Origin of the sequence: Bradyrhizobium glycinis, assembly GCF_016031655.1 — a bacterium.
Taxonomy (GTDB): Bacteria; Pseudomonadota; Alphaproteobacteria; order Rhizobiales; family Xanthobacteraceae; genus Bradyrhizobium; species Bradyrhizobium glycinis.
On the sequence record NZ_JACCHQ010000017.1, the window covers coordinates 1 to 172,720 of the forward strand.

The 172,720-nt window shown below is 58.1% G+C and carries 132 protein-coding genes and 14 pseudogenes; 80 read left to right on the plus strand and 66 right to left on the minus strand.

Annotated elements, in window-relative coordinates; genetic code table 11:
- Positions 1-210: transposase (locus HZZ16_RS22900; protein WP_197949887.1), on the minus strand; the 210-nt coding region annotated here is incomplete at its 3' end.
- Positions 211-239: 29 nt separating this feature from the next.
- Between HZZ16_RS22900 and HZZ16_RS22905 the strand changes: the two genes are divergently transcribed.
- Positions 240-431 carry a hypothetical protein gene (locus tag HZZ16_RS22905; protein WP_197951967.1) on the plus strand — a complete coding sequence of 64 codons (192 nt, stop codon included), beginning with the start codon at positions 240-242 and terminating at the stop codon, positions 429-431.
- 205 nt (positions 432-636) lie between these two features.
- A complete protein-coding gene (locus HZZ16_RS22910; RefSeq protein ID WP_197951969.1) occupies positions 637-858 on the plus strand; it encodes a hypothetical protein in 222 nt (73 codons plus the stop codon).
- Between the two features lie 540 nt (positions 859-1,398).
- On the opposite strand, the gene HZZ16_RS22915 is transcribed toward HZZ16_RS22910, so the two are convergent.
- Positions 1,399-2,157, minus strand: a complete 759-nt coding sequence (locus tag HZZ16_RS22915) for a hypothetical protein (RefSeq protein WP_376707584.1) — start codon at positions 2,155-2,157, stop codon at positions 1,399-1,401.
- A gap of 686 nt (positions 2,158-2,843) precedes the next feature.
- Here HZZ16_RS22915 and HZZ16_RS22920 point away from each other — a divergent pair.
- On the plus strand, positions 2,844-3,842 hold the full coding sequence (locus HZZ16_RS22920; RefSeq protein WP_197951974.1) for a beta family protein: 999 nt from the start codon (positions 2,844-2,846) through the stop codon (positions 3,840-3,842).
- On the opposite strand, the gene HZZ16_RS38305 is transcribed toward HZZ16_RS22920, so the two are convergent.
- Positions 3,738-4,400 (minus strand): sce7726 family protein, encoded by a 663-nt coding sequence (locus HZZ16_RS38305; RefSeq protein WP_197951976.1) that lies wholly within the window; start codon positions 4,398-4,400, stop codon positions 3,738-3,740. The genes HZZ16_RS22920 and HZZ16_RS38305 overlap by 105 nt on opposite strands.
- Before the next feature lie 1,491 nt (positions 4,401-5,891).
- On the opposite strand from HZZ16_RS38305, the gene HZZ16_RS22930 reads away from it, so the two are divergent.
- The 3 genes from HZZ16_RS22930 (at position 5,892) to HZZ16_RS22940 (ending at position 7,254) form a co-directional block, all read left to right on the plus strand.
- On the plus strand, positions 5,892-6,200 hold the full coding sequence (locus HZZ16_RS22930; RefSeq protein WP_197951978.1) for a hypothetical protein: 309 nt from the start codon (positions 5,892-5,894) through the stop codon (positions 6,198-6,200).
- Positions 6,201-6,292: 92 nt separating this feature from the next.
- Positions 6,293-6,439, plus strand: a complete 147-nt coding sequence (locus HZZ16_RS22935) for a hypothetical protein (protein WP_197951980.1) — start codon at positions 6,293-6,295, stop codon at positions 6,437-6,439.
- Between the two features lie 29 nt (positions 6,440-6,468).
- The gene (locus HZZ16_RS22940; protein ID WP_197951982.1) at positions 6,469-7,254 is read left to right on the plus strand and encodes a hypothetical protein; all 786 of its coding nucleotides are present in this window, start codon (positions 6,469-6,471) and stop codon (positions 7,252-7,254) included.
- 254 nt (positions 7,255-7,508) lie between these two features.
- On the opposite strand, the gene HZZ16_RS22945 is transcribed toward HZZ16_RS22940, so the two are convergent.
- The 5 genes from HZZ16_RS22945 to HZZ16_RS22965 form a co-directional block, all read right to left on the minus strand.
- The gene (locus tag HZZ16_RS22945; protein ID WP_197951985.1) at positions 7,509-7,799 is read right to left on the minus strand and encodes a hypothetical protein; all 291 of its coding nucleotides are present in this window, start codon (positions 7,797-7,799) and stop codon (positions 7,509-7,511) included.
- 470 nt (positions 7,800-8,269) lie between these two features.
- Positions 8,270-8,617 carry a hypothetical protein gene (locus HZZ16_RS37300; RefSeq protein WP_246510317.1) on the minus strand — a complete coding sequence of 116 codons (348 nt, stop codon included), beginning with the start codon at positions 8,615-8,617 and terminating at the stop codon, positions 8,270-8,272.
- A gap of 496 nt (positions 8,618-9,113) precedes the next feature.
- Complete coding sequence (locus HZZ16_RS22955; RefSeq protein ID WP_197951987.1) at positions 9,114-10,358, minus strand: MFS transporter; 1,245 nt, start codon at positions 10,356-10,358, stop codon at positions 9,114-9,116.
- A gap of 124 nt (positions 10,359-10,482) precedes the next feature.
- A complete protein-coding gene (locus HZZ16_RS22960) occupies positions 10,483-11,328 on the minus strand; it encodes a class I SAM-dependent methyltransferase (RefSeq protein WP_197951989.1) in 846 nt (281 codons plus the stop codon).
- Entirely contained in the window at positions 11,282-12,820 is a 1,539-nt protein-coding gene (locus HZZ16_RS22965; RefSeq protein ID WP_197951991.1) for a PLP-dependent transferase, read from the minus strand. Before HZZ16_RS22965 ends, HZZ16_RS22960 begins: the two co-directional genes overlap by 47 nt.
- Positions 12,821-13,089: 269 nt before the next feature.
- On the opposite strand from HZZ16_RS22965, the gene HZZ16_RS22970 reads away from it, so the two are divergent.
- Complete coding sequence (locus HZZ16_RS22970; RefSeq protein WP_197951994.1) at positions 13,090-13,470, plus strand: hypothetical protein; 381 nt, start codon at positions 13,090-13,092, stop codon at positions 13,468-13,470.
- 265 nt (positions 13,471-13,735) lie between these two features.
- Here HZZ16_RS22970 and HZZ16_RS37305 read toward each other — a convergent pair whose 3' ends face one another.
- From HZZ16_RS37305 to HZZ16_RS22990, 5 genes and pseudogenes are all read right to left on the minus strand, one after another.
- Positions 13,736-14,341: a CDP-alcohol phosphatidyltransferase family protein gene (locus tag HZZ16_RS37305; protein ID WP_246510318.1), complete on the minus strand. Its 606-nt coding sequence runs from the start codon at positions 14,339-14,341 to the stop codon at positions 13,736-13,738.
- Between the two features lie 522 nt (positions 14,342-14,863).
- A pseudogene (locus HZZ16_RS38310) lies at positions 14,864-15,361 on the minus strand (phosphoenolpyruvate phosphomutase); the annotation flags it as partial.
- A 992-nt stretch (positions 15,362-16,353) separates the two neighbouring features.
- Positions 16,354-17,529, minus strand: a complete 1,176-nt coding sequence (locus tag HZZ16_RS22980; protein WP_197951998.1) for a S8 family peptidase — start codon at positions 17,527-17,529, stop codon at positions 16,354-16,356.
- A 37-nt stretch (positions 17,530-17,566) separates the two neighbouring features.
- Entirely contained in the window at positions 17,567-21,049 is a 3,483-nt protein-coding gene (locus tag HZZ16_RS22985; protein ID WP_197952000.1) for a CHAT domain-containing protein, read from the minus strand.
- A gap of 131 nt (positions 21,050-21,180) precedes the next feature.
- Positions 21,181-22,239 carry a hypothetical protein gene (locus HZZ16_RS22990; protein WP_197952002.1) on the minus strand — a complete coding sequence of 353 codons (1,059 nt, stop codon included), beginning with the start codon at positions 22,237-22,239 and terminating at the stop codon, positions 21,181-21,183.
- Between the two features lie 630 nt (positions 22,240-22,869).
- Between HZZ16_RS22990 and HZZ16_RS22995 the strand changes: the two genes are divergently transcribed.
- The 7 genes and pseudogenes from HZZ16_RS22995 to rplC form a co-directional block, all read left to right on the plus strand.
- On the plus strand, positions 22,870-25,692 hold the full coding sequence (locus HZZ16_RS22995; RefSeq protein WP_197952004.1) for a S8 family serine peptidase: 2,823 nt from the start codon (positions 22,870-22,872) through the stop codon (positions 25,690-25,692).
- 1 nt (position 25,693) lies between these two features.
- The gene (locus HZZ16_RS23000) at positions 25,694-27,730 is read left to right on the plus strand and encodes a trypsin-like serine peptidase (protein ID WP_197952006.1); all 2,037 of its coding nucleotides are present in this window, start codon (positions 25,694-25,696) and stop codon (positions 27,728-27,730) included.
- Entirely contained in the window at positions 27,727-30,945 is a 3,219-nt protein-coding gene (locus HZZ16_RS23005) for an ATP-binding protein (protein ID WP_197952009.1), read from the plus strand. The genes HZZ16_RS23000 and HZZ16_RS23005 overlap by 4 nt, the downstream gene beginning before the upstream one ends.
- Complete coding sequence (locus tag HZZ16_RS23010; protein WP_197952011.1) at positions 30,942-31,886, plus strand: DNA/RNA non-specific endonuclease; 945 nt, start codon at positions 30,942-30,944, stop codon at positions 31,884-31,886. The genes HZZ16_RS23005 and HZZ16_RS23010 overlap by 4 nt, the downstream gene beginning before the upstream one ends.
- Before the next feature lie 381 nt (positions 31,887-32,267).
- The gene (locus tag HZZ16_RS23015; RefSeq protein ID WP_197952013.1) at positions 32,268-33,182 is read left to right on the plus strand and encodes a hypothetical protein; all 915 of its coding nucleotides are present in this window, start codon (positions 32,268-32,270) and stop codon (positions 33,180-33,182) included.
- The gene (locus HZZ16_RS23020; RefSeq protein ID WP_197952015.1) at positions 33,179-34,354 is read left to right on the plus strand and encodes a hypothetical protein; all 1,176 of its coding nucleotides are present in this window, start codon (positions 33,179-33,181) and stop codon (positions 34,352-34,354) included. Before HZZ16_RS23015 ends, HZZ16_RS23020 begins: the two co-directional genes overlap by 4 nt.
- A pseudogene (rplC, locus tag HZZ16_RS37310) lies at positions 34,351-35,016 on the plus strand (50S ribosomal protein L3); the annotation flags it as partial. The gene HZZ16_RS23020 and the pseudogene rplC, both read left to right, overlap by 4 nt.
- A gap of 1,225 nt (positions 35,017-36,241) precedes the next feature.
- Here the strand turns inward: rplC and HZZ16_RS23030 are convergent.
- Both HZZ16_RS23030 and HZZ16_RS23035 read right to left on the minus strand, forming a co-directional pair.
- Complete coding sequence (locus tag HZZ16_RS23030) at positions 36,242-37,489, minus strand: argonaute/piwi family protein (protein ID WP_197952019.1); 1,248 nt, start codon at positions 37,487-37,489, stop codon at positions 36,242-36,244.
- Positions 37,486-37,890: a hypothetical protein gene (locus HZZ16_RS23035; RefSeq protein WP_197952021.1), complete on the minus strand. Its 405-nt coding sequence runs from the start codon at positions 37,888-37,890 to the stop codon at positions 37,486-37,488. The genes HZZ16_RS23030 and HZZ16_RS23035 overlap by 4 nt, the downstream gene beginning before the upstream one ends.
- Positions 37,891-38,040: 150 nt before the next feature.
- On the opposite strand from HZZ16_RS23035, the gene HZZ16_RS23040 reads away from it, so the two are divergent.
- A complete protein-coding gene (locus HZZ16_RS23040) occupies positions 38,041-38,202 on the plus strand; it encodes a hypothetical protein (RefSeq protein ID WP_197952023.1) in 162 nt (53 codons plus the stop codon).
- Positions 38,203-38,370: 168 nt separating this feature from the next.
- Here HZZ16_RS23040 and HZZ16_RS23045 read toward each other — a convergent pair whose 3' ends face one another.
- Positions 38,371-39,237, minus strand: coding sequence for a nucleotidyl transferase AbiEii/AbiGii toxin family protein (locus HZZ16_RS23045; RefSeq protein WP_311974225.1), 867 nt, complete (start codon positions 39,235-39,237; stop codon positions 38,371-38,373).
- Positions 39,238-39,324: 87 nt separating this feature from the next.
- A complete protein-coding gene (locus HZZ16_RS37315; protein WP_246510320.1) occupies positions 39,325-39,819 on the minus strand; it encodes a type IV toxin-antitoxin system AbiEi family antitoxin in 495 nt (164 codons plus the stop codon).
- 489 nt (positions 39,820-40,308) lie between these two features.
- Between HZZ16_RS37315 and HZZ16_RS23055 the strand changes: the two genes are divergently transcribed.
- From HZZ16_RS23055 to HZZ16_RS23065, 3 genes are all read left to right on the plus strand, one after another.
- On the plus strand, positions 40,309-41,163 hold the full coding sequence (locus tag HZZ16_RS23055) for a hypothetical protein (protein ID WP_197952027.1): 855 nt from the start codon (positions 40,309-40,311) through the stop codon (positions 41,161-41,163).
- Positions 41,156-44,437 carry a DEAD/DEAH box helicase gene (locus HZZ16_RS23060; protein ID WP_197952029.1) on the plus strand — a complete coding sequence of 1,094 codons (3,282 nt, stop codon included), beginning with the start codon at positions 41,156-41,158 and terminating at the stop codon, positions 44,435-44,437. The genes HZZ16_RS23055 and HZZ16_RS23060 overlap by 8 nt, the downstream gene beginning before the upstream one ends.
- 180 nt (positions 44,438-44,617) lie before the next feature.
- Positions 44,618-45,580, plus strand: coding sequence for a hypothetical protein (locus HZZ16_RS23065; RefSeq protein ID WP_197952031.1), 963 nt, complete (start codon positions 44,618-44,620; stop codon positions 45,578-45,580).
- Between the two features lie 185 nt (positions 45,581-45,765).
- Here HZZ16_RS23065 and HZZ16_RS23070 read toward each other — a convergent pair whose 3' ends face one another.
- The 5 genes from HZZ16_RS23070 to HZZ16_RS23090 form a co-directional block, all read right to left on the minus strand.
- A complete protein-coding gene (locus tag HZZ16_RS23070; protein WP_197952033.1) occupies positions 45,766-45,996 on the minus strand; it encodes a hypothetical protein in 231 nt (76 codons plus the stop codon).
- 329 nt (positions 45,997-46,325) lie between these two features.
- A complete protein-coding gene (locus HZZ16_RS23075) occupies positions 46,326-47,846 on the minus strand; it encodes an acyl-CoA synthetase (protein WP_197952189.1) in 1,521 nt (506 codons plus the stop codon).
- Positions 47,847-48,300: 454 nt separating this feature from the next.
- Positions 48,301-49,908, minus strand: a complete 1,608-nt coding sequence (locus HZZ16_RS23080) for an acyl-CoA carboxylase subunit beta (protein ID WP_197952035.1) — start codon at positions 49,906-49,908, stop codon at positions 48,301-48,303.
- A 1-nt stretch (position 49,909) separates the two neighbouring features.
- Entirely contained in the window at positions 49,910-50,413 is a 504-nt protein-coding gene (locus HZZ16_RS38180; RefSeq protein ID WP_197952037.1) for an acyl-CoA carboxylase biotin carboxyl carrier protein subunit, read from the minus strand.
- Position 50,414: 1 nt separating this feature from the next.
- Positions 50,415-51,890: an acetyl-CoA carboxylase biotin carboxylase subunit gene (locus HZZ16_RS23090; protein ID WP_197952039.1), complete on the minus strand. Its 1,476-nt coding sequence runs from the start codon at positions 51,888-51,890 to the stop codon at positions 50,415-50,417.
- 1,462 nt (positions 51,891-53,352) lie between these two features.
- Here HZZ16_RS23090 and HZZ16_RS23095 point away from each other — a divergent pair.
- Positions 53,353-54,182: pseudogene (locus HZZ16_RS23095) on the plus strand (class I SAM-dependent methyltransferase).
- Between the two features lie 216 nt (positions 54,183-54,398).
- Positions 54,399-54,596 carry a YopT-type cysteine protease domain-containing protein gene (locus tag HZZ16_RS23100; protein ID WP_246510322.1) on the plus strand — a complete coding sequence of 66 codons (198 nt, stop codon included), beginning with the start codon at positions 54,399-54,401 and terminating at the stop codon, positions 54,594-54,596.
- Positions 54,597-55,310: 714 nt separating this feature from the next.
- Here the strand turns inward: HZZ16_RS23100 and HZZ16_RS23105 are convergent.
- The 3 genes from HZZ16_RS23105 to HZZ16_RS38315 all read right to left on the minus strand — a co-directional run bounded on the left by HZZ16_RS23105 (position 55,311) and on the right by HZZ16_RS38315 (position 56,984).
- Positions 55,311-55,469 (minus strand): hypothetical protein, encoded by a 159-nt coding sequence (locus tag HZZ16_RS23105; protein WP_197952042.1) that lies wholly within the window; start codon positions 55,467-55,469, stop codon positions 55,311-55,313.
- 17 nt (positions 55,470-55,486) lie between these two features.
- A complete protein-coding gene (locus HZZ16_RS23110) occupies positions 55,487-56,224 on the minus strand; it encodes an outer membrane protein (protein ID WP_197952045.1) in 738 nt (245 codons plus the stop codon).
- Between the two features lie 556 nt (positions 56,225-56,780).
- On the minus strand, positions 56,781-56,984 hold the full coding sequence (locus HZZ16_RS38315; RefSeq protein WP_376707582.1) for a HipA N-terminal domain-containing protein: 204 nt from the start codon (positions 56,982-56,984) through the stop codon (positions 56,781-56,783).
- Positions 56,985-57,761: 777 nt separating this feature from the next.
- Here HZZ16_RS38315 and HZZ16_RS37325 point away from each other — a divergent pair.
- Complete coding sequence (locus HZZ16_RS37325; RefSeq protein ID WP_246510324.1) at positions 57,762-57,953, plus strand: glycosyl hydrolase family 28 protein; 192 nt, start codon at positions 57,762-57,764, stop codon at positions 57,951-57,953.
- Positions 57,954-58,229: 276 nt separating this feature from the next.
- Positions 58,230-58,514, plus strand: coding sequence for a pectinesterase family protein (locus HZZ16_RS23125; protein WP_246510326.1), 285 nt, complete (start codon positions 58,230-58,232; stop codon positions 58,512-58,514).
- 11 nt (positions 58,515-58,525) lie between these two features.
- Here HZZ16_RS23125 and HZZ16_RS23130 read toward each other — a convergent pair whose 3' ends face one another.
- From HZZ16_RS23130 to HZZ16_RS23145, 3 genes are all read right to left on the minus strand, one after another.
- Complete coding sequence (locus HZZ16_RS23130) at positions 58,526-59,551, minus strand: LLM class flavin-dependent oxidoreductase (RefSeq protein ID WP_197952049.1); 1,026 nt, start codon at positions 59,549-59,551, stop codon at positions 58,526-58,528.
- A 265-nt stretch (positions 59,552-59,816) separates the two neighbouring features.
- Positions 59,817-60,911 (minus strand): histidinol-phosphate transaminase, encoded by a 1,095-nt coding sequence (gene hisC, locus HZZ16_RS23135; protein WP_197952051.1) that lies wholly within the window; start codon positions 60,909-60,911, stop codon positions 59,817-59,819.
- A 1,355-nt stretch (positions 60,912-62,266) separates the two neighbouring features.
- The gene (locus HZZ16_RS23145) at positions 62,267-62,548 is read right to left on the minus strand and encodes a helix-turn-helix domain-containing protein (RefSeq protein ID WP_197952053.1); all 282 of its coding nucleotides are present in this window, start codon (positions 62,546-62,548) and stop codon (positions 62,267-62,269) included.
- A 619-nt stretch (positions 62,549-63,167) separates the two neighbouring features.
- Here HZZ16_RS23145 and HZZ16_RS23150 point away from each other — a divergent pair.
- From HZZ16_RS23150 to HZZ16_RS23155, 3 genes are all read left to right on the plus strand, one after another.
- Positions 63,168-63,440, plus strand: coding sequence for a DNA -binding domain-containing protein (locus HZZ16_RS23150; protein WP_197952055.1), 273 nt, complete (start codon positions 63,168-63,170; stop codon positions 63,438-63,440).
- A 164-nt stretch (positions 63,441-63,604) separates the two neighbouring features.
- Positions 63,605-63,799: a transcriptional regulator domain-containing protein gene (locus tag HZZ16_RS38320; RefSeq protein WP_376707583.1), complete on the plus strand. Its 195-nt coding sequence runs from the start codon at positions 63,605-63,607 to the stop codon at positions 63,797-63,799.
- 46 nt (positions 63,800-63,845) lie between these two features.
- Positions 63,846-64,385, plus strand: a complete 540-nt coding sequence (locus HZZ16_RS23155) for a DUF2285 domain-containing protein (protein ID WP_197952057.1) — start codon at positions 63,846-63,848, stop codon at positions 64,383-64,385.
- A gap of 259 nt (positions 64,386-64,644) precedes the next feature.
- On the opposite strand, the gene HZZ16_RS23160 is transcribed toward HZZ16_RS23155, so the two are convergent.
- The 7 genes and pseudogenes from HZZ16_RS23160 to HZZ16_RS23190 form a co-directional block, all read right to left on the minus strand.
- Complete coding sequence (locus tag HZZ16_RS23160) at positions 64,645-65,553, minus strand: LysR family transcriptional regulator (protein ID WP_197952059.1); 909 nt, start codon at positions 65,551-65,553, stop codon at positions 64,645-64,647.
- Positions 65,554-65,717: 164 nt separating this feature from the next.
- Positions 65,718-65,999, minus strand: a complete 282-nt coding sequence (locus HZZ16_RS23165) for a helix-turn-helix domain-containing protein (RefSeq protein ID WP_197952061.1) — start codon at positions 65,997-65,999, stop codon at positions 65,718-65,720.
- Between the two features lie 619 nt (positions 66,000-66,618).
- Positions 66,619-67,401 (minus strand): phosphocholine cytidylyltransferase family protein, encoded by a 783-nt coding sequence (locus HZZ16_RS23170; RefSeq protein ID WP_246510328.1) that lies wholly within the window; start codon positions 67,399-67,401, stop codon positions 66,619-66,621.
- Positions 67,402-67,486: 85 nt separating this feature from the next.
- Positions 67,487-68,425, minus strand: coding sequence for a phosphoenolpyruvate mutase (gene aepX / locus HZZ16_RS23175; protein ID WP_197952063.1), 939 nt, complete (start codon positions 68,423-68,425; stop codon positions 67,487-67,489).
- A 556-nt stretch (positions 68,426-68,981) separates the two neighbouring features.
- Positions 68,982-69,440 (minus strand): annotated as a pseudogene (locus HZZ16_RS23180) (transposase); the annotation flags it as partial.
- Between the two features lie 54 nt (positions 69,441-69,494).
- Positions 69,495-70,884: pseudogene (locus HZZ16_RS23185) on the minus strand (transposase).
- A gap of 71 nt (positions 70,885-70,955) precedes the next feature.
- Positions 70,956-71,701, minus strand: a pseudogene (locus HZZ16_RS23190) (IS256 family transposase); the annotation flags it as partial.
- A gap of 576 nt (positions 71,702-72,277) precedes the next feature.
- Between HZZ16_RS23190 and HZZ16_RS23195 the strand changes: the two are divergent.
- The gene (locus HZZ16_RS23195) at positions 72,278-74,140 is read left to right on the plus strand and encodes an alpha,alpha-trehalose-phosphate synthase (UDP-forming) (protein WP_246510330.1); all 1,863 of its coding nucleotides are present in this window, start codon (positions 72,278-72,280) and stop codon (positions 74,138-74,140) included.
- A 1,155-nt stretch (positions 74,141-75,295) separates the two neighbouring features.
- On the plus strand, positions 75,296-77,416 hold the full coding sequence (locus tag HZZ16_RS23200) for a prolyl oligopeptidase family serine peptidase (RefSeq protein ID WP_197952065.1): 2,121 nt from the start codon (positions 75,296-75,298) through the stop codon (positions 77,414-77,416).
- A gap of 65 nt (positions 77,417-77,481) precedes the next feature.
- On the opposite strand, the gene HZZ16_RS23205 is transcribed toward HZZ16_RS23200, so the two are convergent.
- Both HZZ16_RS23205 and HZZ16_RS38325 read right to left on the minus strand, forming a co-directional pair.
- Positions 77,482-77,727 carry a winged helix-turn-helix transcriptional regulator gene (locus HZZ16_RS23205; protein ID WP_197952067.1) on the minus strand — a complete coding sequence of 82 codons (246 nt, stop codon included), beginning with the start codon at positions 77,725-77,727 and terminating at the stop codon, positions 77,482-77,484.
- Between the two features lies 1 nt (position 77,728).
- Positions 77,729-77,950, minus strand: coding sequence for a transposase (locus HZZ16_RS38325; RefSeq protein ID WP_197952069.1), 222 nt, complete (start codon positions 77,948-77,950; stop codon positions 77,729-77,731).
- Between the two features lie 794 nt (positions 77,951-78,744).
- Here HZZ16_RS38325 and HZZ16_RS23215 point away from each other — a divergent pair.
- Positions 78,745-81,123 (plus strand): NEL-type E3 ubiquitin ligase domain-containing protein, encoded by a 2,379-nt coding sequence (locus HZZ16_RS23215; RefSeq protein ID WP_210342587.1) that lies wholly within the window; start codon positions 78,745-78,747, stop codon positions 81,121-81,123.
- 51 nt (positions 81,124-81,174) lie between these two features.
- Here the strand turns inward: HZZ16_RS23215 and HZZ16_RS38330 are convergent.
- The 3 genes and pseudogenes from HZZ16_RS38330 to HZZ16_RS38185 form a co-directional block, all read right to left on the minus strand.
- Positions 81,175-81,512 (minus strand): annotated as a pseudogene (locus HZZ16_RS38330) (transposase); the annotation flags it as partial.
- A gap of 203 nt (positions 81,513-81,715) precedes the next feature.
- The gene (locus HZZ16_RS23225; protein WP_197952071.1) at positions 81,716-81,946 is read right to left on the minus strand and encodes a hypothetical protein; all 231 of its coding nucleotides are present in this window, start codon (positions 81,944-81,946) and stop codon (positions 81,716-81,718) included.
- Positions 81,947-82,639: 693 nt separating this feature from the next.
- Positions 82,640-83,347 (minus strand): Crp/Fnr family transcriptional regulator, encoded by a 708-nt coding sequence (locus HZZ16_RS38185; protein WP_311974226.1) that lies wholly within the window; start codon positions 83,345-83,347, stop codon positions 82,640-82,642.
- Between the two features lie 306 nt (positions 83,348-83,653).
- Here HZZ16_RS38185 and HZZ16_RS23235 point away from each other — a divergent pair.
- Positions 83,654-84,054: pseudogene (locus tag HZZ16_RS23235) on the plus strand (ATP-binding protein); the annotation flags it as partial.
- A gap of 389 nt (positions 84,055-84,443) precedes the next feature.
- Positions 84,444-84,749, plus strand: a complete 306-nt coding sequence (locus HZZ16_RS23240) for a zincin-like metallopeptidase domain-containing protein (protein ID WP_210342593.1) — start codon at positions 84,444-84,446, stop codon at positions 84,747-84,749.
- 2 nt (positions 84,750-84,751) lie between these two features.
- On the opposite strand, the gene HZZ16_RS23245 is transcribed toward HZZ16_RS23240, so the two are convergent.
- Positions 84,752-85,681, minus strand: a complete 930-nt coding sequence (locus tag HZZ16_RS23245) for a DUF6602 domain-containing protein (RefSeq protein ID WP_197952073.1) — start codon at positions 85,679-85,681, stop codon at positions 84,752-84,754.
- A 109-nt stretch (positions 85,682-85,790) separates the two neighbouring features.
- On the opposite strand from HZZ16_RS23245, the gene HZZ16_RS23250 reads away from it, so the two are divergent.
- The 4 genes from HZZ16_RS23250 (at position 85,791) to HZZ16_RS23265 (ending at position 88,272) form a co-directional block, all read left to right on the plus strand.
- The gene (locus HZZ16_RS23250; protein ID WP_197952075.1) at positions 85,791-86,183 is read left to right on the plus strand and encodes a hypothetical protein; all 393 of its coding nucleotides are present in this window, start codon (positions 85,791-85,793) and stop codon (positions 86,181-86,183) included.
- 502 nt (positions 86,184-86,685) lie between these two features.
- Positions 86,686-87,810, plus strand: coding sequence for a DUF3800 domain-containing protein (locus HZZ16_RS23255; protein ID WP_197952077.1), 1,125 nt, complete (start codon positions 86,686-86,688; stop codon positions 87,808-87,810).
- The gene (locus HZZ16_RS38335; protein WP_197952079.1) at positions 87,800-88,060 is read left to right on the plus strand and encodes a competence protein CoiA family protein; all 261 of its coding nucleotides are present in this window, start codon (positions 87,800-87,802) and stop codon (positions 88,058-88,060) included. Before HZZ16_RS23255 ends, HZZ16_RS38335 begins: the two co-directional genes overlap by 11 nt.
- Complete coding sequence (locus tag HZZ16_RS23265; RefSeq protein WP_197952218.1) at positions 87,976-88,272, plus strand: competence protein CoiA family protein; 297 nt, start codon at positions 87,976-87,978, stop codon at positions 88,270-88,272. Before HZZ16_RS38335 ends, HZZ16_RS23265 begins: the two co-directional genes overlap by 85 nt.
- A 470-nt stretch (positions 88,273-88,742) precedes the next feature.
- Here HZZ16_RS23265 and HZZ16_RS23270 read toward each other — a convergent pair whose 3' ends face one another.
- Positions 88,743-89,237, minus strand: a complete 495-nt coding sequence (locus tag HZZ16_RS23270; protein ID WP_197952081.1) for a hypothetical protein — start codon at positions 89,235-89,237, stop codon at positions 88,743-88,745.
- Positions 89,238-89,438: 201 nt separating this feature from the next.
- Between HZZ16_RS23270 and istA the strand changes: the two genes are divergently transcribed.
- Together istA and istB are read left to right on the plus strand one after the other, a co-directional pair.
- Positions 89,439-90,980, plus strand: a complete 1,542-nt coding sequence (gene istA, locus HZZ16_RS23275) for an IS21 family transposase (RefSeq protein ID WP_197952083.1) — start codon at positions 89,439-89,441, stop codon at positions 90,978-90,980.
- 18 nt (positions 90,981-90,998) lie between these two features.
- A pseudogene (istB, locus tag HZZ16_RS23280) lies at positions 90,999-91,756 on the plus strand (IS21-like element ISFK1 family helper ATPase IstB).
- Between the two features lie 229 nt (positions 91,757-91,985).
- On the opposite strand, the gene HZZ16_RS23290 reads toward istB, so the two are convergent.
- A complete protein-coding gene (locus HZZ16_RS23290) occupies positions 91,986-92,591 on the minus strand; it encodes a hypothetical protein (RefSeq protein ID WP_197952085.1) in 606 nt (201 codons plus the stop codon).
- A gap of 853 nt (positions 92,592-93,444) precedes the next feature.
- Positions 93,445-94,182 carry a phosphopantetheine-binding protein gene (locus tag HZZ16_RS37340; RefSeq protein ID WP_197952087.1) on the minus strand — a complete coding sequence of 246 codons (738 nt, stop codon included), beginning with the start codon at positions 94,180-94,182 and terminating at the stop codon, positions 93,445-93,447.
- 366 nt (positions 94,183-94,548) lie between these two features.
- On the opposite strand from HZZ16_RS37340, the gene HZZ16_RS37345 reads away from it, so the two are divergent.
- The 6 genes from HZZ16_RS37345 (at position 94,549) to HZZ16_RS23315 (ending at position 101,879) form a co-directional block, all read left to right on the plus strand.
- The gene (locus HZZ16_RS37345; protein ID WP_246510332.1) at positions 94,549-95,124 is read left to right on the plus strand and encodes an ABC transporter ATP-binding protein; all 576 of its coding nucleotides are present in this window, start codon (positions 94,549-94,551) and stop codon (positions 95,122-95,124) included.
- 47 nt (positions 95,125-95,171) lie between these two features.
- On the plus strand, positions 95,172-95,675 hold the full coding sequence (locus HZZ16_RS37350; RefSeq protein ID WP_246510334.1) for a TOBE domain-containing protein: 504 nt from the start codon (positions 95,172-95,174) through the stop codon (positions 95,673-95,675).
- A gap of 567 nt (positions 95,676-96,242) precedes the next feature.
- Complete coding sequence (locus HZZ16_RS38340) at positions 96,243-96,560, plus strand: ABC transporter permease subunit (protein WP_197952089.1); 318 nt, start codon at positions 96,243-96,245, stop codon at positions 96,558-96,560.
- A complete protein-coding gene (locus tag HZZ16_RS37360; protein ID WP_246510338.1) occupies positions 96,557-97,657 on the plus strand; it encodes an ABC transporter permease in 1,101 nt (366 codons plus the stop codon). Before HZZ16_RS38340 ends, HZZ16_RS37360 begins: the two co-directional genes overlap by 4 nt.
- Positions 97,638-98,576, plus strand: coding sequence for an extracellular solute-binding protein (locus tag HZZ16_RS23310; RefSeq protein ID WP_311974230.1), 939 nt, complete (start codon positions 97,638-97,640; stop codon positions 98,574-98,576). The genes HZZ16_RS37360 and HZZ16_RS23310 overlap by 20 nt, the downstream gene beginning before the upstream one ends.
- A 990-nt stretch (positions 98,577-99,566) precedes the next feature.
- Complete coding sequence (locus HZZ16_RS23315; protein ID WP_197952093.1) at positions 99,567-101,879, plus strand: hypothetical protein; 2,313 nt, start codon at positions 99,567-99,569, stop codon at positions 101,877-101,879.
- A gap of 329 nt (positions 101,880-102,208) precedes the next feature.
- Here the strand turns inward: HZZ16_RS23315 and HZZ16_RS23320 are convergent.
- The 6 genes and pseudogenes from HZZ16_RS23320 to HZZ16_RS23345 form a co-directional block, all read right to left on the minus strand.
- Positions 102,209-103,246 (minus strand): annotated as a pseudogene (locus HZZ16_RS23320) (EscU/YscU/HrcU family type III secretion system export apparatus switch protein).
- Complete coding sequence (gene sctT / locus HZZ16_RS23325; RefSeq protein ID WP_197952095.1) at positions 103,243-104,064, minus strand: type III secretion system export apparatus subunit SctT; 822 nt, start codon at positions 104,062-104,064, stop codon at positions 103,243-103,245. The pseudogene HZZ16_RS23320 and the gene sctT overlap by 4 nt, the downstream one beginning before the upstream one ends.
- A 10-nt stretch (positions 104,065-104,074) precedes the next feature.
- Positions 104,075-104,351: pseudogene (locus tag HZZ16_RS23330) on the minus strand (EscS/YscS/HrcS family type III secretion system export apparatus protein).
- Positions 104,352-104,353: 2 nt separating this feature from the next.
- Positions 104,354-104,636, minus strand: a pseudogene (locus HZZ16_RS23335) (EscR/YscR/HrcR family type III secretion system export apparatus protein); the annotation flags it as partial.
- A gap of 265 nt (positions 104,637-104,901) precedes the next feature.
- The gene (locus tag HZZ16_RS23340; protein WP_197952097.1) at positions 104,902-105,165 is read right to left on the minus strand and encodes a hypothetical protein; all 264 of its coding nucleotides are present in this window, start codon (positions 105,163-105,165) and stop codon (positions 104,902-104,904) included.
- A gap of 1,412 nt (positions 105,166-106,577) precedes the next feature.
- Complete coding sequence (locus HZZ16_RS23345) at positions 106,578-107,054, minus strand: Lrp/AsnC family transcriptional regulator (protein ID WP_197952099.1); 477 nt, start codon at positions 107,052-107,054, stop codon at positions 106,578-106,580.
- 89 nt (positions 107,055-107,143) lie between these two features.
- Between HZZ16_RS23345 and HZZ16_RS23350 the strand changes: the two genes are divergently transcribed.
- The 4 genes from HZZ16_RS23350 (at position 107,144) to HZZ16_RS23365 (ending at position 111,570) form a co-directional block, all read left to right on the plus strand.
- Entirely contained in the window at positions 107,144-107,284 is a 141-nt protein-coding gene (locus tag HZZ16_RS23350) for a hypothetical protein (protein ID WP_197952101.1), read from the plus strand.
- Positions 107,285-108,593: 1,309 nt separating this feature from the next.
- Complete coding sequence (locus HZZ16_RS23355; protein WP_311974227.1) at positions 108,594-110,630, plus strand: prolyl oligopeptidase family serine peptidase; 2,037 nt, start codon at positions 108,594-108,596, stop codon at positions 110,628-110,630.
- A gap of 265 nt (positions 110,631-110,895) precedes the next feature.
- Positions 110,896-111,099 (plus strand): hypothetical protein, encoded by a 204-nt coding sequence (locus HZZ16_RS23360; RefSeq protein WP_197952105.1) that lies wholly within the window; start codon positions 110,896-110,898, stop codon positions 111,097-111,099.
- Between the two features lie 264 nt (positions 111,100-111,363).
- Entirely contained in the window at positions 111,364-111,570 is a 207-nt protein-coding gene (locus tag HZZ16_RS23365; RefSeq protein WP_204524498.1) for a cold-shock protein, read from the plus strand.
- 372 nt (positions 111,571-111,942) lie between these two features.
- Here HZZ16_RS23365 and HZZ16_RS23370 read toward each other — a convergent pair whose 3' ends face one another.
- On the minus strand, positions 111,943-113,142 hold the full coding sequence (locus tag HZZ16_RS23370) for an MFS transporter (protein WP_197952107.1): 1,200 nt from the start codon (positions 113,140-113,142) through the stop codon (positions 111,943-111,945).
- Positions 113,143-114,275: 1,133 nt separating this feature from the next.
- On the opposite strand from HZZ16_RS23370, the gene HZZ16_RS23375 reads away from it, so the two are divergent.
- The 10 genes and pseudogenes from HZZ16_RS23375 (at position 114,276) to HZZ16_RS23415 (ending at position 125,814) form a co-directional block, all read left to right on the plus strand.
- A complete protein-coding gene (locus HZZ16_RS23375) occupies positions 114,276-115,442 on the plus strand; it encodes a prolyl oligopeptidase family protein (RefSeq protein WP_197952109.1) in 1,167 nt (388 codons plus the stop codon).
- Positions 115,443-115,660: 218 nt separating this feature from the next.
- On the plus strand, positions 115,661-116,395 hold the full coding sequence (locus HZZ16_RS23380; protein ID WP_197952111.1) for an aspartate/glutamate racemase family protein: 735 nt from the start codon (positions 115,661-115,663) through the stop codon (positions 116,393-116,395).
- A 270-nt stretch (positions 116,396-116,665) separates the two neighbouring features.
- The gene (locus HZZ16_RS23385) at positions 116,666-117,034 is read left to right on the plus strand and encodes a hypothetical protein (RefSeq protein WP_197952113.1); all 369 of its coding nucleotides are present in this window, start codon (positions 116,666-116,668) and stop codon (positions 117,032-117,034) included.
- Positions 117,035-118,274: 1,240 nt separating this feature from the next.
- The gene (locus HZZ16_RS23390; protein ID WP_197952115.1) at positions 118,275-119,000 is read left to right on the plus strand and encodes an FkbM family methyltransferase; all 726 of its coding nucleotides are present in this window, start codon (positions 118,275-118,277) and stop codon (positions 118,998-119,000) included.
- Positions 119,001-119,089: 89 nt separating this feature from the next.
- Positions 119,090-119,197, plus strand: a pseudogene (locus tag HZZ16_RS38345) (IS481 family transposase); the annotation flags it as partial.
- Positions 119,198-119,830: 633 nt separating this feature from the next.
- Positions 119,831-120,283: a (2Fe-2S)-binding protein gene (locus HZZ16_RS23395; RefSeq protein WP_197952117.1), complete on the plus strand. Its 453-nt coding sequence runs from the start codon at positions 119,831-119,833 to the stop codon at positions 120,281-120,283.
- A 2-nt stretch (positions 120,284-120,285) separates the two neighbouring features.
- Positions 120,286-122,607: a xanthine dehydrogenase family protein molybdopterin-binding subunit gene (locus tag HZZ16_RS23400; RefSeq protein ID WP_197952119.1), complete on the plus strand. Its 2,322-nt coding sequence runs from the start codon at positions 120,286-120,288 to the stop codon at positions 122,605-122,607.
- Between the two features lie 86 nt (positions 122,608-122,693).
- Positions 122,694-124,481: a PQQ-dependent dehydrogenase, methanol/ethanol family gene (locus tag HZZ16_RS23405; RefSeq protein WP_197952121.1), complete on the plus strand. Its 1,788-nt coding sequence runs from the start codon at positions 122,694-122,696 to the stop codon at positions 124,479-124,481.
- 65 nt (positions 124,482-124,546) lie between these two features.
- Positions 124,547-125,164 (plus strand): c-type cytochrome, encoded by a 618-nt coding sequence (locus HZZ16_RS23410; protein WP_197952123.1) that lies wholly within the window; start codon positions 124,547-124,549, stop codon positions 125,162-125,164.
- Complete coding sequence (locus tag HZZ16_RS23415; RefSeq protein ID WP_197952125.1) at positions 125,161-125,814, plus strand: hypothetical protein; 654 nt, start codon at positions 125,161-125,163, stop codon at positions 125,812-125,814. Before HZZ16_RS23410 ends, HZZ16_RS23415 begins: the two co-directional genes overlap by 4 nt.
- A gap of 366 nt (positions 125,815-126,180) precedes the next feature.
- Here HZZ16_RS23415 and HZZ16_RS23420 read toward each other — a convergent pair whose 3' ends face one another.
- The 4 genes from HZZ16_RS23420 to HZZ16_RS23435 all read right to left on the minus strand — a co-directional run bounded on the left by HZZ16_RS23420 (position 126,181) and on the right by HZZ16_RS23435 (position 131,043).
- Positions 126,181-127,188 carry a LacI family DNA-binding transcriptional regulator gene (locus HZZ16_RS23420; protein WP_197952127.1) on the minus strand — a complete coding sequence of 336 codons (1,008 nt, stop codon included), beginning with the start codon at positions 127,186-127,188 and terminating at the stop codon, positions 126,181-126,183.
- A gap of 81 nt (positions 127,189-127,269) precedes the next feature.
- The gene (locus HZZ16_RS23425) at positions 127,270-128,718 is read right to left on the minus strand and encodes an aldehyde dehydrogenase family protein (RefSeq protein WP_197952129.1); all 1,449 of its coding nucleotides are present in this window, start codon (positions 128,716-128,718) and stop codon (positions 127,270-127,272) included.
- 91 nt (positions 128,719-128,809) lie between these two features.
- A complete protein-coding gene (locus HZZ16_RS23430; protein ID WP_197952131.1) occupies positions 128,810-129,739 on the minus strand; it encodes a dihydrodipicolinate synthase family protein in 930 nt (309 codons plus the stop codon).
- 251 nt (positions 129,740-129,990) lie between these two features.
- A complete protein-coding gene (locus HZZ16_RS23435; RefSeq protein WP_197952133.1) occupies positions 129,991-131,043 on the minus strand; it encodes a LacI family DNA-binding transcriptional regulator in 1,053 nt (350 codons plus the stop codon).
- Positions 131,044-131,341: 298 nt separating this feature from the next.
- On the opposite strand from HZZ16_RS23435, the gene HZZ16_RS23440 reads away from it, so the two are divergent.
- The 9 genes from HZZ16_RS23440 to HZZ16_RS23480 all read left to right on the plus strand — a co-directional run bounded on the left by HZZ16_RS23440 (position 131,342) and on the right by HZZ16_RS23480 (position 144,335).
- On the plus strand, positions 131,342-132,940 hold the full coding sequence (locus tag HZZ16_RS23440; RefSeq protein ID WP_197952135.1) for an acyl CoA:acetate/3-ketoacid CoA transferase: 1,599 nt from the start codon (positions 131,342-131,344) through the stop codon (positions 132,938-132,940).
- Between the two features lie 12 nt (positions 132,941-132,952).
- Positions 132,953-133,732, plus strand: coding sequence for an enoyl-CoA hydratase/isomerase family protein (locus HZZ16_RS23445; protein WP_197952137.1), 780 nt, complete (start codon positions 132,953-132,955; stop codon positions 133,730-133,732).
- 261 nt (positions 133,733-133,993) lie between these two features.
- Positions 133,994-134,179: a hypothetical protein gene (locus HZZ16_RS23450; RefSeq protein ID WP_311974231.1), complete on the plus strand. Its 186-nt coding sequence runs from the start codon at positions 133,994-133,996 to the stop codon at positions 134,177-134,179.
- Positions 134,180-134,280: 101 nt separating this feature from the next.
- A complete protein-coding gene (locus HZZ16_RS23455) occupies positions 134,281-135,615 on the plus strand; it encodes an MFS transporter (RefSeq protein ID WP_197952141.1) in 1,335 nt (444 codons plus the stop codon).
- 61 nt (positions 135,616-135,676) lie between these two features.
- A complete protein-coding gene (locus tag HZZ16_RS23460) occupies positions 135,677-136,828 on the plus strand; it encodes a glycoside hydrolase family 88 protein (RefSeq protein WP_197952143.1) in 1,152 nt (383 codons plus the stop codon).
- A gap of 1,265 nt (positions 136,829-138,093) precedes the next feature.
- Positions 138,094-139,668: an amidophosphoribosyltransferase gene (locus HZZ16_RS23465; protein ID WP_246510342.1), complete on the plus strand. Its 1,575-nt coding sequence runs from the start codon at positions 138,094-138,096 to the stop codon at positions 139,666-139,668.
- Positions 139,669-140,117: 449 nt separating this feature from the next.
- Positions 140,118-141,080 (plus strand): NAD(P)-dependent oxidoreductase, encoded by a 963-nt coding sequence (locus tag HZZ16_RS23470; protein WP_283815866.1) that lies wholly within the window; start codon positions 140,118-140,120, stop codon positions 141,078-141,080.
- Positions 141,081-142,075: 995 nt separating this feature from the next.
- Positions 142,076-143,080, plus strand: coding sequence for a glycoside hydrolase family 28 protein (locus tag HZZ16_RS23475; RefSeq protein ID WP_246510344.1), 1,005 nt, complete (start codon positions 142,076-142,078; stop codon positions 143,078-143,080).
- 244 nt (positions 143,081-143,324) lie between these two features.
- Positions 143,325-144,335, plus strand: coding sequence for a pectinesterase family protein (locus HZZ16_RS23480; protein WP_246510346.1), 1,011 nt, complete (start codon positions 143,325-143,327; stop codon positions 144,333-144,335).
- A 529-nt stretch (positions 144,336-144,864) separates the two neighbouring features.
- Here the strand turns inward: HZZ16_RS23480 and HZZ16_RS23485 are convergent.
- Positions 144,865-145,014 (minus strand): hypothetical protein, encoded by a 150-nt coding sequence (locus HZZ16_RS23485; RefSeq protein ID WP_197952149.1) that lies wholly within the window; start codon positions 145,012-145,014, stop codon positions 144,865-144,867.
- A gap of 860 nt (positions 145,015-145,874) precedes the next feature.
- On the opposite strand from HZZ16_RS23485, the gene HZZ16_RS23490 reads away from it, so the two are divergent.
- Positions 145,875-147,299, plus strand: a complete 1,425-nt coding sequence (locus tag HZZ16_RS23490; RefSeq protein ID WP_246510348.1) for a M16 family metallopeptidase — start codon at positions 145,875-145,877, stop codon at positions 147,297-147,299.
- A 79-nt stretch (positions 147,300-147,378) separates the two neighbouring features.
- Positions 147,379-148,665, plus strand: coding sequence for a M16 family metallopeptidase (locus HZZ16_RS23495; protein WP_197952208.1), 1,287 nt, complete (start codon positions 147,379-147,381; stop codon positions 148,663-148,665).
- Between the two features lie 1,589 nt (positions 148,666-150,254).
- Here HZZ16_RS23495 and HZZ16_RS23500 read toward each other — a convergent pair.
- The 5 genes from HZZ16_RS23500 to HZZ16_RS23520 all read right to left on the minus strand — a co-directional run bounded on the left by HZZ16_RS23500 (position 150,255) and on the right by HZZ16_RS23520 (position 153,229).
- On the minus strand, positions 150,255-150,809 hold the full coding sequence (locus HZZ16_RS23500; RefSeq protein WP_197952151.1) for a TlpA disulfide reductase family protein: 555 nt from the start codon (positions 150,807-150,809) through the stop codon (positions 150,255-150,257).
- Positions 150,810-151,580: 771 nt separating this feature from the next.
- Positions 151,581-151,793 (minus strand): hypothetical protein, encoded by a 213-nt coding sequence (locus tag HZZ16_RS23505; protein ID WP_197952153.1) that lies wholly within the window; start codon positions 151,791-151,793, stop codon positions 151,581-151,583.
- Positions 151,790-151,957 (minus strand): hypothetical protein, encoded by a 168-nt coding sequence (locus tag HZZ16_RS23510; protein WP_197952156.1) that lies wholly within the window; start codon positions 151,955-151,957, stop codon positions 151,790-151,792. The genes HZZ16_RS23505 and HZZ16_RS23510 overlap by 4 nt, the downstream gene beginning before the upstream one ends.
- A 463-nt stretch (positions 151,958-152,420) precedes the next feature.
- Positions 152,421-152,657, minus strand: a complete 237-nt coding sequence (locus tag HZZ16_RS37960) for a S1/P1 nuclease (RefSeq protein WP_197952210.1) — start codon at positions 152,655-152,657, stop codon at positions 152,421-152,423.
- Complete coding sequence (locus tag HZZ16_RS23520) at positions 152,654-153,229, minus strand: S1/P1 nuclease (protein ID WP_197952158.1); 576 nt, start codon at positions 153,227-153,229, stop codon at positions 152,654-152,656. The genes HZZ16_RS37960 and HZZ16_RS23520 overlap by 4 nt, the downstream gene beginning before the upstream one ends.
- A 185-nt stretch (positions 153,230-153,414) precedes the next feature.
- Between HZZ16_RS23520 and HZZ16_RS23525 the strand changes: the two genes are divergently transcribed.
- Positions 153,415-153,729 (plus strand): hypothetical protein, encoded by a 315-nt coding sequence (locus HZZ16_RS23525; protein ID WP_197952160.1) that lies wholly within the window; start codon positions 153,415-153,417, stop codon positions 153,727-153,729.
- 333 nt (positions 153,730-154,062) lie between these two features.
- Here HZZ16_RS23525 and HZZ16_RS23530 read toward each other — a convergent pair whose 3' ends face one another.
- A complete protein-coding gene (locus HZZ16_RS23530; protein ID WP_197952162.1) occupies positions 154,063-155,166 on the minus strand; it encodes a Fic family protein in 1,104 nt (367 codons plus the stop codon).
- A 410-nt stretch (positions 155,167-155,576) separates the two neighbouring features.
- On the opposite strand from HZZ16_RS23530, the gene HZZ16_RS23535 reads away from it, so the two are divergent.
- The 4 genes from HZZ16_RS23535 (at position 155,577) to HZZ16_RS23550 (ending at position 159,511) form a co-directional block, all read left to right on the plus strand.
- Positions 155,577-155,879 carry a hypothetical protein gene (locus HZZ16_RS23535; RefSeq protein ID WP_197952164.1) on the plus strand — a complete coding sequence of 101 codons (303 nt, stop codon included), beginning with the start codon at positions 155,577-155,579 and terminating at the stop codon, positions 155,877-155,879.
- Positions 155,876-156,307: a PIN domain-containing protein gene (locus HZZ16_RS23540; protein ID WP_197952166.1), complete on the plus strand. Its 432-nt coding sequence runs from the start codon at positions 155,876-155,878 to the stop codon at positions 156,305-156,307. The genes HZZ16_RS23535 and HZZ16_RS23540 overlap by 4 nt, the downstream gene beginning before the upstream one ends.
- Positions 156,308-156,511: 204 nt before the next feature.
- Positions 156,512-157,657 (plus strand): SIR2 family protein, encoded by a 1,146-nt coding sequence (locus tag HZZ16_RS23545; protein WP_246510350.1) that lies wholly within the window; start codon positions 156,512-156,514, stop codon positions 157,655-157,657.
- 42 nt (positions 157,658-157,699) lie between these two features.
- Positions 157,700-159,511 (plus strand): ATP-binding protein, encoded by a 1,812-nt coding sequence (locus tag HZZ16_RS23550; protein ID WP_246510353.1) that lies wholly within the window; start codon positions 157,700-157,702, stop codon positions 159,509-159,511.
- A 370-nt stretch (positions 159,512-159,881) separates the two neighbouring features.
- Here HZZ16_RS23550 and HZZ16_RS23555 read toward each other — a convergent pair whose 3' ends face one another.
- A complete protein-coding gene (locus HZZ16_RS23555) occupies positions 159,882-162,620 on the minus strand; it encodes a tetratricopeptide repeat protein (protein WP_197952168.1) in 2,739 nt (912 codons plus the stop codon).
- A gap of 292 nt (positions 162,621-162,912) precedes the next feature.
- On the opposite strand from HZZ16_RS23555, the gene HZZ16_RS23560 reads away from it, so the two are divergent.
- On the plus strand, positions 162,913-163,401 hold the full coding sequence (locus HZZ16_RS23560) for a DUF2937 family protein (protein WP_197952171.1): 489 nt from the start codon (positions 162,913-162,915) through the stop codon (positions 163,399-163,401).
- 74 nt (positions 163,402-163,475) lie between these two features.
- Here the strand turns inward: HZZ16_RS23560 and HZZ16_RS23565 are convergent, their stop codons facing one another.
- The 3 genes from HZZ16_RS23565 to HZZ16_RS23575 form a co-directional block, all read right to left on the minus strand.
- Entirely contained in the window at positions 163,476-164,516 is a 1,041-nt protein-coding gene (locus tag HZZ16_RS23565; RefSeq protein WP_197952174.1) for a hypothetical protein, read from the minus strand.
- Positions 164,517-164,613: 97 nt separating this feature from the next.
- A complete protein-coding gene (locus HZZ16_RS23570) occupies positions 164,614-165,513 on the minus strand; it encodes a S1 family peptidase (protein WP_197952176.1) in 900 nt (299 codons plus the stop codon).
- Positions 165,514-165,728: 215 nt separating this feature from the next.
- Positions 165,729-166,295 carry a hypothetical protein gene (locus HZZ16_RS23575; protein ID WP_311974228.1) on the minus strand — a complete coding sequence of 189 codons (567 nt, stop codon included), beginning with the start codon at positions 166,293-166,295 and terminating at the stop codon, positions 165,729-165,731.
- Positions 166,296-166,473: 178 nt separating this feature from the next.
- On the opposite strand from HZZ16_RS23575, the gene HZZ16_RS23580 reads away from it, so the two are divergent.
- From HZZ16_RS23580 to HZZ16_RS23610, 7 genes and pseudogenes are all read left to right on the plus strand, one after another.
- The gene (locus HZZ16_RS23580) at positions 166,474-167,670 is read left to right on the plus strand and encodes a Fic family protein (protein ID WP_246510355.1); all 1,197 of its coding nucleotides are present in this window, start codon (positions 166,474-166,476) and stop codon (positions 167,668-167,670) included.
- Positions 167,671-167,765: 95 nt separating this feature from the next.
- A complete protein-coding gene (locus HZZ16_RS23585; RefSeq protein WP_311974229.1) occupies positions 167,766-168,032 on the plus strand; it encodes a DUF736 domain-containing protein in 267 nt (88 codons plus the stop codon).
- Positions 168,033-168,907: 875 nt separating this feature from the next.
- Positions 168,908-170,383, plus strand: a complete 1,476-nt coding sequence (locus tag HZZ16_RS23590) for a coproporphyrinogen-III oxidase family protein (protein ID WP_197952180.1) — start codon at positions 168,908-168,910, stop codon at positions 170,381-170,383.
- Positions 170,384-170,471: 88 nt separating this feature from the next.
- Positions 170,472-171,593, plus strand: coding sequence for a hypothetical protein (locus HZZ16_RS23595; protein ID WP_246510357.1), 1,122 nt, complete (start codon positions 170,472-170,474; stop codon positions 171,591-171,593).
- An 82-nt stretch (positions 171,594-171,675) separates the two neighbouring features.
- Positions 171,676-172,179 (plus strand): GNAT family N-acetyltransferase, encoded by a 504-nt coding sequence (locus HZZ16_RS23600; protein WP_197952182.1) that lies wholly within the window; start codon positions 171,676-171,678, stop codon positions 172,177-172,179.
- Between the two features lie 76 nt (positions 172,180-172,255).
- Positions 172,256-172,429 (plus strand): annotated as a pseudogene (locus HZZ16_RS23605) (DUF736 family protein); the annotation flags it as partial.
- 57 nt (positions 172,430-172,486) lie between these two features.
- The coding region (locus tag HZZ16_RS23610) for a transposase (RefSeq protein ID WP_197949286.1) at positions 172,487-172,720 on the plus strand (234 nt) is incomplete at its 3' end.

Below are 172,720 nucleotides of genomic sequence, written 5' to 3' on the forward strand. Positions count from 1 at the left end.
CAGCTGGCGCGCCTGCCGCCGCCAGGTGAACACTTGTTGGGGTGTCAGCCCGTGTCGGCGGGCAACGTCGGAAACGACCGCGCCTGGGACCAGCGTCTCCTCGACAATCCGGACCTTGTCGTCCTTGGAGAACCAACGGCGTCGTCCGGTCTCTGTGATCACCTCCAACCGGCCCGTTGCCACATCCGACTTAAGCGTATGGTCAAGCATAGACACGAGCCGATCCCTTCAAAGAGATCGTGAACCTCGCTTATCCTTCACGCCACGAGAAGGTGGGATCAAAACGACGCTTACTTTCGCTGGACTACCGCTTCTTCATCGAGGGCGGCCAGCTGCTGATTGAAGCCCGCTGGTCGCCCGTCAGGTGGCTAAACGCCATTAACTCAGAGAAACGGATGATCGGCTGGGCTTGGACGATCTTCTACAAGTAGCTTACGAGGGCATGAGAGAGGGGTAGGAGATGGCATACATAGCCACCGTTATTCCGATCATGATTGCCTCGCCGGGCGACGTTCTGAACGAACGTAACGTTGCTCGGGAGATCATCAGTGCCTGGAACTATCGACAAAGACGATCTTAACATCCGTTTGCTGGGAGACTCATTCCTCGCCGGACCTAGGTGATCGTGCGCAAACATTGATCAACGATCGCGTGCTGAAAGACTGGGATCTTCTGGTTGGAATATTCTGGACAAGACTGAGCACTCCAACGGGGACTTCTGCTAGCGGGTCCGTTGAAGAGATCGAAAAACACATCGCCGCCGGCAAGCCCGCGACGGCTTATATTTCAAACACGCCCGTTGCGCTCAACAGCATCGATCTAGCGCAGTATGAGGCAAAGAAGTTCCGCAAGTGGTGAAGGCAAAGGGCTGATCGCCACATACGACAATCTGCCCGACTTCAAGCGGGCCTTTACGCGGGACCTGCAAATCAATCTGTACAAGAACCCTTCCTTAATCGGGGCTGCGCGGTCAATTGGGATCGGCGAATGGACCCGCGGGATTACCAGGAATACAGGATCACGCCGAAGGTCTGTCGAGTGAAGCTAAGGAACTACTACGCGAAGCGGCGGCCGATCGAAACGGTCACGGTAAAATGAAGGTAGGCGTCGCCCCTGGCCCGTCTGACCCTTCCCCGGATGGGTTCATTCCGGACACTGACCGGCTTGCTTTCGATCAAGCTGTTGCCGCAGTTAGGCTATTCGCCTCCGCCGATTTATTTCTCGCCCCATTCAAGCGGGTTCGTCGACGCGGCCTATCCAACCTTGCGGCGGAACGGGCGGAAGATCTTCAGGACGTTGCGGTCTTCTTCGACCAGCCTTTTGCAAAGATTTGAGCGCGCTGGTCAGAGGCTCGTTTTGCCCTTCTTATGATCGCGCGAGCCGCATGAATCCGCCCGGCTACGATCGGACCAAATCGTCTGAATCGGAAGCGTTTTTCAACCTGGATGTGGTTTCGGTCAGAGCGGAGAGTGCAGTTTGCATTTTGTCAGGCTGCGAACTGAGCGTACTCTCAAGATGTTCCCGGTCCCTCTCGATGGTGCGATCAAGTGACGAACCATATATCGCAGCAATCGCAATCTCCTTGGCCAAGCGCGTGTAGCTCTGCCACATCAGATAAAACATCAGTGGCGGGACCTGACGATTCGCGAGCATCTCATTGCAGCGTGATCCCGCATTTTCGATCGCCCACCATTGCTGCGCGAGGGCTACCAAGCGTCGGAAGTCTCGTCCCGTTCGGCTGAACTTGTTAGGATCGACGCCGGCGAGGAACGCGCAGCGATCGAGCCAATTCAGGCCCGCGATGATTGCGGTCGGATAATCGACAAGGGGAACGCCTTTGAACTCGACAACGGTATCTTCGTGCCGAGGTAGCCTGAGAAAGGCGTCCATCATTTCGGCCTGGCGCACGGCACTAACCAGAAGATCTACGTCGCGCCTCGGCACCATCATGACGTAGCGGCAGGCTTCAAGCCGAGTGTGCTTCCAAATTGCTCGAACGTTTCCACCGGCGTCATTCAGCGTGCGGTTGCACGCCGGATAGACAATCCGCCCCTCATCTGTCTCTTTCAGGTACCATGGAAGCAGCTTGTCAAGAGCCGACAGCAACGCCAAAGGTTCAAAGAGATTGTCCAGAGCCTCTTTGGCTGACGGCAACACTGGCTTCTTTGATCGTCCCCATCCGAACATCGTAGTCGCCCCCTGCTGCGCCGATTAGACCCTGGCATGCCCGAGCATGCAACCCGCCGCCGCCGATCTCGCCGCTGAATTTGTCCAGACCGCCCCTGAGTTCGTCAAAGCGTTGTTAATCGCTCATCTGCGGGGCTGGCGGGCGCCTGGCGCGCAGCTGTCCCGCCCGCGCGCGATCAGATGCTGCTTGCCTCGCGCGTCACGCAGCATGCGGTTTTCCTCGTGAGATCGGCCTACGAGTATGAGTTTCGACTAAATGAGCTGCTTCCGAGACGAAAAACGGCGCGCTTGCCATGCGATGCTTCACCTTCTTCGATTCCCCCACGGGATTGGCGGGCTGCGAAATCCGGTTGGGTTTGCCTCCGTTGCCGGGCCGCGCTTCTTGGAGCACTTGGCGCATGACTGAAGAGCCTTCACCAGAGGTGATCTTGCAGGACCTCAGGTCGAGACACGAGCTTGGCCGTCTGCTGGAGCCAAGCCGTGCACCTCAGCCATTGCGGACGACCGCACCCGCCCGCGCGAAGGAGTCTTCGCGACAGCCAGAACCGGCGCGCAAATAAGGCCGCGTCTTTCGAGAGCCGACACAGTGGCCGCTCTCGTGAAGCTCCAGCCTCCTGGCGCGCTTACGCGCATTGCAAATGATTTCGAGGTCAATAATGCCGTTCATTTATCGCCCTATGCTCAAGACGAAAACCGGCGAAGCGGTTGCGCTCCTTCAACTTCCAGCATCGCAGCGCGACAGGATCGAGCCTGTGTTCCACGTGGGGGAAAAGCCGCCCGCGACATTCGTAACGCGTATGACTGCAGCCTGGACTGGACGCCGGTGTTTTATCGACGGCGCATTCAACTTCAACGTGACGGGTGGGCCGCAGGACTTCAACAGCATGATCAGAGCTCTGGTAGCCGCTGGTGTGCCTGCCGTCCCCGTGATCGAGATGGGTGCAACGCCGGCCTACAACCAGGTAGCCCGCTCTTACATTGGACGCGGCGGGCCTGGTCTGATGCTGAAGTGCACGCCAAGCCAGCTTCCAGCCGCAACGGCGTTCGCACAGCGACAGCTGCAGCAACCAGAAACCGACATCGACCTGCTTGTTGACGCGGGTCACGTGGCCGAATTCGATCCCGGATCGTTTGCGGGCTACCTGAGCCAAATCCTCCAAGCTAATGTGCCCGGAAGCACTTGGCGGTCTGTTACGCTCGCGAGCTCATCGGCGCCCAAGGATTTTGGTCAGCTTGGTCCGGGGGTGACGGTGGTACCCCGAGTTGACTGGCTGACGTGGCGGAACCTTTCACAGCGTGGCAAGCCCGTCGACTACGCGGACTTCGGAATATCTCACCGAGACCTAACTGAGCCGCCCGGCATGGCGATGGCGGCAGCAACGGTCAGCGTTCGTTACGCGGTCGACGACAACTGGGTCATGGTCAAAGGGAAACGCACTACCGGCGCGTCCGGTCTGCCCATGGGCGATCAGTACCGAGCGCATGCTCGGACGCTTGTTCGGCGAGGTGATTTCGGCGGTTTGCCCGGCTGTTGGGGGGACCAGCGAATATCAATGATCGCAAGCAATCCTGGCGTCAGCGCCGGCGGCAGACCGCAATGGGTCGAGATCAACGCCAACCGACATTTTGCTCTGATCGTCGACCGACTTCCTTAACCAACTAGTACGCTCCTTTAGCGCTCCACGCACCTCAAACCTGAGGAGCTCGATCGGAAGTTCCGAAGCCAAGCGGCGGTACAGCTTGTCCGCGACTACACTGCGAAATCCCTTAACGAGCCCGTGGCGCTCCAAGATCGCCACGGCCTCTGGTCGCCAAAGCAAACGAGCAACCTGCAGGGCATCAACGCCCGGATTTCCATAGCTCGGCCGATCTTGCTGCAGACGCACTGCCAGACCATTTGCCATGCTGGCGATCATTACTCCCCACCAATCGGGGATAAGTGCCGACGCTTTTTTCGAATGATGATCGGCAACGACCAAAGTGACGCGATCGAAAACCTGGCTGTAGAGCTCCTGCTGAGCCGGCAGCCGCGCGAGCGTGTCGCGGGCGCTTTTTATCTCGTAGCCGGAAAGCTCTCCATTTATTACCGCAATGTCGACGCGGACGGAGCCAGCCCAAATGCCCATCTCCTCGACGATGCGCGTTCGTCCATCACCGCGGTGTTGTTCATCGAGATCTCGCCGCAGAGCCTGTCGGACGTCGAAATCTCTCATCTGGGGGTTCCCGTCGCGCCCTAAGCGGACTACACTAGCGCACGTAGGACCAGTCTACAACACAGCTGTTAACGCCTGGGTTCTGCATTCCGATAATCAGGGCGCTTTCGAGACAAAGCGCGGGCCAAGGCCCCCCCGCCCAGCCAACTGTCGTTCACGAGGTCCGCTGGCAGGTGGCTGCGCATACTAATTTTTTCGATCGCGTTCGCCAGTTGCTGAGGAAAACCTGCTCCATTCGGCCGTGTTTTCTGCAACACCGATTTGGTTGCCAGCCACAGGTTCCCTGCCACTCTTCGCAGCTCGCGACGTAGCGCGTCGGCGCCACGACGGCAGCTGTGGTTGTCGGTTCGGAACGGATCGGCGTGTCTGCAACTCCGAGAAATCCTGATGTCTCCTCGCGGAGATCTCATCGGCAGCCTCGATCCTCAAGCTTGTCGGGAACCGCCACCGCTGCGGAAGGTGCGCCGACAGCTCCCGGTGACGTTCGATAGCGACCAAGATCGCTCACGCTCGGCTGCCGCAGCGCCCGGGAAGGCAACTGAGAGAGCGGCAAGGTGAGCGAGCGCCGTTCGGCCGTCAGCGGCGCGGAAGAGTGGGGATGAGGCTCGCTTTCGGTAGGCTTGACAACGCCCCGTTGCGTGGTGTAGGCGCCCCAAGCTATGACGATCCCCGCAATCCCCGTCGGGTAGTAGGGCCAGCCTACCCCGCCTGTTCTGCGGCTAGACGGGCATCGTCGCAGCGCAATTCAAGTCGGCACAGCGGGCGTCGCCGCCAGGTTCTATGAGCCAGGTCCGACCGGTCGAAGGCGCGAAAGCGGAAGGTGCCGCAGACGCCCGTCGGCGTGGAGGTTAGCAGCGAAACTCACAAACGATCAGTCGCTTTCGAAAAACTTAAGGTCGGCGGGGGCAGTCGGTATTACGTCGCGAAGCTGCTGAAGACAATCATGGCTGCGTTCTCGTCACGGTGAGGAAAAGCCCTGCCCGTCCTCCAGAAGAACAGATAGAAGAGGGCAGTCGCTGGCGTTTTTCGGATGGAAACCGCGGCCTTACGCCGCCCGAAGGTGTAGTGTCTCAGGAGGGCTTCCTTGAAGTCCTCCGCAACAGTTTCTAGGGGGCTGAAAGCATGGTGGCTGCCATGCCTATGATTTCCCGCGTTCGTTGTCCCCAGATCCAATTCCAGCATGCTCTTGCCGCATGTTGGTGGCGCACTTTCTTGAGGTTCGGACGATTTCCTGCATCGCACAGTCATCGCGCAACGAAATACACCTCAGACGAGGGCGGCGGATCGAGGCGAAGAACTGCGCCATCCGCCCCATGGTGCGTGAGTTCTGATGGCCGCTCTGGCTCCGGCGCCGGAGCCGCGCCTGGCGCGGCAAGGCACTGAAACACCTCCTCTGAAGCAAGGCGGAAAAAATCGTCTCGTGTCCGATGAAGCGCTATTGCTTTCGTCCAACCTCTGCGGTTGATTTTCACGCCTGGAGGGAGGGGAGCCATGGGGATTTTTTCAGGCGAAAGGTGGGAACGGACATTTCGGCTGCGAAGCCATCAGGGCGTAGGCCGCGGGTTTCTTTCTGTCCTGTTTTGGCTTTGGGGCACTGCCGGACTGCTGTTCAACGCCGGATCCTTGATGGGCTTGACCGGCTCTATCGGGGTGGGAACGTCGGCGTATCTCGCAGCCACGAGCCTAATCTGGATCGGCGGCATGTTGTTATTCGGGATCGGCGCCCTGCTATCGCATCTCGACTTCGATGGCGAACGACCGCTACAGCCGGACGCCGCCGATATCCACATTTCGCGCTGATCGGATGACAAAGCGCTTTCCTTCTGCGGTGAGGTAGTCACCAACCGCACCCTAGATGACCACATTCAGACTACGCACCGCCTGATCCCAGGATGAAACTCACAGCCGGACGTTCCTTCGCCAACCCGGAAGCGGCACGCAAGCTGGTCGAACTCGCTGCCCACATCGAACCGGTTCAAGACGGCCGGATCCACATCGAGAAGGTCAACGCGCCCTTCCTTCTACACGCTCAAGGCTAGCGGCGCGGAGCTCGGCGCCGGGATCAAGCATGCAAATGCTGAAGCCTGACTTTGGGGCCGTCGGCCGTCGTATCGACTGGCACGACGAACGGGTCGCATGGGGCCGGCATCTCGCAGAAGATAAGCCCATGACTGCGCGCGAAATCGCGGCGGATATCGGCCTTGCCGCGACCCAGAGCCGCGCATTTCTGAATTGTGCAAGCGCTGCAATATCGACCTGTTCGGACAGGGCGGACGACCGCGGGAGGAAGGTGAAACGCGCGTTTATCGCATCGGCGTTCAGGGTCGCAATTCCGGCCTTCTCGCGCCTTGCGGCGCGCCATTCGCTTGACGAAGGCCGGATCGCTGAAAGGATTCTTAATGCCGCGCTCGAAACCGGCGAACCCCTCTGCGAAAACCTTCTGGATTTGGAGATCGAGCAAGGACGCCGGGCGAATGGGGTAAGCGCTTGTAACTTAGATACCGTCGCCGCTGACGACTTCGGAGAGTCTGAATTTACGCATGTCCCAGGGACCGATTGTCTTTTGTGGGCTTGCCGGACAATGACCTTCCAGAACGCTATGCGGAGCTTCGGCCCGATGTCGTCCATGCATCGCTTCTGGGATCGCCGCGCGCGCCGGGATATCACCACGACGACACGGTCATTTTTGCCAGCCGTGACGAGCATCAGCCGCCGCGGAAGTGGAACGGCGACGATCAGTTCTATGATCCGGACCCGGCGGACGTCGGCTGACGCCCCTTCGGAGGCAACACCTTGTCCACGATCCGGCCCATTTCGATCAGGAGTTTCCGGATGTCTTCGGCGTCATCGCTGATCGATGCGACGGCTATCAGCGTCCGCAGGTGAATCAAAGCTTCGCGCTCTGTCATCGGGACAGCCCCCTGTTCTGCGATAGAATTCCGATAGTATCGCCGATCTGGACACCCGCCAACCGATCGTGGCGCGAGGCGCGAACAGGGAACGACGCGCTCCGGCCGGACAAAAGTCGATGTCGTCGCCGGGATATCCCGGCCAAGGTTCTTTTCTCACGAGCCTAGAACATCCCGATTGCCGACCGGGTGATCGAAGTCAGGGGGCGACGTTTAACGTCAAAATTGCGATGACCGCCGCCACAACGGCGACAGTCATAGTAACGGTTTCAAAACCGATCCCCCAGTCGCTGCCCTCACCAAACGCCCACCACAAAAGAACCAATCCAAAAAGAATGCAGGCGCACCCGTTAACGCCAACGCGATAAGCTCTTAGATCGACAATTACACCGAAAACGAAGAAGGAAACGAGAATAGCCGCTCCCAAAAGAAGAAGCGCTCCTCCTGTCATGATAGTCAAAATGTTCGAACCCGTTTTGTGTCCAGGCATCCTGGGGTACTCCCATCTAAGTTGATCAGGTCGAAGATATGTCGCGATACAACTTCTGAGAGCAGTCGCACCGTGCTGAATGTCGAGAGCCCTTTTCTGTCAAAAGCGGGTGGAAGCCGCGAACGTTGAGGGCCATCGCGCACTTGCTCGCCGGACTATCGCGGCATGCTGCAGTTCCAGAATTAACCCGCAGCGGCAACATCAAGCTTAATGCGAAGGTTTGATTGCAGCGGCGCCCTAGAGAGCCAACTTCCGCACACCGGACATTGCCCGAACCCTAGGCGCAGCCGTCGCGCCCACATACTCGGTGCGGCGGCTTCGTTCGATCGGTGCCAGCAAGCTATGCGCAAGTCGTTGTCAGCCGTTTTCAATGCCTGATTTTGGTTAATCTTGCTGACACTGTCGTCGGCTTCGGCGCATCGGCCTTGGAAAACAACAGATGTTCGCCTCCACTGAGTGGCCGCCTCTGCCTATTCTGGGGCGAGCGTCGCAAGCGCGGCTTCGATCATCGTGATCTCTTGGTTGACAAAAGCGATAGCCTGTCCGGGATCGACGCCGGTAACGCTTACGAGCTGCCTTCGCAACTGCTGCCTATGCGCCAGAAGTCCTTCAAGCGCGTCACGATCTCTTAGTCTGATATAGCCGTCGACGATCAACTCAAGCGAACGCGACATGATCCTCTCAAACAAAAATGTTCCGTAATGGGAGATGGATTGTACCAGAGCACGGCGCCAGCCCGCAGCGGCGCCGACGTGGAAACCTTGATCGGTAAGGCTAACGAGCAAACCTTGTTGTCGCTGAAGAATGGCAGCGCTCATCCTGACAGCAGCCGTGGAGGTGACGGTGTCTCGCGTAGACGCTGCCTTCGCGGCTAGGGGTCGCCGGCTCAAGAAGCGGCGGCCCCGCCGGCGCGGGGCGTGTCCTTTGCCGGCGGTCGGGCGTTCTTTCTGGAGCCGCGCGCAGGCAGACAATTTCAGTTCGAGACCGGGTCTAGGCTCAGCTTTCCCCTTAGACACGCTCCCACAGTGGTTTTTGCCGACGACAGCCATGTCGCCGTGATGATGTCCCTCCCTTCTGGAGGAGCAGCGGGGGAGCCGCGACCGTGCCGCCGTCCGCGTCGGTCCCCGCCGGCGCCCGGTCGATGGTCGTCCCGTTTGGAGTGGCCGCTTCCGGAGGCGCAGCGGGGTGCCCCGACCCATGCCGCCGTCTGTACCGGTCCTCGCCGGCGCCCGCGCTCCAGGTTACTGTTTGCGCATGATCGTTCCGGAAAACCGATTCACATTTTTTTCGGATCATACCGTAGGCAGCACAATATCACTCGGAGTTCCGTTGATTGTTTGTATCGCGCGAAGCGGGTCCTGCTGGTCGGATAGTGACGAGCACGAATGCAAGGACGCTTAAAAATCCGCAGGCCACAAGCGCGGTCAAGGCTACGATCGTGCCATGGTGGGTTTGGGTGAAACTGAAGAAATATGGGGCAAACGACGCCATGGACAATCGAAAGCCATTGATCAACCCAATTCGACGTCCATAGCCGTTCTGCCCAAATATCGATAAAGGCAGCGCTCCGCGACAGATACTGTTTAGACCGGAGCTGAATCCAAGTAAAACGACGAAGACGGAAGCTCCCATAATGGAGTCCGAAGCCATTGCAACGACAGCCGTGGCCACGGAGAGCAGGACGGATGAGAGAATGGTGAGATGAATTGCGCCCATCCTCTCGCTGAGCGAACTTGCAAAGAGCCGTATTAGGACCTGTGAAGGGCCGAATAGCGCTGAAATCATCGCTCCCCCCTGACCTAGGCCAATCGCAGAGAGGATTGGGATCATCTGGCCGAGGAGTGCCGAAAAAACAAAAGTGGTGAGCGAAAATCCGGTCGTTACCAATACAAGATCAACAGCTCTTGGGGAGCGCTGCGAGCCGACTTGCAAGTTCTCGCTATTGTTCTCGTTGTCCGCGCTTGGAGAGCGAAGGTCATGGGCGAATCCGATTAACGGCAGGGCAACAAAGATATTGCATCCTGCATAGAGGGCGAGAACTTCTCTCCAGGAGAGCACATTCAGAAGGAGGGACGTGAGCGGCCAAAATAGCGTGGACGAGAAGCCAACGATCAATGTCAACAGAATGATGTGTCGTCTTGCACGGAGCGCGTTCCGCTGCACAAGCAATACAAAGGCAGCCTCATAGAACAGAAAAGCAGACGCGATTTGCATGCCAAACAGTGCTAGCATGAATACGATGATGTTCCAGGAAATAGCTGCTAATCCCAGACTAAGCGCCGCCGCCACCGAGGCGATCTTCATCGTTATGCCGGCGCCGTATCGGTCCATCAGAGAACCGGCGGGAAACGACATCAGCCCACTCGCAAATAGAGCAAAAGAAAACGATGCAAATATTGCTGCGTCTGAGATCGCGAAGTCGGCGGCGACGTGGCCCGCAACGACAGCTACGCAATAATACAGCGTGCCGTAGTTGATAATTTCGGCGCCGCCCAGTGCCGCGACAACAAGCTTGTCACTATTGCGGATGATCGCTGCCTCTCTTGGTTCTGTTCTCATGTGAGCGGCCGGATCGCGAGTCTTAGTCGTCGCTCAAAGCGGACGTCACAATGGCCGCCTGCCGGACAACCGGCATTCGAGCTTGACTATCCGTCTTGGAAGGCTGGCTCGCCCCGTGGCACCCTTAACCGCGTTGAGCATGCCATGCCGCGGAGCGAAATCGCAGGCTCGCGGGCCGCCTGCTGCGGAAAGTCTCTGCGATCATTTGCAGGATGGAGTTCCAAACTTCTGGGGAGACCTGACTTGGAATGTCATGTGAACTCTTCCAGTAATTGATATATTGCTCCTCCGTCATCGGCACCGCTTCGGTGCTCGTGAGAGCAATGCAGTTTCCCAAGCCTGGATATTGGTTGAGGAGCGTCTCGTAAGTCGACATCTCCCCAACAATTGGAGGACGCGCCCGCCGCAAGGCCGGAGCCAAATCACGTATCCGGCTTTCGATTTCAATCTGAAAGGGATCGGTTTCAAGATCAGTAAGGAAGCATGTAATCGTGAAGAACGCACGCGACCGCAAGATTCGCATGCATTCGCGAAGGGCATCGCTCGTGTTCGTCCAATGGAATGACGTGCTGTAGCAAACCCAATCTAGCGAACCATCGGCGAGGCCCGTACACTCACCAGGAGCGTTAATCCAAGAGACGGATGGACGGGCAGCACCGATCCTCTTGCCCGTCGCAACCATCTCGCTATCGGGCTCGATGGCGTAGCCGGAAAGTCCCATGTCAGCCAAGGCATAGGCGGTCGCACCTGTACCTGCGCCAATGTCCGCAAAGATCGGGCTGTCTGTCAGCGTTTTCACGTGCTCGACCAGGATCTTGAGGACTCGCCGTGAATAGGGAGGGCGCTTCGGATAAGCCTGCGCGACTTCGGAGAAGCTTCCAAAGGACGGCCGACCAGCAGCGCACATTTTGTTCTCCATTGTTTTATGATTGCCAGGATGCGCGCCGACCGCGCCATTGCGCTTGTCCAAATTGCCGCTTGAACGTCACACCGCGACTGTGTTTCTCTGTGGATGCACCCAGGTATACAATTCCCCTCAGTTCATCGTCCGTTACGGCCCCCTTAAACTCGTAATCCATTGCCATGGGATCGCCTGGCAATCGCGAGACCAGCTCTAAGCTCGATCCAACCATCACCCCCCGGCAGCTACCGGAACCTTTCGCGCCGGTGTGCGTCCCTGTAACCGTCTGCCGGTCTTGCGAAAGAGCAACGGTGTGCGTAGCGGTGCCGTGAAGGAACTCGATCGAGATTTCCCATACGCCTGCAACGTTCTCGAATGTCACCTCAGGCGGCTCGGGCTGCACTGCTGGGGTGTCTGTGAGAACGCGAACGATTGAACGGCCAACGATTCCGGCTTCAGCTGTGCTCAGATTGGTAGGATCAATCACGATCCGCTGCGGGCCCTGCCAACAGTCATGCAACACAATGCGTGGACGCGCGCGGCTCAATCTGTTGGCGATCACGTCGGAGCTGACCGGGATCCGCTTGACGTCCCAGGAGACCGCGATGCGGGGATTGCAGAATTCACAATCCGGGTCAATTTCGTGGACAGAAAGCCCGGGCACGCCCAGAAACTCCCGCTTTAGTGCTGAAATGCACGCGTGCCATCGAGTCATTGCGCGAGCAGCTTCGCCTTGCGCCACCCATTGCTCTAGCGCGATGTACGCGCCAACGATTTCGTCCTTGCCCACCTTCATTGATCGACCAAATGATTGGCCAGGCGGCCCGTTCAGATAGGCCGCTCTGCAGAGCCTTTCCGAGCCGAGCAAGAAGCCTGTCGACTGTGGCCCGCCAATATATTTACCGCCCGAATGAATAAGGAGATCGGCTCCGCTGCTGAGCCAAACATTCGGAAAGCTTGGGGCTAATCCCGCTCCGTCGACAATCAGCGGAATTCGATGTTGATTCGCTCGTGCCGCAATCTCGTCGAAGGGGAGCGCCGAAGTTGGAATGGCGTGCCCAAGCAAGCATATTGCAGTAATACTTTCGCGTGGAAGTCGGTCGAGGTCTGACGCCTGGGTAATCGAGGTGACCGTGCACCCGATTGCGCGAATTGCGTGCTCGTAGGCCATCCTTTGATCGGCGGCGACAAGCACCGTCTTGTCTCCCCGCAACGGCAGCCCCAGCATTTTTTCTGGGTCGTTACCAGCCACGCAGGCAGCGACGGCCTGGCTGACCGCTGCGACACTTCCAGCAGTCACAAGACCCCACTCCGCGCCGGTCAGCGCAGCCAACTTCTGGCCAATTGCCTCCGCCAGTTCATTTAGATCAACGAAGACTTGACTAGAGGCGCTCATTGCATCACGAACAGCTCGCGTCGGATTGCAACCTCCATATAGCGTGCGAACGCCGGTGCAATTGATGATCGGTTCAACACCAAGCCTATGAAAGAGGGAATGAGCATCCTCATCTTCCTGGAGCGCGCTCCAATCAATCTGCGAATGGCTGGCTTCCTCGCTCATGCCAATAGCCTTTGCATTGGTACCGACACAAGCCCTGAGACTGCTGCCGTGGAGCAGGTCTTCCTAACTGAGATCCGCAGTCGTTCAGCTGCAGGCTCGTACACCCTCGAAATCGCACAAACCGCAGCCGAACGCCCGCGAGAGGCTTCTCTTAACAAGGCAGATTTGGTGGAGCGCACGAGCTCGCGAAGATGGGCCGATAATGATGCCCCCTGAAGGTTTGAACCTGCAGCGTGGCGAGGGCGGTTGTGTCGCTTGCAATTTAGTTCTTGCTTGCCGCCGAATTGAAAGTGCGCCAGATCGAGTTCTTCGATCCAGGCGTCTTTTGCCTCAAAATGCAGGTCGTGAATCCGGCTGGCGGAGCTGACAGTCGGGGTGCGGCCGCTGATGATGATCGTCTCCTTCAGGCTTGGAGAAGCTGCGAGCGCATTGCGCGAGAGGAGCGACTTGCCGATATTTCCTTTTCTACAGACTGCGATCAGACACAGACAGAGCATATCGCTTCAATTCCTTCATTCCGCTTCGTGGGCACCCACGATATGAATGGTGATCAGCAGCGTCCCACAGCTCGCAAGGTAAGACTTCAAGCATCATGCCAACTTTGTCGAGCGGCTGAAAAAAGGAGCCTACGCTTGCTCTTCACTATTTGAGCGGTGAGGCCAAGTAGCGGATTGGCCAACAAGCCTGGGTCGAGAACACAACAAAATCGACACACATGTAGTGACGCGCGACAGTTCCTCGCGCCGACAACCGGTCTCCTATGCGTCCGCACACGCGACCTGATGCCGGACGGCATCTGTCCTCCAACTTGCGTGATTGGCACTTACGGGTGCCGTTCGTAGCGATGGCCACAGTTCACTCGCTGTGCTCACGCTCAGTTTGGCAGAACGTCTCTCGATCCGCTCGCGGGCGACTTCAAAGCGAACGACCGGCCAAAACGGCCGACGCCGCGACGGCGAAGATGCTGATTCCCGCATACATTGCGGTGTTCGGTGATGGCACCCGAAGAGATGCCACGTGAGCTCCTGCGAGCAGCAAAAAGCAAACGTTGACGATCGCCGTAAACGCTTCGGGAGGAATGAGAGGCTTGACGAGGAAAAACAAGGCAAGAAGCGGCATGTCGTATGATAGGGGGACACCTAAGAAGCGTCCATCTGGCAACTTCCCGAAGTTTGCAAAATAGCTAAGCCTAATTGCGGCTGCCATCAGCAATGCGCTCGCAGTTGCCAGAGCGGCAAGCGATGCCTGGCTGAGCTGAATCACGATTGTCGCCGGCAAGACTGCGCCATAGATCATGTCCCCGAAGCCATCGAGGCTCTTGCCCATTCTTGCAAAGTGCGAGTCTCGGTTTTTGGTGCGTCCGGCCACCACCCCATCGAGGTGATCTGAGAGGACAGCCCAAAGCGCCGTCGCGACGGCAAGGTCGAGGTGATCCGAAAGTACCAAGAATAGGCTCACGGACGAAAGAAGAAGGCCCAGAGCGGTTATCGCGTTCGCTGGATCCCAAAGGTATTTTAGCATTGCACTCTCATTCCTGTTGCGACTGATCTGCTCGGCTGGGACCATGGGCGTCCCTGCGAAGACGTGCTCAGCAATGCGTAGCTCGTCAGTGTTGTCGAGTTCGTACCACGTGGCGTCGTCACATCGCACGGCCGCCAGTTGAAGGCCCCGCCGTTCCACCCGAATGCAAGCAGTTCCTCCGTGTACGCTTGCGTGGCTCCGGATCTGATAACATGGTCCAGCGCCGGAACGAGCGTTGCCTTCAGGGTCGGTACTGAGAAGCGGAGAATTTTCATCGTCTTGAAAAGCCGTGGGCCATCCGCGGTCAAGTCCGCGGCGGTTTGCTTCATTCGAAAGCCTGAGATGAAGCCGTTGTCGGCCAATAGATCTGCGGACCACTCCATAAATTCGTCGAGTGGAGCAACTGCATTGGCGTTGGGCGATTGGCAGGCCATAGGACGGTGTAACGTATCCTGTTCGAAAAAAGACGGCGCTTGCGAACGAAAGGATCTCCTCCTGGGCGCTCTCGCTCGAGTGAATCAGGCTTGCGTCAGCGCCCGCCGCGGCTTGGGCGCTTGCGCGCATCGTGGCTTCCTCCATTCCTGGGCCGCTATCGGCGCCTGGATCCGCGCCACCATCCTTTACTGTGCCTAGTCTGCCAGATAATTCATCGATATTGGCTAACGGATGCCTGTCGCCGACAAACGAGTTCATCTTCGAAAAACAGGAGGCCTCCGGCGCAATCCCGGCAGCGCCACGCTCGCGAAGTTTGCGCGCTACAAGGTGCGCAAGTGCCGAAACTCCCATCGCTGTCAACGAGGACCGGTGATTCGGTCGCGTCGACCAATAGCTCGATGACATAGACGAGTTGGCTCCAGGAGCCTCGTTGGCGTCGCGGTACCCGACGGAACTCGCAAAGGAGAGGCCTGACACCCAGAAGCCCTTGAAGTTTGCGCGTTTGGCACTCCCACCGGAAAGCGCATCGTGAAAGTCCATGAGGAAGGAGAGGGTGCTCTTGCTGCAAATCTCAGCACGCAGCATTTGCGAAAGTAGTGGCCCGCACGTCTCTCAGGGCCGTTATACCGCCGGGTATGGTTGATGTTGCACGCTGTCTCCTTACGCGAGCGCACGAATTATCGGCCATCAGCACGCCTGTTCTGGCTGTCGAGGGTCCGGGCCACACCAGCGGCGCTATCAACAGGTGACATGCAACTGTTATCGGGATCAATTGGCGGCGTTGGTAGTTGACCAAGCCCTTATTAAACGCCGGCGGCGTAGACTTGGCGTTGTCAAGCGGGGTCCAGGTCAAATGCCTCGAAGTATTCTTAGCCGACGCAGCGCTCATTCACGCTCCTTGGGCTCGTCGGGATGCCTCAACAAGTGCATCCTCCGGAGGGATCGCTCGAAAATGCCAGTGTCCGGCTGGTCAAACCAACGGCGTCCCATTTCCGGCACAGGTCTCGATCGCTCCGATCGCGTGCAGTTCAGCGTAGCTTCTGCGAGCACCAGCGCTGATACAGGTGCTCTTCTCACGGAAAAAGTTCGACGTTGCGCAAGGCCTGTGTGCACGGAATCGGTGCCATCAAGCTAACTGCGGACTTGCTCAGACCTGTGCGCGCCCCGCGAATCAACAACATGCCGGACGGAAGGAAATCTTTGTCAGAGTCGTCTTAGGTATAGGTGCAGCAGCCCGATCAGTCTGAACGGGGTAGAGCGAAGCAACTAAGATCGATCGCAGCTATAGCCGTAGTACGACATGCCTTGTCCTCTGCGTTGTCAATTCAACGAGCTGATCAACAAAGAAAAAGATGTGGCGGCAGTTGATGTCCGGCGTCGACGCTTGCGTGTCAAATGTGTAGGTGGATAAGGAGCTACCTGTAACTCTTGGCGTTCGTATGAGAAGGCCCTTCAAGCCCTCGTGGATCTTTATCTGACAAGAGTGCCGGTCCCTTAATCGGCCTTGTCAACGGAACAACAAGAATTGGCCCCAGCTGGCGCGAGAGATCTCACCGGCTGGTCGTGACTGCTCGGGTTCACCCTGGGGCGACCGCGAAACCAACCTCCGAATCGTCGGGATCGAAGTGGGCAAGCGGAGCGGTGACAGCAGATGTGACCAGTCGCTGAGCGACCGTTTCGGCGTTCGGCCTAACCGCGGATGAAGCCACTTTCTGCCACCAGAGCGCGGCGAGACCGGCGATATGGGGACAGGCCATGCTGGTGCCGCTCATGGTGGCGAAACCTCCGTTCGGGGCCGCGGACAGAATTTCCTCGCCCGGCGCACAGATCTTCGCGCGCCCATTGGAAAAATCACTGATCTCGAGGGAGCCGCCCGCATTACGCACAGCAGCAACAGAGATCACGCCGGTCGCGGCCGACGGGAGGGACGCCGATATCCGAAACCGCGGATCCCGATTTCGTTGGCTCTCGTTTCCCGAAGCGGCTATGACCAAAGGGCCGCGTCCGAATGCACGGCCGGCTTCGATGACCCTCATCATGGAATCGAACATTCTAAGATTATCCTTGAAATGCTCGAGCCCGATCGAGGTGGCCAGTTCAGTCGGATAGCCGTCCTTCTCGAGTTCACTTACCATGCCGGGGAAATCGAACCCGAGTGACATCGAGACGATGTTGGCGCCCTTGTTCGCAGCCCACTCCAAGGCGCGAAATATGGACAAGGAATCGCCGCTCTCCCCATCCGGGAATACCTTGGCGATCAAAGCCTTGCGAATATTGCGAGCGATACCGATGCGGACCTGTCCCACGTCCTTCCCGAAGATCGTGCCGGCGCAGTGCGTTCCGTGGCCGTTCTTGTCGCCGTTGCCGGAGCCTCCGAAGTCCTCCTCTTCGATATCCAGGCCGGCGAAAGCCGCATGGGTCCTATCGATCCCCGTGTCGAGGACCGCTACGGCGACGCCGGATCCGTCCAGGTCCACCCGATCTGCACCGACGGCGACGATGCCCCAAGCCGCGGGCAAAGCGGCCGTCACATCGACCTGCTGCTTTCTCACCGGGCGGATCAAGCGCGTCGGCATGATGAGACCGAAGTCCTCGACGCTCGGGTCTTTCTCGATATCAAGAACGTCGCGCTTGGACAGGTCGGCCGCGCGGATGCGAATATTAGGGTATCCGGCTTTAGTGGTCCCGCTGGGCGAAGCCGCGCCCGAGCGCAACCGTTTCGGAGCTTCAATGATCGCGTATCTGCGCAACATTTACCGTATCCTTATCCATTGGAGTCTGGCCGTCCGTCTACTGAAGCACGAGTCGTCTCGTTGGATCACCGTAGAAGACGTAGGATGACCATGTTTGCGTCGCATCAGGACCCATTTCCCGCAAATGACGTCGCGCCAGCCGGAGCGCTTCGGCGAACGGCACGCCGTGCAGTCGGTCGCGTCGCACGAGCCGCCACCAAAGGTCATAGGCCGGCGGAAACAGCCGAGTATAAAACTCCGAAGCGAAGGAAGCGGCAAACTCATCGCCGATGGGCCATTGGGCTCCGATAAAATATGCTGCATTGTTCACGAAGGCGGACGCAAATCCGTACACCTCCGCGCTGCGCTCCCAGCTCGCCTCGCGCGAGGTGCCACACCCGTTGATGAAGGCGAGCATCAGACTGTGCGGCTTTGACTTGAGGGCGTTCGCAATTTCTTCGGCCATAATCCGATCCTCTCGGATCGGCAGATAGCTCTGCCCGGCCGTGTCGGGGACGAACTCGGCGTGTCCGGCATAGTGAAAGAGATGAGCATTGCAGAGAGCATCAATCACTTCGGCTTTGGTCGCGTCCGCCCGGACCAGAGTGACTTCGGCCCCCCACGATCGCGCCGCCGCCGCGACCGCCTGTGCTTCGGCTTTGATGTGCGGCAGTGAGATATCTGATGCGTCGACATGGGGAGCGAAGACTGCCACCTTCAGTCTTGGCGACCGCGGCGGATCGGCCTCGGCAAGGATATCCGCGGAGACGGTGCGACCAATCGCGTATCGCAATTGCACCAACTCGCCGCCTCCGTCGTCGGCAAGCTCGAGCGGCAACCAGAGCAACGATTTCGAAAGATCGAGGCTCATCGTCCCGTGGTCGAACTGGCTGGTGACAAAACGCAGGCTCTCCGGCAGAGCCACCTCACCCAGAACCCGGCTGGCGCGGCCGACAGCGGATTCGAAGTCATCTTGGGCGGGGCGGACGTGGCCTTCGGCTATGCGCAGCAGATGAGGAAGTACCTCCTTCGGCATCCCGTCGAGCTGAGCCGACGGCACGTCGACCTCGAGTTGCACAGGTGTCAACGCTGAAGGCGCTTCCAGCTCGTAGCGAACCATATCTGGGCCGACGCTCGTGACCTCGACGGCGAACCGTGGGTCCGACTTCTCCGTCGACCATCTGAGGCCTCCAATGCGCCGCAGTACGAAACCGGTCGGCCCGCGACGCGTAAGCAGCAGGCCGAGCAGCCCCACAACCGCCAGAACCGCAATAACGAGTTCGTATGGATTGCGGTAGAATGGCAACCTCACCGAGAAACCGGACGATTCCGGCGGTCCGACGTTCAGAAAGCCGTCGGTCACGGTCGCGGTCAGTCGGTAGGTTGTCCGGTCGTCGAGGTTGGAAAGGTCCAGCCGATTGTCGGGACCGTCGATGCGTCGGGCCGCATTCGCGATCGGCGGATCGTAAGCGAGGGTTGTCGTCTTCGCCGAAGGAACCCCGACGAGTCCCGGGATCGCTAGATGATATGTAACTGCATTGATGTTGATCGTCGCCGCGGAAGGCGATCGTCCAACTCGGACCTTCGGGGCCGCCGTCGGCAGGTCGATCAACGTCACCCTGGAATCCGACGCCACCCAGAAGGCCCGATCGGTCGACGGGACCACCCCGGCGATGGGAAGAGCAAGCCTGGGATCAATGTCTCTGAGACTTTTCCACCCGCCTTGCATCGGCGTACCTTCCCACCGGAAAAGGCCCGAATCGCCACCGGCGAGCAGACCGAGCGTGGGATGCGAGGCGAGCTGCCGAATGATATAGGGCTGCTCCTGCACGTCGGCCCCACCGTGCCCGACGTCGGAATACTCCTTTCCATTTCTTCTTAAGAATACCGTTCCGCCCCATCCGCCGGAGGCAACTACATCGGCACCATCAACGTTCGGTGTAAAGGCAATCGCACCGAAGAGATGGTTTTTGCCGAACGGCGTGGGGCTGAATGGTCCAAACTCCTTGGGCTCGTCGGCTGCGGTGGTGATACTCTGAACGCCTACGGCCAGCAATGAGCCTGCATTGTCGAAGGCCACCGCGCCGACAGCCGAGCCTCCAACCTGTCCAGTCACTTCTGCTGACTTTTTCCATGCTCCGTCCGATAGGCAGAGCACGGCGGTCGACCAAACGAGGCCCACGCATGCTTTACCCGTGGACGAGACCGCCAGTGAAGAGGGAGCGCCGACGCGGTCCGAACCGGGGACAGGATAGTCGGCGATCCGCTCGGCCTTTGCGCCGGAGACGGTGAAAAGTCCGGCGCCGCTCAACACCCAGAGTTTGCCGGCCGGATCGTTCGCAAGAAGCGCGCCGCGATAATAAGGCGAAGGCGGTAGTTCGGTCGCGGCGGGAAGCTCGAGTTGCGTCGCCTCGAGTGCCCGGCTTAGCTGCCATACCTCGCCGTTTTCCAAGCCGACGGCGAGACCACCGTTCGGATCGGGAGCCATCGACGATACCCGGCCGCCGAATTTTCGATCCCGCGAAACATCGAAATAACGCCAAAGCCCCAAAGAAGAGCCGATCCAGATATTTGAAAGGCTGTCTTCAACGACGGAGCCGGCGGTGAGCGGCCCACTGCGCTCCGGCGACCAGCGCATCCAACCGTTCCGGTCGTGCCGATAAAGCAGGTCCGTGGAGAGCCAGAACGTGCCGTCCCGCTGCATATAGACTGAGCTGCAGTTTCCGTCGGCAATGGCAACCGGCGCTGTTTTGTCGGTGAGTTCGACGCCGATGCAACCTTTATCGGTCCCTACAAGGATCAATCCGCGCGCATAAGAAACATTCCGGACGAACGCGCCAGAGGGCAGAGCGAGATCGATCCGACGCATGCTCTTTCCGGAGCTCCGGTCAATCAAGTGGATCGACCCGGAATTGGTCGTTGCAACCAGCTCCTCTCCTGCAAAACCAAGGAAGGAAGCCGAGGCTTGTACGGGAACGAGAGGCTCAGTGACGACTGCCTTCAAAGCCGCGAGCGCATCCGTCTGCCGGGGAGCGAAGGAGCTGGACGCAACATAGATCGAGCCGTCCTCGGACCTTGCCAACGCCCATTCCCCTCTCGGGCAGCCGCCCGAACCGCGGGGGCAGGCACCGTATAGGGCCACGATCTCGTCTCCGTTCCATCGCCATAGGCTGTCGTTGATGGTCCCGACAATGACCGCGCCGTCGGCGCCCTCGACCATGGAATTCACATAGATGGGCTGCTGGGCCTCGTCGCTTACGAACTGCGGTGCTCGCGCGATGATCCCGTCATATGAAGCTACGCCGCCCGGGGTCCCGACAAAGACCCGATCCTTCGCCCGCGATACCATGATGTGGGTTACATTCCGCTCCGGCAGCGGGATAGGAATGAACTGCCAATTCCCAGTCAGGTCGTTGCAAGGGATCGCCGACGACAAGGGGGCAGGAAGGGTCCGACTGTCGGCAAGCGCGTCCCATGGGCTGAAGGCCAAAGACAATCCGACGGCAATCGACAGGACCGGTAAGATGAAGCGCTCCGCCATGTTGCTGTTCCAAGGTCCTTAGTCAGGTTCTGGTCGATAGAGAATGGACGCGCCCATGCATGAGCAACTCACTCGGCCCCTCATGAAGCCGATTGAACCGCGCCCGGGATGTCGGTTCGACCGGAGATTTATCAACGTACAGCGACGAGGCTCACGCTATTGGTTTTGGGCAGGCTATCCTTTGACGTCGCCATGACAATCGCTTGTGATACCAGGTCCATAACCTGCAGCGACCGGGCCTCATCCATGCTGCCAAGCTGTGGACGGGGTATGTAAAAGCCATCGCCATTCAAAGAGACCTGAACCGCAGCGTTTGGCGAGGCGCCCTGTTGCACGACGAAGAAGTCAACGAGCCGGTGCTGACCCTGGCTCACAATGAAAAGCTTGGGTGTGTAGTGCTGTACCGAATAGTTTTGTGCAGCGATCAATTCACCCAGATAGTAGAGCATGCCTTCGGGTGTTCTGGGCAGCTCACGGTAGCTCTTATTGAGGAAACGAAGCATTCGCAGCGTGTATTGAAACTTGTTCATCGAACAGAATTCGCGCGCCGTGTTGAGGATCTCAGGCCCATCAAGCGTCAATCTGCGAGCCTTGCAATCCTCGTAGGCGTCGCCATCCTTTTCAAGCTGGGCGCAGAACTCAACTGTTCGAGTTTCGGTATTGGTGTTGCATTTGGCCCGAACGGCACCGATAAGCTGCGCGTGTTCAGCGGATGACATGTAGATTGAATGTATTAGCAGCAGATCCACCATCTCTTTCGGCCAGCCCAGACGATGGAAATATTGAGCTAGCTTGGGGTCGACGGGTTTTCGCATCTGTTTTGCGAATTCCTGATGGTTGAGATTGTTGATAGTAAACTGCGAAAAGCCGCCCGCGTAGGAAACACCGGGATTGAGCGCGTAGTTGGTCAGACCCGAAGGCGAGAAGTTGAATGCGCCGCCGGCGCTGCCGGAGAAGTTTGGACTTGCCAGCACATCGCCGTAGCCGACAAAGGACATCGGCGCCCGCTGGCTCGCGCGAACTGCATTGAGAAGGATCTGCCTGTTACTGGAATCCCAGATGGCCTGATCGTAAGCATCGGCCTTATCGACAAGTTCGGCGCGCGTGCAGGCGCTGCATAGCAGCGCCATCAAGCAAATGCCGGCCAGAACCGACGCGAGTGAAAATGCACGACCGTGAAACTGTCCCATAACTATCCCCATGCTCAAAAGCATTAACCCGCAAAAATTGCGGTCGGAAACTATTTCACCTTGTCGCGAGGCAGTCCAGCCGGGCGCTGTTGCTGCATGCCTCGGACGGACGGAGCGCCATGTCGTCCGGCCAGAACCGGTACGGATTTGGTTGAAGATGCAAGCTACCGTCGTTCTTGAGAGGCGGAGCGGCGAGCTAGGCGCAACGCTTCCAGAGCCAAACCGTGTCGGTACTTCGGCGAACGATCCTCCAGACGGGAAGTGCGCGGGAAACAGGCTTGCCGTCATCCAGCACGCCGACGTCGCTATCACTTGCCTCAGCGCCTGTGAAGCGGCCCTCCTTATTTCACCGGGCCAAGTGTGCCTACACCGTCGCCATGCTCGCGCTCCTAGCCATGCGGTGCAAACACCAATGTATCAATGAGGGGCCGCTTCGTCCGTTTCGTACCAAACAACGGCAACCCGAGGTGAAAATAATCGTCGGCTTGGCTCATAGACGATGGACATTCGATTGATTTTACGTTTCAATTGCGGGTTGCGGAGGCAGGCAATTACCTGTCCCCAATCGGGTTTTTTGCGACTGATTTTAAGCCGGTATCACGCCGGACCGAATGATTGTTGAGGTGTCAAATGGCAGCCGATGCGAGCGTCTCCATCGCGGGGACTGTTCTCCAAGAAATTGCAAGGCAGGCACATGGTACGATCGATGGCTTGCCGATGGACATCATCCGTTTTGTGCTGGAGTGCACCAGTGCTGCGGACCCAGCTAGGGTGCGAGAGCAACTGTTACCTCTGATCGGGTCGGACACGTTCGATCTGCGTCCTTTGGACCAGCAGCTGCCGAATTTCCTCGTGCTTCAGTTTCCCGGCGTACCGCGCACCATCGCGCCACCCAGGCTTTTTGCTGCGGCCGATCTTCTTTGCGACAAATTGGGCCTGGTTTCCTGTGTGCCTGACATCGGATCAACCCTATACGCTGAACCCGACGCACGTTTGCTTCGCGATGGGGCGCCCGAATCGGCAATTACCGACGCATTCTGCTGGTCAAATGCGGCGGCACCTGGGGATATGCACTGGGCTACCAGCGCGATCAAGGCGAACCTCGCCTGGTCCTTGGAGAACGGCAAGGGTGACGGCATTCTCGTAGCTCAACCCGATACGGGCATTGCTGCTCATCCCGAGTTGGAGCGGGGTATGTTCGACCTTGAGCGAGCCGCGAACGTGCTCGAGGGAGGCAACAGCCCGAACGATCCGCTGCGCGCTGGCACTGCCAATCCGGGCCACGGTACGGCGACCTCCAGCGTGGTGGCAAGCCGAGAAGCAGGGAAGATCGTCGGCGCAGCTCCGTTGGCTAAGGTCATTCCCATCAGGTGTATCGAGGACGTCAAGATCTTCGATGGTGCCCCGGTAGCCCGCGCGATCTTGCACGCCGTATCGGTCGACGCCGACGTTATCTCCATGAGCCTCGGTGGAATCTACAGCCCTTCAATCGCCGCAGCGCTAAAAAAGGCGGTCGCGGCCGGTTGCATCGTGGTGGTTGCGTCCGGAAATTGCGTGGGCTTCGTGGTCTATCCTGCCTCCGACCGCAATTCCATCGCACTTGCGGGCGTGAATGCAGGCGATGCTCCATGGAAGGGCACAAGCCGCGGGCCAGCCGTCGACGTTTCTGCTCCCGCAGAGAATGTGTTCGTCGCGCGTCGTACCCCCGAAGACAGCGGAACCGGTGTCGTTGCCGGTGGCCAAGGCACCTCCTTTGCCACGGCTCTGACCGCCGGTGTAGCCGCAATTTGGCTGTCCCACTTTGGCCGCGCTCAAGTCCGCGCGGAAGCCAAGCGCCGCAATATCAGCGTGCAGGAGCTGTTTCGCTCGGCGCTGCGTCGGACTGCTCGCAAGCCTGCCGGTTGGAATGCGAATCTGTACGGTGCGGGGATCGTGGATGCGCAAGAACTTCTTCAGCTGCCTCTCGCCGATATCCCGGCTCCCTCCGCGGCCCTTGAAGCAGCGGTATCACCGGGTCTGTCGGAAGAAGATCGTGACACGGCATTGGTGTTCGAACTTGCCGCGTCCAGAGCCAGCCTCGATGGATTTGATTGGGCAAGATATGGTGCGGAAGCGAGCTTCCTTGCTGCCGATGAGCGCCGACGGTCCGAACCGACAAAAGCGGGCCTCGTCGAGTCGCGCATACGGCCGAAACCGACGCCGGGACTGAGCGCCACCGCGCCGCCGGTCCTACAACGGGTCCTGAAGCGATTAAGTCACGCTCCCGAGCTGGTTGCCCCGCTCGATCGGCAGCCAGGAGCCAAAAGCACGTTTCGGATGCTCTTGCCCCAGCCTGCTGTCATCCGCGCCGCAGGCGCTCCGGAATCTCCATTACGGGGCAGGAGCGTTCAAGACATTCAGGATGGGCTCGACCGCGCTTTCAGAAAGATCGATGAGCGCCCCGAGGCGACTCCCGAAGGTAAGGCGCAACGACGCGACCTGTTCGACCGAAGTGAAAAACTGCTCAAGAAGGCTCACGAGCACGGCGGACGCAACCTCTCCGGCATCGAGCGGGCAGATGTGGAGGCACTCGTCCGATTGACGGGACGTCCCGCCCTGAAGATTACCGATGGAAAGCTGGACCCGGCCGCGTTGGCCGCAACCGAATGGGAAAGCACCTTCAAGGTGAACCCCTCCTGGCTCGAGGCGCTTTCGGAGAAGGTCGGTCGCATCGATCTGGACGGCGAGCATGTCGGTACAGGCTTTGTCGTCGCCGACGGCCTGATCATGACAAACCGTCACGTGGCGGAAGCGATCGCAGACGAGATCCGGGGGAAAGCGCCGTCCTGCTGGATTGTACAAGATAATGCGACCATCAATTTTGATGACAGGGGCCTCGGGTCGGCAAAAAGGTTTCGGATAAAATCATTGGTGTTCGCCGGGGGAGATACAATAGGTCGCGAGGTGAACTTCTCCCATCTCGACATGGCATTGTTCGAGGTTGAGACAAGCAACGGGACTTCGAATTTGCCTTCCAAGATTGGTCAAGTTGCCGATAGGCAGGTCGGCGAGACTAAGGCCGACTTGATCGTCGTCGGTTATCCAGCACGGCCAGATATTTCCGCGCTCGAAGATCCTAACACCCACGAGGTCCGCGACGATATCGCCAAACGGCTCGGAGAGATCTTCGGGCTGGACTACGGGCGAAAATACATGGCGCCGGGGCAGATTGAGGATATCACCGGGAGCTTAGACGACGATCGATCCCGACGCTGGGTGTTCTCGCATGACTCGACCACTCTGGCGGGCTGTTCGGGCTCGTGCGTTTCTCAAATCATCGACTTCTTCCCAATTCTTGGCCTGCACTTTGCTGGACGAAACCTGACGGCAAACTACGCCCATTCGCTTGCCGCCGTCCGTGCCTCAGGGCAGGTGCCGGCCGCAATCGCCGAACGATTGGGGTGGACCGACTAAAATGCCTATTGCCGGCGAAAACATTCTCAGTCCGTCGAAGCTGGCCCAGCAGGTCACGGCATCGCGTGATGTCTTCAGGAAGTGCTACGACGAGTTCGCGGCGAGCTATCCCAATGCCCGGCGCTTTTTGACGATCACGGCGTTGCGCCAGAAAAATGCGCCTCTCCCGGTCGGCCCCGACCTGCATCGGGCGGATTTCCAAGCCGCCTTGGAGGAAGCGCAACACAACGGGTTCCTAGCGTCGTTTGTCAAAGCCTATTCCGGCCGGCTGTTCACGTCATCGGCGACAGAAGTTGAAGCCTCGGATCTGTTGGATGATGAAGACGGTGAGGAAACTTACCGCGCCACTCTCCAAAAGATCCTCGACGATTTCACCCCGATGACCGACGCAGGGACAATCCGCGAGGGAATGCCGAGGCTGGCCAGGAACACTTGCAAGATCGTCGTCAAGCTTTCGAACGGGTCGTTTGAAACGGGCACGGGCCTTTTAATTGGGCCAAGACTGGTACTGACATGCTGGCACGTCATTAGTTCGCTCGTAACCTTCGAAGCTGGCCTGGATGGCCCCGAAGGCGCGCCCGATTGGCCTGGCGTTCCTGTTCGGGAATTTTCCTCGCGCCTTTCGATCGAGTTCGATTTTGTCGCCAGGGCTAACCAAATCGAGAAGAAATGGACGTGCGGGGTAACGGAAGATTGGCTTGTGGCGGGCAGCCGGCTCAGCGCAGATCCGTCGGAAAGCCTGGACAAGTGGCAGCCCAAGCAACTCGACACTTTCTTTGATTTTGCTGTGATTGAGTTGGACAAGCCGGCGGGATTTGACCGACTTTACTACAACCTCGTGAATGAGCCTCCTCGTGAAGCCAAGGGAAAGATGATCGTCTCGCATCACCCGGGCAACTATACGATGCGGTTTTCGCCCGGCGAATTTAGATCAAACAGTGCCGTCAGAAAGTTCAAGGACATCGCCGCCAACGGCGATCGAGTCTTGCATTCGGCGAACACGATCCACGGATCTTCGGGCGGAGCTTGTCTCACATACGACATGAAACCTGCGGCTCTGCACCAGTTCGTCTACGAAGTGCAGCAAAAAACTCAAGGCACGATCAGGCCTTATGCGACGAACGTGGCCATTCCCCTCACCAAAATCCTGCAGAAGGCGCAAGGGGCAATCAGGTCCCGCATGGGGAGCTTGAGCGCCCCGCGGTGCACTCTGACGAGCGGAAAAGCTCTCATCGGCCGTTATAGTTTGCAGGAAGCAATTGCATCAGCCCAGACGCCGGGCGGACCAAAGATTCTCGTTGTACAAATCCACTATGGCACAGATCGGCAACCTCTCAGGCAAATAGGAAAGTCGTTCTCGTACGAGATTCTTGATGACGCCCTCGCGCCTGCTTTGCATCGGCTCATTCCCATCAATGCCTCCGACATCCCGGACAATGCCTATTCGACCGCGCAACTGCTCTTGGACAAAGTCGCAGACAAGCTCTCCAGCAAATTGACTTCGCCCGGACAGATGGCGGGCGCTGGAGAATCGACCGAGATCAACGACACCATTGCGGTACTGGCTCGAGATGTCGCAAATCTGATGGAGTCTGGCGCAACGAGGCAGACGCTTTGGATTGCTGTCAATGAAATGGATAAGCATCCGTTGAGCGATACCTCGACGAGGGTGTTCTTTGAAAAGCTCTACCCCGAGATAGCCGCGCGACAGAAGCTCCGCTTGGTCCTGATTGGAATGTCGGATCCGGACATGCCAGCACTGAAGAACGTCAACTCGAAATCAATCGATCCCCTCAAGGATCACCTCAATATCGAAGACGTCATCGCTTGGGTTCGCAACCGGTTGTGTTCCGATCCGGATCGCATGCTGCTGAGCCTTGGCCGTATCGCCACGATACTCGCTGACCGCGAGATGCTCGACGATCGGGAGGTGCTCGCTGAGCGGGAGAGACAGGCTCACCGACAGATGGCCGTGAGCAGGAGCGCTGCCATCGCCAAGATCGTCAACGACCTCTTCATACCCTCGACCACGCTATGACCGCTAGAAACGATCAGCGACTGCGAGAGAAAATCGACGAGGTGTTGGCTCGTGCCGCACTTATTGGTGTTTTCGATCCGATCGATCTGCTGGCATCGGCCGAGACTGGCGACATGAACGAACGCATTCTCGACGAGATTGCAAACGATGTTCAAGAGGTCGTGCTCGAAGACAAGCTATATTGGAAGCTAACCGCAAGAGCGCGTCACGAGGCGCTGAGCCAAGCGATCAAGCGGGCTGATTTTGAGCGCCTTCTCCAGGAAGCAAAACCTCATCCGGAGGAACGTTTCGCCCGCTACCTCGTCGAACTCCTGAAGGACAATGAGGAATTGCTGGAAGACCAGGGTCTTTCGAGGCCCGAACTCCAGGACCTCGCCGTTGCTCAGGATTTCGTTCATCGGGCACGCAACAGGCCTTCGCCCAGCGGCAAGGCGGACCCAAGATGGAAGCTCGCCAGGATGGATGACGAGCAAAGACTGCTTCACGTTGCCCCCACCCTGGTAGGACGGACCCGTGAGCTTGGAATGCTTCAAGCCTACGTCGCCAACGGAGACGTCGACACCTCGATTAGACTAGAGAACATCATTGCTGATCCAAAGAAGCTGGATTGGTTGAGACCGCTTCTTCTTACTGGAATCGGCGGCAGCGGAAAATCTGCTCTGGTCGCCGAGCTGGTGAAAACGGTGCGCAAGGCGGATTGGAGCGGTCCAATAACCGTTCTCCTCGACTTTGACCGGCCAAACCTGGCGCTGGGAGCCGAGAAAGAATGGACGGCCGAGCTCACGCGTCAGATTGGACGGGCGCGTACCGAACTTGATGGAGACATGGACGAACTCAGACGCGAGGCGCTTCGCGTCGCCGCCGAAACGAGCAGCGACCTCAAGTCCGCGGATATATTGCTCGAGCGGCTCGGTGATGCCTTGGGCCGTCAGCCGGAACGCCACGATCTCTTGATCGTTGTCGACACGTTTGAAGAGGTGATCGTATCCTCCGAAATGGGGCAGGCTGATGCGGATCTCGAGCGTGAGCCGTTCGGCTTGATCTTGTCGTGGATAGACCGTTTGATCGACCTTCAGGCTGAGGACGGTTCGAAGGCGTTCAAGACCGTCAGAGCTGTGGTCGCAGGCCGTGTCCAGCCGTTTGTGAGCGAGCGCTCGCGTCTGCCGGCATGGTTCTGCGGGCATCTTGAACTCGGACCTTTCGCGCGGGATGAAGTCGGCGACTTTTTGCGACTGAAGGGTCCATCGGAGGTATTTACTTCTGATCGGATCGATCTGATCTCACAATCCGCCATCGAGTGGTATCCGCTTTTTCTGATCGTTCTTATCAAATTCGCCGCGCAGAAAAGCCCTCACGAGGTTGATGAGATTATTCGTGATGTGAGCGGCTCGTCCTTGTACGGCACCGTCGAGGCAATGAGGGTCCTGTACTCAAGGTTCTTGGATAGAATCAAGGACCACAGACTATCCAGGGATCCAAGCGACACCAGGATTATACCGAAGGAGGATATTCGCAAGCTTGCCCATCCGGGGCTCGCGCTTAGGACAGTGACCGCTGAACTTATACGTGATGTGCTTGCCGAGCCCTGCGGGCTTGGAGAGATCGATATGGAGCGTGCCATAGAGCTCCTTCGCGCTCTGTCGAAGGAAGCCTGGTTGGTCGATACATACGGTCCGAACGAGGTGCGACATGTCACAAACCTGCGTCGACTTATGCTGCCCATGCTTTGCGGCACGACGCGGACCCCAGACGGAGAGCAAACGGATCTGCAGGATCGGGTGCGGTCTGTGCAGGAGAGAGCAGCCGATTGGTACGAAGAGCCGCATAGGGCGAAGGATCCGGACCCAGCCGCGATGGCCGCCTATTATAGGGCCTTCTACGGAGACGTGTCAGCTATCGCCGCCGATGAAACGCTTGCACGTAAAGTGCTCCACATCGGACGGGAGGATATTCATGCTATGCCTCCAGCCGCACGCGCCATTCTATTGAAGGACGAGCGTTCCCTGACTTTGGAGGAAAGGGCCGCACTACCGGAAGTCCAGCAAAGAGATGTGGAGGTTCGCAACCTGAGAAAGCGGTCCAAATCGGGCGTCATACGAGCCTCCTCGTCACCAGGCCTCTCTGAGCTGGGTCAGACGGATGGCTCTGGCTCCGGCAGCGGGGATGCGGCCCTGGCGAGTCCCCGCTCGATACGCCCGTACACAACGCTCGAAGACATATTCGATGATTCCGATTTGGCTGCTCGTGTCGAACTTGCGTTCAAGTCAGCCGACTTCATGGAGGTGATCAGGCTTGCGGCTCCGTCGATGCAGCTCCTGTCAAAGCAGATGGTCGGCAGCCTGCCGTCTTCGATGTTTCAGCGGCTCACTGTTCATTGGACGTGGAAATGGGCTTGCGCTCAACTCGCGGTGGGAGGCGGAAGGGCACTCGCGGAGCGATGGCTGCTGCACGATTTGGAGGCGCGTTCAGGATGGGTCGATTACGTTCCCTTGGTAGCGATCGGTCGCCTAGCGGCAGGAGACGCTTCCTTCTCGCAGTCTACAAGGCATCGTCCATGGCTTAGGTCGGGAGACGCTCTCGATCTTGATGGAATGCGGATGATTGCGCTGGCTCTGGCTACGTCCGAGATTGATCCTGCCCTTCCGATGTCTCTTGGTCAGGTGTTTAGCGAACAGAGTTGGACGTCAGCGCAGGGACCCGGTCCGCTGGTGCTTCCCGAAGAAGCAAGAATCCAGATGCTGGTTCTGAAGAATGGCGACAAGCATCGTTATCTCTCGCTTAGCGAAATATACAATTCAAATTTGCCGGTCCGTCCACGGCACGCAGTACGTCGCCTGGACGAACTGCGAGCTTTTGTTCGTGGCCGCACACCGGAACTCTATGATCCAATACGCGCAGCGCTTATCGACGTCGTGAGATTCGATCCGGACCCGCTCGGGGAACAGATTGAGGTGCTGGCTCGCCAATGTCGGATCTGGCCGGTTGATCTACGTCCAGAGAGGCTGCTCACTGAACTGCAAAAGTCCCGTCAAGCGGACTTCCTTTTGCTTCGCCTCATCGAATATGTCGATGTTTGCGGTCTTCTCAACGACTTCGTCGGAAACTTAAGTAGTCTGAACCTGGAGAGGGTGCGGGCAACGGCGGAGTTGATTGCGAAATACGATTTACTTCTGCTCAATGGCAGTGCAACGCCGACTAAAGGGGAAAAGTCATGAAGGTGGATTTGACGGTACGTCCTTTGCTGTCCGACTTGGAGTTCGTGGCGCCTCACGCGGCAGATGCAGGTCTGGAAGCAGCTGAACTGGAAGCTGCGCGCAGGGTCCGACGGTCTCCTGCCGCGCGCTTCGAGGGGCGAACTGGGTACAACACTGATTTTCTCGGTTTCTCGATCCCGCTTCCGGATCCTACGAGGTTCAAAAAGGACGTGCTCGAGATCGAAGGTAGCGCAGAAAATCGATTGGATTACGAGCACTTCTCCGTGGTGATGTCAAAGTCTCGTCGCATGCCGATGTTTGTCGGCGTTAACATCGACGGTGAAGCAGCTGTGAAAGTGGTCCGCAGCCCGCCAGACAAATGGTTCTACGACGGCCGCATTCCAGACGAAGCGCAGATCGGCGAAGATCTGTACGCGGACAATATCCTCGATCGAGGTCACCTCGTCCGAAGAGAAGATCCCAATTGGGGAGAAACTGCTGAAACTGCAAACGATGACACGTTTCATTTTACGAATTGCACGCCTCAAGCAGCGCATTTCAACCAACGGACTTGGCTGAGCCTGGAGGACTACATACTCAAGAATGCGAAAGCCCAGGAAGCCAAGGTGAACGTGTTCAGCGGTCCCATCTTCCGCGACAACGACCGTCTCTATAGAGGAGTGAAGATACCAGTTGCGTACTGGAAGGTGATCTCGTTCGTGTCCAATACGGGCAGGCCTTCCTCGACCGCCTATACGATTGATCAGGTTCAGGAACTGAAGGAGCTGGAGGCCGTGTTCGGAGCCTTCAAGACCTATCAGCGCAGTGTACGATCGGTTGAGAAGATGACGGGCCTATCTTTCGGACAACTGCGTGATTTCGACGGTTTCTCCAACGAGGAGCAACGAACCAGGACCTCGATCGTCGCAGAAGTCCGCGATGCGTCGGATATGCGTGTCTAGCCAATGTGTTCGGCTGCGAATCAATTTTGCTGTGGATTGCACGGAAATCCGCCTCTATCCGTGCAGTCCATGCGAGACTCGGACCGACGAATCGCAACTTCGCCGGGAGATGGCCAAGTGCAGTTGAGCTTGCCGTTCGATGCAAGACTCCCCGAACCGGTGTCGTATGTCTGGCTTCTTGCATGCAACCCTCGCTTTGAGGAGACCGTCGCTGCGCGTTTGCGATCGCGAACCCACGCGATCGTGGACGGACGCGACGGACGGCCCGTCGTTCTCCCCAGGGACGTGATACTTCTTCACCGCTCGGATGGCTCCTTTTCGGCGTTGGGACCGGTCGGGGTCGAGGGCGACTCTGTATCCGAGTCCATTCGGCGCCTGATCTTGATCAACCGGAACGTTGTTGCTCGCGAGCCCACCCGTGATGTGATCGGTCTGTTCTTGGGCGACGGCGGGATAAGCAGTTGGACACCACCGACCGTAAGTACGCCGCTGGAACGCGCATTGGCAACGCTCCGTCACCGCTCGACTCGCGATCTTCCCGAAATCCGGGAGCAGAGATGTCGGACGATTCTGGACCTGTTGCCAGGTGATGCAGATCCTCTGCTGACGGCGCTGGTGGAGCTCGAACTCATCGACGCACGATCGATGGCGGCAGTCGAAACGCATAGGCAAGAATATTGGGAATGGACGGATCGCTTCGCTCGGCTGGGAACAACCCGGATGGCACGGCGACCGTATAAGGCGCTGCTCCAATGCGAGAGGAGCTTGGATCTCTTCGGCGATGTGACCAAGGAGCACCTTCCATGGTATCGCGCTGGCTATCGCGCGATACCCATGCTTGCCCAACGTCTGACGGTGCTTGAGCTGATGAATGGATCTGTTCGCAACGGCAACCATCGTGACGAAGTGCCGATACCGCGGATACCGGACGCGCAACTTTGCTCCTGGATCAGGGGAGTGCCATCCAACAAGCTGCAGCCCACCGTCAGCACCAAAGCGTTGAACACCTCGATGGTCGATTTCGAAGTACGGGCTGTCCTCGACTCGGAATTGGCGGTTCGTCTCGGTATCTCCGGCAAGGCTGGCATCAAGGATGGAATTTGCGAACTGCGGGCTTACAGTTCATCCTGCGAAGTCGTTCCCTCGCGCCTGGAGTGCGCAGTCGGCGAACCCGGATACTTTCATGTCGCAGCCCGTCGTCCCGGCAATGGAGCCGTCGACGTCGAGTTCCATTTCTCCACTGGCACCCCGCTGGTAGTCAGAACCTCTCTCTCAAGATCTCACATAGCGGCATGATGAAGATATCTCGTCTACACCACCGGCGCGGGCGGCCGGTCTGCATTCGTAACTCGATCATCGATGGCGATCTGATCACGACTCTCATCTTTGAGGGAAAAGACGATGTAGATTTCTACGCCAACGCTGCCCCCGATGAGATCAGAAGGCTTTCCAATGACATCCTCGATTTCGTCGGGAGCAGCACCTTTGAGCCCACGAAATTCGATACCCTGTCTGATGCTGACAAGGCAAAACATTTGGGGGAAGTCGCGAAGAAAGGATACGAACTCTTCGAAGCACTCATCGCGCCAGATGACAAGGACGAATTCATCAATCTCCTTCGGCAGGAAGCAAAGCGAGACGGCGCGGTCAGCGTGCGGTGCACGGCTGTACGCGTTCCATGGGAGTTCGCCTATATCGAGCCCGTCGCGAATCCGGTAAATCCACTTGGATTCTTGGGGCAAATATATTTGCTGCCAAGGATCACGCCACCACGGTTGCCGTCAACAGGCGATGGCAGCTATTTTCGCGCAGGCGCAACCGACGCGACGCCGACGAATGCCCGGAAGATCGACCTCGGCGTCATCTATGACGACTGGAGAGACGCGAAGTCAAACCGCGATATTTCGTCAGCTTGGTTCTCGTCCCAACCACACCTGACTATCCGTTCCCTTCCTCAGCTGACTGCGGCCACGTCCTATCGGGATCGGATGTTTGATCTGCTACGCGCTTTCCTGTTCCTCCCGGTCGACAGTTTTCTGTTCAGCTGTGGATTATGGCGAACTCCGCGGCCGAACCATTCGATAGACATCCGGATCTGGGAGCGTTTCGAGTCGCGTTTCAAGGACACTTCGAGTTTAAAGCTGCGGGGCCATGATCGCTTGCTGGTGTTTCTCGATGTCGATTACGCAGCTTACCATGCCGTGTCGCGGGCGAAGAGTTTGGCCGAACGGATGCACCATAACGGCGCTGCGGTCGTGATCGCGCCGATCGGAAGGGTTGATGCTTTACTTTCGGAACAGCTATCGGACCACTTCTACCGAAGCATCATGAAGGGGAAGGATATTGGTCCTTCGCTTCTTCATGCCCGCAGATACGTGCTGCAGCAGAAATCTAACCCCACGGCGCTGTTTTGGACGGCGTTTGGCGATGTCTGGACTGATGTATCGGCGCAGGGAGCGTCAGCGTGAGAACCGGTGTCCTGGCCCAGAAAGAGGGCATGTCCCACGTTTACGACGACGACGGCAAGAGGCTGCCGGTAACTATCCTTCGGGTCCCGAACTGTCAGGTTCTTGGCCACCGTACCCTCGAAAGGCACGGCTACTTGGCGTTGGAGGTAGGAGCGGGGAGCCGCAAGATTGCGCGGATGCCCAAAGCCGAGCGTGGCAAATTTGCCGTTGCGCAGGTGGAGCCGAAGAGGCGGTGCGCCGAATTCCGCGTTACCGAGAACGGCTTCATCCCGGTCGGGGCCGAAATTACCGTTGATCATTTTGCCGTAGGCCAATTTGTGGACGTCACTGGCACCACAAAAGGCAAGGGCTTCGCGGGAGGCATGAAGCGGCACAATTTCGCCGGGTTGCGTGCCACCCACGGGGTGTCGATTTCCCATAGGTCGATCGGCTCCACAGGCGGACGCCAAGACCCTGGAAAGACATGGAAAAACAAGAGGATGCCTGGTCACATGGGAGGTGATCGGGTCACTGCACAGAACCTTCGCATTGTGGAAATCGACACGCTTCACGGCGTTATAAAGGTGTGCGGCGCGGTTCCTGGCCCGAACGATGCTTGGATTCAGGTCCGCGACGCGGTCAAAAAGCCATTACCGAAGGAAATTCCCATTCCGGGACGGTTCATCGAACCAAATCTAAACCACAGCGTGCTGTCCTCTGATACACTGGGCGAAGCGGAGAACGATCTGTTGCGTGCGTTTGTCGATCTGGAGGAGGGAGACGTGTCCACCCGGCTCGCCGCAGTTCGGATGATGCTGGCGCGCGCGAGCGACGCCCGTTGGCAATCCTCCGAGAAGCGCAGGACCTGGAAGCGGGTTCGTGCCATCGAGAAGGCGTTGGTCGACGCTCTTTTTGACGACGCGCCGGATGTTCGATGGGCTGCGGCATACGCGATCGCCACGCTAAAGGACAAGGACCATAAGCTCAATCAGTCGCGCATTCCCGATTACGGCAACGGCAAGAATGATGAGCCTCGCGTGCGGCGCATACTGGAGGCGTATTTCAAGGAGGCTGAGGTCGACTTGCTTACCGGACTATCGATCGATGTGGCCCAGCGGAGCAAGAACGCAATAAAGCTGAAGCTCGAGGCGCAGATAACGCGTCAGTTGCCGGTCGTTCTCGATGGCAAGCACATTCTAACCGGATCGGACGATTCCCTGAAAGTTGGAAACATTGTCACCGTCACGATCAGCGACGCCATAGGCAGCCTGCACAAGACCATAAGAACCAGGGTCGAAAAAGCAGAGAGCGTCACCGCAATCGCTCTGATCGAAGTGCCGCCGGCCAAAGACAACGAAATCTACGTTGACTTTAGGATAGGCGGCCGCTCTCTCGACACCCTGAGCGCGACTCTTGAGAGCATAATGGAACGTCACGGAATTCCGTTGCATCCATCCCGATGAGATCAGCCGGACTTTGCTCTGGCAGAAAATTTGCCGGGACTGATGTTCGAGCCCCCGTAGCTTTCTTGCTATTTGCCGCGCGAGTTGCGCTCGGCTTTGTCCTCTGCGCGCGCGCCGGCTTCCGATAAGCACTGTTCTCTTCCGATGGGCCGCAACGAACTGGTGAAACGATCGTGAAAAAACGGGATGAAAGCGCCCGCCACGAGCGATTCTGCGAACGGAGCGTGAGACTGCTGCGGAGAAAAAATGAGCGCACGCGTACGGTTTGGCTACATGAACAAACGCACGGGACATGAGTGCTGTTGAAGTTTGGGCATGCGCTTGACGATCGTGGCCAGCGTCCCAGCAAAATTAAGTGTCACGGGTAGGCGGTCGTAAGGCCCGCCATTGTTCCAGTCCATTTTGGTCAGCGCGAGGGTCTCGCGGCAGAGATCATCAACGCTACTCAGACCGGCGTGACGAACCAGAAGCAGCGGCTCCGGCGTGCCCTTGCCTTCCTTGTAGTCGTCCTTGCCCTTGGCCACGGCAAGAAGGTTACCCTGCGTCCAAAGCAAAGCCTCCTGCGGACCAAGCTGTATGTGGTGCCACGCTGGCAGGGATAGCCGTGCGGGCGCTGTGGTCCGGCGATGAGTACGCCGCGCCAGCCGCAACTCTGCTGCACATGAACCAGTTCGATCGAATCTGCGTTCGGGAGGACATCGAAAACGCCCTCGATCTCTTCAGACCGAAACTCGGTGTTCTTGTGGACGACGATGCGCCGTGGCGGATCACCCGCATGCTTGCGTTGATAGATGCTCAGGCTGCGGGCCATCACCTTCAGCATCTGATCGCGGCGAAGATACGGGTTCTTGCCAAACATCTGGACGCCATCGGCCTCATAGGCCACGAACTCGAGACCGGATCCCTCAGCGTCAAAGACCTGACTACAACAGATCGCAAAGCGTTGCGTGGACTGGCCGCCGGCGCGCAGCGCATAGTCGATGCCGATGAACGCCGTGCCGGGCTCGACATCGGCAAGCAAAGGCGTGCCGCCGGCTTTGGTATAAAGCGCGATCCCCAGGCGCCAGGCAACGCTGCAGCGGCAATATAGTTCAGCGCGCTGTACTCGCGCAGGAATTGCACGCAAATGCCCTCGGATGCGGCATAAGCCTTCACATAATCGTGGAGATCGAAATCGTCGCCTGCCGCTCCCCGAAAGCCCGGCGACCATTTCTCCTTGAGCAAATGACAACGATATCGAAGCTGTCACGCGCGTTACGCAACGCAGAAGTGCTCGCGTCAGGGCCTCAGCCAACACCACGTGGGGTTTCGCAGCAGCTTCGAGCTCTCCGTCGAGGTCTTGCGACAAAAGGATCCGACTAGCCGCGGCCCGACGCGCCATTCGCACTCCGAACAGCTTCTCAAAGCCTGGAAAGGGCGGCAGATACTGCTTTCGCTCCCGCGGCTGATGCGCCTGTTCGAGTTCGCGCATTTGGCGAACCAGCGCTTCCTCGAGCTCGGCTTGCACGATCATTCCGACCCGGATCGGGTTCGGGACCGGCGACAGCTCGCCAAGGCTATAGGGCCCGAAACGGATGAGTCCTTCCATCGGATGGATATCGGTGGCCTGCGGATCGTTGGAGCCAAAGCGAAGCTTCGGTTCTGGCACCACGACATGGCCGGGCAGGCGGAAAGGCTGGGTGACGGTGCTCATCCCTTTCCAATCCCGCTGAACGCCGAGGTCCGCAGAATCTCGAATTCTGCATCGATGCCGTCCGCGATGCCAAACGCCTTGAGACGTACGCTCGGCTCTCGCCCCACAATCAGGCTGATCCAGCCGTCCAGCACAGCGTTAGCGAGGCAATTGTGTCGACGCGTGCGCCGCTCGCGTACAAACTCGCGTGTCAGCTCGAACGTTTCGGCAGATGCGTCCGCGGCAAGCTCAGTGATGACGATGGGCTCAACCAGAAGCCAGAGCTGTTCAAGACGGAAAGCGACGCGCAGGCCACAAGCTTCGCTACAGACGACGTCGGTATTGGGTACAGTGCCCGATACGATATCGACGGGCTTGGTAGTCGGGGTGTTGAAAATCGACGGCCTTACCTGCTCTGGCACGGTCGAAGGCGCACGCGGTTGCCCCGACGGTCCAGGGTTAAGCCGGGCCCGCCCGCAATTGCGCGGAATAGTGCATCGCGGGCAAGTGCGTGTTCACCTCCTTCCTTGACCAGCCTCTTCGAGGAGAGTGGATGGTGATCGAAGGCCTCGATGCCAAAAGGCTCGAGCGCTTTGCGAATGTCGTTATCCCGGCCGAAGGCCAAAAACATTACGGGTGCGGTGCTCGATGATGTCGACACCGATCTTCGCAATGGCTTCTTCGATCTCCTTGTCGCCGCCGATCGTGCAGTCGACGTTACGGCAAAGCGCTAGAAAGCTCCGTCGTGGCCACCGTCATGCGAGTCAAAAAAGCCTGAACGGTTTGGCCACAGACTTCGGATCGAAACGCACAACTGCTGAAATACCTTCCAGCCTAACGAATGAAGTTCGTACATGGCCGGAGCAGAAAAGGCGATCGATGCACTGGGACGAGTTATTGGGTCAGGTGCTGGCCAGCTTAGGCATTTCGAACTTCTTCGCCATGGCGGGCGTCTCCGCCCAGGCGTGACCGGGGATGCGTTTTACGAACTCGCTAAAGACCGTAACGAACGCGGCTCGCTCGGCTTCGGCATCAAAATGCTCGGCGTCGTCCGCGGCAAGTAGCGGGCGCACATCTGCCAGAAACGATGGATCTTCTAGCTTCGCCCACATGCGTTCCTCGGCCTCAGCGCGAGAAATGGCTTGGCTGGAAGCACCTAGATATCTGCCAAACAGCTCCACGATGCGTGCTGCGTCCAATCCATCGAACAATGCAACAGCTTTCGCAAGGTTGATGAGGTCACGACCCTTGTCGCGTTGGAGAAGCGCGCGGAGCTTCGTTGCGAGGATCTCCTCCCGGCTGAATGATGCAATGTCCGTCTTGCCATTGAACCAGGGATTCTTAACCTCGAACGAAAACGACTTTGCTCCGTCATAAGCAATGCGCTCTCGTGTGGCTATCTCGACCTTGACGCGGATTGGCTGCGAGGCGTTTTCATCTTCGGGCTTGATGGTGAAAGTGAGTCGAGGCCCTATCTCTCCGAGGTCGTGATGCGCTCGGCCCATCCATGGCTCCAGGACAGCCCGGAGATGGTCCAAAATTGGGCCCACGGGGCCTTCCGTCGTGCGCGTCAAATCTATGTCTTCCGAGTACCGATAGGCGCTTGGGAAGTGCAGCTTGTTTAGAGCGGTGTCTCCGCGGAACCGCAGTTCTTTCTTCAGATAATCATCCTTGAAGATTTCAACGAGCGCCCTGGATATGATGAGATCTTGCTCGACTTGTCGATCTTCGGGCCATGGAGCTTTCTGACTCCATGCAATGATGTTCATGGCTGGAATCATTGATCGAGCTCCGGACGGTGATGGACCAGTACGTTCCAGCGCGTGTCACGTTCCGGCGGGTTGCAGGTCTTACTGCTACGCTTGGACGGTTCGAGTTCGACCCAGGGCAGCAGTTTCTTGTTTTGCAGGTAGGCGTGCAGTGCCTCGGCTGCTTGGCTGTGTGTGACGTAGTCGAGCATGTATCCGAGGCGCTGGATAAACGGAGCGCTCAAAGGCGGGTGCCAATTTCTGGAGTTCGTGCGCCTTCATTTTAGCCCCGAGATCAGAAAGAACACTGGCAATACTGTCTATCGTTCCGGTCACATGCATATAGCGCAGCAGGTCGAGCCCCGTGAGCTCGGGCGACGACAGCTCGAAGCGGCCAGTATCGGTCTTCTGGTCGACGATCGCTCCCGAAAGAGCGCCTATGTCTTTTCGATAGAAGAAGGACAGGACTGAGCGGCCGGCGCGGATTTTTGGCATCCATTTATCGGTTACGGTTTGGAATTGCATGACCGCCTGGTGGGACGCGCCGTGTATCTCAGCCGCCTTGAGCAACCCGACATAATACGGGTGCCCCTCGTGTTTCATGAGACTCATCGATATACCACTGCGGCGGTGGAGCACCGCGTACCAGGTACTGTGGAGGGACGACGACGTAAAAACCGTGTCGTGGGTTGAGAAGCTGTCCTTTCTTCTGCAGGCGTTTGGCGGCGGCCAGGAAGCGCCAGGAAGTTACCCCAAGTTTGGCGATCGCTTCGTCACGCGTAAAGGAGATCCGTCCACCCGGCGAGCAGACCCGTTAGATACGAAGCGAGAGTTTGGCGACTTCGAAGCATCATGTATAAATACACCCAAAAGGTGAGTATTTTTCAACACAAAGCTATGATAGTTGGTTCATAGAAAGTGTGTTTTTCATACATGGGACTGTACTGATTCCGGTGCCTCACAGTCGCTCCTTCGCAGACGAAGCCGTGCCGGACACCGGGAGACCGCAATGAGCGCATTGTAACGGGTGACTTCGTTATAATGGGCTCAGATTGAACAGGAAAATATTCGTAGATTCGGAAACGATTTAGAATGCCGCTTTCGCTAAAGCCGTCCACTACTACCGAATGCAATTTTTCTGAATGGTCGATTAACAAGAAAAACCGTGCCAAGCTGATTGAAGTTATCGCCTACCTGTATTTGCGACAGGAGGAAAACGCTCAGCGCGTGATCAATGCCTTGGAGCCGCGCCGACGGGCTTCAAAGGGCAAGGTGGTCCAGAATGTCGTACGAAAGCTGACGGCTCCGCATGCGGAAGACCTGGAGCTGCGTCGGTCGGGCACCGACGCAGAGAAGGAAGCCGCGGAGAAGCGGATCAGAACATCCATTATTCATCGCGACGGCCTCCTGTTCCAACATATCTCGTGGGTCGCCGCGAGAATGGCTCTTCCGAATGGCTATATGACCGCTCCCCATGTGCGGCAGGCAGATAAGGGCTTTGACGGTTTTATCGTCGAGCTGGATGGGAATGGACGCGACATCAAGCGAATTGTGCTTTGTGAGGACAAGGCTTCGAAATCACCCCGTAGCCTCATCAGTTCCAGCGTATGGCCTGAGATCGGGACTATTCTTAGCGGTGATCGCGACGATGAGATCCTCGCCGACCTCGTAACCCTGCTCAAGAGTGTCCCAAACATCGATCCCGAGACGGCGGTCGACGACGTGTTCTGGGAGGGAGCGCGCGAGTTCAGGGTTGCCGTGGCGACAGGCGAAGATCAGCGCAAGGCAGGGAACTTTCTGCACATCATTGCCGGCTTTGAAGCCGTTGCCGGTGGGTCGCTCGAATCGCGGACGGCCGGCGTATTGCCCTTCGACGACGTGCGGGGTGGGTTAGCCCTACTCGCAGGCGAGGTGGCGGCGAAGGTCGGGGAGATCGCCGGTGTTTGATCCAAGTTCCCGCGTTCTTCTACGCCAAGCACCGGACCTGCCTGGTCTGGACCCGGAAATATTGGACGAACTACTTACGGCCGCGCACATAGAGCTGGCCACAGTCCGCCTCCTGGGGGCATCTTCGGTCGCAAGCGATGTGATCGACCGGGTGAGGCGCCTTGCTTCGACCTTCGAAGCCTATGTCGCACTCGATCTTCGACCAGAACAGACACGTGCCGCGGCTTTCGTCGCAGCGAGTGCTCATCAGATATTGAGCCGTGTTCGCGAACCCGCATTAGACCGGCCGACGCTTGTTTCGGGGGATGCTCTAGGAGCGTCGATTTCGGCGACGCTCCTGTTCCTGATTGCCGACCGGGCAGCTGATGCTGCGGAAGTTGCAGGTCAACTGAGGGCCAGGGGCGAACGGCGGGCGGTCCGACGATCTTTGATTCTCAGCCTTCGGGAGTTGGCAACCGGCAATCTCACGCCGTTGATAGCGCGTGACCTCGAGGAGGACTCCATTGCGCAAGGTGACAGCCGCGAAGTCGCCACCGACCTCCTTCTGAGGGAATGTGCGTATGTTGTTCAGGGGCTCGGCCAGGAGGCGCGCGGGAGCGCCACTCCTGACGCGGATGTCCGTTCAAGGCTGAGCCGGGTCATTCGTCTGTCGGAGGCATCGTCAGTCGAGTTCAAACTTGGGCTTGAGGGAACGGTACATCACCAATTTGCGGGTCCACATCATCTGGCAACGCTCTTGAGCCGCCTCGTCGATGGCATGCAGGCTGCAATGCTAGTTCGGCTTCCAACGCCATCCGGCGCGCAGGCGAAGGCCTGGGCCAATTGGCTCCTTTCGCAAGCGCAATCGCGCCCATTTCTATGGATTAATCACCTGAAGGCAGTCAGGACCGGATACCTGAACCGCGGCAGATCGATGGTGATGACGTCTCCGACCGGTTCGGGAAAGACAACTTTATCTGTCCTGAAAATTGCAGCGACCTTATGTTCGGGGGAGAGCGTCGTCTACCTGGCGCCCACGCATGCTCTGGTCGACCAGGTCGAGACGGATATGTCTGCGCAAATCGGGGGCTTGGAGGTGGTCAGCGTTGTTGAAGACGTTGCGATCGAGGAGCTTGGTGAGAGGCTGCCACCGTTCTCCGTAATGACGCCAGAGCGTTGCCTTGCGCTTTTGGGCTTCGCGCCTAAGCTGTTTGACAAGGTAGGGCTTCTTGTATTCGACGAATTTCATCTCATCAGTGCAGACGATCCGAAAGCCTCATCAAAGGTGAGCGCGCGAGCGATTGACGCAATGCTGGCGCTTCTAACGTTTCTCCGCCATCGCAAGCAAGCGGACCTTCTGCTGCTGTCTGCCATGGTCGCCAACGGCGCCGAAATTGCGCGTTGGCTGCGCAGTGTGACGGGAAGGAAGGTCGAGCCGTTCGACGATCCTTGGAAGCCAACACGACAACTTCGCTCTTGTGTCGTCTATGACCGCTCTGACGTTGCTCAGGCCGCGAAAAAAGCATTGAGAATGAAAAGTAAGGCGGCACAGAACCGTGTTCCCGCACAGCCCCTCGGGCTCTTCTCCTTGATCTCAGGCTGGCACCCCAAGAGGCCGGAAAAGCTCGTCGTGCAAGCACTGTCGGACCAACGGCCGCCGCTTGTGAGAAACGCCAGGGGCCGATTTACATCGAACAGGAACGAAGTCGCTGCGCAGATTGCAGCGAATTACGCGTCCGTCGGAAAGCGTGTGATCGTGTTCTGCAGCGATACAAAGGCATGTGGAAGCGTTGCAAATCAGATCAATGGACTCCTGCCGCAGGCCACGATTGCGTTGGATGAGGCGCAGGAGGACATGCGGAAGTCGGTTCTCAAAGATGTGGGATCGACCGAAGCCACATTCGATCCCGCTGGGTGCAGGGCGGCCGTACACCATGGCGATCTGCTGCCCTTGGAGCGCAGGCTGACGGAAAGCGTTTTCCGGGTTCGCAGGGAGACCGGAATCGACGATCTGGGCCTCGATGTGGTCGCCGCGACATCTACCATTGCGCAAGGGCTGAATCTGCCGTGCGACGTGGTCATCCTCGCAGGCACCGACAGGAGCGCGGTTGATGACCCAAGTGGCAATCCCCGCACGGATCTGCGTCCTCACGAGATACTCAATGCGCTAGGAAGGGCCGGGCGCGCGGCATACGCAGCAACCGGGCTGGCAATCGTCATACCTGCACAGCCGATTAGAGTAGAGAGAGCGAACCTCGCTCTACGAGCCGGAGGCATCTTGAAGACGGTCTTTTCCGAGCAGGATGCCTGTGAGGAGATTTATGATCCCATCGAGTTGCTGCTCGATCAGATTGAAGTATCCGCGGATTCCGATCCGAAAATGCAGTCGATTATCCGGCGCTTGTCGGCTGTCACAGCAGCGGGCGAGAGCGGCTTTGACGATATCGTCCGTCGCTCTCTGGGGTACTTCCGGCTGAAAGAAGCCGATGCTCAAGGAGCGGATAGGTGGCTCAAACGCTGCCGCACCGCGCTCAAGGCTGCCGAGGAGCAGCTGGAAGATCCTCCCGTTCTCGATTGGCAGCGGGAAATCGCTGTCCGGAACGGTATTCCTCCGAGACTCATCGAGCGGCTGGGGCAGGCGCTTGATCAAGCGCCGAATGATAAGACCGCAACCGAAGACTGGATCAGATGGTTGCTCGATGTCGTGGCTGAACACCCTTTGGATTTGACGATCTTTGTTCGGCAGGCGGCCCTCGAGTCGGTCTTCGGCCGAGCCTACACAAATACGACGGCGCCCAAAGCCACAGCCAAGCGGATACTGCATGCGCTTCAAACGTTGGTCTCGATGTGGTGTGGAGGACGCACGCTTGTTGACATTGAGGCTTGGCTCCTCACCTTCATACGGAAGCACGAGGGAGAGGTTAAACAACAGGCAAATCAATCGTCCACGGCTCAGCGTGCACGCCGGTTCGCCATACGCATTGCCCCTGATTTCGGCTTCCTCTGTGGCGTGCTTGGACAGATCGTCGCCCACAAGGCTGCGGAAGGGGAAGGGACCGTGCTTCCGATCATCGACATGCTGCCCCAAATGGTGAGAGCCGGCGACTACGATCGCCATCATGCCGCCTTGAGACAAATTACAACCGCCGCTTCGCGCGTTGAAACCTTTGAGGCATGTCTCGCGTTACGCGGGCACTTCAAGGCTGGACCATCCGCAGAAATGGACGTTGTAAGAAATGAAGTCACGGCCGCGATGCTGCTTCAGTCGTTTACGGGCTTGATCGACGAGGAATAACGAACTTGCCAAGGCGGTGAACTGAATATGACGTTGTCGCGCTCCTTACGTCTGCCCAGCTGGCACTTCGCAGCTCAAGTCCCCTTTCGCGAGGCTTATTCAGCGCAGCCTTCCTGGTCGAGCGTCCGCTCTCTGCTTGCTCTGTTTTCAAGCCAACTCCAATATCTCGACGTGTGGTAGGTGCCGAACCTGCCGCCAAACAAATTGCGCAATGGGACACTGATGGGGACGATATCTCAATTCTTTCAGCCTCCGCTCTACTGGCAGCAATTCGAAGAACTAGCGGTCGGAATGCTTCGTGAGGTCTATGATGTTCCAAGCGCCCAAAGCTACGGCCGACCGGGGCAGGCTCAGCATGGAGTCGACGTGTATGGAAAATCACGTCATGGCATGATTGGCATTCAATGTAAGCGTCTGTCTGATCTGGACGAGCGCGGCAACCCATACCCCGGTGGGCCCATTGACCGTAGTTTCCTACAGACTGCGGCTAGGGAGGCGCTTTCCTTCAAACCTGATTTGGATATCTGGATCCTCGCAACGACTGCACGCCGCGACACCCGCGTTCAGGGATTTGTTGATGATCTCAACGGGGAGTGGGAAGCGAACAGGTTAGCTCGTAGAGCCGTTGTGTGGTCTTGGGACGAGTGCATTTCGTATCTTAACAGTTTCCCGGAGTTGCAGCGCTGGTACTATCGGGATGTCATTCAAATTCGCGGAGCCGACGATCTTGATGAAGTGATCCTCCGCACCATCGCCATGGCGTTCGAGAGGCCGGCCTTCGAGGTCCCGCTCCATTGCGAGACGCCAGACGAATTCTTCCAAGCTCTAAAGGATACCCAACAGGCGCTTCGCACCGGCGAGCTTGTTGATCGGGAAAGTCGGCATGTGATCCGCAAGGCCGTCGGTGGATACAGGGAAGTGCAGAATAAGGAACTTCGCGACCGGTTGGGCGGCTTAAATGTGCAACTCAGACAGCTTCGCTCTCGTCTGGAGCAAGGTTTAAAGGACGGCACCATCCGGCGCGTCAACAACTTCCTCGATTTTGTGGATCCCTCGCTCGCTCGTTCCCTGGAGGATGTCAGGGACAAATGCAGGCGCGATCTGAACGAATTGCTTCAGGAAGCCAATATCGCGACGATCTAACGGAAAGGGCGATTACTTTCGATTTGGCTAGGTCTATCGGCGGTCTGTCAGTGCATTCTGTCATCGGACCCGCGGCAACTGATCCTGGGAAAAGCCGTCTTCGTTTGAAATTGGCTCTGACGCATTAAAGTGTCGAGAGGAAATTTCAGTTGTGTTTCTTAATGAGCCTTAAAGTCGCTGGAAAATTAGTCGGAGTTGTGATTCCGCGGCACGTTGACGATCGTGTCGGCCAGCAGCGTCAGCGTCCAGCGCTTGCGATCGGCAGGCCGCTTGACGCATACCGTTGCTATCAGCAGAGCCTCCTCCTTTCCGGTCAGCTTGCACTCTTCGCCCTGATGCGGCTCCGTTCTCAAGACCCACGCCAGATTGCTTTCCACGCGCTTCGTCCGGCTGATGGTGGAAAGGCTGACATTCACGCTCTGGGCAATCTCTTCGTCGCGGCAGCTCCTATCGGCCGGCAGCTAAATCTGCACCCGTTTGAGCTTGCGCGCAGCGTGATTGGCGCCGTCAGTTCGTCGCAGCTCGGCTTGGCTCAATTGGATCCGACAACGTACATTCATGCGTTGCCCCTTGTCGGAGGCCGGGAAGGAGTCAAAAATCAGGCGCGCTTAACCGGGAAGTAGGGTCGCCACCTGGCTCTTGTCCACACGCATTCATACATATTCGGACAGCCGCCGCCGGAGCCGACATTCAGCGCCATCTCCCCGTGTGGGTATAAAAACGACGAAATGACTGTGATGAACCATCAGGGGCGCAATCTCGCTTGAACTGCTCTCAGGATGTAATGCTCGACCTTACCCAAAGCCGTTCGGGGCAAATCGTCCGTGAAGATAATCTCATCCGGTACTTTGAAGCGCGCGAGTTGCGATTGCAGATGCGCCATCAGCGCTTGTTGTTCAACCTGGGTCCCCGAACGGCGAATCACATAGGCGATCGGCACCTCGCCCCACTTCGGGTGTGGCCGACCGACGACGGCGCATTCCGCGACATCTGGGTGCTGCAGGATTACTCGCTCCACTTCCGCCGGGTAAATGTTCTCTCCGCCGGAAATGATCAGATTTCGTTTTCGATCAAGAACCCAAAAATATCCGCCGGCATCGCAACGTCCGATGTCGCCCGTACGATACCACCCGTCGCGCAGCGCCTCACGCGTTGCTTGTTCATTGCCCCAGTATTCGTAGAACACATTGGGTCCTCGCACGGCGATCTCGCCCGCAGTCCCTGCCGGCAATCTGTCGCCAGCATCGTTGATGATGGCAGCCTCGCAGCATAGGCCGGGCATACCGGTCGATCCCTCACGGGCCAGATCGCCACCGAGCTTTGTATAGATCGCAATGGGGCAGGTTTCCGTGGATCCATAAACCTGCAATGCCGAGACCCCACGCGCTGTAACTCCTGTGATAACGGGCTGCGGCACCATGGTTGAACCGGTAGTGATTGCTTTTAGCGAGGACAGGTCGGTCGTCCGCCACCGAGGATGATCGATCAACGCTTGGATCATGGTCGGGACCAGCGCCGTCAGCGTAGGTCGATCCCGGTCAAATGCAGCAAGTGTCGTGTCCGGCGTAAACCGCTTGTGCAGCGTTATCGTCGCGCCGTGGTGCAATGCTGGCGATGTCTGAATGTTGAGGCCGCCGACATGGAATAGCGGCAACACAGCCAAGACGTGATCAGCTGAGGTGAGGCCGTGCATGTGCTGACTCATCACCCCGTTCCACAATAGTGCCTCCTGGCGCAGGACGGCACCTTTCGGCCGGCCCGTAGTGCCTGATGTGTAGACAATCAGAAGCGGGCAGGACAGGTCAGCGCGGGCATTGCGACCATCTCCCCGACCTGCTTCAAGCAGCTCATCCCAGCTGCTTCCGCAAGGTGGCGCGAAATCAAGGCCGACGACGGCGGTCGAGGGCAGTCTCTCCGCTAAAATCGATAGAATCGGCTCAAAAGCTTGCTCGAGCACCAGCACTTGAGCGCCAGCGTCACACAGAATGAAGAGTTGCTCGGTGACAGCCAACCGCCAGTTCAATGGCACGAGTATTGCTCCAAGCCGTGCGCAGGCATACAGCAGCACCAGATAGTCAGGCCGATTGAGGCTCAGGATCGCGACGCGATCACCTTTTTCGACGCCGAGCTGACTTTTGAGGGCCCGCGCCGCCAGCTCGATGCGCCTATTGAAGTCGTGGTAGCTCAAGCTCGCGCCCTCGAAACGGATCGCAGGCTTGTCCGGAGCAAACGCCACGTTGCGCTCAATCAGTGTAGGAAGATCCATCATCAGTCATTCGCGGGTTCACTTGCACCAGCTGTCGCCGGCGCTTTCGGATAAAGATCTACTCAGTAGTTGCGGCGGAGATGGCAATCGCAATCAAATAGAGTTGGACTCCGTAGTGCGTGGCCACAGGTGCACCGAAGATCCCTTTCAGTCCTTGAGTTGGAGCGACTTCGAATAGACCGCGGCTTCTGCACGGGCGGGAAGACGAAACGACGGGACTGCGGTGTAGCCATTGCGGCAAGCGGGTGCAGCATCGACAAATCATCTCTTTTCGAGCCTACAACCTGACGCCACGCGAGTTTCAAGTCCTCAATAACTCCGCAGCGATTCGGTGTCCCCTCCAAGATCCGCAAGGCCCGTGAGCTGGTTTCTGGCGATTGGTATAGTTGACGTGTTTGATAATGAGGAGATCTGGCGTGGGCATCTCGCCGGTGCGCGACCTTCGCTGCGAGCGTCACATTCGAAATACGCCATAATGCGGCGACGCAATCGGGCTGTTGAGCGATGCGCTCAGAGCGATCGCAAGCGCGTTTCGAGTATCGACGGGATCAAGGATGCCGTCATCCCACAATTCGGATGTCGCATAGTACGCGCTCGACCGCTCCCGATATTCTTCCAGAATCGGTTGGCGAATCGCTGCCAACTCCTCCGTGGCGAGGTGGCCATTGTGCCGGGCCAGCTGTCTGGCCTTGACGTGTGTGAGTACGCCCGCTGCCTGCTCCGCGCCCATCGCCGAAATCTGAGACTGCGGCCAAGTAAACACAAAACGAGGATCGAAGGCGCGCCCCGCCATAGCGTAGGTGCCAGCTCCATGGGAGGCGTTGCAGATGATCGTGAATTTTGGCACAGACGCCCCGGAGACAGCCATGATCAGCTTGGCGCCGTCCTTCGTTATGCCACGCCTTTCGTAGTCGCCGCCGACCATAAAGCCGGTCGTATTCTGAAAGAAGAGCAGAGGCGTTCGAGACCTGTCACATAGTTGGATGAAGTGAGCGCCTTTCAGTGCGCTTTCGCCCAACAGCACGCCGTTGTTTGCGAGAATACCAACCTGATAGCCATGCAGACGCGCGAAGCCGCACACAAGGGTCTCGCCATAACGTGGCTTATGTTCGTGGAACCGGCTGCCATCGACCAGGCGGGCAATGACCTCCCGCATGTCGAATTGCGTCCGGGGATCCCGCGGAACAATGCCGTAAAGTTCGGATGCACAATAAGCGGGCGGCTCCGGAGCGGCTCGATTGATCGACGCTTTTACAGGATCGTTGAAGCGAGCGACGACGTCTCGAGCAAGTGCGATTGCATGCAGCTCCGAGCTTGCAACATAGTCACCCGTTCCAGATACGCTGCTATGCAAATGTGCGCCGCCGAGCTCTTCGGCAGAAATCTCTGCGCCGGTGGCAGCCTTGACGACTGGAGGACCACCCAGAAAGATCGCGCCCGCGCCCTCAACAATGATATTGTAGTCGCAAAGCGCCGGGACGTATGCCCCGCCGGCGCTGCAATGGCCCATGACTATACCAACCTGCGGTATTCCCATCTTTGAGAGAATGGACTGATTGCGAAGGATCCGACCCGCGTGATAGCGATCAGCAAAGAACTCCGCCTGCAAGGGCAAGAACCCGCCGGCACAGTCACATAAATGGACCACCGGCAGGCAATTCTCGATCGCGATGTCCAAGGCCCGCACAATCTTCTTGACCGATAGCGGATACCACGCCCCGCCCTTGACGCTAGCGTCGTCTGCGTGAATAATGACCTCTCGACCCGCGACAATGCCGATCCCAACGACTTGAGCGGCGCTGGGCACCTCGCCGTCATAGGCTTTGTTCGCCGCCAGCGTCGAAAGCTCGAGGAACGGGGTGTCTGGATCGAGCAAAGCCTCGATCCGATCACGCACAAACAGCTTGTTTTGCCGCTTGAGGCGCTCAAGATCCCGCACCGGACGCGCGAAGCGGGCGACCTGCTGGCGTTCCTTCAATTCTTTTGCAAGTCGCCTGTTATGAAGTTCATTGAGTCGATAGTCTTCCGATCTGACGTCCACCAGAGACGAGAGCTGTTGCATTTCAAGACCGCTCCTCGATGAGCGTAACCAATACGGCATCCTGCTCAAAGCTCTCGCCTTCCTTGAAGTGGACACGCTCGACAATGCCATCTTGTGGAGAACGTATGACAGTCTCCAACTTCATGCTCTCGATTGACATCAGGGCCATTCCCGCACAAACGGACTGACCAGACGAAACGCGGGTGACGACGACGACGCCCGGCATCGGCGCGCGAGCGACGGCTTGGCTTATCTCCAGCTTCGACGTCGCAAGCGTTCGCAGCGGGTCACGGTAATGCAAACTGCGCGTTTCGCCGCTCATGTGCACGTGAACGGTTTCGCCATCGATCGCGAAGCGGACCGGCCGGCTTTCGCTCGCAATCGTAACAACGCCGCGGCCGTCGCCGCAATCGGAGAGCGCAATGGGGGCGATCACCCTGTCATGCAAGCAGAGACGGTAGTTCTCTCGGCATCTGGACAGCCATAGCTGGTATTCGACGCCATCGACCTCAAAAGAATGATTCACGTTAGTTTCTCCAATTGCCCAGCGCCGCATGAAGGTCGGACACGGCATCCGCCGATTCGCGGACCGGTCCGGTCAGGAGGGCGCCTATTGCCAGGAAATCCGATAGGTTGGCCAAGGGCTCGCCAGCAGCGATATGCGGATGTTCCTCAAGATACCCCGTATGAATTTGCCCATGGAGAAATTTGTCGTCCGCAAGGATCCGGGCAAGGAAGCTTGCGTTGGTTGCGCAACCGAGAAGCACAAATTCCCGCATCGCGCGATGCGCTTTTTGCGCAGCCTTGATACGCGTGGGGGAATGCACGATGATCTTGGCGAGCAAGGGGTCGAATGCTGTCGTAATCCTCTGACCCCGCGAAAGGCCACTGTCGACGCGTATACCGTCGCCATCGGGGTAATCGAGCACAAGGACCCTGCCTGTCGTTGGAGCGTATCCGCGCTCCGGCGCTTCGGCACACAGCCTGGCTTCGATTGCATGTCCTCTCGGCACGATGTCGGATTGTGCCAACCGCAGTGGATGGCCCGCAGCAATGTGGATCTGTTCGGCAACTAGATCGACGCCGGTGATCATTTCGGTCACGGGATGCTCAACTTGCAAACGCGTATTCATCTCCAGAAAATGAAACTCTTCTCCGCCAAGGATGAATTCGACGGTGCCTGCGCCTTGATAGTTGGCTGCACGGGCGATACCGACGGCAGTATCGCAGATCCGTTGACGCAACGCAGACGATAGCCGCGGAGCGGGCGCCTCCTCGATAACCTTCTGGAACCGACGCTGGATTGAGCACTCGCGCTCGAACAGATGAGTAACGTTTCCGAACGCGTCACCCAGCACCTGGACTTCAATATGGCGCGGGTGTTCGATGTAACGTTCGACGTAAAGCCGGCCATCTGCGAAGTAGCGCTGCGCCTCGCTGCGTGCCTGCGCAATCGCGTCCTCCAGGAGGCCGATGTCGCGCACGATCTGCATGCCCTTGCCACCCCCAGCCGCGGAAGGTTTGACGAGCAAAGGGGGACCCATGGCCCGGGCTCTGCAGACGAAAGTCGCCGGATCATCGTCCTCAATGGCGCAAGGAGCGACTGGAAACCCATGCCGCTGGACGAAATTGCGAGCTCGGATTTTGTCGCCCATCAATTCGATGCTTTGGGGAGAAGGTCCGATGAACGTGATCCCGGCACTCGTAACGGCCCTGGCAAACTCGGCGCTCTCCGACAGAAACCCATAACCTGGATGCAGTGCACCAGCATTCGCCTGTCGGGCGGCGGCGATAATCTGAGGGATGTCGAGATAGGCAGCGATCGGCGTGCGTCCGTCTATCGCGATGGCTGCATCGGCCATAGTGACAGCAAGCGTGCCCGCATCAATGTCGTGGTAGGCGATGGCGGCGCGAAGCCCCAACTTGCGAAGAGTCTTGATGATCCGAACAGCGATCTCCCCCCTATTGGCGATCAGAACGGTATCAAATGGCAGATCCTGCATTCTGGTATCTTCAGCTATTTAGAGTGACCGGGCAACATACGTTGAGAGAGGCGCGGCGGATCGTGCTGCCAGCCACATGTGACGCATCACAACCGTTGATCAGCTCTCGGTCTGAGGCGGCGCCACCCATAGCGACAGGGATATGATCCGGCGAAACCAGATGTCGAAGACCTCATTTTTGGCCCCCATCACTTGCGGGAGCATTCCGGACTGGGATGAACTTGCGACACTGTACGCTCAAGCGTTGGATATGAGATTTGAGACAGGCCGCGACAGCGTCCTGATCAGGTATGTGAGCGCCGCAGAGGCGAAACGCATCTGGTGTGCACGCCTGTCGCGCCTCGGCTGGTGCCGGCTGATCGCGCGCACCTGCACTTCCGCAGCACAGAGCCGTCGTAATCGCAACTCCAAAAAGAAAGATTGTATAATGATGCGTTCTGGAGGGCGACGGCTCGTTGGTTCGCTGCTTGTGCTTCACGTTTATCCTCTCTCGGTGATCCACGATATTCTTCATTCCGCACGTGATATGCCCGCATTCCAGAGACATCGGCGGCACAATTCGAGCGATCGTGTGCGGCAGCGCTCACCCCAGAGCGCTTGGTCGAGCAATGTCTGTCGGCAAATGGTCTTGAAACAGCGGCGTCAGTATCGGGGTCTGTCAGCAACGGCACCGGTGCGCAACAGACGCCGACGTCGTGCTTGACTCCGCGAGTAGTTGGCGTGGGTCGGATGTGGCGTCGTCGCATCGGACATTGCGATGGGTGAGCTTGCGACAAGTCCCGCCATGATGCCTGAATGGCGGCCTGCGCTCTCGGAAGAACGGAGTCAACCGAGCGGACGCCAGACAGGCTGTCCTAGCAGGATGACCGCTTAGCCCTCTGCGAAGTGCTCGGGCATCAGAACGGAGCATCGCCATACAGATTCGAAATTCTGAGAGGTTCACGAGTCTCATCACGCGTCAAGAAGTAACCCACGGTCGGACGTGATCCGCCGCTTACCCGTATGATGATACAAACTCCCGTTACGTGCGATTCAAGCCCCTTTAGAGCCGCTCGTCAGAATCGGTCGAGACCGTTACGCTGCGAGAAGCATCTGGCACGAACAAAGGCGCGCGCCCAATACTCGAGGCGGTCCGCATTTGGACTCCCTCACCACCCCGCGTCTTCACCCAGCCTCGATATCCAGCATCGGCATCCACGCGACAAGCTGCAGGCCTCGAGCAGGGAGAATGACTTGGGGTTAGAGAGGGTAAAGCGCTGTAAGGTTCATATATCGGCCAAGATCTGCAGTAAGAGCCTCCCGGCCAAGGCGAGAGCCTTGGGCTTGCGTGCAAATTGAACGTGGAGGCCTTGGGTTGCGAGCAGATTTTTCGCGTATCAATCGGGATAAAGCTGCCTTCGATGACATTTATGCCTTGGATGATCCAAGAGCGTATTTCTCCCTCCTTGGAGCCTTGGATTATATGATCCCGGATGTGGCTGAGCCGATCGTGCGTCAGATTCTGGCCGCGAAAGCGTCTGCAACCGGCGTTAAGCCGATCGTGCTTGATGTCGGCTGCTCATACGGCATCAACGCGGCGGTGCATCGTTTTCCATTGACCTTCAGCGGCCTGCGCCACCGCTATGCCCGGCGCGAGATGAGGGCGATCGGTTCCGAGGCACTGATGGGTCTCGACCGCAATTTTTACTCGGCTTGGCCTAATGTTGGCCTTGCACGATTTATCGGCCTCGATGTATCGGCTCCGGCAATCCGCTATGCAACAGCCGTTGGCCTGCTTGAGCAGGGTATTGTCGCCGACCTTGAAAAAGAACCGCTTTCGACAGAAGGCGCGCGTGTTCTCCGTCCACCGATGTTATCATGTCGACGGGCTGCATCGGTTACGTGACTGAAAAGACGTTCAGCAAAATTCTCGATGCGACACAGAAGATTCCATGGATCATCTCTTTCGTGTTGCGGATGTTCCCGTATGATTCCCTGGCTGCGAAGTTCGCGAAACGTGGCCTTGTGACAGAACGTCTGGCCGGTGCGACATTTATTCAACGGCGATTTCGCGATCCTGAGGAATTTGAGAGGACGTTGGCCACGTTGGCAGCTCTTGGCATCGATGCAACCGGTCTGGAATCGGAAGGTCTGTTCCACGCTGACCTGATCTTGTCACGCCCTGAATCGGATGCACGCGTTGCTCCGCTGGAGGACATCGTCACTGTGGCCAGCGGACGAGGTCGGCCAATCGGACCACGTTACGTTCACGTTGCAGGTCACGAGGGTTTAAAGGTCGCACTGGAGCCGTGAGAGGTTTTTTTGAAGATAACCACGCGTGCGTCTCGTAAGGGCGTACCGAAGTAGATCATGCTCTCAACCTTCGGTGTTGGAGCATGATGAGACGGGCTGCAGGGCGGGTCTGCGCGCTGACTAACAGGCGGGCGTCGGCGACAGCGTGCTTCTCAGGCTGATCGCATCCTAGAGCCAGCGACGCTGACCAAGCCAAACGCCCTGCGGCGCGCCTTCTTGCGCTTCCCCGAAGGCCAAGCACACCTGGTCGCAAAGTCCACCTCCAATGGAACGACCACTCTCTTCGATCCAAACCATGGAGAATTCGCTGTCACATCCGACCGCATGAGCCACTTGCTCGGAAGTATCGCCACAAGTTACGGCGACAACAACGGCCATCCTCTCGTGACGGTCGTCACGCAGAGAATGAGCTGAAGACAGAGCGATGACTGCCGCCGGAGAGTGCCTTATCGGAACGCATGGCAAGTTGCTCAAGCTGCGCCCTACGTAATGATCAAGCCGGCAACTGCCGAACTCGAATCCCGCAAACGACCTCGCGCGTCTGGAATAAGGTAAAAGCGCTCACAATCGCCTTGAGGGTTCACAAATTAAAGCCGCCTGGTGCGGTCAAGATACGACATGCCGTCAGCGACGTCTGACGTCAATGCTAACGAGTGCATGCGCATTCGTCGACACAGACGGGGCCGTTGCATGCGGCCTGTCGGCCAAGACCTGCGGTTTGGTGGCAATCGAGGTAAATGAAGTGCGCATTCAGGACAAGCCTGGATTGGAGCTGGCGACGCTTTTGAGGGGGCTGTCGGCGCTTCGGTCATGCGGTGATCGCACCACGGTCTGATCTCAGGGCGTGCTGGCAGCACATCCGATCGACGTCGCAAGTCGACGTCCAACAGCGGCGCCACCGTGATTGAAAGTATCGGCATCGACACCCAGCAGATCCAGCCGAACCGGCTCATTGATACGGGCTCGCCGCGTTTTCTGGCTACGTTGCCGTCGAGCACGGCGAACTGGAGGCGGTAGGATGCTGGCCGATAAAGTTCTGCAGCCATCAGTCGAATCCCTCGAGCGGCTGCCACCATCACCGACAATGATGAGACCATGCTAAAAGGCTCTTTACCGCCGGGCGGCACGTTACACCGAGTCGAGCAGGTCAAGATGGATGCCTTGGCCGGCCATGATCTGCAGTGGCCAGTAAACCGGCAGATACGAGGCAAAGCTCGAGATCGCCTCGTGCGTCACCAGGATCGTCAAAAAAGAAGCCCCGGCCTTGGGCCGGGGCTCTCGATCCATCGCTTTACGCGATAGAATCAATACTTCAGAACGACCGGGCCCCAGAATTTGTAGTTGAGCCGGGCAGTCAGTAGGTCGAAATCCTGCCGGATGCGATCGCTACCGGCCGCGCCAGCGGCGGTGGTGAAGTTCACGTTAGCGTCTTGCCGGAATATGTGGTCGTACTCCACGCCGACCGACCAATTCGGCGCGAAGCCGAGTTCGATGCCCGCGCCGACCACGCCGCCCCACCGGGTCTTGTCCGTGCTCGCCAGTTGTGCGCCGGTGAGGGAGGTGATCTCATAGGTGTTTCCGGTCACCGCGGCACCGCCCTTGGCATAGAGCAATACATTGTTGATCGCATACCCGACCTGGCCTGTAATCAGGCCGAACGAGTCGGTCTTGGTCTGGTTGATGTTCGCTGGGAAGGCGGCGCTGACATTGGAACCGCTGAAATCGGCCCAGTTGCCCTGGCCTTCAACACCGAACACCACTTGGCCCATCTGCCAGCGATAGCCGAACTGCCCACCGACGGTTCCGCCGCTCGCATCATGTGAGCCCTCGGGCGTGATACCTGTAAAGTCCCAAGAGCTATGGGTTGAACCCCAGCCGCCATTAGCACCGAGATAAAAACCGCTCCAGTCATAGATTGCCGCAGCTACCGGTACCGGTGGTGCCTTGGTGTAGACGGGTTGCTGAGCGAGATCGGCGGCGAATACGGGCCCTGCCCCGATAGACGCGACGATGCCGGCAGTCACAAGCAACAACTTCTTCATTTCGAATACGCTCCTTCACATGTCCCCTGCGCCGCACGCCTCTTAACAGTGCTGTCTCAAATTGCTGTAGCTGTCGCGCAACATACTCTCTTCCAGCGGTGCTTTAACCTGACGCCGCGTCAGGTCGCGGGCGCGCAAATCATGATCAAACCGACCCAACACACAATGGTCGATCGTGTAGCGACGCAGGTCCGAGCGCGATGGAAATGCATAAGCAGTTGAGCGCCAACGCGAGCGATCACGACACGCGCGCACTGGAGGGACGAGCGCAATTATGTCTTCCGTTTTCCCTCCGTTTGACCGAAAAAACACACACCGTCTCTCATTGCGGATCACGTCACGGACCTAAATGAGTCCATTGTTTTGATCGATCAAGACGGCATTCGCTTCGTTGCGACCACGATTTCATCACGCTTGTCGTGATCATCAAGCAGCTGACCACGTCCGCCCGGGCCTTCCTCGGCGGCGGACATTGTCGGAGCTATCTCGCGATCGAGGAGGAGACGATAGGCGCGCGCGCCTATATGCACGAAGTGCCCAACGGGTTCGACGTCAATCAACCGATATCGAGGCTCGACTGCTTCCTCAACCAAATGAACGGGATCGCCGATGTAGCGATCCTCCCCAGAGGCAGCGACACCGAAATGGGGATGGCATTTTCCCACGCGAGCTGCTTGTCATACTGGACATCGATTGCGCCGCAGCTCTCGCGCCGCAGCCGCCCGGCCAGCCGTGCGGTGAGATAGACGTTGAGCGGCACGCGGGCAGCACGACGCGCTATCAGAACAGATCCTCAATCGCTTCAGTCGTCAATTTGGTGCGCAGCCGGATGACCAACTCGAGATGGAGCGCGGCCAACGCATCCATCAAGATGCGCAGCTGCGTTCCAGGTACACCGGCTTCCAGCTTCGAGACCGTCGCCTAACACGCATGCATCTTCTCACCGAGGCCAGCCTGGGTGAGCTCTTCTGTCGCCGGTATCGCCCGATCCCGGTGTCAACCTGTTCGGGAGGCGGGCAATCAAATCCATAAGCGACCATCCGCGAATGCGTATGCACCGTCAGTATACGCGATCGCGAATATGTGTTAATTTTATGCGTACCCGCGTATATCTGCGCATAATACGCAATTGCGTATGACGTCCCGCGATCAGACCACCACCCTTATTGAAATTATAAAACACTAAAGCTGATGATGGCGAGAGAGCCTCCTCAAGATGTACAGGACGCCATTGAACATCGCCCCGCTGGCGCTGCAATTTATCTCGGAGGCGGTGCGACACTGATCGCCATCCCCAAACCTGCTGCTTACGAGAATGACCTCGGACGATACGGTCGCATTGCGGGAAAGGGGCAACGGTTGCCGGCATTCATCAGCTTTTCTAGAACGCGCGGCGGCGGCATCTACTGACAGGGCGTCATCGGTGGTCTGGGCGGCGCAATGATCCGTGGCGGCGCGGAAACCAGGTGGCAGCTACCCCGCCGCGTCCGAGGCCAGGGCGGCAACCAAAACGCCCCACGTTTGATCCAGATCGATCATGCGCAGCATCACGTACTCTGGGGTCTGGTTGCGCAACGCCGCAAATTTTCATGTCGCGATGAACCGGGTTGAAGGTGCCACGTTTTGGAGCCTGACGATCGATTCGCCGGCGGATGCCCGCAACACCGATGGCATCGATGTTCGCGCCAGTCAGGATGTGACCATCACCCACACTGATCCGTACGGGTGACGACAACATCACAATTAAGGACGGCGACAATGGCTCAAGCAGCCTATCTCGATCATTGATAATTGTTTCGGCCGGGGGCATGGCATGTCGATCCGCAGCGAGGTGAATTCCGGGGCCAGAGACATGTAGCGCTGTCCGTTACCGAAAGACAGGGACCTCATTACGCGCGTCCCGCCAGCTCGGCGCCCAGGACACGCTGTTTGCCGGCAAGGGACGAAACGGCAGAATGTCACAACAATACTTCTCGAACTGCTACATCGAAGGGCATGTCGATTCATGTTTGGCAACGCCAAGGCCTGGTTCCGGCAATGTGAGTTGCACGGCACCGCCAATCAAGCGGTCATCTATACCGCTCAGAACAAGGCGACGCCGGATGAGGACAGTGGCTATGTTTTTGATCATTGCAGGCTGAGTGCCGACCCTGCTGCTCGCTATATCGCACTTGGCCGCCCCTGCCGCCCTTACGCCACAGTGGTCTTCCTGTCGGCGAAGGTAGATGCCCCCGTCATGGGGCGGCATGAGCCGCCGGTAGGCCAGAACGACGTCCTCCTGCGAAAATGACGATGTAGCACTCAGGTCCGGCCGAGCAGTTCGGATTGGATGATCCTGGCTGCATATAGCGAGGCATCTAGGCGCAAATCACCGAAGGCGAGCTGACAAAGCAGGTAATTTGTGCCGGCTTCGTCCATCTGATTGAGCAGAACGCGCCGGACGAATGCTGGCGTTCCGACCACGCACAATTCGCTCTCGATGGCTGCATCGAATGTCAGCGGAAGGGGCTTTGGCGTCGGGACACAATTGAGCTCGTAGAGAAATTTGAAGCTCCGCAGCCATCGCTCGTAAGCGGATCGGGCTAGGGAATACGCATCCGTCTCGGATCGCCCAATCACGATCATGCGAAGCAATCCGACATATGGCTCACGACCAGAACAACTGGCACTGCGCTCTCGATGTGTGTGGTAGGCATCGGTAACTTTGCGCACAACGGCGGCCGGCCCCATGCAGGCGAGGTTTGCGCCATTGCCTGCGGCCCAGATGGCCGTGTCGGGGCGATTGGTTGCCACCCATATGGGGGGGCATGGACGCTGTTGAGGGGTTAAAGTCAGGGGAACCTGGTTCAGCTGGAAGTGCCGACCTTGGTAGGACAAGACCCCACCCTTCATGGCGCTCAGGAGAATCTCGTTGGCTTCCTCATACCGGCTTGGCGCCGATTCATCCGAAATTCCAAAGTAATTCAGCTCGATTGGGAGAGTACCCCGTCCGAAGCCCAGCTCCAGCCTGCCGCCGCTCAATTGATCAAGCATGCAGATTTCCTCAAATGCACGGAGCGGATGATAGGAATTGAGCAGCATGACCAATGGGCCGAGACGAAGGTGTCGCGTACGCTGCGCGACACTTGACAGGAAAAGACTAGGCGATGGAACCCTTCCATGAGGCGTGCAATGATGCTCAGCCACGTGATACGCATAGAAGCCGAGGCGATCGTATGCCTCCGCCAAGACGAGGCGATCTTCGTACTGACGACCGAGATCGCGGCCGTCGTCGTCCAGGTGATCGAAAATGCTGCAAGTGAGTTTTGAGGAAGACTGGTGTGTCATCTACGTATTCGTTTTCTGGAGGTTCAAGGGACGGATTTGTTGTCGCCGCATCTCGTGATCGTCGGGTCTGGTCCTCTCTCGGTACCCATGGCGCCAATCGCGCGACATTGTGGTGACGCTTCGGCTCCGCAGGGGAAGCCATTATTTGGCGGCCGCCTGGCCCTCAGCTGCATGGGTGTCTGCTTTGGCACGATGCGCTGTCGCGGCCTTCTTGTTCCCCTAGCGGTATAGTGAAGCGAGCGCACATCGGCGTGCGGTTGGCTATTCATCTCGTTTCATGCTCTGAGATCGCGGCAACCGCTGTCAAGAACGTGTCCATTTGCTCCTTTGTGCCGATGCTGATGCGAATGCAGTCCTCAAGGCCATCATCTGCAAAGATAGCAACGAGTATGCCGTCTCTCTCCAGCGCGGCATGCCACCACTTGCCGTCGTGTCCATTCGGCACCCGCGCCAGCAAGAAATTGGTATGAGAAGGCGCTACCCCGAATCCGAATTGACGTAATTGGGCCGCAACCCGCTCTCTTTCGCGCTTGATATGCCTATGATTCTCCTCGTAGGCCGCGCGATGTGAAAGGATGCTGACTCCGACCGCTTGCCCTATGATGTTCATGTTGAAGACGTTCTGGATGTTTCGCAGCCGTCCAATAATCTCTGGATGACCAAGGCCGAAGCCGACGCGAATGCCCGCGGCCGCATAGCTCTTCGACAAAGTCCTCAGGAGCAGAAGGTTGGGATAGCGGTGGACGAGCCTCAGACCGTTATCCGGTGCGAAGTCGACATAGGCCTCGTCCAGCACGATTAAGCGATCAGACTGTGCAACGAGGCGTTCGATATCGTCGATAGAGACGAACGTCCCGGTTGGGTTATTGGGATTGGCCAGCAGGATGAACTTGGCGTCCTTTGCCGGACCGAGGAGCAACTGTTCAATCGGAATGGAATGCGAGTCGCTCCACGACACTTCGAGGAGCTTGGCGCTCTGCAACAGAGCAAGCTTGCGATTGAACGAGAATCCAGGAGACATCATTGCGACGCTGTCGCCAGGTCCAAGCAAGGCCCTGTAGATCAGGGCGAGAAGCTCCGACGATCCGTTGCCGGCGATCACATGGTCCTTCGAGAGGCCGTAGGCATCAGCGGCAGCTTCTCTCAAGCCGATGTTGTCGTCTTCCGGATACAAATACTGACGTTCGAGCGCCGAGATCGCACTTCGCCATACCATTGTTGGTAGTGGAAATGGGTTCTCATTGGTGTTTAGTTTCACATAACGTGCATCTGGCGCCCGCCGTCCGGGCGATTGAGCGCCTAGCTCCTTAGCCGGCTGCGCAAGAGAAGAGAGCACACTTTGCAGTTTTACATCGATCATGTCCTTTTCCCTCTTGACGCGCAGACGGCTATTGCCATCGAGAGTGCGCAAGACGTTCCAACAACAGTCCATTTCGCGGACGTGGCGTGGCGCAGTCTGGAGCGTTGGCGGTGCGCGAGCCGAAAGTCGGCGGTTAAAGTACCGCCCATTGCTCATGGTGGTGCGCGACGTTGCGAGCGCGCTTGTCGATCTCAGCGCGACCGCGTGCAGCGGTGCGGAGTTGCCAAGCCAAGCTTTCTAGACCCAAGCCGCGAGCCTTGGCCTAGAAGTCGGTACTTAGACAGCGTCATGCGATGCTCCCCGGTGAGGCTAGCCCTGCGACGGCTTTTCAAAGGCCGCGGCGGCTTGTTTCTCGAACCTACAATTTGACGCTACGTGCGAATCAAGTCCCGTCGACGTGCCGCCGGGCGGCTCGCGCGAGCTTGAACTATCGAGCGGGTTGGCAGCGCCATTTTCCGCGCCGCCTCCTCGCCAAGGACCCGTCTCACGACCTCAGTGTTCGTGTCGGAGCAAATTTGGCGCCATTCTGCTCAAGTTGAGCGCGCAACTCGCGAAAGTTATCGATAAGTCCGTTATGGACGACCGCGACATTTCCGTTATATGCGGTAGGAGCGCCGGCGACCAAGACCGGCATGTTATCTGCCAGTCCCTCCATGCTCTTGTACGGGGCTGCTGCGCCATTCGGGGACGATTGCATTGCGGACATGGGAATAGCTGTGCGATTGCTACCGATCGGCGCACTGCCTATCACCGGTTTTTGTATGCGCTCTCAAGCTATTCTGGGTTTCGTTGTTCAAGGCCGCAAAGCTCATGCTGTCAATGATTGTTGTGTATTCTGCGGCTGTTGTCAGTTTTACCCGCCCTTTGGTCAAGCTGTTCAGCGATAGCGGGACGTCCGGAAATTGCCGCCTCGACTTGTATCGTTTTCCATCTGTTTTTGAGTTCTTTGGTATTGAGATTTTCGCGACGATGATGCTTCAGGCGTTCGGGAGAGCATGACTTAGTGTGGCGCGTTCAAGGTCCGGCCGATGGATTCCATGTAATTCCGGAGATTGCTCCGAGCGGGCTCAAGGAGTTCTCGAGTCCGTTGTTCCAGAATTGCGCCGACGCGGCAACTTAGTTCGGCAAGCCCCGCGCGCACTCTTAGAGATAGCCTCGGGCGCAAGCGGCCAGTCCAATCGATTTACGCGAGCGGCGTAAGTGCTCATTTCGAAGATGCTCTGGCTTACTTGGAAGCAGATCGGGCTGAGCGCTGTTTTGCAGTCGAAGATCGGAATGGCCGCCGTAGACTCGAAGGGGGCACGTGAGCCGCTCCGGCTCGCGTGCCCCCGTCGTTAGCGATAAACATCTCTCTTTTACCTCCTGTTCCGACACAGGTGGGCTGGCTTGCGTCCTCTGGACATCGGTTTGGGAGGCGCCGCACCCCTGGCCGGCTCAGCGAACAATTCGGACAAGTGAATACCCAATGTCATCGCGATACGGTCCAGGAGATCAATGCTCGGGTTCTCTTTCTGCTGCTCAATGCCACCCAAATACGAGCGGTCGATCCCGGCATCATAAGCCAATCGCTCTTGCGGAATGCCGCGATCTACACGGATCCGGCGCACATTCCAGGCCACAAGCGCACGAGCGTTCATGCGCAAAGCCAGCCATTCTGACGGCTATGAAACCACTGGTTATAGCCGAGCTATTCCGATAAGCTTGCCACAAGCAGTTGGCTGTCGGCGGACTATTGCTTTAACGCGGCAGGTCACCGTGAGACGCAGATGTCCTGGAGTTTGTCTTTGGCCCATCACAAGCGACCTCGCAGCGCGACAGCTCGCTACTGGGGGGACAGCAAAATGACCCCAGAGGTTCCGCCAGCTTTTTGCGGCGCCGCGACTCAATAGGACAACCGTTCAGCTGGAGCTCGAAAAGTGAACGAATTGTTTTCACTTGGCTGCCCTTTGGGCTGCGGCCTTTACCAGCCGCCTGGTAAACGACCGGCCTCCACTCCGTTGCCGATAGGGTGAAGAGGCAAGGACACCCTCAGCTGTGTGGCAAGTCTGCGATCAGCCCCCGTATGGACTGCAAGCAGATTCAGGGCCGATCAAAGAGCAGATGCACAGAATGGAGCTGTCCCATATGCGTTCGCGGCTATGGGTCCGGTCAAAAAGAGAAGGGGCCGCGACGATTCGAGCGGTACCAAAATGGCCGTAAGTTCGTTATCGTTGCTCGGATTTCGCTAGAATTTTCAGTTCGGTAGGAGTTCAGTCAGTGCCGGCCGACCCGAAGATCGCAGAATTGGCTCCCAGCGCGCCCGAGCTCACGTCATATGACAAGGAGCACGCCGTCACCTACATGCGGCTTCTCGATGCCGACGCTGACAAGGCAGATTGGACCGAAATCGCGCGCGTTGTGCTTGGGCTTAACCCGACCGTTGAACCGGATCGCGCGCGACGCACCTTCGAAAGTCATCTGACGCGGGCCAGGTGGCTAGCAGGCCACGGCTATCGTGATCTGCTGCGTGGCGGTTGGCCAAAGCAATGAACACCGCCGCTCTCAGGATCGGGGAATTTCTAGCAATCGCAAAAAACGATCATTCCATCGATTAAATGCGTGCAGGGCCGGTACGCGGTACGTACGCAGCCGGAAAGCGCCACAATCATGAGATGCACTTGCTCGCGTGTGTAATCTTGCGGGGAAGTTGCGACATGCGGGGTACTGACTGGAGATCTGAGGAAGCATACAGCGACCTCAAGAAGGCAGAAGCTGCCGACGTGGCATGGGAGTGGCTGCGCCGAGATCCCGATTACCAAGAGGATTATAGGCGCTTGTCTCGCCGCCAACGATCCAACGCAGCCACGGAGCAGTTGCGAGGAAAGTGGGGGCTCTCGTTTTCCAGCTGATCCGCAAAAGGCATTCGACCAGCAGGCTGTCTTCTGGGCACCTGAAGTGCTGTCGACCGTACTGCCTGTGCGGGCGGCCAAATGCGTGGTGCCCAAAAGCTACCAGATCGATTTTGGCAATCTGCCGGGCAGTGACGTTCGTCGCGCGCCGGATGGCTGGCATGCCATCGTGCCACTCGGAGGCGCGAAGCATCGCCTTTGGCTGAAGAGCCTTCCGGCGAGCGTGACTGTTGTCGTGGTCGATCTGCTGCTCGACGCGGATTTCGAGCTTCGCTTGCAGGCCGCACGTCGGTTTTGGCTCGCCCTTGAGCATCGGCCGCTCGGAACGCCTCCTCTTGATTTGCCAGCTTTGAAGCGGCGTCGCCTTATCCTCGCGCTACGCGCATTGGATGGATGGCAGGAAGGAAATAACTATCGCCAAATCGCGCAAGGTCTGTTTGGAAGCCACCGTGTTGCCGAGCGGGGCTGGAAAACAGACGACCTGCGCAGCCGAACCATTCGACTGGTTAAGCTGGGGCGGCGCCTCTTGCGCCTTCGCTGTCGCGCATTGCTCCAGAAGGGCCGACGCAGGAATGACACTTCATGAGCTCTCGGGCGATCAATGACCTCCGTTCTGCTTAGCCAATTCTTCTGACATGGCACGATCGCGGATAGGAGAGATCTCTACTCAGATCTCTCCCTCTGTCCCTTGTGGTCGGGATGGCTGCAACCGAGAGGTAATCCTGGTGGGAAGGAGACGCCGCCTCCTTGTTCGGATTGTCTTTCTGGTTGACGGCTCTCGATATGAACGGGGGAGGCGGTAAAGCGATCTGGCGCAGAGTCATCGAGGAGACCTGGAGAGGCTTTCAGGTAGCCTGAGCAAGCGTCGCCTTTTTGCAAAGGCGAGCAACCCATCGGCAAAAAGAACGAGCGATCTCGGGATGCTCGCTGCGATCCACCGCATAGGCGCGATATTGCATGCCACTTGGAGCGCGTGAGCCGGGAATGATTTGCAAAGCGCCACCTCGCACCAGATCACTGACGATGATTTCTGGTGCGACAAGAAGGCATTTTCCTGTCATGACTGCCGGCAGAGCAAGATAGTTGTGATCATAGCGCGCGCCCGCTCGGATGTCGTTTGAGGACAGGTTCATCGCCCTCAGCCACGTCGGCAGGATGTCGGGACGAGATGTGATGTTCAGTATCGGCGTTGATCGAACGATCGAGAGCTCTCTGCCCGCGACCAGATTGGGCGGCCCCACGCATACCAGCTCCTCATTGTAGATCTCCCAACTATCGGCAGGTTCGATGACGGAAAGGTCGCGTGTAATCAATATGTCGTAGTCATCCGAAGATGTCGGCGGCGATAGCGAGCTGACGACATCCACGATGACACCGCCCGCTTCAGCAGAGAACGCTTGCAGGTTTGGAATCAGAAGCGAGGAGGCAAAAGTCGATAGTGATGTGCGAATGACAATCCGATTGGCGTCCGCGGCCGCCCGCCGTCGCATTCTCTTGGCGGTGAAGCCGACTGTCTCGAGCGGTTCAGAGACCGCGTTAGCAAATAGTCTTCCGAACTCGGTCAAATGACTGCGGCGGCCGCGCCGCTCGATGAGGTCAGCACCGAGATAGTCTCGCAGGACGGACAAATAGCGGCTGACCGAGCTCTGAGTCGTTCCCAAGCTGCTGGCGGCGCGTGTGACGCTGCCTTCGCGTGCGACGATCACAAAAGCGCGGATGGCGTTTAGAGGAACTTCTTCGTCTTGAGCCGCCATTGTCTGCTCCGGCGCTGGATTGAATATCCATCACATTATTCGATGTCTATAACGGGATTACCGCGAATCAAGGCTCGGCTGCGCACAAAATCCGCGTGGGAGCGCTTTCATAACTTGGCAGGTACCACACAGATCAGCCCCCACGGCCTGGCCCTGTCAGGGGACTAGGTCCTTTTGCGGCGTGCCGCCTTGGGCTTGCGACCTTTAGGTAAGGTGGCGGGCGGCGGCGCCCCCTTGGATGGCCGAACAAACAGCTCGGAGACAGTAACGCCGAGCGTCTCGGCAAGGCGATCGAGAAGATCGATTGTCGGATTCGCCTGTTGCCGCTCAAGTCCGCCCATATAGGAGCGATCAATACCTGCATCGTAGGCCAATTGCTCTTGCGGAATACCGCGCTCAACGCGGATCCGGCGCACATTGTAAGCCACAAGCGCACGAGCTCTCATGCGCGAAGGCAGCCATTTCGATGGTCATCAAACCACTGGCTATAACCAACATAAAAAGATCACAAATTTCGATGTTTCCAATCGAACTATTCGATGCATGTCACCAAATCGTAGTTTCCCGACGCTACTGGGGCGGGCCACACCAGCGCTGGCATATCGGTCGTCGAGTGTGGCGGCGAAGGTCTTGCCGGCGCTGACTGGAGCTCGGTCGTTCCGCTCGCTCGGCAGCCGTTCGATTCTGCTACCCCATTTTGCGTGAAAGGCCTCGAGGCAAAATGCAAAGATGCTAACTGAGAGGGCGCCCATGGCCTCATCCGAAATAAAGTTGCAACGACGGATAAATGAGCGGGCCCCGCCCAAGTGGATTGTAGCGACAGCCGACCAGGCGAGGTCAGAATTGGCCTTCAACCCTGCATCACGTGGCGATCTTTGTGTGAGCTGCCACTACGCAGTCGAGGTGGTCGGATAGGACCGCCATCGCGATCAAGTTCAAGCCGATCGCACAACGCAAGAAACAGACTGACGAACGAAAAGATAAGGCCGCCAGTTATTATGGCCTTCGCAGGATCTCAGAGGCATTTGAGCATCGAAATCACCCATTGCGAAGCATGCCTTGATCTTACGCGCCCCTGAAAAGTCGCTCTGCGACTTGCAGATCTTCAGTCGTGTCAATTTCGTACCATCTGACATGGTCACACCGCGCAGTGGCAAGCTGCAGGCCGCGCAGGTCAATAAGATACGAAAGAAGTTCTTCGATGTAGGACTGGGTCGCGCCGGACCCTATGATTTGGTCCAGCGCTGGAACAATCGTCTCCTTGAGAGTCGGCGATGAAAGTCGGAATAGGTTCATCGTTTTGAAAAGCCGTGGGCCATTCGCAGTTAGGTTTGCACCGGTTTGCCTCATACGAAACTGCGAGATTAGGCCGTTTTCCGTTAACAGGACTGCTGAGCCTTCCATGGATTCGTCGAACGGAACGATGGCTGCTACATCAGTCAGGCCGCTGTCCAGCAGATGTCGCAGCGCGCTTTCCTCGAAGAACACATCGCCCTCGAGGAGAAAGCAATCTCCGGAAAGCAGCGCGTCACGCGCGAGCCAAAGCGAATAGGCGCTTCCAGTACGGTCGAAAGCCGCCGATGCCACATAGTTGATCGCGAGCGCGCCAAAGCGATGCCCGCACGCGTATTGAATAGCGTGCTTGCGATAACCGACCACGAGCGTCACCTCTTCGACCCCGACGGCTTCCAAATTTCTGAGCGCTTTGTAGAGAATCGGCGTACCGTTGACTTCGACCAAGGGCTTCGGCCGGAGGTCCGTGAGCGGCCGAAGGCGAGAGCCGACGCCGGCGGCGAGAATAATTGCTTTCTTGACAGTCATTTGGTCGCGCCAGCCGCCCAGATCCATGTGGTTCGCCAAAGGCGTAGTCTGTTCGACACATCTCTGGCAGTAGTGGAGCAGCAAACGTAGGCCTAGCCAATCGCGAATGACGCTAATGCTGCAGCTTGTTGGGATAGAGGTACCGCGCTTCGGCCTCGGCGAGTTCGTCATAGCTGAACAGTTCAAAAATATCTTCGAGGGGGGCGATATCGGGCTCGATGGTTGCAACGTTCTCTTCAGCGAAGATGCGGCCGCAGACCCGTCGCATTGCTGCGACGGCCGCGCGCATCGAGTGATTGGCCCAAATGACCGTCGAGATGCCGGCGCGACGATACTCGCAAGTCGGTGTCCGATAATATTTGGTTGGAACAATAACGACGGGCAACCTGTTCTGCCAAGCATCTGCGAACGAAAGGATTTCGTCCGCGGAGCTGCTTCGCGAGTGAATCAGGATCGCGTCAGCTCCGGCTTCACGGTATGCGTGAGCCCGTGCGATTGCTTCGTTCATTCCGTGTGCGGCGATTAATGCTTCGATTCGGGCTACAAGGACGAGCTCGTTTGCAACCGTGTCCTTCACGGCGCGCAACCGTCCGCAGAATTCGTCAATGTCGGCGAGGGGATGGCGGTTGCCAACAAACGAGTTTAGCTTCGGAAAGCAGCTGTCTTCCAGCGCAATCCCCGCCGCGCCGCGCTCACGGAGTTTGCGAGCCAGCAGACGGGCATTGTTGAAGTTCCCGAATCCGCCATCTCCGTCGACAAGAACCGGAAGTTGGCTTGAACCCACGATCCGCTCAACGGCGTCGACAAGCTGGCTCCATGATGCTTCGTTCGCGTCGCGGTAACCTAGAGAACAGGCAATCGACAGACCTGAAGCCCACAGGCCCTTGAAACCTGCTCGCCCGGCGATTGCGGCGGACAGGCCGTCATGCGCTTCCATGAGAAAGGAGAGTGCGCTGCTGGAGCAGACCTCAGCACGCAGAGCATCAGTTCGAGTTAGATCGACGGAATGATTATTGCCATGGGCAAGGACAGATGGTGAATGATCCTGCATGCCAAATCCGTGTTTCGAGGCCGACGTTATCCGGCTTCGAGCGTGACAGGTTTCTGGCATCTCAATCAATTGCGAGAACTGGTAGGTGACATGAATGGAACGTGTCGTGAGGATGAGACGACGTTACGCCCGCGAACGCATCTCATCGCAAGAGAGCGCGATGCATACGAAACGACTAGTTCTTCGAATTGGTGCGCTATGCTTATCTAGTGAAAGTTTTGAAGGTGGAACAGTCGATGGAGTGCAATTGGAGTGCCTTAGCTTGTCGCAGGGAGGCGGCGTAGGCCTCGCTCTGGATGACGGCCGTTCTCGAAGAGCGCATATCTCAGAGCTTGGGTGCGGCTGATAAACAAGCCGCCAAAGGCGCCCTCGTTCTCGGGAGACCGCATATCGGCCCGATCTCGGCAAAAGGGCGCTCGCACGAGGTCCGCATAGCTCAGTCCTTGAGCCGTTCTTCCGGCGATATTTGGTCTGTTTAATCCATCCGGAGATCGTGTCCCTGAGCGTGGTGTAACTGGCGGTGGGACACCGCGTTCGCCGGCAAGAGCCGGACTGGTCAGCTGGCGATAGCCGGGAGGCTGACGGTTGGATCATCGCTCAACGGCGCGATGGTTTCCAGCGTCATGTAACGGGCGCGCTGGACGGCCCATTCATCATTCTGTTCGAGCAGGATCGCGCCGATGAGGCGGACGATAGCGTCCTCATTGGGGAAGATGCCGACGACCTCGGTCCGGCGCTTGATCTCGCCGTTGAGGCGCTCGATCGGGTTGGTCGAGTGCAGCTTGGTGCGGTGCTGCGGCGGGAACGTCATGTAGGCCAGCACATCGGTCTCGGCCTCGTCGAGGAAGCCGGCGAGCTTGGGTAGCTTGGGGCGGAGCTGATCGGCGACCTTCCGCCATTGCGCTCGTGCGGCCTCGGCATCGTCCTGGGCAAACGCTGTGGCGATGAAGGCGGAGACGACACGCCGTCCACTTTTGCCGGCATGGGCCAGCGCGTTGCGCATGAAGTGCACGCGGGGGTCGTTGAAGAAGTGGCCATTAGATTTCGCGCGATGCAGCGACCGGCCCCGTCATGGCCCTCTCGTTAAAATCCGCGCTACGGCGCGCTCTGAAGCCGCAAACGCGCTATAAGGGATAATCCAAGGCAGAATAAGCGCAAGGAGAGCGGCTGCCAGCCGCTTCAGGTTGATGACGGCGGCCGTCAGGTAGGCCTGGATCTTCATATTCGGTAGACCACGCCGTATGGCGCGCGCCAGTCCGTGCCAGGTCTTGGCTTCGCCGTGGAAGCCCTCTGAGCGCCAGCGATGGCGCTGATAGAGCCGTCGATCCTGCTTACTCCATCGCTGGCGACGGCGGCGGGCGCGGAGCAGTGCAGGATAATCGTCACCGACAACAACTGCCTTGTTAACCCGCCCTTTGGATAGGCAATCGCTCTTGAGCGGACACCGGGCGCAATCCTTCGCCTTCGAGTAAAAGAAACGGCCGTGCTTGATGGGCCGCGCGGGGCGCAAGATACGTCCTCGTGGGCACTTCAAGATGTCGTTCTTGGCGTCGTACCGGAAGCGTCTGAGCGGTACGCGGCTCTTGATTGGTTCGGCTTTAGTTGGGATCAGGGCATCAATGCCGCGCCGCTCGAGCGCGCCGTAGACTTTAGCGTAGGCATAGCCCGCATCGGCGGTGACTACCTTGATGTCGATGCCCGTAATCGCTTCAACCTCATCGACTTGCGGCTCGATCATCTCCCCTTCGTTCGTTTGTCCAGTCGTGACCGCGACATCCAGAATGACACCGACCTTGTCATCGACGGCCGTGTGCTGCTTGTAAGCGGGTTCCAGCCGCCGGTTTCGGGCATTCGTGGCCATTGTCGCATCGGGATCACGTCGTGCAGATCTTCTTATACTTGCCGCTTTGCCGGCCCGTTCTCTCAGCCTCGCTTTCATCCTCGCTTTGATTTTCGCTCAGTACATCCACCACATGCTGCTCGGTGAGGCTGTCCCAACTCACATTGGCGCGGATCAGCGACGCATCAATGTGGACCACCTCCGCAGTGGCGATCTTGGCCTTCAAACAGGCCTCGACCGTACGTTTGAAGATCCTACGGAACCGCTCTTCGCCCCAGCGCTGGCGGATGCGCGTCAGGCTTGAATGGTGCGGTAGCTGCTCGTGCAGGCCATAACCAGCAAACCAGCGAATGGCGATGTTGACCTGAGCCTCACGCATCAGCTTGCGATCGTGTACGATCCCGGTGAGCAGACCAGCGAGCATCAGCCGTACCGCGGCTTCCGGATCGATGCCTGGCCGACCGTCGTTCATGCAATAGCAATCGGTGACCTCTTCCCTGAGCCAGGACAGGTCAAGTACACGATCGACCCGCGCCAGCACGTGCTCATCTGGGACGAGCTGTCTGAGCGTGCCAGTGATGAAGAGCTCCAACTGATCCCGCTCCTTGCGCCCCAGCATCTCGTTTGCTCCGCCCATCGCGAATCGCCGACCAAAACGGAATCAGCCAATTGCAGCTTTTTCAACGACCCCACGCGGCAGCGCTGCCAGGTCGCGTTGAGCACCTTGGCGACCGCCGCCTTGATGCCCTCATGGGCGTCGGAGACGACCAGCTTGACGCCGCGCAGGCCGCGGCGGGCGAGCTTGCGCAGGAACGCCGTCCAGAATGTCTCGGCCTCCGAGGGACCAATGTCCATGCCGAGAACTTCGCGCCGGCCATCGCTGTTGACGCCGACGCGACGATCACCGCGACCGACACGATGCGCCCCTGCTGGCGAACCTTCACGTAGGTGGCGTCGATCCACAGATAGGGCCAATCGCCCTCGATCGGGCGAGCGAGGAACGCCTTCACCTTGTCATCGATCTCCGCGCATAGCCGCGAGACCTGGCTCTTGGAGATGCCGCTCATGCCCATCGCCTGCACCAGATCGTCGACGGAGCGGGTCGAGACGCCCTGCACATAAGCTTCCTGCACCACGGCGGTGAGCGCCTTCTCGGCCATCCGGCGCGGCTCCAGAAAGCCGGGGAAGTAGGAGACTTTGCGCAGCTTGGGAATGCGCAGCTCGACCGTGCCGGCGCGGATCTCCCAGGTCCGGTCGCGGTAGCCATTGCGCTGGGCCAGACGCTCGGCGCTCTTCTCGCCGTAGGTCGCTCCGGTCTGGCCTTCCACTTCCAGCTCCATCAGGCGCTGGGCAGCAAAGCCGATCATCTCGCGCAGCAGATCCGCATCAGGGGTCTTCTCCACGAGCGTGCGGAGGTTCATCATCTCATCGGTCATCGGTGGTTCCTCGAATCAGGTTGGTGTCAGCAACCCGACCCTACCGGCGAACTGCCGGTGACCACGCAAAGCCGCCCGCCCGCTACGGCGCCATGGGAGGGCGCGCGTGCGGACGGCTTTGCTCTACCGAGCTACACCATCACCGGGGACACGACCCCATCCGGACCTGTTCAGTAATGTGGATGTTGATTGGAAGTGTCTCCTCTGAAGGGATCCCATCTGTGTATCCAATGGGCGAGGAATTCGGAGCGCCTCCTCGCACGGCTGGCCGACTCTGAGTTGACCATTCAAGTCCGGCGGCCGCCCGCCTCGCAGCTGCGCTGTCGATGGTTCATATCTTTAAGGAAGTTCACAATGCCGCCTACAGCGTTCCCGGCAGATCTGTTGAAGTCGGGCATGCCGGTGCCTTATGCGCAACGATCGCGCATAGGTCCTTGATCAAGTATCGATGCGGCAATTTGGCTCGGCAACTGGTCAGGTTTGCCGAAAGCGGCACCTGCCACAGTGTGGACAGAGATATCTCCGCGTTGATCGGCGACTGCACCAAACGCAAATATAGGTAGACGGAGTTACGACATGTTTCGTATTCATGGCACGTTCGATGCGTCAATGTTCGATCCCAGCGGTACATCACAGGCCGCGCAGCAAGACGAAACCATAGGCCAAGCGGCCTTCGACCTGCATCAGGACGAGATACCGCTGGAGCAGCAGCAAGAAGCAAGTGCAGGTCCTTCCTATGGTGTTGCCTCGGGCGACGTGGAGCATCGCTCGGTAAGCTATCAACCCGACATGAATCTGGTCGTCATTTCAAACCGCGGCGCGCCGTTTGACCCCAATAAACCCCAGACCGGCGGACTTGCCGCAGCCCTCCAGCCGGTCGTTGAACATTCCGGTGCGGTCTGGATGTTCTCCTCGGAGAACCGCGGCGACGGGACTGAGCGGCCCCTGCCACTGGTGAGGGCTGGCGAAGGCCATGTGGTCGAACTCGATTTGCCGGCCGCGCACCATCGCGGCTACTATCGAGACTATTCAAATTCAACCTTGTGGCCCATATTACACTCCCTGTCCGACCGGATGTCGCGCGCGGAAGAGGGATACGACAGCTATCGACAGATGAACAAATTCATCGCGCGTGCGGCGTTCGACTTGCGGGATCGAGACGCATTCTGGGTGCACGATTATCATTTGCTCCCGCTCGGGAGCGATCTGCATAACCTCGGCATCGAGCGGCCGACCGGATTCTTTCTGCACACGCCATGGCCAACGCCCGACATGATAGAGCGCGTACCAAACCATCGCGAACTGATGAAGTCGATGCTGGAATACGATCTGCTCGGCTTTCAGACAAACCGGGATCTGAACAATTTCTTGGCCTGCCTGCGAACCTATTTTGAGCTGGAGAGCAAGGATGGCGTTGTGACCACGGAGCGCGGCCAGACTCGACTTCAAAAATTCCCAATCGGCATCGATCCCAAGCAATTCGCAGAGCATCTTGCGGCAGAGCTCTCGCCCGCAGAGCAAGAAAAAATCTCGTCATTATTGCAAAACTTCGAGGGCGCCAAGTTTGCGATTGGCGTGGACCGGCTCGACTACACGAAAGGCATCGACAAACGCGTCGAAGCGTTTGACCAGCTTTTGGCGGCCGAGCCGGGCAGCATCTCGCTGTTGCAGATCGCGCCGTCCTCACGCGCTGACGTCGACGAGTATCAAAAGTACAAGGAGGACGTGGAGAATGCGATCAACCATGTCAATGCCGAGCATGGCACAGAGGAGTGGAGGCCGATCCACTACACGAATGACCCATTCAGCCAGGCTGCACTCGCGCGTCTTTACCGCGCGGCACATGTAGGCGTCGTCACGCCGCTGCGGGACGGCATGAATTTGGTTGCGAAAGAATATGTTGCTGCCCAAGATCCGAAGGATCCCGGCGTTCTGGTATTATCGAAGTTTGCTGGGGCGGCTGAAGACTTCAACAGAGACGAGGCTCTGCTGGTAGATCCAAACCATCCCGAAGAAATCGCGGATGCTATTTCGAAAGCGGCCAAGATGCCGCTTGAGGAGCGTGTCAGGCGCTTCCGGTCGATGATGGATAAGATTGGATCCTATACCATCCACGACTGGTCGGCGGACTACCTCCGGGAGCTGGACAAGAGCCGCATCACCGTTCCGGCTGATCAGTTCCACCATCTGGGTCTCGGCTGGACCAACGAGGCTCAGATGCCGCTTTATCAAAATTATGCCGCGGCGCTGACCGCCTATAACGAGATCGACCCCGCTGATGCAGCTTTGAAGGAGGCTGCCTGTGCAGACGTGAAGTCGGCCTTTGTGGCTTTAGCGGCTCCACTGAAGCATACACAGGACAGACTCTGGGATCTGCCGGCACCAACAGCTTCACGCGGTGATCATCGCGGACAAGAGCTCGGTGGCCGCGAGGACTGATCGTGAAAAGCATGGCAGGGCGGATGACAGACTTCTATAGCAGGACTTAGGAGCAATCCAGGCGTTGGCGCTGACGCGGTTCTTGCGGGCGGCGCAGGGCGGCCGGAAATCAAGACATCATGTGAGTGGTCCGTGATCAGAAGGGGCGATACAGTCAACTCAGGTTCTCTCTCTAAGCGACGTTGATGCGAGTGGTGGCGGCGCCAGTCGGAAGCGCTGCTGCCCGTTGATCGTTCCGCCACGGAGAGCGGCGCTTGCTCTTGGCCGCAACGCCACGTTACGGAACAGTTCGCAGTGAGGGTTGCACTAGCCTTGAACCGGCCCAGACGATCCGGCAGCAGCGGGCATTCTCGATCGAAAATCTCGCCCTTGATCTTCTTTATGCAATAGCGCTTCGATGAGGATCACGGCTCGTGCGTCGGTGCCCCGCCGGGTGGATCAGGATCGTTTAAGCTGGACCGTAGTTCCCTCAATTGCTGCTGATGCCTAGCTTCATTTTTCCGTTTTGCGCCGAAGAACCTAATCTGGTGCTTGTACTCGTTGTTGCTTGCTGGCTCAATCTCAAGACGTGTAACTAGGCCCTTTCGCGGGCGTTGTTACTCTCTTCGCTCAAGCGCAATCCTCTCGACATCAGTCAACGAACCTAGCTATCGGCGTGGCTTGTGGTTTAGCGAGGAAAAAGCTCGTCCAAGCGGGAACGCTTGCAGTCAATGAGTCGGAGGTCGCCATGCATACCACACTCGCCGATTTCGACCTGGCTGCTGATCAATGCGCTGCTCCTCGTGGGGATGACGCCCGTCGACGAACCTGCCCGGTGACGCCAGCGAGAAAGGACAAGCTCATATGCGGAGGAAAGCAGCATCGCTGCGTCCCGGGTTTTTGCCACTGAAGATCAAAATCGCTGGCGCTCTCTGGGAGGCGGTTCGTCGACACGCTGTGATGTCCGCTTGGCAACCAATGTCGGCAACCGAACAGGGTCATGCAGCTCCGAACGGCCGAAACTTGGGGCTCTTTAGCCGGCACGCAGCTTGCAGTGAACGGCCCGCGACATAACGCAAGCCGCGCTATGTCACGCGCTTGCGTGCTTTCTGCCGCTTCTGCTTGACGCTCCGCGGCCCGCGAGCGTGGCCGCTCGACCTCAGCCGGAGCAAATCCGTGAAGACATCACTCCTCGTGGCCACGCTGATTTCGATTGCCTGCTTCATCTCCACGACGCTTTCACAGGAGCGAACCGATGCGGCACTGACTGGTGATCCATTCCGTTGGCTCGAGGAGATCGAAGGGCCAGCCGCATTGGCTTGGGTTCGCGCCGAGAACGAGAAGACGCTCGGGGTGCTTCAATCAGACCCTCGCTATCGGCACTTCTACGAAAAGGCGCACTCCATTCTGCAGAAGGATCGGGCCGCGTATGTTGCATTGGGGCGGCGCGGTTTGGAGCATTTCTGGCAGGACGAGAACCACGTGCGCGGCGTCTGGCGGCGCGCCACGCGCGAGAGCGATCGTAGCCAAGCCCCAAAGTGGGAAGCCATCCTCGACGTAGACGCCTTGGCCGATGCCGAGAACAGAAACTGGGTCTTTCGAGGTGCCAGTTGTCTTCCGCCTGAAGAGCGCTTCTGCCTAATTAGTCTTTCCGACGGCGGCAAGGACGCCGTGTCGATACGAGAGTTCGATCGCATCGCGAAGACCTTCGTTGCGGGCGGCTTTTATCTCCCAGAGGGCAAGCAGGACGTCAGCTGGGTCGATGGTGACACACTCCTTGTTGCACGAGGCTGGGGCGAGGGGACTTTGACGCAAGCCGGCTACCCCTTTGTGGTGAAGGAGCTCAAACGCGCTCAGTCGCTCAGTGAGGCTCGCGAGATCTTTCGTGGCGAGCCCACCGACAGTGACACGCAGCCCCTCGTGCTTCGTGACAGCGAGGGTCATATTCATGCGACCGGCGCGGTCCGTGCAATCAACACTTTCGGGTCCGAATATGTGGTCTTCCGCCCCGATGGGCCCGTCAAGCTCAATCTGCCGAAGAAGGCCGAAATCGTCACGCTCGCGTGCGGCCGTCTGCTTGTGAAACTTGACGAGGACTGGGCGCCATCCGAGGACAACCGCTTCACGGCGGGCTCGGTGATCTCGTATGACCTCGACGAATGGAAGCAGGATCCGCTGCGCACCAAAGCTTCGCTTGTCTTTCAACCTGGGCCCCGCCAGGCCCTGAGCGAGTTAACCGCCACAAAGAATTTTTTGATCCTGACGATCCTTGAGAACGTTCAGAGCAAAGCGTTCGTTTATAAGCACGCTCAGGGAGCTTGGTCCGCGACGCCGATACCGCTGCCGGAACATACAGGTGTCAGCCTGTCAGTTACCTACGATGAAGCGGACCGGGTCATGATTACCGTCTCCAGCTATCTCGGACCAACGTCAGTCTGGTATTTTGATGCCGAAAGCAAAAGGCTTGAGGAATTGAAGAAGACACCGACTGCCTTCGATGCGCCCAACCATGTCGTAGAGCAGCTCGAAGCCACTTCGCGTGATGGCACGTCAATTCCCTATTTTCTGGTGCGGCCCAAGAACGCCAGGTTTGACGGCGCAATTCCGACACTTCTCTATGGTTATGGCGGCTTTCAGATCCCGCTTCTGCCCTCTGACCTGGGGCCGAGGGGACGGCTCTGGCTCGAACAGGGCAATGCCTATGTCATTGCGAACCTGCGCGGGGGCGGCGAGTTCGGCCCACAATGGCATCAAGCCGCCCAGGGGGCAACGAAGCAGACGACATGGGATGATTTCATTGCCGTTGCCGAGGACCTGATCCGCCGCAAGATCACGAGTCCACGCCGGCTTGGAGTCATTGGCGGCAGCCAGGGTGGCCTGCTCGTTGGCGCGGCAATCACCCAACGTCCCGAGCTCTTCAACGCGGCGATCATCGACGTGCCGCTGCTTGACATGCTTCGATATACCAAGCTGGGCGCGGGCGCCTACTGGATTGGCGAATACGGTGACCCCGCCATTGCCGAACAGCGTGCGTGGATCGAACGCTACTCTCCCTATGAAAAGCTGGTGGTTGGCAAGTCCTATCCCGTTCCCTTAATTCTTACCTCCACCAAGGACGACCGCGTGCATCCAGCGCACGGACGCAAAGCTGCCGCGAAGCTCGCCGCGCTGGGTCAGCCTTACTTCTATTACGAGAACATCGACGGGGGACACAGCGGCGCGGCCAATCTCATTGAAGATGCGCGTCAACTGGCCCTTGAATACACCTATGCGTCGAGGCGGCTTTGTTCTGAGTAAATTAGGTGGAAGGGCTGATCGAAGCCGATAAAAAAACATTGGTTATCTCAACGTCTTCACGATTCTCAGCTGAATTCGTCGAACCCAAGGCGAGAGGCTGAAGAGCCGCCGGCGGCGCGACGAAGTTCGTCAGAAGCGCAAGGTACCGGTTTGAACAGGCTCACCGTTGCCGAGCGGGGTCTCCGGCTTCCCAAATACAACATGGCGAGCGGATAACTTGCCAAATGCGCCGACATGTCGGCCTGGATGATGCCCTCCGAGCGGAGCCTCTTCAACCGTCGTTGGCACGCGGTAGGAGAAAGCCCGGCCATGTCACCAATCACATCTGCCGGCAGGAACGACCACCTCGCCAATGGCGATCTCGATCACAGCCTCTGACATGCACGCCACCGCGGCTTCGCGACTCGAAGGCCGCGACAAGCAAGTTCGCTCGGCCCGAGCGTCGCGACGCCAGGCGAAGAGCTGCGAGGGGTGAAGCCCAATGCGAAGGGCGATCCCCGATACACTCGCGCCAGGCTCCTGCGCCTCTGCCACAACTTGCGCTTTGAACTTGTCCGACCAGCGTCGGCGAAGCTGTCGCGGCGCCCCTCGAGACGCTCGACGACAGCTTCAATCCTATGGAAGGCTCTAGTTTCAGAACTAGCCGCAGACATAGAAGCTCACAGACTCCGCAGCCGATAGCCGATCGCTCTCCAGTCCCCAGATGGGGTCTCTTTGCCGCTTACCATCCAGCGCTCGGGCAAAGGTCATCGGCCAAGCAGGAGCGGGGCCGCTCGATGAGGCTGAGTTTTTGCGCCTACAGCAGATCGTCATCGGTGATGAACGCTTCGTCAAGCTCGGCTTCCGTCACGAAGGCGGGCTTCCTCGGCGAGCATGACGGCGAGACATAAAGACCCGTTCCGGATCCACGTTAGCGCACGTCACGAAAATCGCCTGGCTCGTGCGCGGCTTGATCACGTTCGATCAGGCGGCGGAAAATGAGCTTGATCCTGCGCCGCCGTGCTGGCTTTTGGGTTCATCTACGTTCACCCATAGCACATCATGTTTTGACGCGGTTCCTCGCCGCAGTGAGATCGTCCCCTATATCGCCCATCCGCTGCCGGTTCCTGAGTCCACAAGATCGCCGAGATCGTTGTGGGCCGGCGGTGTCCGGGCTCGGCATGTCGAGCTGCGGTACGGGCATTCAAGCGCTAAGCCTCCCACGGAGACCTTACAGGGCAGTTACAATCATTCTGATTCCTCGTCAGCTTCTCGAAAGCTAAGCCTCGTAGCGAGAGCGTGTTTATCCAGGTTCGACGTTAGCTGCTCAGATTTGTCAGGAGAATCGGATGGATCCGTTCAAGCACCTCCACCCATTCGAGGCCCCAGATGTCGAGCGGGCGAACGACGACGAGCTGGAACAGCAGCAGGAGTGCCAAGCGGGGTTTCAGCAGCACCTGAACGAGTTGCATCCGCACGAGCGCCCGCCCACCAATTCAAATAGCCTTGGCGGCCGCGACGCTGTGTCGAACAGAGATGCGGATTTTTGGAGAATGCCGCACGGGGATCGCGTCGGACAAGGCACCTCGCGCTTGCGCTCGGATTCGCCCGTCTTCTCTGGACAAGAGGTCAATCAAGATCTGCTTTTTCCGGCCGCGGATCGGGGTAGCCAGTTGCCACCCGACAGTTTCAGTCTGACGGATAGTTGGCACGGCGTGAATGCAGCTGCCGATTGGCCGACGCAAAGTTTCGATCAGGAGGAGCATTGGTGGGCGGAGCCCGGTGATCTGGTGCCTGAGTGGCCAACGACCCCGGCAATTCCTTGGCACGACAATCTCGGAGCATCAATCCTCGGCGGACAGCCCCGACCGGGCGACGGCAGTACGACGGACCTTGAAGATCCTGTCCTCAGGCAATCGCGGCTCGACCCCATCTTGGACAGCTGGGCCGGCGAGGAGGGGCAGACGGAAGACGAAAAACGCCAAGAGGCCGTAGGACGAATTAAAGCCTGGACAGACGCCGGCGACGTCTATGCACGGCTGGAGCTGCATGATCTGGGCCTGACGACACTGCCCGCCGCCCTTCCGCCCGGGCTCCAGTCGCTCAACGTCAGCGGCAACAAGCTGGTGCGCCTGCCTGACACCCTGCCGTCCGGACTCCGGACGCTTGACGCCAGCAACAACCGGTTAACCGACCTGCCCGACATCCTCCCGCCCGGGCTGCAGTCTCTCGTCATCGCCAGCAACCAGCTGACCGGGCTGCCCGAAACGCTTCCGGAGAGCCTTTCGAGACTCGCCGTCTGCAACAATCGGCTGACCAGCCTGCCAGACAACCTGCCGGCCGGGCTCCAGGACCTCGATGTCCGCGGCAACCTGTTGACCCGCCTGCCCGACACCCTACCGACCGGACTTCAGTCGCTTGCCCTCGGTAGCAACCGGTTGACCAGTCTACCCGACACTCTCCCGCCCGAGCTCAAAGAGCTCGAAGCCGACGGCAACCGGCTGACCAGCCTGCCCGACACTCTCCCGCCCGAGCTCCTGTTGCTCTTCGCCCGCGATAATCGCCTGAACAGCCTGCCCGAGACCCTCCCGACTGAGCTCCAGAGACTCCACATCAGCGGCAACAGCCTCTCGAGCTTGCCCGAGAACCTCCCGACCGAGCTCCAGATGCTCGAGGCACGCAACAATCGGCTGACCAGCCTGCCGGAGACCCTGCTAACCCGGCTTGGTTCTGGGTGCATGGTTTATTTGGAGGATAATGCGCTGCCCGAGCAGGTGCGGACGAATTTGGCGGCAGCCCTGAATGCGCCGAGCTATGTCGGCCCGCGGGTCTTCTTTTCAACGGATGCAGGAACGCTAGTGAACCAGGAACGGCCGCTCGCCGATGCAGTCGCCGACTGGTTGAAGGGCGAGCCGGAGGTGATCGCCGCCTGGCAGAACTTCGCCCGCGAGGAGGGTGCCCCGGAATACGCGCTCTTCCTCGACAAGCTGCAGAAGACTGTGAATTATGACAATCCCGAATTCCGAGAAGCGGTGGCCGAGGATCTACGGCAGGCGGCGATCAGGCCGGAATTGCGGCGGCAGTTTTTTGAGCTGGCCTACGAGGCGAGCGAGACCTGCCAGGATCGCGTCACCCTGACCTGGAACGGCATGCAGACCGCACGTCTGAACGCTGATGTCGAGGACGGAGCCTATGACGATCGGCTCGGCGAACTCATCCAGCAGGCGCGGGTCCTGTTCCGCCTGAACGCGCTCGAGCCGATCGCCCGTCAGAAGGTCGACTCGCTCGGGTTCGTCGACGAGATCGAGGTCTATCTCGCCTTTCAAGTCAAGCTACGTGAGCGGCTGGACCTGCAGCTCATCGCTCCGGACATGCGATTCTTTGATGTCGCCCACGTCACTGAAGACGACCTCACGGCAGCCGAGATCCAGGTGCGCAATGAGGAGGCGGCGGGGTTCGCCGACTATCTGGCAGCTCGTTGGCAACCCTGGGAGATGGTGGTGAGCCGGATCGCCCCACAAGCTCATGCACAGATGGAGGGCCGGCTGAGGCAGGCGTTGGAGGAGGAGTTTCCGAGCCGCCTTGAGCAACGGCTCGCCGACTATCAGCTAACCGGAGATCGCGATGCCGAGGCGCAATTCGGCGCCCAGATCAGCGAGGAGATCGCCCGCGAGATCAAGGGCCCTCTGATGCGCCAAGTGCTTGGGGACCGCGGGCTTGAGCTGTGAAGCGGCCATCTAATTGCGAGGAGCGTCAATTTTACTTCCACCCGGCCCTCGCTACGTCCTGTTGTTTTCGGATGCCGCCACGCTGAATGGGACGTTTGTTGAAAATGCTCGGACGGTAAATCTTCGGGCATGGCGGCGCTCGATCTTCCCGAAAGATGAACGCGGGCGCGCAGCAGCGGCCCAGATGCAATTCATTGCTCCCAATCGCGCTCCAGAGGCCGTTCGTTCTGCGGACTGACGCAAGAGCGCCTTAAGCTTGGCCAAGGCGTTCTCGATCGGATTGAAGTCGGGGCTGTACGGAGGCAGGCTAGAGCAGGCCTACCCGCAGCCTCGATCATCTGGCGGACCCTTGGTCCCTTGTGGCTGGAGAGATTGTCTAGATAGACAAGCGATCAATTGCTAGCATTGGTAGGTGGCACGAAGAAAGAGCTGTGGTCAGTTAAGCTGGGTGCTCTGCTAAAGGCCGATTCCAGCATTGGTGTACCGCATGGACGGGAGCGGCTGGTCTGGCAAGCCTGCATTGGGCTAACGTTGTTTTCTGTCAGGCTCACTTCGTCAGGGAAATCTGTTTGCGAACTTGACATTGCGGCGCTCATGAGCTGATGCGAAACTCCAGCTCAATCTCGCGCGTGACCTCGATGATGCTCTCTGGATGGCCTCCATTCTCGAGCAGCGCATATTTCAGGGCATGCGCGCGGTCGACAAAAAGGCCGCCAAAGAAGCCCCCCTGTTCAAGTGCGACCCAGCAGCCGGCCCGATCCCTGCCAACAAGAACGATCCGTGTGGCAGAGCCGCGCGAAGTCGACTCGAGGAGCGGAGTCATCCTTGCCCCCTCGTGGTACGGCGGCTGAGGCTCATGTGACGAAATCCAGAGCGGAGGCATGCCAGCTCGCATCACGAACAGTCGCCGAATTGTCAGGCGACTGATAGAATAGAATGACAACAACCTCGTTGCCGCCAGAGTCCATACAAACTATGGCGTTAGGCGCAAGTCGCGCATCGAACTCGCAATGAATACGCCGAATTCGAGTGACCATCTCCTACCAATTCTGGCGCGATGCGCCAGTGGCGAGAATGTCTTGCCCAGACAGGCTAGATCAAGCGGCCCCGATCCTAAAACCCGTGGCTTTGTCGGGGATACTTACCCCTCCAATAAGCCTATGGGCCCGGGCAGCGTCGCTTTCAGTAGGTTCGAAGGAGTTTGGGCTAACCAATAAGGGTAATGGTGGTCATCTCGTCATCACCGCATCGGTCAGCTTAGTTCATCGAGCGGCCCGCAGGTTTTTTTGCGAGCGACCCCATGGGCATGCAACTCAAAGGGCGGACGTTGATTGCTCCTCCTCGGGGGCCGTGATCAAGATGCACATCCCCACATTTGCACCATGCTGCCGATAAGATCAGCTCGTGCTGAACCTCCATGACGCGATATATGACCCGCTCCGCACGACGAATGTGCTTCATCTACGCCCCAGGATAAATAGCACGAGCAGTGATGCAGAAGGCAGCTTGCACCTTGTTAACTCGCCTGTTCTTCCCAGAGGGTGGGTACTGATGAGGAGGCATAGGCAGCTGAGACGAGCTTATAGCAACAGCATGCCTTCTCTTTGAGCAACTTGGGTTCATCGATTTGCAAGACACCCCGCATCTTGCGAATTAGTCCTTGCTGCTCAAAGCGGATCAAGGTTTCCGTCACGCCCGCGCGGCGAAGTCCCAGTACCGAGGAAAGGTAATCGTGGGTGACTGGCAGCACGCGAGTGTTAGTAGCTTCACTGGCAAGGCAAAGCCAGCTCGCCAGGCGCTCTTCACGATGGTGCCGAATCCCGCACAATCCCGTCTGGACGCACTGAAATGTTAGCGCTTGGACGTACTGGAACAGATGGTCTTTGATCTCGGGATGCGCTTTCATGATCCGAAGAAGATCCTCAACCCGAATTCTGTGAGCGCTTCCGGGAAAGACGACGACTGATTGATGCGTTGAAAGATGTCCTCCCCACAAAAAAGAAGTGCCAACAACGCCACGATAGCCTATGACTGCCGTTTCGAGCATGCTGCGGGCGGCAATAACTCTCAATGAGACGAGGCCGCTCTCCATAAAGTAGACGTGCTCGACCGGCCTTTTTGGCTCTTGCAGAACCACGCGTCCTTTCAAGACGATCGGCTCAAGGCACTCCCCTATTGCCGAAAGCTGTTGGATAGAAAGACGCGCAAGGATTACGTTCCTCACAACAGACCCTTCGCAGGATCCGCCGGAAGAGAACGCTGGTGCTCAGGCCGCCTGCCGAACAGTTGCTCGAGAGCTCTATGGTTAGAGCAGTCAAGCATTTGGAGTACGGGGGGCACGCGATCGGTCACAATCCCTCTCCTCGCAGGGGGCTTTTTGCTAGCCTGAGCGCCGACCGTAGCGAGATGTTGTTCCGACTATAGCAAGAACCTTCATCTTGATTGTTGCAGCGAGTAACTCATTGCCGCCAAATTCCTGCGTTGCGGCCCTAATCTCCGACGTTTTTCAGCTAAGAGAATGAAGTCCTGCGGCCCGGCCGGCGTCGGCAAGAGCTGGCTCGCCTCGGCGCTCGGCCACAAGGCCTGTCGCGACAACCGCTCCGTGTTCTACCAGCGCGTCCCGCGCCTGTTCGACGAACTGGCGCTCGCTCGCGGCGACGGCCGCCATCCGCCTGTTGCGCGCCCTTGGCCGCGTCGATCTGCTGATCCTCGATGACTGGGGCCTCCGCCCGCTCGATGCCGGCGCCCGCCATGATCTCCTGGAGATCCTGGAGATCCTGGAGGATCGCTACGGCCGACGTTCCACCCTCGTCACAAGCCAACTTCCCGTTGACACATGGCACGTGCTGATTGGGGATCCGACTTACGCCCGACGCCGTGCTCGATCGCCTCGTCCACAACGCCCATTGTCTTGACCTCGCCGGGAGAGCCTGCGCCGAACACTGTCATCCCCCCGAAAGACCTGAGCCCGTGGCGCTGTGGACATGCCGCTACGCTTGGACAACGCAATCGCGTTGCCCACATGCCCACAGCAACCGCAGAAGAAAAACAGGTTCAAGTCGCGATTGCAGATTGATGTGCGGCATTGGGCTCAAAGGGCAGATAGCCGAGTTCGTCGCAATGGGCCGAGGAAGGAGCCACGGTCCGCAAGGGCCAGAAGGCTAGTACGTGGTTTTCTACAAGCAGGTTGAGGTAGCGTCAAGTGACGACGCCGAAAACGAGTCCACGACGCGGGCATTCGCTCGGGGGCGACGCCTGTCTTCAATGCGGACCAGGTCGATTGCTTCCAAGGGGGCGCTACCACCGCTCCGGTTGAAAAGCTGACCGACGTTGAAGGCTTCACTGCTCGCACTGGAGCCAAGGTTATCCACGGTGGGCATCAGGCCTGTTTCATCCTGAAGCTGGACGAAATCCATATGCCGCCGCGTGAAATCTTCACCGGATCGGCAACAACGGGTGCGGCCGAGGCATACTACTCGACCCTGCTTCACGAGTTGACGCATTGGAGGGCGTTGCCTCACCGCTGCGACCGGGACCTATCCGGACGCTTCGGCAGCGAAGCTTGCGCCACTGAAGAGCTTGTCGCCGAACTTGGAGCGGCGTTCCTATGGCTTGTAACGCCTTGAGGCTATTGGTCTTCATAGCCCTCGGAGTTCAAATCGAAATGATGGCTCCAAATCGCCACTTTGGATCCGATAGCTGAAAACAGCCTTCCCTTGTCCGGCTTCTTGGTCTCCAGCTTATGATTGATCTGATTGGTATAGAAGGTCGAGAAGAACTGGAGCGGATAGGCGGGATGTGTCTCGGTCGTCTGGATAACATTGAAAAATGAACTCGCTTCGTCGTGGTGCGGCGCAGTTTCGAACATGTCGTAAGGCGACAGGTGGATTATCAATGAGCCCGGCACGCAAATGGCGACGGGCAACTCGTCGATGTGCGTAATACCGAGCTGGGTCTGGATCTCATTGTTATCGAAGGCATAGTAAAGAAGATTCCAGTCAAACGTCATGCTGTAGGCGAAGACACCATGGAACGTGCCTTGCGTTCTTCCCTTGATGGTGTGTGTAAGCGATGCAATGTTGGCAAGTGCCTCAATCATCGTGCCGGACCATCGGTATGATTCCTGATGACCGCCGCCGAGGGGGTATTTTTCGGACCGTGTCTTCGTTCCCGAACTTTCGCGATGAAAGGTCAGAGAGCTTTTTACCTCGATTGCCGCATAAAATGCTTCTGGGAAAATGATCGAATAGTCATCTGTATGGAGTAGTGGCGAGAATGTCTGAGAGTCAAATACGAGACAGTCGATTTGCTTGCTCTGGTCGTCACTGATTTTTCCGGAACCCTGATTCCAAGTACTCACAAAGCCTGTACCAACCGTGAGGCGGGACGGCGTAAAGTCTCTCAGATATTGCCTCAGGCGGCTTTCACGGAATTGTCCTAGCGAAGTCGGGTGCTTCGTAAATAGAGCGACCTTCTCGAAATCGAGGAGGAGTTTCGCTTGCTCGATCTCATAGAAGCGGATGACTTCTTCCGCCGGGCCTTGCGATGATTTCTTCAACTGCCGCGCTCTCCTCTTTAAGTCTCACGTTCATGGCGATCCGTGTGCCTACAGGTTCAATTAAACTGTAGTGCAAACTGAGGTTGTGGTCTACCTTGCGACGATGACGATGAAACCGGTCCCGTTCGAATTTGAGAAGACCTACCCGCCACGCGGGCCGATGCAGCAATGCAGGCTTGGGCAGAGTGCGGCATTCACTTGCTTCCGTTGCGGGCAGTCGAAGAAAGCAAAGCCCGTTACCATCTATGGTGATGACTGGTCGAGACGCCTTTGCAACGGCTGTTATGGCCGCCTGCTATCGATTCACGAGATCAAGGCAGGCACTTCTCCGGAGGAAGAGCGCGCTGATGCCCTTGCATCTGTGCTGTTGAGCCTGGTCAACAAGGACGAAATTGCGCAGACTGAACGGTTGCTCAGAGCGTCGGCGAAGCGCGCAAAGTTACTTTCCCCTGAATCGGTGCGGTTTATCTCGACCTCGGAGCATGTCTCCGCCCATTTATGAGGACAACCCCAACTGGAATGGTCTCCGGCCGTCATCGGCCTTTGCAAATCAGTCGAATTGGAAACCGTTCGCCTCCTTCTGCGGCCTCTGGCGAGCCGGCTTTCCGGGGCTGACCTCGCCGCCGACAAGGGTGACAAGGACTACGGACGCGTGGCCTCCTTCTGTGCCGACCCCACTAGGCGTCCTCCAGAGCTGGGTTCGGTCGCGCACTTCCTGCGAACGCTGGCGAACAGCGAGGACCGGCGACGGCGGAGCGTTCTCCTGCAAGGCTTTTTGAAGCAGGTCTCAAGCTGGTCTGGCTCACATTGGCTACTCGATGCGAACGGCCTCGCCGATTTCCTCAACGTCCTGACGGTTGATTACAGAAATCCTGCAGCCCACACCACCGAGCTGGGGCAGATTGAATACAACAGGTGCCGCGATCTTGTTATCGGCCCGAATGGGGGGGGCTTTGGAAACTCTTGGTATCCACGATCACGCACCGCAGCTGAGAACTGAATTGATGGATATCGACGAACTCAGGAATTCTGAAATCGAGCTACATGGGCTGACCAAGGCCGACGGCGTCTATACGTTCTATCACGATCAGACCAACAATATCCGCAAGCTGTATATTGACGATGGACGTTTGAACGTTGCCGAGCTGAAGGTATTCGTCCTCGGCGGCATCGTGCATGAAGGAGCGCCACGACCAATTGAGATTCAACCGCTTCGAGAAGCGATGCGTATCCAGAAAACGGCTCCCGAAATCAAACTGGAGCATGTCGCCAAGGGTGACTTTCTCGACGTTCTTCGCTCAAGAAAGCTGACCACGCTTCTTCGATGGCTTATCGATAAGGGGCTGATGATCCACTATCACGAGCTGGACCCATTCTACTGGTCAGTTGCAGATATCATCGATTCGATCGTCCCTGAACTTCGCAATCCGATGCTCTTGCAGCACCAGGCCCTCTTGAAAAGCGACCTCGTCGCAGTGCTGCGCTGCGAACTGGCCTCGACCATCCAGCTATTCCACGATTTCGGCTATCCTGGGCTGTCGCCCGAGGCGCGGAAGCCCTTTCTCGATAAACTGATCGAGATTCTTGAACACAACAGTGCTATACTCCCGGATTTCAATGCAATGGTGTTGAAAGGTGTGCTGCAGGCCGGACGAGCGCTGGAGAGTCTAGATTTCATTGAAGGCTACTCCCCGAACCTTCTCATCGATGAGTTCAGCACCTTTTACCAGGGGCGCATCGCGATCTTCAAGAATTCGACCCACATCTTCGACATGGAGAAGGTCATCCACGACCGCCTGCTGGAAACACCTCTGACCAGCCAAGGGAAACCGGTTACGAATTTTCGGTTTGCCGATTCTAAAGCCGAGCCAGGGCTTCAGATTTCAGACGTGATTGTTGGCGTCTTAGGAAAGATGCATACCTACTTCACGAATACGAGCCGTGAGGACGTGGCGGCGGATCGAGCGGCTCTCTCCGGGCCGAGTCTGGAGAACGCAAACCTCCTATCGGACCTCATCTCGGCTTCGCATGCAGCCAATATTGCATTCCTCCATCATGTTGCCAGTGGACATGACGTAGGTAAGCTAGATCTTTTTCTCCGCTTTCCAGATGGGGCTCATGGAAAATGAAATACGCTCTGGCTACGGTCAACGTTTTGAAGCTTACTCCGCAGGGAGGGGGACGTGTCCGGTTTGTACTGGCGAGGTTATTGCCAAATGCGGCTCATACAGAGTTTCCCACTGGGCGCATCGGGGAATTCGGGACTGTGATTCCTGGGCAGAAAGGGAAACCGAGTGGCATCGCGCGTGGAAGAACACTTCCCGGCCCATTTTCAAGAATATATTCAGCATGACCTCAAAGCCGGTGAGCGCGATATAGCGGACGTGCGCACCGACCATGGTCTCGTACTTGAATTCCAGCATTCGCATCTGGATGAGAAAGAACGAGCTGCGCGCGAACAGTACTACGGGAATATGATCTGGATCGTTGATGGCACTCGCCTACAGCGTGACTATCCGCGATTTCTAAAAGGGAAAGACGGATTTAGGTCTGGAGGCATCCCGGGCCATTTTCTGCTTCCATTCACCTGATGCGTGCTTTCCCAAGACGTGGCTCAATAGTTTGGCGCCAGTGATTTTTGATTTTCTAGGAGGTCACGAGAGCGCATCTGCTGATGTGCACAGAAATACTCTTTGGTGTCTGCTCCCTGGTCGGGCGGGAGCGTATGCGGTCGTCGTTGGCATGTCGCGCGAGCAATTTGTGAGCTTGGCGCTTACCCGTCCCGAGTTGATCGCAAGAGACACTGTGTCGAACTTTGCTCAGGTCCTTCGGGAGCGTGCGGAGCAAAGCGCTCGACTGAGTTATCGACCGCTTGCAGGCTTTACGGGCGTGCCTCGCCGACGACCCCCGCGCTTTTGAACGAGAAGAAAATCACAACACGCCCGAACCGCATCAGGGGTTAGACGAGCGGTGTAGCCGCCCTTGACGCGGACCGGCTCGTTGAAGGGGACTGAACACGAACGCCGGTACATCGACGTTGGTGAACCTAACGGTGAAGATCCTACGAGTCGTTTTTATCTTTCAATGCCTTAAGTCGAAAGTACCGGGGAAATTCGCTCATCCAGACAAGCCCGATAAGGTCACGAACATTGCGTGCTTCTGGAGCTAGCATAGCATCGTCCTGTTTCTCAAATGCTCTCTGCAAGGCTTCGACTGCTGAGAGTTGCTTAAATTCGCCGTCAGAACGTTTGCTGGCCGCGCATCCGGCCATCGCGGTCGTAAGATCTTCAGCTAGGTCAAGGTTACAATCTATAAGCGAAAGGGAGGCGAGGCGGGCGGCCGTAAGTTGTGGACCTGGATCGGGCGCATGGGCGAGAAACCGATAACGCTCCAGCGCACGTATTGTAGGTGCCAAACCGAGCAGCCGTTCACTGGCCGAGCCGGCCTTGCTTTGTAAGAGTTCGCAAAGCTTCTGGAAGCGCTCGTTGTTGGATACAAGCTTTTCCCGGAGATCGGCGCGTTCCGCGAGATCAATCCCCACGAACAGAGTGCCCACGCATAGTTGGAATATCTGGCGCCATAGAGTGCGCGTTTCGCGGGATCGTGAGCGCGGATTTCAGGGGATCGTGAGCAGAGATTTCAGACGATCGTGAGCAACGATTTCGCGGGATCGTGAGCAAGGTTTCGGAGCCTTGCAGCGTTTCGGCCGACAACTCAACCGGCTTAGGGATGACCTCGTGGTTAACGAGGAAGCCCAATGCCTACCCAGAGATTGTCGATGCGCCGGATCAAGGAAGTCCTTCGGTTAAAACATTTTCAAAGCCTGCCAGAGCGGGCCATTGCGCGGAGCGTGGGCGTCAGCAACGGCGTTGTGCACAGCTACCTGAGCCGCGCCCGCTCTGCTGGGTTGAGCTGGCCGCTTCCGGAGGGAATGACCGATGAAGACCTGGAGCTTTTGCTTTTCCCGGCCCCACGACCAGCGTCTCAGAGCCCGCAGCGGCCGGTGCCCGACTGGAGCTACATCGATAAGGAGCTCCGCCGACGCAACGTAACCCGTCGCCTGCTCTGGGAGGAGTATCGCGCCGTCAATCCCGACAGTTTCGGGTACACCTGGTTCTGCACCACCTACGAGGCCTGGAAGGGGCGGGTCCGACCTTCGATGCGGCAGATTCATCTGGGTGGCGAGAAGGTGTTCGTGGATTTTGCCGGCGACACCATCGACATCGTCGATCCCCTGACCGGGGAAGTGCAGCCGATGAAGCTGTTCGTCGCGGCGATGGGCGCTTCGAACTACACCTACGCCGAGGCCTGCCCCAGCGAGAGCTTGGCCGACTGGATCCGAGCCCACGTCAACTTGTTCACGTTTTTGAGCGGGACGCCGACGTTCGTGGTCTGCGACAACCTCAAAGCCGCCGTCAGCAACCCCGACCGCTTCGATCCCGGCCTCAACCGCACCTATACCGAGATGGCGAGCCATTACGGCACGGCCATTCTCGCCGCACGGCCGCGGCGCCCAAAGGACAAGGCGAAGGTCGAGGTCGCGGTGCAAATCGCCCAGCGCTGGATTCTGGCCCGGCTGCGCAATCAGCGCTTCTTTTTCCGGGCCGAGCTCAACGCCGCCATCAAGACACTCGTCGACGAACTCAATGCTCGTCAGATGCGTGGCTTTGGCTCAAGCCGCCCCGAACTGTTTGCCGAACTCGACAAACCCAAGCTCACCCCGCTGCCAGATCAGCCGTATGCCTTCGCACGCTGGAAGCGCTGCCGCGTCGCTCCCGATTATCATGTCGAGGTCGACGGCCATTGGTACTCCGCGCCGTATCGTCTGATCGGCGAGCTGGTCGATGCCCGTATCGACGATCGGACGGTCGAGATCTTCCACAAGGGCAAGCGGATCGCCAGCCATGCCCGCGCCCCGAACCGACGCGGACACACCACCATCGCCGACCACATGCCCAGTGCCCATCGCCGCTACGGCAAATGGACCCCCGCCGCGGTGATCGCCCCCGGCGAGCGGATCGGCCCTTCGACAGCAGCGTTTTTCCAGGCCGTGATCGACGCCCGGCCCCATCCAGAACAAGGCTTTCGAACCTGCCTCGGCATTTTGGCGCTCGTCAAAAGCTACGGCGCCGAACGCGTCGACGCAGCCTGCCGGCGGGGCATCCTCATCAAGGCGCGCTCCGTCGCCTCCATCCGATCGATCCTCCAGAACGGCCTCGATCGCACGTTCTTCGACGAATCTTTCGAGCACCAGCCCCTGCGCCACGGCAACATCCGCGGACGCGACTATTTCCACTGAAGCAAGGAGAGACCCCGCATGCTTAACCACCCAACCCACGAGCGGCCTGATCGAGCTTGGCCTGACCGGAATGGCCAAGGCCTTCGAGGAGCAGCGCCGATCGCCCGATCTCGAAGCCCTGCCGTTCGAAGATCGCATCGCCCTGTTGGTCGACCGCGAAGCCGCCGAACGCGAGACCAGGCGGCTCACCACCCGGCTCAAGATTGCCGCACTGCGCCAGACTGCTTGCGTCGAAGACGTCGATCTGCGCACCCCGCGGGGCATCGACCGCGCCGTTTTCGCCAAACTCGTCGCCGGCGACTGGATCGATCGCCACGAGAACTTGCTCGTCACCGGGGCAACCGCCCTGGGCAAAAGTTGGTTAGCCTGCGCGCCATAAGGCCTGCCGCGACAACCGATCAGTCCTCTATCATCGCGTTCCAAGGCTGTTCGAGGCGCTCGCGCTCGCGCGCGGAGACGGACGTTACGCCCGGCTCCTCAAAAGCCTCGGCCGCGCTCAGCTTCTGATTTTGGATGATTGGGGACTATCGATGCTCACCGCCGCCGAACGCCGCGATCTGCTCGAAATCCTCGAGGACCGCCATGGCCGCGCATCCACCATCGTCACAAGTCAGCTCCCCGTGGACACCTGGCATGGAGCCATTGGGGACCCCACGGTCGCCGACGCCATTCTCGAGCGCCTCGTCCACAACGCCCACCGCCTCCAGCTCACCGGAGAAAGCATGCGAAAACGCAGCCCCAGAACCATCGCCCTTGACGGCCAACCAGAACACTGACTCTATTCCCCATCGGCCGGAGCGGGCTGCTCACGATCGTCTGAATTCAGTGCTCACGATCGCGCGAAATCGATGCTCACGATCCGTGAAATCCGCACCTACGAGCGACGCTCCATGCTGATCACCGCCAATCAGCCCTTTGGAGAATGGAACAAGGTCTTTCTGGAACCGATGACTTCATGATGCCTCCTTCCTCGAACGCTTGGCGCGTCGTACTCGATTACGAATCTCACGGATTTGGTCGTCTGAGAGCTCGACCTGCCAACAATCCCCGCGCGAGATAGTCGAACACCCTTTGCGGGCTTACGCCGAGCTGAGCCGCTGCGCCCTGAATCGAGAAGCTCCCGTCGGACCAGGGCATCGGATTTTTGTCCACGCCGTTGATCTTGACGGTGGGAATGCCCCAGCGGGTCCGCAACAGCCAGACATTCTCGCCTTTGAAGGCGCAGCCTCGGGCCGCGACGAAGCCCTCCTGATTGAGTATTGCCGCGATCTCGCCATCCATCTTGTGTTCAGCGTTCAACTCGACGATCCGTTGCCGCAACCGATCAATGTCGATGTAGTCGCGGTAGGTCTGAACGCGGCGTTGCACGTGATGCTCGCTGGTTGCGCCGGTCTGCCAGATGATCTTGAGCCACACCTGACCTCGGGTCCGCTTCTGATCAAGAACGACTTCGCGGATCACAAATCGCAGAATGCGCTTGCGATCGGCTGCCGACGTGGCGGCCGCGTTCCAACTCCGTGGCAGGTTCTCGCCGAGCGCTTGTAGCCCTGCACGTTCCGCCGGGCCAATCAGAAGCGACTCCTGCGCGCGCCAAGGAATTTCGAAAGCCATCCGAGAATTCATCCGCCCGATTGCGAGTACAGATCGCAGAGTAGTGACAGACCCAGTTCGCAACCTGTCGCGAGACAGCCCCTGCTCAACCACGAACGGGAATGTTCAAGGAGGAGTCATCGATGGCAATTTACCTTATCGAGAGTATCGCAACGAAGGCCTTTGCTCGATGTCTAGAACGCTCTTCGCTTAGACTTTTGTGTGGGACGAACGAAAAGTAAGTTGCGGCTGCGCGGGCGGCGGGAAAGCCATGCGCTCACGGCGTAAATTGTGCCAATGATAGTGAAAGCGATCGAGAGCAAAACGAAGAATAGCATCGCTTGAACCTCTTAATTGTTGAAGGTGGTCTGGCTGCGTGCGTGGACCGACGCGCGCAGCGCCGAATTAAGCCAGAGGCCAATCTTCATACAACGTGACGTAACGTCAGGATCAACAAGCCGGGCGGGGGAAATGATGACCTGGCGGTTCGTCTTCACCTGATCGTCCGGGTTCCTTGGACTCAGCGATGGCGCCAACGCTGTCATGGCCAGCGAGCGGATCAGACGATAAGGCGATAGCGAGCCGGGTCTGGCCTCGTAACAGATCACCGACGCACCGCCCTCACCGAAGCAGCGAACCTGTTTTCGCGATTGCGAGGTCGGACGTCGATCCCGACATGGCTCCTCCTGCTGTTAGAGGATCGGCTCGGTACTCCGAGGAACCCTGTTCGCTGTCAAGGCCGGACAAACAGAGCGAAGATTTCTGGTTCATCGTAGCCATCAGGACCAATGCCTTTTCGGCGCAAAGCTCGGATATGCTGTCGTCGCCGCGCAAGCATCCATAAAGGCCATGAATGACACAGGTTCATTCAGATTCAGCAACTGCTGCGCAATTGCGTAAGCCAAGATTGCCCCCTAATGAGTATCCAGGAAAGCGATACGGTCCATGGCTGGATCTCTCTAACTGCTAGCATTACTTCCGCAGCTATTGCCTCAAGAGTTGGTGGATGTACGTCGTCGAAATGCGGCCATGGCAAAGCATAGACCGGACAGTCTAGGTCCATTTCCTTCACGAGAGGGAGGACATAGGAACAATCGCCGAACCCTGTGGGAACAAAGAAGAGTGATCCCGTTTCCAGAATGGAAATCACTTGCGCGCTGCCGAGCTGTCGCTTCAAATGAACCTTCGATGCAAGCTCCCTCAGAACAGGGGCTTGCGAGAGGTCGGCAGCGCTAAACGTCAGTCCAGCTTCTAGTGCTCGACTGAGCAGCTGCACCGCCAAGAGCGAGTGGCCGCCCAGTTCGAATAAGTGGTCATGGCGTCCGACCCGCTCCACACCGAGAAGCTCGGCCCAGATCTGTGCCAGCGCCGGCAGCGCCTTGCGATCGAGCTTGCCATTCACGGTCAGCGGCAGGGCCGCCAGCCGCACAAACGCCGCCGGCATCATGTAGTCTGGCAGATGCGCGCCCACATGCGCCCGCAACGTGGCGGCCAGCTCAGCTCCAGTTACATCCAGCTCATCCGATCGAGCTTCAGGCGCACACACCACATAGGCCACCAGCCGCTTCTCGCCGGTGCCATCCTGCTGCGCCACCACCACCGCATCGCGCACCTAGGCATGCTCGATGAGCCAAGTTGCAATCTCGCCCGGCTCAATCCGGAAGCCGCGGAAAAATAGGGAGAGGGCAGATCGATGTCCGTTTCTCTTCAAGTCGGTGGCCGCGTAGGCGGTCTTGAGCCGCACGAAAGCTACGCAATGCCATTTCCAAGAAATGCCTTGGACGGGAAACGGTAGGTGCGCCGACAACGCTTGCGTGATGCGTTTATCGCTTTTTGCTGGCGGCACTCGACATCGGCCATGGTCGGCAACATCATCGCGAGAGTTGCCGATAGGCTTATGAAACGAATTTGAGACAATGAGAATGACGTCCCGGTCATCCTTCTGGCTAAACAGGCTCGCGAAGGCGAGCGAATCCTGATGTCGGCGAGCTTTCTAAAGGTCGACGGCATCTGCAAGCGCTATGGCGAGCTGCACGCGCTAGAGTCGATCTCGCTCGATGTTGCCCGGGGCGAATTCTTGACCCTGCTGGGGCCGTCCGGGTCGGGCAAGTCGACGCTGCTTTCGGTTCTCGCGGGCTTTATCGAGCCGGACCAGGGCCGGGTCTATCTGGATGGAGACGATGTCACTCATCTGCCGCCGGAGGACCGTCGCTTCGGTATCGTGCCGCAGGGCTACGGCCTTTTTCCCCATCTGACGGTCTACGAAAACATCGCCTTTCCGCTGCGCGTGCGCCGCACTGACAGATCGCGCCTCGACAGCCGCATCAATGAAGTCATGGAACTTCTGCAGATCGGCGGCTTGGGCGGACGTCTTCCGAAGCATCTGTCAGGAGGGCAGCAACAGCGCGTCGCTCTGGCGCGCGCTCTCTCGTTCGAGCCGGACCTTTTATTGCTCGACGAGCCGATGAGCGCACTGGATGCGTCCCTGCGACGTGACCTGCAACCGAGCTTGTCCGGCTTCATCGGCAGGTTGGGACAACGTTCATCTACGTAACGCATGATCAGCAAGAGGCACTGGCTCTTTCGGACCGCGTCGTCGTTTTGAATCGGGGGCAGACCGAACAGGTCGGTTCGCCCCGAGCGATCTATGACCATCCGGCCAGCCGTTTCGTGGCGGGCTTCCTTGGCAAGAACAACCTGCTAAGGGCCGTGGTGCTCTGGGGCCCCGATGGCCGGCCGCAAATTCAGTGGAATGGCACCAGGCTTGGGGCGGCGCCGCGGCCCGCGCTGCTTGCTGCCGGCCCCTGTGTACTTGCCATTCGGCCCGAAAGCATCACCATAACCGAGGCCGTAAGTGGGCAGCCGAACGCCGAAGATCGGATTCGCGGGAAGGTTGTGAGTCAAACGTTCCTAGGGGCTTCGGTCGACGTCCTGGTCGCGGTCGGCAAAGACACCTTGACGGTGACGGTGGCCGGCACAGCATCGCCAGTGACGCCCGGAGAGGACGTCTGGCTCAGCTTCGACGCCGAACGGCTGTGGTCCCTGCCGAATGGCGACATAGTCCTGCCTGAGGCATCCGCCCTCTCGCGGGAGCTCGCGGCATGAGCCCCGCGTTGACCGTGCAGGGCGAGCCACTGAGCTCCTGCTCTTCGCCGGCGACGGTTCGCGGCTCGTCCTTGCAAGACAGGATGCTTGCTGGCTCCGCTTTTGTACTTCTGGTGTGCTACCTCGTTCCGCTCGCCGGGGTGGTTGCACTAAGCGTCTTGGCGCCGGCACCGGGCCTTGGAAACTATTGGGCTCTGTTTCAGAACTCGACGGTCCGCGTGGTGGTCGGCAATACGCTCTGGATCAACTCGTTGACCGTCAGCATCACGCTGCTCCTGGCATATGTGACAGCCTACGGCTTGGTGCAGGCTCGTCCCGCAGCGCGGAGATGGATGCTTGCCTGTGTGCTGCTGCCATTATGGATATCTGTGTTGGTCCGCAATTACGCATGGATTGCCTTGCTCTCGCCCGGCGGGATCGCGAACGGTCTTTTGCTGCGTTGGGGCTGGGTGGATCACCCGCTGTCGCTGGCGCGCAATGCGTTCGGCGTCGTGTTGGGCATGGTGCACTACATGTTGCCTTACGCGATCATGCCCATCTACGCCCAGATGGTCCGTATCGAAGGCAATGCCGCAAGTGGCGCGGTCGCTGGGCGCCAATCCTCGGCAAGCCTTCGTTCGCGTCTTCCTGCCGCTATCCCGTCCCGGATTGGCCGCCGCCGCGTTTATGACGTCGATCATGTCGCTCGGCTTCTATTTGACACCGGCCATACTGGGAGGTGGCAAGACCGTCATGGTGGCGGAATTCATCTCCGTGCAGGTCACGGAAACGCTGCGCTGGGACATCGCCACAACGCTGAGCACGTTGCTGCTGCTGGTGACCGGCGCGCTGATATGGCGGTTCAGTCATCTGCTTGAATTGGCTACGGCCAAGCCGAGGACATGAGTACACGATCACCACTCGCCGCGCGTCCGTCCGGGCCCGTCAGCTCGATCGCCCTTTTGGTCGTGGCCTTTCTGGTGCTGCCGCTGATCGCCATCGTTCCGATGTCGTTCAGCGACACCCGATATCTGTCGATGCCTCAGAACGGCCTCTCCACACTGCACTATCATCGCCTGCTCAGTGATCCGGTCTGGCACGATAGCTTGCAGCACAGCATCGGCGTCGCACTGCCGGCCGCATCTCTTGCCGTCCTGTTTGGGCTCGCATTCTGCCTCGGCGCATGGCAGCGACAGGGCCTTGCTGTCGTCCTCCTGCAGGTTTTGATGCTGGGGCCGCTAATCGTGCCGGGTATTATTCATGCCGTTACCTACCACCGTGCGTTATCGTGGTTGGGATTATTCGACAGTTTCACGGGCATGATTCTCGTCCACGCGATCAAGGGGCTGCCCTTTGCCGTGCTCTCGATCTCGGCCGCATTATCTTCGGTGCATCCGGCGACCTTGGAACTGGCGCGCAGCCTGGGCGCCTCGCCGGCACAAGCGATCGTGAAAACATTGCTACCCCAGATTCGATGGGGTGTCGGGGCCGGGTTCGTGCTCGCGCTGGTGACCTCGTGGGACGAGATCGTCGTGACGTTGTTCATCACCAGCCGCAACGTGAACACGTTGCCAAAGCAGATTTGGCAGAGCCTGTTCCTGAATCTCGACCCTATCGTTGCAGCGCTGGGTACCCTGGTGCTGCTGGCGACTTTGCTGGTGCTTTTGGCGCTGGCGTTACGGAGTGCGAGCTCCCGTTCCTTTGGCGACTTCCAGGAAGATCTTTGTGTTGAAAGGAAATATCATGTCCGACTTTTCGCAAGATCCGGACTACGTGCAGTACCTCGAGCGTTCGCTCCGCCGCAATACGCAGGGCAAGACCGTTCATCGCCGCCACTTCCTTCAGCTTCTGTCAGCGCTGGGGGTCGGTACGAGCTCGCTGAGCTTCGTGCGCTTTGCGGGCGCACAGCAAGCCGAACTCGTGGTTGCCAATTGGGGCGGCGACGCGCTGCCCGCGCAGCGCGACATTCTCGCGGCGGAGTTCGTGAAGCGCTACCCCGGTAGCCGTGTCGGATTTGACACCACGGGTCCGACGCCCGGAAAAATCAAGGCAATGGTCGAGTCGGGTAGCGTCGCCTGGGACGTGGCCGATCGCAATCTCCTGTCCGCTCTGGAGCTCGGTCGTCAGGGTCTGCTCGAGAACGTCGATGAAACCATTGTCGACGTCAACGCGGTACCGAGCCAGTTTCGTACGCCGTGGGGCATAGGTTCGTATCTCTTCTCGTTCGTCATCACGTACGATAGCACACGCTTCGGCTCGACGCCTCCGCGCACCTGGATGGATTTCTGGGATACGCAGAATTTCAAGGGAAAGCGGGCGCTCCGCAACAACGTCGAAGGTGTGCTTGAATCGGCTTTGCTGGCTGACGGAGTTGAACGCGACAAGCTCTACCCGCTGGACGTCGATCGCGGGCTGGAGAAGGTGCGCGCGATCAAGAAGGATACGATCTTCTACAGCAACGCGTCGGAGGCCAAACAGTTGCTGCGGTCCGGAGAAGTGTCGGTCGGCAGTCTCTGGAACACGCGTTCGCAGGGAGTCAAGGAAGACACGCAGGGACGCATCGACTACCATTTCAATGAAGGCATCCTGCTGATCGCAGCCTGGAACGTCTTGAAAGGGGCCAAGAACAGCAAGGACGCCTGGCGCCGGGTCGCGTTCTCGCAGGATCCTGCGTTGCAGGTCGCGCTGCTCACCAAGCTAGGCTGGGGCCCGATCAGCCGCCATGTGGCCAGCAAGGGGAGGCGACTCGATCGTGACACACAAAGCCTTTCGGGAGTGGTGACGATCAAGGGCAACGTGCCGCACAGGATTTGGCTCTCATCGAGAACGGATGGCGGATCTTGTTCACCCGCACCAACGGATCTTGTCCAGGAATTCCACGTGGCGTGCGCGGGCTCAACAAGGCCGCCATCACCACCCTGAGCGCTTCGACAATGAAAGCGTGACCGGACCTGCTTATGCGAGATCGACGCCGGAAGAGAGAGCCTACCATCTATGGGGCGTGTCCAAGAGGGTAACTTAGGCGTGGCGACCACGTCGGTCTTTTGACGCCGCGCCGTTATGGCTAGGGAGCACCCATTTCTGGCTGCAGTTCAGTAACGCGCTCGGCAGCTGGTTTGCATCATCGTCGTCCCATCCGATCAATGGAATGTCCTGTTACGCGAGTATCACAGTTGCCGCCGAACGTTATGTAAGGGGCACATCGGATTAAACGAACAAGAGCATGGTTTGTCCTGGGTGTCTGAAATTCGCGCGGCTTCACAAGCTAGCGTTGCCTCTCAATAGCAACGACCGGTCCATCAGCAGTCGAAACGCGCTCGGCCTCTGGCTTCATGGATCAATAGCCGCCGGCAATCCCTGAGCTAATCTGCCGCCCAGCATGCCGGAGCGGGTGTCAGAAAGCGAACGTGGATAATGAGGTGGTATACGAATCGCTTCGTTTCGCTTCTATTGTCGCGGCAGGCGACCAGAAACCAGAGATTGCGAGCTTTATTGAAAGCGCACGTTCCTGCGAGTGCTGGTCAGGAACGCGAACGAGTGCGCTCAATCCTGGTGCAGCCCATGTCGACATCTCGTTGGTTCAAGGAGCGAGCGACACGTCGCCGCCTCGCCCGACCTCCGAGTAATCAAAAGCCCTCGAATGGCTCGGTCCTCGCGATCATGCGCTGTGACGTGATCGAGATCTGAAGATCGAGGCCATCGCTAGCGTCTGTGGCGCATCGCACTTGCAGCTCAACACTTCAGTTGAATACGTTATTTTCATCCGGCGCTTTCTTTGCACACTCAACGGATGCTGCAGCGCGCGCCGGCCATTATTCACCCGTCATTCTACCTTTCCGCCCGGCCACGTCAGATTTTGGAAAGCTAACGTGAGTAGCGAATTAACGAAAGAGCGATGCCAGCGGACTGACCATGGACCGATTCAACACGATCAACCCAGCCGACAGAGATTCCACTGCGTCAGATGCCAGCGTGGAACAGCCGCAACAGCCGCATGTTGCGTTTGAGCAGCACCTGGCAGGCGCGCGAGAGGCGGGCCCCGTATATCCTCACGCGGCGCTATATGAGGAAGACGATCGCCTCATCCAAGCGGCGTCGGCCGCTGCTCTCGATCGAGGGCCACCGCTGAGTAAAACCACCGTCGAAATTTATGATCGTCGGCTTCGCAAATTGGCCGGCGCACTGAAGAAGTCTGGCAAATCAATCTCTGGGCTGGATGACGATACGTTGGCCGGTTACGCTAAGAAGCTGCTGCCAGGCGATAAGGGCATCGCCGCAGCATTGTCAATGGTCAGTCAGTACCGCGATCCTGACGCCGACGCTGGCCCCGTCTCAACACATTATCGTCCTTCCAGGGAAGATGAGAGGCTCATCAGGAAGGCCGCCAACGCGGGTTTTGGTCGACGGATCGGCAAGAGAACGGCCGAGAACTATGCGAGCCATCTGCGGAAATTGGCGGTAGCGCTCCGACCCTTGTCCATGGCCGAGCTCAGTGATGATAGACTGCTTGGCCACGCGGATAGGTTGTTTCCAAAGGACAAGACGCTCATCGCCGCCTTGAACGGCCTTCGGGATTATCGCGCGACTACCCTGCAGAACCATTTAGCCGGGGAAGGAGGCAGCTCGCGTCAGGTCATTCAGCCGTCCGCTCCCTCGCCCATGCCGCGAGCCGATGGGCAGCCGATGGGCAGCGTCGCGGATGGGGGCGGCTCATTGCCGCCCGGGTTCGATCTTCCGCAGGTCAGGCATGCAATGGGTTTGGCGCCCCATTCTCCTATACAAAGTGTCGCCCAGGACCAGCTTTTCGATGCGGCGGATCGCGAGGGCCTCTTGCTGGCGACAACACATGCACCGGTGCCTTGGCCAACGATGAGTCCAACCATCCCCTCGCCAGTGCAAGGTATCGCTCAGGAAGAGCTTTTCGATGCCGCGGATCGCGAGAACCTCTTGCCGGCCCCGGCCTTCGATGCACCGGCGCCTTGGGCAACGGTGAGTCTAACAATCCCCTCGCCGGTGCAAAGTGTGGCTCAGGAAGAGCTTTTCGATACCGCGGATCGCGAGAACCTCTTGTCGGCCCCACCCTTCAATGCACCGGTGCCTTGGCCAACGATGAGTCTAACCATCCCCTCGCCGGTTCAAAGTGTCGCTCAGGAAGAGCTTTTCGATGCCGCGGATCGCGAGAACCTCTTGCCGGCCCCGGCCTTCGATGCACCGGGGCCTTGGCCAACGATGACTCCAACCATCCCCTCGCCGGTGCAAGGTATCGCTCAGGAAGCACTTTTCGATGCCGCGACTTGGCAGCCGAGCTCGCGGCAGCCGAATTCCGCCTCTGAAGACCACCCTAGACGGATGATGGACCAAGGCGCTGCGGCCCAGACCACGCTTGAGCAGACGTTCGCGGCAGCCGGCGACGCCTTTGATGCGTCTTTGAGCGTTCCCGAGGATTTCTCGCACGGCACCCAGGCCGCGCCCAATATGATGCACACGCTTCGCCGCTGGGGCCTCCTGCCGGATGCAGCACAGCGGATAAAGACCTACGACATTCGCGGAGAACGCTATATCGCCGTCTTGGGACCGGGAGGGCTCAATGATGTTCGGCTCGTCCATCTGCGGTCGCCCGCTGTCGGCGATACGTTTGATGTTTCGTTCGCCGTTCCCGAGAATTTTTCCCATCACACCCAGCTGGCCCCCGACATGATGCTGTCCACGTTGGGGGATTGGGACTTCTTGCCTGTTGCGAAACATCCAATCATGAACTACGAAATCGGCGGCGAACGCTACACCGCCATCTTGGGACCGGAAGGCCCCAAGGACGTTCAACTCATTCATCATCCTCGGCCCGGTTTGCCGGGTGAAGCTACGCCTGCGGCACCGAGGACTTCCTCAGGTATTTACGGCGGTCTGGCGCCCGGCTTTGATTCGCTGGCACCTTTCGAATGGCGTGAGGACCTTCCCTCGGCACTGGCACCAAGCCTTTCCCTGCCGTCTGCCGCACCGGCATCAGGCCATCAACCCTTCCCCCAAGTGCCTGAACTGGGAGAGCTGTTGGGCGACGACTGGACGCACGGCCCCCAAGAGGCTTCGCCTGCCGTGATCGACATATTGCAGATCCTTGGCCTTCTGCCGAGCCGCGACGTCCCAATGACCGTGTTTTTGATCCACGGTCAGCGCTACACGGCCGAAAGCCTAGCGGGAGGCGGCGTTCTTCTGTTCCATCGGCCATAATTTGGCTGAACGAGCGGCTCGTCGGCACCACAGGCCCGCTGAGAGCGTGCTCCAGATGGGAGCCGTCGTAGTTGATGATCAGCAGTACCGAGTCATCCGAGTGGCAGCCCCTGTAGCTACGGTACAAGTCGACGTCCTCGAGGGTGCAGGCGCGGAAAGCACTCGAAATCGGCGAACAAGTTGTTGCGTTTGGCGCCGCAGCTGATCCAGTGATCCGGTCGGCGAGGCCGTGGCCCAGAGGCTATCTGGGCGAGCCTATCGGCCCGTCGCGCAAGATCCCAGCGTCCATTGGGCGCACTCTGCAGATCGCAGCGTCAGGACAGGATGATCTAGACTAGCCCCGCCGCATAGAGTGCTTTTGCGACCGACTCGAAATATTGCGAGGGAACCGGGTTGCCGAGCTTTGCTTTGCCGAACAGCTGACGCGTCAGGACATCGTCATCCACAATGTTGAGGCGCAGCGCGCGCGCCTCACCAAGCAGCTGTGAAGCAGCTTCGCCCTCGCCACGGCAGACCTAGACCGGCACGCCGGTCTCGCCGCGAACATAGCGCAGCCCAATCAACGTTGCCGATCCCCGCAATATCAACGTGGCCCGACCGATGCCGAGCGGAGCCTCGTTGGCCGACTCTTGCCGCAGACGCCGGTGCTCACGCTTCACCTGCGGATTGCCCTGCTGTTCCTTGTTCTCCCGCTTGGCCTCGGTTTCAGTCATGCGCATGTCCTGCATAAACAACCAGCGCTGGATTAGGAGGTCAGCCAATCCGCCGACCAGAAAAGCTCCAGCCGCAATCCCAGTCAGCAGTTTAACCTCGGTGAAAACGTAGCCAAAACAGCTCATCCCGCAGACTGGCAGGTACACCAGCGCTTTCCAGCTGGCGGTCACCGTGAGAAAGAAGGTCGCACCAAGCAAAACTACTTTAGCCAGCGTTTTGCCAAGCTCGATGGCCGAACGTTTCGAGGCGATGCGTTTCAAGCCTTTGATTGGATCCAGTTTCTCGAGCTTCGGCTTGAGCGGCTCCGAAGCAAACATAAAGCCGCCATTGGCCAGGACATTGGCCAGAAGAGCTGCCGTCACGGCAGTGGCGAGCAGCGGAGCGACCGTGGCAATCGAAAGTTCTAGCAAGCCGCTGAGCGCTTGTGGCACCGCGCTTGTGAACGGCTGCTCCTGCAGTTTATCGACCAGTTGGACCGTTTCTTGCCACTTGTCCTCGATCGCACCCGCTCGCCACCACAGGCAGCCGAAACCGGCACAGGCGCTGACGCCGCTCACCAGATCCGAGGTGCGCGCGCTCTGCCCCTTCTTGCGGACATCACGCAGCTTCTTGGGCGTCGGAGGAAGCTTTTTCTCCTCACTCGTAGAGCTCATTTCAACAGCTTCTTCAGATACTCGAGCATGTTGTTCGAGGTCAGGATTTCAGCTCCGGCGTATTCAAGCAGATAGACGGCGTAGCTAACCATGATGACCCCGAATGCAACATTCTTGATCATTGGGGAGAGATCGTTCAGCTTGAGCTGAGATGCAAAACGGCCGAGTATCAGGACCGAGACATCGACGAGCAGCAGCAGGGCCAGCACCGGCCCGGCAACTAACAAGGTGATCATCATGATGCGATCGAGAAGGGCCAGACATTCCATTGCACCCTGCGCTGTCACGGCAGGCAGAAACTGATAGACAGGCCACACTAGGTAGCTGCCATAAAGGCCGCTCACCATGGTCTGCAGCCCGCCGAAAAGTACGAAGATCGTAACTGCCGCAACACCGAGAAAAAGCCCGGTCCCGGACGCTTGGCCGTGCGTCGCGGGATCCTCCCCCGCAACTTGGCTCGAAATTCCTCGTTGGGTATCGATGATGTCGCCGACTGCCTGTATGCTCCATAGTGGAATACTGAGCAGGATGCCGAGCATAAGACCGACGAACACCTCCTTCAGGCCAAGCATGGTAACGCTGACTAGGCGCGTGTTCGGATCCAGGGTCTGCAGACCGAGCTTAATCTGAGCGAGGCACGGTAGGCCGATCGCAATCGTAAGGCTTCCCCGAACCAGACCGCTGATGCGCGGCCGGGTGAAGACCGGAAGCACCAGCATGATGCCGAGGGCGCGGGCCGCACTCAGGCCGGTTGCGGCGACGAGCTCGATCGTGCCCTGAACGAGAGCTTGCGCCTCCGCGGGTGACAGGCCAGCCATCCAAGCTCTGCTAATGTCTTGCGGTGAGTGCTGGAAACTCGCTGAAGATGTGCTCGGCCTGGTCGATCAGTGGAGCACTGAGCACGGGAGAAAACCCGGCGAGCACGGCGACGACAACCAGAAGCTTGACTGTCAGTGGCAGGGTTTGATCCTGGAGCTGAGTTGCCGCCTGGATGAGGCCAATGATCAGTCCAGAGATGAGAGCTGCGAGCAGCGGCGGCAGAACCCCAGATCATGAAGAGCACGAGCGATTGACTCAGGTGCGTAAGGATGCTGGCTTCGTTCACGGTCAACCTCCTGGCGTCGTGTAGCTTAATACCAGCCCGTGCATGAGACGTGACCAGCCGTCGATCGTGACGAACAAAAAGAGCTTGAAGGGAACAGATATCACCGTGGGGGATACCATCGACATACCCATGGCCAGTCTTTACAATGAGATCGATCGTGATGAAGGGAAGATAGAGAAGAAAACCGATTTCGAATCCACGCTTGAGTTCGGAGATCAAAAACGACGGCACGAGAATCGCAAAATCATCTGCCGTGGCGCTGCCGCGCATGTCCTCCGACCAGACGCCAAGTCAGGGCCGGTTCGGGTAGGCGGTTCTTCTAGGTGCGATTTGTGCCAGGCAAAGCCACTTCCACAAAACTGTGCCCCTGGTATTGCAGCTTCAAACCGTATCTTGCCAGGTACGCACCTGGAGCAACCCAAGCTAGTCGGTCCTTTCGCGATTGGAATCTCTGGAGGAGCATGAGCACACGGGGGGACGGGTGTCACCTGCGCGCCAAAAAAAGAAACCCCGCGCGCGGCGGGGTTTTGACGAACCGTGTATCCGTGTCTCAAACATCCGGACTGTAAACGGCAATCTTAACGTCGAGATGCAGGTCCATCTTAATGGCTCCGTGATCCGCATTAGCCGATCGCTGCTCCTTAAACAGGCGAGAAGCCTTGAGGCTTTCCACGACAGCCACTGCCGACGCGAAGTCGACTGGTTCCTTTACCTCAAGCCATTTCTCGGCGACCGCATCCTCGAGTTTGTCGAATGCGCCGCTGAACATCATCTCCCGCCATTGACGGAAGTAGTCTGGGCTTTCTGTCGTCATGTTTGCTCTCCAACGCCTTAAACCAACCGCGCACCGATCGCCCGCGGCCAATTGTCTTCGCGATAGGGGAGTAGGTTGGTCCAAGAAGCGATGCGCTAGAACTGGCCGACCCAGTCCTGCGCATCGCCTTGGATATCCGTTTCGCGCGGATCCCTATGCCTTCTCTCGTCGGTGTGGTGTGCACCTCGCACCAGGAATGCTCCCGTTGCTAATTCAATAATGCAATTGGAGAGGTCCGACGTCAATGATTCGACTGGCAAGTCAACGAGCAATCCTGCGCATACCAGCATTACCAACGAAAAACGCCTTCTAGGAGACCTAGAAGGCGCTCTTCGAGCTTGGCCTGAACGGTGGCCCGAAAATGTCGTAAGACATTGACCCCGTGCAAGGGTTGCTTTCGGTAACCGAACCTGGATGCCGAGGCACCCAGCCAAACTCACCACAACGGTCAGGGCACCACCCCCGGCCTCATGGCTTGCGACCTAACCGGTCGCCGGTCTTGGGTACCTGGAGAGGGCCGCATAGGTGGCCTGACAGATACCAAGCTGACAAAGCGGGCGGGAGGACGTGATCCTCAATGTCTCATCGAACAGATGCAAATCCTACGCCGAATCATTCGTTCATGCAAACAGAGATTCGCACTAAATACACGATGCTAAACAACGGTTTAGCCTGGTTGAGTGATGCGATCGCATTTGCGATGCAAATTGAAAAACAGCAAAATAGCAATCGAAAAGGCATCAGAAACGTATGATTTGGTCAGTTGGCCTAAGGTAATAGGGTATTCCTTATTTGCGAAGAAGAGCGTAGGTTCTGCTAATACTTTCGCAGTCTCATGGGTAAGCCATCGCTGTTCATCTCTGCCTCTACGCCCCAATTTCGATTTCTAGAAGAAGGGCAGGGCAGTTGGTGAGACCTTTCTGACTGGCGTCGTGACCTGAAGAATTACTGCGCCGCGGCCGCGTGCACTACCTTCCGTCCGTCCAGGAAGGAGGACGGCTCCTTTGGCCGCAGCGCGGAAATGCATCTTCGTCAACGTTGTAGGATGATGTCGGCTTGGAAGGGTTGAAAAGCCATCAATCCGGTGCACCTTGGATAGGATTCTACCGGATGCAATCTCAGGCGGGGCGATGGTAAAGCCATCTTCAGGTAACTCGGACGCACAAGTCTCGCCCAACAGTAAGTTGAAGACGTCCATTAAACGCCTCCAACGGCGCATAGTCGAAGTAAAAAACAGGTTCAAGTCGCGATTGCAGATTGACCACGCGGCTTGACCAATGCCAGAGAGCCAGCCGGCCAGAACGCCTCGCCGCTGGGCGAGATCAAATCGGAAAGGTGGACGACATCGTCTCCGAATCCACGGGCAATATCGGTACGCCTCGGCGACTTCGTCGGAATCCTCATCGGTGCAATCAATCATCTGAGGGTAGCTCAACCGGAACAGCAAACCCGACCTTCACGCGATCCAATACGACCATGCTCTTGAAGCCTTTGATGTCGCGATTTTCGTAGAAGAAGCGTCGCGTGAACTCTTCGTACTCCTCCATGGACCGCGCCGTAATGTACAGGACGAAGTCGGCGTCGCCCGTAACGTAAAAGCCATTGACGACGTCGATAGATGATCTGATGGCTTTTTTGAACCTATCGATGATCTCAGCGCTTTCTCGCTCCAAGGTCACCAGCGCAAGCACTTGAATAGGTCGTCCAACCGCCCTTGGCGATACAACCGACACGTCGGCCTGGATGATGCCCTCCGACCGCAGCCTCTTCAACCGTCGTTGGCACGCGGTAGGAGAAAGCCCCACCATCTCACCGATCACATCTGAAGTCAGACGGTTATTCTTTTGTACGATCTCGAGAATGCGAGCATCTATCCGGTCGTACTGCAAAATCACCTCCAGCCTGAGACGAATTTCGCCGCGACATGACCACTCTGCGCAGGAAAACCTCGAGGGTGAAGAATACGAGGAGAGCTTCCGTGGCAAAGGCCGAATTTGATTGGATCAAATCAATCTGGGGAGTTGTCGCGGTTCTGCGGCAAGGCAGGGAGCGAAGTCTCAAAGCCGAACTTTCGGATGAGATCGAGGTTTTTCGTTTTTCGCTTTCCACAAAGATGTGAACCACAGCGAAACCGAAACGCAACCGAGCCGTGCCGCGCGATAGGTTTATGCCGAAGCGGCATCTTGATTGAGGTTGGCCAGCTACTTGATTGAGTTTGGCCAGCTACCCACCCCCTGCCGAGCGCGCGGCTGCCGTCTTGCTGCTGAGAGGCGAACCCTTCAGTCTACGTCCCGCCAGCTCGATAACAAATGCGAGAGATTTCGCTAGCGGCGTTCCCGTTAGCTGTTGGCGCAAGCTCGCTAGCCAGAAGATTGCCGCTGGTCGGCTCTTCTTTCTTCAGTGTTTGCAAAGATCGACCGTCATTGCAAGGCCTGTATTGTTCTCTGCCCTTGCGACCGCACCTCGTTCTTCGTTGGTCGCCCGCCTGAACTCGTGCCCCGTCGTCCCATCGCCGGCCCCGATGATACGGCAGCAGTGGGCATTCTCGATCGAAAATCTCCCCTTGATCTTCGTTTGTGTTGTACGGCTCTCGATGAGAAGACATGGCTCATGCGTCGGTTTCCCTGCCGAGTCAATCAGCATCGTTTAAGCGGGACCGCCGCTCTCTTAAAGGGCGCTGGGACCCAGCTTCCTCTGGTCATCTTGTGGCACGCAAGAACCTGATTTGGTGCTTGCACTGGTTGTTGATTGTTGGCTCGATCTCAAGATGGGTTGCAACGTCGACGGTATCTTCTCCTGCTACTTTCTTTCGTCTCGATCGCAATCCTCTCTGAATTCAGTCAAGGAGCCGGATTATCGGTTTGACTTTGCGCGGGTTCGCGACAAAAAAAGCTCCTTTCGGCTGACCGCACGAAAATTGGCCTTGCACATCAACCTTAGGATCATGTCCATCTGGCCGCTGATCAATGGGGCTTGTCTTTATTGTGATGCCCCGCCGAAAAGTCGGCCCGGTGACGCCAGCGAAGAGGAACTCAGATGCGGATGTACGACTGGCTCCGTCTCAGGTCTTCGCCACTAAGATGGAAAATGCTAACGCGCCTGACAGGCGGTCCGCCGACACGCTGCGCTGTCCGCTTGGCAACAATGTCGGCAACCGGACATGGTCATGCGACCGCGAACAGCTAAACTTGCGGCTCCTAGCGGCACGCAGCTTGCAATGAAATAGCCCGCGACAGCGCAAGTTGCGCTGTGTCATGCGCCTGCTCGCTTTCCGTCGCGCGTCTGCTTTAGGCATCAGTGCGAGCTAGAGTCGACCGCCGAACTTATCGGGAGAAGTCCGTGAATAGGCCAGCATCTTTCCCGCTGCGATGCCTTCGATGGCTACCGCCACGTCTACGGCGCGTCCACAGAAGCGAACGGATGCGGCGGTGACTGACGACCTATTCCTTTGGCTCGAGGAGATCGAAGGCCAAGGCGCGCTGGCTTGGGCCCGCGCAGAGAACGAGAAGACGCTCGGGGTGCTCCAGTCAGATCCTCGCTATCGTCAGTTCTATGAACAGGCGCTCTCCATCCTGCAATCGAAGGATCGGATCCCGTATGTTTCATTGGAACGGCGCGGTTTGGAGAACTTCTGGCAAGACGAGAACCAGGTGCGCGGCGTCTGGCGGCGCACCACGCTCGAGCACTATCGTAGCCACGATCCAAAGTGGGAGACCATCCTCGACGTTGACGCCTTGGCGGTCGCCGAGAACAGAAATTGGATCTTTCATGGTGGCAGCTACCTTCCGCCTGAAGAGCGCCTCTGTTTGATAAGTCTTTCCGATGGCGGCAAGGATGCTGCGTCCGTTCGAGAGTTCGACTGCGACACCAAGACCTTCGTTGCGGACGGCTTTTATCTCCCCGATGGCAAGCAGCATGTCAGCTGGGTCGATCGTGACAGGCTCCTTGTTGCACGGGACTGGGGCGAGGGGACTTTGACGCAAGCCGGCTACCCCTTTGTGGTGAAAGAGCTCAAACGAGCCCAGCCGCTCAGTGAGGCGCGCGAGATCTTTCGTGGCGAGCCCACCGACGTTAGGGCGTCCGGCTTCGTGCTTCGTGACAGCGAAGGTCACATTCATGCGACCTACGCGGTCCGCGCGATCAGCTCTTTCGAATCCGAGCATGTGGTCTTCCGCCCCGACGGGCCCGTCAAGCTCAATCTGCCGAAGAAGGCCGCAATGATAGGTTTGGTGGGGGGGCGCCTGCTTGTAAGGCTTGATGAAGACTGGACGTCATCAGGCGATATTGGCTTTGCCGCCGGATCGCTGATTTCGTATGACCTGGCCGAATGGAAACAGGATCCGCTCCGCGCCAAAGCCTCGCTCGTCTTTCAACCTGGGCCCCGCCAGGCCCTGAGCGATCTAGAAGTCACAAAGAATTCGTTGATTCTGACAATCCTTGAGAACGTTCAGAGCAAAGCGTTCGTTTATAAGTACGATCATGGAGCTTGGTCGGCGACCCCGATCGCGCTGCCGGAACATACAAATGTCAGCCTGATAGCCGCCTCCGATGAAGCGGACCAGGCCATGTTCGCTGTCTCGAGCTATCTCAGACCAACCTCGGTCTGGTATTTTGATGCCGAAAGCGAAAGCCTTGATGAATTGAAGAAGACACCCTTTGCCTTCGATGCGTCGAACCATGTCGTGGAGCAGCTCGAAGCCACTTCGCGTGATGGCACGTCGATTCCCTATTTTCTGGTGCGGCCGAGGAACGCAAGGTTTGACGGTACGATCCCGACGCTTCTCTATGGTTATGGCGGTTTCCAGATTTCGCTTCTGCCCTCTTATCTGGGGCCAGTGGGACGGCTCTGGCTCGAACAAGGCAATGCCTATGTCGTTGCGAACCTGCGCGGGGGCGGCGAGTTTGGTCCACAATGGCACCAAGCGGCCAAGGGGGCAACGAAGCAGAGGACATGGGATGATTTCATTGCCGTTGCCGAGGACCTGATCCGCCGCAAGATCACGAGTCCACGCCGGCTTGGAGTCATTGGCGGCAGCCAGGGCGGCCTGCTCGTTGGCGCCGCAATCACCCAACGTCCCGAGCTCTTCAACGCGGCGATTATCCAGGTGCCGCTGTTCGACATGCTTCGATATACCAAGCTGGGCGCGGGCGCCTCCTGGATCGGCGAGTACGGTGACCCCGCCATTGCCGAACAGCGTGCGTGGATCGAACGCTACTCACCCTACCAGAAGCTAGTGGTGGGTAAGACCTATCCCGCTCCCTTAATTCTGACCTCCACTAAAGATGACCGCGTACATCCAGCGCACGGCCGCAAAGCTGCCGCGAAGCTCGCCGCGCTGGGCCAGCGTTACTTCTACTACGAGAACGTCGACAGGGGACACAGCGCCGCGGCCAATCTCATGGAATATGCGCGTCAACTAGCCCTTGAATACACCTATGCATCCAGGCGGCTTTGTTCTGAGTAATTTCGGGGGGGACGGGCTAATCGAAGCCAATAAACTAGAGACCATTGGCTATCTCAGCTCCTCATGTTGCTGAGCTAAATTTATGGAATGTAAGCCGAGAGAGCTGATGACCCGGTGGAAGACTCGATGGTGCTCGTCAGTTGCCCAAATTGCCGGTCTGAACAGCCTCCACCGCTGGCAAGCGGATTTCCTGGCGTCCCGAGCTGGAAGGGAGTTGCCAGGTGGGCTTCCTTGAGGATTGTCGCCAGGCCGCTGTTCGTCCGACATGGCCGATGCGGATGCGGATAATAGCCAAGCGCGAACAGCTAAAGCGCAGCTTTTTGGGCGTGTCTTCGTGCTTGAAAAAGCATGTCACGTAGCTCATGCAGGCATGGCGCGGATTGGTAATCTTTCAGGCTGCGCGAAGGAGTTCACGGCCGCCCTGTTCAACGACGGTCAATCCCATTCGCATCAGCTCGGCTCTGGATGAGCGCTGCTTACCCGAGGCTCTGCAACTCTTCTGTAAGCAGCGCGCGCCCACGAGTGAGGCAAAGATCAAACGTCATCCGGATCGGAAGCCTTGAAGAGAGGTGTCGTTGATGTCACGGCGCTTTCTGTCGTTTGCACAATGCGGCGGCAGCTAAAGCCACGCGACAAAAAAGAGCACGTGACCAGCGCAGCGTCTCTTGCTGCAGGTATTGATGCCCGGGAGACTCTTCGCTAGATCAAAACTGTTCACTATGGAGATGCCGCCGTGGCAATGGGTATTGTGAAATGGTTCAATCCGACCAAAGGGTATGGGTTCATCAGACCTGAGGACGGTAGCTCCGATGTCTTCGTACACATCAGTGCCGTCGAAAAGGCCGGTTATACCACCCTGGAAGAGGGGGCACGGGTAAGTTACCAGCTCAAGGCGGGGCGTTCGGGCAAGATGTCAGCTGAGGATCTCCGGGTCGGTTAATCCGGCTCAGGAAACTGCTCTCTGCAAAGCGTGTTCTCGCACCTGTCGGCGATACCTCGCCACGGCATGCCGGGCGTTTAGCCTTTTGATTGTCTTCTTGCAGCCATGAGGAGGAGGCTGTCTCGCAAACCGCTTGACAGCCTTGATCTCCTGAGGCCCTCGACCGATCACCGCCGTCAGAGTCATAGGCCTTGCGAGCCCGAGCGCAGTGTGAGCGTGGCAAGATACTCCTAGCAGCGGGCCACGAACGGCCGGAAACGTCCGCTCGTCACCAACGCGCTGGGAAGTTCACGCCAGCGCACTGGTGCTCCTTGCCGCAGAAGCGCAAGCGGCCGCTATTTGGGATGGCGATAAGAGGATCGTTGACGGATATCATCTCGGATATCCTGCGGTCGCGGCTTCTGCAGGTGCTCCATCACGCATGAAGACAACAGCCAGTCCGATGCCGATGAGACCAACCAGGAGCGATGCCACGGCCAGAGACGCGACGCCGCTAGTTTCAACAAGGATGCCGCCGAGAAAAGCACCAATTGCGATACCCGCGAACGTGGTCGAGCTGTTCATCGCCAGCACCAGCTTCGAACGATCTCCGGCCAGACCGAGAAGCCGGTGCTGGATCGGGACGAGATACATGTAGCTCGCGTTGCCCCAAAAGAAGGCGATGAGCACCGTGAGGACACCATGCTGTCTGAACGCAACCAAACCTACGAGCAGGATGAGTTGTGCGCTTACAACCGCGATGAGAACTCTATACGAGCCAAAACGGTCTGTCAGAACGCCACACGCAGCGTTTCCCGTCACGGCCCCGAAACCGTAGGCAAAGAGTGCGGCTGAAAGCAGCGGCACCCCGGTACGCAGCGAACCGACGATGAAGACGCTCACGTAGGAGTATACGATGAACTCGGAAACGACGATGAATAGTGTCACCGAAAGGATACCGTAGATTTTCTTTGAGAGGCCCTGCGAGACCGGGCGGTTTCCGCGCTCCGAGGCCGTGGCAGCTATTCCGGACATCATTGGGGCGATGATTACCAATGCGAGAAGCCCGGCAATGACGACGAAACCGAAAGAGAATCGCCAGCCGATAGCGTCTGCGATCCAGCTTGTGGCTGGAGCGCCCGCAACCTGCGAAACAGTCATGCCGCTAAAGATGAGAGACAACGCTAACCCCTTGTGGGCTGGCGGCAGGAGCTCCGCAGCCAGCGCGGTAGCCGACGGGGTAAACATCGCCGCGCCGTAGGCCGACACGACGCGACCTGCAGCAAGGGTAAGGAAGTTTGGAGCGGTTGCGCAGATCAGGTTACCAATGGTGAAGATTGAAACAGATAGGATCTGAACATTGCGGCCGCCCATCGACTTGAACATCCAGGCATTCAGCGGCGCGAAGACGGCGTAGCACAACGCGTAAATCGAGATGATCGAACCCGCCGCGCCGGTTGAAATCGCAAGATCACGAGAGACTACATCGAGCGCGCCGATGATGACAAACGTGTCTAAGCCAATAGCAAACGCAGCGATGGTCAGAGCAGCAATGACGAGTTTCGTTCGCGCGTCGGGAGAGCATGAGGTCATCAACGTGCTCGTTCATGTTGTTGTGACCTGTTCAAGGCCAGAACGTCGTGCAGTTCGGGATAAAGGTTGGCGATGATCGGACCCGAGTAGCGATGACGGGACCGTATAGCAGGCACTTCGCCACCACTTCGCGGATTTCTTGCACGATCTCGAGCTTGTCGGGTGTTCGAGCGCCGATAGGCTGTAAGCAACCCCGCATCCTACACGTCTACGGGAGTTATTTCTCGACAACCGGCTTTATTGGTTCGAAATTCATCTGAGCCCACGCCTTTTGGATCGATATACCCCACCGTCGTAATCGGGGACTCCCTGCGTCAGAGGCTACTTCACATCCCTGCGTTTGGTCACCGCTCGGGGTGGGTAGTATGAAGGTGTCGACGACCTGGAGACCATCGCGGAACATCTCGATCACGAGATCAAAATTCAGGTGCGCGCTGCGCAGAAGGACTTAGCTGCCTCTGTGCTTTTGCTGCCTCTCCCGCGGCAGCCAAGAGCTCGTCGATGAGAATGATTTCGCATACTTTAAGTTCTTGGAACGCAATAGCCTCTAAGGTCGCATGATCGAGACAGTGTCTTGCTGGATCGCGCGAAAGATGCGTACGATCAGGAGATAGTCTTCTCATCCAGGATTGTCGCTTCGAGCTCGCAGGTTAAGATTAGTGCTTACGGATCTTGGTGTACTTCCTGCTTAAGCCGCGTCCCGCCCCAATCGCGGCCAGGGTTATCGAACTAAACTGCGCGACGTTGGTCTGATCGTCAGGCGATTTCTCCGGCTGAACCAACTTGGAGACTTGTATGCCGACGAGGAGAGGTCTCATGCGCCAAGTACGCGCGATTGTGAGGTTTAGGCTTTAGGCGTGGCTCTCGACGCACGTTGCTAGGGGGCCGCGGAAGGCCAACGACAGCGGACACCTGATTGTTAGCTTTCGGAGCAAATGTCGGGAAGCTGACAGGGCGATGCGGCACGATCCGGTCGGAAGTCCCCTGTTTGTCGGCGGCATGCTGCTTGCACGTACCGAGCTGGGGACGTCGCGTCACAGCGCGTGCATGGTCGTAACAACAATTTGGCTACGCTCGCCCAGTCGCAACAAGTTTGCAGACTCGCCTGCGTGCCTGGTCCGAGGATAAACCAAATGAGGAAATCGCTTCTGCGCCTCGCGCTACACTCTGCGATATGTCTTACGGCCGCGCTGCTCCATGCATCGTCTGGTGCGACGCCGGCGGGCGATGCGTTCCTCTGGGTCGAGGAAGTCGAGGGGCCTCGTACGTTGGCCTGGGCCAGCGCCGACAACGAAAGGATGCTCAGCGCGCCGCAGTCGGATTCTAGCTACGACCGCTTTTACCGGGACGCGCTGACGATCGGCCAGGCAAAACACCGGAGCCCGTTCCTTTCGCTGCAACGTCAAGGTCTCGAATCTTTCTGGCAAGACGAGAGTCATGTGTGCGGCATCTGGCCGCGCACCACGCTCGAGGGCTACCGCCCTCAGGATTGCCGGTGGGAGACCATCCTGGACATTGACGTGCTCGCCATCCCCGAGAATTCGAGCTGGGTCGACAGCAGCTGTGTTGCGCGGCGCTGCCTCATCAAAATCGTTGCCTGTGGCGAGGACGCCGTGCCCATTCGCGAGTCCGAGAACGAAGCCAAAAGCCTCGTTGCAAACGGATTCGAGCTGCCTGAGCACAAGCACAGCGTCAGCTGGCGGGGCCGTGAGACTGTCCTTGTTGCACGTGATTGGGGCGAGGGGATCAGGTTCGAGGCGGGCCACGCTTTCCGTTCGCAGGAACTCAGGCGCGCTCAGCCGTTCGATCAGCCGCGCGAAGTCTTCCTCGGCCAGCGCCCCGACTTGGGCATCGTGCCATTGGCATTTGGTGAACGGCGGATTGCTGTCACCCGCATCGTCTGTTGGACCAACGGCTCCGAGCGGCAGTATGCGCTTTTCGGGCCCGCAGGGCCGATCGAGCTCGATTCGCCGACGAAGGCCTCGATCGTCGGCATCGCGAGTCGCAGCCTGCTTGTGAAATCGAACGAAGATTGCATCCGCTACGGTGATACCAGCTTCAAAGTCGGCTCAATGATCTCCTATGATTTGGTCGAATGGAAGCAGGATCCGTTGCGGGCGAAACCACATGTCGTTTTTCGACCCAAGTGCCGGCAGGCACTGTGCCGATTTGACGACCCCAGGAATTTCCGGCAGCGCCTGACTTGTCAAGGCAAGGCATTCGTCTGCAAATACTTAACATGCCACGCCCGGCCCGTTGCCGCGGACTGCGTCGCAAGCTCATCACCCGTTCTCGAGTAAGCGGACCAGATGAAGTTTGCTGTTACTATCTCGCGCAAATCCCGCTTTAGCACGATGCCGAAACAAAGGTCTCGACCTCTTGAAGATGACCCCGCTTTCGGCGCGGCAAGCACGTCCTGGAGCAGCTCAAGGCGGCGTCGCATTTCCGTACTTTCTGGTGCGGCCCAGGAGCCGCAAGGTTGCCGCGCTCGGCGCCTTAGCGAAGTGGAGATCTCAAAGTGCAGCGAACGATTGGGCTGATCGGGGGGATGAGCTGGGAAAGCACGGCCATCTATTACAAGGAAATCAATGAAATCGTCCGTCAGCGCCGCGGCGGTCTCGCCTCGGCAGACATCTTGCTGCGTTCGGTTGACTTCAACTATATCGTCACTCTTCAGAACGCGGGAGATTGGACGCAAGCCGCTGCTTATCTAGCGGGCATAGCCCGGCAGCTGGTGGACGCGGGCGCCAACTGCATCCTGATCTGCACCAACACGATGCATGTAATTGCCGACATTGTTGCTGCCGAGCTGAGTGTCCCGTTCATCCACATCATCGATGTGACCGCTGCGGCTCTTCTCGCCGCTTCCTACAAGCGGCCGTTGTTGCTTGGGACCCGCTATACGATGGAGCAGCCGTTCTATGGTGATCGGCTGCGGCAGCGCTTCGGCCTTTCGCCTGTCATACCGGCGGAGGACGAGCGGAGCCGGATCAACGATGTCATCTTCGATGAGCTCTGCCGCGGCGCTCTATCTGATCTTTCGCGCCACGAAGTTGTCGACATCATCGCACACGGCCGTACAAGAGGCGCCGACGCCGTTATCCTCGGTTGCACGGAGATTGGCCTGCTCATCGGCCCGCAGCATTCAGAATTGCCGGTTTTTGATTCGGCGAGGCTGCACGCCAGGGCGGCAGCTGATTTCGCTGAGGGTAAGCTGTCGCTTGGTGTCGTCTCCCGTAGCTCGGGGCGATGATGGCCTTGCCAATCCACACCCGATCTTACCCTCGATGATGCCGCCGCGGCCCTGGCCGGGGTCCCGAGGCCGTTGTACCTGGCCATGACGGGCGGCGCGGTTGCGCAAGAGAGCAATTGTCAACTTGTCGCAAGATCAAGCGATTGGTCGATGCACTTCGAAGAAGTGAACTTGTTGCTTGTAGCGGAATTCGGCGTTGCCTCGACGTGCTCAGCGCGAAAAGGCGCGATAGTTGATGGCCAGTGACCCGTTTCACCCGGCGCGGGTGCGATGCGCTCGTTTTTCGGCTGTCTTCGCGCTGCCCCGGATCGCGCGCTTCAGCTATCCGTCGCGCCCGCTGATGAGACTTATCGCCGCGGTCGCGTTCGCATTATGCGCGCTATGACCAGCGAAAGCATGTTCTCACACAACAATAGCGCCGCTCAAAAAGACTCAGAAGAGTTTGACCGAAGTCGGCAAGAAGTGTCCTCATTGAGCGCTGTCATAGTCAGCATTGCGATGGACTTCGCGGTTGCGGCTTTGGCTGTCTCGTTGAAGACATCGGTTGTTTCAGTCGCGACAACGGGGGCGCTGATGCGAGAAGACCTAGATCTTGTTTCTATGAAAACGGTCGGCATTGGCATGCCGGTTGCTTCATAGATGTGACGAAACCAGTTGTGACCAACCGTACCAGATCCAGGTATTCAGATGATGTCCGCTTCATCGAGGCAAAGGTTCCTGATGGGCTTTCCGAACCGTGCGCCTGCATTGCGAAGTCCGCCACCCGCGGATCGCAGTCCGGTTTGCTGGCCCGAATTCGATCCTCTTGCAAGGGGCTGGCATCGAATGGCGATCCTCAAGAAGATGGGCACAGCAGGGTAAAGGCGTTACTCAAAACGATTGATAGTCTGGCTTTTAGTGGGTGGCGTTCCGAGCCTTGGTTCTTGAGCTGAGCGCCGGCCATGCATCGCTGCTTGCGGAGGGAAAGTGAACTGATGCGGGACGAGTGGGATCTTGAGAGAATAGCCACGCAGCAGGATGAGCTCAAGGTGAAGTTGCTTCGCGCCCAATCGGTTATCGCCGAATGTAAGGCAGGATTGGCGGATCTGGAGCGGAGGCTTGAGGGTCGAGCAGCCTCATCGCGGATCCATGAATGCGAGCGCACCTCCCGCGGCAAGCCATTCGCGACGTAACGCTTGACCACGCAGGTCGGGGAGAATCAATGATCCTGTCCACCATGAAGCTGCATTGGCGTTTTCGAGGCGATCATGGGACGGTTGAGGGCCGCAGCCGCGCACCTTAGCGGCGATAAGCTTCGTCACGGAGCTGGTGAAGACTCCAACACGCATCGTGGTGCGATCGGCGGGCAAACTTGGCAATTGAGTGCGGCCCTGCCGATTGGATCGCCTTTTTGGTTGATCCGGGTTCGTTGGCCCGGGGACTCGCGCAGAGTTCCTTATACGAGGGCGTATGGCGGCGTTTTGACCAGAGTCCCTCGTTGCGCGGGCTACTCACGCCGAAGTCCTTTAGAACTTAAGAGCTCTCGCCCTCGGCCAGTTCGGTGGTTTGGTCCGTGTTCAAGTCGTTCAAGTTACCGACTTGGACGGATCTGGAGGGAAGGGCGAACGGGAGCGGTTGCCTCAACAATGGTGCCACCCGCGAGGCACGAGCTGTGGCTCAGTTTTAAGTCGGCCATGAAGGCGGCGCGTGACGTGAAAATATGTAACTGGATTGGATGAGCCTCGCGGCATGATTCTAAGGACGGCTGTTCAGCCACAAGAGCTTTTTGATGAAGGCAGGCGGCTCCGTCAAGAACTGTCAACCACCAGCATCGCCAGTTGCCGCTGGCGTGACCACCATGCGAGAGCTGTCTTAACGGCTTCATCTGGAGGGCAAGTTCATGTTTTCCGAGCTTGAAAACGAGTGCATAAACCGGGAAGTGGAAAGGCTGAATCTTCCCAACTCTCGGATCAAGCACTTCGCCCCGGCTAGCTACGCACAAGCCGGAGAAGACGTTATTCTAGAAGGAATGTTGGCTGCGAGACTCCGCAAGAGCCAAAGATCCTGGGAGAGCGTGTTCTATATCGAGATCGGCGCCAATCACCCCATCTCCACCTCGAATACCTATTTGATGTATAAGAGAGGAGCGCAAGGTGTTCTAGTCGAACCCAATCCTGAATTGGGAGCGCTGATCCGGACGGTGCGTCCGAGAGACGTTCTCGTGCCGTCCGTTGTCCTGCCTACTTCACGCGCCTCTGCCACCCTCTTCATCGGAAACGCTCATGAGTTGTCTTCTTTGAATGAAGCGCACATCAGGAGCTTCGGAGAGTTCGACGGCCTAGGAGGTGTGCGAGAGCATATCGAGGTGAGCGCTATAGGCATCAATGAGCTATTGACGCCGTATGCAAACAAAATCGATTTCCTGTCGATCGATTGCGAAGGATTAGATTACGATCTCGTCAAAGCCATTGACCACGAGCGCATCAAGCCTGCCGTAATCCAATGCGAGCCAAGTGAGCACTTTCTAGATGGCAACACGGCTCGCATCATAGATCTAATGGAGAGCAGAGGGTACCGCCTTGCTGCCGTCACCGATCTAAACGTCATCTTCGAGAGATTGAGCTGACGCAGCCACCGAAGGTGGGGCGGTACTAGGTGTCTAGTCCCGGAGTGTGGGGGAATCAGCCAAGCTGATCCCTCATTCCGGGAGGAATTATGGGACAGATACTTCACGGCAGCGCCACGACCACGTACGCCATCCGAGCGGCGATACAGCGATCGAAGGCTCCGCTCAAAGATCTAGCCGCGCAGCTCCGGACGAATATGCCGCGATGCAAGAGCGGCTCGTCGAAGCCATGGGCGAGGAGTTTCAGAGCCGCTCTGTCGTGCCTGGGCAAAGCTGCCAAATCAGTTCGAGGACGACTATGGAAGGAAAGATGAGCGGGCGAAAAGCGTTAGATACGCTTGAGGGCTCGTCGCGGTCTTCATCCGCACTGCTCCGCGTATTTTGTATCTTTGCGGCTTAGTGGCCCCCCAAAACGCTCGTCTCGCATCTCACGGTGTGTGTTTAGAAGCCGATCGACCGTTGCGGTGCAAGAATTCGGCACGCAATTTCGTAACGTCTCATCGTCAATCCATCAAATGCCAGCCTCCGGTATTTGATGGATTTTGATCAGCGAAACGGGGGACTTTCCAGCAAAAGCTTCGGTAACAATTGGAAATAATAAGCAGATCTTCGTCGATCGTGCATCGATTGATGGCATACGGGGGAAAACCATGGCGTGACATTCACGTGCCGTGCTGATGAATGCCCAAACAGCGCGCTTCTCTTAATTCAACCAGTTGATTGCTGTAGATCGCAACGAGACTGAGCGTCTTGGAGCTTGGGAGTGTCGTACGTCACGCCCGACCACTGGCCTGCAAACCACGAGTCTTGAGACCTGGAGGAGGTCGAAGATGAGCATTGAACTTACAATAAACAAAAAATCTTACACTGTTGATGTCCCGCCAGAGACTCCACTGCTATGGGTACTTCGCGATGTAATTGGGCTAACAGGAACCAAATTTGGTTGCGGAATTGCCCAGTGCGGCGCCTGCACGGTGCATGTGGGCAGCGACGCGGTTCGCTCGTGCATAACAGCCGTAAGTGATGTGGCCAAACCAATTACCACGATCGAAGGGTTGGATGTAGATGGCAATCATCCGGTCCAGCGTGCATGGCGCGAAGAGCACGTTCCGCAGTGCGGCTATTGCCAAGCTGGACAGATCATGCAGGCTGCGGCGCTCCTCGCCGCGATCAAGAACCCCTCAGATCTTCAGATCAGTGATGCGATGGCCGGAAATATTTGTCGCTGCGGCTGCTACCAACGGATCCAGTCTGCAGTTCGCAGAGCGTCGAGGGGGGTCTAGTGATGGACGTTCATGCACCGTCGACGTCGTCCAGCCCCAGCGTCAGACTTGAGAACGTTAGCCGGCGTCAATTTCTTCGCTCGACTGTAGCTGTTACGGCGTTTGCTGTAGCTGGCGAGATTTCCGGTTTGGGACCGGCCTTAGCGTACGAAACCGGTGGCGCGCAGATGCCGCATGGGACCGTCAACGATCCGCACGTGTTCGTATCGATTGACTCATCAGGTGTTGTTTCAATTACCGCCCATCGTTCCGAGATGGGTACGGGAATTCGCACCTCACTTCCAATGGTGGTGGCAGACGAGCTGGAGGCCGATTGGTCGAAGGTCCGCATAGTCCAGGCGCCCGCGGATGAGCCGCGTTACGGCAATCAAGACACCGATGGCTCACGCAGTATGCGTCACTTCCTACAGCCGATGAGGCAAGTTGGCGCGGCGATGCGCCAGATGCTGGAGCAAGCGGCGGCTAAACAATGGGCGGTGCCCTTGTCAGAAGTTCAAGCTTCGAACCACGAGGTGGTGCATCGGCCGACTGGCCGCAAGCTGGCATATGGTGAGCTCGCGAAGGCTGCGATGGACTTGCCGACCCCGCAGTTGGAATCCCTGAAGTTCAAGTCTGACAATGCTTTTCGGTATATGGGGCACGGCAACGTTCCGATCTACGACTTGTTCGATATCACGGTCGGCAAGGCCCAGTACGGCTACGATGTACGATTGCCTGGCATGGCATACGCAGTGATCGCTCGTCCTCCTGTCGTCGGCGGCAAACTAAGATCCTTCGACGCTACGGAGGCGCTGAAAGTTCCTGGCGTCGTAAAGGTATTCGAACTCAAGGTTAGCTGGGCGCCGCCTGCCGCGTTCTCACCTCTTGGAGGGATCGCAGTGGTCGCGACAAATACTTGGGCGGCCATGAAGGGCCGAGAAGTCCTGAAGATCGATTGGGAGGACGGTGAGAACGGGGCTTACGATTCCGCCGCTTATCGGCAGCAGATGGCTGAAGCCGCGAACAAGCCAGGGCGCGTGGAGCGAACGCAGGGAGATTTCGATAAGGCGTTCGCTGGCGCGACCAAGGTTCTATCGGCCGAATATTATGTACCGCACCTCGCTCAAGCATCGATGGAGCCACTTGTTGCGACCGCGACCATTCGCAATGGCGAATGCGAGGTGTGGGCTCCGTTGCAGTATCCGTTCGGCGCGCGCGAAGCATTCGCCAAGCTACTCGAGTTACCGATTGATAAGGTCAAGGTGAACGTCACTCTTCTAGGCGGCGGTTTTGGCAGAAAGTGTCAATCGGACTTCGCGCAGGAAGCTGTACTACTCTCGAAGGCACTCGATGGCGCGCCTGTCAAGCTCGCCTGGACGCGAGAGGATGACCTCCATCATGGCTTCTATCATACCGTCACCTATTCGCGGTTAGACGCCGGAGTCGACTCGTTGGGCAAAGTGATTGCATGGCGGCACCGCTCGGTCGCGCCGACCCTGTTTGCGAATTTCAAGCCCGATCCGAAACGCGAGCAGGCTGTTGAACTGGGCTTGGGGCTTGCAGATGTCGCCTTGGACATTCCCAATGTGCGCGTCGAGACCGGTGAGGCGGCGGCGCTGACGCGAATTGGGTGGTTCCGATCGGTCAACAATATACCTCATGCGTTTGCGGTACAATCTTTCATAGGAGAGATAGCCGAGGCCTTGGGAAGGGATCCCAAAGAGGTCCTGCTCGAGATCATCGGGCCGCCACGAAAGCTTGAGCTTGAGAAACTCGGGCTAACCGATCCGCTTTGGAATTACGGCGACCCGTATTCAACCTACCCAATCGATACCGGGCGCCTTTCGAACGTGGTGAACTTGGCGGCTTCGCGTGCGAACTGGGGAAGGTCTCTCCCCAAGGGAAGCGGGCTTGGAATCGCAGCACACCGAAGCTTCCTCTCGTACGTGGCGACAGTGGTCGAGGTGGGCGTGGATAGCCGAGGAAAGCTGATCATCCCGCGCGTGGAGACCGCGATCGATTGCGGCTTTGCTGTCAATCCTGAGCGGATTCGATCTCAGATTGAGGGTGCGGCGGTCATGGGGCTCAGCAATTTCATCGGGGAAGTTTCGTTCAAGAACGGCAGGGCCGAGCAGGGTAATTTTGATAATTACCCAGTGGCCCGCATCGACAACGCGCCGATGAATGTGCGTGTTCACATCGTTCCGAATGGTTCACACGTCCCTGCCGGCGGTGTCGGGGAGCCAGGCGTACCCCCTTTTCTGCCGGCGCTCTGCAACGCGATCTTCGCCGCAACAGGCAAACGTATTCGTTCGCTTCCAGCGGGCGATCAAATCCGCGTCTAGACGCCAGACGTCAAACTCGATCGCGCTGAGCCGCGATTGAGCTCGAACATTAACAACAAAACAATCAGCCCTAGAGGAGTGAAAGAATGTCCAAGGTAAGCAGGACAAGAGTTGGAGCTTGGGAGATCGTCAGGACGATCGTTGGGATTGGCTTAGCGGCAGGCGCGCTCGGGAGTGCGGCGGCGGCTCCGGATGAAACGACGGAAAGGCGGCTTCTCAATGCAACGCAGGAAACGAGCAACTGGCTGCATCACCACCGCGACTACACCGCTCAGCGTTATTCACCGCTGACGCAGATCAATCGCAATACGATCAAAGGGCTGCACGTTGTCTGGACGATGGCTCTGGGTGGTATCGAGGGCGGCGGTATCTGGAGCCATGGTGGTCTGGAGGGGACCCCGATTGTCGAGAATGGATTCATGTATGTCACCGATGGGTGGGGATCTGTCTACAAAATCGATCTCCACGGCGGGAATGGAACTCTTGTCTGGAAAATGGATCCAAAGACCGATCACGACTGGGCTGGCGCGGTTGCTTGTTGCGGCGTCAACAATCGAGGCGCAGCGCTATGGGGCGATCTTGTAATCTCTCATACCCTCGACGGGCGGTTGGTCGCAACCAATAAAGACGATGGCAAAGTCGCTTGGGAGCGCAAGGTAGCCGATCCCGATAAGGGCGAAACGATCACTGGCGCGCCGTTGATCGTAAAGAACTTCGCCATTTCGGGAGTGGCGGGTGCGGAGTACGGCATCCGGGGTTGGATCGCTGCGACCGACTTAAAATCCCAAAAGGAAGTTTGGCGAACCTATACGATTCCAGGCAAGGGGGAAGCAGGCAACGAGACTTGGAAGGATGATCACGAATCGTGGAAGACCGGTGGGGGATCCACCTGGGTGACCGGATCGTATGATCCCCAAGCCAACTTGCTCTACTGGGGGGTCGGAAATCCTGGGCCTGACTTTGATAGTGAATACCGTCAGGGCGACAACCTATACACTAATAGCACCCTTGCGCTCGATCCGGACACCGGAAACATCAAATGGCATTTTCAGCACACACCGAATGATCCATTCGATTATGACAGTGTTGCGGAAAGAGTTCTCGTCGATCTCCCGATCAATGGAAAGCCGCGCAAGGTGGTTCTTGAAGCCGATCGCAACGGCTTCGCTTACGCGCTCGATCGCACCGATGGCTCTTTCCTTTGGGCAGCGCCGTTCGTGAAGAAGGTGACCTGGACCAAGGGCATCAACCCCGAGACGGGGAAACCGATCGAGTATGATCCTAGCAAAGCGGTACAGACCTATGATCCTCAGGCAACGCTGAACCGCAAGAACACGCACGTCACTATTTGTCCAGGACATAACGGTGGCAAAAACTGGCCGCCTACTGCGTATAATCCGGACTTGAGGACCTGGTACATCCCGGTCATCGAGAGCTGTGACGAGCTGGATAACAACGAGACGAAACCCGGCGATTGGAAGCCTCGCGAATTCTTTACAGGAGGCGGTCCAGTCGTGAAGATGCCAATAACAGGAAGTGTAACCGCCATTGACGCTATCACTGGCAAGGTCACCGGCAAGTATGAGACCAAGTACCCGATGCTGGGCGGGCTGCTTGCAACGCCTGAATTGGTGTTCGCTGGTCATCCATCCGGAGAACTCTACGCCCTCGATGCCAAGACATTGAACAAAGTGTGGGAATTCAATACGGGTGGCGGCGTCAACGCTCCTCCGATCACCTTCTCTGTCGACGGAAAGCAATATATTGCGATCCTCGTGGGACTCGGCGGCGCCTGGGACAAGTGGAATCTCGATTCCACGAAAGGCCTGGAAAAGGTTCCCCCGGGCTCCATGCTGTATGTTTTTGGGTTGTGATCCGCTGTGAGGCGAAGTGGGCGGGGCTGCACTCGCCCCATCCTAGATTGGTCCAAGAGGAAAGAATGGATTTGAAGGTCGTGCGCCTGATCCAATGGGTAAACCGCGCGCTACGCGTTGGCATAGTTGGCTTGGTCGTGGGTGGTGGCTTGGCTCTTTTCGCGACAGGAGACTCTGCTTGGGGCGAAGGTGGCACCCCCATACCGGGACAGGTCATTAACGGCGCGCACCGCGCTCAGGATGAAGGGCAACGCATCTACGAAAAGGCAAATTGCGTAGGCTGCCACAAATGGCACGGCGACGGGGGCGGCGGCTATGGAGGCGCAGCGCTTTCGTTGCGAGGTACGCAGCTCAGTCGCGATCAACTCGTCGAGGTGGTTCATTGCGGGCGCCCGGGAACGGGAATGCCGCGTTTTGATCGCGACGCGTACAAGGACTACGGATGCTATTCCGGAACCAAGGCTCAGGATTTGGGCAACAGCCTGCCTCCAGATGCAGCTACATTTCTCCGGCCGAAAGAAATCGAAAAGGTCGTTGATTATGTTCTGGAGCACATCAAGGGGAAGGGACCGACAAGCTATCAAGACTGCATTGACTTCTTCGGAGACAGCTCGAGGGCCTGCGAGGTCTACAAGAACAGATCGATCGGCTCGCAAGCAACCGGAAAGGAAGCGAAGCAATGAAACATCGACGACTGGCTTGGGCTTTGTCGCTATTTCTTCTTTTGCCCGCTTGGGAAAATGCGAACGCACGCGATTCGATCGCCTTACGCGACCTGAGTCTTGGGATGTCTGTCGCTGATATTCCGACCAAGGAATACATCAACCTCACTTGCGCCGCGAAAGAGAGTGTCAAGCTGTCGTCTTGGAACGACTTTCGGGCATGCCCGGCGGATGAAATGAGCTTGCACGGCATCTCGTTTCATTTCAACGATGAAGTCAATCAGCTTGCGGCTGTGAGCGACAAGTATGCGGGCACGAAGCTCGCCGGCCATCCTGTGTTGCTGAAGGGTCTGGTAGACAGCAGCGGCACGCTGCGAGGTATTCGGATCGACACGGATCCGAGCGCACGTCTCTTTTGGCGTAAGAAGGCATATCTCTTGGCACTCTCGGTGAGAGCTCGGTACGGCGAGGCAGGCTGGATTTGCCGAGAGCTGGCGTCTCGTGAAGATGAAAATCCGGTGGGCGGTCTACTTATCAAGGAACATTGCGAGAAGCGCTCAGAGCGGCGGCACTTGATTTTAGTCCGAGAACTCTATCGCCGCGCCGACCAGCCGGTTTCGGATTTTGTCAATGCGACGCACCTCATCATTAAAGAGACTACCGACCCCTGAACGGCACCGTCGACGATTTAAGCAAAGTTTTATCTGGCTCTGTTCAGTGCCGCATTCCGGCAAGGAGTTTTCGTTGTGAAATGTCGAGCTGGCATTGTAGTTCGTCAGCACATGCAATGAGCTGGCCGACAGCGGCGACGCGCGTGCCCGACGCGCTGAAGCATACGGTTCCCGATCCCAACGAATCCGCTGGCAGACCGGACCCGTCTGCCTACCTCCCTCGACTTAAGCCGCTGTTGGAAAGGTCCAGCAGCGGCTTCTTTTTCACGTGAGGGCCAGGGTAGGCGCCGTCAGCCTGCTGCTCGCCTGCGACATCGTCCAGAGCCCATTTGCGGAGATCGGTATCATTGCATCCGTCAGAATATGCTAAAGATTCTGCGCTGTAATAGTGAGAAACTGGACTGGCGCAGTGCTCACGTCGACATCGATCAGTCCTAGGCGGTGAAGCACTGTGTCCAACGACCGGCGTGCCTGCGTTTCCGGCGCGCCGTCGATGCAGATGTCCATCAATCCTGAGCGAAGGCACATTGCCGTGCTCTGAGTGAGCGCATGCCCGATCCAGAAGACCTTCGTAGGATGCGCGTTCAACGCCGCCGCAATCCCCTCCCTGCCGGCCCCCACACTATACAGTCCGATAACGCGATTGTCGTTACGCAGCGCTTCGGAGAGCCTCTCTGCCGAAAGCAGATTGTCGTCATGGCCAAAAACGACGACATGGAAATAGGGGTTGCCATCCGCGTGCTCTATCAGATAGTCGGAGAAGCCGCGTATGCGCTCCCGATGCGCCCGGTAGGCCCCACTGTGGCACATGGCGAGAACAGTGCCACGAATTCCGCGGAGCATGCGCGACATATAATACGCGGCGGTTCTTCCCGCCGCGTAATTGTCAATACCAATGTAGGGCACATCCTCGTCGGCGCTTCCCGTCAGCAACTGTACGACTTCCACTCCAGCCATCCGGGCTTGGCGAATGCTCTCGGTAATTTCAGGATGGTCTGGAGCCAGAACAATCAGACCGGCTCGCCGAACAGGTGGTTTCGCAATATGCTGGGCGACGCCCGATATGTCGTCCTCGCTAACGAAGGTCCGGTGCACTAAAATGGCCGGATCCAACGAGGCAGATATTTGCCGAAAGATAGCGTTGAGGTCTGCATAAAAAACCTCGGCTTCCGGCCGAACGAGGAGCACCTCAATGCGAATGATGCCGCTGTGAGGCCTCAATCGCCGATCGCCATATTTTAGCTTTTTTGCGGCCCTGATGACTCTTTCGGCAAGCGCGGTCCTCACGCCACCACGGTCATTGAGAACCCGCTCAACGGTAGCGGTCCCCACATTCGCCTCACGCGCAATGTCTCTGATGGTCGGACCACTCAAATGCGTGCTCCTTCGGCGTGACTTCGATCAACACGGCACGGGAGTCCGTGGCCTACTTGGTCTCTCGCTCTACCTGTAGGTTTAAGGAACGTTGCCGTCGAAAGTGTAGGACGTCTTCACCGTCGTATAAAATTCTTGCGCGTAGCGGCCCTGCTCGCGCGAGCCATAGCTGGAGCCTTTACGGCCCCCGAATGGCACATGGTAGTCCACGCCGGCCGTGGGGAGATTCACCATCACCATGCCGGCCTCTGCATTGCGTTTGAAGTGGCTCGCGTATTTTAGGCTGGTGGTGCAGATCCCTGAAGACAGACCGAACGGCGTGTCGTTGGCCAGTTCAAGGGCCTCGTCGTAGTCCTTTGCCCGGATCACGGCGGCGACGGGCCCGAAAATCTCCTCGCGCGCGACGCGCATCTGATTGCTCACTTGTGTGAGCAGTGCGGGCGAGAGGTAGAATCCGGGCGTCTCACGCTTCAGGAGCTCGCCCCCGGCAACCAGCTTTGCGCCTTCCGCCTGGCCTATGCTGATATACTTTAGGTCCTGCTCGAGTTGGCTCTGGTCCACAACCGGGCCGATATGCGTGCCGGCTTTCAAGGCGTCATCAATGACGAATAGCTGCATCCGCTCCTGCATGGCCGCTACGAAGCGATCGTGAATCCCATCTGTCACAATCAGCCGCGACGAGGCCGTGCAGCGCTGGCCGGTGGAGAAGAAGGCACTGTTCACCGCGCATTCCACGGCCAGCGGCAGGTCGGCATCATCAAGGACGACCATGGGGTTCTTGCCCCCCATCTCGAGTTGAAGCTTCTTCATCGGGTCGGTTGTGATGCAGGCCTGGGCGATCTTGCGCCCTGTCGGTACTGAGCCCGTAAAGGAAATGCCAGAAACCTTGGAGCTGTTCAGCATCGCCTCACCAACCACCGAGCCCCGGCCCATCACGAGGTTGAAGACACCTGCCGGCACTCCAGCGCGGACGATGATCTCGGCGAGCGCATGGGCCGAACCCGGGACGAGCTCGGCGGGCTTGAACACGACCGTGTTGCCGTAGGCAAGTGCTGGCGCAATCTTCCAGGCTGGAATTGCAATCGGGAAGTTCCAGGGCGTAATGAGACCGACGACGCCGACCGCCTCGCGAGTGATCTCCACACCGATCGACGGCCGGACTGACCGTAGCGTTTCGCCCGTCATGCGGAGGCACTCGCCAGCGAAGAATTGAAAGATCTGCCCGGCACGCGCGACCTCGGCGATCCCTTCTGCCAAGGTCTTGCCCTCTTCGCGGGAGAGCAGACGGCCGAGCTCGCCCTTGCGAACGTGGATCTCGTCGCCAATCGTCTTGAGAATGTCATGCCTCGCCTGGATGCCGGAACGCGACCATGCCGGAAAGGCCTGGTGAGCCGCAGCAATTGCTCGCTCGGTTTCGGCGACCGAGGCGTGGGCATATTCGCCCACGACATCACTGGTGTTGGACGGGTTGATATTTGGGTAGGCCTTCGCGGCCGAAAGCCATTCTCCAGCTACATAGTTGTTTGTCATCGAAAAACTCTGAGCTTGATACAATCTTTCAGGTGCATAAGCCTTTGGTCTCCCGTCAGCTCGATGGCTAGCTCACTTCAGACGGAACCGTTCAGATGCCCCAGCGGAGCGCCAACGGGTTGACGTCGCGCGCCAGCTCAATCAGGCCGGCTTTCGTGTGGGGATGAATTTGCTCCAGTGGATGCCGCACTGCGTCGGACCTGATAACGTTGCCCTCCCTCATCACGGTCTTGGCCGCGCGCAGCCCACATTGACGGTTCTCGTAGTTGATCAGCGGCAGCACCTTTGCATAAGCGGCGGCCGCTTCTGTGCTGCGCCCCGCTATATGATGATCGAAAACGGGCCGCAACAGATCCGGACAAAGCGCGCTCGACATGGTCCCGGTCGCTCCAGCTTGTAGATCCGCCATCATGGTGATGGCTTCCTCTCCATCGAAGGGCCCTGCTATGGCGGCTTTGCCCGCCGCGATCAGATTGCGCAGCTTCGCTGCGGCAAATGGGACTTCGATCTTGAAATAGTCAACAAGCGGCACTTCTTGTGCGAGCCGAACGAGAAAGGGTACCGAGAGGGTTACGCCGCTGAGCGGCGCGTCCTGAACCATGATCGGGATTTTCGCCGCATCGGCGACACGAGCGAAATGCTCGATCATATGGTCTTCATCCGCCTTGAGCCCCGCACCGTGATAGGGCGGCATCAGCATCAGGAGGCTTGCGCCTCGTTCGGCGGCATAGCGTGCGCGTTCCACCGCGATCCGGGTGCTGAAGTGGCTGCAAGTCACGATGACCGGCTTGCGGCCGCTGACATGTGAGAGACAGAGGTCAACCAGCAGCCTGCGCTCCTCGTCCGACAACAGGAACTGCTCGGAATAGTTGGCAAGTATGCAAATTCCGTCGACCTTCTGATCAATCATGCAATCCAAAATACGCCGCTGCCCCTCCAGATCGAGATCTCCAGAGTCAGTGAATGGCGTTGGCGCGACAGGAAACAGGCCACCATAGAGCCGACTTTTCTGGGCTTGCATGAGTAGGTTCTCTCTTCGAGCAAGGATGGGCAAGAACAATTGGTGTGGGGGCGTCTATCGGGGGCGCGGACCCTCGCCTCGAACAATGTTGCGCGGACTGACTCTGGCTCCCGTCGCCAAGCACTTTGCCGCGAACACGGATCGTGAGCTCGCGGAAAGCGCCGCTAACGACCGGGGTTCGTTTTGTGAGGTTCGTTGGCACTTGCGTTGCGATCGGGGAAGAGCGGTTGAGCCTGATATGACGCGCTACGCTATTGCCGATCATTGGCGGGTGCGGTTGAGTCTCGAACGATCAAACGCGTTTCGAGCTCTACCCTTGCATGTATGTCCAGCGAACTATTATCTGCCAGAAAATAGTTCGCTGCCTGTTCGCCCATCAGGCGAGCCGGGACATCAACGGTCGTCAGACCGGGGGTCATATACTCGGCGATATCGAGATTGTCGAAGCCGATCATCGATATGTCTCGAGGCACGCTTAATCCAGCATCCTTGCACCCTCGCATTGCTCCGACAGCAAGCACGTCGCTCCCGCAGAATATTGCCGTGACGTTTCTATTTTGGTTCAGGATGATTTTGGCAGCAGCTCGACCCCGGCTAAACTCGTAGGGCGATTCCACAACCACGATGCTGGACCGATCTATTCCTCGACGCTCAGCCATGGTGAGGAACCCTTCAAGGCGACCAGCTGCCCGGTCGTTATCGCGCGTTATTCCAGCGATGACTGCAAGGTGTCGATGGCCGAGGTCTGCAAGGTAGTTTGCCGCCAAAGCCCCGCCACTGCGATTGTCAAAACCCATGCTGGGAATCGAAGTGTCGTCCGAGAGGGCGTAGGTTACAGCAAATCTGACCCTGTGCTCGCGCAGCAGTTTGAGCGTTTCCTTCCTATGGCAAGAACCAACGAGAATAATACCGTCGACGCCTTTTTCGATCAGGTTGCGCACGACCCGTGTTTCTCGGTCCAGATCGTAACCCGTCGCGGAGTAGACCAGCGAAGCCCCGGCCGGTGCAAGCCGACTCTCCAGGCCTTCAAGCATTCGAGTGAAGATCGCGGCGTCCAGCGTTGGAACGATCAAGCCGATCAGTCGAGAGCGCGAAGATCTCAGCGCGCGTGCTGATCCGTTGGGAACGTAGCCGAGTTCATCAACGATCCGGAGGATGCGTTCCCTCAGGTCTATCGCGACGGCTTCTGGCCGGTTCAATACACGCGAAACCGTGGCGATAGAACATCCGGCCCGTTTCGCTATCTCCACGACCGTGGGTGATTGCCTGCCTCTATCGATCGGGGTCGTTTTTTCTAACGCCATGAGCCTACTTCTTTCCCACCGGCCAGCCTCAAAAAGGGGCCACCAGTCCAATAGACTGAAATCGTTATCATGTTGCGAGTGCTAACGCAATTGACGGTTCAGTCAAATTGGTCACGAAAATGCGCATTTTCCACCCTCTTTTGTCGCTTTTGAATCTTTCCTCTTGTCCCGGCGTCGAATGCGATGTAAACCTTTTCATAGCGCGGCCCCCCCATGTTCATCCAGAGGCTGCTGTCCCGGACCCGCAAGCGGGGCCCCGATGCGGTCAGAAATATCGAGCCGGCCAGTAGGAGAAGGCATGCAATTGAAAAAAAATAAGCGGACTGGCGAAGTGCCGATCATTTCGGCTCGGCAGGCCGTATCGCTGATCTCCAATGGCGATTGCGTCTATTTCGGCGGTTCGGCAGGCGTTGCGATCCCTGAGCTCGTCATCGACGCGCTTCGTGACGTTCATTCTGAGCGGGGGGGTCCCAACAACTTGATGCTGGTGGGGACGGTAGCTATCGGCGATTGGGCCACGACAGGCTTCAACAAGCTGGCAGCCCCAGGCCTGGTGCGTCGCGTGGTGGCCAGCGGCTTGAACAATTGTCCGGCGCTTGGGCGGCGTGCGCTGGCCAATGAAATTGAAGCCTACACCCTGCCTCAGGGAGTCCTGGCGCAGCTCACGCGCGAAAACGCGGCGGGGCGCCCCGGCGTGATCACCAAAGTGGGCCTCAGAACTTTCGCCGATCCCCGCATCGGCGGCTGCAAGCAGAGCGAGTGCAGCAAAGAGGATATGGTTGCTGTTGTCGATATCGAAGGAGAAGAGCACCTGCTCTACAAGACCTTCCCCATCCACGTCGCGATCCTGCGGGGCAGTATTGCGGACGAGAAGGGAAACATCTCGCTTGAGGATGAGGCATATGTCGGCGAAAGCATGTCGATTGCCGCTGCCACGCGCCGCTCTGGCGGAATAGTCATTGTCCAGGTCAAGCGGGTTGCTGCATCCAACACGTTAAACCAGCGAGAAGTGAGAATACCTGGGGTTTTGGTCGATTATCTTGTCGTCGATCCCAATCAGCGACAAACCTATGCCACGGAGTATAGCCCGGCCTATGCTGGAAAAATGCGCGTACCGGACGGGAAGATCGGCTCGCTGCCGTTCGACGTAAGAAAGGTGATCGCGCGACGCGCGGCCCTCGAGTTGACCCCGGGAGCTACTGTCAACATTGGCTATGGTATCTCGAACGGAATTGCGGTCGTGGCTGCAGAAGAGGGGATCTACCGCTCGGTCACATTGACGGCTGAGCAGGGGGTCATCGGCGGCATTCCTGCGCCCGGACAGGATGCTGGCGCCGGAACGAACTACGATATGATTGCGCCGCAGCCGGATCAATTCGACTTTTACGACGGTGGCGGGTTGGACATCGCATTCTTGTCTTCCGCCGAAGTCGATCGACACGGCAACGTCAATGTGAGCCGCTTCGGCGACAAGATCATAGGGCCCGGCGGCTTCATCAACATCAGCCAGGGCGCTCGAAAAGTCGTTTTCTCCGGCACTCTGACGGCATCGGGATTGAATGCGATCCCGGACAAGGGAGGGCTCGTCATCGCCGACGAGGGCACAGTCAAGAAGTGGGTGAAGGACGTCTACCAGATCACCTTCAGTGGCTCCTTTGCAAAGGAACGCCAGCAAGAGGTTGTTTTCATCACCGAGCGTGCCGTGTTCAAGCTCACTCCGAAAGGCGTCATGCTGACGGAGGTCGCACCCGGCATATCCGTCGAAAAGCACGTGCTGCCGAACATTGAATTCGACGTGCTCGTCTCGCCCGACCTGAAGCTGATGGACGAAAGGATATTCAAGAATGAGCCAATGAATTTGGCTGAGCACTTTCATGACAACCCAGTACGGGTGTAAGGAGCGGCTGACGTGAAGTTCGTCTCGATGGAATGCGAAGACAAGGTCCAGATCCTGGCGATGAATAGGCCGGAGCGACGCAACGCTCTCGGCGAAGACATGCTGAAGGATCTGATTGAGACGGTGGGCAAGGCAGCCGCCGACGCGGCCGTGAACGTCATCCTGATCGCTGGGAACGGTCCCGGTTTTTCGGCCGGCGCAGATCTGAAGGATTTTTCGGCGGGCAACATCGAGGACACTTTCGACCTGAATCGCCGGCTAGGCGCATTTGTGCGCTCCCTTGCTCTCGTCAGAAAACCTGTCGTCTGCGCGGTAGATGGGTTTGCCTTGGGCGGGGGGCTCATGTTCGCGGCCTCTTGCGACGTCGTTGTAACGGCTCGGGAAACGCGCTGGCACTTGCCGGAAGTGTCTTTGGGCTGGCTGCCGGGCTTCGGGCTGGATACTTTGGCCGCACGCGTCGGTCCGTTCGCGGCCCGGTTCTTGAGCTGGAGCCCGTCTGCGGTCGACGGCGTAGAGGCTCATCGATTGGGCCTGGCTGACGTTCTGTCCCCTCCGACTGAGACCGCGCGCGAAGCGGCGCTCCGCTATGCCAAGGGCCTCGCGGCAATGCCGCCCCATGCCGTGATGACCACAAAACAGTTTTTCTCAACTTCTGTCGCTGCGAGGGCAGAAGTCATGGATGATTTGGCAAACCGCTACTTCGTTCAGGACATTCTGCATGAGACGGCGCAAGCGAATATGCAACGCTTCCTTCCCAAAAAAGCGGTCGGCTCCAGCCCTTCGCAGAACTGATTTGAAGGAATAATATGAATCAAGCTGTTCCCTCTCTTGTTGTCGCCGAGCGGCCCGAACCGCCCGTACTCCTGCTGCAGCTCAATCGCCCGAAGCAGACGCGGAGCATTGGCAACTCCCTCGCTATGAAGATGGTGCTGACAGGTGGGCCAATCAGCGCAGAAAGGACAGTGGCTGCTGGGCTTGCATCCGAAATGCTGACGGCCGCCGGGTTGGTCGAAGGTGCGCTCGCAATAGCACGCCACATCTCGAAGCGCGCCGATCGCTGCCCAGTTCGCGAAGAAGCCGATGCAGGCGCCTTACGAAACCTCGCTGTCGGCTGGCTTGGCGATCGACGGACGCGCTATCCCCTACCCATTCATCACCGATGACCAAAAGGAGGGCATGGCTGCCTTCGTCGAAAAGCTGCAGCCAATAGCGAGGGACGGCAGCCAAGGCATCTCCTGATCAAGCAAGTCGTCCGCAACCCGGCAACGCCTCCATACGACGCTGCCGTGCACAAATGTAAACGTTTTCATAATAAGTCCGAGGAAACAAGAGGAAACAAAATGACCACCATTGCTGAACCCATCTCCACAAGCACGGCGCAGGCAGTATCGCCCCAAAAGCAAGTTGCCACGAAGAGCATGACCATTGCTTTGGGCGGTGGCGTGGCCCTCGAGTGGTACGACTGGAGCGTCTACGGAATGATGGCTTCTTTTCTGTCGCCGCTTTTCTTTCCGTCCAGTGATCCGACAACATCGCTGCTCGCCGCCCTTGCCGTTTACGGTGCTGGCTTCTTCGCGCGACCGGTCGGAGCTGCGGTCCTCGGTCCGATCGCCGATCGCATCAGCCACAAGCGGGTGATGATGATCTCCGTCACCGCGATGGCCTTATGCTCACTGCTCATTTCCGTCTTGCCGAGTTACAAGGAGCTCGGCATTGCAGCGGCCGTCATATTGTTGGTCGTCCGGCTTATCCAAGGGCTCGCCACCGGCGCTGAGGCCGGAGTCGCAAATGCCATTGCGATTGAACTTGCTCCGCCAGGCAAGGAAGGGCGGTACCTAGGCCTGATCAGCGGCACGTTCATCCAGCTCGGTGTGTTCGGATCTAGTTTGGTCGCATTTCTCGTAAGCGCCTCGGTGGCGCCGGAGACAATGAAGGAATGGGCTTGGCGGCTACCTTTTGCCGTCGGCGGAATCCTCGGCCTGCTGATCATCTATCTGCGCAGCAAGCTGCCAGAGACCTTGATCAAAAACGTCATGCATCGAGACGAATTGTCCCGTACTCAGGAGACAACCGGTGGCGTCTGGAGGACCCTCTGGAGCGTGCGCCTTTCGCTTCTCGCAGTCATCCTGGTCGTCGGAGCGGTGCAGATCGCGAACTATGCGTGGAATGCTGGTCTGCCCAATCTGGCGAACGGCGTCTTCAAGGAGAACAGCACCTGGGTGTACGGGATCACGACGTTGATGGGCGTGATCTGGATCGTTACGGCGCCGTTTGTGGGTGCCTTCGCAGACAAGTTTCGAGCTTCCCGCGCCTTTATACTGCTGCGGCTCCTGCTCGTAGCGTGCTTCTTCCTGACGTTGCTCTATTCCGAGAAGAGCATTTCGACGTTCTTCTTTGTAATGGTGTTCGGCGGCGCGATCGTGGGCTTCAACATGGCTCTCTACAACTTCATCGCAACCACGTTGATGCCACGCGCGGTACGCACGACGGGCATCGCTGTCGGGTATGCGCTTGGAGTGTCACTCTTTGGCGGTACCTCACCCTATTTGCTGGTCTGGTTGCAACACGCAAATATGGCATGGTTGTTCCCGGTTTATGGATCTGTGGTCGCGGTGCTGAGCGTCGGCGTCTATCTCGCCGCAAAAAGGCGCGGGCTCGTCTACATTGGCGACTGAATTTAACTGCCTTGCTTACAATCAGGGCTCAGTTGGAGCCGACGTTTTCGCAGGAGAAAACATGTCCGGAAGCAATTACTTGTCCGCGCGCGAACGAATGCTGCGGCGCATCGCGCAAACGAGGGAAACTGCCCAAACAGGCCTTCCGCACTGGGCTCGCAGCACTGATGGAAAATGGACGTTTACGCCCGACGGTGATTGGACCGGGGGCGCCTTCGTCGGCCAGCTTTGGCTTGCACATCTGGCCGATCCCCAGCGCTTTCCGATTTCCGACGCGCGCGCCGCTCTGAGCAGAATGCTGCCTCGCGCCCAGCTCCGGACCGCCTTCAAAGGGTTCGGCTTCTACCACGGTGCGGCGCTTGGAAGCATCCTCTTCGCGGATGAAATGGCACGCGATGCCGCGCTCACGGCAGCCAGGTCGCTGGAGCAGATGTTCGATCCCAGGCTGGGCTTGATCCCGCTCGGCCAGGATGCCGAGGAAGCCAACGCTGTTGGTGCTGCTGAAAGCAGCATCGACTCTCTCCAAGCAACGGGATTGCTTTTCTGGGCCTCGGACCAGTTGGGGGAGCAGCGCATGGACGAGATCGCCAATGCCCACATGCGAAGGGTCTTGGATATTCATGTCCGGCCCGATAATTCGGTGATCCAGTCATCCACGCTCGACCCGCAAACCGGCAAGGTGCTCAGAACACACACGCATAAGGGATACAGCGATGTGAGCACTTGGGGACGTGCGCAGGGGTGGGCGATTCTTTACACCGCTCATGCAGCAATGGTTCGACCTAACGAGCCGTTGTGGCGCGAATATGCGGTGCGCGTGCTGGACTGGTGGATCGACCACGTCCCTACGGATCTGGTCGCGTATTGGGACTTTGACGATCCGGCAATTCCAAATACGAGCCGGGATACCGCAGCCACCGCTATTGTCGCTGCAGCATCCTTGAGACTTGCGTCCGCCCTCGGCCCGACTGGCGGCGCAAAGTACCGAGACTTCGCGGAGCGGACCGTCGGTGAACTGGTGTCGGCCTATTTGACGCCCGTCCTCCCGTCCGACAAGCGCCCACCTGGAATGCTCACAGGGGGATGTTTCACCCGAAAAGCATTGGCGCGGGACATCGACACCGCACAAGACGCAGAACTGATATTTGGCAGTTACTTCCTGTTTGAAGCCCTTGCGATTCTCACTGGTCTCGTGACCATGGGGCGGATCTGATCCTGGTTCGCGCCTCTGGTCAAGACGTTCCGGTCGCCGGCGACCCCCGTATCGGGCATGACGTGCAACGAGCTCGCGTCTGACTCGCCGACGTCCTCGATGAGGACGCCCAGCAGATCACCAATGACCGACATCATGCAGCGCGTCGCCCGCCAGGCGGCGCTCGATCCCGGTAGCGATCTCGGGATGTGAGAAAGGCAATGACCGCGGCGAAAAAGAAGGCCCAGATGTTGTTCTAGCTCGAGCCTGATGTCATAAAGACACTGTCGGCCTATGCGCTCGGCGCGAGCAGTCGATGTCGCTCATCGCCGAAGATTGCGTCGTTTCTATCGAGAGACGCCGATAAGCGGCGTGAAGCTGCCCATCGCCAAGCGCCTCGACGAGATCGACCGCCGGATCGCGCGCCTTTGAGCGGGATGTCGGAATTTCGGTCGAGACCGTCGCTCTCTTCCGCTTGTGGCTCACGACTACACCGCCACTTCCCGAACCGGCTGCAAAGCGGCGAGGGCGCAGGGCGGCGCGAAGTGGGACAAATTCGTCGCGGCGCTCGGGCGGTGGCTCTGTCAAGGGCGGAAAGCTGCGACAGGAGATTCCGGACGACGTAGATAGGATTCAGTCTTCAGCGCGCCCTGAACGTGCGGGGCTCGACGAGAGATAGGAAACAAAGACGGGGCCAGCCACGCTCTGCCCATTCGTTCGCTGAGTGTTGGCTTGCCGGAAGAGCCAACTTAACCAGCCCTCTCGCCACCCACCCCTAAAGCCCGACGGCAGCGACCTTCTCAATTTAATGAGCGTACAATAGTCCTTTCTTGCCTGATCCGAGGTTGTGCGTCGTTCAGGCGAACGGAAGAGGAAAAGCTCGCCGCGGGTAGAAACAGCCAGACTGGACATGACCGATGGGGTGCGGCGCGGATACTCCATTTATCGCAGCGCTGCCTACGATCGCGGTTACGACTTCAGTTGAATGAAGGGCTAGCACAAGACAACAGAACCATCATCCAAGGTTGGCTGTTTTTTTCTGCCTCACGCGTCAGGTTTCCGACACCCTGTCCGGGACTGAACGAGACGAAATCCTCCTTTTCCCAAGCGAACCGCCTGAACCCTTCGATTTTAACCCGCTTGAAGCGCAAGATCAGTGATTTATGGCTGGTACGGCGCTTGCTTAAATCGAAGACGAACCGGAGTCGTCGCATCTTCGCGGTTTGAATGCGTCCCACCTGCGGCGGACCGGGTTGGCGGAAATTTGAGCAAGGGGAGCTAAGAGTTTGTCCGGTGTTGCTGCAGCGTTTCTATGCTCTTCGAGCAAGCCACCGGCGACGGTTTATGATCAGCTCCAGTACATGCTTCCGAAACTCGCGCTTCGTGGGCAGGCGGGAGTCAGTGTTGCAGCTTTCATGCATAAGGAGGGTATTCGATATGCAAAAGCGGTCGGCCTTTCATCCGATTCAGTTCGAATTGAAAACATTGAACGGAATCTGAATTTTAGGCCCCATGTTGCAATCGCACAGGTTCACAGCCGATGCGGCACCGACGGCGTTCTACCGATTTGCACTACCGAGAGCGCTGGCCGGAATTTTGCGATCTCTCTAGATGGAGCTGTGATCAATTCCAGTGAACTTAGGGGAGAATTGCTGGCTGAGGGTTACAGAATGGGCGGCAGCACAGATGCCGAACTCTTGCTCGACTGGCTTGAGGTCTCTTGCGAAAGGGAATATTGGCGAAACAATCTTCCCGTCAATTATGAAAAGGTCTTTCGCGAAATCGATGATCGGATCGATGGCGCTATTAGCGTGCTTCTCCTAGACAGAGAAGGAAATCTGGTTGCATACCGTAATCGATTTGGTTTGCGCCCATTGGAATTTATGCAAACAGATGACGGCTTCTTGCTATTTGCTTCAGAAAATTGTGCCTTTATCGGACTAGAGGGCAAAGTCCAGCAGATCTTTCCGGGCCACATCAAGTATGTAGACGGGAAAAAGGGCCGCTGTGTTGATCATTACATGGGAACTGGGCGATCCAAGGCCAAACTCTGCGCCTACGAAATTCTCTACTTAGGAAATCCGAATACCTCTGTCGAAGGCCAATTACATCGAGAAACTCGCTACAACATCGGAGTCGCTCTCGGCGGCCTGGTTGCGCAGCGGCTGCAAGAGGCTCCGGACTCGACGCCGACAATCGTGTCCTCCATGCCTCATACTGGAGGACCGTATGCTGATGGGCTATTTGCATCGCTCGCCAAGCACGGTGTGTCAACCCGGCGTCAAGAAGTAGTTACGACACAGTCTCTCCAGCGAACTCTCATCGGAAGACCCAGCGAGCGAAAATCCCGCATTGCTCAAAAGTACCTGGTGCAGCTAACCAACCTTGCGGATAGCAGGATAATAATTGTCGACGAGGCTCTTATTCGTGGCGATACCAGTCAGGCTGTCACGAAAATGTTGCTTGCCGCTGGGGCAAAGGCCGTACATTGGGCGATCGGTTCGCCGCCCATAGTCGCGCCGAACTACTGCGGCGTGGGCATCGACACTCTAGAAGAATTGGCATTCTGGCGGATATGGAAGCGATTGCCGCCCGGAGAGCGCAAGCGAAGCCTTCGCTTTCACAAGATGGAGCCGCAAATTCTCCAAATCATCGAGTCTAATATCGCCGCATTCATCAGCGCAGCCACCATAACATATCTGCCGTTTCGGATTCTGGAAGCGTTGCTGCCCAGCCGCGACGGCTTCGATCTGTCACCCTTTACATTCGAGATGCCAACCCCAGCGGGACAAAAGCGCGCGGATAGGAACTTCCGTGAATTGACGGCCGATCTCTCCTATTCGGAATCAAGCTCTGCTTGAGGTGGGATCATGAACCAGTTCTCGCCTTCCGGGACGGAACTCTGCTCGATGATGTGTACGCACTGCTCTAAACGACCAGTGTCATACTTGACCGATTTGGATATGCAGTGATCGACATGAAAACGTTTCGGGAGCCTTGCGACGTTCCGCTATGTCATCTTTGTCGCGGTCCCGGGATATCGCAACAAGAGGTTGCGACAATTGATCGCGAGGGAGTACGACATTTCGCGACACCTACGAACCTCTCGCGGGCGAAGCCCATTTGCATGAGGTCGCGCGCAGAGTATTCGAGTTGGCTCGCCAAGAAGAGGCTTGCAAGCATATCCATTTCCCGCGGACTTACTTCGGAGTCGCGCTTACGCGCCGCGTGTCCTGGCTCCATAATAACAAGCATCAGGAGCTGATGACAATCTCGCAAGGACACGGCCTTTTTCGGAATGCATAAACATATGATCGGCCTGGAATCATCACACAGCGACCCTCCTAAAGCGGTGAGGCAGAGAATAGGCCTTATCGGAACTGGACGCATGGGGACGGGTATTGGCATCAGCCTGTTGCGTCGCCGAATCGAGCTGCATTTCAAAGCCAACAAAAAAAGATCGGGTGCGGATCGATTGACTGGTGCAGGTGCCCACGAACATCCTTCGATCGCTGAGTTGGCCCGGCATGTAACTGCCGTCGTGTTATCGCTGCCTTCCAGCCGTGAGGTTGAGGCAGTATGCCTTGGGCAGGATGGATTGTTCGTCCATATGTCCCGGGGAGCTTTGATAATTGACTGCTCGACGTCCTATCCCGCCTCGACGATCGCGCTGGCTGAGCAGGCTCAAAAACGCGGCCTAGGCTTTATCGATGCTCCGGTAACGCGGAGTCCCGAGGAAGCAGAGCTAGGCCTTCTCAACGCGATCGTTGGATCGAATGAAGAGATTTTCCCTGTGGCAGAAGGCATTCTTGCTGCATTTTGTGAGACCGTTCTTCATGTCGGAGATGTCGGCCAAGGCCACAAGCTCAAGCTTGTTTACAACAGCATGACTATTGGGATAGCGGCAATAGCTGCGGAGGTTTGCCAATTTGCGTCCGGTGTTAACGTCGATCTCGTAACGCTCCGCTCGCTCGTTAAACGAGGCTCCACGAACAGCGGAATATTTCAAGCCTTCGCGGCTTTCTTGTTGGGCGAGAAGCCCGAAGTTCTGGCAATCTCAATCGCGAATTCCGCAAAGGATATTGAGTGTGCTGTGCGTCTCGCCGGCGAGAGCTCAGTGCCCGTGCCCGTCCTGGCTGCCGCCGCGCACAAATTAAATGTCGCAGTTGCTGCAGGCGAAGGCGAGCTCACATTACCTCATCTGTCCCGCTTCAGGATGACTTCCGAAGTTGGCCTCGAAGCGCCGGCTCAAACAAGCCCGGTGGGTGGCTAATCTTCTCGCAGTCCCCGCTAAGATACCTGTTCCGCGCTATCTAACGCCTTATCACTGGCCCGGTACCGCGTCACATCCTCGCGAGCTTGCGAAGGTGACTGCCGCCGTAGCACTGGGCGCAGTAGGCGGCTGGTCGCTCAAATTGACCGAGATCGACGGCGAGACAGCTGTTTCGGCCTTAGTATCTGGTTGATCAACGATCACGATGGTCGGCTATCGCCGTGGGGCAAGGCAGGCGACGTGCCGGGCGGCGCTGCCGCGCAAGCCGGCCCATGCCTCATCGGGAATCGCACGAGAACTGGACCGACTAGTCCCGCAAGCGGTCATAGCGCGAGCCGGTCTCGCCGTAGCCTCGTCAGCTTCTCGAAAGCTTGACCGAATATACAGGTCTACTGATCGTTGTCCAGAGTTGGTGGCGACACGCGCGAATGCAGATGCAAAAAGGCCGTAACCCGGACCGGCTGGAGGCTTAGCCCCTTGTCAATAGGCCGACGTTACGAAGCTCGTGGAGTCGTCTAACTATCGCGGACGCTTCGTACTATTTGCGTACAGGCAAGGCGCTACCCGCAAGATCGCAAGGTCCAGCCGTCTGCTGCGTCTTATAAATGTCATCTTGCGCCGGCCAGTGACGCACGCGGCGGTGGCTCGATTGAGCGAACGCTCTAGGGACGCGGCTAGGATATGCGTGACAAAGCACGATGAGGTCGATGACAACGCGTTTTCGCAACTGGGCCTTATTGTCCATACTCGCCTCCACGGTTGTCTGCCCCTCCGTAAAGGCGCAAGACCGCCGGACTATCGTGGAACCTGTTGCACCTCATACGGTCTGCGATCGCCCTGTGCCTTCCGGAGGTAACGATACAATTACGCTACAGGACGCTATTCAACATTGCCCCCCTGGCGCTGCGGTTTATCTCGGGCGCGGCGAGTTTCACTCAGGTCCGCTCGAGATGAAATCGGGCGTGACCTTATGGATCGGACGCGGTGCAGTGCTAATGGCCATCCCCAAACCAGCTGCTTACGACAAGGGCCGCGGACAGTGCGGTCGCATCATGGGTAAGGGCGATGGTTGCAGGCCATTCATCAGCTTTTCCAGAACGCGTGGCGGCGGTATCTACGGCGAGGGCATCATCGATGGTCAGGGCGGCGCAATTGTGGGCGACGGCGCCGAAACCTGGTGGCAGCTGGCCCGCCGCGCCCAAGCAGAGGGGGGCAATCAGAACGCCCCGCGCTTGATCCAGATCGATCATGCGCAGGACATCACGTTCTCGGGCATCACCTTGCGCAACGCCCCCAATTTCAATATCGCGCTGAACCAGGTCGAAGGTGCCACCTTTTGGGGCCTCACGATCGACTCACCGGCAGATGCACGCAATACCGATGGCATCGACCCTGGCGCCAGTCATGATGTGACCATCACCCACAGCTTGATCCGCACGGGGGATGACAACGTCGCAATCAAGGCCGGCGACAATGGCTCAAGCAGCCATATCTCGATAATCGACAACTATTTCGGCTGGGGTCACGGCATGTCGATCGGCAGCGAGGTGAATTCCGGGGTGAGCGATATATTGGTGCGGAATCTGACGCTGGACGGTACGACGTCCGGCCTGCGCATCAAGAGCGATGTCAGCAGAGGCGGTCTGGTCGAGCGCGTGACTTATGAAAACGTGTGCCTGAGGGGAAACCGATGGCCGGTGGCGTTCGACGCAAAATATGACCCGCGCGCACAAGGCACGAAGATTCCGGTCTATCGGCAGATCGTTCTGCGCCATGTGCGTGGCGACAATGGTGTGCTGCTGATACGCGGCGTAGACGAGCGGCATGCGCTTGGCATTACACTCGATGATGTCCGATTTGCCAGTTCCGCGACTTGGGAAGTCGAACACGCGAGAGTGACTGCAAATGGCGTATCGCCGCCGCTCCCGGAACGAGCTGCAGAACCGCTGCCCCGCGGATCGCAGACATGTTCCAGAGCATTCCGCGACGGTAATCGGTAAGCACTACATCCGGGCCGAACGTGAGAGGTGAGTCCCGCATCGGCGGACCTATTGCTGACAGTGCGGAAGGTTCAGCCTCACGTGGGTGCTTGGCTGCAAGTCTGCAGGGCCTGGTTGCGCAGCTACATGCAGGTTTTAATTTGGCGAGGAGAATGTGTTAGCCAGTCGCCGCGGCTATCCCGCGGGGGGTACCTTATATCGACGCGCCGAGCGTGCCGCGAACTCAAACGAAGAGTGAGACCACATGCGAATTGTCGTGGCATCTGCGGCGTTTCTGGTCGGATGTTTCTGCAATCCCCCAGCGGACGCTCGGCCACTAATGGTGTCGCATGCCGGACGTGCTGACTATTATTCCGTGCAGCAAGCCATCGACGCCTTGCCGGCAGAAGGCGGAAATATACAGATTGCGCCGGGCATCTATCGCGAGAAGGTCAAAATCTCCAGATCCGGTATTCATATCGAAGGGACTGGCAGGAACCCGGAGGAGACCGTCATTGTGTATGGCGACGGCGCGATTAACGTAGGAGGAACGGCCCGTTCGGCGACGCTCAATGCGGCTGGCGATGAGGTCAGGCTTGAGAATCTAACCATCCAGAATGATTACGCGCTCAATCCGGCCAATCCACCCTCGCAGGCGGTAGCTCTGTCCGTCACCGGAGATAGGGACGTCATCACGCGCGTCCGCCTGCTCGGCGCCCAGGACACGCTGTTTGCCGGCAAGGGACCGAACGGCCGAATGTCGCGACAGTACTTCGCGGACTGCTACATCGAAGGGCATGTCGATTTCATATTTGGCAATGCTAAGGCCTGGTTCCGGAAATGTGAGTTGCACGGCATCGCCAACCACGCAGTGATCTATACCGCTCAGAGCAAGGCAGCGCCGGATGAGGACAGTGGTTATGTTTTTGATCATTGCAGGCTAAGCGCCGACCCCGCAGCTCGCTATATCGCGCTTGGCCGCCCCTGGCGCCCCTACGCCACAGTGGTCTTCCTGTCGACCAAAATAGACGCGCAGGTGATTGCGGAGGGCTGGCGCGAATGGGCCCCGGGCGAGACCAACAAGTTGAGCACGAGCTATTATGCCGAATATAGGTCCTACGGCATTGGGGCTAACCCCTCACGCCGCGATCCTCGCTCCCATCAACTGACACCTGGTGAAGCTGCGAGGTGGTCGTTGAAAGCTTTCTTCGGGGGTGCCACGGGTTGGATTCCAGAAAACCATCAGGATGGGACAATGAGCAAGAGCTCGCGGTGAAGGGCCTCGACGGCGATCCTCACATGAATGAGGGGAGGAGAGCTTGATTGTAGTGGAGAGTCCCAAACATCGCTCATCTTTCGGCGAGGGCCTGGTAGATCGCGAAATACATCTCGCGGCTTTGCACGACCTCACTGCTCTTGTAGCGAGCATCACCAATGCAGCGAACAGCCTCTCCTTCGGTTGGTCGACCAGGATGTTGCGATCCGCCAGGTAGAGAATGCGCAGGCGGCGATGTTCGCGGATCCGACTTCAGCGTAACGACCAGCTTCCAGCAAATCTGAAAGGCGACAAAGGTCTTGCCTTTGCCTGCCCATGGTCAGCAACAGGCGTTCACGGCCTTTTGAGATCTCCTCAACGGTTCGGTTAGCTGCGATCCGCTGATATTAGCGTTCGTTCTTGCCACCGTGTGATTAAATGGAGTTAGCAGACGCTCTCCGACCTCGGCGTTTTCGAGCCTTGCCCGCCCTGACAACGCGTCCGGAGATCCTGAGGCTTTGCTCAATCTGCGGCGTCTGTTTCCAGTGAATTAGTCGATCTCAATGATGTCATGGCCGTTGGCCGCATAGACAAATTTGAGGCTGAGCATTTCAGCATAGCCTCGAGCCTGCTGGACCGCATCGGCAGCGGTCTTGTAGGCCGGCTTAGCCTCGATCGCGGCCAGTGGAAAGTCGCGCATAATCGCCTCCCTTGTGGATGAAGCCCTTCCCGTCCCGGACGATGCGACCGTCTCTGATGGTGCGCTGCTCAGCGATGGAGTGGCGATCGTGTCCCAGCCCCCGCGCCCGGTAGGCTCAGCACATCAATTTTCGGCCGGTATCCGCCTCTGTCGCCATCAGTTCAGAAGATCAAACCGGAATGAGAAGGGAAAGAAGGAGGACTCAAGGCTATTTTATCCGAGCGGAGCACACTGAAATCAATGTGTAAGGCCGGCATGCAATAAAGAACCCGTGCCCGGGCGGTCCAACCTACATCTCGTCCGACGTGCAAAACTTGAGCCCTAAATTGAATCAGAAGTTCTTGGCCGTTGATGGAGGCACTATTGACGGAAGTAAGCAATTCGATGCCGAGCCAGGCGGCGATCCTTGAGAGTGTCGTCGCCGCTTTCGGCGGGCGGCCACACCCTTGAATGCCAGAAGGCTGGCGCTCGTTGGCTCAACCGTTTCCGTGCGGACCAACCGTCAGAGCAGTAGCTTCAGAATATGGAAAAGACACAGCAGCGAAACGTCTAATAGCAGGCTGCAACAAGTTGATCCGTCGTATCAAGTCTCAGCCCAATCTATGTGAGCAAGTTGTCGCTCTACAATCTCGCCAAACTGTAAGGCTCCTTGCGCCATGTCGTGTTCACGACGTAGCGACAGCGGCCCTTTGGACAGCATAAGCGTTGGTTCTGCTTTATATCCAGGTGGCGCGCGCCCTGCCGCATCCCATGGCGAATGGCCCAGCCTTTGCTTCATTGCATTTCGGACGGTGTGCGGCTCCAAGTCTTGTTCTGCTCCGCCACAGTCGGTGCATATGTATGGAACGAAAGGCGTTACCATGAGCGATCTGAGTTCGGTCACCGCCAACACGAAGCAGAATGCCCCAGATGCCTTCCCGATGACACGGACTACATTAGTCCAAGAGAGAACGAGGAATAGCACTACTCCTGATCAATACGGTTCTCACGAGGGCGGCATTCTTGCTCAGGCCAGGTGGGATCGACCGGCCAGCTTTGCGCTTCAGAATGGGCTCGAGGTTGTGGTTATACCGGATCATCGGACGCCCGTCGTAACTCAGATGATCTGGTATAAAGTCGGCTCCGCGGACGAGCCACCCGGAAAATCGGGGCTGGCGCATTTTCTCGAGCATCTGATGTTCAAGGGCACTTCCAAACATCCCCCGGGTGAATTTGCCCAGGCCGTTCTGCGCGTCGGCGGCTACCAAAACGCTTTTACCGGCACCGACTATACAGGCTATATCCAGTATGTTCCGCGCGAGCAGCTTGGCAAGATGCTGCAATTTGAAGCTGATCGCATGACCAATCTTGTTCTTAAAGATGAGGACGTGCTGTCCGAGCGGGACGTCGTGCTCGAAGAATTCAATGTTTGGGTCGGCAACAATCCAGGTGTGCGGCTCATCGAGCAGATGATGGCCGCCCTTTACCTCAACCACCCCTACGGCCGCCTCACTATCGGCTGGCAGCAGGAGATCGAAAAATTTTGCCGTGAAGACGCGCTCGGCTTCTACAAGCGTTTCTATGCACCAAATAACGCTATCCTAATCATCGCTGGTGACGTAGAGGCGGGCGCGATCCGCCCGTTGGTGGAGACGAGTTTTGGCGGCATCCCCCCTCAACCAGGGATCCCGGCGGAACGCTTGCGGCCTCAGGAGCCGCCTCCGGCCGCGCCGCGCACCGTGACGTTGGCCGATCCCCGCGTTGAGCAGCCAGTCCTGTACCGCTACTATCTGGTGCCGTCGGCGCGCACTGCAGTCGCAGGCGAGAGCCCGGTGCTTGACGTGCTCGCGCGATTGATGGGGGGTGGCATCAACTCATACCTCTATCGCGCGCTGGTGATCGACAAGAAGCTTGCGAGTAGTGCGTCGGCGAGCTACGAGCCCGCCGCGCTTGATTCGTCGCTGCTCACAATTTCTGTTACACCAGGACCCGGCATCGAGTTTGGGCCGATTGAAAATGCCATCGAGAGCCTGATTGCCGGTATCGCGCAGCATCCTGCGCGCACAGAAGATATCGAGCTGGTCAAGACGCAGCTGCTCGCTCAAGCAATCTATGCCCAGGACGACCAAGCAAGGCTTGCGGCCTGGTATGGCTGCCGGCTCACGACAGGATTGACCATCGACGAGATCCGAGGCTGGCCGGACAGCATCCGCGAAGTCAGTGCCGCGCAGGTAAGCGCGGCCGCGCGCAAATGGCTCGACAAAAAGCGCTCGGTGACAGGCTATCTCGTCAAGGAACCCATCTAAAGACACGCAGAGAGGCAATATGGCCCAGTCTTGCATGCGACGTGACGTCCTCGTCGCCGGGGCGTCGGCTTCAATCGCGATGCTCGGATCACCAAGTTTGCTTGCCGCCACTGGCGCGCTTGCCGCGGCCAAGATCCAACGCCTGGTCTCGCCTGGCGGTATAAAGGCAACGTTGGTGCAGGATGCGACCGTCCCGCTGATCGCCGTGGAATTTGCCTTCGGCGGCGGCGCGACGCAGGATCCCACCGAGAAACCCGGGGTTGGGCACATGGTGGCTAACCTGCTCGACGAAGGCTCCGGCGATCTCGACTCCAAGACGTTTCATGAGCGGCTCGATGGCCGCGCCATTGAGTTGAGCTTTACATCGCATCGCGACGACTTCCGCGGTAGCTTGCAAATGCTTAAGGACTGCAAGGAGGAAGCCTTTGACCTCTTACGGACGGCGCTAACCTCACCACGTTTCAACCCGGCGGATGTCGAACGAATTCGTGCCGGCGTGCTTGCAAACCTTCGACATGAATCGACCGATCCGGATTCGCTCGGACATCGCAAATTCTTCGAGGTGGCCTTCAAGGATCATCCATATGCCCGGCAGGCCAAAGGCACCCTCGAAAGCGTGCCGAAGATCGACGTAGCAGATCTCAAGGGCTATCACCGAAGCGTAATCGCAAAAGACACACTCAAGATCGCGGTCGTCGGCGACATCGATCCAGAGGTCCTCTGCAAATTACTCGACATGACTTTCGGGGGCCTGCCGGCCAGCTCGAATTCGACGCCGGTTGCGGATGTGGTCGCAGAAAAACCGCCGCAGCGCATCTTCATTCCGCTCGATGTACCTCAGACGTTTGTGATATTCGGAGGTCCCGGCGTCCGGCGCACCGAACCGGATTTCATGGCAGCCTATGTCGTCAACCACATCCTTGGCGGCGGCGGTTTGACCTCGCGGCTCTTCCGCGAAGTCCGCGAGAAGCGCGGGTTGGCCTATTTCGTCAGCGAGCAGCTGGTCTGGATGGATCATTCGGCCGTGTTCGTCGGCGGTAGCGGCACGCGGGCTGACCGCGCCGGCGGGACAGTCGAAGAGATCGAGAGGCAGGTCCGCCACCTTGCCGAGACAGGACCGACCCAGCAGGAACTCGATGATGCAAAGTCTTACCTGAAGGGCTCGCAGATACTAGCTCTCAACACAACATCGAAGCTTGCGCGGACGCTGTTGCAGCATCAGCTTGATAAGCTGCCGATCGACTACCTCGAAAAGCACGACGCCCTCGTTGATGCGGTAACGTTGGAGGATGCCAGGAGAGCAGCGGCGCGCCTGTGGGGCGGCGGTTTGCTTACCGTTCTCGTCGGTCGTTCCCCAGTGCCATGACTACATCCCGGTCGGGCCGAATTGGACCTCAGACTACAATACGCAGGAAACCCAATCGTCTTGCAAATGGTGGGCCTCCACACCAAAGCGAGGACTGGCAGGCTGTCCTAGATGACAGCAATGCGGCTCGGCTCCGCGCTTGGTCAGCTTTTTCAAAGGTAGACCTTGCGAACATGGCAGTCGAGAAATTGCGTGGCTGATCCGCGGCTGCGTCGAACGCAAGGGGCGGTAACGGACTTATGAGATAGTGCACATCCATAACAGCTCCCGCGAGGACAACGTTCGCGTACGGCAGTACGTCGCAGCCCGGACAGCAAGACGAACTTTGAGCGACAAGCCATTGCGGGTCCGTCCCATGCATGCGGATCCTTCCACTCGACCGAACAGCGCTGTGCGTGTTCGGAGTCGAGCGCCGTCGCTGCCACGTCTGTCGCACCACCGCCGAGATCGTGAACGTCGAAGGCAAAGGAGCTGTGTCACTCGACGTTTTCAAAACGACGTCAATCGCCGCCGTCATCAGGTGCGCCGCTATCGCCGCCGATGGCGGTCTGACGTGAACGGACGCAGGAACCAAGACTGCCGACATGGTGGACAACGCTGACGCGTTGACCGCATGTCACAGCAACTGCGCCGACAGAATCTCTGGTAGTGATCGACAGGGATCAGAAACGCGTTCAAGCGGTTCCGCTTCGCCTATTCATTTCAATTTTCGTGTCAAAGCCGCCTAGAGCTTCGCTTGAGGGGTGATCCTTTCAATTGAGCCTGGAGAAGGCCTGAAGGAATGTACCCCATCGCTCCACGCTGTAGTTCGCGAATATGCGCGCGACTGAGGAATCGTTAGACTGCATCGCCTATCTTAGCGTTCACCCGTTTCGTTCAAGCGTGCCTCGCGCGGTAGTGCTATCGAGTATGAGCTCAAGCACCGGCTGGCCGCAGATCATGTCTGCATGTTCCTGCAGCAGGCGCGTAGTTTCTCGCCATCGCGGCAAGCGGCGCGACCTTGAACGAGCCAGGCACGTCATTCCCAGTGGTCCCAAGATCGTCACGAGCCATTGAAGGACATCCGCGCGATTGCCCAAAAGGTGCGTTCGGGATTGATGGCGCGCACAGCTGCAGCGGTTTAAGCGCAGCCTCGCATTTTGCCCTGTTATTGCACGCAGCGCAGCAATCGCTCCCGCGCGCCGAGATCAATCTGTTTCATTGATGGATCGGTCACAAAATGAGGGGAGCGCACCCGTTATGGCGACGTCTAATCAACATCTTCATTCTTGCCTTCTCTAAAGGGTACGTCGGGAGAATGCAGCGTCAGAATGTGTTCGGAGATGTATGTTTTTCCCGTCACGAGGCGCTCGGCAGACGAAAGGGTGAATTCAAAAACGCGAATTCATTGTCGGTCGCGACCCGAACAAATGGGGTCGCAACCTGCAAACCAGTCTGAAAGACGCGCATCTTTTCGACGCAAAAGAGAACCCGCATTTATCAAGCTGAAACGAAGCTCATCCCGAATTAGAGCGACGCCTCTTTCATAGCCGGAAGTGCCTTCGTCCAATCTCCAGTCTCCACCACTAGCGCAACTTTTGCGAGGTGGCTCAATCACCGTCTTGTTGTGCGCGGCATTCGCGCATTGCGCGCTCGTTTTCCGCGATCCGCTCTGTCTCGGCGGCTTTAGCTTCATCACTGGTCCGCCAGCTGCCGGTCAGAATTTTCGGTAAAACGTCTTCGAGTTCTGTCGGATGGCCAACAAAGGCAATGCGGCCGTCACGGTCGACAACGAACGAGGTAGGAATCCCAACAGAAAAGCTGGGATCTAGCCAGAGCTTTTTCATTTCACCTGTGGAGTCGAAACCTATCCGGTAATTGAGATTTGGCACCTTTTCGGTCAGCCAGGCGTCCAAATTATTTCGAGCCTCGTCCGCTGTTTGAGCCTGTTCGTGAGCTGCGATTCCGAGCACCTCAAGTCCGCTATTTATATATTTCTCCTGCAAATGCACCAGACCGGGCAGCGCCGCCACGCACGGTGGGCACCATGTTGCCCAGAATTCGACGACGTACACGGTTCCGGGCTGGAGACTTGCGAGGGGATGGCCACGCAGCCAATTCTCCACTGTGATTGGGGGAGCTGGGGATTCTAAGCCGAGCAGCATATTACTCTCCAAAACCTGATGCCCGACCTCGGGCCATTTTTTGTGCTAGATGATCTCTGATCGCTGGGCGACCGGCTTGTCGCACTGGAACTTCCCAGCGAGATCCGCGGCAAATACCGGTACCGTCGCGTTAGGCGAGACGGCGCTCCAAGTCACAAGCGGAAGTGTTCCATCTCATAAGCGGGGTACATCGGTTCAAGGAAGGAGCATCGGTGGTCTCGCATCTGTGCGCCTCAGCACTCGCTCGCTATTTGCTGCAGTCTAACAGCAAAGTCTGTGCCACGTAGCTGCACGCACGAATGGCCTGAACACGAAATGCAAAGCTCGACCTTAACACGCCGGAACCAATTTGAACCGAGGCTTGGTGCCGCCGTCTCGATCCCATTCAAGCCGCCTGGCGGCTTGGGCAGCGCATTGAAGATTTCGCGCGGTTGCGGCGTCGGCATTCTCAATAAGAACTATATGTCGGCCGTCTCGTCTGGAGCCGGCTCCGCTATCTTAAAGACACGGACACCGGAAAGAGAGTGTCGCGTCTCAATCCTGAATCCGAGTGGGTGATTTGAGGAGGTCCCGGAGATGCGCATCATGGAACAGGAAGTCTACAAGGCTGCGAAGGCTCGCCAACAAATGCTCGCCTATGAGACATCAAGCGGCACAGGTAAGGAGGATCCGTGAGGATGAAATCCACCGAGCTGGAGGTCATGTGTTGCATGACCTCCACGCAATCACCGTGAAGCACAGTCTTGCGGACCTCTTGGATGGGGAGGGTGCTCATGATTGCACCTCCTGGACCAGTGGCCTCGCACTCCAGCCGAAGTCGCTGCGGACGAGCTCAAAGCCGTCCATGGTGCCGAGACTGTCGGTGAGATAGATGGCCTCGGCCTTGCGGATCGCGTCTTCGCGGCTGTCAGCTTCGACGACGATCGCCCATTCCTCGCAGTCAAAGCATTTGACCAGGAAGCGGGAAGAGGAAATGGGGCTCATTGCCCCGCCTCCTCATCGTCCTGGACGGACTTCGGTTCGCGAACCACCAGGCGCCCATCCGGCGGCAGGCAGCTCAGGCTGATCTTGAAGCCCTTGCCGTCATCGTGGAGCCACGCGACGCCGATCGTGGTCCAGAAGGCTTTCTTGCTTTCGCCCTCGACCACATAAACTCCATGACTCCATGTGGGCGGGTTTTCCTTTGAGTGCGTTTCATTTGACTATCTCCCGTTTGTTTTGCCAGCTGCGCCAATCGCGGCCGGACGGGAAATTTTCGCGAGACGAGGAGATAGCGGGCGCGCAACGGAGGGTCCGACCGAGGGCCCCTTCAGGGATACGGTTGGATGCCTTGCGCGTACGCGCCTCAGCACCAGTTTCCCCGTCCTCCTGGCCGTGCATTGGGGTTAGACGTGCAACGGGAGATGAGATTGAGACGCAATTGGACCGCGCCGGAATGATTTGTTGGTTGAAGTGGAGTTCCGAAGCCTACCCGAACCAAAGAACGGATAGCCATAGTCCCGGTGACAGCCAGGGGCGACATCCGGCTACGTCATCTGTGGAAGCCGGCAGACCCATTCGCGGGGAGGCCGTCTTGGACGACGGCGCTAAGTCACGCTGTCATTTCTTGACCTAATCGGCGAAGATATCATCCAGCAGACGTGCGAGCCGAAGCCCGGCCTTCTGCAGTTGCTCTTTCACGATTGGTTTGTTCGCGGCGAGATAATCAGCGTTAACTGTCACGCTGCCCTCCGGAAGGTCGCAGGAAGAGCCGTGCATGACGCAATAACCCGTTTTAACAGATTCAGAAATTGCAAAGGACTCGTTGGCCCAGTCGCGCGGGTCGGACGAGCTCCACTTGGTCTTCAGGGCGGGGTTTTCGCATCGATGAGGTCTGACGCCGCCTCATCGACATCCGGGCCTACCGCATGGGTGACCAGGCAGCTGTCCCAGGTGCCGTGCAAATTGCCTGAACACTCGCCCTGGACCCTGATGCTGTTGCCGACCCGGTCGTCCTCAAAGGACACATGCAGCGGCTGATGGATGTCGCCCACCCAATGCGCGAGCGACTTCAGCGCAATAAGCCTGTCGGCCCGCTTGACCTGGCTTGAGTTCACAACCTTCGAGTCGTTGAGGATGGCTGTGAGCACACATTTAGGGGCATTCGGGCAGTCATCCCCCGTCACTCCCCGCGCATCTCTGGGCAGGTTGATCAAGTGCTCAGAAGGACGAATGCGCGGATGGTCAGGGAAGACGCAGGAATCGGCGAAGGTGTCAAACACCTTGTCCGCCTGAATCAGTTTCCTTATCGCGGCGCGCGTATCCGGCTGAGCCAACCGGTAGGCAATCTCGCAGACAATCTTGTGGCCCTCGTCGCCCCAGGCCGAGGCGTTGGTGCAGAAAGCAAGGAGGACAACAGCGGCTAAAGAAAATCGGCGCATGCGGGTTACCTCACGCCAAAATACAATATGGCCATAGCCTATCACTCCAGGTTGACAGTGAAAAGAACTTCGCCAGGCCGGGCCGGCCGATACCTCCGCGTCCACGGCTGCCCGAGGGCAACGTAAAGTTAAATGCCAGTTCATATTGTGCATCAATGGGACGAGAGGAGATCGGGAGTCAGCCTTTGCAGCTCGAGCTGAGCTACCTCCGGCATTCTTCATTCAGCCATTTCAGGGGCATCATGAGAGCGAACAGGACAAGAAACGGCTTGAAGGTCAACGCCATCTCGGGGACCTACGTCGTGATGCTGGGCTTCAATCTGCCCAAGCAGTCGTGCACCGGACTTCGCGGTTTCGCGATTCACCGCGTGGATCACACGTCGGGAGAGGCCGGTTACATCACGGGTATGACGGCCTGCGCCGAGACCGACCCCGGCTTTCCGGCCCCGGCGCACTACTCGACACGGCAGCACCCCGATCCAGAGCTTTCAGTGGGCTGACTATACCGTCGAGCCTGACCACGAATATACCTACACCGTCTCGGCGCTGAAAGGAGATCCAAAAAACCTGGAGGTTTTCCGCGAGGTCAGCGTCGACATCTCGACCGAAAGCCCGGAGGGCGGCGACGAGGACGTTTACTTCGATCGCGGCGTTGCCGGCTCTCAAGCCTATGTCGCCCGCTTCGGCGACAAGAGAAGAACGTCCCGAACGGGCAGGCCGTCAAGGGTCGAGACGAGCGGCAAGCCGCCTTGACGCGCGACGCATCCGGCGCGTTCGGCTCGGCATCACCAATGCCGAAGAGTCGGCATAGGTGCCGGGGATTCTCCCTCTCGTCAGTCCAGCTTCAGATAGTAACGGGTATGCCGCAGCTCACCAGTCTTGGTGAGCGCCCCCTTGGCAACTAGGTCTTGCAGGTCGCGCGTAGCCGTGGCGCGGGAAGCACGGGTGATGCGGATGTAGTTCTCCGCGCTTAGGCCACCCTTGAAGCCTTCGATGCCTTCCTTAAACATCCGGGCAATGGCTTTCTGCTGGCGATCGTTCAACTGGCCGCGCAGACGTTCGTAGAATCCGGTCTTGGCAACGTAGAACTCAACACGTTTATTGGTGTTGTCCTGCGCCTCCAGAACGGTCTCGGCAAAGTAGATCAGCCAATCAGTAACCTCGGTCGACTTGTTGTTGTGCTCCAGCGCGTCGTAGTAGGCCTTGCGCTTGCGCTCGATCGTATAGGCCAAGGCAATGAGCGTCGGCTGGTTGAGGTTCTGCGCCAACGACTTCTCCGCCAGGGCACGGGCGATGCGGCCGTTGCCGTCTTCGAACGGGTGGATGCTGACGAAGTACAGGTGAGCAAGAGCGGCACGCGTGAGGGCTGGCAGCGCACGCGCGCCGCCGGGGGCGGTCTCGTTGAACCAGGTGATGAACGCCGCCATCTCATGCGCCATATGCTCCGAAGGCGGGGCCTCGAAATGGACCTTGCGATGGCTGATGGGTCCGGACACCACCTGCATGGGATCAGCGTGAGTCCGATAGCCGCCGATCACCTGGATCGTGCGGCTGTCCGCCATCAACATCTTATGCCAGGCAAACATGGTCTCGTCGCTGAGAGGCTCGGCGAACTTGCGGTAGAGGTCGACCATCATCTGAGCGATGCCGCGCTCAGCCGCCGGTACGCCTGACTGATCCTCGGCGATGCCGAACTGATAACGCAGGGAGGACTGGACGCTGTCGCGATCGAGTATCTCTCCCTCGATCTCCGAGGTTTTGAGAGCCTCCTCGCTGATCAGCTCGATGCGAAGATTGGCCTGGTCGTTCTGAGTGACGTGCTTGAAAGCGCCGAAGAACTCGCCGGAGCGCAGCAAAAAGGCGGCCTCAAACTTATATAAAGCATGGATATCATAAGAGAAATTAGGCCAATTTGGGTCTTCCCAGTTCCAAGGCATGAGCTATAGACTTTCCTTCTATAGCTCATTATTGGCCATAATGTGAGCTATAGCAAAGTGTTTCTATAGCTCAAGCGGTAAAAGAAGCGGCAAACGTCAGCTCGAATAGCGGTTCAAACCCGCGCGTAGCGGAGCAATTAGTTCTTGATACGTTCCAGGTGGGGTTGCAGAGTCTCTGTCTGGGAGACTCACCATGAAATTCCGGAATTTGGAGCAACTGAGCACCGGGAAAAGTCGAGCGCACGAGAAACATTTTCGTGATCACCTCTGCGAGATGCAATTTGCTTGACCCCGACGTCGGACAACGCTCCGCCCTCATATTCTCCGCTGCCGACGTAACACGAGACTCTCGCGGTCTTGCGGCAAGGCCGGATTCGGCTATATAACCAGATATACTATGGAAGCGGTCGGTGAGCAATAGCGCGCAGAAAAGGGCGATCGAAAAGTACCGATCCCGGCTGACCAAGCGGGGCATCGTGCGGTTTGAGCTCCAAGCCCTCGAGACCGACCGCGACCTCATCAGAACGCTTGCCCGTAAGTTGACCGAGGAAGGGCCAGAAGCTGGGGATCTTCGGCGCACGGTGCAACAGGCCGTTTCTGGCGAGCCACCGAAGTCCGGTGGCATCTTGAGTGCGTTGCGTCGCTCGCCGCTCGTTGGTGCCGATCTCGACCTGACGCGCCCCCGTGAAGAAGGGCGTAAGGCCGATCTGTGACGCGCTATCTTCTCGATACCAACATCATCAGCAACATCGTCAAGCCGAAGCCGTCTGAGTCACTATTGGCTTGGATGGGGGAGCAGCGCGATGAGGATTTGTTCATTGCCTCACTGACAGTGGCCGAAATCCGGCGTGGCATTCTGGAAAAGCCGCGCGGCAAGAAGCGCGACGCGCTCGACGCCTGGTTCGCCGGGCCAGAAGGACCGCAAGCGCTGTTTGCAGGGCGCATCCTGTCGTTCGACGACAGGGCCGGCTTGGTTTGGGCGCGGTTAATGGCGGAGGGGAAGGCCGCCGGTCGTCCTCGTAGCGGACTCGACATGATCATCGCCGCCGTCGCCGGTGCGAATGACTGCGTGGTTGTGACGGACAACGAAAAAGACTTTTCCGGGCTTCAGCTCATCAATCCATTGCGCGGCGGCTTGTAGGGGGAAATACATGACGGGAGGGGCGCCTGAACCCATCGAGTATCAGCTCATCGGTCTGACTGAGGACGGCAATGCTGGCGACCTCCTGCTTGGGCTTGATCAGAAGCAGGGGCGCATTCGCCTCCAGGCGCTGATCTCCGAATGGCTCCGCATGGAGAACCTCGTTGTGTTGACGGGGCGTCGGTTTCCGCTGGCGGTAAAACCATGGCGAACCTTGAAACCGCCGTCTTCGAAACGATCGAGGTTCTCTCCGACGCGCCCGCCTCAGTTGGGCCCATCATCAAAGCGCGTCGGGATACCGTCTCATTGGCCGACTTGCTCGACGAGCCCACCATGGGGTTCGAGCAGTGGCTATCATTTGTTGCCAATTCCCTCGTCGTTGGTAACTCAAAGGACGCACCATTTTCTGGCGTCACTTGGCCGGGCACGCCAGCTCCAAGTCTTGATGACCTCCAATGGTTTGTTGATCGCCTGCGCATGTCGATCTTCTCGGAATGCGCCCTGTCTTTGCCTGACTCTGCCAAAGCGAAGTCTGCAAGCGAGATCGCGCCGCAGCTCGCATTTTTGTCCAAGCTCGTCGCGCGTGACAGCAATCTTGGCCGAATCCATCTCTTCACGCTGAATTACGACACTCTATTCGAGCAGGCACTGGAGTTGCTAGGCATCCAATATTTCGACGGCTTCACCGGCCACGCAGCCGCTCGCTTCGATCCATCGGTTTATGGGCTCGACGTCTATTATCCCGGTGAGGTTGCCGACGGTCGGGTGCGGCGTTTTGACAAGTTCCTGCACTTCTACAAACTGCATGGGTCCATTCATTGGTTCGAGCAGGACGGTGAGATGCGCGCGCGGCATCCCGACCTCGTCCCGTTCCGAATCTATGCAGGTTTGAGTCCAGATGAGAAGGCGGCCGTGCTCGTCAAATTGGCCGGCGGAACGCCATCGGTTGGTATCCTGCCGACTGCCAACAAGTTCGCGCAGACCCTGACGATGCCCTATGCGCATCTCTTCCGGTCCTTTCAGGTACGCCTCGGTGTCCCCCAGACCTTTCTGCTCGTTCTCGGTTACGGCTTTGGCGATGATCACGTTAGTCGCATCATTGAGAATGCGCTTATGAATCCGTCGTTGGTGATGCTCGTGGTCGAACCTAACCCAGCCAGCCCGGTCATCGAGCGGGTGCGCCGCTATAAGGATCTCGGCAAGCGCGCCTTCGTTTTGTGCCCGACGGATGGCGCCTTTGTTGCTGCCAAGTTCAAACACGCGACGTTTGATGATTTCGCCCGCTCGGTGATGCCCGACGTGCAATGGTGGACGACTTCCTGCGCCTGCGGCGATTCGAAAAGCAAATAGCTTCGTCCGCGATGCCCGCTGAACCCGCGCCGGGGGCGTAAGATGGATAACCCACGTCTCGTCGGCCATATTGTCTCGGTTCAAGGCTTCCGGGTGAAGGTGGAATTGCTGCCCGAAACCAGATCGGCCCTGCGCGCGACCCTTGATGGGGTTCAGGCTGCGATCGCGATCAATGCGTATCTGACCTTTTCATTGGGGGCGGGCGAAACCGTCATCGGTATCATTACCGATCTTGAGGCACGCGAGAGCTTCGATCCCACCAGCGGCGATGAACTCAGCCTGGAACTCTTGAAGCCACGCCGGACGGCCAGCGTGCAGTTGCTAGGTACCATCGAGCATACCGACAATGACCCGTCTTTCAGCCCGGGTATATCCATCCTGCCAACACTCGATACACCGGCAGAAATCGGATCACCCGACATCTTGCGCGCTGTGTTTGAAATTCCGCCCCGTCGCAACAGGCCGGAGGGTTATGATGCGAGGGACTTTGACTGCGACTTGAAGATCGGATTTCCGACGGGCCAGGCGCGTAACGTCGTCCGGGCGTCCTACAATGACCTATTCTCGAGGCCCTTGGCCATCGTCGGCAACACCGGGTCGGGCAAGTCATTCTCGGTGTCGAGCCTCATTCAGAAGGCCATGAAAGCGCTCGACAGCGCAGCAGAGGAGCCGCATGTCTTCATTCTCGACATCAATGGCGAATACGCCAAAGCCTTTCCTGCCGCAAAAGCAGCGGTTCGCTTGCCGGATCGCATCTATCTCAACGGCAAAGAGTTCGGCCTCCCGCTCTGGTTCCTGAACGCGGAGGAGATCTGTGCATGGCTGAGCGCGGCGGAACAGACACAGGAACCCGTGTTGAAAGACTGGTGGGCGATTGCGAAAGGCGGCAATGCCACAGCTGCGGCCAGTCTCGGTTCATTGCAGAACGCAATGAGCGCGCTGGATCAACTTCTCAGCGAACTTACAAAGATCAAGAAGAAGGCAGCGGGTTCTTATTGTGACGCCGTTACCGGCCATCTCGCGAACACCGACATCGACACCGCGGCGTTCGATAAACTGTTCGCCTCACATCGGTCGGCCAACGACTACAACACCGAGGTCATGAACAATCAGGCTGTGATCGCGGCCGAAGCAGAGAAGCTCAAGGACGCCGTTCGATCCAAGATCGTCGGCGGGCGTGATACAGCGGAGGCTGGTGCGCGCACTGCGGACTCTCCAGTTCCGATCGCGCGATCGACATTGACAGATCCATCACTGATCAGTCGCGCTGTATCAAAGGAGGACACCTTCCGGGTGGACGCCCATCTCACCACGCTGAAGCTGCGTTTGAAAACCCGCCTTGATGACAAGAGGTGGCGTGCATTCCTCAACTATGAAGACGCTGACACTGCTATCGCTAGTTTGTCCGCCTGGTTCGCTCGTTTCGGATTAGGGGCTACGACCGGTCCAAAGGTGTCGGTGCTCGATCTTTCGATGCTGAGCAACGAAGTGCTGCCCTATGCATGTGCCGTCATCGGGCGCGTGTTGCTGGAGGCGCGGGAACGCTTGCCTGCTGCGTCGCGCTACAAACATCCGTGGGTTCTCGTCCTCGAAGAAGCGCATAACTACGCCCGACCAGCTCGCGCGGACGAGGATCGAGGTCATCGACTGGCGCGACTGACCTTTGAGCGTATCGCAAAGGAAGGGCGCAAGTTCGGCCTGTCGCTCATCATCGCCAGCCAACGTCCGAGCGAGATTAGTCAGACTATCATCAGTCAGTGCGCCAACTTCATCAGCCATCGTCTTCAGAATCCGGACGACATCGACCATTTCGCATCATCCCGATGCAAGCCCGGCGCTTGCTCGATCAGGTAACGATATTGTCGTCAGGTGAAGCGATTGTCTTCGGCAGCGCGTTCCACATCCCCACACGAGTGCAATTCGATAGGCCCGATCCCAGCCCCTATAGCCAGACGGCGGCGCCTTTCCATGAGTGGTCGAAGGAAAAAGCCCCATTTCCGCTCGCACAAATAATCGATGCTTGGGGGGTCTAGCTCAAAGGTTCTCGATGCCATTGCCGGAATTGTCGCGGATCGATTATGCAGAACCGATCTCCTCGGCGAAAGTAGTTGATCTAACTTGTTCGAGGCGCTTCCCGTGAGTTCTGAAAGCAACACCCGTCGTTCGGTATCGAGTTCTTTCCACTTGCATCGAGAAGCGGGCGAGACGGATTGAGATGCGTCGGTCATGAAGGTCGTCGTGATCCCACTTGTCCTCCATGTCCCGTGTCGTTGAGCCGCACATCTAGACGAGCCGCTTCGACGTCCTTTTGACTCGCCACACGAGCCTCGACGAGATCCTCGGTAGCGCGAGCGTCGCCAAGGTCGGCCCGGATGTCATAACGGAGTTCCAAGAATTCGCTGCGAAAATGGTCCGCCCGGAGGCGCTCCAGCGCCCTGTTGATCCAGACCAACGCTCCGGCCGCGTCGCCCTGCGCGCGCCGGGCGCGGGCCATGAGCCGCTGGAGCCACTCGCTGGTTTCAAGATCCTTCCGCTCTCGTAGGAGCGACTCGCCTTCGGCCGGTCGACCCATTTCGATTAGGAGTTCGGCCCGCCGCTGGAGGTGGAAAAGCTGTGGTCGGACCAGCGACTCATGGAGGGCGAGGGCCTTGGCATGGAAGCCGGAAGCGTCGGCACCCGGCAGGCGGGCTGCCTCGAAATAGACCTCAGCCCATGCAAAACGATCGCTGTCGGTCTGCAAGCCTTCTAGCGCGGGCTCGGAGAGCTGCTTGAAGATGCGCCCAAACATGACCGGCTCTTCGGTCGAGAGGTAGCGCCCGAGCGCAGCGAACGCACGAATCGCCTGTAGCACTCCGACATTCGCTGCCTCGACGATCGTTCGCTCGATTGCGTCTGCATGGCGTCGGATGAGCGCTGCTCGCCAGTTGCCTGAGCCCCATGGCAAGCGCTCGATCACACCCAGAAGAACCGAGTAAGTCACGTTATCTTGGCCGGGAGCGCGAGCGAGGATTTCATCCACCAGCTCAATCGCCCGAGCCACTTTGGCGGGATTGCTCCGGTAGATATCGATCAATTGCAGGCGGGTTTCGTGCATGGGCGAGGGCCCGCTCAGCACCTGCTCAAAGAGTTCGGCCGCGGCGGCCGACTCACCAAGTCTCTTGAGCGCCTTACCCTTATGATGCTGCACTTCGGCAGCCTGCCTGTCAGTGAGCCCGGGAAGTTCGGTAAGTGTGTCGAACGCTGACAGGCGTTGCCGCAGCCGCACCTTGGCGATCTCATCGCTTTCCAGCTTGTCATAGAGGAACAGCTGCTCAATCGCTTCGATAATTGCCATCAACGCCAAAGGCGCCGGCGGGCGTCCTGCCAGCGCATTGGCATCGGCCAATGGGTCGCCCACGAGTTCGGGCCGCAGTTCGGTATGATCCGATACCGTGAGCAGCGCGTAACGGAACGCGGCAGAGCGAGCTCCTGCAGCAATCAGCTTTCTGAGCTTAGGGAGGAGGATGCGCCCGATCGTCCAAAGACGCAGACCAGGCTCACTCGCCGCGGCGCGCAGATAGGCCTCCAGCGCGGCATCCAGCTCGACGCGCCGCTCCGGAGGACACCAGCCGCCGCCGCTCAGCGCCGCGTACACGACATCGTGGAGCCGAATAATCCCGCTTCGGTCAGCAGCCGTAAGTCCGTGGCTGCGGAGCTTGCGAATGCCGAGCGGCTGGACGACATGCTCAAGAAAGTCCTGCCCGCAAGTTGACTGCTCGGCCCAGGCGAAGACAGACAGCTCCCGCTCCAGGGCAGGGCGCAGGCGCCCCAAGAGCCGGTCGGCGAGGCGCTGGCCATGATGTTCGAGTTCGCCGACAGCCCGACAGTCAAGAACGATCTCGTCCCATCTGGCGCCCTGCCGCACGGCAGCGCTGATCAGACCCAGGGTCAGCGGATGGCCGCCCACCGTGGACCAGATGATGTCAAACACATCAGCCGGGCACATCGCGCCATCCTGGTCGAGCAGGCTCTGTGCCTCCCCACGAACGAACATTGGCAGTTCGTATGAGCCGGGTTGTGCCGACCGCTGCGTGAGGATGATCCGTGAGCGGGGCCCGCAAAGTTCACCAAGGGGCGCCGTCGAAAGACCGGGTTCGGCGTCATCGATTACCAACAGACAGGCCCCGGTGCGCAGCAGCGCCGTGACGTTCCGGGTTTCGCCGCCTCGCACCAAAGGGAGGGCCTGGAGATCCTCGGGCCGACGGACTTCCCCCGCGTCTAGCCAGATCACGAGGTCGTACTGGTCTTCATGGTCCGTGGCGTAAGCGGCAGCTGCCGCTGACTTGCCGAGCCCGGCGATACCGCTGATGGTCACCACTGGACTTTCCGAGAGGCGCCGCGAGATGTCGGCGTCGACATCGGGGCGAATAATGCGGCTTCGATCCGGGGCGGGGACCAACCGGCTCACCGCCTCTTCATCCCGGATCCTCTGAAGCTCAGGCAGGTATGGAGCGAGCCTTCGAACAACAGTGTCGCTGAAGATCAGTTTTTCGATCAACTGGGTCGCGATCTCCTCCGCGCCCCACAGGTGCAGAGTCTTGCCCTCCATTTCCGGCCACGTTCTGACGGCGCTTTCGAACTCCTGGGCGACTTGGGGCCGCTTTCGCTGGCCCGACAGCAGGAAGATGTCCCGTGCGGACGGTTTGCGATTGAGTGCCTTTCTCAGATCGTCATGCGCCTTGACCATCGGGCGCTCAAAATAACCACGAGCATCAGAGTACTCGGCGACTATCCGGCCGTCGTCGCTGACTGTATCGACCACGCCGCCAACGGCATAGCCAACCAGATTGGTCCCTTGATGGTTCAGAGGCACCTCGAGCAGGGCGTCCAGAAATAGTCCGGCAAACCTCTCGAAATCGGTGGCGATGTAGCCAATTGCACCAGCCAGACGGTCAATTTGCGCGACCTTGCGCTTTGGGCTCATCCTGAATTCTCGACTGGTGACACTGCTTCCGTGTGTAACGCTTCAGAGGCGGGCACGTGAGGGCATTCCCGCCGCATATTGTAGCACATCGTCCAACATTTCGATTGCTCCCGAGCGACAGCTAATCGGTGCATAGAGCCCGCTACAGGTCTCCCGAATGGGCTGAACGCCCTCGGCCGACCGGGGCGGAAAGGTGGGCCGACAACCACTTCTTGTGATTGGACCCGAATGACTGAATCGAGGTTATTGAAACCTTCAAAGCGGTGGTCTCGACGCGAGAAGGAGTGGTGCAATGCAACGGCTCTTTGCGGTTTTGTCGCTTCTGGGTGCTTTGCTGTTTGCGCAGATTCCTGAGCTCCTGCAACAGTATAGGCAGCGGCTCGGTGGCGCAGCCGACGAGCTGACAGTCATTGTGCGCAACTTCGACGAGGACTCCCGCCGCTCCGGTTATGACCGATCGGGCGCACTCGGTGTCACGGCGAAGAACCCAGAACCACTGGTGCGCGACCAGGCGCAGCGAATGACGGAATATGTTCGAAGGCTGGACCGGCTGAACGAGCAGCAATCGGCTTTGGCGAATGGCGCCACGCCTGCGGCCATCCTGGCGGTAGCGGTCGACTACGACAAGCCGATCATGGCGCAAGCCTGGAGCGCCTATGCGCCCGCGCTTCCGACGACCCTCACGGGCATTGTATTTGCGATCATCGGCTGTTGCTTGTCTTATGCTGCACTCTTGGTTCTCGGCGCTGTTGCCGGCTCACGAGGCAGAGTCGCTGCGTGATCCGACGAAACCGAGATTCATCGGCAGGAGGACAGCAAACCGAGCCGTCAAACTCCGCGCGGCGTTTCTATAGCTCAACTCTTATTCGCCGTCTTCACCGCGCCCGGCTGCTGGACGAAGCGCCATAGCGGCAACGCATCACTTTTGTAGTCGGACGATATCAATGGCGCGAACCAGTTGGGCCGATGTTCAAGTTCAATTTGCACTGAATCCGGTTCTCCATTGGCCTGTTGCGAATAGTGGCGGGAAAACATCCGGCTCAGCGTGCCGATTATTTCAAATCTCTCAGTGTCCTCGTTGAGCCGTTCCTCGGGCAGCCAGGAAAACTCGATCGCCGACAATCTTCCGTCGGTCACAATGGCCTTGGTCTCCTGCTCGGCCCATTCCCCGAGACTCATGAATATCCACGCGATCTCCTGCTCGTCCGTACGCGTGAGGACACGATCCTCACTGAGCATCGTGACCTCTCCCACCGTGAAAGGCGCCATTCCGTCGGCGCCGATGGCGTTGGGCTTGTCGGCGGTTAGCCGAAGTGTGAGCGGCGGCGTTGTCCCGATTGTCATATCGCCGAGCCTGCCCAGCTCATTGAAGCGGACGGCATGTTGCATGTCGAGCTTGAGGTAGCCATTTTCATCCAGCAGATCGTGCGGGGACACGAGCGTCCAGATGCCCCATCTGGCCCAATAGACGGCGACCTTAATCGCGGCCCGTGTTGCCCGCGCGTAGCTGTCGAGCGAGGACAAATAAGACGGTGTCATGATCTGTCGCTCTTGCCGGACCGGATCTGCCTCGTAGACGTTCTTGACTTCGACCAGCCATTGCTCGTCGTCTTCCAGTACGATCCGGAAATCGGGCGCCCGGTATCTGCCGACAGGATAGACGCGCCCGGTATCTTCGACCTTCATCAGCTTGTAATGACCAAGCGCGACCACCATGGCTTCGAACATTGCCGCGGTTCGTTGGCCCGCAATCAGAATGTCATCGATCAATGCCTTGTCGAGCTGCGCGCCGATCGCCGCCAGGAATTCCTGGGCTGTCTGGGGCGCCGTGACGGAAATCTTTCGCTCCCTGCTGAACCGGGCATAGAGACTGAGAAGATCAAATGGCTTGCTCATTTTGGTGTCGCTGCCTTGAATTTACGCGTTGGAAAGGTCGGGCCCACGACTTGGTAAAATCGGCACACCTGGTCAGCTTCCAATTTACCTGACCCGCCTAATCGGCCGAACCCATAAAGTCATCTGAGCCAGCCCTCAGGGAACCAAAACGAACCGAATAGTCCGACGCCAGCGTCGCGCAGATTTCCTCTGCCCGTGCGCGGTCGTTGGTCATTGCCGCAACATGCCAGGGAGCGTTGCGCACCACCGCCCAACCGCGCGCCCATCCAGGGTTCGATGGGTCGACGTGAGGGAGGTTGCGTTGGAGACCCGGGATCGGCGCAAACCAGAAGGCGTAGGATTGCGCACCGTCGCTTCCCGGCTCGTCGCTTGAGCTGACGAGGCCGATCACCTCTCCGTCCTGGTTGAAAACGGGGCCGCCGCTCATGCCGCCGCGCCAATGGCTGTCGACCGCAAATGTCGGCCAAGGTCGATGTTCGCGGCCACTCGGTTGCACTGCGGTCACGCGGCCTATAGACCCATACATGCGCTCAGTCAGAACATCCGCGTCGATCTCGCGGTCCCGTATCGAACGCAGTTCGGGAAATCCCATCGCCATGACTTCATCGCCGACCTTGGGCCATTTCCCGGTCAGCCGCAGGGGCAGAAAATCGCGTACTTCGTTCAGGCGCGTGTTGTCCGCTTTGAACGACAGCGTCATGCAGTCAAGTGACATGCGGCTCGAGTCACGGTTGAGCAGCCGATCAAGGGCAATATCTTCTGGCGGGGTGCGAAATGCGGTCGCTGACGCAATCACGACCATCCCGTCGACCCCGATCGGGGCGCGCCCATAAACAAGCCCCGGGTTGAGAAGGCCGACAACCGTCGACCGCGGACGCGAAGGCCCGAGCCATGTTTCAAGCACGTGCTGCGCGGTCAGATATCCTCCGAAGGGGTCAATCCGGAACGCCGTGCCGAGACCAGAAACGCGGTCTGTGTGGTTGTCGATTGCCAGCAAGGAAATAATCGGATGGCGAACCCCCGTCGGGTCTTGAATCAGAAACTGGCGGGGATCGTCTCCGGCTGCGGGGGTAACTGGAAAGGGCATTGCCCAGTCTAACATGGCAAGGCGAGTGGCCCTAAGGCACATTCATTGTGAAGGCTGATCAGAGTCAAAGAGAGCCGGCGCCGCTTTTTTGAAACGGCGCCTTTCTTTCTTTCTTTGTCAAAGTTCTAGTGAGCGGCGGCACTTTGCTTGATCGCAGAGGCGAAGCCTTCGACGACCCGAACAAATAGATCGGGATCACGCAGTGCGTTCTTGAGCTCCTTAGCCCAATCCGGATTGGACTCGGTCCACTTGATCAGCGCGGTCGCCTTGACGCCGCGATGCTTGATCAGGAAGTTGGAGATCTTTGCCGGCACCGCGCCCGCGACAAACGCGGCGTTAGCCGGTGCGGCGCGCGCCAAAAGAATGAAAGCCCGCGAGAAGCTCGCAAGATCGTCCTCTTCCGCGAGTTTGGTGAGGAGGTCCAGTACTGGCCCGGAGGGGGTCGTGTAGGCTGCCGAGCCCTGGGATGCGATCGCCTCGGCAATACGGTGCAGCGTTTCTGGGGGCATGCTCTTAATTTCTTCGTCAAGGCCGGCGAGCGCTTTGGCTTTTGCCCTGCGATCGGCGGCGAGGTTTCTGATGTCGTTTGCGTCTTGTTCGGTGGGCACCCACACACGGACTTCCTGCCAGCCTTCAGCCAGGCGAACGTCGCGCTGGCGTTTTACTCGCCTGACTACCGTAGGATCGGCCACGAAATGTCTCCGTACTGTCGTTACGTAATATAGATGTAACGACAGTACGCGCAAGCGGTTCCCCAGAAATGGAACTCAAAAACCTTGTGTAGGATTCGCCCTCCAGCGACTTTATTGAAGTATATATAAATAACCTTTATTATGCGGCCGAAATAAGCTCATCTGCGAAAGGTTTCCCTTGAACCGCGATAATCTCACTCACGCCGTACGGGAACGATTGAAGCGGCTTCCGGCACCCCATGCCGCGCATTACGGCGTGGTTCCGCTGCCCCCGCCTGAGGACGGCGTTGCCGTGGGTCCGGTCCTTGACCGGCTCAGGGCGGCGGACGCAGCCCTGGTGCGCATCGAGACGCTCGCGGCCGAACTAAAGGACCCGTATCTGATCAGCCGCATCTTACCCCGGCGGGAAGCTGTCAGCAGCTCGGCGATCGAAGGCACCAACAGCACGCTTGACGAATTGCTGTCCGGTGAAGAAAGCGAAGATTCCCAGCAGGGCGAGGCGGTAGTTCAGGTGCGTGATTACGCGCTCGCGCTTGATGACTTCCTGCCTCGGGCCAGACAAGTGAAACTGGAAATCTTCACAAGCGGTTTGGTGCAGGATCTGCATCGCGCCGTCATGCGCGGCGACGCAGAATACAAGGACAAGCCCGGCGATCTTCGCCAGGTTGTCGTCTGGATCGGCGGCAGAGGCGATATTGCTTACTCGACCTACAATCCGACGCCGCCGTCGGACATTGCCGCGTGTCTTGAGGACACGATGAAGTACATGCGCTGCGAGGGCATGCAGGCGATGTACCAGAGCTTCATCGTGCGAATGGCGGTTGCGCACGCACATTTCGAGGCGGTCCACCCGTTTCGCGATGGCAATGGCCGCGTTGGCCGTCTGCTTTTGCCATTGATGATGGCCGCTGAACGCATGATGCCGATTTACCTGTCACCGTACATTGAAGCCCACAAGACAGCTTATTATGAGTCGCTCAAGGCGGCTCAGCAGCGCCTCGAATGGCATGAAGCGGTCGGATTCATGGCGGACGCGATTGTCGGCACCACGGATGAGCTCCTGAAGACCCGCGACGCTTTGTCCACGCTTGGCGATCTGTGGCGGAAGCGGCGGAAGTTTCGCCAGGGCTCAGCCAGCCTGCGCGCGCTCGATGTTCTGCCGCACTATCCGGTTCTGACTGTCAAGCGTCTAGCCTCGCTTCTCAGCATTACGGTGCCTGCAGCCTCGCAAGCGGTAGAGCAACTGGTCGAGAATAAAATCTTGAACGAGCGCACCGGCTATGCGCGCAACCGCGTCTTCGCCGCGCCCGACGCGCTGTCGATCATTAATCGCCCCTTCGGCGAAGAACCCATTCTTCCCGGTGCGGACACCTGACGGCCGCCATGCCGGGCTGACAATCGGTGACGCCGCGAGTTGCGTCTCCGCCCTGCCGGCGGCCATGCCGTCGGCCGGACTTCCTTGAGACCCAAGTGATTTTCCATAGCACGCGATCCCGCAAATGCATCGTGCCCGAGGCCAACCGCACCAACGAGAACGCCCCGAGCCACCGCGTCTTCGTCGGCCGAGCCGAGATCGGCGCCGCCTGGTTAAAGCGCTCCGAGGAGGGCCGCGACTATCTCTCGCTCAAGCTCGCCGACCCCTCGTTCAACGCCCCGATCTACGCCAACCTGTTCAGCGACGAGGACGGCGACGGCTTCAGCCTGATCTGGTCCCGTCCGCGTAAGAACGGCGACTGAGGTTCGCCTCGCGACAAGCCCCGTCCGGTCCGCAGGGCGGGGCTTATCCCTCAGCCGGGCATCAACGAATGGCCGCGAGGTCACTGCGCCTCAGCGCCTCGCAGATCGACTTTCGCAGTCCTTTCCGTGAGCGATCTGAGGGTCGCAGGCATCCGTTCATCCGGCGAGGAAACACCGTGCCGGTTCGGTTCCTCCGACGCCTGTCGTTGCGGAAGAATGCGGCAGCATTCGATAAGGGCTCCAACGATTCATCCGGTCATAGCAACTGGCATCAACTGGCATGCATAACGCGACAGCGCTTGCATTACCCAATACTCAAATTGTCATGTTCGGTCCTGTCCACTCGAAGACGTTATTGTGCCTAACCGGACGCCGAAGGTGCAAGTCTTCCGTCTTCCCCCGCTTGCCGCATAGTTTTTGGGCTCTCTCCAAGCAAGGCGAGCTCGCTCCTGGTGGCACGTCAATTGCTAGTCCACGGTGGTGGAATTTGTTGGGCCGTGTCGCGCAGCGTAAGCATGCAGCGGCGCGGCAATGTCGGCCCCGTTAGGAGAAAAGCAGATGAAGCTCGGTGTCCTCTTCGAACTTCGATTGCTTTCCAGGGGCGAGGGAGACCGGGCAGGAAATTGTGCACGAGCCCGCTGAACCGGGCCGAGTTCGCTCAGCGATTTCCGCTCTCGTCACATCTGGGAGCTCACGCGTCATTTTTGAGGAAACCTTCAGCACCGCACTCGAAGCATCCTTGGGTGCCGCTTCGCGACAGACGAACAAGGTTCGCCCCGGCTGGGAGATCTGATCATCGTCGTCTGATCGTCGTCAAATGAACTCAGCCGCCATCGTGCCCTGCCCTGCAGGCAAATACTGAAGGAGTCCCGAAGATGCGCGCGCCAAGCTATTCCGAAGCCCTGGAGTTCGCGGTCGATCGGTCGTACGATATCAACATCGACATGTTGAGGTCGCGAAATTTGCATCTCGACACGTTCAACGATTATCTCGTCGGTACATACCCGCCTCTTAAGGCAATGGGGGACTTCAATCCCGAAAAGTTGTTGGATCGGATCGCGCAGTCAATTGATCTGTATTTTCACATCCCCTTCTGCCATCAAAGTTGCACCTTTTGCCATTTCGGCAAGCAGATCAATCCGCCTCCCGGGCGAATTGAACGTTACATGGCAGCTCTGGAAAAGGAGATGAGTTGGTCGGAGACGGCGCTTGCCGGCAGAACCATCGAGACAGCCTTCATCGGAGGCGGAACCCCTTCGTTCTTGAAGGACGATCAACTCAAAACGCTGTTTGGTATGATCAAGCAGCGCTTTGATTTGTCCACGTCCGAAGTGAGTTTCGAATTACATCCCTCTCTCGGCAAGGAAATCGACGCTGCAGATCGCGTGTCGACCTTACTGAGAGGTGGCGTCAATCGCTTCGTTCTAGGTGTTCAAACTCTCGATCGAAGTATTTTGCGCATACTCAACCGCGGACACGGTGTAGACGAAGTGATCCAGACAGTGAAATTGCTGCACGAGATGGGCGCCAGGAATCTATCGCTTGACCTCATGTATGGGCTGCCGCAGCAAACGCTTCGGAGCTGGTACGACTCCCTCATCGGCCTCATCGATATGGGAATAGAAAAGTTCAATGTATTCCCGTTGATGTTCAAATCGACGGACCTCGTAGCTCGCCATTTGGCAAACGGGCGATATCAGTTCGCCGGGGCTAAGGAGCGCATCATAATGCATTTCATGGCGGAGCACATCCTTACGAGCCTCGGCTATCGCCATGGGCCGATTTTCTATTGGACTAAGAGGTCGCAGCCGCATTCCGTTCAACAGACCCGCAAATACGATTCCTGGAACGACAACAATTTGGTCCCTTTTGGGGTGAGCGGATTTGGTTACATGAGTGAGTGCCAGTTCTACAACGAGGTAGACTTTGATCGCTACTTGCACAAGGTTGAGGCGGGCAAAAAACCAGTGTGGAAGGGCATCGTATTGTCGCGTGATGATCTGATGCGCAGAACGATCATCTTCGCTTTGCGAAGCAGCGGCGTGTTGCTCTCCCGTTTCGAGCAGGAATTTGGAGTATCCCTCAAGGAATACTTTGCTCGTGAACTCAAAATCTTGAAAGAGGCAGGGCTCATTTGCATTTCGAGTGAAGGCCTGCTGTCGTTGACGCCTTCCGGCATTGTCAATTCGGGCGCAGTGTCATTGCGATTTTTCTCGCATCGTATACTTGAGCAAGTCGCGTACAATGACAGCAGGATAAAAGACAAACGAACTGATCCTCTCGAAAAACACGATTACTCGCCGGCCGCAAGATATGGGTCAAGCACCGAGATGAAGGCGATTTTTCAATGACGTCGAGGTCTCCCCAGCTATGATCGATAATCGTTCGTTTGCTGCCCCAGAACGGCCGCTCCCGGCTTCGCGGGACATATTTTCTCATTTGGCCGATACCATCGATCGCAAGCAGCGAAAGCGCCCGCTTGGATTGTTCAGTGATTTTGTCGTCGATCAACTGCCCCACCGTATTGCGGAGATCAAATGCAGTGAACGGCCGAGCGAAGCGGTCAAGGTCCTTCGTGGTATCATAAACGAAGTGGCTGCGGAGATGGACTATGATGCCCTGCTGCTGAGCTTGCCGCAGCCCGATTTCGAGGTCGCCAAGACAGACATCCAGTATCTCCTCAATTCTGCTTATCAGCTCTCCGCATTTGCCGGCCTCCATCCCTGGGACGCCGAACAGACCGTAGGAGTTGTATTGAATCGTCTGGCGCGCTTGACTTGTGAACGGCAGCCCAGCATCGGGGTCCTCTCCTATGAAGACATGATCCTTACGAATCCGGTGCAAAGCGACCCTCGCGTATATTGCCTTGGCGCGGCTGGAGTCGAGGAGCGCGACTTTTGCTTAGGCCATCAACTGATCGAGACCGAATTGCAGTCGGCAATTGAGGCGCTACTCGAGTTGCGCGACGTCGCCGACGCTGATGCAGGTCAATGTCTTTCGCGATGTCTAGAGCGCCTTAAGTCGGCAAATTGTGTGCTGACGCGCTTTTATGAACATATGTCGCCAGACCTATTTGGCCAGTTTCGTGTGTTTTACGGAAAGAATCCTTACAAAAATACACTTGGCCCAAGCGGTCGTTTCTCAGCCCGGGTTGTGGCAGTCTCGGTCCTGTTGATCGGCGAAGAGCTGTACCGCCAAAGACCCCAATTCTATAAGGACTTATATCGTCTGTCTGAATACTATCCGCACGGTTACATTCGCGAGGTATTCGGTTGGCTGTCGCCAGACAACGAGAGCGCCGGGGTGAAGCCAGATTGGCTAGAAGGGAAAATGAACTTTCCTACGTCTGCAACCATTTCGCCCGTGACGGAGCATTCTTGCGGTGAAATCGCGAAGTTGCGCGCGTCTTGCGTTTGTGCGTTGGATCGCTTTACGCGGATGCACCGTTGTGCGGCTTTAAAATACACGGTTGGACCAGGCCGATCAATTGTCGGCGTTGAGGCCTCGGAAAGTGTCGAGGCTGTACTTTCTCAGCGGTTGTTGACCCCCGCGCGTCCGTAAGCGGGGCGTGGTATTTTCCTTGGCAGACCCCGGGCGTGGCAGGGTCATGGGCCTCCGATGCTGCTCGGAAGGAGATTGGTTAATGTCTCGGGACGAAGTGATCTTACGTCGCTTTGAGTCAGCGGACACCGATGACGTGTGGCATCTGCATAGAACCGCATCGGAGGAAGTTGGTGTGCGTGGCCCGGAAGGTGAATGGGAGGATGATTTACGGACCATAAAGGAGGTCTACATTGCGTCAGGCGGTGACTTCATACTGGCGCACATTGGCTCCCGTCTGGTTGCAATGGCTGGACTGAGACCGATCGAGGATGACGTCGCAGAGTTGAAGCGGATGCGGGTCGATCGCGCCCTCCAACGACGAGGACTTGGAAGAAGGATTCTTGGTGCTTTGGAAGCGCGAGCCGTTGTGCTGAAGTTCAAGTCGATCGTGCTCGACACGACAACAATCCAAGTAGGAGCTCAAAGACTTTATGAGAGCTCTGGCTACGTTCGACGCAAGGAAGGGATGCGACACGGATATGCGGTAATCTTTTACGAGAAGCTGCTCACGGGCCAGGATGATCCCTTCTGGCCGACCAGATAACGTGGGCGGCTGCGCAACCCTCTGGCGCTGCAGATGGTTCTATAACGCAGATGTGCCAATCAACGCTCTCAGGTGAGTGAACGACTTCACCCGCGAAATCGTTACCCTCTCGCTCCAGGCCCGGAACGTCCGCATCGTCCCCGAAACCAGCCGCTCGGGCGAGAACAGCCCCAGCCACCGAGTCTACTGTGGCCGAGTGGAGATCGGTGCCGGCTGGCCCAAGCGCTCCAACGAGGGTCGCGATGACCTTGCCCCCGGAGCTTAATCCAGCTTGAAGTTCGTTCTGGCCCACGACGAGGACCAGAGCATGAAGCGTAGCCGCTTTACGGAAGAGCAGATTATCGGGATCTTGAAGGAGCACGAGGCCGGGGTGTCGGTCGCCGATCTATGCCGCAAGCACGGCCTGAGCGACGCCAGCATCTACAAATGGAAGGCCAAGTACGGCGGGATGGACGTCTCCGAGGCCAAGCGGCTGAGGACGCTGGAGGACGAGAACACGAAGCTGAAGCGGCTCCTGGCTGACGCCATGCTGGACAATGCG

Coding starts and splice junctions, on each gene's coding strand:
- HZZ16_RS22965 (WP_197951991.1), bottom strand. CDS start 12,820: ATGAGCGAGGAAGCCAGCCATTCGCAGATTGATTGGAGCGCGCTCCAG.
- HZZ16_RS23455 (WP_197952141.1), top strand. CDS start 134,281: ATGACCACCATTGCTGAACCCATCTCCACAAGCACGGCGCAGGCAGTA.
- HZZ16_RS23555 (WP_197952168.1), bottom strand. CDS start 162,620: ATGAGCCCAAAGCGCAAGGTCGCGCAAATTGACCGTCTGGCTGGTGCA.
- HZZ16_RS23410 (WP_197952123.1), top strand. CDS start 124,547: ATGGATTTGAAGGTCGTGCGCCTGATCCAATGGGTAAACCGCGCGCTA.
- HZZ16_RS23440 (WP_197952135.1), top strand. CDS start 131,342: ATGCAATTGAAAAAAAATAAGCGGACTGGCGAAGTGCCGATCATTTCG.
- HZZ16_RS23290 (WP_197952085.1), bottom strand. CDS start 92,591: ATGGCTTTCGAAATTCCTTGGCGCGCGCAGGAGTCGCTTCTGATTGGC.
- HZZ16_RS38305 (WP_197951976.1), bottom strand. CDS start 4,400: ATGAGAGATTTCGACGTCCGACAGGCTCTGCGGCGAGATCTCGATGAA.
- HZZ16_RS23370 (WP_197952107.1), bottom strand. CDS start 113,142: ATGACCTCATGCTCTCCCGACGCGCGAACGAAACTCGTCATTGCTGCT.
- HZZ16_RS38340 (WP_197952089.1), top strand. CDS start 96,243: ATGCCGCAAGTGGCGCGGTCGCTGGGCGCCAATCCTCGGCAAGCCTTC.
- HZZ16_RS23600 (WP_197952182.1), top strand. CDS start 171,676: ATGTCTCGGGACGAAGTGATCTTACGTCGCTTTGAGTCAGCGGACACC.
- HZZ16_RS23040 (WP_197952023.1), top strand. CDS start 38,041: ATGCCAAAAGGCTCGAGCGCTTTGCGAATGTCGTTATCCCGGCCGAAG.
- HZZ16_RS37300 (WP_246510317.1), bottom strand. CDS start 8,617: ATGAGCGCTGCCATTCTTCAGCGACAACAAGGTTTGCTCGTTAGCCTT.
- HZZ16_RS22985 (WP_197952000.1), bottom strand. CDS start 21,049: ATGGCGGAGCGCTTCATCTTACCGGTCCTGTCGATTGCCGTCGGATTG.
- HZZ16_RS38335 (WP_197952079.1), top strand. CDS start 87,800: ATGGAAAATGAAATACGCTCTGGCTACGGTCAACGTTTTGAAGCTTAC.
- HZZ16_RS23530 (WP_197952162.1), bottom strand. CDS start 155,166: ATGCCTTGGAACTGGGAAGACCCAAATTGGCCTAATTTCTCTTATGAT.
- HZZ16_RS23485 (WP_197952149.1), bottom strand. CDS start 145,014: ATGCGCGACTTTCCACTGGCCGCGATCGAGGCTAAGCCGGCCTACAAG.
- HZZ16_RS23495 (WP_197952208.1), top strand. CDS start 147,379: ATGCTCGGATCACCAAGTTTGCTTGCCGCCACTGGCGCGCTTGCCGCG.
- HZZ16_RS23395 (WP_197952117.1), top strand. CDS start 119,831: ATGAGCATTGAACTTACAATAAACAAAAAATCTTACACTGTTGATGTC.
- HZZ16_RS23415 (WP_197952125.1), top strand. CDS start 125,161: ATGAAACATCGACGACTGGCTTGGGCTTTGTCGCTATTTCTTCTTTTG.
- HZZ16_RS23130 (WP_197952049.1), bottom strand. CDS start 59,551: ATGACACACCAGTCTTCCTCAAAACTCACTTGCAGCATTTTCGATCAC.
- HZZ16_RS23170 (WP_246510328.1), bottom strand. CDS start 67,401: ATGGATCTGGGCGGCTGGCGCGACCAAATGACTGTCAAGAAAGCAATT.
- HZZ16_RS23030 (WP_197952019.1), bottom strand. CDS start 37,489: ATGAGCACCGTCACCCAGCCTTTCCGCCTGCCCGGCCATGTCGTGGTG.
- HZZ16_RS23215 (WP_210342587.1), top strand. CDS start 78,745: ATGGATCCGTTCAAGCACCTCCACCCATTCGAGGCCCCAGATGTCGAG.
- HZZ16_RS23470 (WP_283815866.1), top strand. CDS start 140,118: ATGATCGGCCTGGAATCATCACACAGCGACCCTCCTAAAGCGGTGAGG.
- HZZ16_RS23460 (WP_197952143.1), top strand. CDS start 135,677: ATGTCCGGAAGCAATTACTTGTCCGCGCGCGAACGAATGCTGCGGCGC.
- HZZ16_RS23195 (WP_246510330.1), top strand. CDS start 72,278: ATGTTTCGTATTCATGGCACGTTCGATGCGTCAATGTTCGATCCCAGC.
- HZZ16_RS23340 (WP_197952097.1), bottom strand. CDS start 105,165: ATGACGACAGAAAGCCCAGACTACTTCCGTCAATGGCGGGAGATGATG.
- HZZ16_RS23010 (WP_197952011.1), top strand. CDS start 30,942: ATGAAGGTGGATTTGACGGTACGTCCTTTGCTGTCCGACTTGGAGTTC.
- HZZ16_RS23255 (WP_197952077.1), top strand. CDS start 86,686: ATGGATATCGACGAACTCAGGAATTCTGAAATCGAGCTACATGGGCTG.
- sctT (WP_197952095.1), bottom strand. CDS start 104,064: ATGGCTGGCCTGTCACCCGCGGAGGCGCAAGCTCTCGTTCAGGGCACG.
- HZZ16_RS37360 (WP_246510338.1), top strand. CDS start 96,557: ATGAGTACACGATCACCACTCGCCGCGCGTCCGTCCGGGCCCGTCAGC.
- HZZ16_RS37325 (WP_246510324.1), top strand. CDS start 57,762: ATGCGCAGCATCACGTACTCTGGGGTCTGGTTGCGCAACGCCGCAAAT.
- HZZ16_RS23020 (WP_197952015.1), top strand. CDS start 33,179: ATGATGAAGATATCTCGTCTACACCACCGGCGCGGGCGGCCGGTCTGC.
- HZZ16_RS23205 (WP_197952067.1), bottom strand. CDS start 77,727: ATGGCCGGGCTTTCTCCTACCGCGTGCCAACGACGGTTGAAGAGGCTC.
- HZZ16_RS23425 (WP_197952129.1), bottom strand. CDS start 128,718: ATGACAAACAACTATGTAGCTGGAGAATGGCTTTCGGCCGCGAAGGCC.
- HZZ16_RS22930 (WP_197951978.1), top strand. CDS start 5,892: ATGGGGATTTTTTCAGGCGAAAGGTGGGAACGGACATTTCGGCTGCGA.
- HZZ16_RS23500 (WP_197952151.1), bottom strand. CDS start 150,809: ATGCTGCTCGGCTTAGAATCCCCAGCTCCCCCAATCACAGTGGAGAAT.
- HZZ16_RS23400 (WP_197952119.1), top strand. CDS start 120,286: ATGGACGTTCATGCACCGTCGACGTCGTCCAGCCCCAGCGTCAGACTT.
- HZZ16_RS23375 (WP_197952109.1), top strand. CDS start 114,276: ATGAGGAAATCGCTTCTGCGCCTCGCGCTACACTCTGCGATATGTCTT.
- HZZ16_RS23590 (WP_197952180.1), top strand. CDS start 168,908: ATGCGCGCGCCAAGCTATTCCGAAGCCCTGGAGTTCGCGGTCGATCGG.
- HZZ16_RS23165 (WP_197952061.1), bottom strand. CDS start 65,999: ATGAGAGCTCGTGCGCTTGTGGCTTACAATGTGCGCCGGATCCGCGTT.
- HZZ16_RS23360 (WP_197952105.1), top strand. CDS start 110,896: ATGGCCGATGCGGATGCGGATAATAGCCAAGCGCGAACAGCTAAAGCG.
- HZZ16_RS23475 (WP_246510344.1), top strand. CDS start 142,076: ATGGCCATCCCCAAACCAGCTGCTTACGACAAGGGCCGCGGACAGTGC.
- HZZ16_RS23430 (WP_197952131.1), bottom strand. CDS start 129,739: ATGCAAGCCCAGAAAAGTCGGCTCTATGGTGGCCTGTTTCCTGTCGCG.
- HZZ16_RS37345 (WP_246510332.1), top strand. CDS start 94,549: ATGTCGGCGAGCTTTCTAAAGGTCGACGGCATCTGCAAGCGCTATGGC.
- HZZ16_RS23315 (WP_197952093.1), top strand. CDS start 99,567: ATGGACCGATTCAACACGATCAACCCAGCCGACAGAGATTCCACTGCG.
- HZZ16_RS22945 (WP_197951985.1), bottom strand. CDS start 7,799: ATGCCTGGACACAAAACGGGTTCGAACATTTTGACTATCATGACAGGA.
- HZZ16_RS22955 (WP_197951987.1), bottom strand. CDS start 10,358: ATGAGAACAGAACCAAGAGAGGCAGCGATCATCCGCAATAGTGACAAG.
- HZZ16_RS23250 (WP_197952075.1), top strand. CDS start 85,791: ATGAAACCGGTCCCGTTCGAATTTGAGAAGACCTACCCGCCACGCGGG.
- HZZ16_RS38320 (WP_376707583.1), top strand. CDS start 63,605: ATGCGGGGTACTGACTGGAGATCTGAGGAAGCATACAGCGACCTCAAG.
- HZZ16_RS23405 (WP_197952121.1), top strand. CDS start 122,694: ATGTCCAAGGTAAGCAGGACAAGAGTTGGAGCTTGGGAGATCGTCAGG.
- HZZ16_RS23225 (WP_197952071.1), bottom strand. CDS start 81,946: ATGACTCCGCTCCTCGAGTCGACTTCGCGCGGCTCTGCCACACGGATC.
- HZZ16_RS22990 (WP_197952002.1), bottom strand. CDS start 22,239: ATGGGACAGTTTCACGGTCGTGCATTTTCACTCGCGTCGGTTCTGGCC.
- HZZ16_RS23490 (WP_246510348.1), top strand. CDS start 145,875: ATGAGCGATCTGAGTTCGGTCACCGCCAACACGAAGCAGAATGCCCCA.
- HZZ16_RS22920 (WP_197951974.1), top strand. CDS start 2,844: ATGCCGTTCATTTATCGCCCTATGCTCAAGACGAAAACCGGCGAAGCG.
- HZZ16_RS23110 (WP_197952045.1), bottom strand. CDS start 56,224: ATGAAGAAGTTGTTGCTTGTGACTGCCGGCATCGTCGCGTCTATCGGG.
- HZZ16_RS37315 (WP_246510320.1), bottom strand. CDS start 39,819: ATGAAACACGAGGGGCACCCGTATTATGTCGGGTTGCTCAAGGCGGCT.
- HZZ16_RS23105 (WP_197952042.1), bottom strand. CDS start 55,469: ATGGATCGAGAGCCCCGGCCCAAGGCCGGGGCTTCTTTTTTGACGATC.
- HZZ16_RS23090 (WP_197952039.1), bottom strand. CDS start 51,890: ATGCAGGATCTGCCATTTGATACCGTTCTGATCGCCAATAGGGGGGAG.
- aepX (WP_197952063.1), bottom strand. CDS start 68,425: ATGCAGGATCATTCACCATCTGTCCTTGCCCATGGCAATAATCATTCC.
- HZZ16_RS23385 (WP_197952113.1), top strand. CDS start 116,666: ATGCGCTCGTTTTTCGGCTGTCTTCGCGCTGCCCCGGATCGCGCGCTT.
- HZZ16_RS23160 (WP_197952059.1), bottom strand. CDS start 65,553: ATGGCGGCTCAAGACGAAGAAGTTCCTCTAAACGCCATCCGCGCTTTT.
- HZZ16_RS22995 (WP_197952004.1), top strand. CDS start 22,870: ATGGCAGCCGATGCGAGCGTCTCCATCGCGGGGACTGTTCTCCAAGAA.
- HZZ16_RS22980 (WP_197951998.1), bottom strand. CDS start 17,529: ATGTTGCGCAGATACGCGATCATTGAAGCTCCGAAACGGTTGCGCTCG.
- HZZ16_RS23565 (WP_197952174.1), bottom strand. CDS start 164,516: ATGAGCAAGCCATTTGATCTTCTCAGTCTCTATGCCCGGTTCAGCAGG.
- HZZ16_RS23045 (WP_311974225.1), bottom strand. CDS start 39,237: ATGAACATCATTGCATGGAGTCAGAAAGCTCCATGGCCCGAAGATCGA.
- istA (WP_197952083.1), top strand. CDS start 89,439: ATGCCTACCCAGAGATTGTCGATGCGCCGGATCAAGGAAGTCCTTCGG.
- HZZ16_RS23560 (WP_197952171.1), top strand. CDS start 162,913: ATGCAACGGCTCTTTGCGGTTTTGTCGCTTCTGGGTGCTTTGCTGTTT.
- HZZ16_RS23005 (WP_197952009.1), top strand. CDS start 27,727: ATGACCGCTAGAAACGATCAGCGACTGCGAGAGAAAATCGACGAGGTG.
- HZZ16_RS23390 (WP_197952115.1), top strand. CDS start 118,275: ATGTTTTCCGAGCTTGAAAACGAGTGCATAAACCGGGAAGTGGAAAGG.
- HZZ16_RS37305 (WP_246510318.1), bottom strand. CDS start 14,341: ATGCTAAAATACCTTTGGGATCCAGCGAACGCGATAACCGCTCTGGGC.
- HZZ16_RS23545 (WP_246510350.1), top strand. CDS start 156,512: ATGGCGAACCTTGAAACCGCCGTCTTCGAAACGATCGAGGTTCTCTCC.
- HZZ16_RS23125 (WP_246510326.1), top strand. CDS start 58,230: ATGTTTGGCAACGCCAAGGCCTGGTTCCGGCAATGTGAGTTGCACGGC.
- HZZ16_RS23055 (WP_197952027.1), top strand. CDS start 40,309: ATGCCGCTTTCGCTAAAGCCGTCCACTACTACCGAATGCAATTTTTCT.
- HZZ16_RS23075 (WP_197952189.1), bottom strand. CDS start 47,846: ATGGATCTTCCTACACTGATTGAGCGCAACGTGGCGTTTGCTCCGGAC.
- HZZ16_RS23480 (WP_246510346.1), top strand. CDS start 143,325: ATGCGAATTGTCGTGGCATCTGCGGCGTTTCTGGTCGGATGTTTCTGC.
- HZZ16_RS23435 (WP_197952133.1), bottom strand. CDS start 131,043: ATGGCGTTAGAAAAAACGACCCCGATCGATAGAGGCAGGCAATCACCC.
- HZZ16_RS22935 (WP_197951980.1), top strand. CDS start 6,293: ATGAAACTCACAGCCGGACGTTCCTTCGCCAACCCGGAAGCGGCACGC.
- HZZ16_RS23080 (WP_197952035.1), bottom strand. CDS start 49,908: ATGCAACAGCTCTCGTCTCTGGTGGACGTCAGATCGGAAGACTATCGA.
- HZZ16_RS23550 (WP_246510353.1), top strand. CDS start 157,700: ATGGATAACCCACGTCTCGTCGGCCATATTGTCTCGGTTCAAGGCTTC.
- HZZ16_RS23520 (WP_197952158.1), bottom strand. CDS start 153,229: ATGCGCCGATTTTCTTTAGCCGCTGTTGTCCTCCTTGCTTTCTGCACC.
- HZZ16_RS23145 (WP_197952053.1), bottom strand. CDS start 62,548: ATGAACGCTCGTGCGCTTGTGGCCTGGAATGTGCGCCGGATCCGTGTA.
- HZZ16_RS23000 (WP_197952006.1), top strand. CDS start 25,694: ATGCCTATTGCCGGCGAAAACATTCTCAGTCCGTCGAAGCTGGCCCAG.
- HZZ16_RS22940 (WP_197951982.1), top strand. CDS start 6,469: ATGCAAATGCTGAAGCCTGACTTTGGGGCCGTCGGCCGTCGTATCGAC.
- HZZ16_RS23505 (WP_197952153.1), bottom strand. CDS start 151,793: ATGAGCCCCATTTCCTCTTCCCGCTTCCTGGTCAAATGCTTTGACTGC.
- hisC (WP_197952051.1), bottom strand. CDS start 60,911: ATGATCGATGTAAAACTGCAAAGTGTGCTCTCTTCTCTTGCGCAGCCG.